The 230,686-nt window shown below is 46.7% G+C and carries 200 protein-coding genes, 1 other RNA gene, 1 pseudogene and 1 other annotated feature (1 of these 203 cut by a window edge); of the genes and pseudogenes, 56 read left to right on the forward strand and 146 right to left on the reverse strand.

Annotated elements, in window-relative coordinates:
* The 10 genes from mraZ to NLBNIHML_RS08270 form a co-directional block, all read right to left on the reverse strand.
* Nucleotides 1-228, reverse strand: the 5' portion of a protein-coding gene (mraZ, locus tag NLBNIHML_RS08225) for a division/cell wall cluster transcriptional repressor MraZ (protein ID WP_017687291.1). Its footprint begins 210 nt before the window's first position; the window shows 228 of its 438 coding nt (coding positions 1-228); it begins with the start codon at nt 226-228; the stop codon falls past the left edge of the window.
* Nucleotides 229-501: 273 nt separating this feature from the next.
* Entirely contained in the window at nt 502-1,767 is a 1,266-nt protein-coding gene (locus tag NLBNIHML_RS08230; protein ID WP_278298908.1) for an adenosylhomocysteinase, read from the reverse strand.
* A 44-nt stretch (nt 1,768-1,811) separates the two neighbouring features.
* Complete coding sequence (bshC, locus tag NLBNIHML_RS08235; protein ID WP_494354144.1) at nt 1,812-3,443, reverse strand: bacillithiol biosynthesis cysteine-adding enzyme BshC; 1,632 nt, start codon at nt 3,441-3,443, stop codon at nt 1,812-1,814.
* Nucleotides 3,444-3,600: 157 nt separating this feature from the next.
* The gene (locus NLBNIHML_RS08240) at nt 3,601-5,370 is read right to left on the reverse strand and encodes an ABC transporter ATP-binding protein (RefSeq protein WP_339235942.1); all 1,770 of its coding nucleotides are present in this window, start codon (nt 5,368-5,370) and stop codon (nt 3,601-3,603) included.
* A gap of 17 nt (nt 5,371-5,387) precedes the next feature.
* Nucleotides 5,388-6,269 carry an ABC transporter permease gene (locus tag NLBNIHML_RS08245; protein WP_371129057.1) on the reverse strand — a complete coding sequence of 294 codons (882 nt, stop codon included), beginning with the start codon at nt 6,267-6,269 and terminating at the stop codon, nt 5,388-5,390.
* A 47-nt stretch (nt 6,270-6,316) separates the two neighbouring features.
* Entirely contained in the window at nt 6,317-7,216 is a 900-nt protein-coding gene (locus NLBNIHML_RS08250; RefSeq protein WP_494354684.1) for an ABC transporter permease, read from the reverse strand.
* A 223-nt stretch (nt 7,217-7,439) separates the two neighbouring features.
* Nucleotides 7,440-9,137, reverse strand: a complete 1,698-nt coding sequence (locus NLBNIHML_RS08255; RefSeq protein ID WP_339235947.1) for a peptide ABC transporter substrate-binding protein — start codon at nt 9,135-9,137, stop codon at nt 7,440-7,442.
* Nucleotides 9,138-9,290: 153 nt separating this feature from the next.
* Nucleotides 9,291-9,665 (reverse strand): DUF3397 domain-containing protein, encoded by a 375-nt coding sequence (locus NLBNIHML_RS08260; RefSeq protein ID WP_339235950.1) that lies wholly within the window; start codon nt 9,663-9,665, stop codon nt 9,291-9,293.
* Nucleotides 9,665-10,624, reverse strand: a complete 960-nt coding sequence (locus NLBNIHML_RS08265; RefSeq protein WP_494354145.1) for a ketopantoate reductase family protein — start codon at nt 10,622-10,624, stop codon at nt 9,665-9,667. The genes NLBNIHML_RS08260 and NLBNIHML_RS08265 overlap by 1 nt, the downstream gene beginning before the upstream one ends.
* Nucleotides 10,625-10,774: 150 nt before the next feature.
* On the reverse strand, nt 10,775-11,425 hold the full coding sequence (locus NLBNIHML_RS08270; RefSeq protein ID WP_215077527.1) for an RsfA family transcriptional regulator: 651 nt from the start codon (nt 11,423-11,425) through the stop codon (nt 10,775-10,777).
* A gap of 313 nt (nt 11,426-11,738) precedes the next feature.
* Here NLBNIHML_RS08270 and NLBNIHML_RS08275 point away from each other — a divergent pair, with 313 nt between their 5' ends.
* Together NLBNIHML_RS08275 and NLBNIHML_RS08280 are read left to right on the forward strand one after the other, a co-directional pair.
* Nucleotides 11,739-11,975, forward strand: a complete 237-nt coding sequence (locus NLBNIHML_RS08275; protein WP_076332330.1) for a DUF2626 domain-containing protein — start codon at nt 11,739-11,741, stop codon at nt 11,973-11,975.
* Nucleotides 11,976-12,158: 183 nt separating this feature from the next.
* Nucleotides 12,159-13,238: a hypothetical protein gene (locus tag NLBNIHML_RS08280; protein ID WP_339235958.1), complete on the forward strand. Its 1,080-nt coding sequence runs from the start codon at nt 12,159-12,161 to the stop codon at nt 13,236-13,238.
* Here the strand turns inward: NLBNIHML_RS08280 and NLBNIHML_RS08285 are convergent.
* Nucleotides 13,230-14,507 carry an extracellular solute-binding protein gene (locus tag NLBNIHML_RS08285; protein ID WP_494354146.1) on the reverse strand — a complete coding sequence of 426 codons (1,278 nt, stop codon included), beginning with the start codon at nt 14,505-14,507 and terminating at the stop codon, nt 13,230-13,232. The genes NLBNIHML_RS08280 and NLBNIHML_RS08285 overlap by 9 nt on opposite strands.
* A 222-nt stretch (nt 14,508-14,729) precedes the next feature.
* On the reverse strand, nt 14,730-16,064 hold the full coding sequence (locus NLBNIHML_RS08290; RefSeq protein WP_024628438.1) for a PhoH family protein: 1,335 nt from the start codon (nt 16,062-16,064) through the stop codon (nt 14,730-14,732).
* A gap of 152 nt (nt 16,065-16,216) precedes the next feature.
* On the opposite strand from NLBNIHML_RS08290, the gene NLBNIHML_RS08295 reads away from it, so the two are divergent.
* Nucleotides 16,217-16,915, forward strand: coding sequence for a YhcN/YlaJ family sporulation lipoprotein (locus tag NLBNIHML_RS08295; RefSeq protein WP_494354147.1), 699 nt, complete (start codon nt 16,217-16,219; stop codon nt 16,913-16,915).
* Between the two features lie 7 nt (nt 16,916-16,922).
* Here the strand turns inward: NLBNIHML_RS08295 and NLBNIHML_RS08300 are convergent, their stop codons facing one another.
* From NLBNIHML_RS08300 to NLBNIHML_RS08325, 6 genes are all read right to left on the reverse strand, one after another.
* Entirely contained in the window at nt 16,923-17,375 is a 453-nt protein-coding gene (locus NLBNIHML_RS08300; protein ID WP_124116004.1) for a pyridoxamine 5'-phosphate oxidase family protein, read from the reverse strand.
* Nucleotides 17,376-17,473: 98 nt separating this feature from the next.
* Nucleotides 17,474-18,535: an LCP family protein gene (locus NLBNIHML_RS08305; RefSeq protein ID WP_339256450.1), complete on the reverse strand. Its 1,062-nt coding sequence runs from the start codon at nt 18,533-18,535 to the stop codon at nt 17,474-17,476.
* A gap of 91 nt (nt 18,536-18,626) precedes the next feature.
* On the reverse strand, nt 18,627-18,923 hold the full coding sequence (locus NLBNIHML_RS08310; RefSeq protein WP_339235971.1) for a YlaH-like family protein: 297 nt from the start codon (nt 18,921-18,923) through the stop codon (nt 18,627-18,629).
* Nucleotides 18,924-19,221: 298 nt separating this feature from the next.
* Nucleotides 19,222-21,066: a translational GTPase TypA gene (typA, locus tag NLBNIHML_RS08315; RefSeq protein WP_339235973.1), complete on the reverse strand. Its 1,845-nt coding sequence runs from the start codon at nt 21,064-21,066 to the stop codon at nt 19,222-19,224.
* A 176-nt stretch (nt 21,067-21,242) separates the two neighbouring features.
* Complete coding sequence (locus NLBNIHML_RS08320) at nt 21,243-21,737, reverse strand: hypothetical protein (protein WP_339256452.1); 495 nt, start codon at nt 21,735-21,737, stop codon at nt 21,243-21,245.
* A 298-nt stretch (nt 21,738-22,035) separates the two neighbouring features.
* Nucleotides 22,036-22,695 (reverse strand): TerC family protein, encoded by a 660-nt coding sequence (locus NLBNIHML_RS08325; protein ID WP_339256454.1) that lies wholly within the window; start codon nt 22,693-22,695, stop codon nt 22,036-22,038.
* Nucleotides 22,696-22,782: 87 nt separating this feature from the next.
* Between NLBNIHML_RS08325 and NLBNIHML_RS08330 the strand changes: the two genes are divergently transcribed.
* Nucleotides 22,783-23,493 carry a TerC family protein gene (locus NLBNIHML_RS08330; protein WP_339235981.1) on the forward strand — a complete coding sequence of 237 codons (711 nt, stop codon included), beginning with the start codon at nt 22,783-22,785 and terminating at the stop codon, nt 23,491-23,493.
* Between the two features lie 121 nt (nt 23,494-23,614).
* Here NLBNIHML_RS08330 and thiI read toward each other — a convergent pair whose 3' ends face one another.
* The 6 genes from thiI to NLBNIHML_RS08360 form a co-directional block, all read right to left on the reverse strand.
* Entirely contained in the window at nt 23,615-24,856 is a 1,242-nt protein-coding gene (gene thiI / locus NLBNIHML_RS08335; protein WP_494354685.1) for a tRNA uracil 4-sulfurtransferase ThiI, read from the reverse strand.
* Between the two features lie 6 nt (nt 24,857-24,862).
* Nucleotides 24,863-26,011 carry a cysteine desulfurase family protein gene (locus NLBNIHML_RS08340; protein ID WP_494354148.1) on the reverse strand — a complete coding sequence of 383 codons (1,149 nt, stop codon included), beginning with the start codon at nt 26,009-26,011 and terminating at the stop codon, nt 24,863-24,865.
* Between the two features lie 170 nt (nt 26,012-26,181).
* On the reverse strand, nt 26,182-26,934 hold the full coding sequence (locus NLBNIHML_RS08345) for a lytic transglycosylase domain-containing protein (protein ID WP_339256458.1): 753 nt from the start codon (nt 26,932-26,934) through the stop codon (nt 26,182-26,184).
* Nucleotides 26,935-27,126: 192 nt separating this feature from the next.
* On the reverse strand, nt 27,127-27,540 hold the full coding sequence (locus NLBNIHML_RS08350) for a hypothetical protein (protein ID WP_253439370.1): 414 nt from the start codon (nt 27,538-27,540) through the stop codon (nt 27,127-27,129).
* A 35-nt stretch (nt 27,541-27,575) separates the two neighbouring features.
* Nucleotides 27,576-27,794: a DUF1540 domain-containing protein gene (locus tag NLBNIHML_RS08355; RefSeq protein ID WP_076211597.1), complete on the reverse strand. Its 219-nt coding sequence runs from the start codon at nt 27,792-27,794 to the stop codon at nt 27,576-27,578.
* 167 nt (nt 27,795-27,961) lie between these two features.
* Complete coding sequence (locus NLBNIHML_RS08360; RefSeq protein WP_091014020.1) at nt 27,962-28,468, reverse strand: YpuI family protein; 507 nt, start codon at nt 28,466-28,468, stop codon at nt 27,962-27,964.
* Nucleotides 28,469-28,752: 284 nt separating this feature from the next.
* On the opposite strand from NLBNIHML_RS08360, the gene NLBNIHML_RS08365 reads away from it, so the two are divergent.
* Nucleotides 28,753-30,627 carry a S8 family peptidase gene (locus NLBNIHML_RS08365; protein WP_494354149.1) on the forward strand — a complete coding sequence of 625 codons (1,875 nt, stop codon included), beginning with the start codon at nt 28,753-28,755 and terminating at the stop codon, nt 30,625-30,627.
* Between the two features lie 98 nt (nt 30,628-30,725).
* Here NLBNIHML_RS08365 and NLBNIHML_RS08370 read toward each other — a convergent pair whose 3' ends face one another.
* A complete protein-coding gene (locus tag NLBNIHML_RS08370; RefSeq protein ID WP_339235994.1) occupies nt 30,726-30,983 on the reverse strand; it encodes a hypothetical protein in 258 nt (85 codons plus the stop codon).
* Between the two features lie 86 nt (nt 30,984-31,069).
* On the reverse strand, nt 31,070-32,590 hold the full coding sequence (gene pdxR, locus NLBNIHML_RS08375) for a MocR-like pyridoxine biosynthesis transcription factor PdxR (RefSeq protein ID WP_494354150.1): 1,521 nt from the start codon (nt 32,588-32,590) through the stop codon (nt 31,070-31,072).
* 108 nt (nt 32,591-32,698) lie between these two features.
* Here pdxR and NLBNIHML_RS08380 point away from each other — a divergent pair, with 108 nt between their 5' ends.
* Nucleotides 32,699-33,928, forward strand: a complete 1,230-nt coding sequence (locus tag NLBNIHML_RS08380) for an aminotransferase-like domain-containing protein (RefSeq protein ID WP_339235999.1) — start codon at nt 32,699-32,701, stop codon at nt 33,926-33,928.
* A 282-nt stretch (nt 33,929-34,210) separates the two neighbouring features.
* Here the strand turns inward: NLBNIHML_RS08380 and rnpB are convergent.
* From rnpB to NLBNIHML_RS08505, 25 genes are all read right to left on the reverse strand, one after another.
* Nucleotides 34,211-34,620: RNase P RNA component class A (gene rnpB / locus NLBNIHML_RS08385), an RNA gene on the reverse strand.
* An 82-nt stretch (nt 34,621-34,702) separates the two neighbouring features.
* On the reverse strand, nt 34,703-35,818 hold the full coding sequence (locus NLBNIHML_RS08390; RefSeq protein ID WP_339236001.1) for a Nif3-like dinuclear metal center hexameric protein: 1,116 nt from the start codon (nt 35,816-35,818) through the stop codon (nt 34,703-34,705).
* Entirely contained in the window at nt 35,794-36,552 is a 759-nt protein-coding gene (locus NLBNIHML_RS08395; protein ID WP_494354151.1) for a tRNA (adenine(22)-N(1))-methyltransferase, read from the reverse strand. The genes NLBNIHML_RS08390 and NLBNIHML_RS08395 overlap by 25 nt, the downstream gene beginning before the upstream one ends.
* 184 nt (nt 36,553-36,736) lie before the next feature.
* Nucleotides 36,737-37,876: an RNA polymerase sigma factor RpoD gene (gene rpoD, locus NLBNIHML_RS08400; RefSeq protein WP_062835490.1), complete on the reverse strand. Its 1,140-nt coding sequence runs from the start codon at nt 37,874-37,876 to the stop codon at nt 36,737-36,739.
* Between the two features lie 43 nt (nt 37,877-37,919).
* Nucleotides 37,920-39,740, reverse strand: a complete 1,821-nt coding sequence (gene dnaG, locus NLBNIHML_RS08405; protein ID WP_494354152.1) for a DNA primase — start codon at nt 39,738-39,740, stop codon at nt 37,920-37,922.
* A 47-nt stretch (nt 39,741-39,787) separates the two neighbouring features.
* Nucleotides 39,788-40,255, reverse strand: a complete 468-nt coding sequence (locus tag NLBNIHML_RS08410) for a YaiI/YqxD family protein (RefSeq protein ID WP_445252748.1) — start codon at nt 40,253-40,255, stop codon at nt 39,788-39,790.
* Between the two features lie 229 nt (nt 40,256-40,484).
* Complete coding sequence (gene glyS, locus NLBNIHML_RS08415) at nt 40,485-42,560, reverse strand: glycine--tRNA ligase subunit beta (RefSeq protein WP_342570686.1); 2,076 nt, start codon at nt 42,558-42,560, stop codon at nt 40,485-40,487.
* Nucleotides 42,553-43,440: a glycine--tRNA ligase subunit alpha gene (gene glyQ, locus NLBNIHML_RS08420; protein ID WP_017687252.1), complete on the reverse strand. Its 888-nt coding sequence runs from the start codon at nt 43,438-43,440 to the stop codon at nt 42,553-42,555. The genes glyS and glyQ overlap by 8 nt, the downstream gene beginning before the upstream one ends.
* A gap of 135 nt (nt 43,441-43,575) precedes the next feature.
* Nucleotides 43,576-43,707 carry a hypothetical protein gene (locus tag NLBNIHML_RS08425; protein ID WP_472476933.1) on the reverse strand — a complete coding sequence of 44 codons (132 nt, stop codon included), beginning with the start codon at nt 43,705-43,707 and terminating at the stop codon, nt 43,576-43,578.
* 142 nt (nt 43,708-43,849) lie between these two features.
* Nucleotides 43,850-44,602 (reverse strand): DNA repair protein RecO, encoded by a 753-nt coding sequence (gene recO, locus NLBNIHML_RS08430; RefSeq protein WP_339236016.1) that lies wholly within the window; start codon nt 44,600-44,602, stop codon nt 43,850-43,852.
* Between the two features lie 33 nt (nt 44,603-44,635).
* On the reverse strand, nt 44,636-44,776 hold the full coding sequence (locus NLBNIHML_RS08435) for a YqzL family protein (RefSeq protein WP_091013993.1): 141 nt from the start codon (nt 44,774-44,776) through the stop codon (nt 44,636-44,638).
* A 104-nt stretch (nt 44,777-44,880) separates the two neighbouring features.
* Complete coding sequence (gene era / locus NLBNIHML_RS08440; RefSeq protein WP_145151051.1) at nt 44,881-45,780, reverse strand: GTPase Era; 900 nt, start codon at nt 45,778-45,780, stop codon at nt 44,881-44,883.
* A gap of 37 nt (nt 45,781-45,817) precedes the next feature.
* Entirely contained in the window at nt 45,818-46,231 is a 414-nt protein-coding gene (locus tag NLBNIHML_RS08445) for a cytidine deaminase (RefSeq protein WP_494354153.1), read from the reverse strand.
* Between the two features lie 291 nt (nt 46,232-46,522).
* Nucleotides 46,523-46,894 carry a diacylglycerol kinase family protein gene (locus NLBNIHML_RS08450; protein WP_017687246.1) on the reverse strand — a complete coding sequence of 124 codons (372 nt, stop codon included), beginning with the start codon at nt 46,892-46,894 and terminating at the stop codon, nt 46,523-46,525.
* The gene (gene ybeY, locus NLBNIHML_RS08455) at nt 46,894-47,391 is read right to left on the reverse strand and encodes an rRNA maturation RNase YbeY (protein WP_036674804.1); all 498 of its coding nucleotides are present in this window, start codon (nt 47,389-47,391) and stop codon (nt 46,894-46,896) included. Before ybeY ends, NLBNIHML_RS08450 begins: the two co-directional genes overlap by 1 nt.
* Nucleotides 47,392-47,442: 51 nt before the next feature.
* Nucleotides 47,443-49,692: an HD family phosphohydrolase gene (locus NLBNIHML_RS08460; RefSeq protein ID WP_339236022.1), complete on the reverse strand. Its 2,250-nt coding sequence runs from the start codon at nt 49,690-49,692 to the stop codon at nt 47,443-47,445.
* Nucleotides 49,693-49,708: 16 nt separating this feature from the next.
* Complete coding sequence (locus NLBNIHML_RS08465) at nt 49,709-50,680, reverse strand: PhoH family protein (RefSeq protein ID WP_339236024.1); 972 nt, start codon at nt 50,678-50,680, stop codon at nt 49,709-49,711.
* 6 nt (nt 50,681-50,686) lie between these two features.
* Complete coding sequence (gene yqfD, locus NLBNIHML_RS08470) at nt 50,687-51,880, reverse strand: sporulation protein YqfD (RefSeq protein WP_339256476.1); 1,194 nt, start codon at nt 51,878-51,880, stop codon at nt 50,687-50,689.
* Nucleotides 51,877-52,170, reverse strand: a complete 294-nt coding sequence (yqfC, locus tag NLBNIHML_RS08475; RefSeq protein ID WP_017687241.1) for a sporulation protein YqfC — start codon at nt 52,168-52,170, stop codon at nt 51,877-51,879. Before yqfC ends, yqfD begins: the two co-directional genes overlap by 4 nt.
* A 180-nt stretch (nt 52,171-52,350) precedes the next feature.
* Nucleotides 52,351-52,965 carry a YqfB family membrane protein gene (locus NLBNIHML_RS08480; RefSeq protein WP_472476925.1) on the reverse strand — a complete coding sequence of 205 codons (615 nt, stop codon included), beginning with the start codon at nt 52,963-52,965 and terminating at the stop codon, nt 52,351-52,353.
* Nucleotides 52,966-52,978: 13 nt separating this feature from the next.
* On the reverse strand, nt 52,979-53,989 hold the full coding sequence (gene floA / locus NLBNIHML_RS08485) for a flotillin-like protein FloA (RefSeq protein ID WP_472476923.1): 1,011 nt from the start codon (nt 53,987-53,989) through the stop codon (nt 52,979-52,981).
* 164 nt (nt 53,990-54,153) lie between these two features.
* Complete coding sequence (locus NLBNIHML_RS08490) at nt 54,154-55,476, reverse strand: NfeD family protein (protein ID WP_494354686.1); 1,323 nt, start codon at nt 55,474-55,476, stop codon at nt 54,154-54,156.
* 282 nt (nt 55,477-55,758) lie between these two features.
* On the reverse strand, nt 55,759-56,202 hold the full coding sequence (locus NLBNIHML_RS08495; RefSeq protein ID WP_062835503.1) for a GatB/YqeY domain-containing protein: 444 nt from the start codon (nt 56,200-56,202) through the stop codon (nt 55,759-55,761).
* Nucleotides 56,203-56,217: 15 nt separating this feature from the next.
* Entirely contained in the window at nt 56,218-56,391 is a 174-nt protein-coding gene (rpsU, locus tag NLBNIHML_RS08500) for a 30S ribosomal protein S21 (protein ID WP_005547957.1), read from the reverse strand.
* A 188-nt stretch (nt 56,392-56,579) separates the two neighbouring features.
* Nucleotides 56,580-56,939: a histidine triad nucleotide-binding protein gene (locus NLBNIHML_RS08505; RefSeq protein ID WP_339236033.1), complete on the reverse strand. Its 360-nt coding sequence runs from the start codon at nt 56,937-56,939 to the stop codon at nt 56,580-56,582.
* Nucleotides 56,940-57,066: 127 nt separating this feature from the next.
* On the opposite strand from NLBNIHML_RS08505, the pseudogene NLBNIHML_RS08510 reads away from it, so the two are divergent.
* Nucleotides 57,067-57,192, forward strand: a pseudogene (locus NLBNIHML_RS08510) (PLP-dependent transferase); the annotation flags it as partial.
* 764 nt (nt 57,193-57,956) lie between these two features.
* Here the strand turns inward: NLBNIHML_RS08510 and NLBNIHML_RS08515 are convergent.
* The 6 genes from NLBNIHML_RS08515 to NLBNIHML_RS08540 all read right to left on the reverse strand — a co-directional run bounded on the left by NLBNIHML_RS08515 (nt 57,957) and on the right by NLBNIHML_RS08540 (nt 73,077).
* Nucleotides 57,957-58,301 carry a hypothetical protein gene (locus tag NLBNIHML_RS08515; protein WP_445252749.1) on the reverse strand — a complete coding sequence of 115 codons (345 nt, stop codon included), beginning with the start codon at nt 58,299-58,301 and terminating at the stop codon, nt 57,957-57,959.
* Between the two features lie 585 nt (nt 58,302-58,886).
* Nucleotides 58,887-62,306 carry an AAA family ATPase gene (locus NLBNIHML_RS08520; RefSeq protein WP_494354154.1) on the reverse strand — a complete coding sequence of 1,140 codons (3,420 nt, stop codon included), beginning with the start codon at nt 62,304-62,306 and terminating at the stop codon, nt 58,887-58,889.
* Entirely contained in the window at nt 62,303-63,487 is a 1,185-nt protein-coding gene (locus tag NLBNIHML_RS08525) for an exonuclease SbcCD subunit D (protein WP_494354155.1), read from the reverse strand. Before NLBNIHML_RS08525 ends, NLBNIHML_RS08520 begins: the two co-directional genes overlap by 4 nt.
* A gap of 58 nt (nt 63,488-63,545) precedes the next feature.
* Complete coding sequence (gene addA / locus NLBNIHML_RS08530) at nt 63,546-67,967, reverse strand: helicase-exonuclease AddAB subunit AddA (RefSeq protein ID WP_494354156.1); 4,422 nt, start codon at nt 67,965-67,967, stop codon at nt 63,546-63,548.
* A complete protein-coding gene (gene addB, locus NLBNIHML_RS08535) occupies nt 67,964-71,467 on the reverse strand; it encodes a helicase-exonuclease AddAB subunit AddB (RefSeq protein ID WP_494354157.1) in 3,504 nt (1,167 codons plus the stop codon). Before addB ends, addA begins: the two co-directional genes overlap by 4 nt.
* Nucleotides 71,468-71,700: 233 nt before the next feature.
* Nucleotides 71,701-73,077 carry a class I SAM-dependent rRNA methyltransferase gene (locus NLBNIHML_RS08540; RefSeq protein ID WP_494354158.1) on the reverse strand — a complete coding sequence of 459 codons (1,377 nt, stop codon included), beginning with the start codon at nt 73,075-73,077 and terminating at the stop codon, nt 71,701-71,703.
* Nucleotides 73,078-73,425: 348 nt separating this feature from the next.
* Between NLBNIHML_RS08540 and NLBNIHML_RS08545 the strand changes: the two genes are divergently transcribed.
* A complete protein-coding gene (locus NLBNIHML_RS08545) occupies nt 73,426-74,427 on the forward strand; it encodes a Na/Pi cotransporter family protein (protein WP_315937168.1) in 1,002 nt (333 codons plus the stop codon).
* Between the two features lie 64 nt (nt 74,428-74,491).
* On the opposite strand, the gene NLBNIHML_RS08550 is transcribed toward NLBNIHML_RS08545, so the two are convergent.
* The 18 genes from NLBNIHML_RS08550 to gpr form a co-directional block, all read right to left on the reverse strand.
* The gene (locus NLBNIHML_RS08550) at nt 74,492-74,926 is read right to left on the reverse strand and encodes an NUDIX hydrolase (RefSeq protein WP_339236053.1); all 435 of its coding nucleotides are present in this window, start codon (nt 74,924-74,926) and stop codon (nt 74,492-74,494) included.
* 107 nt (nt 74,927-75,033) lie between these two features.
* Entirely contained in the window at nt 75,034-76,380 is a 1,347-nt protein-coding gene (gene mtaB / locus NLBNIHML_RS08555) for a tRNA (N(6)-L-threonylcarbamoyladenosine(37)-C(2))-methylthiotransferase MtaB (RefSeq protein WP_494354159.1), read from the reverse strand.
* A 2-nt stretch (nt 76,381-76,382) separates the two neighbouring features.
* Entirely contained in the window at nt 76,383-77,147 is a 765-nt protein-coding gene (locus NLBNIHML_RS08560; protein ID WP_339236059.1) for a 16S rRNA (uracil(1498)-N(3))-methyltransferase, read from the reverse strand.
* Nucleotides 77,148-77,285: 138 nt separating this feature from the next.
* On the reverse strand, nt 77,286-77,966 hold the full coding sequence (locus tag NLBNIHML_RS08565) for a site-2 protease family protein (RefSeq protein ID WP_339236061.1): 681 nt from the start codon (nt 77,964-77,966) through the stop codon (nt 77,286-77,288).
* 3 nt (nt 77,967-77,969) lie between these two features.
* Nucleotides 77,970-78,935 carry a 50S ribosomal protein L11 methyltransferase gene (prmA, locus tag NLBNIHML_RS08570; protein ID WP_339236063.1) on the reverse strand — a complete coding sequence of 322 codons (966 nt, stop codon included), beginning with the start codon at nt 78,933-78,935 and terminating at the stop codon, nt 77,970-77,972.
* A 189-nt stretch (nt 78,936-79,124) separates the two neighbouring features.
* Nucleotides 79,125-79,517, reverse strand: a complete 393-nt coding sequence (locus tag NLBNIHML_RS08575; protein ID WP_339256488.1) for a hypothetical protein — start codon at nt 79,515-79,517, stop codon at nt 79,125-79,127.
* Nucleotides 79,510-79,689 (reverse strand): YfhD family protein, encoded by a 180-nt coding sequence (locus NLBNIHML_RS08580; RefSeq protein WP_017687220.1) that lies wholly within the window; start codon nt 79,687-79,689, stop codon nt 79,510-79,512. Before NLBNIHML_RS08580 ends, NLBNIHML_RS08575 begins: the two co-directional genes overlap by 8 nt.
* A 221-nt stretch (nt 79,690-79,910) precedes the next feature.
* Nucleotides 79,911-80,279, reverse strand: a complete 369-nt coding sequence (locus NLBNIHML_RS08585) for a hypothetical protein (protein WP_017687219.1) — start codon at nt 80,277-80,279, stop codon at nt 79,911-79,913.
* 244 nt (nt 80,280-80,523) lie between these two features.
* A complete protein-coding gene (gene dnaJ / locus NLBNIHML_RS08590; RefSeq protein WP_339236068.1) occupies nt 80,524-81,648 on the reverse strand; it encodes a molecular chaperone DnaJ in 1,125 nt (374 codons plus the stop codon).
* 129 nt (nt 81,649-81,777) lie between these two features.
* The gene (gene dnaK, locus NLBNIHML_RS08595) at nt 81,778-83,622 is read right to left on the reverse strand and encodes a molecular chaperone DnaK (RefSeq protein ID WP_278298857.1); all 1,845 of its coding nucleotides are present in this window, start codon (nt 83,620-83,622) and stop codon (nt 81,778-81,780) included.
* 160 nt (nt 83,623-83,782) lie between these two features.
* Nucleotides 83,783-84,346 carry a nucleotide exchange factor GrpE gene (gene grpE / locus NLBNIHML_RS08600; RefSeq protein ID WP_339236072.1) on the reverse strand — a complete coding sequence of 188 codons (564 nt, stop codon included), beginning with the start codon at nt 84,344-84,346 and terminating at the stop codon, nt 83,783-83,785.
* Between the two features lie 44 nt (nt 84,347-84,390).
* A complete protein-coding gene (hrcA, locus tag NLBNIHML_RS08605; RefSeq protein ID WP_036615092.1) occupies nt 84,391-85,422 on the reverse strand; it encodes a heat-inducible transcriptional repressor HrcA in 1,032 nt (343 codons plus the stop codon).
* A gap of 256 nt (nt 85,423-85,678) precedes the next feature.
* A complete protein-coding gene (locus NLBNIHML_RS08610; RefSeq protein WP_494354160.1) occupies nt 85,679-86,149 on the reverse strand; it encodes an N-acetyltransferase in 471 nt (156 codons plus the stop codon).
* Nucleotides 86,150-86,267: 118 nt separating this feature from the next.
* Nucleotides 86,268-87,452: a radical SAM family heme chaperone HemW gene (gene hemW / locus NLBNIHML_RS08615; protein WP_472476903.1), complete on the reverse strand. Its 1,185-nt coding sequence runs from the start codon at nt 87,450-87,452 to the stop codon at nt 86,268-86,270.
* Nucleotides 87,453-87,615: 163 nt separating this feature from the next.
* Nucleotides 87,616-89,430: a translation elongation factor 4 gene (lepA, locus tag NLBNIHML_RS08620; RefSeq protein WP_076332291.1), complete on the reverse strand. Its 1,815-nt coding sequence runs from the start codon at nt 89,428-89,430 to the stop codon at nt 87,616-87,618.
* Nucleotides 89,431-89,575: 145 nt separating this feature from the next.
* Nucleotides 89,576-89,935 (reverse strand): hypothetical protein, encoded by a 360-nt coding sequence (locus tag NLBNIHML_RS08625; protein WP_494354161.1) that lies wholly within the window; start codon nt 89,933-89,935, stop codon nt 89,576-89,578.
* A gap of 54 nt (nt 89,936-89,989) precedes the next feature.
* On the reverse strand, nt 89,990-91,285 hold the full coding sequence (locus tag NLBNIHML_RS08630) for a stage II sporulation protein P (RefSeq protein ID WP_494354162.1): 1,296 nt from the start codon (nt 91,283-91,285) through the stop codon (nt 89,990-89,992).
* A gap of 143 nt (nt 91,286-91,428) precedes the next feature.
* On the reverse strand, nt 91,429-92,430 hold the full coding sequence (gene gpr, locus NLBNIHML_RS08635; protein WP_253439436.1) for a GPR endopeptidase: 1,002 nt from the start codon (nt 92,428-92,430) through the stop codon (nt 91,429-91,431).
* A gap of 175 nt (nt 92,431-92,605) precedes the next feature.
* Between gpr and rpsT the strand changes: the two genes are divergently transcribed.
* Nucleotides 92,606-92,878: a 30S ribosomal protein S20 gene (gene rpsT, locus NLBNIHML_RS08640; protein ID WP_024628504.1), complete on the forward strand. Its 273-nt coding sequence runs from the start codon at nt 92,606-92,608 to the stop codon at nt 92,876-92,878.
* A 186-nt stretch (nt 92,879-93,064) separates the two neighbouring features.
* Here the strand turns inward: rpsT and holA are convergent, their stop codons facing one another.
* From holA to NLBNIHML_RS08655, 3 genes are all read right to left on the reverse strand, one after another.
* Nucleotides 93,065-94,081 (reverse strand): DNA polymerase III subunit delta, encoded by a 1,017-nt coding sequence (gene holA, locus NLBNIHML_RS08645; protein ID WP_339236086.1) that lies wholly within the window; start codon nt 94,079-94,081, stop codon nt 93,065-93,067.
* 255 nt (nt 94,082-94,336) lie between these two features.
* Complete coding sequence (locus tag NLBNIHML_RS08650; protein ID WP_494354163.1) at nt 94,337-95,614, reverse strand: anti-sigma factor family protein; 1,278 nt, start codon at nt 95,612-95,614, stop codon at nt 94,337-94,339.
* Nucleotides 95,611-96,159 carry an RNA polymerase sigma factor gene (locus tag NLBNIHML_RS08655; RefSeq protein WP_017687205.1) on the reverse strand — a complete coding sequence of 183 codons (549 nt, stop codon included), beginning with the start codon at nt 96,157-96,159 and terminating at the stop codon, nt 95,611-95,613. Before NLBNIHML_RS08655 ends, NLBNIHML_RS08650 begins: the two co-directional genes overlap by 4 nt.
* A gap of 351 nt (nt 96,160-96,510) precedes the next feature.
* Here NLBNIHML_RS08655 and NLBNIHML_RS08660 point away from each other — a divergent pair, with 351 nt between their 5' ends.
* Nucleotides 96,511-96,813, forward strand: coding sequence for a hypothetical protein (locus NLBNIHML_RS08660; RefSeq protein WP_062835531.1), 303 nt, complete (start codon nt 96,511-96,513; stop codon nt 96,811-96,813).
* 891 nt (nt 96,814-97,704) lie between these two features.
* Here the strand turns inward: NLBNIHML_RS08660 and NLBNIHML_RS08665 are convergent.
* The 4 genes from NLBNIHML_RS08665 to NLBNIHML_RS08680 form a co-directional block, all read right to left on the reverse strand.
* Complete coding sequence (locus tag NLBNIHML_RS08665; protein WP_339236093.1) at nt 97,705-98,244, reverse strand: nucleoside deaminase; 540 nt, start codon at nt 98,242-98,244, stop codon at nt 97,705-97,707.
* Nucleotides 98,245-98,375: 131 nt separating this feature from the next.
* A complete protein-coding gene (locus tag NLBNIHML_RS08670; protein WP_494354164.1) occupies nt 98,376-101,252 on the reverse strand; it encodes a ComEC/Rec2 family competence protein in 2,877 nt (958 codons plus the stop codon).
* Between the two features lie 102 nt (nt 101,253-101,354).
* Nucleotides 101,355-101,876, reverse strand: coding sequence for a deoxycytidylate deaminase (locus tag NLBNIHML_RS08675; RefSeq protein WP_339236098.1), 522 nt, complete (start codon nt 101,874-101,876; stop codon nt 101,355-101,357).
* 39 nt (nt 101,877-101,915) lie between these two features.
* Nucleotides 101,916-102,557 carry a ComEA family DNA-binding protein gene (locus NLBNIHML_RS08680; protein ID WP_494354165.1) on the reverse strand — a complete coding sequence of 214 codons (642 nt, stop codon included), beginning with the start codon at nt 102,555-102,557 and terminating at the stop codon, nt 101,916-101,918.
* 185 nt (nt 102,558-102,742) lie between these two features.
* On the opposite strand from NLBNIHML_RS08680, the gene comER reads away from it, so the two are divergent.
* Nucleotides 102,743-103,588 carry a late competence protein ComER gene (gene comER / locus NLBNIHML_RS08685; protein WP_339236103.1) on the forward strand — a complete coding sequence of 282 codons (846 nt, stop codon included), beginning with the start codon at nt 102,743-102,745 and terminating at the stop codon, nt 103,586-103,588.
* Here the strand turns inward: comER and leuS are convergent.
* From leuS to spoVAC, 17 genes are all read right to left on the reverse strand, one after another.
* On the reverse strand, nt 103,569-106,013 hold the full coding sequence (leuS, locus tag NLBNIHML_RS08690; protein WP_339236105.1) for a leucine--tRNA ligase: 2,445 nt from the start codon (nt 106,011-106,013) through the stop codon (nt 103,569-103,571). The two genes, comER and leuS, sit on opposite strands and share 20 nt — an antisense overlap.
* 77 nt (nt 106,014-106,090) lie before the next feature.
* Nucleotides 106,091-106,360: a binding site (T-box leader), on the reverse strand.
* A 110-nt stretch (nt 106,361-106,470) separates the two neighbouring features.
* The gene (locus NLBNIHML_RS08695) at nt 106,471-107,427 is read right to left on the reverse strand and encodes a phosphotransferase family protein (protein ID WP_494354166.1); all 957 of its coding nucleotides are present in this window, start codon (nt 107,425-107,427) and stop codon (nt 106,471-106,473) included.
* A gap of 215 nt (nt 107,428-107,642) precedes the next feature.
* Nucleotides 107,643-108,413, reverse strand: coding sequence for a class I SAM-dependent DNA methyltransferase (locus NLBNIHML_RS08700; protein WP_339236110.1), 771 nt, complete (start codon nt 108,411-108,413; stop codon nt 107,643-107,645).
* A 320-nt stretch (nt 108,414-108,733) separates the two neighbouring features.
* Nucleotides 108,734-109,639, reverse strand: a complete 906-nt coding sequence (locus NLBNIHML_RS08705; protein ID WP_339306657.1) for a CvfB family protein — start codon at nt 109,637-109,639, stop codon at nt 108,734-108,736.
* Nucleotides 109,636-109,983: a ribosome silencing factor gene (gene rsfS / locus NLBNIHML_RS08710; protein ID WP_253439462.1), complete on the reverse strand. Its 348-nt coding sequence runs from the start codon at nt 109,981-109,983 to the stop codon at nt 109,636-109,638. The genes NLBNIHML_RS08705 and rsfS overlap by 4 nt, the downstream gene beginning before the upstream one ends.
* Before the next feature lie 73 nt (nt 109,984-110,056).
* A complete protein-coding gene (gene yqeK / locus NLBNIHML_RS08715) occupies nt 110,057-110,623 on the reverse strand; it encodes a bis(5'-nucleosyl)-tetraphosphatase (symmetrical) YqeK (protein ID WP_339236117.1) in 567 nt (188 codons plus the stop codon).
* Entirely contained in the window at nt 110,607-111,197 is a 591-nt protein-coding gene (locus NLBNIHML_RS08720) for a nicotinate-nucleotide adenylyltransferase (protein ID WP_339256515.1), read from the reverse strand. Before NLBNIHML_RS08720 ends, yqeK begins: the two co-directional genes overlap by 17 nt.
* 15 nt (nt 111,198-111,212) lie before the next feature.
* Nucleotides 111,213-111,506 carry a ribosome assembly RNA-binding protein YhbY gene (yhbY, locus tag NLBNIHML_RS08725; RefSeq protein WP_063567269.1) on the reverse strand — a complete coding sequence of 98 codons (294 nt, stop codon included), beginning with the start codon at nt 111,504-111,506 and terminating at the stop codon, nt 111,213-111,215.
* 305 nt (nt 111,507-111,811) lie between these two features.
* Nucleotides 111,812-112,681, reverse strand: a complete 870-nt coding sequence (gene aroE, locus NLBNIHML_RS08730) for a shikimate dehydrogenase (protein ID WP_494354167.1) — start codon at nt 112,679-112,681, stop codon at nt 111,812-111,814.
* A 44-nt stretch (nt 112,682-112,725) separates the two neighbouring features.
* Nucleotides 112,726-113,853, reverse strand: coding sequence for a ribosome biogenesis GTPase YqeH (gene yqeH, locus NLBNIHML_RS08735; RefSeq protein ID WP_249912122.1), 1,128 nt, complete (start codon nt 113,851-113,853; stop codon nt 112,726-112,728).
* On the reverse strand, nt 113,850-114,377 hold the full coding sequence (locus NLBNIHML_RS08740; protein ID WP_036615148.1) for a YqeG family HAD IIIA-type phosphatase: 528 nt from the start codon (nt 114,375-114,377) through the stop codon (nt 113,850-113,852). The genes yqeH and NLBNIHML_RS08740 overlap by 4 nt, the downstream gene beginning before the upstream one ends.
* A 110-nt stretch (nt 114,378-114,487) precedes the next feature.
* Complete coding sequence (locus NLBNIHML_RS08745) at nt 114,488-116,701, reverse strand: DUF4129 domain-containing transglutaminase family protein (protein ID WP_494354168.1); 2,214 nt, start codon at nt 116,699-116,701, stop codon at nt 114,488-114,490.
* The gene (locus NLBNIHML_RS08750) at nt 116,698-117,945 is read right to left on the reverse strand and encodes a DUF58 domain-containing protein (RefSeq protein WP_339236130.1); all 1,248 of its coding nucleotides are present in this window, start codon (nt 117,943-117,945) and stop codon (nt 116,698-116,700) included. Before NLBNIHML_RS08750 ends, NLBNIHML_RS08745 begins: the two co-directional genes overlap by 4 nt.
* 3 nt (nt 117,946-117,948) lie before the next feature.
* Entirely contained in the window at nt 117,949-118,905 is a 957-nt protein-coding gene (locus NLBNIHML_RS08755; RefSeq protein ID WP_253439472.1) for an AAA family ATPase, read from the reverse strand.
* 209 nt (nt 118,906-119,114) lie between these two features.
* Entirely contained in the window at nt 119,115-119,465 is a 351-nt protein-coding gene (gene spoVAE / locus NLBNIHML_RS08760) for a stage V sporulation protein AE (RefSeq protein ID WP_091028336.1), read from the reverse strand.
* A 4-nt stretch (nt 119,466-119,469) separates the two neighbouring features.
* The gene (gene spoVAD, locus NLBNIHML_RS08765) at nt 119,470-120,486 is read right to left on the reverse strand and encodes a stage V sporulation protein AD (protein WP_339236134.1); all 1,017 of its coding nucleotides are present in this window, start codon (nt 120,484-120,486) and stop codon (nt 119,470-119,472) included.
* A complete protein-coding gene (gene spoVAC, locus NLBNIHML_RS08770) occupies nt 120,483-120,986 on the reverse strand; it encodes a stage V sporulation protein AC (RefSeq protein ID WP_445252597.1) in 504 nt (167 codons plus the stop codon). The genes spoVAD and spoVAC overlap by 4 nt, the downstream gene beginning before the upstream one ends.
* Before the next feature lie 643 nt (nt 120,987-121,629).
* Here spoVAC and NLBNIHML_RS08775 point away from each other — a divergent pair.
* Nucleotides 121,630-122,703, forward strand: a complete 1,074-nt coding sequence (locus tag NLBNIHML_RS08775; protein WP_339236137.1) for a M42 family metallopeptidase — start codon at nt 121,630-121,632, stop codon at nt 122,701-122,703.
* A 179-nt stretch (nt 122,704-122,882) separates the two neighbouring features.
* Nucleotides 122,883-123,206: a hypothetical protein gene (locus NLBNIHML_RS08780; protein WP_339256524.1), complete on the forward strand. Its 324-nt coding sequence runs from the start codon at nt 122,883-122,885 to the stop codon at nt 123,204-123,206.
* Between the two features lie 242 nt (nt 123,207-123,448).
* Here the strand turns inward: NLBNIHML_RS08780 and NLBNIHML_RS08785 are convergent, their stop codons facing one another.
* Complete coding sequence (locus NLBNIHML_RS08785) at nt 123,449-124,156, reverse strand: metal-dependent hydrolase (protein ID WP_339236141.1); 708 nt, start codon at nt 124,154-124,156, stop codon at nt 123,449-123,451.
* Between the two features lie 276 nt (nt 124,157-124,432).
* Here NLBNIHML_RS08785 and nirB point away from each other — a divergent pair, with 276 nt between their 5' ends.
* The 4 genes from nirB to NLBNIHML_RS08805 all read left to right on the forward strand — a co-directional run bounded on the left by nirB (nt 124,433) and on the right by NLBNIHML_RS08805 (nt 128,953).
* Nucleotides 124,433-126,862, forward strand: coding sequence for a nitrite reductase large subunit NirB (gene nirB, locus NLBNIHML_RS08790; RefSeq protein WP_339256526.1), 2,430 nt, complete (start codon nt 124,433-124,435; stop codon nt 126,860-126,862).
* A gap of 58 nt (nt 126,863-126,920) precedes the next feature.
* Entirely contained in the window at nt 126,921-127,247 is a 327-nt protein-coding gene (gene nirD, locus NLBNIHML_RS08795; RefSeq protein ID WP_339236145.1) for a nitrite reductase small subunit NirD, read from the forward strand.
* A 49-nt stretch (nt 127,248-127,296) separates the two neighbouring features.
* A complete protein-coding gene (locus NLBNIHML_RS08800) occupies nt 127,297-128,079 on the forward strand; it encodes a formate/nitrite transporter family protein (RefSeq protein ID WP_338588039.1) in 783 nt (260 codons plus the stop codon).
* Between the two features lie 244 nt (nt 128,080-128,323).
* Nucleotides 128,324-128,953 (forward strand): YfbR-like 5'-deoxynucleotidase, encoded by a 630-nt coding sequence (locus tag NLBNIHML_RS08805; protein ID WP_494354169.1) that lies wholly within the window; start codon nt 128,324-128,326, stop codon nt 128,951-128,953.
* On the opposite strand, the gene NLBNIHML_RS08810 is transcribed toward NLBNIHML_RS08805, so the two are convergent.
* Nucleotides 128,954-129,763, reverse strand: a complete 810-nt coding sequence (locus tag NLBNIHML_RS08810; RefSeq protein ID WP_339256528.1) for a response regulator transcription factor — start codon at nt 129,761-129,763, stop codon at nt 128,954-128,956.
* Nucleotides 129,764-129,765: 2 nt separating this feature from the next.
* Nucleotides 129,766-131,643: a cache domain-containing sensor histidine kinase gene (locus tag NLBNIHML_RS08815; protein WP_339236155.1), complete on the reverse strand. Its 1,878-nt coding sequence runs from the start codon at nt 131,641-131,643 to the stop codon at nt 129,766-129,768.
* A gap of 177 nt (nt 131,644-131,820) precedes the next feature.
* Between NLBNIHML_RS08815 and NLBNIHML_RS08820 the strand changes: the two genes are divergently transcribed.
* From NLBNIHML_RS08820 to NLBNIHML_RS08840, 5 genes are all read left to right on the forward strand, one after another.
* Nucleotides 131,821-133,125, forward strand: a complete 1,305-nt coding sequence (locus NLBNIHML_RS08820; RefSeq protein ID WP_472476863.1) for an ABC transporter substrate-binding protein — start codon at nt 131,821-131,823, stop codon at nt 133,123-133,125.
* A 105-nt stretch (nt 133,126-133,230) separates the two neighbouring features.
* Nucleotides 133,231-134,103 (forward strand): carbohydrate ABC transporter permease, encoded by an 873-nt coding sequence (locus tag NLBNIHML_RS08825; protein ID WP_017687164.1) that lies wholly within the window; start codon nt 133,231-133,233, stop codon nt 134,101-134,103.
* Between the two features lies 1 nt (nt 134,104).
* Nucleotides 134,105-134,929 carry a carbohydrate ABC transporter permease gene (locus NLBNIHML_RS08830; protein WP_339236162.1) on the forward strand — a complete coding sequence of 275 codons (825 nt, stop codon included), beginning with the start codon at nt 134,105-134,107 and terminating at the stop codon, nt 134,927-134,929.
* Nucleotides 134,930-134,991: 62 nt separating this feature from the next.
* Nucleotides 134,992-135,417 carry an Rrf2 family transcriptional regulator gene (locus NLBNIHML_RS08835; RefSeq protein WP_339236164.1) on the forward strand — a complete coding sequence of 142 codons (426 nt, stop codon included), beginning with the start codon at nt 134,992-134,994 and terminating at the stop codon, nt 135,415-135,417.
* Between the two features lie 111 nt (nt 135,418-135,528).
* Complete coding sequence (locus tag NLBNIHML_RS08840) at nt 135,529-136,386, forward strand: SDR family oxidoreductase (RefSeq protein WP_494354170.1); 858 nt, start codon at nt 135,529-135,531, stop codon at nt 136,384-136,386.
* Between the two features lie 192 nt (nt 136,387-136,578).
* Here NLBNIHML_RS08840 and NLBNIHML_RS08845 read toward each other — a convergent pair whose 3' ends face one another.
* From NLBNIHML_RS08845 to rnhA, 5 genes are all read right to left on the reverse strand, one after another.
* Nucleotides 136,579-137,118, reverse strand: a complete 540-nt coding sequence (locus NLBNIHML_RS08845; RefSeq protein WP_339236169.1) for an RNA 2'-phosphotransferase — start codon at nt 137,116-137,118, stop codon at nt 136,579-136,581.
* A gap of 36 nt (nt 137,119-137,154) precedes the next feature.
* Complete coding sequence (imm48, locus tag NLBNIHML_RS08850; protein WP_494354171.1) at nt 137,155-137,589, reverse strand: Imm48 family immunity protein; 435 nt, start codon at nt 137,587-137,589, stop codon at nt 137,155-137,157.
* A gap of 198 nt (nt 137,590-137,787) precedes the next feature.
* Nucleotides 137,788-138,777, reverse strand: coding sequence for a serine/threonine protein kinase (locus NLBNIHML_RS08855; protein ID WP_339236173.1), 990 nt, complete (start codon nt 138,775-138,777; stop codon nt 137,788-137,790).
* 298 nt (nt 138,778-139,075) lie between these two features.
* Nucleotides 139,076-139,945 (reverse strand): alpha/beta fold hydrolase, encoded by an 870-nt coding sequence (locus NLBNIHML_RS08860; RefSeq protein WP_494354172.1) that lies wholly within the window; start codon nt 139,943-139,945, stop codon nt 139,076-139,078.
* A gap of 211 nt (nt 139,946-140,156) precedes the next feature.
* Nucleotides 140,157-140,810 (reverse strand): ribonuclease H, encoded by a 654-nt coding sequence (gene rnhA / locus NLBNIHML_RS08865; RefSeq protein ID WP_494354173.1) that lies wholly within the window; start codon nt 140,808-140,810, stop codon nt 140,157-140,159.
* 154 nt (nt 140,811-140,964) lie between these two features.
* Here rnhA and NLBNIHML_RS08870 point away from each other — a divergent pair, with 154 nt between their 5' ends.
* On the forward strand, nt 140,965-141,600 hold the full coding sequence (locus tag NLBNIHML_RS08870; RefSeq protein ID WP_494354174.1) for a DUF421 domain-containing protein: 636 nt from the start codon (nt 140,965-140,967) through the stop codon (nt 141,598-141,600).
* Between the two features lie 145 nt (nt 141,601-141,745).
* Here the strand turns inward: NLBNIHML_RS08870 and NLBNIHML_RS08875 are convergent, their stop codons facing one another.
* Both NLBNIHML_RS08875 and NLBNIHML_RS08880 read right to left on the reverse strand, forming a co-directional pair.
* A complete protein-coding gene (locus NLBNIHML_RS08875; protein WP_494354175.1) occupies nt 141,746-142,513 on the reverse strand; it encodes an ABC transporter ATP-binding protein in 768 nt (255 codons plus the stop codon).
* Nucleotide 142,514: 1 nt separating this feature from the next.
* Nucleotides 142,515-143,591 (reverse strand): FecCD family ABC transporter permease, encoded by a 1,077-nt coding sequence (locus NLBNIHML_RS08880; protein ID WP_494354687.1) that lies wholly within the window; start codon nt 143,589-143,591, stop codon nt 142,515-142,517.
* A 166-nt stretch (nt 143,592-143,757) separates the two neighbouring features.
* Here NLBNIHML_RS08880 and NLBNIHML_RS08885 point away from each other — a divergent pair, with 166 nt between their 5' ends.
* The 4 genes from NLBNIHML_RS08885 to NLBNIHML_RS08900 all read left to right on the forward strand — a co-directional run bounded on the left by NLBNIHML_RS08885 (nt 143,758) and on the right by NLBNIHML_RS08900 (nt 147,611).
* Nucleotides 143,758-144,822, forward strand: coding sequence for an ABC transporter substrate-binding protein (locus NLBNIHML_RS08885; protein ID WP_494354176.1), 1,065 nt, complete (start codon nt 143,758-143,760; stop codon nt 144,820-144,822).
* Nucleotides 144,823-144,913: 91 nt separating this feature from the next.
* Nucleotides 144,914-145,360, forward strand: a complete 447-nt coding sequence (locus NLBNIHML_RS08890; RefSeq protein WP_494354177.1) for a MarR family winged helix-turn-helix transcriptional regulator — start codon at nt 144,914-144,916, stop codon at nt 145,358-145,360.
* 56 nt (nt 145,361-145,416) lie between these two features.
* The gene (locus tag NLBNIHML_RS08895) at nt 145,417-146,280 is read left to right on the forward strand and encodes an alpha/beta fold hydrolase (RefSeq protein ID WP_494354178.1); all 864 of its coding nucleotides are present in this window, start codon (nt 145,417-145,419) and stop codon (nt 146,278-146,280) included.
* A 125-nt stretch (nt 146,281-146,405) separates the two neighbouring features.
* Nucleotides 146,406-147,611 carry an MFS transporter gene (locus NLBNIHML_RS08900; RefSeq protein ID WP_494354179.1) on the forward strand — a complete coding sequence of 402 codons (1,206 nt, stop codon included), beginning with the start codon at nt 146,406-146,408 and terminating at the stop codon, nt 147,609-147,611.
* 137 nt (nt 147,612-147,748) lie between these two features.
* Here NLBNIHML_RS08900 and NLBNIHML_RS08905 read toward each other — a convergent pair whose 3' ends face one another.
* Nucleotides 147,749-148,201: an Lrp/AsnC family transcriptional regulator gene (locus NLBNIHML_RS08905; RefSeq protein WP_339236197.1), complete on the reverse strand. Its 453-nt coding sequence runs from the start codon at nt 148,199-148,201 to the stop codon at nt 147,749-147,751.
* A 170-nt stretch (nt 148,202-148,371) separates the two neighbouring features.
* Between NLBNIHML_RS08905 and NLBNIHML_RS08910 the strand changes: the two genes are divergently transcribed.
* Nucleotides 148,372-149,556, forward strand: coding sequence for a serine hydrolase domain-containing protein (locus NLBNIHML_RS08910; RefSeq protein ID WP_494354180.1), 1,185 nt, complete (start codon nt 148,372-148,374; stop codon nt 149,554-149,556).
* Nucleotides 149,557-149,615: 59 nt separating this feature from the next.
* Here the strand turns inward: NLBNIHML_RS08910 and NLBNIHML_RS08915 are convergent, their stop codons facing one another.
* Nucleotides 149,616-150,974, reverse strand: coding sequence for an amino acid permease (locus NLBNIHML_RS08915; protein ID WP_494354181.1), 1,359 nt, complete (start codon nt 150,972-150,974; stop codon nt 149,616-149,618).
* Between the two features lie 1,029 nt (nt 150,975-152,003).
* Nucleotides 152,004-152,702 (reverse strand): RNA polymerase sporulation sigma factor SigK, encoded by a 699-nt coding sequence (sigK, locus tag NLBNIHML_RS08920; protein WP_090915017.1) that lies wholly within the window; start codon nt 152,700-152,702, stop codon nt 152,004-152,006.
* A gap of 324 nt (nt 152,703-153,026) precedes the next feature.
* On the opposite strand from sigK, the gene NLBNIHML_RS08925 reads away from it, so the two are divergent.
* Entirely contained in the window at nt 153,027-153,377 is a 351-nt protein-coding gene (locus tag NLBNIHML_RS08925) for a hypothetical protein (protein WP_494354182.1), read from the forward strand.
* Nucleotides 153,378-153,531: 154 nt separating this feature from the next.
* Here the strand turns inward: NLBNIHML_RS08925 and NLBNIHML_RS08930 are convergent, their stop codons facing one another.
* The 4 genes from NLBNIHML_RS08930 to NLBNIHML_RS08945 all read right to left on the reverse strand — a co-directional run bounded on the left by NLBNIHML_RS08930 (nt 153,532) and on the right by NLBNIHML_RS08945 (nt 157,503).
* Nucleotides 153,532-153,714 (reverse strand): hypothetical protein, encoded by a 183-nt coding sequence (locus NLBNIHML_RS08930; protein ID WP_249912092.1) that lies wholly within the window; start codon nt 153,712-153,714, stop codon nt 153,532-153,534.
* Between the two features lie 241 nt (nt 153,715-153,955).
* On the reverse strand, nt 153,956-154,903 hold the full coding sequence (locus tag NLBNIHML_RS08935; protein ID WP_339236318.1) for an alpha/beta hydrolase: 948 nt from the start codon (nt 154,901-154,903) through the stop codon (nt 153,956-153,958).
* A 399-nt stretch (nt 154,904-155,302) separates the two neighbouring features.
* Nucleotides 155,303-156,550, reverse strand: coding sequence for an MFS transporter (locus NLBNIHML_RS08940; RefSeq protein WP_494354183.1), 1,248 nt, complete (start codon nt 156,548-156,550; stop codon nt 155,303-155,305).
* 26 nt (nt 156,551-156,576) lie between these two features.
* Nucleotides 156,577-157,503 carry an ADP-ribosylglycohydrolase family protein gene (locus NLBNIHML_RS08945; protein WP_494354184.1) on the reverse strand — a complete coding sequence of 309 codons (927 nt, stop codon included), beginning with the start codon at nt 157,501-157,503 and terminating at the stop codon, nt 156,577-156,579.
* 501 nt (nt 157,504-158,004) lie between these two features.
* Between NLBNIHML_RS08945 and NLBNIHML_RS08950 the strand changes: the two genes are divergently transcribed.
* The gene (locus tag NLBNIHML_RS08950; RefSeq protein ID WP_253439552.1) at nt 158,005-158,673 is read left to right on the forward strand and encodes an HAD family hydrolase; all 669 of its coding nucleotides are present in this window, start codon (nt 158,005-158,007) and stop codon (nt 158,671-158,673) included.
* A 46-nt stretch (nt 158,674-158,719) separates the two neighbouring features.
* Nucleotides 158,720-159,892 (forward strand): mannitol-1-phosphate 5-dehydrogenase, encoded by a 1,173-nt coding sequence (locus NLBNIHML_RS08955; RefSeq protein WP_494354185.1) that lies wholly within the window; start codon nt 158,720-158,722, stop codon nt 159,890-159,892.
* Nucleotides 159,893-160,104: 212 nt separating this feature from the next.
* Here NLBNIHML_RS08955 and NLBNIHML_RS08960 read toward each other — a convergent pair whose 3' ends face one another.
* The 3 genes from NLBNIHML_RS08960 to NLBNIHML_RS08970 form a co-directional block, all read right to left on the reverse strand.
* A complete protein-coding gene (locus NLBNIHML_RS08960; RefSeq protein ID WP_494354186.1) occupies nt 160,105-160,995 on the reverse strand; it encodes a DUF8580 domain-containing lipoprotein in 891 nt (296 codons plus the stop codon).
* A gap of 142 nt (nt 160,996-161,137) precedes the next feature.
* Nucleotides 161,138-161,791 carry a YkyA family protein gene (locus NLBNIHML_RS08965; RefSeq protein ID WP_494354187.1) on the reverse strand — a complete coding sequence of 218 codons (654 nt, stop codon included), beginning with the start codon at nt 161,789-161,791 and terminating at the stop codon, nt 161,138-161,140.
* Nucleotides 161,792-161,828: 37 nt separating this feature from the next.
* The gene (locus tag NLBNIHML_RS08970) at nt 161,829-162,737 is read right to left on the reverse strand and encodes a polysaccharide deacetylase family protein (RefSeq protein WP_494354188.1); all 909 of its coding nucleotides are present in this window, start codon (nt 162,735-162,737) and stop codon (nt 161,829-161,831) included.
* Between the two features lie 222 nt (nt 162,738-162,959).
* Here NLBNIHML_RS08970 and NLBNIHML_RS08975 point away from each other — a divergent pair, with 222 nt between their 5' ends.
* Complete coding sequence (locus NLBNIHML_RS08975; protein WP_494354189.1) at nt 162,960-163,904, forward strand: DMT family transporter; 945 nt, start codon at nt 162,960-162,962, stop codon at nt 163,902-163,904.
* A 99-nt stretch (nt 163,905-164,003) separates the two neighbouring features.
* Complete coding sequence (locus tag NLBNIHML_RS08980) at nt 164,004-164,858, forward strand: sulfurtransferase (RefSeq protein ID WP_494354190.1); 855 nt, start codon at nt 164,004-164,006, stop codon at nt 164,856-164,858.
* A gap of 134 nt (nt 164,859-164,992) precedes the next feature.
* On the opposite strand, the gene NLBNIHML_RS08985 is transcribed toward NLBNIHML_RS08980, so the two are convergent.
* Nucleotides 164,993-166,549, reverse strand: coding sequence for an acetamidase/formamidase family protein (locus tag NLBNIHML_RS08985; RefSeq protein WP_494354191.1), 1,557 nt, complete (start codon nt 166,547-166,549; stop codon nt 164,993-164,995).
* 559 nt (nt 166,550-167,108) lie between these two features.
* The gene (locus NLBNIHML_RS08990) at nt 167,109-168,017 is read right to left on the reverse strand and encodes a CPBP family intramembrane glutamic endopeptidase (protein ID WP_494354192.1); all 909 of its coding nucleotides are present in this window, start codon (nt 168,015-168,017) and stop codon (nt 167,109-167,111) included.
* 133 nt (nt 168,018-168,150) lie between these two features.
* Between NLBNIHML_RS08990 and NLBNIHML_RS08995 the strand changes: the two genes are divergently transcribed.
* The gene (locus tag NLBNIHML_RS08995) at nt 168,151-168,729 is read left to right on the forward strand and encodes a TetR/AcrR family transcriptional regulator (protein WP_339236361.1); all 579 of its coding nucleotides are present in this window, start codon (nt 168,151-168,153) and stop codon (nt 168,727-168,729) included.
* Nucleotides 168,730-168,918: 189 nt separating this feature from the next.
* Here the strand turns inward: NLBNIHML_RS08995 and NLBNIHML_RS09000 are convergent, their stop codons facing one another.
* Both NLBNIHML_RS09000 and NLBNIHML_RS09005 read right to left on the reverse strand, forming a co-directional pair.
* The gene (locus NLBNIHML_RS09000) at nt 168,919-169,506 is read right to left on the reverse strand and encodes an imm11 family protein (protein WP_494354193.1); all 588 of its coding nucleotides are present in this window, start codon (nt 169,504-169,506) and stop codon (nt 168,919-168,921) included.
* 50 nt (nt 169,507-169,556) lie between these two features.
* Nucleotides 169,557-170,384 (reverse strand): helix-turn-helix transcriptional regulator, encoded by an 828-nt coding sequence (locus NLBNIHML_RS09005; RefSeq protein WP_339236366.1) that lies wholly within the window; start codon nt 170,382-170,384, stop codon nt 169,557-169,559.
* Nucleotides 170,385-170,511: 127 nt separating this feature from the next.
* Here NLBNIHML_RS09005 and NLBNIHML_RS09010 point away from each other — a divergent pair, with 127 nt between their 5' ends.
* From NLBNIHML_RS09010 to NLBNIHML_RS09020, 3 genes are all read left to right on the forward strand, one after another.
* Nucleotides 170,512-171,285 (forward strand): SDR family NAD(P)-dependent oxidoreductase, encoded by a 774-nt coding sequence (locus NLBNIHML_RS09010; protein WP_339236368.1) that lies wholly within the window; start codon nt 170,512-170,514, stop codon nt 171,283-171,285.
* A gap of 256 nt (nt 171,286-171,541) precedes the next feature.
* Nucleotides 171,542-172,513 (forward strand): phosphotransferase, encoded by a 972-nt coding sequence (locus tag NLBNIHML_RS09015; RefSeq protein ID WP_494354194.1) that lies wholly within the window; start codon nt 171,542-171,544, stop codon nt 172,511-172,513.
* 50 nt (nt 172,514-172,563) lie between these two features.
* Nucleotides 172,564-173,358, forward strand: a complete 795-nt coding sequence (locus NLBNIHML_RS09020) for an ankyrin repeat domain-containing protein (protein WP_339236374.1) — start codon at nt 172,564-172,566, stop codon at nt 173,356-173,358.
* A 74-nt stretch (nt 173,359-173,432) separates the two neighbouring features.
* Here the strand turns inward: NLBNIHML_RS09020 and NLBNIHML_RS09025 are convergent, their stop codons facing one another.
* Complete coding sequence (locus NLBNIHML_RS09025; protein WP_339236375.1) at nt 173,433-173,816, reverse strand: winged helix-turn-helix transcriptional regulator; 384 nt, start codon at nt 173,814-173,816, stop codon at nt 173,433-173,435.
* Between the two features lie 140 nt (nt 173,817-173,956).
* On the opposite strand from NLBNIHML_RS09025, the gene NLBNIHML_RS09030 reads away from it, so the two are divergent.
* Nucleotides 173,957-174,310, forward strand: a complete 354-nt coding sequence (locus NLBNIHML_RS09030) for a DoxX family protein (protein ID WP_494354195.1) — start codon at nt 173,957-173,959, stop codon at nt 174,308-174,310.
* 231 nt (nt 174,311-174,541) lie between these two features.
* On the opposite strand, the gene NLBNIHML_RS09035 is transcribed toward NLBNIHML_RS09030, so the two are convergent.
* Together NLBNIHML_RS09035 and NLBNIHML_RS09040 are read right to left on the reverse strand one after the other, a co-directional pair.
* Nucleotides 174,542-176,101, reverse strand: a complete 1,560-nt coding sequence (locus NLBNIHML_RS09035; protein WP_494354196.1) for an exosporium glycoprotein BclB-related protein — start codon at nt 176,099-176,101, stop codon at nt 174,542-174,544.
* 40 nt (nt 176,102-176,141) lie between these two features.
* A complete protein-coding gene (locus NLBNIHML_RS09040; protein ID WP_494354197.1) occupies nt 176,142-176,501 on the reverse strand; it encodes a hypothetical protein in 360 nt (119 codons plus the stop codon).
* A gap of 861 nt (nt 176,502-177,362) precedes the next feature.
* On the opposite strand from NLBNIHML_RS09040, the gene NLBNIHML_RS09045 reads away from it, so the two are divergent.
* The gene (locus NLBNIHML_RS09045) at nt 177,363-179,291 is read left to right on the forward strand and encodes a carbohydrate-binding protein (RefSeq protein ID WP_342570737.1); all 1,929 of its coding nucleotides are present in this window, start codon (nt 177,363-177,365) and stop codon (nt 179,289-179,291) included.
* A 34-nt stretch (nt 179,292-179,325) separates the two neighbouring features.
* The gene (locus NLBNIHML_RS09050) at nt 179,326-181,389 is read left to right on the forward strand and encodes a beta-xylosidase family glycoside hydrolase (RefSeq protein WP_494354198.1); all 2,064 of its coding nucleotides are present in this window, start codon (nt 179,326-179,328) and stop codon (nt 181,387-181,389) included.
* Between the two features lie 101 nt (nt 181,390-181,490).
* Here the strand turns inward: NLBNIHML_RS09050 and NLBNIHML_RS09055 are convergent, their stop codons facing one another.
* Entirely contained in the window at nt 181,491-182,027 is a 537-nt protein-coding gene (locus tag NLBNIHML_RS09055) for an NAD(P)H-dependent oxidoreductase (protein ID WP_494354688.1), read from the reverse strand.
* 204 nt (nt 182,028-182,231) lie between these two features.
* Between NLBNIHML_RS09055 and NLBNIHML_RS09060 the strand changes: the two genes are divergently transcribed.
* From NLBNIHML_RS09060 to NLBNIHML_RS09070, 3 genes are all read left to right on the forward strand, one after another.
* Entirely contained in the window at nt 182,232-182,594 is a 363-nt protein-coding gene (locus tag NLBNIHML_RS09060) for a winged helix-turn-helix transcriptional regulator (RefSeq protein ID WP_091013671.1), read from the forward strand.
* A 260-nt stretch (nt 182,595-182,854) separates the two neighbouring features.
* Nucleotides 182,855-187,825: a discoidin domain-containing protein gene (locus NLBNIHML_RS09065; RefSeq protein WP_494354199.1), complete on the forward strand. Its 4,971-nt coding sequence runs from the start codon at nt 182,855-182,857 to the stop codon at nt 187,823-187,825.
* 175 nt (nt 187,826-188,000) lie between these two features.
* Complete coding sequence (locus tag NLBNIHML_RS09070) at nt 188,001-188,720, forward strand: SDR family NAD(P)-dependent oxidoreductase (protein ID WP_339256608.1); 720 nt, start codon at nt 188,001-188,003, stop codon at nt 188,718-188,720.
* Between the two features lie 102 nt (nt 188,721-188,822).
* On the opposite strand, the gene NLBNIHML_RS09075 is transcribed toward NLBNIHML_RS09070, so the two are convergent.
* Nucleotides 188,823-189,851 (reverse strand): leucine-rich repeat domain-containing protein, encoded by a 1,029-nt coding sequence (locus NLBNIHML_RS09075; protein ID WP_494354200.1) that lies wholly within the window; start codon nt 189,849-189,851, stop codon nt 188,823-188,825.
* Between the two features lie 260 nt (nt 189,852-190,111).
* Here NLBNIHML_RS09075 and NLBNIHML_RS09080 point away from each other — a divergent pair, with 260 nt between their 5' ends.
* Nucleotides 190,112-192,187 (forward strand): methyl-accepting chemotaxis protein, encoded by a 2,076-nt coding sequence (locus NLBNIHML_RS09080; protein WP_494354201.1) that lies wholly within the window; start codon nt 190,112-190,114, stop codon nt 192,185-192,187.
* Between the two features lie 94 nt (nt 192,188-192,281).
* On the forward strand, nt 192,282-193,454 hold the full coding sequence (locus NLBNIHML_RS09085) for an aminotransferase class I/II-fold pyridoxal phosphate-dependent enzyme (RefSeq protein WP_339236402.1): 1,173 nt from the start codon (nt 192,282-192,284) through the stop codon (nt 193,452-193,454).
* Nucleotides 193,455-193,749: 295 nt separating this feature from the next.
* Here the strand turns inward: NLBNIHML_RS09085 and NLBNIHML_RS09090 are convergent, their stop codons facing one another.
* From NLBNIHML_RS09090 to NLBNIHML_RS09105, 4 genes are all read right to left on the reverse strand, one after another.
* Nucleotides 193,750-195,798, reverse strand: coding sequence for an iron ABC transporter permease (locus tag NLBNIHML_RS09090; protein ID WP_494354202.1), 2,049 nt, complete (start codon nt 195,796-195,798; stop codon nt 193,750-193,752).
* Nucleotides 195,795-196,796, reverse strand: coding sequence for an ABC transporter substrate-binding protein (locus tag NLBNIHML_RS09095; protein ID WP_494354203.1), 1,002 nt, complete (start codon nt 196,794-196,796; stop codon nt 195,795-195,797). Before NLBNIHML_RS09095 ends, NLBNIHML_RS09090 begins: the two co-directional genes overlap by 4 nt.
* 186 nt (nt 196,797-196,982) lie before the next feature.
* Nucleotides 196,983-197,525, reverse strand: a complete 543-nt coding sequence (locus NLBNIHML_RS09100) for a CueP family metal-binding protein (protein ID WP_339236409.1) — start codon at nt 197,523-197,525, stop codon at nt 196,983-196,985.
* A gap of 107 nt (nt 197,526-197,632) precedes the next feature.
* The gene (locus NLBNIHML_RS09105) at nt 197,633-199,483 is read right to left on the reverse strand and encodes a helix-turn-helix domain-containing protein (protein WP_494354204.1); all 1,851 of its coding nucleotides are present in this window, start codon (nt 199,481-199,483) and stop codon (nt 197,633-197,635) included.
* Between the two features lie 201 nt (nt 199,484-199,684).
* Here NLBNIHML_RS09105 and NLBNIHML_RS09110 point away from each other — a divergent pair, with 201 nt between their 5' ends.
* A complete protein-coding gene (locus NLBNIHML_RS09110; protein ID WP_494354205.1) occupies nt 199,685-200,659 on the forward strand; it encodes an ABC transporter substrate-binding protein in 975 nt (324 codons plus the stop codon).
* 759 nt (nt 200,660-201,418) lie between these two features.
* Here NLBNIHML_RS09110 and NLBNIHML_RS09115 read toward each other — a convergent pair.
* From NLBNIHML_RS09115 to NLBNIHML_RS09140, 6 genes are all read right to left on the reverse strand, one after another.
* Nucleotides 201,419-202,450 (reverse strand): NAD(P)/FAD-dependent oxidoreductase, encoded by a 1,032-nt coding sequence (locus NLBNIHML_RS09115; protein ID WP_472479185.1) that lies wholly within the window; start codon nt 202,448-202,450, stop codon nt 201,419-201,421.
* 3 nt (nt 202,451-202,453) lie between these two features.
* The gene (locus NLBNIHML_RS09120; protein WP_472476805.1) at nt 202,454-203,470 is read right to left on the reverse strand and encodes an ABC transporter substrate-binding protein; all 1,017 of its coding nucleotides are present in this window, start codon (nt 203,468-203,470) and stop codon (nt 202,454-202,456) included.
* A 102-nt stretch (nt 203,471-203,572) separates the two neighbouring features.
* Nucleotides 203,573-205,198, reverse strand: a complete 1,626-nt coding sequence (locus NLBNIHML_RS09125; RefSeq protein ID WP_494354206.1) for a helix-turn-helix domain-containing protein — start codon at nt 205,196-205,198, stop codon at nt 203,573-203,575.
* Nucleotides 205,199-205,412: 214 nt separating this feature from the next.
* Nucleotides 205,413-205,538 (reverse strand): hypothetical protein, encoded by a 126-nt coding sequence (locus tag NLBNIHML_RS09130; RefSeq protein WP_339256624.1) that lies wholly within the window; start codon nt 205,536-205,538, stop codon nt 205,413-205,415.
* Nucleotides 205,539-205,597: 59 nt separating this feature from the next.
* On the reverse strand, nt 205,598-206,098 hold the full coding sequence (locus NLBNIHML_RS09135; protein ID WP_494354207.1) for a hypothetical protein: 501 nt from the start codon (nt 206,096-206,098) through the stop codon (nt 205,598-205,600).
* The gene (locus tag NLBNIHML_RS09140) at nt 206,098-206,658 is read right to left on the reverse strand and encodes a hypothetical protein (protein WP_494354208.1); all 561 of its coding nucleotides are present in this window, start codon (nt 206,656-206,658) and stop codon (nt 206,098-206,100) included. Before NLBNIHML_RS09140 ends, NLBNIHML_RS09135 begins: the two co-directional genes overlap by 1 nt.
* A 182-nt stretch (nt 206,659-206,840) precedes the next feature.
* Between NLBNIHML_RS09140 and NLBNIHML_RS09145 the strand changes: the two genes are divergently transcribed.
* Entirely contained in the window at nt 206,841-209,033 is a 2,193-nt protein-coding gene (locus NLBNIHML_RS09145; protein ID WP_494354209.1) for a sensor histidine kinase, read from the forward strand.
* Entirely contained in the window at nt 209,020-209,730 is a 711-nt protein-coding gene (locus tag NLBNIHML_RS09150; protein WP_339236433.1) for a response regulator transcription factor, read from the forward strand. The genes NLBNIHML_RS09145 and NLBNIHML_RS09150 overlap by 14 nt, the downstream gene beginning before the upstream one ends.
* 194 nt (nt 209,731-209,924) lie before the next feature.
* Here the strand turns inward: NLBNIHML_RS09150 and hcp are convergent, their stop codons facing one another.
* On the reverse strand, nt 209,925-211,217 hold the full coding sequence (gene hcp, locus NLBNIHML_RS09155; protein ID WP_494354210.1) for a hydroxylamine reductase: 1,293 nt from the start codon (nt 211,215-211,217) through the stop codon (nt 209,925-209,927).
* Between the two features lie 312 nt (nt 211,218-211,529).
* Between hcp and NLBNIHML_RS09160 the strand changes: the two genes are divergently transcribed.
* Nucleotides 211,530-214,181, forward strand: a complete 2,652-nt coding sequence (locus NLBNIHML_RS09160; protein WP_342570752.1) for a cation-translocating P-type ATPase — start codon at nt 211,530-211,532, stop codon at nt 214,179-214,181.
* A 68-nt stretch (nt 214,182-214,249) separates the two neighbouring features.
* Here NLBNIHML_RS09160 and NLBNIHML_RS09165 read toward each other — a convergent pair whose 3' ends face one another.
* Nucleotides 214,250-214,633: a VOC family protein gene (locus tag NLBNIHML_RS09165; protein ID WP_339236440.1), complete on the reverse strand. Its 384-nt coding sequence runs from the start codon at nt 214,631-214,633 to the stop codon at nt 214,250-214,252.
* Between the two features lie 235 nt (nt 214,634-214,868).
* Between NLBNIHML_RS09165 and NLBNIHML_RS09170 the strand changes: the two genes are divergently transcribed.
* Nucleotides 214,869-216,209: an MFS transporter gene (locus NLBNIHML_RS09170; RefSeq protein WP_494354211.1), complete on the forward strand. Its 1,341-nt coding sequence runs from the start codon at nt 214,869-214,871 to the stop codon at nt 216,207-216,209.
* A 157-nt stretch (nt 216,210-216,366) separates the two neighbouring features.
* On the opposite strand, the gene NLBNIHML_RS09175 is transcribed toward NLBNIHML_RS09170, so the two are convergent.
* Entirely contained in the window at nt 216,367-217,023 is a 657-nt protein-coding gene (locus tag NLBNIHML_RS09175) for a DUF2625 family protein (protein ID WP_494354212.1), read from the reverse strand.
* A gap of 104 nt (nt 217,024-217,127) precedes the next feature.
* On the opposite strand from NLBNIHML_RS09175, the gene NLBNIHML_RS09180 reads away from it, so the two are divergent.
* The 5 genes from NLBNIHML_RS09180 (at nt 217,128) to NLBNIHML_RS09200 (ending at nt 221,950) form a co-directional block, all read left to right on the forward strand.
* Nucleotides 217,128-218,615: a right-handed parallel beta-helix repeat-containing protein gene (locus NLBNIHML_RS09180; RefSeq protein WP_494354213.1), complete on the forward strand. Its 1,488-nt coding sequence runs from the start codon at nt 217,128-217,130 to the stop codon at nt 218,613-218,615.
* Between the two features lie 276 nt (nt 218,616-218,891).
* The gene (locus NLBNIHML_RS09185; RefSeq protein ID WP_339236449.1) at nt 218,892-220,106 is read left to right on the forward strand and encodes an MFS transporter; all 1,215 of its coding nucleotides are present in this window, start codon (nt 218,892-218,894) and stop codon (nt 220,104-220,106) included.
* Nucleotides 220,099-220,662 (forward strand): TetR/AcrR family transcriptional regulator, encoded by a 564-nt coding sequence (locus tag NLBNIHML_RS09190; protein WP_339236452.1) that lies wholly within the window; start codon nt 220,099-220,101, stop codon nt 220,660-220,662. Before NLBNIHML_RS09185 ends, NLBNIHML_RS09190 begins: the two co-directional genes overlap by 8 nt.
* 45 nt (nt 220,663-220,707) lie before the next feature.
* Nucleotides 220,708-221,358, forward strand: a complete 651-nt coding sequence (locus NLBNIHML_RS09195) for a hypothetical protein (protein WP_339236454.1) — start codon at nt 220,708-220,710, stop codon at nt 221,356-221,358.
* Nucleotides 221,359-221,392: 34 nt separating this feature from the next.
* Nucleotides 221,393-221,950 carry a DUF1697 domain-containing protein gene (locus tag NLBNIHML_RS09200; protein ID WP_494354214.1) on the forward strand — a complete coding sequence of 186 codons (558 nt, stop codon included), beginning with the start codon at nt 221,393-221,395 and terminating at the stop codon, nt 221,948-221,950.
* Nucleotides 221,951-222,101: 151 nt separating this feature from the next.
* Here NLBNIHML_RS09200 and NLBNIHML_RS09205 read toward each other — a convergent pair whose 3' ends face one another.
* Entirely contained in the window at nt 222,102-222,545 is a 444-nt protein-coding gene (locus tag NLBNIHML_RS09205) for an Hsp20/alpha crystallin family protein (RefSeq protein WP_339236458.1), read from the reverse strand.
* A gap of 327 nt (nt 222,546-222,872) precedes the next feature.
* Between NLBNIHML_RS09205 and NLBNIHML_RS09210 the strand changes: the two genes are divergently transcribed.
* A complete protein-coding gene (locus tag NLBNIHML_RS09210) occupies nt 222,873-224,459 on the forward strand; it encodes a choice-of-anchor I domain-containing protein (RefSeq protein ID WP_494354215.1) in 1,587 nt (528 codons plus the stop codon).
* Between the two features lie 136 nt (nt 224,460-224,595).
* Here the strand turns inward: NLBNIHML_RS09210 and NLBNIHML_RS09215 are convergent, their stop codons facing one another.
* The 4 genes from NLBNIHML_RS09215 to NLBNIHML_RS09230 all read right to left on the reverse strand — a co-directional run bounded on the left by NLBNIHML_RS09215 (nt 224,596) and on the right by NLBNIHML_RS09230 (nt 230,666).
* On the reverse strand, nt 224,596-224,808 hold the full coding sequence (locus NLBNIHML_RS09215) for a hypothetical protein (protein ID WP_339236462.1): 213 nt from the start codon (nt 224,806-224,808) through the stop codon (nt 224,596-224,598).
* A gap of 159 nt (nt 224,809-224,967) precedes the next feature.
* Nucleotides 224,968-227,211 carry a carboxylesterase family protein gene (locus NLBNIHML_RS09220; protein ID WP_494354216.1) on the reverse strand — a complete coding sequence of 748 codons (2,244 nt, stop codon included), beginning with the start codon at nt 227,209-227,211 and terminating at the stop codon, nt 224,968-224,970.
* 566 nt (nt 227,212-227,777) lie between these two features.
* Nucleotides 227,778-229,049, reverse strand: a complete 1,272-nt coding sequence (locus NLBNIHML_RS09225; RefSeq protein ID WP_339236468.1) for an amidohydrolase — start codon at nt 229,047-229,049, stop codon at nt 227,778-227,780.
* A 102-nt stretch (nt 229,050-229,151) separates the two neighbouring features.
* Nucleotides 229,152-230,666: an AbgT family transporter gene (locus NLBNIHML_RS09230; RefSeq protein ID WP_494354217.1), complete on the reverse strand. Its 1,515-nt coding sequence runs from the start codon at nt 230,664-230,666 to the stop codon at nt 229,152-229,154.
* Nucleotides 230,667-230,686: the final 20 nt, after the last annotated feature.

Below are 230,686 nucleotides of genomic sequence, written 5' to 3' on the forward strand. Positions count from 1 at the left end.
TGCACCCGAGAAAAAAAACCGGGTAAACGCACGTGCGTCAGATTTCATCAATGGCAGTGCTTTGAGCTTCTGTTCCATGACCCCCCACTCCTCCATGGGGTACACGAAAAGACACTGGTCCAAACCCCGTGTGACAACGAAAGACGGTCCCAGAGATTCGCGGAATTTGGCCGGAATGATAACCCGACCCTTATCATCAATGCTATGTTGGAACTCCCCCATAAACATTGGCCCACTCACTCCTCACCCGTTTCTCCCACTTTGCCCCACTTTCCACCACCTAAGCATAATAGATTCGCACAAAAAAATCAAAACCCTTCTTGCAATACTTGATTTTTTAATTTTTCAGCATAAAAAAACGTCTTTGATCCTGTCACTCAGGATCAAAGACGTTTCCCGTAAACGGGCAATCGTATGTCTACACGCACATGAGCCATATCATCAATAAACCATTCTATACCCTTTGAATCAATTCATCAGCTTGTAATTATTGGATAAAACTTAAAATTTCCAGCTATCCAGGTATTTTTCTTGCTCAGCCGACAAAGAGTCGATACCAATATTCAAACTTTCCAGTTTATAGCTGGCAACCTGTTGGTCAATATCATAAGGTACATTAACAACGTTTTTACCTAACTCCGCATAGTTCTCACTCACATAACGCAGGCCCAGAGCCTGCAGAGCAAACGTCGTATCCATGATTTCGGCAGGGTGACCATCTGCTGCACCTAGATTCACGAGACGACCTTCTGCAAGAAGGTACATTTTGCGACCGTCTTTGAAACGATATTCCTCAATGTTACGGCGAACTGTGCGAATCGATTCCGAACGTTTAGCCAGTTCAGGTTTGTTCACTTCAACATCAAAGTGACCTGCATTACTCAGGATTGCTCCGTCCTTCATCACATCGTAATGCTCGCCCGTGATAACATCCTTATTGCCTGTAACTGCGATAAAGAAATCACCCAATTTGGCTGCTTCCACCATCGTCATGACACGGAACCCATCCATATGTGCTTCTACCGCTTTGATTGGATCAATCTCGGTTACGATCACATTCGCTCCAAGACCTTTGGCGCGCATCGCTACACCTTTACCACACCAGCCATAACCTGCTACCACTACGTTTTTGCCAGCGACAACCAAGTTGGTTGTACGAATAATGCCATCGAATGCAGATTGTCCTGTACCGTAGCGATTATCGAACAGATACTTGCAGTATGCGTCATTAACTGCAACCATTGGAAACTTCAATTGGCCTTCTTTCGCCAATGCTTTCAAACGAATAATACCCGTTGTCGTTTCTTCTGCTCCACCGCGAATTGTTGCTGCGAGGTCAGGGCGCTCGGATGCAATAATGGTTGCAAAGTCTCCGCCATCATCAATAATGAGATCAGGCTTCACTTCAAGCGCACGCAGTTGCAGAGATTTGAATTCCGCAGGTTCCGGATTGTATTTCGCATATACGGTAACACCGTCTTCCACTAATGCTGCGCAGACATCATCTTGTGTAGACAATGGGTTACTGTGCGTAATCGTTACTTCCGCCCCACCCGCTTGGATCACTTTTGCCAAGTAAGCTGTTTTTGCCTCCAGATGAAGACATATCGCAACCTTCAAACCTTTGAAAGGCAGATCCTGTTCGAACTGGCGACGAATGCGGTTTAATACCGGCATATGTGCCTCTACCCAGTCTATTTTCAGATGACCCTCTGAAGCGAGTCCCATATCTTTAACAATACTGTTTTGCAACGCAGGTGTAGTCATTCCATATCCTCCTTGTTTATGTGTTTCTTCTATTATAAAGGGCTCTATAGTTCAATAACCTTGTGCTCTCCAAGGAATTCGCTTGAGGCCTTAATCAGTTCTTCGATCCACTCGGAGCCATAACGATTCAGGTAAAAGAGTGCATTATGTACTCGTTCCTGTGGTTTGCCCGTTGGAAACAAGGAGTTTTGAATGCCGTTCCAGTGCCTTAGACTCACATTGTGTTTATCTTCAATGGCTTTGTGAGTCTGCTGTTTCAGATACTGCATTTGCTCGTTGATTTTACTCAAATTGGTATCGCCAATTCGTTCCAGCCCCGGATGAATCTCCGCGATCTCATCTAGCAATGGTCCATACAGATCAAGAAACGCTTCCTGAATCTTGTCAAACTGCTCATCTACCTGGAACGTCTCCTGTTGTGCGAGCCACTGTTCCTTCTTTTCTTCCAGATGATATTGTACATCCTGGAAAGAAAGTCCATATTGTTTCATATGTTTGTGATGAATATCTTCCATAATGGTGAAGGACAACCGCGGCAACAGAATGGGCATTTGCAGTCCGAACTGACAAAATGCTTCCCGAGTCAAACCCCAATATGCAATTTCACCTTGCCCCAAAATCACAGCGGCTACAGGCAGCACGGAATCCTGCATTAAAGGTCGCGTCAATACGTTGTTACTGAAGCGCTCCGGGTGTTCTTCCAGTTCCTGAAGCAAACGCTCCTCCGTGAAAGAAACCAAACCTTTGCGATCACTATACAAACCGTCCTTCAACAACAGGAGCAGACGCGTGCCTTCGTGAATGTAGAACAGATTCGCTCCATCCTCCGCTACTTCGGCAGGCATAGCATAACCCGCTTGTTGTACCAGCGAAGCTCCTTGTGCATATGCGTTGCGCAGCACTTCATTTTTGCGTATCATCCGCTCAAACACGGGCTGTTCCAACCTGCGTAACTCTGGATCGGCTGCATCCATTAGAACAAGTCCACTGCTGGCAAACAAGGCAGATATCATACGGGCAAATGCATCACTCAGATTTGAACTGGATTGATGGATATCCGTGATACTTTTCATCAATCCTGGTTTATGTATCGTATCAGGTAACAGATGCTCCACCTGTTCGAGTACATTCATCCATTGCTGAGTATCCACATGAACATTACTAACAGAATCCCTTCCTGCGAACCGTCCTTGTAACTTGATCTTCTTCATATCTCCCTGATGATCGGGTAGATACGTATGATTAACTTCATCCCAGTCATGGTCTTCACCGGCAATCCAAAATACAGGGACTACCGGACGTTGAAGTTTATCTTCCGCTTCACGCGCAGCTGCCACTACACTGGCGGCTTTGTATATGACGAACAGTGGTCCGGTGAGCAGACCGCTCTGCTGTCCTCCTGTAACCACCAGTGCATCTTGTTCTGCAAGACGTGTAATGGACGCATGAACTTCTTCATGGTCGTTCACCCGCTTGTTATATATACGTAAATACTCTGCCAGATCACGACGATCAATACGTGTGTTCTCCGATTGATCCAGCCACTCGGCACGCGCCTGAAGTCCTGATTCCCAGCGAATGTCATACTCGTAAAGGCCACGCGCAGCATCTCTTGAACAGATATAATCTTCTGCAAGTCTTGATCCGCTGCGGAGTGCCTCGGTAATACCGTTCATGAGGTCTGCCTCCTATTCTGCTTCAAAGAGCCTTTCTTGATTGTACCGAATTCAAGGCCGCTTCGTCAAAAGAAAGTGATGAAAATACGAAAAAAACCGCCGAACGAGTCGGCGGCACTTAATACATCAATAATAGCATATCGCTTTAATATTCCTATTATACGTAAGGCTCTGCAACCCAGTGACCTTTGGAAACCTCAATCAATTGAGCATTTTCCAGATTGTACGGGTCATTCGCAGGACCACCAGATCCATTCTGAATCGGGCTCATATGCTCTTCCGGCAGCAAGATGCGACGTTTGTTCGCTTCCACTTCCGGATCAGGTACAGGGATCGCTGAGAGCAACGTTTTGGTGTAAGGATGGACAGGGTTCGCATACAGTTCTTCACTTTCAGCGAGTTCAACCACTTTACCCATGTACATTACGGCAACACGGTCACTGATATGTTTAACCATTGACAAGTCATGCGCAATGAACAGGTATGTCAAACCGAGACGTTGCTGAAGTTCTTCAAGCAATTTAACGACCTGCGCCTGAATGGATACATCCAGTGCAGACAATGGCTCATCACAGATGATGAATTTAGGGTCTACAGCAAGTGCACGCGCAATCCCGATCCGTTGTCTTTGACCACCGGAGAATTCATGTGGATAACGAAGTGCATGACTTGGATTCAGACCTACCAGATCAAGCAGCTCTTCCACTCTTCTCTTGCGCTCTTTGGAGCTGGAAGCCAGGCCATGAATATCCAGGGACTCCCCGATAATATCCATAACATTGAAACGCGGGTTAAGAGATGCATATGGATCTTGGAAAATCATCTGCATATCTTTACGCATTTCTTTCATTTTGCGCGGGGACAACTTGTAGATATCCGTTCCGTTGAAGTTAACATTTCCGCCAGTTGGCTCATAAAGACGCAGAATGGTACGACCTGTTGTGGATTTACCACAGCCGGACTCGCCTACAACGCCAAGCGTTTCACCTTCAAAGATATCAAAGCTTACGTCATTGACCGCTTTGAGAATGTTACCTTTACCCAAATTAAAGTACTGTTTCAAGTTTTTCACTTGTACCAGAGGCTTATTGCTACCTTTGATAATACCAGCCGGAGCTGGTTTTTCCTTTTTGGGCTCGTCTAGACGAGGCAAAGCATTCAGCAATTTAATGGTGTATGGATGTTGAGGGTTACTAAAGATTTCAGCAGTTGTTCCTGTTTCAACAACTTCGCCTTCCTTCATAACAACAACACGGTCACACATACCCGCTACGACACCAAGGTCATGCGTGATCAGCATGATAGATGTTCCCAGCTTTTGCTGCATGTCTTTCATGACATCCAGAATTTGAGCCTGAATGGTAACGTCAAGTGCAGTTGTCGGCTCATCCGCAATCAGAAGGGATGGACGACATGCAAGCGCGATCGCAATCATGGCACGCTGACGCATACCACCAGAGAATTGGTGAGGATAATGATTCATGCGAATAGCCGCATTTTTAATACCTACAAGTTCCAGCATCTCCAAAGCAGCTTTATTCGCCGCTTGTTTGGACATGTTCTGATGCTTGCGCAATACTTCAGTAATTTGTTTACCAACTTTAATGGTAGGATTCAAAGAAGTCATTGGATCTTGGAAGATCATACCAATATCTTTACCACGAATCGCTTCCATTTGTTTGTCTGTCTTATTCAGCAGGTCTTGCCCGTGAAAAGTAATTTCTCCGCTTTTGACCTTCGAAGGCGGGGAGGGAATCAATTTCATGATGGTTTGGGCGGTAACACTCTTACCACTGCCCGATTCACCTACGATCCCCAGCGTCTCTCCTTTGCCAAGTTCAAAACTCACATGTTTAACGGCATCAAATTCACCAGAACGTGTTGAGAACGACACACTCAGGTCTTTGACAGTTAAAATCGGCTCCATAATCCCACCTCCTGTTTCTATTTACGTAATTTCGGATCGAGTGCGTCACGCAGACCGTCTCCGAGCAAGTTAAATGCAAGCATTGTAAGAACCATCAGACCTGCTGGGAACCACATCCGCCACGGGAATAGCGTCCAGCCTGTAAGTGCATCATTGATCATAGAACCAAGTGAAGATCTTGGTGCTGATACACCCAATCCAAGGAAGCTCAGGAACGCTTCGGCAAAGATTGCATTTGGAATAGACAACGTCAATGTTACAAGAATCGGTCCTATTGCATTTGGCAACAAATGACGGAACAATTGACGCCCTGTGCTTGCTCCCATGGACCTTGCAGCAAGAATAAAGTCTCTGTTTTTGAGTTGCATAATCTCACCACGCACAATCCATGACATGCTGATCCAGCCTGTGATGGTGAGGGCAATGATAATCGTTGTCAGACTTGGTTCCAATACAACCAGCAACAAGATAACAACGAGCATGTACGGCAGGGAATAGAGGATTTCGGAAAACTTGTTCATAATTCCATCTACACGTCCACCGTAGAAACCCATGATCGCTCCATAAATAACCCCGATAACAAGGTCAATCAAGGCTGCGGCCAAACCTACAGTAAGGGATACACGTGCTCCTACCCAAGTTCTTACCCACACGTCACGACCAAGCTCGTCCGTACCGAACCAGTGCTCCGCACTCGGCGCTGCATTGGCATTCAACAAATCATTGGAATAATAATTATAACTTGTAAACAAAGAAGTTGGACCAATCAAAGAGAAAATCACGACAAGAACCAATACACCCAGACTTATCATAGCAGCCTTATTGGTTGCAAGTCTGTACATGGCATCTTTAAAAAGGGATACACTTTCTTGCGGTTTAACCGCTGCCTGACTAGTCAGGTTCGTGTTCGCCGTTTCATTCTTTTTATTATTCGTGCCAGACAACGTTATGCCCCCTTCCGGCTTTCCAGCTTAATTCTAGGATCAATCAGCACGTAAGCGATATCTGTAAAGAAACGAGCTAACATCAGGAGGATACCATAGAAAATCGTAATCCCCATGATCATCGTGTAATCACGGTTTGTGATACTCTCTACGAATACTTTACCAATTCCCCCGATGTTAAAGATCTGTTCAATTACAACGGAACCTGTGATGATATTCGCTGTCATTGGACCAACATAAGTTACTACCGGTAGAATACCGTTTCTTACAACGTGTTTAAACATAATTGCAGGCCATTTTAAACCTTTGGCTTTAGCTGTTTTGATATAATCTGCATGTAAAACTTCAAGCATGCTCGAACGCGTCAAACGAGCGATAAAAGCAATCGGAGATGCAGATAGCGCTGCAACCGGAAGAACGTAATCCAATGGACCATCAAAGCCCATAACGTTAAACCAGCCTAATTTAGTAGCAAAGAGATACTGCAATAGTGACGCAAGCAAGAAGCTCGGTACAGCTATACCTATGACAGCGAGGACCATTGTGATATCATCAATGAGTTTACGGTGGTATACTGCAGCAATAAGGCCCAGCAAAACACCTACGATAATGGAGATAACAATTGCAAACACTCCAAGCTTCAGCGAAGCGGTGAATGTTTCGCCGATCATTCCGGCTACATCTCGATTGAGATATTTCATTGAGACTCCGAAATCTCCCTTAAGGATTCCACCCATATACTTCAGGTATTGTTCATACATCGGTTTGTCCAATCCATACTTCTGTTCCAGCAAGACCCGAATTTCAGGCGATACTTTCTTCTCGGATGTAAAAGGGTCACCCGGAATAGCCTTCATCAGGAAGAAGGTTGCAGATGCGAGTATGAAAAGCGATAGCAGCATAAATAGTAGTTTTTTCAACACATACTTAACCAACCCTTGCACACCTCCACAAACAATATTTTGTATACAAATCGATTGTAGAATTAGACAGAAATAAAGTCCAATCCATTTATCGGAAATTTCAAGAATTATAAGGAAAATCGGTGCACATACAAAAAAATCGGGATATATATGGAATTCCACATATATATCCCGAAGTAATCATATTAGACTTCAGAACAACTTATTTCTCTTCCAGATATGCACGAGTGAAGTCAATAGCTCCACTGAAATCAAGTTGTACGCCTTTCAGGTAAGGCTTAGTCAAAGATACGTTAGTGTAGTAATAGATCGGCATAACGCCCATTTCATCTTGAATCAGGATTTTCTCAGCGTCAGCAAATGCAGCCATACGTGCAGCTGGATCAGCGGATTTTACAGTTTCTTTAACATCTTTGTCATACTGTTCGTTGCTGAATTTGGAATCATTGTTTGTGTTTCCAGTAGTCCACATTTCCAAGAAGTTGTATGGATCGTTGTAGTCAGCAGACCAACCTGCACGAGCTACTTGGAAGTTTTGGTTTTGACGGTTCTCAAGGAATACGCCCCACTCTTGGTTTTCTGTTTTCACATCAACACCAAGATTTTGTTTCCACATATCAGCAATTGCCAAAGCGATTTTCGCGTGACCATCACTTGTGTTGTAGATCAAAGTAACAGCTGGCAATGTAGTGTAACCTTCTTCTTTCATACCTTCAGCAAGCAATTTTTTAGCTTCATCCACATTTTCTGTGAAGTAATCGTCTTTGTGCTCATCACGGAATTCGCCGTTTTCACCACGAATACCTGGAGGTACAAAGCCGAATGCTGGAATTTGACCACCTTGTGTTACTTTGTCAACAATCAGTTGACGTTGAATTGCCATTGCAAATGCTTTACGGATTTTAACGTTGTTGAATGGTGCTTCATTTACGTTGAACTGGTAGTAGTACGTACTTGCAATACCAGTAGCTTTGAACTCGTCCGGCAATTCCGCTTTTACAGAAGGAATTTGGTCGGATGGGATTTCACCGTTAGGTGCACCAGTGTAGTCCAATTGTCCTGATTTGTAAGCTTGCAGTTCGGAAGCACTGCTGTTTGTCAAAGACATATCGATTTCAGCCAGTTTAATGTCAGCAGCTGCATGGTAACCATCGTTTTTCTTCACAACAATTTTTTGACCTTTAGAGTATTGATCCATTACAAATGGTCCGTTAACGATCATGTTTTTGTAGTCTGTGAAGAATTTGTCATTTGTATCAGCAGATGCATGTACTGGGTAGTACGTGTAGAATGCTGTCAGACCCAAGAAGTAAGGTGTTGGGTTTTCCAACGTTACTTCAAGCGTGTGCTCATCAGTAGCTTTAACACCTACTTGAGAGAAGTCTGTAACTTTAGTACCTTTATATGTTTCGTCTTTGCTCAGGTTGTAACCTTCAGCACCTTTGATGTAGTACAATTGGTATGCATATGGAGAAGCTGTTTCCGGTTTCAAAGCGCGTTCCCAAGAACGAACAAAGTCTTCGGCAGTGATTGCATCACCATTGCTCCATTTAGCATCCGGGTTCAGGTTGAAAACATATTTCAAACCATCTTCGGAGATTGTCCAGTCTTTAGCTACGCCCGCTTGTTCTTTACCGTCAGCATCGATGCGTACAAGACCTTCATACAAGAACTTCAGAACTGTGTTGGTTTGGCTGTCTTTTGCTTGAGCCGGGTCCAACGTAGGAGGTTCAGCTGACAGGTTAATTTTCAGGATTTGATCTTTAGCAAGACCATTTCCTTCGCTTGCAGAACCAGTATCGGTGTTACCTGTGCCTTCGTTTTTCGATCCGCACGCTGCAAGTACGGTACCGAACGCCAGAATCAGCGTCAAAAGGACTAATAGACTTTTCCTTTTCATCTAACACGTTCCCCCTAAATTGATATGGTTTATATGTTTATAGATTATACAACCACCGGTCAAAAAAATCTACATTACTTTTTCAGAAAGTAATGTTTTTTTCAGTTTTCGACAAAATCGACACATTTTTCAGCTCTTTTGCGTTATGTATCCTTACATCTGTTGCATGAAGTATCTAAATAATCCAAATAAAGTAAACAAAATGTATCCGAAACTCATGATTACAAAAGCCATGCGCCAAACGGCCCGGAACATTCTACCCCCATCCACCTTCCCCTTTAGTCGATTTTGCGCTCCCCCGATGAATCCAAGTGCTAGTAGTATGAGTAATAATGTCAGATAAAAACCAAAATTCGAATCAAATGTTAAGTTGAATAACGCCGATACTGAAAATACAAGGAAAAAGGTGGTTACATCCATTGCCGTCCGCAATGCTGTGCGCTTGTCTTTTTTCCATAAGTACATGCCCCAATAGACGAGAAAGAACGGAAAAAAAGGTAATATACTCAGCACGATAAAAAGTCCCATTAATTCACTCCTTCCGGTTGCATTCCTTCAATCAGATGAAGCAGTAGTTCATGTGTAGGTGCAGTAAGGCCCGACTTTTGTGCCATCTTTACAATATGTCCGTTAATTGATCCGACTTCTGTACCACGTCCAGCGAGAACATCTGCAAGCATGGAAGAAGTGTTCGTTGCAGTCGAACGACAGACTAATATCAGTTGATCCCACATATCCTGATCCAAACATATTCCGCGTTCAGAGTAGACTAACAATACTTCTTCATATAACTGCCGCATTAGCCTCTTGCGTTCTTCCGTGGTGATCAATTCTCCGTTCGGGATTCGCCATAACGCTGTAAGCGGGTTAATGACTGCGTTAATTAATAGTTTCCTGTATATCAGCTTATCGATTTCATTCGACACTGTACAGTCAAATCCTGCCTGCTCCAGGACTCTTGAAAGAGTAAATATTCCTTTTTCCTCTATAGAGATAGAAGCTTCTATATGTGTATTATGATTTCCCAACCTGGTTTCACCCGCCCCTGCACGAGTCACCTGACGCTGTGAACGCTTCGCACCTTCTGTTGTAACCGCACTACAGAGAAGCGAATTTGGCATAGCAGCATGAAGTTTTTCCAGATGGCCCATCCCATTTTGAAAACAAGCGATATTCAGCATATGATCTTGCAATGGGCTAATCTCATGAATGAAATCATCAATGCCTGTCTGCTTAACCATGAGCAGTAACCATTCTCCTGGCGTGTTCTTCCATGTGTCAGTCAGCTCACTTATGGGTTTCACATGCATTTGATCCGGTAGAATATGTATCTCCTTGCCTCGTTCCACAAGGGTTACTCCATCATGATTGAGAAGGTCTGCCTGAGCCGTTGTTCTAGTCCAGAATCTGACCTGGTTACCTGTCAACAGCAGTTTCCCGCCATATAATAGACCCAGCGCCCCCGCTCCAACGATGTCAATGATCATATCATGCACTCCTATCCGCTTCAGTAGTTACGCTTCCCTTATCTATAATAGAACAAAAACACTAAACTAAAAACCCGTCATACCTGCCGTTATGTAACGGAGGTGTGACGGGTTCATACCTGACTCTCACAAATCAGACGTCTGTACTTGCTATTCAATTCGTTCCAGATTCCCGTTGGCATCCATCTTGAAACGTGTCTTGAGTTCTTCTTCTTCTTCGGACAAAAATGCAAGTCTGCGAGCACGATCCATAATCTGAATCAAAGCTTTGTAGTCGTCGTTCACCACGCGGTAATCCGTTTGTACTTCATTCACTTCCTTGGAGAGACGGTCATTCTCAAGACGCAGTTCAAGCAATTCATCTTCTTTCTCCCGAAGCTCCTTCTCCAGCATCTTGAGTTGACGATTACTCTCCTGCACGGTTCCCTTCCATTGTCGCAGGAAGCGAATGACTGCATCCATCGATAATGAATCGTCCGAGATCCCATCTGATTTGTACAGATGTTCTTCAGTGTCCAGTGTAGACAATGCAGCAACCTGTGGCCCGAGCATCGCTGGCTGCTTTCTGAGATAACTTCGTTTTTGCCGTTGTGCCTTGGCGTTACTGATGGCAGACTCATACTTTTTACGTACACAACTGTTCCAGCGAAAACCGCATGCGGCAGATGTTCTGCCTATTTTTTCGCCTACCTCTTCAAAAGCGGCCAATTGTGTACTGCCTTCCCGAATATGACGCAAAGTAACCTCAGCTAATATCAAATCGTCCTCTGTACTCCAAGCATCCTGTCTCACTGCAGTCATGCTATAATACCCTCCTAACAACATCCTAAAATAACCGTCCGCATTACCGGAAGCCCGGTATGTGAATTAGGTATAAAAGCTGCTTCATTCATTCTTATGCCTCTCATAGAGTTCATAGAATTGATTTCATACTAAAATGTATTTCCACATTCAGGCTTGCTCATACGTGACACAAGTAAAACTTCTCTCTTTATACTTCATTTGAGCAAAAAAAGAATTCGCTTTCATATCCAAATTTGTTTACACGTTTTTCCTTTCCCGGTATAATGTTGTGTAGACAATCTATGATCGTACTTAGAGAGGAGGATTTACCGTGGCACGCATGTTTCGGGTACTCGGGTTCTTCACGCTTGCGATTGGCCTGATGGCTTTTGCGGGAGATCTGGTCGAAATGGCTTTGCTTTTTTTCCTGCAGACTGCGTTTTTTGTCATTTTGGGATACTTGAAATTTACTGAAAGAACGTACATATTGCTCTTCTGGGGTTATATGATCGTCACATTCACGGGGTTCAGCTACTGGACCGTATTCCAAATGGGTTTGCCGCTATAATCCACCTGCAGCATCAAAGTAATCCGATATCTGTCGGGTTACTTTTTTGTTGTGTTCAGATTAAATGGTTGTTCATGGTGTTATGTAACCTCTAAGGATAATTCACGTATTTGTTTCATATATTGTCTGGAAGACAACTAGCCTGTACTATTGTCATTGAAGAAGTGGAAAGGAGAATGATCGTTGAGACGTCATAACGGCATTGCCGCATTTATATTATGCATCATTGTATTTCTGCAACTACCCTCCAACTATGCTTATGGAGAGCCTTCATCTGAGGATACACGTGAAATATTGCAAAAAAGTCTATCCATCGTCGAAATCGATCATGAAATTGAACGTATCGCAGGCAGACAGAAGCAGCTGGCTCAACAATACGAGAGATTATCCGTCCAACTTCAGGATCAGGAAGAACAGATACATATTCAGCAAGATCGGGCCGGAGCTGTAGTGAGGTCCTACTATACTGGAGAACGTGACAGTCTTCTTATGACGGTCCTGGGGGCCCGGTCATTCAAAGACCTGTTTGTACTGTATGATTATTATCAGATTATTATTGGACGGGATCAGGCTGTGCTGGACAAGTATCAGGACCGGTATCGCAACCTGCAACAGACTTCCACTCAGATTCGTCAGACTACAGCAGAACTAACCGAAATGAAGACTAATCTTCAAAACCAGCGGGAACGTGTAGTCGCCTTGCAAAAAGAAGTAGATGCCCAAATAGCCACCAGCGGAGATGCAGCGGCGATTCAGAAACTAATGGATGAATTAACTCTCTATTGGGAGAATATCGGCATCTATGAGGTGAAACGATATTTCAAAGCATTGGCATCTGCCATGCAGAACCTGCCTGATTTTATACAAAAACAAAACGGAGGCATATCCACAACTGGAACAACGTATACGATTCGTATTGGGCAGGATGAGCTTAACGCATTTTTACGTTCGCAAAATCCTATCTTTGAAGACTTTGCCTTTCAGTTTAATCAGGATAAGATTATCGCATCCGGTCAGCGGGATCAGTTGCAATTAAGCATTGAAGGACATTATACGGTAGAAAATGAACCTCAGAACTCCATTCGTTTTCATGTAGACAAACTAGTATTTAATCAGCTTGAATTGCCCGACACCACCCGCCGAATGCTGGAAAGAGAATTCGACCTTGGATTCTATCCACAGAAAATCCTGTCTTTTGTCAAAGCAACGGATGTTTCAACAAGTGAAGGCATACTGGAAGTTAAACTAGCTATATCATTTTAAAGAGCTTGTTCTAATACTATTTACGTATTGATTCGCTGTAATCTCTCCCTTTAAGAATTGTTGTACCTTTTTATGAAAACGAGTGATTAGAGCAAGATTTTCGGTCGTTGATGCAGGGGCATCTTGGGTTGTTGAGAACCAGGAATGTCTCTTTGTCATTTCATAACGTTCAGCAAGTTTCTCGGACTCCAAATCCAGTTCCTGTTGCTTTGCAGGCAAACGATTGACCTGCTGGTACCATTTTAACTGTGACGTAGCGGACGTCATGCCTTCAATCCATCTACTGGCCTCCTCAGCCTCAACCGAACCCGAAGTAATGACAAGGCTTCTGGAGCTTACTGTTTCCAAGGATTCAAAAGAAATGCGCTCCAAAGAATCTTTATGAACGGTACTCGCTTGATCTGCACTTAATAATTGAGATAACAAGGATACAACCATTGGTATGTTAGTCTCGTCAGCAGTTGATGAGAACATCGGATAGGTAGACTGGACCATTATATGAGGCTGAATGTGATTCATCAATTGAATCCCCTGCTGGAGGTCTCCTGGTTGCGAATCTAATTGCGTTTGATTAACTTGATCAGGCGCCATTCTCGGTTCAAGATGATTTAACCACGCATTTGTCCCGTACATATCATTGATGTTCATTGTAATTAAAGGGATTCCTTCGGCATTGGCTTGTTGAGTAAGTTTGACCCACTGATCTTTATTGTGAGGTAATGACTCCATTCCAGCTCTCTTCAGAAATGAAGATTGTGCAGCCAGAATGTACGGATCAAAATCAAAAGGCATTCCCCATTGATAACCATTCCACTCTGTCATTCCCCGTAATCCAACTACTGTATCACCGAGAGACTTCGATAATGTTGTTCCATTTAACGGATACAGGTACCCTTTTTGGGCATAGTATTGCACTTCTTCACTATCGAGCAGAACCACATCACCGTTCTCTCCTAGTGAAAATTCAAGATCCAAAACACGCTTATATGTATCCGGCTTCTCATTCCGAAGATTAATCTCTACCAGTTGGGAAGCAGCAACTTCTTTGGCTAACTTTTGAAAGGCTTGGAACTCTTCATCCGACATGGCAACCACAATCTCCAGCGGAGATTGAGCATCTTCATTACGTGACGAATTACCCGGAAAAGCATCTTTCTCCTTCTCTTGTTCCTGATTGAGCTGCGAACCTCTAAAGTCAAAACTCGGTGACAAGATCGTTAACGAAAGCAGCAATACCGCGAACAAAACAACCTGATGTTTACGCTTCATTAACTTCCCTCCTTGTTCACCTAGTTTTTTCCTGCAGCAATTATTGTAACAAATAAGTAGTACTCTTGTCCTACCCTGCCGAAAAACACTTTTTCGGATTTTTGCATACTACGAGCATATCGAGTTCTGTGCAATAACGCTTTCTTATTTTTTCAGCAAAAAAGCCGGCTCCAGGAGCCGGCTTCAATAACAACATTTTCCGGGAAATAAATCCCCTGAATTTTACAATAAATCAGCCGCAAGTTGTGCCAGCTTGGACCGCTCTCCTTTTTCGAGCATAATGTGTCCGCTGATTCCCTCTTGCTTGAACCGTTCCACGATATACGTTAGACCGTTACTGGCGGAATCAAGATACGGATGGTCGATCTGTTCGGGGTCACCCATCAAAATAATTTTACTGCCTTCACCGACCCTGGATACAATGGTCTTCACTTCATGGCGGGACAGATTCTGAGCCTCATCAATGATGATAAACTGTCCTGGTATCGATCTTCCACGAATATACGTTAATGCCTCCACCTGAATACTGCCAAGCCCCATTAGAATTTTATCGATATCCCCGGCTTTTTTGGTGTCAAACAAAAACTCCAGATTATCATAAATCGGCTGCATCCATGGACGAAGTTTTTCTTCCTTCTCACCAGGCAAGTAACCGATATCTTTCCCCATGGGAACGACAGGACGAGCGATTAACAGTTTTTTGTATTTATGATCATCCTCTACCTTAAGCAGACCTGCTGCAAGTGCCAGCAAGGTTTTCCCTGTTCCAGCTTTACCGGTAATGGTAACCAGCGGGATGTCGTCATTCAAAAGCAGTTCCAGTGCCATGCGTTGTTGTGCGTTACGTGCGCTAATGCCCCAGACATTATCATTACTGAGGAAAAGCGGCTCCAGCTTTGTTCCCTCTGTATTCACTTTAAGTAAAGCCGATTTATTGGTTCCCATCTCATCCTTGAGAATGACGAATTCATTCGGATATAACGAGTAAGACAACTGTAGCGGTTTGATTGGTAAAAAACGATATGTGTAAAACTCATCAATCACTGACGGATGAACTTTTAGGGCCGTATAACCTGGATATAACTCGCTGAGTCCTGCCGTCCGATCTGATAAGTAATCCTGTGTAAACAGACCAAGTACATCCGCTTTGATACGCACAAGAACATCTTTACTGACAAGCACGACCTGACGTTCGACTACTTCCTTTTCATTCTCTTCGATCTGATAATTTAGTGCGACAGCCAGAATTCGATTATCGTTGGATACTTCACCAAACATTTCCTGAACTTTTACGAAACTCCGATGATTCAGCTCTACTTTCAGGTTACCTCCATTAGCCAAAGGTACCCCACTGTGCAGGTGACCCAGCTCACGTAATCCATCCAACAGTCTGGATACATTACGGGCATTACGCCCAATTTCATCGGCATTTCTTTTTTTGGAGTCGATCTCCTCCAATACAACCGCGGGAATGATTACCTCATGTTCCTCAAAGGCAAATATGGCATTGGGGTCATGCAGAAGCACGTTGGTATCCAATACAAAAATCTTTTTCATTCAATCCCCTCCAAAGCGGCGTCGTTAAAGGCATGGATAGTGTGATCTTTCAGCAGCGGCATGGACAATCATGATCCCATACATAAATGTATTCGACTAGGGCAAAATAATTGTCAACCATTCTGAAAAACTCCAAGAAAGGATGAACATTTATGAAAATATGGGTTTGCACGCTGCTTCTGATCTTTATACTTACAGGTTGCAATAGTACCACTCGTAACGCTTCTCAGGAACCGCATACGTCACATCCAAGAAGCTACGGAGGAAATATTACAACTCAGCAAGATCAAATGAAAGGATCTCACATGCTCGATGCACAGGAAGATCGGTTGAATCCTTCACGTTTGGACCATCTTAATGAAAATACAGGTGAAGTCCACGATACCAACATTGCGGATGATGCAAAGAGTGGCCGGATGCCAAATGAAAAACGAATCAATCACCTTAAAGCACTTGCCAAGCAAGTGGAAGGTGTTAAAGATGCGAACTGCGTTATACTCGGTAATACGGCTGTGGTCGGTATTGATGTTGATGGTGAACTGGAACGTGCTCGGGTAGGTACCATCAAATACGCTGTTGCCGAAGCGCTTCGTAAAGATCCCGAAGGTGTAGATTCCATTGTTACTGCGGATGCCGATGTCACTGAACGAATTAAAGAGATTGGTGAACATATCCGTCAAGGGCACCCCATATCCGGTTTTGCTTCAGAACTCGCTGACATGGTGGGACGAATTATCCCTCAACTCCCGAAAGACGTCAAAGTCCGTCAAAATCCGGATGAACACGTGAATCAAAAACAACAAATGCAGCAGCTGCATTCATCAGACAAAAGACAACAAAAAGCCCAGTGATCTCTCACTAGGCTTTTTTCATGGCAGCAAAAACCTGCCCATCTAATTTTTCAGCAGCACGCTGATCATATACTTTGACATATTGAGGCACGGAGGACAGTTGAGCGCCGTAAAACAGAGCATTCCTCACCGCTTCAATCGTAATGTCGAAACAGCACATATTAAATGGAACATCCTGCAGCGGATCTTGTCGTACCGCAGCACGTCCGTTCACTGCGTACACTGTCTCTTCTCCAAAGACAGTAATCGTAATGAGTGGGTTAGTCATCATGTTATTCACTAAGCGCGAACGATGATCGATCGCTAAACGAAAAGTAGAAGCATTCTCCGCATAAATCCAGGAGATGGCTGTTGAAGTCGGACCTCCGGATTCTACATCCACTGTGCTCAGCAGCACAAAGGTCTCATTCTTGAATTGCTGTAAAAGAGATTCAGTTAATTGTGTGACGGCTTCGGACATTCAACCAGCCCCCTAACCTTCTTTATGCAATTCTTAAACTTGGTTTATATTATTATAGCATACGAATTAATGTGCTTCCAATCCCAAAAGAATGAAGGTTATTCACTCGAAGTTGAAGTGGTTACCTTACCTGAAAGAGTATCTTGTAATGCCTGCTTCGCATTGGCGAGTTCCGTTTCATTAATATACACATAAGGACTTCTCCACTCTCCGGTTACCGGAGTATAGTGTACATCCGAGGTGGAAATGTTCCAATACGTCGAGATAAAGTTTTTCATTTGTTCCGATTCCACATCTGTCGTCATGTTCTTGTCAACTGCACCAATCACTTTGCTAATCTTCGTAATTCCCCCAAGAGATTTCATCTGATCCAACATGGAGTTCAGTACTTGGTTTTGACGTTTGTTACGGTCAAAGTCATTGGATTCAGCAGTCTTCGGATTACAATTAGATTTGCGGTAACGCACAAAATCCAGTGCCGCTTTACCATCGAGATGTTGTGCGCCTGCGACCAGATTGATATCTGTCCCATCGGCTGTATCTCTATAACACATATTTTTATCCACAGTCACATCCACGCCACCCACGGCATTAACAGCATCACGGAAAGCCTGGAAATTCAGTACGGTTGTATAATTAATATCTACATCCAAATACTTACTCATCATTTCTTTCATCTGATCCTCTGCATTTTTGCCAGTGGTTTTTTCCTGTGCTTTAAACCTCGGATAATAGGAATTCAACTTGTTGGATTTGTACCCATCCAATTGAATACGCGTGTCTCGTGGCAAAGATACAATAGTTGCCGTCTTGGTCTCCGGATTCAACGAAGCCACCATTACGACATCCGAGAGATATGTGCCCGTTTCAGGACGGTTATCTGTGCCTAATAACAGCATCGTGATCGGTTTGGTTGTGGCTGACATGCCGGGAGGTACCGGTTTATCGATGCCTGTATCCACGACTTGATTGTATACCCAGTACGCATATCCACCGCCTACCAGAATGGCAATAACCAATAGACTTAAAAAGATTCTGCCAAAAGCATTCATTCTCTTTTTCTTCTTAGGCTGCTTGCCCTTGCCATTCTTCGATCCAGAAGCACCGGATTGCGCTGGTGCCTGTCTCCGTGGAGGCAGTCCGTTCGAATTTGAGTTCATATCTTCAACACCTTTATCACATCTGTTTTTTGTCTAAATAAAAGACAACCGCTTTCCCTAAGGAAAACGGATGGTCTGTACAAGACAGGATTTATGAATTTCGAGCGGTAGCTTCCGCTTTTTTCTTTTGACGGCCTTCGATAAAATAACGCACTCTCACTAACAACATCAAACCAACCGCAACCAACAAACATTGAATGATGGGAAGCTTGTCGATCTGGAAAATAAGAAGCATGAATGTGCCCATCGCCATCAATATATAGAGAACGATTTCCTTACCAAGCGGCAATTTCTGACGTACCCGAAACACCTTGTTATATACGTAAGTAATCAATACAAAGATGACGATGTAGGCTACGATCGGGTGTGATGCGAACCATGCTTGCATGCACAGCCAGCTCCTTTCGTGTTCATGCTAGAGTATAAGTTAACTGGTTGATGAAACTCCCTTTAGCAACTTAGAGAGCCAGTACGTGCATCGTGACCGTTTCGGTCTCAGCTCGTTCTTCCGATAACTGTTATCCCCAGATTTTTTTGATTCATTTTCAATGGTAAAATCCGGGGATAAAGGCGAACGCTTCGCTTCTTCAGAATCGATTCTGTTCCCTACACTACGTTAGCTGTACAAGCTCTCGTTACTAGCCGGGCCCATCAAATGCTAACTTATATAAATTATTTTGTTGTTATTAGGCTTTGGAAGCCATTTTGCGTTGTTTTTCTGCACGTTCACGCTCGGATTTATTCAGGATCTTCTTACGAAGACGAATGGATTTCGGTGTGATCTCACAATATTCATCTTCATTCAGGTACTCAAGCGCCTGTTCCAATGAGAAGATAATCGGAGTTTTAATTTTAACTGTATCATCTTTACCAGAAGAACGAACGTTAGTCAGTTGTTTTTCTTTGCAGATGTTAACAACGATATCATTATCACGTGTGTGTTCACCAACAATCATACCTTCGTAGATCTCAGTACCCGGCTCCAAGAAGAGCGTTCCGCGATCCTCAACACCCATCATTCCGTAGAACGTAGATGTACCCGTTTCAGTTGAGATTAGTACTCCTTGGTGACGTCCACCCACTTGACCGGATACTACTGGAGCGTAGCTGTCAAATGCATGGTTCATAACACCGTAACCACGAGTCAATGTCAGGAAGTTTGTGCTATATCCGATCAAACCACGTGCTGGAATCAGGAACTCCAGACGAACTTGACCACTACCTGTGTTAACCATGTTAACCATCTCTGCTTTGCGTGCACCCAGGCTCTCCATTACGGAACCCATGCTCTCTTCAGGGATATCAATCAACAAGCGCTCAACAGGTTCCATTTTCTTACCGTCAACTTCTTTAACGATAACTTCTGGTTTGGATACTTGAAGCTCATATCCTTCACGACGCATGTTCTCAATCAGGATACCCAAGTGGAGCTCACCGCGTCCGGAAACGACAAATGCATCCGGGCTGTCCGTTTCATCAACACGAAGGGAAACGTCAGTTTCCAGTTCTTTCAACAAACGCTCACGAAGTTTACGGGAAGTTACCCATTTACCTTCACGACCTGCGAATGGACTGTTGTTCACGAGGAACGTCATTTGTAGTGTAGGCTCATCGATTTTCAAAACTGGAAGTGCTTCTGGATTGTTCGGATCGGCAATGGTTTCACCAATGTTGATGTCCTTGATCCCTGCAATGGCAACGATGTCGCCTGCTCCTGCTTCTTCCGTCTCAATACGTTTGAGACCCTGGAAACCGAACAGTTTCTCGATACGTGCAGTTTTGCTCTTGCCATCACGCATAATAACCGTTACCGATTGTCCTTGACGGATCACACCGCGGTTAACACGACCAATGGCAATACGGCCAAGGTATTCATTGTAGTCCATCAAAGTAACGAGGAATTGAAGTGGTTCTTCAACATTTTCGGTAGGGTGTGGGATATGACTAACGATCGTATTGTAGATCGCCACCATGTTGTCATCCTGTTTAGCAGGATCACTTTCCATGCTGGATGTTCCGTTCAATGCGGAAGCATATACAACAGGGAATTCAAGCTGTTGATCGTTGGCACCCAGTTCAATGAACAGGTCCAATACTTCATCAATTACCTCAGCCGGACGAGCCGCTGGACGGTCAATTTTGTTTACAACAACGATAGGTGTCAGGTTGTGCTCCAGTGCTTTACGAAGTACAAACTTCGTTTGTGGCATACAGCCCTCATAAGCATCAACAACGAGCAATACGCCGTCAACCATTTTCATGATACGTTCCACTTCGCCACCGAAATCGGCGTGTCCTGGTGTATCCACAATGTTGATCAGATAATCTTTATAAGTTATAGCCGTGTTTTTGGCCAAAATCGTAATACCGCGTTCACGCTCCAAATCGTTGGAGTCCATTGCGCGCTCCTGTACCGTTTCGTGATCACGGAAAGTACCGGATTGCTGGAGCAACTTGTCGACGAGTGTAGTTTTCCCGTGGTCGACGTGGGCAATAATCGCAATATTGCGAATGTGTTCTCTTGAATGCATGGTTTGTATCCATATCCTTTCCAATTTCAATTCTTATCTACTAAACTTCCCGCAATTTCGCAGGTTACTCACAAAATAAGCGTCGGTGATATCCCGACGCATGTCTATATCCCTTATATTATAGTTTATTATAGGTAAAAATCAAGATATTTCGCACGAAAAGACCATTGGGAATGTTACCAGCCTCTCCCTTGCCGTCCTCGTCCAAGCAATAACCAGACTCCGCCCAGGATCAAAAGAACAGCAAGGACATAGATTATTCCCGTTTGCAGCAAGGTAAATCCGAATAATATGATGGATACCGCACCAAGGATCAAAGCTGCAGGTAATACATATTCCGGTCTTCGACGCTCAGCCATTCCATATTCGAGCAGCCCTATGGCGATCCCAAGCAAAATTGCTGGCCAGAGCCTGCTCATCAGTCCAGCACCCCATGTATTGGTTATACTGAATAACACACCATACACCGTTAGTATGCCGGCTGGAACAAGTGACCACGACGGTGAAATACGTGCATAATATAACGCATGAAGGGCTATGCCTGGCAGCAAGATCAGCAAAGGCCAGAAGTTACGACCAATAAATCCAAACACGCCAAACTTACCGAGCAGAATAATAATTCCAGCAGCTACAATAAATATGCCAATTGCTTTTTCATTTCTCATCCTCATCTGCAATCACCTCTTATACCATGGCTATGTACTTTATTTCTTTGATAAACAATTTACAATCCATGCTGACTGTTGATTTCCTAACCTGTTATCCTGCTTCTAGTGTATCTGATGTTTCGGCAAAAAACTATACTTTATGTCGCACTTTGCAAGTGCCCTTTACCTGTATTACCCTAAAATGTGCAACTTATGACTAGCCCAATGGAACTTCTAATGGCAAGAGTATTCGCTCAACACAAAACCGCCTAAACCTGAGGGTTCGGACGGTCCTGTGTTCAAGCTTTTATCCATAGTCAAACTATGCGTTCTTCCTCACAAATTTATGGGCTCCTCCAACCGCTATTACAAGACAAGCCATTGCTGCGGGCAGCAGCGTGTGTACCTCTGATGCCATTCCTCCCAGCCATTCTCCTAACTTGGGGTCTTTCATCACCATCTCACCAGCTGTGAAAGCCAGAATGCCTGATCCGGCGAATACCAGAATCGGAAATCGCTTGAGCAAACCAACAATTAGCCCACTGCCCCATACGACAATGGGGATACTTATTGCAATCCCGATGACGATCAAAGCCAAATCTCCATCTGCCAAAGCGGCTATAGCCAAAACGTTATCCAGGCTCATTACAAAATCGGCAATCAGAATGGTTTGAATGGCTTTCCACGTCGTAGAAGCTTCCCGAATATGTACTTCATCCTCATTTTGAAGCAGTAGCTTCACTGCAATCCAGAGTAGCAACAGTCCACCTGCCGCTTGGATAAAGGGAATCCCGAGTAATAACACTGCGACGAAGGTTAACACACAGCGTAGCAGCACCGCCCCAAAAGCTCCCCACCATACCGCTTTTTTGCGTTGTATCGGTGGCAGATCCTTGCTAGCAAGCGCAATAACAACCGCATTATCTCCACTCAATACCAGATTGATCATTAAAATCTCAGTCAACAGCCAGAGTGTATCCATGTCCTCATCCCCCCACATTAACTTGTATGTCAGAGTTGTCCATGCTATTCTTAATGATTGAACCGTATATAAGGAGTGACATAATACATGGAGCTATTTAGCCCCGCTTTCTGGCTGGCTTTGCTGAACGTTGTCTTTATTGATCTCATTCTGGCTGGAGATAATGCCATCGTCATTGGTCTTGCAGCTAGAAATTTGCACCCTTCCGTGCAGAAAAAGGCGATTCTATATGGAACGGGCGGCGCACTTCTGATTCGAATCTTGGCAACCGTTGTTGTTTTATGGTTGCTTAAAGTGCCTTGGCTCTTGCTGGTGGGAGGCATACTGCTGATCTGGATTGCCTATAAATTATTGGCGGATCAGGGAGATGAACACAATGATATTCAGGCGGGGACTTCCTTATGGACTGCTGTTCGTACCATCGTGATCGCAGATGCAGCCATGGGACTCGATAACGTGATTGCCGTTGCCGGAGCTGCGCAGCAGCATCTTGTGCTTGTCATTCTCGGACTCCTGATCAGTGTACCTATTATCGTCTGGGGCAGCACTCTGTTTATCAAGCTCATTAATCACTTTCCCTGGATCATCTATGTCGGAGCCATCGTTCTCGGGTATACGGCATCCAATATGATTACCGAGGAGCAGCGACTCTCGCCTTACTTTACTGAACATCCGGCATTGCGAATTCTCTTCATCGTTGTGGTTATCGCAGGCGTAGTCTTTGCAGGTTATCGCAAACGCTCCAGCAGTTCGAGTCACAAGGGATCTGGCGGGGAACAGCAACGCTCCTATTCGTAGGCTATTTAATTTTATAATTGCTCCTGAACACAGCAAAGGACTGAACGATATTTTATCGGACAGTCCTTTTTTGCAGTTAACATAGCCCTTATTATGTCAGCCATGCTCATTTTTATTGAGTTTAGAACCAGTCATCCTTCATGCCTTGATCGCCTGACTGATTCGTTACCACAGAAGTTTCACCGGCGTGCAGCGTGATGGTTTCTGTTAATTCCACCGCTTGATCAACCCATTCTGGCAGATGGCTCATGGTTGATTCAATTTTATCCACAATCCGAAGATTGGGATTGGTTGAAGGTGACTTTGGCACAAAGAGAGTACAGCAATCCTCATATGGCAAAATCGATATGTCATACGTTCCGATTTGTTTGGACAGGGTTATGATCTCCTGTTTATCCATCATAACCAGTGGTCGCAACAGTGGTAGATCCGTCGCACGGCCAATGACATTCATACTCGGAAGAGTCTGACTCGCTACTTGGCCCAGGCTATCCCCGGTGATCAGTGCTAGTGCGTGCTCCCGCTCGGCAAGTTTGGATGCAATTCGCAGCATTGAACGTCTCATTAGGGTAATAATCAGATTGTCCTGACCCAGTTGGGTGAATGCCGTTTGGATCTCCGTAAATGGAACCAGATGCAGCTTGATTGTTCCTGCATGATCAGCAAGGGCACGCGCCAAATCAATGACTTTTTCTTTGGCCCGCTGGCTTGTGAACGGATAACTGTAAAAATGTACACATTCCACTTCGAGTCCACGACGCATGGAAGACCAGGCAGCAACAGGGCTATCTATCCCACCTGATAGCAGTACCATTGCTTTGCCATTCGTCCCCAGCGGAAACCCACCCACTGCAGGAATGGTTTCATTGAAAATATAAGTGCCTTGATCCCGAATTTCCACTCGCAGTTCAATATCAGGCTGACGAACATCAACACTCAATTGCTGGAACTTCCGAAGGATCGGGGAACCAACCAGATGATTCATTTCATGTGAAGAGTTCGGGAACTCCTTCCATACCCGCCTTACATTTACCTTGAATGTGGTGCCTTCCTTAAATTCGTCTTCCCTTTCGTCCATAAAAGCAACTGCGGTTTTCACAATCTCATCAAGCTCGGATGGAGTAACTTTAACCGGACTAATCGACATCACACCGAATACCCGCTTTAACACCTTAATCAGTTCAGTATGTGATTCACCGCCAAGATCCACATAGACACGGCCATATTCTTTGCGAAGACTTGCTCCTGGATAAGGTTTAAGTAAAGCTTTCACCTGTGTAATGATCGTTTTCTCGAATCGCGCACGATTTTTTCCTTTTAACATAAACTCTCCGAAACGGAGAAGCAGCATATCATATTTCATATCCATTCACATCCGCCTTTCAAGGGGTCGCAACTGCGCCACCATCTGATGTAAAGCCCGTTCAAGCGAGGCTACATCTTCTTCTGTATGTTCATCTCCAAGACTAATACGCAATCCGCCAGCAGCACAAGCTGCATCTCTGCCCATCGCAAGTAGAGCTCTACTTGGTTCAGCCGAACGCGAAGAACAGGCAGATTGGGTGGATATGGTTATGCCAAGTTGCTCCAAGATGTGCAGCGCCACTTCTGCCTTCATCCCGGGATAGGAGAAGTGCACAATATGAGGTGCACCCTCTGTGCGACTGTTCAATTCAAATTCAGGAATGTGACGTATCGTTACCATCAATCGATCACGGAGTACCTGAGTACGACGGGCAAAATCAACCTGGCCTTCCGCTGCCATCCGCATGGCCTTTGCCATGCCTACTAACAAGGCCACGTTCTCCGTGCCAGCTCTTAGACCCTGCTCCTGTGATCCCCCTGACATGAGTGGCGTAAGTTCCACTCCACTTCGCACATACAAGAGACCTGCTCCCTTCGGTCCACGGATCTTGTGAGCAGACAAACTGTACAGATCTGCGCCCCAAGCGGCAGGTGAAGCCTCCATTTTTCCAAACCCCTGAACACCATCCACATGAAAAAGCACTCGGGGTGCTTTCTTTTTGAGCTCTTTGCCAATCTCTGCAATCGGATGGATAGCTCCTGTTTCATTGTTTACATGCATCAGACTTACTAGCACTGTATCATGTCTGATTGCATCTATAACCTGCTGAGCATTCACAACACCAGCGGAATTGACAGGAATTAGCGTTACATCCCATCCCCACTGTTGCAATTGCATAAAACTTTCATAGACCGAGGCATGCTCGGTAGCCGTTGTGACAATATGTCTTCCTCGTGACTGATAACGTAATGCAGCACCTTTTATCGCAAGATTATTGCTCTCGGTCGCACCGGAAGTAAATACAATCTCCTCAGGCTTAACGCCTATCGCCGCAGCACAGCCGGAGCGTGCACGACGCAACAATTGATGAGCACGCTCTCCATATCCATGAATAGAGGACGGATTACCGAATTGTGTCTCCATAATCTCGGCCATCGTACGAACTACATCCGGATGGGGAGGCGTGGTAGCAGCATAATCAAAATATTTCAAATGAGGTTAGACCTCCCTTATCTCTTCGTTCATGAACCTACAGTGAGCATTGTAACACGATACCCATACAACACAAAAAGACCAACCGGGAACAGGCGTTTCAAGCGCTGCTGTCCCCACATTTGATCTCATCCTGCCTATCATGTGTTATCGCAAATGTTACTGTGAGTTTAAATCACATATTTAGACTGTGCCTTTTCCACCTTGGAGATATAATTCTGTGTTTCTGAAGGCAGACGGTTAAGTACACTCATCAGTTCGCTATCACTCGACACGCCCAGACGTGAAACACGACCCGGTCCTGCATTATATGCAGCAAGCGCCATCTTCACTTCTCCACCGAAACGCTGGAGCTGAAGAGAAAGATATTTCGTCCCGGCATCAATGTTCTGGGCAGGATCAAATGAATTATTTACACCCAGCCCTGCAGCTGTCCCATCCATTAATTGCATGAGCCCTTTGGCACCGGCGGAGGAAACAACATTTGGGTTAAAATTGGACTCTGTGTCAATGACGGCCTTAATCAATGATTCAGGCACACCATATTTCGCACTTGCTTCCGCAATCAATGATTCAAAATCCGTAGGTACGGATGCACCGGAATCCACGATTCCTGTATTGGATGAAGATAATAAAGACTCAACGATGTTATTGGAGACAGAGGACGATCCTGCCGTATTTATATCCGGATTGTACGTGCTTCCGAGTTGCAGCCACAACAAACCATCACTGGATCTTTTGGAGACCGTAGCGGTGGAATCCGTATTGCTCGTCGAATTGGCACCCGTGCCTAACAGCTCGTCCATCACATTGGCGAAATCCACTGTTGAACCAGCATCTGGTTGTGACCCACTGGTTTGGTTATTCACATTGGACAATTGCAGTTCCAACAACTGCCGCGATCCGCTTGGATCTATCTGCATGACTTATACCCACTCCCGTAGTATTAAGCGTAATATGACCTTATTCTACATCGTTTTACAGCAAGGTTCCATTGTTTTCAAAAAAATAGTTAAATCCCACGGTCTAACCTGCGTATATACGAAAAAAAAAAACCTCCTGTAAGTCACCACACATGGGTGCAAACAGAAGGCTTGGTGAAGCATATTTTACACCTAGCGCGCAAATGGGATCATGAAAAAATAACTCAGCGTAGCTACAATACCCAGTCCAATGGACCAAGCTCCCGCCGTTTTCCTACCATTTACATAAGCATAGTAACCCAGAACAGCTGCCGCTGGTCCAAGTACGATTGACCACATGAACAAGGACGCAATACCGAAGGCCAGCCCCATATAACCTGCGACTTTGCCTGTTGACTCCATGACACGGTCCGCCTCATGCTTCTCAACTACAGGTTCTGAACGTTCGGTGCCTCCAGTTCTTACAACAGTTGGAGGAGCCACCTCAGCCCCGTACTCTTCCCGATGTACTTTCCTTGGATAATCCACACGCATACGCTGTTTTTCAACCTCACCTTTGTTTTCAGGGCGATCAATAGAACGAATGTTGTTATCGTCATTTTTCATTTGGAAGCACCTCCATTATGAATAGGGATGACTGCTCACTTGGGTTTGAACGTGTGACAGCAGGTTGCAGAGGATGTACGCGCATGATCATGATGATCCGAGTCGAATGTCTCACCGGCAAACTCCTCATGCAGACGACGGGTGGCGTGTTGGTCAATGTCAATCATGATAGCATCAGCCTGGCAGAAGTTGTTCTCTCCCCAAAAGTTGCAGTTGGAGACGCTGCATTTGACAATTGGTTTGTCTTGGCTCATTTTTTTTATCACCTCGACTACTATTGTCTCCCCGCCACAAACCCGATATTCTCCGCTAAAATGCCAGATGATGACATGATCCCTCCCCGTTAATTTCTGACTGAAAACACAAAAAAACCGCCACAAGGGCGGTTTCGTCCAATATCATATTAAAATTCAAACGTTAGTTAAGCGTGATTTCGTTGATTTTGCATACGGCGCTGAGTCAGGTAATCACTTTCGTAGTATGCCAGATCATCGCGCAATTCTTCGTACGTTTTGGAAACCTCAAGAATGACATCCCGCACTGCACGAATTGGCTTGTCACGAAAACGAATGGCATCTTGTCCTGTGTAAGCGTATCTTCCGTCTTCCGAGTAACATTCATTTTTGGGATAGAAAAAGCTGTTTACGCATTGGTGATACGTATTATAAAGAGCCTTTTCGGCAAAATCGACATCAAAGTTGGCACGACGCAGCACAACGCCAAGTTTTTCGTAAGAAACTTCAGAAAAAACGAGTAAATGACGGAGATCTGAAAGAAATCCTTTGTAGAAGACTGTTGATTCTTCCGTCTGATTCTGATCCAGTTCAGGCAAAGCATTCTCATTCAAAAATTTTTCAATCCGATCGATAGCCGGTTTTAACTTTTCCCTAGTTGACTCACATGTTTTCTGTACATTGGCTGCTGACATAAAGGTAGCTCCCCCTTAAATAAGTCCTTACATATAGGTCGGCCAACGGTGGTTTTCCCCTGACCTTTGAATTCTCAGCTATAATCCTACCATAAAAAGTTGACGAGCGGTATCCCTTAATCATGCTTTCCGTTTCTGCCATTGAACATGCCTATTATACGCAGTCAGACTCGAACTTGTTTGCATAAAACGTTCCACTTTTTCTAACGATAGATATAACCAGTGACAACGATGAAGCACTGTTAATGACTGTCCAAAAATGAACGAAGGAGGATCCATCCGCCATGGCCAGACCGAAATGGATTAACTGGGCCCTTGCAGCTGGTGCGGGAGCACTCGCCCTGACACTTTTGCTTCCAACATCAAATCGTACCGAGCCCAAACCTAGTGCCCTGTCCGATTCTGCTCATGAAGAGCACACGAGTAAACAGCGTCTGAAAGTGCAGGATGTCAAAGCAACCGATCTTCTGACCCGCATGGATGCTAAGCAACATCTCAGTATCATGTTGGAGAAAACCGCCACAATGAATGCCGCGCAGGTGAATCGATATGTGAATGATCTCCAAGGCTCACATGAACATATCAGATCCATTCATCTCATGAATATCAATGGCTCTTTTGACAAACCGTTAGATAAGGCTTCCACACTAGGAAGCAAGCTGGAACAACAGAAGCTTCAACATGCACTGAACCTTGCCAAAAAAGCGGTAAACAAACGTCAAAGTTTCGAATCCTCTTCTTTTCCTTTGGGAAAAGAAAAATATTTTGTTATGGGGCAACCCTCCAAAGATGGCAAACGAGCTGTAGTTGCCTTGTTCAGCCAGAATGTATTAAATGCAGTTGAACAACATCAACGCAAAAATCTGCGTATGATCCCTTATCCGCGTGAGGGTAAATTCAAGATTGAGTCTGTTCACCCGGATACACTTAACGAAATCACAGTGAAAACCGGACATGATAACGCCAATGCCAGTCATTTTTACGAAAATGAAATCGTTATCCGATTTCGCCAGGATCCCAGTGAACGGGATATGCGTATCATTAAATCTGATCTAAGAATGCAATCTGCGCGCAAGCTGGGATACACGTATGTTTTTCGGTCAGAAGACATGAGTTACAAGCAATTGCATAGCTATTTCGAAAGCAAATGGAATCCACTTTATATGGAACCCCACTACATGTATTTAACCAATGATACCGTAACTGAACAAACCGATGTTACGATACCCAATGACATTTTGTTCTCCGATTATCAGTGGAACCTGCCTGCGATTGAGACAAACAGAGGTTGGAATATTACCAGGGGAAGCAAAGATGTCATCGTTGCAGTCGTTGACACGGGGGTTGATATGAATCACCCTGACCTAAAGGGCAAACTCCTCGAAGGTTATAATGTGGTCGAGCCAGGAAGCAAACCGATGGATGATGTGGGACATGGCACACATGTCGCAGGCATTATCGGTGCTATTGTCAACAATAATGAAGGCGTGGCAGGCATGAGCTGGTATAACAAGGTACTACCGGTTAAAGTACTCGACAACTCGGGTTCAGGTACCACGTATGCCGTTGCCGAAGGTATCATCTGGGCAGCGGATCATGGAGCCAAAGTGATCAACATGAGTCTGGGCAATTATGCTGATGCGCAATTCCTTCATGATGCCGTTAAATATGCTTTTGATCGGGATATCGTCCTGATTGCAGCCACGGGAAATGATAATACAGAACGTCCAGGATACCCTGCTGCTTATCCGGAAGTATTTGCCGTATCAGCTACCGACCCGGATATGAGCAAAGCTTCCTACTCCAACTATGGGGATTATGTGGATGTGATGGCTCCGGGTTCGAGTATCGCCAGTACCTATCCAAACAATCAGTATGCGGCCTTGTCCGGAACGTCCATGGCTAGCCCCCATGTAGCCGCACTTGCAGGTTTGATTCGTTCGTTAAACCCGGATTTGACCAACACAGAAGTGATGGATTTGATGCGTCAAAGTGTTATTGACCTCGGTGATCCGGGTCACGATAAGTATTTTGGATATGGGCAAATCGATGTCTATAAGGCATTGCAAGCCGCATCAGGCAACAGCGCTCCTTTGCAGTTCTGGCCGCAACATGTCAGACAACAAATGGATAATACAATGAAGAAGTATACCCAGTAACCGTAATAACACTAATCAGTAAAAAACAAAAGCAGCTGCGCCCCGGGGCGTACGCTGCTCTTTGATTTATATTCAATTCCCCGGGGCACCCGCTGCAATTAGCGCTTGCGTGAAGATGTGCGGGCTTTACTTGATTTTTTCACGGATTTTTTCTTCGCATTGTGACTGGATACATAACAAGGATCTTCTTCTTTGACAACAACAGGATACATGTGGTGATGAATCGGAACACAGTGATGTTTTTTGATTACTTCGATCGGGTGGATTACAGGCACGATTTGTGGGATGTAGTAATCCTCCACAACCTGGATCGGGTCACAGACAATCGGGCAAAGCGGTGGACAGTAATGGTTCATTTCAAAACCAACTCCCTTTCTGGTGATACTATAACCTATTGCAGCAGGTCGAAAGTGGATTGGATGTATGTCCATACTCCGAAAAATTATATGAGCGGTAGCCTGTCCGCCACTGCCCCACCCTGCCCAGGTGTCACACTAGCAATGACTCCGCACAGTACACGAAGACCTTCACACAAAAGCTCCACACTCGTAACCGTGAAGCAGATGCGCAGACTTGGTGTATCCATCTCCCCTACATAACAGGCGGAACCCGGCAGGAAAGAGACCCCTGCAGCCAAGGACTGATGATGCAGCTCACGCATATCCAGGTTGCTCGGAAGTTGGAGCCACAGATTGAGTCCTCCCTCTGGCAAACGCCATTGCATTCCCATAGGAGCATGCTCTTCCAGCACTTCAGATGCGGCACGCAAACGAGAATACAATTCATCCCTCAATCGGGATACATAGGCACCGTACTGATTCTGAATGAAAGATTGCAATGCCTTTTGTGTAAGCAACGGACTACCCAGATCCGCCGTTGACTTCGCAGCCACAAGCCGGGTCAGTACACTTCCATCAGCGATAGCACAGGCTATGCGGCAACCGGGAGAGAGCACCTTGCTGAAGCTTTTGATATATACGACATGGCCTGACCCATCCATCGATTTAATGGAAGCTGGCGGAGGGTCCCGAAAATAAAGATCTGCAAATGGATCATCCTCCAGGATGAGGCAGTGGTAGCTTTGCGCGAGATTCAGAAGCTGTGCCCGCCTTCTCGCACTCATCGTAATACCTGTTGGATTATGATAAGTCGGAATCGTATAGATGAGTTTGGGCGGATAGGTATCACATAATCGGGTCAACAGATCGATACGCATGCCTTCGTCATCCATCGGGACCGTAATGATCTTCGCACCTCTACTCGTAAATACATCAATGGCTCCGGTATAGCTTGGCGCCTCCATATATACAACATCCCCAGGTCCGATAAAAGTCCGGGCCACAAGATCAATCCCCTGCTGAGCACCACTTGTGATTAGCATGCGTTCAGGTACTACCTGTAGTCCACGTTCGGCAAAATGTTCGGCGAAGATCTGTCTGAGCTCCCGATCTCCCTGAAAAGATCCATACGCCGCCATACGCTCTGCATGGTCAGAGGAGAGCCGGTAGGCACTGTCAATAATCTCGCGTGTAGGCAGCAGTTCTGGCTGAATCGCTGACATATGTAGTTCATACCGTACTTGAGGGGACGTATCGAAATGTCTCCAGAGCTGCGCTCGGGGTAAATAATCCACAAGTGCCATCTGCCAATTCCATGACGTACCGGATTCACTGTTAGCATGATTACGCTTGGCTCGATCCACATCCTCCATCGAATCCGCGTTTAGAGTACCTCTTACATAACAACCTTTCCCCTGAGAGCAGGTGATCAGTTGAATCGCTTCGAGTTCAGCATACGCTTTGGATACAGTGACCAGGCTAACACCCAAATCCGTGGTCATTTTGCGAACAGAAGGAAGTCGGGTTCCGGGTTCAATGAGTCCTGATCTGATACGATCGGCAATTGTTAGTGCAATCTGCACGTACAATTTGGTACTGCTTCCCCGCTTTAATTCAATATGCATGGTTGCGCCCCCCAACTGTTATGATCTTCATTTTACTGTTATAGTGCAGTCCGTCTATTATAGTTTATAATATCAGTATAACAGTGAATAACAGGAGATGAGAATAACATGAGTATCCCATGGTCCAAAATGGCACAAAATACCCCGTCCTCTGTCGTTCGCGACATGCTCCAGGCCGCTCAGGCACCTGGAATGATCTCGCTAGCCGGTGGATTACCAGCCCAGACTTCTTTTCCGCTGGAAGCCATTCGTGTTGCGTATGAAAAAGTATTTATGAGCGGAGCAGCCGCTCTTCAATATGCAGAGACTGAGGGCTACCGTCCTCTTCGCGCCAAAATCGCCGAACGTCTCGAATCCAAGGGCATTCCCGCTTCACCTGATCATATGCTTCTCACTACGGGTTCACAGCAATCTATTGACTTGGTCTGCCGCATCCTTCTTGACCCGGGTGACCGCGTATTAGTTGAATCACCGACCTACCTCGCTGCTCTGCAAGTCATCCATTCCTATCAAGCTGAATCTCACGGCGTAGCCTGTGATGATCACGGCATGTTGCCTGAGTCTCTGGAGGAACAGCTCCAGTTGCATCGTCCAAAACTGGTCTATATTAACCCCACGTTCTCCAATCCTACGGGAAAAGTATGGTCTCGAGAAAGAAGAAAGCAGGCTGTGGATCTGTGCCGCAAGTACGGCGTACTTATTTTGGAAGATGACCCCTATGGTGAAATCCGGTTCAATCCAGAGCAATTGGATGTCCCTGCTCTCGCAGAACTGGATGCCGTATCCTATGATGGCCCTTCCAATGTTATCTACACAAGTACATTCTCCAAAACGGTAGCACCAGGCCTTCGTACGGGCTGGATACTGGCTGCTCCCGATATTGTTAAAATGGCAGCACGCGCCAAACAAGGCGCCGACTTGCATTCCAGCAGCATTGACCAAAGAGCGCTTCATGCGCTGCTTGAATCTTTCGATCTGGATGCGCATATTCGTCATATTTCAAAGGATTATGAACAACGGATGAAAACACTGACCACTCTCATGGCAGCCAAGTCATGGGAAGGCATCTCATGGAATTCACCACAAGGTGGCATGTTCTTGTGGCTGCAACTACCAGAAGGCATGCTGGCAAGCAATCTATTCACTTACGGTATCCAGGAGAAAGTGTGCATTGTTCCGGGTGATTCCTTCTATGCAGGTACACCAGAGTTAAACCGCATGCGAATCAACTTTACTCATACAGACCCTGAGCTTCTTCCTGAAGCCGTGGAAAGAATGGATCGCGCCATCCAACGCTGGCACGCTTCGTTAACATCGGACAGTGTTGTTACACTGTAATGAACTGTCATAAACGTTGCCCTATATTTTACGTATGACATTGATTAGGACGTGTCTGAAAACACCAGGCACGTCCAAAACTTGATATGAGCAACAAAAAAAAGGCGGCAGGCCCGAGAATATCGGAACTGCCGCCTTTTTTTATAGTATAGAACCTGTCATCAACAGGAATTATGTTTATCCAGATATGCATAGGTCCTTCTGATCAGTCAGGCCATCGGTGAATCACACGGATTGTCCTCGACTGATAGGTGGACTACACTGTAATACTGTTGTTGCAGTTAGGAAAGCTTACCGTAAGCCGGGTTCTGTGCTCTTCGTGGTTCATACGGGAACTACCCTCCCACCAGAAGCGACAATCATCTATCTAGGCCATACATTGCTGCACAGCTCAAGCGACCAACCTAGACACACCTCGGGCTAAGGCTGCCTCCTCCGAAGAGGCGACTGTGTCCCATTAGGTCTTGCTCCAGATGGGGTTTACCAGGAACGAAGTCACCAGCGTTCCTCGGGGTCTCTTACACCTCGGTTCCATCCTTGCCTGTGCCGGAAAATCCGGCCATCGGCGGTCCATTTCTGTGGCACTATCCTTCAACTCGCGCTGACTGGACGTTATCCAGCATCCTGCCCTGTGGAGCCCGGACTTTCCTCTCGTGGCAACAAAGGCCACCAGCGATTGTCTGTCAAGCTTTCCGAACAACATTACATAGTATACAGGCATTTGGGTTCCCAGACAAGCTTAATATTACCGGGAATCACACAGCAACTGTCTTTTTAGATAAACTGGAATACCTCCGTATTGACCTCTGAAGCTGTAACTTGCGTATCATATCGTTTCTCTTCCAAACGGGAACGAAGCCAATCAGCCGTTTTTGGTTTCATAATCTTCTCGGAATTATGACCTGGGTCGATGATACACATGCCTGCCATTAACGCATCATGAGCCGTGTGATAATCAATATCTCCGGTCACAATAACATCCGCACCTTTGAAGCGGGCAGTGAGCGCGTAACGGCTGCCCGAACCGCCAAGAACCGCTGCTTTTTTGATCTGCTTGTTCAGATCTCCGACAACACGTACATGAGGCACATTGAATTGGGTCTTCACGACCTCCACAAGCTCACCTAATGTCTTAGGCTCCCTAAGGGGTCCCAAGCGCCCCAGACCAAGCGTACGGCCCTTTAAATCCATTGCATAGAGATCGTAGGCCACTTCCTCATACGGATGAGCCTTAAGCATCGCCTGAACGACCTTACTTCTCAGACTTTGGGGTACGATGGTCTCAATCCGCATTTCTTCCACACGTTCCATCTGCCCTTGGGTTCCGATAAACGGCTCAGTCCCTTCACCAGGTACAAACGTTCCTGTACCTTCCGTGTTGAAGCTGCACTTGTTGTATTGGCCGATACTCCCCGCTCCGGCTTCAAGAACCGCTTGAAGCACCTGTTCATGATGCGTACGTGGGACAAATACAGCCAGCTTGTACAGATGATCTGTGTGTACATCTTCCAACGATTCTTTACTGTCGATGCCAAGTGCCTCGGCCATCCAGTCATTCATACCACCCTCGGCCACATCCAGGTTCGTATGACTGATATAAACAGCAATATCATGCTTAATCAGCTTTTCATACAATTTACCCATAGGTGTATCTGTACTCAGTGACTTAACTGGTCTGAAAATGATGGCGTGATGCGCGATAATCAGGTTGGCACCGATGCGAATCGCTTCATCCACTACTTCATTCGTTACATCCAATGCAACTAACACATGGCTGATTTCTTTTTGCAAACTGCCGAGCTGTAGACCAATCCGGTCATCCGGTACAGCCAGATGTTTGGGAGCGAGCTGCTCCATCAGTTGAATTACAGTTTGACCTTTGGCAAACATGCCAAAACCTCCTTCAAGTTTGCGATAAGACGCTCTACCTCAGCCGCCTTGTCCCGAGAAGAATCCTGATCGGATTTGGAGATGGAGTTTACAACCCCTTGCAATTTGATGATCTCACTTTCCCATTTCGCAAAAAATACATCCGTTGGACGATCCACCAAATAGGGTCCCATCCGCAGCAGCAAATCTTCCGTCAATTCTGCCCCGCCTTGAAGCGGACGTGCACGATACACTTCTTCATTTGCAATCGGGCTTACGGATTGTGGCATCGCCGTTATAATCTCGTAGATCTTGCCATCTTCTTCGAGCAACTGTTCTGCTACAACCACCCAGTGATGCTCCAGCAACCAGCGTCTGAGAATATCCTCTCCCACATTCGGTTGCAAAATAAGTAACTGCACTCCATCCAGTTTGGATAAACCTCGGTCCAAAATGGAGGCAATGAGAGCACCACCCATACCTGCAATGGTGATGACATCCACTTCTCCCGCAGAGATCACATCCAATCCGTCTCCACGGCGTACCGTTATTTTTTCTTTCAGGCCAGCATCACTGACTTGTTTGCATGCAGCATCATAAGGGCCAGGATTAACTTCCCCGGCTACTGCACTCCCGGCTTTCCCACTACGGATTGCGGCTACTGGCAGCAGCGCGTGGTCTGAACCGATATCAGCCATGCGGCTACCATCGGGAATTTGATCATGTATTCGCTGTAATCGATTCGAAAGTTTCATGAAGCACCTACACCATTCATTTAATTTATTGATTTGCATTGAACAAGGAAAAGCGATAAAATAAAATCCAATCAAACATTTCAAGGATGAATTTCCAAAACCAAGAAATCAAGACGTTCAAATTAAAAATAAAGGAGACCCCGCCGCCGCTAATGCGTCTTGCGGAAAGTCTCCCGTAGTTCAATTATTCGAGGAAATCTTTGAGTCGTTTACTACGACTCGGGTGACGCAATTTACGAAGAGCCTTGGCTTCGATCTGACGAATACGCTCACGCGTAACACCAAACACCTTGCCGACTTCCTCCAGCGTTCTCGTCCGTCCATCGTCCAGACCAAAACGTAGACGAAGCACATTCTCTTCACGTTCAGTCAGTGTATCCAACACATCTTCGAGCTGTTCTTTCAGCAACTCATACGCAGCAGCATCCGCCGGAGCAAGTGCTTCCTGATCCTCAATGAAGTCACCCAGATGGGAATCATCTTCCTCACCGATCGGTGTTTCCAGAGAAACCGGTTCCTGTGCAATCTTCGTAATTTCACGAACTTTCTCCACACTCAGATCCATCTCAGCAGCGATTTCTTCCGGTGTCGGTTCACGCCCAAGTTCCTGCAACAGCTGACGGGATACCCGGATCAGCTTATTAATCGTCTCCACCATATGCACAGGGATACGAATGGTACGCGCCTGGTCAGCAATAGCACGAGTAATGGCTTGACGGATCCACCATGTGGCATACGTACTGAACTTATATCCTTTTTTGTGGTCGAACTTCTCAACCGCTTTGATCAGGCCCATATTACCTTCCTGGATCAAATCAAGGAATAACATTCCACGTCCAACGTAACGCTTGGCGATACTGACTACGAGTCGAAGGTTCGCTTCAGCCAGACGACGCTTGGCTTCTTCATCCCCGTTCTCAATCCGCTTAGCCAGTTGTACTTCATCATCTGCCGACAACAATGGCACACGACCAATTTCCTTGAGATACATACGGACAGGGTCATTGATTTTGATTCCTGGCGGCAAGCTCAGATCATCATCAAAGTGGAATTCGTCCTCTCCCTCTCTGGTGTTGTTTTCGGAATCTTCACTAGGACGAAGTGTAACCTCTTCATCGTTTTCATTCACTACATCAATACCCAGATCGCTCAGTTGCTCGTAGAACTCATCCATTTGCTCTGCATCCTGCTCAAAAGGAGAGAGTTTCTCTATAATTTCCTTGTAATTCAGCGAAGCTCTTTTCTTACCTGATTCAATCAATTGATCTTTAACCTGATCCAGTGTCAATTCTGTTTCTAGTTCAGTATGCTGATCATTCGCCATAACTCGACTCCCTCCTCCCTAGAAACATCTAATCATCAGACGTTCACTGTCTCTCTAGGGCAATCATTTCAATTGCGATCTGTGCCGCGCGTACAGAATCACCTGCCCGCTCTGCATCAATCATTTCTTCTTTTTTCAAATCGTACTCTTTCTTACGTGGATACTTCAGCACTTCCCTGATGCAATCATCGAGCATTTGAATACTCCATTCACCTGGACCATCCATCATCGAGATTGAACTGACCGTTTTTTCCAAACGATCGTCATGCAGTGAAGACATAAAACGACTTGTATCCGACGGTTTGCCTTGCGCATAGTAGGCATATAGATAAGCAGCAATAGCTGCATGATCATCCAAGTTAAAAGCTTCACCAAGATGCTCATTCACGTACTGGGCAGCCTCATCATCCTGTAACATCCAGGCAATCAGTTTGCGTTCAGCAGCGTGATAAGCCGGCAACAGATTAGGTGTAGGCACCTGCCTATTTTGTTGCCTACCATTATTCCACCTTTTCGGGTTATTATCCCCATACTGTAGGTTATTTTTCATCGCCTCCCGTTCTTCATTACACTCCTGCTTCAATGTTTCGAACGATACGTCCACTTCTGCAGCCAGTTCACGAAGATACACTTCCCTCTCTGTTGGAGAAGGCAAGGGGGCAATCAATTTTACTGCTTCTTTCGAATAGGCGATTTGTCCGCCACCCTCTAGCAGTATATGGCTTTTTTTTAAGTTTATAAGTTTAAATTTTGTAGTTGTCACGGCACCGTCCACAATCTGGTTTCGGAACCGTTCACCACCATGCTTCCGGATAAAGTCATCCGGGTCAAGTCCCTCGGGTATGAGAGCCACTTTGACCTGCAATCCGGCTTCCTCAAGAATGGGGAAGTTTTTCAGTGCAGCAGCCTGTCCTGCTTTGTCGCCGTCATAACATATGATGACTTCGTCGCACATGCCTTTGAGCATCAGTGCCTGATTCTCGGTTAGCGCAGTACCCATTGCCGCTACACCATTCTGGATGTCCTGATCCCATGCGGAGATGACATCACCATATCCCTCGAACAAAATGGCTTGTCTTTGTTTGCGAATTGCATTTTTGGCCTGATGCAGATTATAGAGAACACGGCTTTTGTTAAATAACCGGGTTTCCGGTGAATTTAGATATTTCGGTTGCCCATCTCCCAATATGCGTCCTGCAAATGCAATTGGCTTACCGCTCCTGCCATTAATCGGGAACATGATCCGGTCTCGGAATCGGTCCACATATCCCTGACCTTCATTTCGCGGAGATAGAAGTCCACCCTTTTCCATTTCTTCGAGCGGATAATTACGTTTTTCAAGAAATTGTACCAGTGTGTCCCAACGATTTGGTGCGAAACCAATCTGGAACTGGTCAATCAACTTGTCGCCAAAACCTCTGGAGCGTAAATATTCCATGGCTGACTTGCCGTGCTCTGTATTTTTCAACAAAAAATGATACAGCTTCGCGGTAAGCTCATAAGCCTCCAACAGACGTTCAGTCTCCGGATTCACATGAGCAGATTCACGCCCTTGCCAGTCCCCCATAGAGATGTGACTTTCTTCCGCCATCGTTTTGACAGCCTCGGGAAAGGATAACCCTTCGATTTCCATCCTGAATTTGATGGCATTTCCACCCGTGCCGCAACCGTAGCAGTAGAAAATTTGTTTCTCAGGTGTCACGGTGAACGAAGGCGTCTTCTCGGAATGAAAAGGACAGAGGCCTTTCATATACTTCCCCTGCTTGGTCAGATGCACAAATCGGCTCACCGTATCGACAATATCATTCTGCTGCAACACCGATTCAATAATACTTTCGGGTATACCGCCTTGTCCGGTACTCATCTCTGGCCACCTTCATCTCTTCAACACGTAAATATAATTCGATAAACTTACACATTCTCCTGCAAATCTTTTAAAAGTTTTGTCAGTTTATGTTGAAAAATTTCACGATCCTGCTCTGTGAAAGGCTTTGGGCCTTTCCCGTAGTGGCCTCTTTTTCGTGCTTTGGCCGCAGTATGACGAGAATCCAACATGAAATCAATGTCACGGTCGTTAAACTCACGACCACGAAAGGATAAAACATAACAACGTTTGCCGAGCGCAAGTGCCGCAAGTCCATAGTCCTGAGTGATAACCACATCATATGGCTTAATATGATTAGCAATATAGAGATCTGCGCTCTGATCACTGCGATCCACTTGCACGGTACGCACCCCTTCTCCCCCTTGAAGCAAATGATCAAATGAAGAGACTAACAGTACAGGGATGTTGAAAAGGCGAGCGGTTTGCGCAATCTCGGTTTTGACCGGGCAAGCATCACCATCCACAACAATATGACGTACATTCAACTCACTCAAACTCAGACCACCCGGTTTCATAAAATAGCTGCATATTGTAATATACGACCCCGGCCAGGCAAAATCCTTCTGCCACAACAAGGGAAATCAAAGGCTAAAATACGGAGCGGTTGTCAAAAATACATTTCACAACCCGTTCCGTATATTTATACCCTCATATATCCTTCTTTAATACTGAATTTTAGCTTTGCTCCAAGTCTGTGGAAAAGGACTCATGAAATACGCCCAATTACCAAACCAACTTGGAAAAATCAGCAAATCCTTTCAAGTCGCGATCAATAGCCGCAAGCAAGGCAAGTCGATTCGCACGGACAGCCTCATCTTCAGCCATAACCATGACCGAATCGAAGAATGAGGTAATCCCATCTTTCCAAGCTGATGCAATAGCCAGTGCTTCAGCAGCATCATGCTGAGTCAATGCCTGACGATATTCTGCATTCGTTCTACTCCATGACTCGTGTAGCTGACGCTCTCCATCTTCTGTGAACAGTTCTGGATGTACAGAAGCAGTGGATGCTTTGGCAGCCAGGTTACCCACACGGTTGAACGATTCAACCGTTGTTTTGAAGGCGTCTCCTGTCAGAACAGCAGCCATCAACGCTTCACCTTTTGGAACTACAGCACTAATATCATCGAATCCAGAAGAGATTACGGCATCCACTACGTCGTAACGAACGGTTTCAGACAACAATTTTTTCACACGAAGACCAAAGAAGTCTTGCAAGTCTTTACGCACCTCTTCATCTGCACGTTTCAACAGGTTCATCTGTGCATGTACTTGGAGTGCTACTCCGAATACGTCTGACAATGTCAGCGGAAGCTTGTGATCCAGCAAAATCTGTACAATACCTGCAGCCTGACGGCGCAGTGCATACGGATCTTGAGATCCCGTTGGAATGATGTTAATGGAGAAACAACCCACGATTGTATCCATTTTGTCCGCAGCACTCACAATGGCACCGACAAGAGACGCAGGGGATTGATCTCCAGCGAAACGTGGCTGATAGTGTTCAAATACCGCTTTGGCCACTTCTTCTTTTTCGCCGGATTTACGAGCGTAATCCTCACCCATCACACCTTGCAGTTCCGGGAATTCACCCACCATCAGTGTCACCAGATCGAATTTGCAGATATCTGCTGAGCGGCTGACCGACTCGGCAACATCAGCGGATACTTGCAGTTTAGCAGCAATTCCATCAGCAATTTTGCGAATACGGCGCACTTTATCTCCAACCGTTCCCAGCTCTTCCTGGAAGACGATACTTTCCAGCTTCGACAATGCATCCTTTATCTGTAACTTCTGGTCTTCCTCATAGAAGAACTTGGCATCAGACAGACGTGCACGCAGTACTTTCTCATTCCCTTTTGCAATAACATCCAGTGAATCACTTCCACCGTTACGTACTGTCACGAAGAATGGCAACAATTGTCCTTCATTGTCCAGTACAGGGAAATAACGCTGATGCTCACGCATGGAAGTAATCAATACTTCTTGTGGAATATTCAAGAATGAAGAATCGAATGTCCCGAACAATACGGTAGGTGTTTCCACCAGGAACAGGACTTCCTCTAACAAATCTTCCTTAATCGCAATATCCCATTTCTTCTCACTAGCCAGTGCTTGAATCTGGGATACAATCATCTGTTCACGTTCCTGAATATCTGCAATGACATGCTCTGAACGCAGCACTTCAACGTATGAAGACGGAGTGGAGATCACGGCCTCCTTACCGAGGAAACGATGTCCGCGAGTTACATTACCCGACTTCACACCTGTCACTTCCAGATCGATGACATCACTGCCCAGCATAGCCACAATCCAGCGGATTGGACGTACAAATTTGAAATCATAGGAAGCCCAACGCATGAATTTCGGGAACGTCATGGCATGCAATACAGAAAGCAATCCTTCGCCAATCACAGAAGCCGTCTCCACACCTTTACTGGACTTCATTGCATAGATATATTCGACACCGTTCAGTTCCTTGAATGTGAACTGGTCCGGTTCAACACCTTGACTGCGCGCGAAACCGAGTGCAGCCTTGCTCCAATTGCCACTGTCGTCCAGGGCAATTTTGCGTGAAGGACCTTTTACTTCTTCCTCTATATCTTCCTGCTTATCAGCCACATTCTGGATCAAAACAGCCAGTCGGCGAGGTGTAGCATACGCATTCACTTCACCATAAGCAATGCGGGATGCATCAAGCCATTTCACGACACGCTCTTGCAGCTGCGCAATCGCTGCGCGCATGAAACGTGCAGGCACTTCTTCCAGTCCGATTTCAAACAACAGATCCTTAGACATGCTCGGCTCCCCCTTTCTTGATCAGCGGGAAGCCTAGCTTCTCACGCTCTTCCATATATGTTGCAGCGACTTGGCGAGCCAAATTACGGACACGTGTGATGTAACCCGTACGTTCCGTTACACTGATGGCTCCACGTGCATCCAACAGATTGAATGTGTGAGAACATTTCAACACATAGTCATATGCCGGGAACACCAGATGCTGTGCCATAGCCTTGTTTGCTTCTTCTTCATGCATGTTGAAGAGTGTAAACAGCATTTTGACATCAGATACTTCAAACGTATATTTAGAGTGTTCGAATTCTGGCTGACGGAATACATCACCATAAGTGATACCTTCCACCCACTCCAGATCAAACACATTTTCTTTATCCTGAATGTAAGAAGCCAAACGCTCCATACCATACGTAATTTCAACAGCTACCGGATTTGTCTCAATTCCACCAACCTGTTGGAAATACGTAAATTGCGTAATTTCCATTCCGTCCAACCATACTTCCCAACCAAGACCTGCACAACCAAGGGAAGGATTCTCCCAGTTATCTTCGACAAACCGAATATCATGTTTGAGCGGATCAATACCCAGGCGTTTCAGACTTTCCAAGTAAATTTCCTGAATATTGTCTGGAGAAGGCTTGATGATTACCTGGAACTGGTGATGCTGGTACAGCCGGTTAGGGTTCTCGCCATAACGTCCGTCCGAAGGACGACGGGAAGGCTCCACATAGGCCACTTTCCAAGGTTCGGGTCCAAGCGAACGCAAAAAGGTCATCGGGTTCATCGTACCTGCCCCTTTTTCCGTATCGTATGGCTGGACAATAATACAGTTATGCTCGGCCCAGAATTGTTGCAGCGTTAGAATCATCTGCTGAAAATTCATAATCATGCTCCTTTTCGATGGTTTGTTGGCAAGCTTAGAACGGTGCAGACAACAATAAATAGCCCCCGTCCTACGCCTGTTGTACAGACGTAGGGACGAGAGCTATTCCCGCGGTTCCACCCTACTTGGCTTGGATCAAACAAGATGATCCTGTTCGTTCCAGCCCACTTTTCCGTGTCCATTCATGCTCCCGAGTGCCGTTTCAAAGACCGATTCAGCCAGGCTTCCACCATCCCCGGCTCGCTCATTCATGATTGCAAGTGTCATACAACGACTTGTCTCCATAAATGCAATAAATCCAGACTTCTACTCTCTCGTTCAATGCATGTCTCATAAAGAGAAATTATATTTCATAATATATAAAATCTAGTATGAAGTCAAGATATAGTTTCACTTCCACAAAAACGCCTCAAATCCCGTACTTCTCCATCTGATCGAGGAAAGAACGGGATTTAAGATTCAGACCAAGCTGATGATCCATAAAAGCACGCATCAGCTTTTTGATCTCATCACGGGTAGATTCACTCACTGATATATTTCCCAAACGCTGCAGATCCAACTGTGCGAACAAACGTAACAATTTCAGAGCCTTTGGACTGACTGACATCGCTGGAGGATCGAAATGTTTGCATGCACGACACAGGACACCACCAAGTCTTGGACTTACAAACAACTGCTCATCCGGTCGCTCCTGATTGCAGGAGATGCACTCGTCAAACTGCGGACCATAACCGGCTGCCTGTAATATCTTCATTTCGTACAGACTTGTTATGACAATCGGATCTTTCTCCTCCTTCAACGCTTGCAAGCACGCCTTCAACTGCTTGAACCAAAAAGCACCTGTCTCTTCATCCTGAAGTACACGATCCAATAGTTCACACGCATAAGAAGCATAAGAGGCCTTGACCAGATCTTCACGCAACTCATGATAGGATTCAACAATTTCTCCAGCGTTCAGTGTGCCTAGACCTGTATTGCGAAAATATACATATTGACCATACGTAAACGGCTGCACCAGTGCAGCATGTCGGCTCTTGGGCTTTTTGGCACCGCGGACGAGTACCCCTACTTTCCCGCCGCTTTCGGTGCAAAGCGTAATGATTTTGTTCCCTTCGCCGTAGTCCATGCTGCGGATGACAATCCCTTCCACCCTGTATAGCATGCCTCGTCACCTAACCATTCCCGAATCAGCCAATTATCCTTCGGCTTCTTCATCTTCAATCACTTCCCTTGCATGATCCGACTCCTGTCCTAACGAGTTACACGCCTCGGTATATAACAAATAGGACTCTACATCCCCCGTCATCGCAAAAACCTTCCACGAAAAATCTCGCATCGGAATTTCATCCTCTCTTCGGAAATGACGTCTGCATCTACCAAATAGGATGGAGTCTTGCAAGGTAAACTATGTGTTGCAATTACTGGATACAAATCCGGTGATTATTCGCGGCCAAAGCCAAGATCACGCAGAACTCGATCCTGATTTCTCCAGTCTTTTTTCACTTTAACCCACAGATCCATGAAAATTTTGGAGCCGAGCAGATTTTGGATATCATGACGAGCTCGTTTACCCACTTCTTTCAAAAGGGCACCCTGCTTCCCGATGATGATTCCTTTTTGCGAATCCCGTTCCACAAAAATGACGGCTGAGATATAAACGACACCGTTATCTTGTACTTTCATATCCTCAATCGTTACCGCGATGGAGTGTGGTACTTCTTCGCGAGTCATCTGCAAAATTTTCTCACGAATCAATTCCGCACATACAAACTGCTCTGGATGGTCAGTAACCTGGTCATCCGGATAGTACTGTGGACCTTCTGGCAAATACTTGCCGAGCTGTTCCAATAAGGTGCTTACATTACTGCCGAGCATGGCAGAAACAGGCACGATTTCAGCGAAATCATGTAACTTGCGATACTCCTCGATAAGAGGAAGCAGCGCTTCCGGCTCGATTTTGTCAATTTTATTCATGACAAGAATGACCGGTGTACGGATATTTTTCAACTGTTCCGCAATATAACGGTCACCGCCACCCATACCTTCCGAAGCGTCAATCAGGAATAGTGCTGCTTCCACTTCTCCAAGCGTGTTCAGAGCAGTCTGATTCATGTAATCGCCCAGTTTGGATTGACGTTTGTGAATCCCCGGGGTATCGAGGAATACGATTTGCTGATGTTCGGATGTGTACACACCATGAATTTTATTACGAGTGGTTTGCGGCTTGTCCGACATGATCGCGATTTTCTGTCCGATCACCTGGTTCATCAGTGTGGATTTACCTACGTTCGGACGTCCAATAATAGCTACAAAACCGGATTTAAATGCTTGTTTTTTCATATGTTCCTCCTCAGGCGCCTAGGCCTGGAATATTGGTTTATTTTTTGGCAGAATTCAGATCAGAAGGCCCAAAAGCCCAAGGTAACAGTTCAGCAACGGTGGTCTCTTGCAGATCACCGTTCATATTCCCCAAGATGACTTTCATATCGGGTTCACACAATTCGTACATCACCTGACGACATACACCACATGGAGCAATCGGACCATCCGTATCTCCCACAATGGCAATCGCTTTGAAGCTGCGAGGTTTCTGCCCACCTGCAATGGCACTGAACATCGCTGTACGTTCAGCACAGTTGCCTGGAGTATACGCAGCATTCTCAATATTACAACCATGATGCACATGTCCTTCACTGTCAAGCAGCGCTGCACCTACACCAAAATGGGAGTAAGGCGTATATGCCTTCGTACGCGCCTTAATTGCTTCTTGCATTAGCAAACCATTATCCATCAATATTCTCTCCCTTAGGGTGCAATATAAAGCTACTGCCTACGAATTAAGTTCAACCAAAGCCAATGTTACACTAGCCACTCCGAGTCCAGAATAACCCTTCGATCGCTGTTATCCCCAGATTTTTTGATTCACTTTTCCAAAGTGAAAATCCGGTGATAAAGGCGAACGCTTCGCTTCTACAGGTTTATTTCTGTCCTCTTCGTTATCGTGTAACGTCTACAAGTTCAACTTAAACAAGGTCTAACTTTATAAAGTTGTGTAGTATTAAAATCACAGAACGAATCAAAATCAGTAAAGACCCAGCCAGCTCATCACCGGCTTAATAAAAACGATACAACCGATGATGACGGCGAATACCGCAGCCAGCAGAACTGCCCCGGCCGCGGTATCCTTCGCCGCTTTTGCCAGCGGATGGATATGGGGATGTGCCAAATCAACTGCTGCCTCTACAGCCGTATTCATCAATTCAGTCACCAGGACCAAAAAGACAGCGGTCAGCACAAACATCCAATCCGTTCTTGAGATTCTGAAAAAAAAGCCGGCTACACACATCAAAATAGCCACTCCCGTGTGAACTCTCACATTACGCTGAGTCCGCAACCCATATGCGATTCCTTCCGCAGCATTGCGGAATACCAGACCCCAGGAGCGCCTTTTCATTATCGTGTCAACCCGGCCTGGGCCAATACCGCTTCTTGTTTACCCATCATTTCAGCCTCACTTGCCTCATCCTGATGGTCATATCCGAGAAGGTGTAAAAAACCATGGACAAACAGAAAACCAAGTTCACGTTCAAAAGAGTGTCCATACTCCTCGCTTTGCAGGATGGTCCGTGGTACGGAAATGATGATGTCTCCAAGAACATCCGGCATTTCTTCCATTTCTTCATCTTCGTCAAGCTCATAGATAATATCAAGCTCTTCATCCACCGTTTCGTTCATCGCAAAAGACAATACATCCGTAGGACGGTCAATACCGCGATAATCACGATTCAACTCATGGATCTGCTCATCGTTCACAAAAGTCAGAGCCACTTCCCCGTCTGCAACACCTTCCGCTTCTCCGGCGAGATTCAGCAACTGTTCCAGCATCGCAATCATCGGTTCTGTAATTTCTTTATCCTGTTGTTCATTATTCCATGCCAGATTAAGACTCATTCTAACATAACTCCTGTCTGCTCAATATTAGAGGTTCTTCAAAAAGTGAAATCAACCCGCTTCGGGTGAAGTCGGCTTTGGTTTCTTAATCTCCTCCGGATATTCTATCCTGGAGTGGAAGATACCCATCACCGTTTCCTTCAATGTTCTGGCGACGATATCCAGTTCGCGCATCGTAAGATCACAATCATTGAATTGATGATCATCCAATCGACCTTTAATAATCTTCTCAATCATGGATTCCACTTGCTCCACGGTCGGTTTGCGCAAAGATCTCACAGCAGCCTCCACACTATCGGCAATGCCAACAATAGCAGATTCCTTGGACTGCGCCTTCGGCCCAGGGTAACGGAAATCTTCTTCAGTAAAATCAGGTTCAACTCCCGCTTCTTCCGCCTGACGCAGTGCTTTGTGATAGAAAAAGTGGAGAAAGGTCGTTCCGTGATGCTGTTCCGCAATATCCCGAATAGGTTTAGGCAGCTTGTAATCCTTCTGCATTTCCACCCCATCGCGTGCATGAGCAACAATAATGGATTTGCTCAGTTTTGGATCAATTGAATCATGCGGGTTCTCCATATTGTTCTGATTCTCAATAAAATAGATGGGACGCTTCGTCTTGCCAATATCATGATAATACGAACCCACTCGGCACAGCAATCCGTTAGCTCCAATGGCTTCTGCTGCAGCTTCGGACAGATTCCCCACCATAACGCTGTGATGATAGGTACCCGGTGTCTCCGTAAGCAACTTGCGTAGAAGGGGATGGTTCGGATTAGACAGTTCCACCAGTTTGAGTGCTGACAAGATACCAAACGATGTTTCGAAAAATGGCATCAGCCCAATGACCAGTATGGCTGTCAAAACGCCCCCCGCAAATGCAAACCCAACGCCATACAATGTCGTAGTTCGGTTCCAATCGCCCGAGTCAATCAAAGCCAGGGTGAAGACGGCTATCGACCCGAACAGACAGACCATAATAGCCCCTTTCAGGATCGTAGATCGCTGACTGGCCTTATGGGTAGCGAAAATCGCAACAAACGACACGAGCACGGCGAAGAATCCTAATTCAAAGTCAAAAAGTTGACCCTGATGGGTGTTCAAAATGATGCTGGATAACATACCGATCAAGATCGAACATACAAAGGCAAGTGACGTATCCAGCAGCAGTGCAATTAACATTGCCCCTACCGCAACAGGTGCAAGGAAGCCTACATACGACCTCTCATTGGTTTGAATAATCGCCGTCACATGCATAACCACTATCGTAATAATAAAAATGAGAACAAGCATCAACAGCTGCGCATTATTATATTTGAAATGCGTTCCGCTGCATTGCTGAATATACATCAGTATTGCTGCCGACAACAGGCAGGAAAACATAAGAAGACCAAGCTGTGGCCAGTAGTTCACTTCGTTTTTCAGCAAATCATTCTCACCCAGCAAAGTATACATCTCCGGGGTGATCATCTCACCTTTGGCAACTAAGGTGTCCCCTTGCTTGATAAAGACGGTTTGCGTGTTCTCACGTGCCTGAACCTTCGCTTCCTTGGTTCCCTCTTCATCGTAGAAGCGGTTAGCGGTCACTACGAGGCGGGCAAGCTCTTGCACTACCTCACGTTGCGTACGCTTACTAAGAGAGCTGACACTTACCATCTCGGCTACTTTGGCACGGGCAGTGGTTGCATCGCTGATCTGATCCGTCATTAACCGGGAAACAATATCCCTCGCAACTGGTTTCATCTCCTGGATATCATCCGATGTCAGGCGCGAGATTTTGATGTAGGTTTCTTCGGGAATACGGTAACTTTGCTCCTGTACCACATTTCTGATCTCTTCCAACAGAGTCTCGGAGTATGTACCGGCTTTCCGATTATTATTGATATAGTTGGTCACAAAGTCCTTATGACGCTGCGGAATTTCATCCCGATAAATATCAATTTTGTCCTGACTTGAAATCTGATCATCCTGATTCAATCGATCTACACGATCAAGCAGGGTTGTCATCAGATTTTCGTTTCGCATCTGCACGATCTGAAATATCGGCTGTACTCGTTCAGCAGCTTCTTCCTGCGCTTTGAGTGTAGCCTTGTTGTTCGGAATCTGCATGGGCGCAGCAATATCCACTTCACTCCGTGTACCTTCCTGAATATCATACCGCTCAGGGAGCAGCTTGGAAGCCAGACTCACGTAGAAAAGAATCACCAGAAACAAAAACAGAAGATAGCGTGCCCACACGCTATACTTCCATCCTGTAGCCTTATTCTGAAAAGATTTGCCTTTTGACGGTTCCTTCGAGGTCACTTTAGACAATCCCTTTCTATGCTTGATTTTCTGCGGCGTGGTTGTAAGCCACGATAATTTTCTGGACGAGAGAATGCCGCACAACATCTTGCTCGGCAAAATGCACAAATCCGATCTCTTCAACTTCGTTCAAGATCGTATTCGCTTCCACAAGCCCGGATTTCTTACCACGCGGTAAATCAATCTGTGTCACGTCTCCGGTAATAACCATTTTGGAGCCAAAACCAAGACGGGTCAGAAACATCTTCATCTGTTCCGGCGTTGTGTTCTGTGCTTCATCAAGAATGATGAACGAGTCATCCAAGGTACGCCCCCGCATGTAGGCAAGTGGTGCAATTTCGATTAACCCACGCTCCAGTGCCTTCGCGGTCTGTTCTTGTCCCATAACGTCATACAGGGCATCATACAGCGGTCGCAGATACGGGTCTACCTTTTCCTGAAGATCACCTGGCAAAAACCCAAGACTCTCGCCCGCTTCAACCGCAGGCCGTGTAAGTACAATGCGTTTGACGCTGCCCTCTTTGATTGCGGCAACAGCCAGTACAACAGCAAGGTAGGTTTTACCCGTACCGGCAGGACCAATGCCAAATACAATATCACGTTTTTTAATTGTAGTTACATAGTGCTTCTGTCCAATGGTTTTGACACGGATTGGTTTACCTCGGTATGTCGTTGTAATCTCGCCCTTAAACAGATCCAGTAGCTGGTCTGCCCGCATATCCTTGGCAAGTTCAATTGCATACTTCACATCTCTTTCAGTTAACACATATCCGTTGCGTATCAATTGCAGTAACACATCAAATAATTGTTCAAGCGATTCCACCTGCTGTGTGCTGCCAAAAATCACAATTTCCGCTTCGCGGGATGCAATCTGGGCGGGAATCTCGGATTCAATCAGTTTAAGAAAAGTATCTTGGGGTCCAAAAAGAGATTGACCCTCTCCCGCACTCTGGAGCGAGATTTGTATGCTGCGTGTTTGCTCTGACAAATATCCTCATTCTCCTTGACTATGGACTAGCGGAAGTTCCTCCGCAATGCTTTCTTCTACTTCAAATAAGACTTTCATATAAACTTTACCATTCTCTTTCTTCTCATGCAAAATTTTTTCACTTATAATTTTCGTTCCTTTACCGTTTTTGGCAATAATATCGTTCCTTGCTCCTTCTAATCCTTTCGTTCTGGCCCATTCTATCGTCTGCTGCTCCTCATGCTCTCGGGTCTCCAGATCTTTCTCTGTCAGCCAACCCATCGGGAGTGTGAAGGATCGCCACGTCAATGGTCTGTGATTACTCTCGGTATCAAATGAACTGAACGGTGTACTTCCGTACCCCCACAGTTGGATCGCCCATTTTCCCAGTACCATGTAAAAACGTTCTTTGCTCTCACCTGTCATTGTGTTATGTTTTTGCACCAACGGGACCTCTACCTGATACTCACGCCATACCAGACCACGAACTTCGCCTTTGGCAACGATGGTTTTGGTGTTCTCCTCATCCCCGAGAATCCCCGATATTAATACCTGACCCTTTTTGACACGCATGTCCTTCTGAACAACAGGGCGTCCCTGCTCCGCATAGATTTGAGTGACAACAGCATCTGATTTGCTGATCAGATGTCGGGGATTCAGTAATGGCTCGCGCTTGGGTTGCGCCGATTCCACGACCTGAATGGTAATGGTTGTCCCCTCTTTGCTCACGCCAATCCAGGTTACATCCGGAAGAGCGAGTGCAAGCTGTCTGGAGAGCTTGTCTTGGCTTGGCAAGCGGAACCCCCATTGGAAAGGATATATCCCCTCTTTCTTCGCTGCTGCGAGCACCTCGTCCGTAGGAATGGTAACGTTACCCTTGACCTCTACATCCCATACCATGGATGACAACACAAACAAAGCTGCTACAAAAAACAGCATTCCCCCAAGAAAGAACTTCCTGCGTAATAATCGGGCTGCAAAAAAGGGGAAACCGCTGCGGTGGGTCACTTTCACTCTGCAGCCTGTCCGTTTCAACACAGGACGCAGCCTGAAAAAATGCGGCAGCAGAATGTTCATCTCTGCCACGCGTCCATCGTGAGCACGCAGGTTCCACACTTCCAATCCCTGCTCTGCCACCGTGTTGATCAATGTTTCAATGTCTCCCCCAGTGACCGTGATTCGGACTGCTCCCCGCAGTTTAGACAGACTGGGCTGCTTCATCCGTTCCCCTCCACTCCATTCATATGAATATCCAGAATCGTTCCTTCAACAGCTACTTCATCCGGCAAAATGTTACGTATCACCAAGGCAGTTCCTTTGATCTCCAATTGGCCTTGGGAAAGAGCCAACACGATGCGATCCGGGGTGAAATGGATGACACCGCGATGATTCTCTATATACAGTTGCTTACTGCCGATCAGGGTTAACCGTGGCATATCATAAAGCACATCCTGCGGCAGATCCAACACTTCACTGGTCCATCTGCGCAGCTTGCGGCTGATCCGGGTCATTCGAAGGTCTTCCCCCTTCCTCTACAGTTCAACTTATGCGCAGATTCATGAAATTATGAAAATTCCGGGGCGTGTTAGGGACGAATGTTGAGAAAAAAGGATTGAACACAGAAAAAGCCATCTCTGGCGGCTTCATGCTCACCAGAGACGGCTCTAATTCCGTCCAACAGTTTAACCTCTTTACAGTTTCCCTCTTGTACCAAACGGTTGCTTGGAACGGGGCGGACCCAATACTTCTGCCCATATGACGCCCTTACGAATATCTTCAGGACGAAGTTGGGAATTTCCCGAATCACTTGTGTCAACTTGATCCCAACTAGAATCAGACACAACTGGTTTGTTCGAAGGAGAAAAGCGATTTAGCCTTTCATGAATCAAACGTTGTTGCCTCTCAAATTCTTTCTTTTGTTGGTCAAGCGAACGTTCCATCCCGCCACTGAAATCTCGACTACCTACCTCATCTGAAGGTCGCGAAGAATTCGAATGTCCTTCATTAGGCTGATCGTAATGGTCTTCATTATATTGGTTTTCATAAGGTTCATCATACTGATTCTCATACGGTTCATCGTATCGAATTTCACGGGAAGACTCAGTCCGTGAAGATTGCTGCGTTGAGGTCTGAGAAGCAGGTGAACGCTCCGAGTCACCGCTGCCTCCGAACGTTGGCATCCCATTGCCTGGACGCTTTTTATTCGGATCAGCAGATTTAGCCGCTTTTCCCAAGAAGGAAAAGAGTGCAAAACCAATAACAGCTACAATGTACAGATTATTAAAAATCCATTCAAATAGGCCCATATGCATTCACCGCCTATCTTCCGTTTTTGGAATCACCCTGATCGTTGGAATTCGAACCTTCACCAGGTTTTCCCAATGTATTGCGCATTTGAGTATCCGCTTCAATATTTTTTAGATTCATGTAATCCATAACACCAATTTTCCCACTACGCAAAGCCTCTGCCATTGCAAGTGGTACTGCGGATTCCGATTCAACCACGCGTGCTCTCATTTCTACAACGCGTGCTTTCATCTCTTGCTCTTGTGCTACGGCCATTGCACGACGCTCTTCCGCTTTAGCCTGAGCGATTCGTTTGTCTGCTTCTGCCTGCTCCGTTTGCAAGAAGGCACCAATGTTCTTACCTACATCAACGTCCGCAATGTCAATAGACAGAATTTCAAATGCAGTTCCGGAATCAAGCCCTTTAGACAAAACAGTACGTGAGATCAGATCTGGATTTTCCAATACTTCTTTATGAGAGTCCGCCGAACCGTTCGTACTTACGATACCTTCACCAACACGGGCGATAATTGTCTCTTCACCAGCACCACCGACAAGTCGGTCAATATTAGCACGAACTGTAATTCTTGCTCGAACATTAACTTCAATACCATCTTTGGCTACTGCGGAAACGACTGGCGTTTCAATTACTCGAGGATTTACACTCATTTGTACAGCTTGCAATACGTCACGACCTGCGAGGTCAATGGCAGCAGCACGTTCAAATTCCAGTGGAATGTTCGCACGTTGTGCAGCAATCAGAGCATTTACAACGCGGTCAACGTTACCACCAGCCAAGAAGTGGCTTTCCAGTTGGTTCATTGAGAGTTTAAGACCGGCTTTGGTTGCTTTAATCATTGGATTAACGATACGGCTGGGCGTTACACGTCTCAGTCTCATCGCTACCAGTGTAATAATGCTTACGCGTACGCCGGATGCAATCGCCGAAACCCAGAGCATAACCGGGAAAAAGCTGAAGAATACGCTCAATACGATAATACCTACTACCGCAATGAGCAAAATCGTAATCGTAGATGTGTCCATTGTTTAATTTCCTCCATTTGCAATTTGAATTTGATAAAGACAGTCAGAGAAGACATTCATGAGTGCGCTGCTAAAATAAAACATTGCACCACCTCGCTGGCAGCTTCAGCTTAAGTGGTTATGTACATTGCCGAAGTGTTAATACGCTTCGACAACAAAGCGAGTTACACCGGTAGTGCTTGTTGAACGACAATCCGGGTACCTTCCGCTTTAATTACAATAATCGGTGTATCAACTGGAATGAAGTCACCATCGGTCACAACATCAATTCGTTCGCCATCAAACATCGCTGTTCCAGATGGGCGAAGCGGTGTCAGACTGATTCCTTGCAGTCCAATCAACTCTTTGCGTTCCGTAGCAGATGAGTATCCACGTTCCGCAGAGAGACTGTCACTCAGGATAAATCGATTCCATATCCCTCGATCTTTAAACAGCACTGCAATAATAGCAATAACTACCACTGCTGCTCCGAAAGCAATACCCAATGACACAAATGCATCGCTTGTATCATAAGCAGCTCTCACAACACCTGCTACTAGCGCAATGGATCCCAGAATACCAAGAATACCCATGCTTGGTATGAACATCTCTAGAATCATCAGGATGAGTCCGACAGTAAATAGCACCCATGTCTCTGCTCCGGCAAATCCCGCAATGTAATTACCCGAGAAATACAACACGAAACACACGATACCTACAATACCAGGAACCCCAAAACCAGGAACGATCAATTCAATGGCCACACCTGCGATTCCGAGGAATAGAAGTACTGTCATGACAACGGGATTAGTAAGAAAAGATGAGATATTCTCCGCTGTCGTTCGTTCCACCTTAAATACATCATCCTGACTGTAACCGAGCCAAGCTGCTGCTTCCTCCGGTGTGTTGCTGATGTGGTCGGCATAACCAACTTTCAGCGCTTCTTCAGCCGAGAGCGCAATAATTTCACCTTTTTGCTTGGTTTTATTGATCTCTGGCATTTCAACAACGATGTTAACATCCGTCATTCCAGCTGCAATCTTGCCATCACGACCACTGATTTCAGCCGCTCCCTGCATTTTGCTTTTCCAGAATGCAACAAGCTTCGGATCATCAACATGTTTACCCGTACTGTCCACCATGGCTGCCGCACCAATCATACTGCCTGGTGACATTACGATCTTATCTGCATTCAGGGCCAGAAAACTTCCGGCTGAAGCAGCATCTCCACGGACAAATGCAACAGTCTCAATCGGACTGTCCTTGATCAGGATACCCAACGCTTCCGCAGTGTCTACACGACCTCCTGGCGTATTGATATCAAGAACGATCAGGCCAGCGTCCATCTTTTCCGCTTCCTTGAACCCGCGTTCCATGAACTTGCCAAGTCCCTGCTCGATTGGTTTATCAACCGGAATAATATATACGGCGCCACTCTTCTCAGCTGCATGCGCTGACGGTGATCCAATCCAGACAGGAAGCAACAGCGTCAGCAGCATTAAGAGCATCAATGGCCCCGTAAGCTTCTTCCGGCGCTTTCCCTTCACAATAGTCCCCCCTTTTCCATTAATGTTATACTGTCCAGCTTATGGTATTTATTACGTGCAATGCAACATTTCGTTTCAAAATCTTAAAATTATATTTGAAAACTTGATCAATTGCAAGAATATAAAACCATAATCATATATATTAACCATTAAAAAGAAATTCGACTTCCCTAAGAACATCCTGAATTAGAATAAATGGAAAAAACACCTTCTGACAAGTCAGAAGGTGTTTATTGATTTGCTTTATTGCAGGAATTGTTGAACTGCTTGATTCACCAGTTTGCCGTCCGCTTTGCCTTTAACTTTCGGCATAAGGGCCGCCATAACTTTCCCCATCTCGGCTTTCGAAGAAGCACCGGTTTCCTGGATGGTCTGCTGTACAATAACTTTAATTTCTTCTTCGGAAAGCTGTGCGGGAAGGTACTGGATGAGTACTTCAATTTCCGCTTTAGCATTTGCCGCGAGGTCTTCACGGCCCGCTTTGTCAAATTCTTGGAGGGCATCTTTGCGCTGTTTGATTTCACGACTCAGAATATCAAGCACTTCGTTGTCATCCAAATCTCTTTTCAAATCTATTTCAAGATTCTTGATCGTCGAACGAATCAACCGAATGTTGGAGAGTCTGAACTTGTCCTTACTCTTCATCGCTTGCTTCATATCTTCGTTCAATCGTTCGCTAAGATTCATGTAGTTAAAATCCTCCTAAAACTTTCTCTTACGAGCAGCCTCGGACTTTTTCTTGCGCTTTACGCTTGGCTTCTCATAATGCTTACGTTTCTTCACCTCAGCCAATACGCCATCTTTAGCGATGGAGCGTTTAAAACGACGAAGTGCAGCATCAATAGTCTCGTTTTTGCGAACTTTAGTTTCAGACACCAGTTTTCCCTCCCTCCGACCAGACCGTCCAAGAGCAATAACACGGTTCATCATCTTTCATTATAGGCGAAAGGTAATAAAGGTGTCAACCTCAATGTAATGATCACTTATTTATATGAGCGTTTGGTCACATATCCATGGACTTCATGCATATGACTAAATCCTCAATAGTAGTACCCATTAGCTCGTTATTGGTGAGAATCCGACAGGCTTGTTAACACGCCAAGTCTTGTACCACCCAACAAATGATAATGCAGATGATGAACAGTTTGTTCTCCATCCTTACCACAATTGTTGATTAAGCGATATCCTGTTTCATCCACGCCAAGACGCTTGGCTGCTTCTTGAGCAGCCAGATGAATCTCACCGATCAAAGGCAGATCTTCTGCAGTAACTTCATTCATGGAAGCAATATGTTTCTTCGGAATGACAAGCACATGTGTCGGTGCAGCGGGCTGGATGTCATGAAACACGATAACATGGTCATTCTCCAGTACTTTATTGGAGGGAATGGTGCCCTCTACAATTTTGCAAAATAAGCAATCCATAGTTCATACCCTCCTTTGTATCCCAATGTATGTATTCCCTTCTATCATACTAGAAGTACAAACTCACGTCCAATGTCCAGTCACACAATCAGGTGATCTATGTCAACTCTGCATCTCCTATAAATGTCGGCAAGAATTGGGGCTCACGGATGGTTTGATTCGTATCTCCGTTGGGATCGAGGATGTGGAGGATTTACTTGAGGATCTGAAACTTCATCAAGTTAAGGGCATTTTGCAGTCCATGCTGGGCTGATACTCGCGAATGGAAAGTTGACGATTTTCTAAGGAACACAGGACCTCTTAATTGGGGTCAGGCTCTCATTTCAAAATTATAAGGAACATCAGACACGTTATTTCCCAAAATAACCTCACAACAATGCTGGAAATGGCTGTTTATCCGGTTATAGCGTGTCCCAGATTCTTTAGATTGCTGCTGACGCTTCAAAACCTTGTAGAAGATGCCTCAGATTCTTTAGTGCTCACATCATGCTCTTCTCCTCCAACCGTAAGGCATGAGAACAGCATCAATTTCACCCGAAACGAAGCTTCTTATCGGAATAGAGTATTAAATAGAGAATTAAAGCCATGCGGTGTCTTGATTGTTGCTCACACATGGGTACATTCTCGCTTTTCGCATATTCAGAATACGATTCGCCGTTTGCTGCTACGAACACGTGAAGGCTCGCTTCTGCTTTCAGCAGGTTAACTACACGGTATATGCCATTCCACTTATCATCGACCTTTCCCTAATTAGGGTCCAAAAAAAGGTCATGCCTTACAGAAGTTCGCTTCTGCAAAGGCATGACCTTTGGGATGTTCGGTATGTTGCCAGTTGTATTGCAATGACAGGTCGCGATACATCAGGCTGAGACTCCGTATGTGATAAAACCGCTCTATTTCATACTGCATGGTAGTTTCTTTCCACGAATGAAACATATTCATCCTGAGCTGTTCTTTTTCAAAGGCGTTAAGGAACATGAAAATGACTCACTGTTCGTATGCCTTTATTTCTCAATTTCAATAGTACGGTAAAAGGGTTAACGCCGTAAGCGCAAATAACGGGAGCACCAGACGGTTAAAACGTCTACGTCCATAACCATAATATGGATAAGGCGTAGGGTAGCCGTAACCTGGATAAAATCCGCGAGTATGACCTATTGGATAGTTCCCTCCAGGCATGGCATTTGGAGCCCAGTTCGCATGATTCATCATGGCTTCCGGTCCAACGGGAACAGCCAGGTAGATCATTTCGTCATCCACATTTTCCATTATGCCATCGTAGTGCATACCGTCATTCATCTGTACACATACATAACGGTGCATGTGTGCCTTGCATAATTTCTTCGCTTCCACTTTTTCCACTTGCCAACGCCTCCCTGATTCTGCTCTTGATCACCTTTTCATGGTATTCAGAACTGGGCGAATTGACACTACCGACGAGAAAACACAAAAAAAGAAGCACCCCGTGAGCGGCTTCCTTAGAAGTCTGCTGCGCGGACATCTATTCAGGATACGTCCTGATCAGATGTCCGCCGGGGTACTTAAATAAGGTTTGTCGGCTTAACTGTAGTATAACAGCGGGATGAACCTGTATCTGTGATGAAACTCACTCCGTTATGTCATACAAGCAAGAAAAGAAATATTTTTACAATAATAATATTCGGTAATAGTGCGTGTTCAAAAGGTCTTTTTTAGCACCAAAAAGATGGCATAAAGCCAGAAATGTCGTAGGGAGCGTAAAAAGCTACCTGAGCAACTGCAATGTTTCCCCAGGCATCAATATAAGCCCCTACTTATTTCGGCTATACTTCATATTCGATGTTGAGGATGATGCTGCCGCCAGACACCCTTCGTAATCAAGAGCGGACTTTTTGAACAACCTCAATATTCAGTGGCTTGGACTATAAGAAACGCTTCTATCCGTGATATTGCTTACATCGTTTCACGCTACAGGGTCTCCAAGACCACCCGTGAGCCGTTTCCGGCCTCACCTGCCGGAATCACCACAAGCTTGCGCGGCAAGCGTGCACGCAGTTCAGGTACGTGACTGATTACACCAACAGCCAATCGGTCGTCATGCAATTTTTCCAGAGACGTAATGACAGTATCCAACAGCTCAGGGTCAAGTGTACCAAACCCTTCATCCAGGAAAAAGAATTGAAGCGGGTACTGACCTCGCAGCTGAATCTGGGCCGACAGTGCCAAGGCCAGTGACAACGAAGTCAAAAACGTCTCGCCACCGGATAACGTCGATACCGGTCGTTTGACTCCTCCGTTGGCATCATCACAGATCACAAAACCACCACCGGAATCCACCTCCAGTGAATAACGTTGTTTGGTCAGGAAGCGCAGACGCTGAGATGCCGCATGACTGACCTGCATCAGTTGTTCCTCCGCAATATATTCAACAAAAGCATTACCTCTGAATGCGGATTGAAGTTTGCTGAGCAGTTCGCCTTGACGGCTGACCTCCAACCGCTTGTTCTCCAGTTCGGTCCAGCGAACATGTCGCTGCTCCACATCCTCCAGATCACGTTCTGCACGTGCTTTCGCACGTAGGGCAGCCTCATCCTGAGCCCGGACCTGCTGCAAACGTTCAGTGCAGGCTAACCACTGCTCCTCCGATACAACTGCACCACCCAGCTTTTGTTCCAGTTCACGCAATTGGGATGCCAGTTCACGCTCACGTTCACGGTGCTGCTGGATCTCGCCCGCCAGTTGTTCCGCTTCCTGGGAAGGCATCGCCGCGGACACAACGGCATCATCCGAGTCGAAAGGGGATTGTTCCAGCAATTGATTCCACCGTTCCTGTGCCTGTTGCAGATGCTCTGTTGCCGAGGCGGCAGCCTGCTGAGCCATGACATCTTTCTTGGCTGATTCCTGCTTCAGATGATCCGCTTCTTTGAAGCGTTGTGCTGACTCCGCAGCTTCTTTGCGCAGTCCATCCAGACGAGCCTGAGCCGCAGCAATCAGGTCTTCTACCCGCTGCTCCCCAACCCACTGGCGCAAGCGTTCTTCTTTCTCGGCGAGCAGTTTGTTATTGCCCTGCCACTGCGTTTGCCACTGGATCAGTTGTTTGTCCAATTCCACCAGCTTCTGCTGGAGCGATTGAATGATCTGGTCTTTCTCCTCAAGGAACGTCACGCTTTTATTCAGACGTTCCTTGATGTCTTCGGCGCGCGCATCGCGCTCCTGCATCGCCTGATAGAGGGCCTTGGCCTCCTCCTGAGCGATGCCCGGCAGTTCCGCGGCCCAGCGGCCCTGCAAGGCAGCCGCTGCAGCCTCGCTCTCGGCCAGCTTGCGCTCCGCCTGGGCGAGCCCGGCACGGCCGGCCTCTTGCGCAGCTGCCGCTTCCATGCGGCGCTGCTGCGCGCCCACAGCCGCCTGCTGCAACGCGGCGGCTTCGGCCTGGAGCGGCGCTGCTGCGGCAGCCAGCGCCTGCGCGGCTTCGCGCAGCGCAGCGGCACGCGATGCCCAGCTTGCCGGGGAGCGCCCGTATTCGGGCGACCCGGCGGGCTCGGGCTCCGCTGCCGCAGGCGCGGCCTCGGCTGCGGCCGGAGCTTCGCCGGCCGCAGCGCCAAGCTGCGTCAGCAGGCTGCGACGTTCGTGCAGCTGCTGGCGCAGCCCAAAGCGCAGCTCCTGCAGCTCCGCGTGCAGGCTGCGCAGCAGTTCCAGGTCCGCATCGCCTGCGTGCGGACCTTCTCCCGGCGGCGCAGCCGGGAGCGGGTGATGCGGCGAGCCGCACACCGGGCATGGCTCGCCATCGCGCAGCTCGGCGCGCAAGGCGGAGGACAGCTGGTGCAGCTCCTGCTCGCGCATCGTGCCACGCAGCTGTTCCTCCGCAAGGGCCAGCAGGCTCTGTTCGCGGCTGAGGTCCTGCTCACAGGCAAGCAAGGCCTCAAGACCTGCTGACGCCTGTTCCACGAGATGCTGACGCTGATCACTCAGGCGTCTCTCTTCCTCAGCCGCCGCCTTCAGCTTGTCGGCTCCCTGCTCTGCCGACTGCTTATAGGCTTGCATGTCAGCCTTGTTTTGCTGCAATTGCTCCGCAGCAGTATCCACACGATGCTTCAGTTCAAGCGCCGCCTGAAGAAGCCTGCGTTCCTCTGACTTCACTTCATTCGGCTTGAGGCTCTCCTGTAGTTCCTCACGTCGTTTGCGCCCGCGCTGCTGCAGCTCCTTTTCCTTTTCAAGTTGCTGTCCCAGCGCGGTCTGTTCGCCCTGCCCCTGTTCCAGAAACTGAGCAAGGCGCGAGCAATCGGCTTGAAGCCCATCCCGTTCCCGTTGCAGCTCTTTCGCTTGTTCGAGCTGCTCCAGGCGCAGCATAAGTTTCGGTTCTTCCTCAGTCAATTGCTTACGTGACGTCTCGGCCTTCTCCGATTCCTGAATAGCCACACGCTCATGTTCCAGAGCTTGCTGATGAGCCGTCTCGGCAATATCCTGCCGCTGCTTCTGTGTAGCTGTAGCATCTCGAACCGTCTGCAACGCAGGCAGTATGGCATCTGCCGCAACGGATTGTTTCAGCCGTTGTTCGCCCGCCTCAACCTGTGGCTCCAGAGCCTTCAGCTTCTGCTGTTCATCTGTACGAGCCTGCCGTTCGTGACTTAACTCACGAATTTTACCCAGTTGTTCGGCTTCCTTTGCAGCTTCATCCAGCGCTTTGCGGGACAATTCAGACTGCTGAACAGCAGCTTGAAGAAGACGTTTCGTCTCATCCAATGTTTCCTTGCTGGCATTGCCAAGTCCCTGTTGCTCCGCAGCAAGGGATTGGTGAACCATATCATTATCCTTGACCCGCCGACTTAATTTGATGGCCAACTGGTCCCCATACTTCTCCAGATGGAATAATCGTTGCAGCATCTGGCGACGCTCACTACCTTTGAGTGACAAAAACTCGGCAAACTTCCCTTGCGGAAGCACCACTGCCCGTGTAAAATCATCCATCTTCAAACCGATCACTTCTTCAACGCAGCGATTCACATCTGCCAATTTGTCGGCAAGTACCTGCTCTTCGCCATGGACCGTCTCTATGAATTTGCTGATCGTGTTACTTACCGACACTTCATTATTTCGTTTAAAACGTCTCTCTACCCGGAATCTTCGAGTACCCTCAGTCGACATCAATTCAAATGTAAAAGCAACCGACAACGAATCCTCTGCATGATTCATAATGCCCTGCGTCCCGTTCACCGCACGTTCCACTTTGCCGTACATGGCGAGTGTGATGGCATCAAGCAAGGAAGATTTACCACTGCCCGTTGGACCGAAAATACCGAATAGACCCGTCTCCGTCAGCACGGTAAAATCAATCTCCTGCATCTCCCGATAGCTTTGAAGTCCGGCAACTTTCAGTAGAATTGGCTTCATCTTTCCTCGACCTCCTCACGCAGACCCGGCTCGTCTTCATCCACAAGTTCAAGGAAAAGCTGTACCAGGCTGTCTTCGGGCTGTGCGCCGCCTGTCTGACGCTGATAGAATTTACGGAACAGTTCATGTACCGGCAGCTCGGATCGTTGCTCCAAAAGTCCTGCTGCAGCCATCTCGGGATACACCGGGCGAATATGAATGATCCCTTCATGTGACTTTCGCAGCTGTTGAATCTCCTTCAGAGACATTGCCTCGTCCAGCCATACTTCCATGTCAATAAAAGCCTCCGGATCACGTCCCTCTTCCAGCCAGCGATATACTTCTGCCAGACCGCCACGTGCCTTCCAGCGAACAAGCGGACGCCCGGACGTCAACAAAACTTCTTCTACCTGTGCTGATCCGCCCGGTGCGAGATCAACCATCGTGACAGACTTGCTCTGTCCTGCTTCCGAGAAGCTGTAGGCGAGAGGAGAACCGCTATATCGAATCACACCGTCTCCTTTGACAGCCTGTGCTCGATGGAGATGTCCAAGTGCCGTGTATTGTGCTCCAGTCGATAGAGATGAAGGGTCCACCGTGTAGGCCCCACCAATCTGAATCGGACGTTCCGAATCACTCTCAAGGCCTCCGAGCACATAGATATGACTCATGGCCATATTCACGGTATCCGGGCGAAAAGAAGCTGCCAGACGCTGCATTAACATACCCACCCGGTGACTATATGCCTGGCGAAGCACATTTTCGTCCCCATCCGTTGTCAGCAATTCATTCAATCTGGCTTCAGAAGGATAAGGTAATGCCGCAATCTGTCCAGTCTCTCCGGTACGCTTGGCATGGATGGTCACTGCTTCTGAAGTAGGCATACCTACGAGTGTAATGCCCTGCCTGTTCACAAGTGGCGTAACCGAAGCTACACGTTCTGGCTGATCATGATTGCCTGCAATGACCACGAGAGGTCTTCCATGCTCCGTCAGACGCGCTGCAGCTTCGTAAAAAAGCTGCTCCGCAGCTGCGGGAGGATTCACCGAATCATACACATCTCCAGCCATCAATATGGCATCCGCCTGCTGCTCATCCGCCAGTCTGACGAGTTCATCAACGAAATCCTCCTGTTCACGCAGTCGGCTTCGTCCTTCCAGCGTTTTTCCCAAATGCCAGTCCCCTGTGTGCAAAATACGCATCGTCCGTTCCACCCCTCTCCCATGTGATATCCATGGTTCTGATTCCGATCAAGTTCTTTTACAGTTTCACTGCATGTCCACCATCAAAAAAGTACAGCCATTTCCGGTCAACTTTCCGACCTAATATATCTTCAATCGCCCGTCCATACAGATCCAGTTGGAAACGATAGTTTTTGGTGAGTTCATCCAAACCACCACGATGCTCCAACACCCGGTCTGTCTTGTAATCGAGCAGGACAAGCTCGCCGTCAACCTCATACAGACAATCGATAATCCCTTGTACTAGCACAGTTTCATTTTCAATGGATGCTTGCAGTTTGCTATCTTCATTTATAGTGTGCATACCTGAGTTCGCTGCCTGTCCATGTAGCCACTCCACAGGGGACTGATGTGCCGGAAGTCCATACACAAACGGAATCTCCCGTTTCACCCATTCTGCACGCAACAGTTCTTTCCCTGGTTCTGTATTGAAGAATCCGGTCAGTTCTTCAGGTTCGATCGCCTCAACATGATGGGGCAGCAGAATCTGAAGCTTAATCAACCGCTCAATGGTATGTTCAACAACCTGTGAGTCAATGGTTGTTGATCCATCCACAGGAAGATGCTGCATCAACGTATGATACACGTTCCCCCGCTCTGCTCCAGTCAGTTGGTTCTCACCCATAAATTTGGGACGACGCAGATGTAATTTAAATGACGTTCCCGCAGATCCCGCATCCGAAACATTCACCGCACCGCTCGAATCTGCCCCCAACCCAGTCCCATGCTCGTTCAATTCACTGGATAAACCATGTAGTACAAGGCCTGCTTCATCGTTGGTGTAATGGTTTCCCGGGTTGTTATGATCCAATAATGTCTCGGATTGTTCTCCCAGTTCCTCCATCACCTCTACAGACTGGATGTCCTGCATCGCAAGTAACGTTTTCAACTCCGTGACAGATGTACTGGCTGCCACTTGAGTTGCTGCCTCATAGGGATATGTCCATGAAAGCCGTTGATCAACCTCGTGCATCAGCCGTGTCTCCTCTTGTTGAAGAGCTACCGTATCTGCACCTGTATCTGCAATGTTTTGGTTCGTCGTATCTTGTGCATTCATCGTGAGCTCTTCTACAGTTGAGGATGTAACCAATTTCACGGGCTGAACCGCTTTTAGCGCAGCAATTCGTTCTTTCCGCACCGCAGTCATCCCATCTTCTTCTCCCTGAGTCTGATCCACCACATGATCACGGGATACCTGATCGGCGGAAATAATAGAAATTGCCCATCGTGATTGATCATCTGCAAGACAGGACGAGAACGAATCATTGCTTCCAGCAAGTTCACGCAGCACAGCCGCATCTGGATGCCTCATCAAGGATGGTCCAATCCAGTCCAAGTAACTCCGTCCAGCAGCCAGCAGGTAGTCTGGCAATGCCAGTTCAGTACTGTCCTTGACCTGAGACCACGCCAACGCTTTTTTCGCCGCATCTTTTACAGTACCCAGCAAAATCATTTTCTCTTTGGGACGGGTCAACGCAACGTACAACACACGCATCTCTTCAGCAAGCAATTCAAATTGCGCGCGACGACGAATCGCCAGATTGGCTAGTGTAGGATAGGCAACCCGGTTCTCACGATCCACAAACCTCGGACCAAATCCCAGTTCCTTATGCATGAGAAACGGTGCGTTCAGATCCTGCTGATTGAACATCTTGGATATGCCTCCGACAAAGACAATGGGAAACTCCAGACCCTTACTCCGGTGAATCGTCATGATACGTACAGCGTTGTCCTGCTCACCGGAACTACCCGCTACAGTCCCCAGGTCTCCTCCGTTTTCCCGCAATCTTGAGACATAGGTCAGGAAACGGAACAAGCCGCGATTTGCAGTTGATTCCTCATATTGTCGTGCGCGATCGTACAATGCCTTAAGATTACTTTGACGTTGCAATCCTCCGGGAAGACCACCAACCCAGTCCAAATACCCGGTTTCTCGGTACATACGCCAGATTAGTTCACTCAGACTGCCTTGTCTTGCCTCAAGTCTCCACTGCTGCAATTGACGCAAAAAGAGAATTAACTTTTGCTGCAACGCCGAGCCTGAAATCTCCGTAACGCCCATATCCTCGCTTGCATGTCCAGTAAAACCAGCATCTTGAATTCCTTCTGTATGCACATCGAATTCATATCCATGGTCAAGAATCTCTGCTTCGACAGAAGCGGCTGTCTCCCGCTGTCCTTGTTCCATCTCTGACCAGGCTTCCGGCCACTGCAACTGGACGATATTGGAATCAGGATGATTTTCCTGCCGGGATTGTTGTACGTCATTAGTGGAAGAATCGCCCCATTCCCCAGCAGCCGTTATAACTGCATCATAGAATGACTGTCTTTTGTCACCGAGCCGAATCTGTGCCAGTTCTTCTTCATCCAATCCAACAATCGGGGAACGAAGCACGGAAGCGAGCGGAATATCCTGCCTTGGATTATCAACAAGCTGAAGCATAGACATCATGATTTCCACTTCCGTGGCCTGGAAGTACCCCTTGCTCTGTTCTCCTCCAGCAGGAATTCCCTGCTGTCTGAACTCCTCAATCATGAGCGGAGCCCACATCAAGGTTGAACGCAGCAAGATGACCATGTCACCGTAACGTGCCGGGCGCATCGTTTGCAGGGCTTTGTCGTACACATGGAGGGCAGGTTGGTCCGTATCTCCAACCATCTCACGAATACGCCTTGCGATTGCCCGTGCTTCCAACTGGGCTGTCTCAAGTTCGGCACTTTCCAGTTCTGCGGAGACCGCTGCATCCCCGTTCTCATCCGTACTCTCTGTCAGATCAGGACCGCCGCCCTGACGATCAATTAGCATAAGTTCAGGTGTATACGCCTCATCGCCAAGCGTTTCTGACGGGAACGTAGCCCCATATGCCAGTTGAGCACGTTCATCGTAAGCAATCTCTGCCACACCTTCGTTCATGAGTTGCCGGAATATCATATTGACCGAATGCACGACTTCCGCACGACTGCGGAAATTACGTGCCAGATCAATACGTTGACCTGTACGATTCGGGCGATCTTCACCATTTCTGTCCTCATGCGTGTTCGCTCCGTACTGACGATACTTGTTCATAAACAGACCTGGCTCAGCCAACCGGAACCGGTAGATACTCTGTTTGACATCACCTACCATGAAACGGTTACCCGGGTTTTCTCTGGAGATCAGTTTCACGATATCTTCCTGAACCGTATTGGTATCCTGATATTCATCAAGCAACACCTCATCGAATCGCGAACGATATTCCATAGCCGCATCGGAAGGCATCGAGAGTTCAGGCGTTGAATCCTCATGTCGCAAAATGTGAAGACAATAATGCTCCAGATCACTGAAGTCCACTTGCCCACGTTCCTGTTTGGCCTGCCGATAACGTTCTCCAAATGTACTCACCAACCTCGACAACTCCTGCATGAGTGGTGCCGCCTGCTCCAGCTCCTGCCAGAACGAAAACGCACTTCTTCCGAACAATGAGCCTTTCAGGTCGGAAACTGCCTTTTTCGCAGCCTCTCGGAGTTCCTTCACTTGATCCTGTAAAGCCGGGTCCGTTTGATCCTTTTTGCAGGGTTTCAATTTGCCAAATGCCGCGGGTTGAAACACTTCGGGCAACTTTTCCCACGGCATTACCTGGGTCGCAGACAGCAGCTCCTCCACCATCACCAGATCTTCTTTTAACGTATCTGCATACGGTGCAGGGCCTTCAGGCTGCATGGAAATATGGATGCCTTGGCGGAGCAGTCCTGCAGCACCACTTAAAGCAAGAGCAGCATCACGCATAATACTCTGAACCCATGCTGAATGCCCCAGCTCCTCCACACTCTCCACCTGAAAAGCGGATGCCATCTCTGAGAGCCAATGATCCGGCCAGGAATGGCTGCGGGAGAAATCATACAAGCGTTGCACCAGTCGATGCATGGCATCATCGTTTCGTTCTCCACTGAACCAGTCCACCAATTCACGGAATGTACTGCCTTCATCTTCTTCACCATACTTTTCCTCGAAGAGTTCTTCCAGCAGTTCCTGCCGCATGATTTCCGCTTCATTTTCATTCAGGATACGGAAAGCCGGGTTCAACGGAATTTGCTGATAGTACCGGCGAATGACTTCCATACAGAATGAATGCAATGTTGTAATGGATGCCCGCCCAAGCAGGGACAGCTGCTTACGCAGATGTTCTTCTCCAGGCTGTTCTTCAAGCGCACGTTCCAGTGCTTCCCGAATCCGTTGTTTCATCTCGGCGGCGGCGGCTTTGGTAAACGTAGCTACAAGCAAACGATCCACACTGAATCCTTGGGAGGGATCTGCGATCTTGCGAATAATACGTTCAACCAATACGGCTGTTTTGCCCGATCCCGCCGCAGCAGCAACCAGAATATCTTCTCCGCTTTCCGAGATCGCACTCCACTGATCGTCACTCCAGAAGCTTCCTTCCGGTTTAGGCATATTCGTCATGATGTTTCCCCTCCCTTGGTGTGAGATAACATATCCCAGATTTGCTGTTTGCCCGGTTTGGCAAGCAGATTATATTCATTTCCTTCTATATTCTCATCAAACTGACAAACAGGCTTATATGGACAGAACGTGCATGCCACTTCCTGCTGAATACGATAAGGCTCAATCGCCACATCCCCATCCGTAATCCGGGTACCAATCTCGCGGATGTTACTGCGAACTGAAGCAAGCAGCGTATCCCATTGCTCTGGCGTAGCTACAGCGGCGCTGCTATAAAAGCTGCCATCTGCTTTAAGAGCAACCGGAATTATGGCCGAATATCCCTTATCCAGGGTATTGTCCATTTGCGTGATAGCATCCCGGTCCGCCAGCAGCAGACCTTTCATTTTGAACCGTTTCAGCAGTTCTTGTCCGGCTTGCTCCGATGTCATACCGTTTGCGGATTGCAACAGCGGGTTATGCACATGGAAATACAGCGTTCCTCCAGGCATCGCCGTTTCTCCAAGCCATTCCTCGGCAGCACTAAGCAGCACCTCCAGATAGGTGAGCATCTGCAATGACAGACCATAGTACACTTCATGCAGCTTGAGGTCCGTCTGGCTTGATTTATAGTCAATGACACGGAGGAGCAGACCATTCTCGCCTTCTGCCACATCCACACGGTCAATCCGACCCACAATCTCCATCACACAGCCGTTCTCCAGTTCAAAACGCAGAGGCGGCAGTGTTTTATCCGGTCCAAAATCAAGCTCCAGCCCAATCGGTTCAAAACTTCCACGTCTGGACTGTTCACCCAGAATAACGGAAGCCCGGCTAACAATGTCCTTCAATTTGCGGAAAATATAACCGTATCGCTTGGTGCTTAACAAAATCTCCCCTTGCAGCTGTGGAGCAATCTGCTCCACCGTTTGCTCGGCTTCCTGACGGCATTGGTCTGGAGTCAAACTGCCCCAACTACGATTTTCTTCGCGCAACCGCATAGCCAGCTGGCTTAGTGCAGCATGAAACAGCTGTCCGATATCAGGAGCCTGAAGGCGGTACAATTGCCGTTCTTTGAGACGCAGCCCATGCGAGGCAAAATGGGAGAACGGACAAGCTACGAACCGCTCCATTCGTGAAACACTCGTCCTCACCTCTGTGCCATACAGTCTGCGACTGGTGGCTGTACGTAGTGGCAATGCCCGATTACGATAAAAGATTGATCCCATCAACCGTTCCAGCTGAGGTCTGCTTGTCTCCTGAGATACATGCCAATTGTAGACCGCCCACCACATTTCAGGGATGTCTTCTCCGCGACGCCATTTACGCAATTGTCCAATGAGCGCAGACAGACTCTGACCCGGATGGGTGACATACGACCAATGGGATTCTTCCGAGTTCACAACCGGTGGTTGGGCAAGCAATGGCTGTTCTTGTAGACCAAACATTTTCCGTACATGGCGGACAATTTCGGAAGGAAGCAGTGCTTTTCCCTCATCATCAGCAACCGGGTAACTCAACCACAATTGGTTGCTTGCCGCTGTAAGTGCCGTATAGATCAGAAAACGTTCATCCAACATTTGCCTCGTTGCACCTGGTCCAAGCGCTACACCTCTTTCCGTCAATAACGCTCTCTCCAGTTCCGTTAATACGCCATCATCCTGAGGTACAGCTGGCAATTCACCATCAACTGCACCAAGGATAAATACGTATTTGATATCCTGAAGACGTGTACGGTCCATGGAACCAACCAATACCTGATCAAGTGCGGGTGGTACCAGACCCAGCTTCAGTTCCGTTAATCCGGTCTCAATCATCCCGGCAAACAGAGTGATATCCAACCGTTCATTGCCCATCATATCTACCATCTGATCCAATAGATCCAGCACAGCTCCCCATATCTGCCGATGTTCTCTCGACCGTTCTGGGTCACCTTGAGTCTTAGCTTCAGCAGACATCTGTTCCAGCTTCCATGGAATCTCGGCCTCTTCCAGCAGTCTGTATAGTGCCTCGCATTGAGCTTTGGCTGTCTTTGCTTTTTTCATCCGTTTCTCAAAAGCACCCAAGGCATCTGTAATGACCGCTCGACAACGCTCCATTAAAGAAAGCATTTGGTCCCGTCCACGACTACGGCCATCCTGACCATTGTCTTCCAGCGACAGGCTGGGTACATACTTCCACGGCTTGCCGTCAGTCCAGCGATACCCATGAATACCACAAGCCAGCACATAATTCTCAAGCTGGTCCATATCTTCACGAGTGATGGAACCATCACGCGGAAGCAGCAGATCCGTTTTGACACAGCGAAATACATCCTCGTAACGCCAGTGGCGCCGAACAATATCCAGTGCGGAACGGATAAATTCGGATAATGGGTGATGAAGTTCATTTCTTCTGCGGTCCAGAAAGACAGGTACACCATAGTCCCTGAATAGCGGTTCAGCTATATCAGCGTAGGTATCCAACTGACGAACAAGTACTGCCATATCCCGATAACGCGCACCTTCGTTTTGCGCCAGACGCCGCATCTCACGGAGTGCTCCCTCCATCTCAGCTCGTCGGTTCTCCGCTGCAACTAGGCGAATTCCTGAATCAGTACCATCACCTTTCCAACGAATTCGGCGGTCAAAACCAGCCTCCAGATGAGCAAGTCCCGGACGATCCTTGTATCTAGGTGGAATCTCCGAATCTAGCACGGTGATATCGCTCGGTACACCCAGTTCTTCAGCCATCCCTTTCAAACGCGCATAGGCACTTGCCGTTGGATAGAACAGTTCCAGTTCTCCAGGCAGTGCGCCGTGATCATATGGACGATCCAATGTCAGTGCAATCGTCACGGAAGAGCACTGCAACATCAGGCGACCGATCACACTCATCTCCTGTGGCGTGAATCCCTGAAAACCATCAATCCAGATCTGAGCATCCTGCAGCAATGTACTTTCAGACAGGCGCTCTGTCAGTTCGGTCAACGTATCTTCATCATCAATATATAAATTGGTCAGTTCCTGTTCATAGTCACGATAGATCAGATTCAAGTCATGCAACTTGTCCTCCAGAATTGGCGAAGAGGATGAGGTATACCCTCCAGACAACCCTTCTTCCAGCAAAGATGGATCAACTTCATAACGTTTAAACTCACTATATAAGTCATTTAATTCGCCTATAAAACCCAGCTGGCTGCCGGATGCACCAAACAGCTTCAATTCTTCCTTACGACGCTGGATGACCTTATAGAGCAGCATCTTTTTGCCTTCGGCTCCGATTGGAATACGAGCAGAACCGCCTGCTTCCTGCATTATGCGGTAAGCTAATCGGCGAAAGCCGAGCACTTCTGCACGCATGGTACCTTTAATTGCTCCAGAAGACACCAATGCCTGCTCTGTTCGAAAGGAACTCTGTTCGGGAACGAGTAAAATCAAAGGTTTACCTTGCGGCTCCTTTTGAAGTAAGGATGTAATTTCCCGGGTAATCAGCGAGCTTTTGCCGCTGCCTGCCCGGCCAATAACAAAACGAACGGACATGTCTAATCCTCCAAACCACACGTACAAGATTTTAATTCCCAGTATAACATATCTGACTTGGTTCGGAACATACGTTTGCCACTATTCGGTAAAACCGGAGATTCTCTCCGTTAACACGGCAAAACAGCAAAAAGCCCGCAGCTGTTCACACTGTGGACTCTAACCGAAAGTATCATTCATTTAAACTTCACTTTATCTCACGAAAGGATTAAAAAAAGTAAAAAGAGACTCCTCTAATTCTTTTTGCTGCGCACCTCAAAAATAGCAAATTTGAGGTAATGTCCTTCATCCACGCCCAAAATTTGCGGGTGGTCCTTACCGGCTGCCTTCCAGTCGATCAGACGAAGCACTTTGCCAGCATCTTCCGCTGCATCAGCAATCGTATCCAGGAAGAGGTCTGGACGCATGTGGTATGAACAGCTGGCGGTTACCAAATATCCGCCCTCATTGACCAGTTTCATTCCTTGCAGGTTGATATCCTTATATCCACGGCATGCGCCTTTGACTGCTGATTTCGTCTTGGCAAACGCTGGGGGATCGAGGATCACTACATCAAACGTTTTACCGCCAGCTGCAAGCGCTTTGGAAGTATCTACTTTTTGTTCGCCAGCACGCGCACGTGCAGTACGTTCATCCAGTCCTTTCACTTGTTCACGCAAGTACTGGAATGCATCGGCAACTACGAATTCGACACGGTCGGTGAAACCATTCAGTTCGACATTCGTTCGTGCACTTTCAATGGCATGCTCCGATATATCAAGACAAGTCACTTTCTTGGCTCCATATTTGCAAGCATTTAACGTGAAGCTGCCCGTGTGTGAGAAGCACTCCAGTACGGTGGCACCATCCCAATAAGGGAATGTAACTACCTTACCGCTTTTATTCACAGGCAAGAGCTGCTCTGTGCCGTCCTGCTCAGTCGTTTGGAGTGTGATTCCACTCTTATAGCCCCAACCCTTCATAAGCGGTTCGATCGCTGCACGATTCTCACGTTGGTCGAAGAAGTAACCTGTCTTCTGTCCTTCCACGATATCGACTTTAATGAGTAGTCCATTCTCGGTAACGGTGACATGTCTTGGGCATTCTCCATACAGTGGACCTTTGGTCTGCTCCAAACCTTCCAGTTCACGAATTGAGACGTCACTGCGCTCATATATGCCTTCAGGCTGCATCACTTCAATGAGTGCTTGAACGATGGCTTCACGGCAACGATCCATGCCAAGTGTAAGCAACTGTACAACGAGGATGCTACCGAATCGGTCAACGATCAATCCGGGCAGAAAATCAGCTTCCCCATAAACGAGACGGTACGCTTCTCCATCCTGGATAAAACGTTCCCGATGACGCAAGCAATCGCGAAAACGCGCTACAAAGAATGCCGTATCCATCTGTTCGGACTTCAGGGGTTGATAAGCTACAACCCTTACCGTGATCTGAGATGCGGGATTGTAATAACCTGTCGCCAGATAGCGACCTTGATGATTCAATACATTGACCAGATCTCCCGGCTCCGGGTTTCCGTCAACCGAGGCAATTTCGTTGTTAAAAATCCATGGATGTGCATGTTCAAGCCGCTTTTTGCGACTGCGTTCGAGTGTAACTGATGGCAAGGTAGATCCACTTCTTTCATAGTTAGTTGAAAAGATAGGTTTGGTGCAAAGGAGACGCTACGGCGACGAATTGTTCCTCTGATCGCTGTTATCCCCAGATTTTTCGATTCCCTTTCTTTAAAAGGGGAAATCCGGGGATAAAGGCGAGCTCTTCGCTTCTTCGGTAACAATTTCGTCTTCTTCGCTACGTTTGCACGAATCACCGTATCTTTCGAATTGGGGTGCAGCAATTGAAATACTTGAATTGTGGGAGGCTGGCTTCCCTCTGATTTCCTTTAGGCTTGTCATGGTTGTCTCTATTTACTCATAGGATGAGGTAAGGAACCGGACGGAAGGAATGATGTTTCTATGTTTAGAGATGTGATATTGCCCCTACTCTATGGGCTTATTATCTTTTTTGGTGGCATGAAGCTGATGGAGACGGCCTTGCAGCGTATGGCAGGTCCCATGTTGGCAGGTTGGCTCAATCGCGCCACCTCTGCTCCATGGAAAGGCATGGCCTTCAGTGCAGGTGCAACGGCCTTGTTACAGAGCAGTACGGCGGTCACCGTACTCACCATTGGACTGGCGAATGCCAGATTAATCACCTATGGACGCACACTCGGCATCATCCTCGGCACCAACATCGGGACATGTCTGACGACGGAGCTGGTGGGACTGCAGATCGGACGTGCTTCCCTGCCGTTGCTTGTCCTGTCGCTGACGGGCTGGGCCATGTTTGTTGTACTTGGTGAACGCAATCTGGCCGCGCCTGAGCGCACACGCCGGACTTTGTTTAACATCCAGTACAGCTTCCTGGCAGCTGCGGGATTTGCACTTGTCATGACAGGCATACAGGTGATGCAATCCATTGCCTTACCCTTGCGGAGCATGGGTGTATTTCAATGGTTTCTCGACCGCTCTGCTGACAGCTTGTGGTGGGGCTTCCTGGCAGGTGCCTGCCTGACAGCGCTCATTCACAGCAGCGCAGCTGTCATTAGCATGGCGATTACGCTCGCAGCCACAGGGGTATTGCCTGTGGAGATCGGCATCGCCATTGTGATCGGGTCCAACGTGGGGACCTGCATCACCGCTGTGATCGCTGCCGCGGGCGGCGCATCCGCGGGCAAATTTGTCGCAGCCTCCCATGTTGTATTAAACATTGCGGGAGCGCTGCTCTTTATGCCGCTGATCGGCCAGCTGCATGCAGCTTCGGCCTGGCTGTCAGCGGACAACGGGGCACAGATTGCGCATGCCCAGACCCTTTTTAACATCACCAGTTCACTGCTTGCTTTGCCATTCTGTTACTTGCCCATCTGGCACAAAAAACCACCGGTCCACGCCCCCGCGGCGAAGTCACCTGTGGCTTGATGATCTGCCTATCCAGACCTACAGAACACCCGGCTAACTGAACCAAGACTAGAACTATAGTGAGTTATACATTAATGCCCAATTTGTTCAGTGCTACACGCAAGATGTCATCGTTATTATCATATCCGCTCTGCTGCTGTCTGGACCATGCTTCTTCCGGAGCATACCAATCCACACCTTTGATTTCTTCAATCTGAGGCTGTAGATCACCACTCTCGGCTTCTACGAGATAATAATGAACTTCCTTGTCCACCGGGCCAAAGTCTGCATGTTGGTACGTATATGCAATGATATCAACTGGCTCTACAATACGACCCACCATACCTGTCTCTTCCAAAATCTCGCGCAGTGCCGTCTGTTCGATTGTTTCTCCATCTTCCATTTTGCCCTTGGCGAGAGTTGTTTTACCATAACGATCTACGATAAGCTGAATTTGAAGACGTCCGTCTTCCCCTTTTCTATACACAACTCCGCCTGCTGAAATTTCTTTTTTGTTCATCGTACTCTCCCCCATCGACTTCAATATCTTATTTTTTGCAAAAGAAGGACCTCATCTCCCCGGGTAAGCTCCCCAAGGAAATGAAATCCTTGTTTCTGACGCCTCGATCACATCGCGGCGGACTTCAGATTATCTTCCAACACCCGTACCAGCGTAGCCTGACTCTCGTTGACACCAGCTTCAACGACTTTGACTCGGCACACTTTACCGACCATATCCATGGTTCCGTCAAAGACCAGTTGAATGTAGTTGTCGCTATAACCGTGCAGCTTGCCACTTCCCTCACGACCCTTGGCTTCACCTTCGGGAATAACATCAAGTACCTGTCCAACAAACTGCTTAGCGTACTCCAGCTGCATCTGCTCAGACAACTCAATCAGTTCATGCACACGTGCATTTTTGACCTCTTCGTCCACCTGATCTTCCATTCGTGCTGCTGGCGTACCCGTACGCTTGGAATAAGGGAATACGTGCATTTCGGAGAAACCGATCTTCCGCATCAGCTCATAGCCATTCCGATACATCTCATCGGTCTCACCTGGAAATCCAACAATAATGTCTGTTGTAATCGCCACATCCGGCATCGCTTCCCGAATGCGAAGCATCTTGTTGTAAAACTCTTCTGTCGTATATTTGCGGCGCATGCGTTTCAACACCGTATCATCCCCCGCTTGCAGCGGAATATGGAAGTGACGAACGAGTTTATCCGAACGTTGGATCACGTCGAGCATGCGGTCATCGATCTGACTAGCTTCAATCGAGCTGATTCGAATACGCTCCAAACCTTCCACCTTGTCCAGATCCCACAGCAGATCGGTGAGATCATAATTCTCCATGTCATCGCCATAACCACCTGTATGAATACCCGTCAGAACAATCTCCTTGTATCCGGCGTGTACGAGTTGATGCGCCTGTTGAATAATGCTGCTTGCCTCACGGCTGCGTGAAAGCCCCCGAGACCATGGAATAATGCAGAATGTACAGAAGTTATTGCAACCATCCTGAATCTTCAGGAATGCGCGGGTACGGTCAGCAAAATCCGGTACGTCCATTTCTTCAAACACACGGGTTTTCATAATATTACGCACCGCGTTAACCGGTTGACGGGACTCCTGAATTTCATTAACATATGGCAAAATCTTGTCACGGTCCTGTGTACCGATAACCAGATCCACCCCAGGGATGTCCAGAATCTCTGCCGGAGAAGTCTGCGCATAGCAGCCTGTAACAGCCACGATCGCCTCCGGGTTGCGCCGAATGGCACGACGAATAATTTGACGGCTCTTTTTGTCGCCGGTATTGGTTACTGTACAAGTATTAATAAAGTATACGTCCGCTGTCTGTTCATCAAAGTCCACTTGATCGTAACCTTCGTTTTTGAACAATTGCCAAATCGCCTCTGTATCATAGAAATTAACTTTGCAGCCTAAGGTGTAAAACGCCACGGATGGCATAATTACATTCCTCCCATTTCTCCGGATTCATATAGCACGCAAGTTAGTGCTGCCATTCCAGCTGTCTCAGCACGCAAAATGCGTTTGCCCAGTCCAACAGATACAGCACCTGCCTGATCAGCCTCTGCCGTCTCCTTCTCAGAAAATCCACCTTCCGGTCCAACAACGATCAGTACTTCTGCACTTGCATCAGGCGCAAGCTGCTCAACAAACGGTTTCAATGCATCTCTCAGCTGTTTACCGTTTTCTTTCTCATAACAATAACATACCAGACTATAGCCCTCAAAAGAAGATAACAGCCCTTTCCAGGAAAGCGGCTGCTCGACGGATGGAATGCGATTCCGATGACTCTGTTCGGCAGCTTCCTTGGCAATTTTTCGCCACCGCTCCAACCGTTTGCCTTCTTTCTTGGCATCATATTGCACAATCGTACGTTCTGATAGGAAAGGTACAAAGGATACCGCTCCGATCTCAGTACATCTCTGGATAACTGTTTCCATCTTGTCGCCCTTGGGCAGACTCTGTGCCACAGTTACTCGAATCCGTGCTTCACGGTCCATCTCGAGAGGTTCCACAATATTCGCTGTCACCTGGCCAACTTCAATGGTCTCAATTTCGACGAGTGCTTCTCTGGAGTTTCCGTCACTGACAATCAGTTTATCTCCAGGTTTACCACGCATGACCCTACCAATATGGCGTGCATCATCACCTGTGATGATCACATCGTGTTCATTAAACTGTTCTGCAGATACAAAATATCGCTGCATTAGTCAATCCACCCATTCTGTCCTGTTATGACTGGAATTCACCCCGCCTTAAGACAGGCATGAATCCAATCGCCACAGATGATCATACAACTTTTACGTGTTTCTGACCAGTATTCCGGTCCAATACAAGATGCGCTTTTAGCGATATAATTCAATAATCACCTTTGCCAGATCCACATACATTGTTTGCGCAAACTCATACAAAGGTTGAATCGTCACATTTTGCAACGGAGGAATAACAAGAATTAATAAGAAAATAAAAATGGACCATTGCTCCACCCCTTGCAGCTTGCGGCTGAGTGAAGGTGGCAGTACATCTTCTAGAATCCGATAACCATCCAGAGGTGGCAACGGAATCAAGTTAAACAGGAACAAGAAAAAGTTGGTTAAGTTAAAAATAGCGAAGAACGTCGTGATTGCTGTCAGTAACCGCTCATTATCTATACCGCCGAGTGCTCCCGAACCAACCAATGACGCATAGATGATTGTACCGATGATCGCCAGCAACAGATTACTCAGAGGCCCTGCTGCGGATACGATGATGCCCATCAACCTTGGCTTGTCGAAGTTAGCCCGGTTAACCGGAACCGGACGAGCCCAACCGAAGCCGGCAATAATGAGCAACAGCACACCAAACAAGTCAAAATGTACAACCGGATTCAGTGTGACCCGACCCAATAGCTTGGCTGTCGGATCACCAAATTTGTTGGCAAAATACGCATGCGAGAATTCATGCACCGTAAATGCGATCAGGATCGTCAGCAGGAAAAACGGAAGCTGATCAATCGGATAACGAAAGAACGAATTCCAAAAGTCCATACGTTACCCCTTTCTGGCTACATACGCCAGCCAATCCTCATCACGGTGGATCGCACTCACTTCAAACCCGGAGGCTACCAACGCATCATGCACCACTTGTTCTTTGTTCTTCCAGATGCCCGACACAATATAGGTGCCACCCGACTCAAGCGCATTGTACACATCGTCCACGAACAACAAAATGATCTCAGCCAGAATGTTCGCCACAACAACCTTAACTGGCAGTTGCACGCCAAGCGCAGGGTCTTGACTCCCAAGGACGGACAACAGATCACTTTCTTTAACCGTAATTTGTTGCTCCAACCCGTTCAGTTCCACATTCTCCCTGGCGCTGATTACCGCAACCGGATCAAGATCGAGCGCCAGCACATGTTTTGCCCCGAGTTTAATCGCGCCTATAGCCAAGATGCCAGAACCTGTACCTACGTCAATGACTTCCTCACCGCCCTGAATAACCGTTTCCAGTGTGCGCAAGCAGAGAGAGGTTGTTGGGTGTGTTCCTGTACCAAAAGCCATGCCGGGATCAAGCTCAATGATTTTCTCATCCGGACTTTCTGGCGTATACTCTTCCCACGTTGGTTTAATCGTCAGACGTTCCGATACACGTACCGGCTTGAAATATTGCTTCCAGGCTGTTGCCCAGTCATTTTCATCCACTGTACGCGTCTCATAGCGAACCTCACCTGTATCAATTCCGAATTCAGAGAGTTCCTCAATTCTAGGATTAACTTCTGACTGTAGTGCAACCATATCCGTACCTTCGGAGAAGTACCCTTTGATGACTGCAAAGCCTTCAGGAATATCATTCAAAGGAACATCGTATAACTCACCATATGTGGTGTCCCGTTTTTTATTTAAAGTACCGGACTCTTCAATCGAAACCCCTCCAGCACCCGCTTCATGTAAAAAATTCGAAATCATCTCCACAGCTTCTTCTGTGGTATGTATTGTTAGTTCATGCCATAACATACTTGGTTTTTCCTCCTCATTTTTCAAACATCCCAACTATTGTACTACACAAGCGAGCCGGAGTACAAAGCCGCACCAGTAAAAGAAAAACAAAACAGGATATCCGCAGTCTGACTGCTCGAATATCCTGTCGTCTAATATACATATCTGATTCATTTACTTCAGCATATTGCAACATTCAAATCTGATTTAGCAAAAGCGTCCACCATTCTGCGTGATCATCTCTGCGGCTTGCGGGAGCGAATCGTTCGAAACGGACACGGTTAGCAAAATTTCTTGTTTAAACCTGTTTGCCGAATCCTCTTCAGGCGTATCATACACCTGACCATTGGACAACATTTCCGTGTCATCACTAATCAGAGCAAGTACATTCAGTTCACCACTGAATCCGCCGACAATGGCTGTAGGAGAATTATCAGAGCCCGTAACATCGTGTGAGTCCAATGCAGACGTTTCATTGCCAAGGCTCTCGATACTCAATTGGTTCGGGTGCAACAATGTCAGGGCTCTGCGTGCAGACTCGGCCTCCGTCCAGCTTGTAAAAACAGCTTCGAGGGTCACTGCCGAGCGATCTTCAGTCATGAAGCTCCCGTCCCTGACGTCGATCAGCCGCTTCACTGCGGCGTAGTGCTTCTATATCTTCATGATCCGCAGCTTCAGCGCTGAATTCCACGTCTTCATTTTTCGCGGATTGCATCCGTTTCATTTTTTCCGTTTTTGTTAGAATCTTGCCCGGACGTTCATGTTCTGCCATTGTAATGCTCCTCCTTCAAATTAAAATGAACTAAGAAGTGATACACTGTAACACTCCGATTGTAGTACCATACCTCCGATCGCTATTATCCCCAGATTTCTTCAACTCCCTTCTTAAAGGGAGAAATCCGGAGATAAAGGCGAACGCTTCGCTTCTTCAGATTGGTTCTACACTCTCCATTAAAGTGTAATTCACTGTTCATCTTTAAACATTTCTTGAAACTAGATCATTCCACCGGCTTGTTCGATTATAGACATCGCGCGGTGATGTACCGATTCATCAACGATCACAGTAAGTAATACATCCCTTCCTGTAGGTCCACCTTGTCCACCATCACTCATGCCGCTCGCAGAAGGGTCTGCTGCAGCCATGATTCCAGCACTGGCATTTGTTTGCATCGAATCGGGCACCCATGATGAAAAACTGCCGGAAACGCCCGGCTTGTAGGAAGCCCCGCTTGGTCCTACACCCGCATATCGGCTGAATCGATTAATGGACAGGTCCTCCACTCGCAATGCCTCCAGTTTTTTGGCCGCCCCTTGGGCCTGCTCCGGGCTGTGAAAGTACGCCAAAATATTTTTCTCGGTCATCCGCTTCACCTGCTTCCCTAATTTCTCGCATATCAGCTATGCATATCATTCTCGCCATGCTATCTTTCCGCAAGTTCGCGCAGAATATACCGAAATGCTCCCACAAATTGCTGTTGTTCTTCGTAGCATATATCCATGGATTTTGCCAAAACCGCTGAACAACTAAAAAAGGCGTACAAAAAAAAAGGACACCCTGCGGTAAAAAACCGCTGTGGTGTCCTTGGGGACTTGCTATATTTTATTCTCAGTCGCCGCGAAATGCACGTTTCACTCGATCAAAGAAAGATTGTTCATGCTCATGTGTTTGCTCTCCATCCAGCGCAGCAATTTGGCGAAGCAGATCTTTCTGCTCGTCATTCAGCTTACTAGGTGTAACCACAACCACTTTCACATGCTGATCCCCTTGCCCCATACCGCGCAAGCGTGGTACGCCCTTGCCTTTGAGACGGAAATACGTACCCGTTTGTGTACCCGCTGGTACTTTCAGTTTCACTTTCTCGGTCAACGTCGGGATCTCAACTTCATCTCCCAGAGCTGCCTGAGCAAAGGTAAGTGGGATTTCGCAATAAATATCGTCGCCTTCACGCTCGAAGAAATCATGTGATTTCACGCGAATGACAATATACAGATCTCCTGCTGGTCCGCCACGCAGGCCTCCCTCGCCCTCACCTGTCATGCGCAGTTGTGCGCCGTCATCCACACCCGCTGGAATGCGAACATGAATTTTGCGTTGCTTGCGGACTTTCCCGCTGCCACTGCACGTTGTACATTTTTCTTTGATAATTTGGCCCGAACCGCTACAGTTTGAACATGCACGACGATTCACCATACGACCAAACGGTGTATTTTGCACAACTTCCTGCTGACCGCTACCATGGCAGACCGAGCAGGTTTCCGGTTTCGTTCCAGGTTTGGCACCTGAACCATGACAGGTATCACAGCCTTCAGTACGCGGAATTGTAATATCGGTTTCTTTACCGAATACCGCTTCCTTGAACTCAATCGTCATGGTGTACTGCAGATCATTCCCCCGTTGCGGAGCATTTGGATCACGTCGTCCACCGCCACCGCCGCCAAAGAACATGTCGAAGATGTCGCCAAATCCGCCGCCGCCAAAATCACCGCCACCACCGAATCCACCCTGATTCGGATCGACATGACCATATTGATCATATTGTGCACGCTTCTGACTATCACTCACTACGTCATAAGCTTCTTTGACTTCTTTAAATTTAGCTTCCGCATCAGCAGCCTTGTTTACGTCAGGGTGATACTGACGGGCAAGCTTACGGTAAGCCTTTTTAATCTCATCGTCGTTAGCTGTTTTACTAACGCCAAGCACCTCATAATAATCACGCTTTTCAGCCACTCTTCCACCCCCATATCATTCACCATATCGCACATCGTGACAAAAGGAAAGCCAAAGCGCGGGAGCCCCGGCTATGACTTTCCCTCTAATTCGAACGTCACCGATGTTTAATTCGCGTAGAACTACGAATTAGTTTTGTTTTTTATCTTCATCCACAACTTCGTAATCAGCGTCTACGACGTTATCACGTTTAGCGGAACCTTGTTGCTCTTCAGCACCTTGCGCTTCTTGCTCTTGCGCCTGAGCTTGCTCATACAGTTTCACGGACAGTTGTTGAACGATCTCTGTCAGTTCTTCTGTAGCCGCTTTGATATCTTCCAAGTTGTCGGAAGCCAGAACACCTTGCAGTTTTTCTTTGGCAGCATTCGCTTTTTCAACTTCGCCAGCATCTGCTTTTTCGCCAAGATCTTTGATCGTTTTGTCAACAGAGTAGATCAGTTGATCTGCACTGTTTTTCGCTTCAACGAGTTCTCTGCGTTTTTTATCTTCTTCCGCGTGCAACTCAGCATCTTTCATCATTTGCTCAACTTCTTCATCGCTCAAACCGCTGGAAGAAGTGATTGTGATTTTTTGAGTTTTGTTCGTACCTTTATCTGTTGCAGATACGTTAACGATACCGTTGGCATCAATATCGAAGCTAACTTCGATCTGTGGAACGCCACGTGGAGCTGGTGGAATATCACCCAACATGAAACGTCCAAGCGATTTGTTACCCGCTGCCATCTCACGCTCACCTTGCAGAACATGAATCTCAACACTTGGTTGATTGTCTGCATAAGTGGAGAATACTTGAGATTTGCTTGTAGGGATCGTTGTGTTACGCTCGATCATTTTAGTGAACACGCCGCCTGCTGTTTCGATACCCAGGGACAATGGAGTTACGTCGAGCAATACAACGTCTTTCACGTCACCTGTCAGTACGCCCGCTTGTACAGCGGCACCCAAGGCTACAACCTCATCCGGGTTAACGCCTTTGTGAGGCTCTTTACCAGTGAGTTTTTTGATCGCTTCTTGTACTGCAGGAATACGTGTGGAACCACCAACCAATACGATCTTGTCGATATCGTTAGCTGTCATACCCGCATCGCTCAATGCACGACGAGTTGGTTCAAGCGTACGCTCAACCAGACCTGCAGAGATTTCTTCGAATTTCGCACGGCTCAGGTTCAACTCCAAATGCTGAGGAACGCCATCAGCTACCGTGATGAACGGCAAGGAGATCGTTGTAGTCAATACGCCCGAAAGTTCTTTTTTCGCTTTTTCCGCTGCATCTTTCAAACGTTGAACCGCCGCTTTATCTTTACTCAAGTCAATGCCTTGATCTTTTTTGAATTCACTTACGAGATAATCAATGATCACTTGGTCAAAGTCATCGCCACCCAGTTGGTTGTCCCCGCTAGTTGCTTTAACTTCGAAGAAGCCGTCACCCAGTTCAAGAATGGATACGTCGAACGTACCACCACCCAGGTCATATACGAGAATCGTTTGGTCTTCGGATTTCTCCATACCGTATGCCAAAGCTGCTGCTGTAGGCTCGTTGACGATACGCAGAACTTCCAAACCTGCAATTTTACCCGCATCTTTAGTCGCTTGACGCTGACTGTCGTTGAAGTAAGCTGGTACAGTGATAACGGCTTGAGTTACCGTTTGACCCAGATAAGCTTCAGCATCAGATTTCAATTTTTGCAGGATGATTGCAGAGATCTCTTGTGCAGAGTAGTCTTTGCCATCGATTGTTTCCTTGTGGGAAGTACCCATGTGACGTTTGATCGACATGATCGTACGATCCGGATTGGTAATCGCTTGACGTTTTGCTGTTTCACCGACAACGCGCTCCCCATCTTTTTTGAAACCAACTACGGATGGAGTTGTGCGTGCGCCCTCCGGATTTGGAATTACGACAGCCTCGCCGCCTTCCATTACTGCTACGCATGAGTTTGTTGTTCCTAAGTCAATACCAATTACTTTGCTCATCCGAAAATTTCCTCCTCAACAATTTAAAATGAATGGGTCTGATCTGACCCTTATTTAGATGTTCATGTTGCTAATCGTGCTCTATGTGTACAAACCTTTATATTAAACTTCGCCCACATTGTTCAACCAAGGAGCCGACTCATACCTTCCCATGAGGAAATTATGAGCTGACTTTAACCATAGCTGGACGAAGCACTTTATCTTTCAGCATGTAGCCTTTTTGGACTTCCTCAACAACGATACCTTCTTCATACTCGTCGCTCTCCACTTGCATAATCGCTTGGTGGAATTCAGGATTGAACGGTTGTCCTACCGATTCCATAGCCGTCAGACCTTCGTTATTCATCACCGTTTCCAATTGACGGAAGATCATTTGCATGCCCTTGGAGAAAGATTCGACCTCTGCTCCTTCCGGTACAGTAGCCATGGCGCGCTCGAAGTTATCAATAACCGGTACCAGTTCGGTGACCAGCTTCATCGAAGCATATTTAGCCAATTCTTCTTTTTCCTTCTGCGTACGACGACGGAAGTTATCAAAATCAGCCTGTGCACGGACATAACGCTGCTGTTGCTCTTCAGCTTCAGCCTTCAGACGCGCAAGCTCATCCTGCTCCTGATCAGCGATCTCCTCAGCTTGTGCTTCTGCAGCGCCAGCTTCATTAATAGGCTCCTGCTCAGCTGCTGTTACCTCTTGTTCTTCTGTAAATGATTGCTCCTCTTTCAAGATGTTCACCTCCTTATACGAATGAAATGGTTCATTCCCGAATCTTATTTGAACCGATGCGTCAGCATCGCCGTCAAGTCACGGGATAGTGTATTTAGAATATGAATGACACGTGCATAATCCATTCGCGTGGGTCCCAGAATACCAATCGAACCCAAAGCCTCACCGTCCAATGAATAGGAGGCTGTAATCAGGCTGCAGTTGGCAAAGGCTTCATGATCATTCTCAGTGCCGATTCGCACTTGAATACCAGATCCACCCGGCACGGGCATCATCAATTTCATGAGTGTTGGTGTCTCTTCCAGCAGGTCAAGAATATCTTTTACCTTTTCGATATCTTTAAATTCAGGTTGAGTCAACATATTGGTGGCACCACTGAGGAACAGACGATTATCATGTTCATTGTCAAAGGCACTGTTCAGCACCTGCATAACTTCCTCGTAACGTGTAATATGCCGCTCCATCTCTTGCCCAAGTTCGGTATAAAGACGGGATTTTAATTTGTAGATGGGTACGCCCACAAGCTTGGTATTTAACAAACGAACCACATTTTCCATCTCGGCAACCGAGATTTCTGGTGGAATCTGGACGGTCTTGTTCTCCACCTGACCTGTATTGGTCACAATGATTGCCACAGCTTCACTCTCGTTCAGCGGAAGCAATTGGAAGTGACGCAGGGACGTATGGAATACTTCAGGCCCAAGCAGGATTGAAGTATAATTGGTCATATGTGACAAAATATTGGATGCATGCTGAATAACTTGTTCCATGACGTTCAGCTTTTCAGCGAAGAACGACTTCAGATCATCCAACTCCTGAGGCTCCACCTGATTCCAGGGAACCAAATGATCGACATAATATCGATAGCCTTTATGGGAAGGAATGCGTCCAGCCGATGTATGCGGCTGTTCCAGAAAGCCCATATCTTCAAGATCCGCCATTTCATTACGGATCGTCGCCGGACTGTATCCAACATCTCCCCTTTTGGAAATGCTCCGGGACCCTACGGGCTCAGCTGAACGGATATAGTCATCCACTATAGCGTTCAGAATCATTCGTTGACGCTCTGTTAACATGGTGAGTATTCCCTCCTTCTGACTGTACTGTCCCATGTCGTTAGCACTCCGGTTAGATGAGTGCTAAGCGGTAATACAAAAATACCAAACTGACGTGAACATTGTCAAGTGAGTTTGATGAGTGGGCTCATCTATTTATAGTATAGACCAATGTCGACGAGTCCTAACAAACTTTATTGAATATACTTTGAAGTCAAAAAAGACTGCATGTAGGGCAGAGGCTGACTCGGCTCGATCCATGCAGTCCATTCAATTGTTAAGCTGAAACGTTAAGCTCTTTCAATACCGCGATCTCGTCACAACAATCCTGCTTGCTGCAATGAACACAGTCCGTCCATACTTTCTCGGGGAAAATTTCTTTTTCCACCACGGCAAAGCCGTTTTTGAGGAAGAAGGATACTTCATATGTCAACGCCATCACCTTAGCAATCTGTTGTTTCTCCGCCTCTTCTACCAATCGATCCAACAATCGAGAGCCAATACCAAGCCCTTTGTGCCCTTCCGAGATACCGAGTGATCTGACTTCTACCAGATCATTCCCCAGACGACAAAGCGATCCGCAACCCACCACTTCACCATCAACTTCGGCTACAACAAAGTGCTCCAGCTGCCGGTGCAGTATTTCCCGTGATCGCGGAAGCATGATCCCACGCTCTGCATAGCCCTTAATCATTTCATACAGTGGTTCAACATCTTCCGGCACGGCTTTTCTGCATATTACCGACATCCTGCTCTCCTCCTATTACCAAGCTTTCCAGAGGAAAGCTGACTTCGTAGTTGTTAAATTAACACGCTCTGTAAAATCAATATGAATAAATATACAACAGAGCGTATAGAATTTCAAGCTACGAATTCAGCGATATGGACCCGATAAACTCCGCAAAAACGTCATTTCCGAACAGGATACCCTGCTCGCTCAGTCGGAAGCCGTCTGCCGTACGCTCAAGCAACCCTGCGTTCAACATTTTACCCAAAGGCTTCGCAAACACTTCTTCCATGGACTCTCCAAACTGTTCGCTAAACCGTGAGGCTGAAGCCCCCTCCAGCATTCTCAGTCCAACCATCAGATAATCTTCCATAGCCTCCGGGCGAGCAATCTCAAAATGATCCAGACGAGGCAATCCTGCTCGTGAAGCTTCAACATAAGGGTTTATACCTTTAATATTCATATGACGTTCGCGGCCTACATATCCATGTGCACCTGCACCCAGACCGTAGTAGTCCTCATTACGCCAGTACGTAATATTGTGACGACTCTCGAAGCCTGGCTTGGCAAAATTACTGATCTCGTATTGTCCATAGCCTGCTTCTTTCATACGTCTCATTAATAGAAGATACATCTCAAGCTCATCATCTTCATGAGGAAGAGGGAGTTGGTTCTTCTGATACAGTGTATGGAAAAGGGTATTCTCTTCCACTTTCAGGCTGTAGATGGAGTAATGCGGCAGATCCAGTTCCAGCGCTTTGTCGATACTCTCATTCAACATCCCTACAGTTTGGTTCGGCAATCCGAACATCAGGTCAATGGACAGATTAGTCAGTCCCGCTTTTCGAGCGTTCTCCAGACTCCGATATACATCATCTGTATTATGAATACGGCCAATGCCTGTCAGCAGATCATTCTGAAAAGCCTGAACGCCAAAGCTGACACGGTTTACGCCGCCTTCTTTCATTGCAGCGAGCTTCTCCGCATCGGTTGTCCCCGGGTTCGCTTCCATCGAAAATTCAATATCGTCGGCCCAATTGGGGAAATACGTCTTCACTGAACGAAGGAATACGGCCATTTCATCCGGTTTCAGAGCTGTTGGCGTACCACCACCTACAAATATGGTCTTGATCTCACCCGGTGGATTTGCCTTAACTGTATGTTCCATCTCCCGTTCCAGCGCTTCGAGATATTGCATCACGGGCTGATCTTTCAGAACGTAGGAGTTAAAGTCGCAATAAAAACACTTATTCGTGCAAAAGGGAATGTGTAGATACACCGCTTGGGGCGCACCTGTCTTCCGGCTGTGTGCTGCCAATGTCATGGCAAGTCCCCCTCTATTTGAAAAAAGGAAAGCCATCCGGCTTCCCTTTCAGCTTCGTTATTTAATATTCTGTGTTGTACCTGAGAAAAAATATCGTTTATCCTTTCATACACAAATTATTGATGTACCGAAAGGATTCACGTGACGTTTGCAAGCAAACGTCTTAATCATCAATTTTCAGTACCGCCATAAATGCCTCTTGCGGCACCTCAACGTTACCAACCTGCTTCATCCGCTTCTTACCTTCCTTCTGCTTCTCAAGCAGTTTCCGTTTCCGCGAGATGTCACCACCATAACACTTGGCAAGTACGTTTTTACGCATGGCTTTTACCGTTTCACGGGCAACGACCTTGGTACCTACAGATGCTTGAATCGGCACCTCGAACATTTGCCGTGGAATCAGCTCGCGCAGCTTCTCACAGACAATGCGTCCGCGGTTATAGGCACGGTCACGGTGAACGATGAAGGACAGGGCATCAACCTGCTCGCCATTAAGTACAATATCCATTTTCGCAAGATTGGACTGACGGTAACCGGACAGCTCATAATCCAGAGACGCATATCCTTTGGTACCGGATTTCAACTGGTCGAAGAAGTCATATACAATCTCGGACAACGGAATTTCATAGGTAATGGTAACCCGGGTCGTGTCCAGATATTCCATATTCACATATTCACCGCGTTTATTCTGACACAGTTCCATAATGGTACCTACATAATCATTCGGTACGATGATATCTGCCTTAACATATGGTTCCTCGACGTAATCAATCCGTCCCACCTCAGGATAGTTGGATGGGTTGTCGATTTTCATCACTTCACCATTCGTTAAAGTGACGTGGTAGATTACACTTGGTGCCGTTGTAATCAACGGAATGTTGAACTCCCGCTCGATCCGCTCCTGAATAACGTCCATGTGAAGCAGTCCAAGGAATCCACAACGGAATCCAAAACCGAGTGCACTGGATGTTTCCGGTTCAAAGCTCAGAGACGCATCGTTCAACTGCAATTTCTCCAATGCTTCACGCAGATCAACATAGTCGGAGGTTTCGATCGGATAGAGACCACAATACACCATTGGGTTAATTTTACGATAACCCGGCAAAGGCTCTGGTGTTGGATTTTTGGCATCCGTTACGGTATCCCCGACTTGTGTATCGCCAACATGCCGAATACCTGCAACGATAAATCCAACATCACCCACGTTCAGCTCGTCCACGATGGTCATGCGAGGTTTGAACGCACCAACTTCAATGACTTCAAATGATTTACCTGTTGCCATCATTTTGATTTTGGAACCGGATTTGATTTTGCCGTCGACAACACGTACATATACGATTACACCTTTGTACGGGTCATAGTGCGAGTCAAAAATCAGCGCTTTCAAAGGTTGGTCAGGATCACCGGTTGGTGCAGGAACACTTTGCACCACTTGCTCCAAAATTTCTTTGATTCCGATGCCTGATTTGGCCGAAGCCAAAACCGCATTACTTGTGTCCAAACCAATAACATCTTCCACTTCCTGCTTCACCCGTTCAGGATCAGCACTTGGAAGGTCAATTTTGTTGATAACTGGTAGAATTTCAAGGTTGTTATCCAGTGCCAGATACACATTGGCAAGTGTTTGGGCTTCAATTCCCTGAGCCGCATCCACAACCAACAGAGCACCTTCACATGCAGCAAGACTGCGTGATACTTCATATGTGAAGTCTACGTGTCCTGGTGTATCAATCAGATTCAATAGATACTCTTCACCGTCATCCGCTTTGTAAGTCAAAGCTACTGCTTGTAGCTTGATCGTTATTCCACGTTCGCGTTCAAGGTCCATCTTATCCAGAACCTGTTCTTGCATTTCACGTGAAGTGAGCGCACCTGTGTGCTCCAAGATCCGGTCCGCAAGTGTTGATTTGCCGTGATCTATATGTGCAATGATAGAAAAGTTACGAATTTTACGTTGTCTTGCCCGAATGTCAGTCATTCCTTACCCCCAGAAACAGCCTAGTGTCAATCACTTCATTATAACAGTTGAAGCACAGTGCATCAATCCCGTGATGTCTCAACTTTACAATAAAGTGTGATCATACACTCCTAGAGGTTATATTGTACCTTTAATCCATGGTATTTTATTCAGCAACGCCGCTAAAAAGAGAGACCACCCACTTGATTCCACTATGTGAGAGATTTTGCAATAGTCCTGCCGTTTTGTCTGCCAACACATCGACCGGTGCCTTACTCTGATCAGCCCCAAGCACTTGGCTTGGTGACTGAACAGGTACAAATGGGGGTTCTTTGATTTCCTTTTGCACAGGTGCAGCTGGAACAGATTCGGTAACCGAGGAAGTTGGCTCAGTTGTTTCCACGGTTGACGTGCCTCCTGATGGATTGCCAGTCTGAAAGTTGCCGCCAGCCAGCTGCATTCCAAACAGAACACCCAACAACATTAATACAGCCATGGATAATAGTCTTTTACCGAATCTGGACATATGCTTAGCCTCCTGTCACTCTCTACTATTTTCATCTTCTTACATATATAATCCCTACCCACCCTGCGACGAGGTTTCCGCACTTGCTTTGTCCACCTTCTGATCTTCCCAATACACTTGGGCAATCATATCTGCGAGGATCTTTGATGTCCGTTGTAACTCAGCTCCTGTATTGTCAATGCCGCCTATCTCGATCAAAATACTGTTGGGTGAAAGTGTTTGGTTATACTCTCCATTGTTGGCGCCTCCGCCATCCTTACCCCACACACCACGGGATACTCCCGGGTACTTGGCTTCCAGCTTCTTATGGATTTTCGCTGCAAAGGCTTCATTCTGCCGCCAATTTGGATTTTCATGTCCAATAATGAAATACACTTTGGCGTAGCCCAAGTCATTAATTGTCGTTGTTGTTTTGCCATGACGCTGTGAATCGCGGTGAATGTCTATGAGATACGTCAGATCATCATTTTGAGCAAGTGCCGCTTTTACCGTTTGACGAGAATATTTATAGGAATAGTTCCAGTTATAATCCTTTACTTTAGTCGGGTAATCATCCTTGGCGTGCTCTACGCCGATTCCCAGCTTCTCCAGACTGTCTGAGAGATAGGTGCCCACTTGAAACACATTGCCGGTTGATTTGCCTGATGATGGATTATCACTTTTGGTACCTAGCAATGGATTGTATCCTTCCCGTGGATGGGAATGATAGATAAGAATTGATTTTTTGCCTGTTGTCGGGGAGCCTGAATTATCTTTCTCTCCATTCTTCGCTGGGGGATCTGCCTTGCCTTCTCCATCCCCAGGCTCGCTCGAATCAGGCGGATCCGTATTGTCCTGACCTGGTGAAACATGCAGTTCACTACCGGGTTTCCCTCCACCTGCGGAAGCTGTATCCGTAAGACCAGGACCGGGCTGATAATCTTCTGGAGCCTCTGCCTTTTCGTTACCAGATCCAGGACGGAGCAGAACAGGTTGGTTGGAACCCATACCCGGCATTTCTCTAGCAATCAGGCTCTTGGGATCTTGAGGATTTACATTCGTTAGTAATTGGAAAACAAATGAAGTGAGATTCTCACCGGATATGGCAGAGGTCTGTTCTTTCTGGGTGAGATGGGGCATCTCCATACCGAGCATATCAACGAAAAAGCGGCTTGATACAGCACTGGCAAATCCTTTCATTGAAGAAACGGGTGAATTATTCAAGCGTTTCTCTGCCATACCCCCAAGACCAAGTACAACAAAAAACAAGGCAGATATGATCATAAGCAACAACAACGTACGGCCCATGGCCAGCACGTGCAGACATCGTTTTTTCCACTTTCCAATATTCCAGGCCAATATCTTGTTCATTCTGCTGTCTCCTTCCCTGCTGGACAACTCTTATACTTCAACTCTATGAGCCCGCCCAATCTGATAGAACAGGAAAATGAAAGATTCCAGAAACAAAAAAAAGAAAGTCCGATAGATTCGGACCTTCTTCTCAGTTTTAAGTTTTAATGTGTATAAGCAGCTACGTTATCCGGATTCACTGCATCATGGAGTGCGGCATTAAGTCCCGTGGCGATGACGTTGGCAATGCCCTCAATAAACTCATCTATTTCCTTCGGAGTAACAATGAGGTCATGACCCAGCGGCTCCAGTACCTCTTTGACCAGACTTAAGCGATCTTGCTCACCAATGTCGTCCAGCATGCCCATGATCTGTTTTGTCTGATCCGTTTCCTGGCGGAAGTGTGAGCGCATCATCTCAATCACATTGTTCACAATGGTGGACGCATAACATACGGTAGGCACTCCGATGGCGATGCATGGCACGCCTAATATCTCACGAGTCAGGCCACGCCGTTTGTTTCCAATACCGGAACCAGGATGGATACCAATATCGGCTACCTGAATGGTAGTATTTACACGTTCCAGAGAACGGGAGGCCAGGGCATCAATTGCAATAATAGCATCTGGCTTGGTCCGGTCTACAATCCCCTGTACGATGTCACTGGATTCAATGCCTGTTGTCCCTAACACACCAGGAGCAATTGCGCTGACCTCCCGATATCCTGGCGCAACCTGATCGGGCACCAATTCGAAATACTGACGGGTTACCATCAGATTTTCCACAACAAGTGGACCGAGTGAATCCGGGGTGACATTCAAGTTGCCCAGACCAACAATCAAGACCTTGGATGTTTTGTTGATTCCGGCCTTGATCATAAAATCTTCCATCTCGCGTGTGAACTCGGCAGCAACACGTTCCTGTAAATCCGTATCCCCATTCCGTAGTGAGGGGACTTCCAACGTGACATAATGACCTTTCACCCGACCAATGGCTGTGGCTGCTTCATCATTAAGTACATCAATACGTGTAATCGTAATACCCTCTTTTTTTTCCACATCTTCCCGCAATCCGGGAATCGTCTGTTTCTGTCCACCTTGCGCCATTTCCTTGGAGTCGATGGCCAAATCGGTACGAACTGTATAGTTTTGCAAATCCAGTGTCATTCTGTCCCTGCCTCCCTTACCGCATTTGAGCATATTGTGTGGGAAAAAGAGTTTCTTTATACAGCATGTCGAACATCGTAGGAATATCTGTTGCATTTTACATGCTAGCGTGATAGAATATTTTAAGTTGTGAAACGTTTGTATTCATGCAAATGCCTTACAGGAGGTGAATGTAATGCCAAACATCAAATCCGCTGTTAAACGCGTAAAAACGAGCGACAAGCGCCGCGCACTCAACGCTTCCCAGAAGTCTGCACTCCGTACAGCTGTTAAAGCTGCTGATGCTGCTCTGGTAAGTAACGAAGTTGATACTGCAAAAGCTGCGATTCAAGCTGCTTCCAAAAAGCTGGACAAGGCTGTAACTAAAGGTCTGGTTCATAAAAATGCTGCAGCACGCAAAAAGTCTCGCTTGGCGAAAAAACTGAACGCTCTTTCCGCACAAGCGTAAGAAGCGTTACTTATACGATCCAATGGAAAAATCCTGAACAGCATAGGCTTTCAGGATTTTTTAGTATCTGATTCGATAAGTATAAGACACAGACAAAGCGACCTTTATTCCGATGATCTAACCATCATGGAGCAAAGGTCGCTTTGTTTGTTATTTACACTAGTAATCTATTACGGTACCTATTTTTTACGCACCAAGTCTTAATAAGAACAGCTCCAGACCAAGTACTTTATCCACCGCTCCTGTTTTCATCTGGTAATCCAGTTCGCTGAGGTGACTCAAGATCATTCTCAGACGATCCGCCTGAAATTTGCGAGCTTGTTCTCCCGCAATCTTAACGGCATATGGATGCAGGCCAAGCTGACTGGCGATCTGCTGTTGGGAGTAGCTTTGTTGGCCCAACTCTTTAACTTGAATCATAATCCGAAACTGCCGAGCGATCAAAGCCGCAATTTTAATCGGTTCTTCCCGCTGCTTCAGCAACTCATAGAACAGAGCCAATGCCTTCTCCAGTCGCAAATTAGCCAGTTCTTCCACCAGTGAAAATACATTCTGCTCTGTACTGCGGGCAACCAGCGATTCAATATCAGCACGCTTAATAGTCCCACCATTACCCGCAAACAAACATAACTTGTCTACTTCAGCAGACAGGGTCTGAAGACCTGTTCCTGCATAGTTGATTAATGTTTCCGCCGCTCCTGTCTCCAAGGAAACATCCCGCTGCTTCGCCAGTTTCACAATCCAATTCAACAGCTCATCTCCACTTAGTGGAGCAAAAGCAAGAACGACTGCCTGTTTCTTGACAGCCTTCACCAGTTTCTTGCGCTCATCCAGCTTATCCCCTTGGGCCAGGAAAACAATCGTACTGTAATCTGCCGGATTTTCCATATATGTAAGCAGACGATCAACCTGATGTTCAATCTTGGATTCTTTACCTGCAGTGAACAGGCTCGCGTCCCTTACAATAATTAATTTGCGTGGAACGAGAAAAGGTACGGTCTCTGCTTCTTCAATAACGACCTCCACAGCCGTCTCAGACAAATCATATGGAATAATCGCAAAATCACGGTGTTCTTCTTCAATAACCTGTTCTTTTAACATATCCGTAAATTGCTGTATCTGGTACTTCTCCGTTCCGTACAGCACATAGATCGGTGCCGTTTCTCCATTACGTATTGCCTTTGTTGCACTTTTTACATCCATTCACGGCGCCTCCTTATCCCTCTTATCCTACCAGAAAAAGCGCAAGACAACAAAGGGACCTTACATCCAGTTGCGGATGAAGGTCCCCTGTCCTACATCTATATAAACGCAGACACCAGCCATTCTAGAAAAAGCCAGCGTGCGGTCATACGACGTCAGTTGTTTGAACTGAGATAGGACGTTTTGTTACTTCCATTATATGCTTGTCATACTGAAAATGTTCTTTCGTTTGAGGAGTGAACTTCCCAATCTTAATTATTTCGCAGAAGCTCCACCTGAAACGGCAGGTACATTAAACGAATTCTTCGCCGTTGTTCCGTCCTTGTCCGTTTCGTAATTAAATAGTGTACCATCCTTAGACCAACTCGCTGACTTCAGTGTGCCCTCTATACTGCGTTGTTCAACCAAATTTAGAACATCCGGTTCGCCCACAGGTTTCGAGTATATGCTGATTTGATCACCAATAAGCATAACTACATAAGAGCCGTCAGGTGATTTCCATTCTTTTGGTGCTGCCGTTGTACTCATCTCCTGATCCGGTCCTGCTGCGAATCCTTGGCTTCCTCCAGAGGCGTCTGTACCTGCACCGGAATCAGTAGCCGAATTGCCTTCTGCTGGAGCATCTTCATTTCCATTTGGTGCAATCATCTGAGAAGTGAAGGAATCTCCATTATCTGTTTCGGTTACTCCATTGTCTTCCGCATCTGCAGGAGTTCTAGGCGCACTTCCTGAATCTGGATTTTTCTGCTCGGAATCTTGATTCTGAACTTGATTCCTTTGATTATCGGTCGTAGGTGTTTTGGACGAATTGTCTTGTGTTCCTTTATTTGAAGAAGGCGTTGATTCAGTAGCCGGTTGTTGAGGTGCCGGATCTGACTTAACCTCAGGCTCCTGTACCTTTTCTCCACCGTTATCTTCAGGAGTTGTTTCTACCCCCTGGTTATCCGGTTCAGCTGGTGAAGTATTCGAATTATCCACAAATACATCGTTGCTGCTTGGTGTGGAAGAAGCTGCTGGATCATTATTCTCAATATTCTTGCTCAATGGATTCTCATCCACATTGCCACTCTCTTGAGAAGCTCCAGAGCTCAGCATCATGGAATCGGCATTCTCAATCTGTTCAGGCTGATATCCCCAGATGGCAAATCCCAATACAACTGCCGCAGCCGCTGCACCCATGGACATACGTCCTGCCATCGAGTTGAGCCATTTTTGCTTCGTTTTCCGCTCACTTGAACGTTGTAAATTCTCAAATGTAGCGGGGACAGGATTCATTTCCTGTATGGTGCTGCTTTGTTCCTTCCGCGCTTCGTCAATGGCATCAAGTTGTGGCATAATCGCATCAACCAGACTGAATCTCGGGCTTACTTGCGGTAATTCTTCCAGTTCTCTGGAAAGAGCTCTGAGTAAACTAAAATTCTCGGCACACTCCGGACACTTCGCCACATGCTGTAGCATCTGCGCGGTTTCCGCCTCGCCCAGATCATGATCCAGATAGCGGTGCATCCATTCCACCACCTCTTCGCATTTCATCCTGTCACACCACCTTTCTGATATTCCTGTAGTAGATTCTGTAATTGCTGCCTGGCTCTAAATAAATAAGATTTCACCGTATTCAATGGAAGATCGAGACAATCCGCAATTTCATTGTAGGATAAGTCCTGCAAATATCTTAGAACAATAACGGTCCGATGATGCTCGGGAAGCTTGTTGATCGCATCCTGAATGTCTTGGGCCACATATGTAGACATGACCTCGTACTCCACATCCTGATTATCCTGAAAAACCATGTCATGTTCGTCAATGGAGACGGATGGTTTGGTTCTTCTGAATTTATCAATACAGATGTTCGTGACGATGCGTTGTACCCAGGTTTTAAATTGGGCTTTTTCTTCGTATGAGTTGATTTTGGTGTAAATTCGGATCAATGCTTCCTGAGCAGCATCCAAAGCGTCCTGTTCATTATTTAGAATGTAATATGCGGTCCGATAGACATGTTGTTCAATCTCCCGCAATAGGGTAATTAGAGCGTCGCGATCGCCCGATTGAGCGGCTCTGATGAGTTCCGGCTCTACCACAAAGGATCCCCCTCTCCCTGCAACCTTACAGACGTGATCATCAATAAAATTGTTGCAAAGTTAAGTATTTTTTAATTTGCCATAACAAAATAACGGCGTATGTATTTGGGCCGCTGAAATCTTCTCTTAGAATAACAGAAATTGCATAACGAGTCACCAAACGTATCCAAAAGGGATTCCATTACTTACACGACTCAATTCAAATGCAATGGCATACATTATAGCGAAGCACTTTTTGGTTCTGAAAATAAAAAAAAGTCGAAATTTGTCCAAATTTAAGCTGATTTTAATGCAATTTTCATGAAAATGGTGTATTGTAAATTTACATTCATAAAACACGAGGTGATGAGCATGCCAGCTCTAGCGAAAATTCAAGCTTTAAAAGAACAAATGCCCAAAGAATACCAAAGTATTTCCCACTTTGTGGAACATGCACTGGAGTCCATTGATACTCTGGTTGAGGAACATCGGAAGTATGTAGCTGCACAGGCATTATACGGCGATAAAATCGTTGGATCGGAAGAACGCTTGTACAGAGAAACCGTACTTGATGTCAGAGCACAGCTGTTGATGACTCTTGAAAAAACGGTAGAAGATCTGTTGCACAAGGGTGACAAACATTGGAACAAACACTTTAAGGATGGCGTGGAGTAGTTCTTATATATCTTCTACATTTTGAAAAAATGGCCCGTTTTCCGATATTCTCCTTCGTGGAGTGTAACGGAAAGCGGGCTTTTTTTGTGTGCTGTGCTATAACTCGCGATCAAATGAAGTGATGAATTAATAGCGCCTCGACGTCTTCTTTCTCAGCTTGTATATGTTAAAATATAGTAAATCTCAAGTCTACTCGTTGTTGAATATAGTTTTTTTAAGATGGAGGTCAATATTTGAAATGACAAAAACTCATAGAATCCATAGGCCGCGCGGAAAAATACTTGCAGCTATATTAACTGCAATTGTAATTTCACTTGTAATGGGGTTATATCACTACGTTCCCTTGGATGAAAGAATAGAGAATGCCTACTACTATTCGTTCGGATATACATTTGCGGTTGGATTATTGATTAACCTCGCTATTTTACTTTTCTTAATTATGCCACTTTCCATATTGGTGGATGGATTACTTTTATACAGAAGAAAAGATAATACGTATATGAGATTGCTTGTTGCTATTGCGGCATATGGTCTATTAGGCTTCATAGGTGGAATTATCTACTCGATATTTACACTTAACTTCATTACTTTTTCTGGTCAGACTATCCACATTATTGTAATCTCTCTTGTTTTTTTTGCCTTACAGTTGGTATTAAATCGGAGTTTTCTTCACTTATCTTTACACCGATAAATAGGTTGCGTACGACTTACCCCATAAGGTTTCTATTTAGTAAACTTAGGTTTCCAATAGTGATGTCACTTCAGTATCATCACAAACAAATGGATAACTCAACGAAACATTAAGAACAGTCTAGAAAACTACAGACTGTTCTTAATGTTTCAACTAACGTTTCTTGTTAGCTTAATATATCAGGCTCAAAGTTTCATTTATTATAGAACATTTTCATTTTCTAATTCATCATTCCAATGATTATCGGTATACCCACGGCTGTTGTTCCATTCTGCTAACATTTTTCTTTGTCTCAATTCTAAATCTCTGTAAGGGGCTGCTACAAACTCGATGTCGTGGAACAAATCATTATAAATAGGTAATTCGCTATTTAATTCCTTGAATTTTTTAAATGCACCTATATCCTTATCATTTGCAGCCCAAACCACTTTTTTAATCAAAGACAACACGATCGTACCTGTGCACATGGGACAAGGCTCACAGGTAGTATATAGGGTAAGTTCATTTTTAGGAATAAATTTCTTGCTCTCAAGATGAAGTATCATATTTCCAGCTTTTCTTATAGCGTCCACTTCGGCGTGTGCTGTAGAATCACAGCTTGAAAAAACTCTGTTCCTACCTCGGCTTACAACTAAACCATCTGCATCAATAATAATTGCACCGATAGGAAAAGTACCCTCATCTCTAGCCTTTTCTGCCTCTTCAAAAGCTAAAAGAAGGTTTTCGTAATGCTTGTCCAAATTATACACATCCCATCTCAGTCATTCCCAACAATAATATATTCCAGAAATATACCGCTACTCCTTCTCCCATAAAGCTACTTTTTCACGGCTACGCTACCCTGCCCGTTATACAGCTCATGTAAAATCCATCACTCATCTGCAACCAACTTGTACCGGATATCAATCTTTCCATCCTTCACTTTCATCTGTACCTCACCCATCTGATCAGTCCGATAAATCTCTGACCCGGTAGCTTCCAGACGTTCCATCACTCCCGGATTGGGATGCCCATATGTATTGTTAACACCAGCAGAAATCACGGCGGTTTTGGCGTTCCAGTATTGAAGCCAGGCTTCGGTTGACGACGTTTTACTCCCATGATGAGCGACCTTTAACACGTCAATGGAGACAGATGCTGGTGGAGCAATATTTGAATTTTCCGGCAACAGGCCTGTAAGTCCCCTTTGTACAACTCCCTTTGTAACTCCAATATCTGCACCTTTCTGTTCAAACTGGGCAGCCAATGAGCCGTCCTGAATCATATAGAGCAGGTCCTGCTCGGCTGCTGCATCCATGTCCCCGGTGAACAGCATGGAAGTGCCAGCCATGTCCAGCAAAAAGACAACCGAATCATGATTCTGGTGTTCAGACACAGGCAAATTGCCTGATGCATTTACATCCATATGCGCCAGATCTGGAGCTATAAAACGTAAACTTGTCTCTTTATCAGCCTTATAAGTCATACCCTGCTGAATAGCGTAAAGAGGAATTTTTCGTTCCATGGCTGTATTCAGTAACTTATCAAAGTTATCCTTACCGCTGGTTGTGCCATTAAACATGAAACGTTTAACCGGAAGCTGTTCCAGCACAGCCTGTAGCCCTCCGGCATGATCCTGATCGGCATGTGTTACAATGACAGCGTCCAGTTGGTGGATGCCTCTCTTTTTCAATAAAGGAACAACCACCTTGGCTCCGACCTCATACGGATCACGTCTTGTTTTCCACGATTGCTCGGTGTTCCCAAAGTTAACTGTTCCCCCGCCATCCACCAAAATGTGTTTGCCTTCCGGGGTTGTGATCAACGTACTGTCCCCTTGTCCAATATCCAAAAACTGCACAATGCCGGTTCCAGCAGGCTTGGGAGTCTGATATGCCCACCACAAGCCAGCAACAAAGCTGAGCGTGAGCAAACCGCACAACCATTGCTGAGCTTTACTCATTCGTTCATGTGCATAATAACCTGCACCTCGTGCGGTAAATGCACTTGTATACTCCGGCCAGGCAATACTGGCTCCTAATATGGTTAACGAGGTTTCTTTTCCATCTATACGTTTCTTACCTTGATCCTGATCCTGTGGCGCGTTAGACATCGAAGAGCGAATGCCCATATCCCTCATGGAAACTATAGGTTGTCGCCTCACAAGAGGTGCTGTATCCTCCTCAATAAACGCCGTTTCCCGCTGTTCACCATTGCCACGATGCAACAAGTAAAGTAAGGCATACAACACGGCATAATATGCGGCTATCCACAACAGAGAAGGTGTTGCCCAGATCAACACAAAACCTGGCAGGCTGTTCATCCACTCCACGCTTAAAAATGTCAGCTGATTCAGTTGAATCGCAATCCATGCGAGAGGTCTCGCCAAGGGAACCCATATGAATGACAATAACATGGCGACCGTCCCCAGAGGTAATACAATGGCGCTAATCAGAGAAACCAGTAGAAAGTTGGCCACAAATGAGAGCAATGAGAATTGGTTGAAATACAGGATGGTTACTGGAAAAGAAATCAGCTGAGCAGTCACCGTAACCGATGCTGTTGCAGCAAGAGATTTCGGCCAACTGCTGAACAGTCGGTTAATCAACGGCATGTAGATCATCAAACCTGCGGTCACGAGAAAGGATAACTGGAAGCTCACACTGAGCAAAAAGTACGGGTCCCACCACATCATCAGCAAAGCTGCTGCACTGATCATCTGAAGTCCATCTCTGGCGAGACCACGGCGTGCCATATACAAACCAATCATGGACATAATGCCTGCCCGAATGACTGAAGGTGAACCACCGGATAACAGTACATAAGCAGGCACCAGGATCAGAACAATCGTGAGTGACGTCTCTCTGGTAAGTCTTAACCAGGATAAAATAAGGAGAAGAGAAGCTACATATACAGCGACATGAGTGCCGGAGATCGCCAGGATATGCGTTAGGCCAAGCTGTGAAAACTGACCATAGGTGCCAGGATCGATATCGTTAGCCATCCCGATAATTAGCCCCTTCATATATCCTGCATGGGGCTCAGGAAATAACTGCCCGACCGCCGAACCCAACGTATGCCTCGTCCAATCCGTCCACCGTAGTACGTTAAATTGTCCAACCCCCTCAGGAGGCGTCGCTGTAACCGATCCGGTTCCCTTCACTTTGAACAACCAGTGGATGTGCAGGGTTCGCAAATAACTGCGATAATCAAACCCTCCAAAGTTCCTAGCTTCGCCCGGAAGGGCAAATGAACCATCAAGTGTGATTAAATCCCCCCTCTTCCAGCCCCCCGCTACCTGTTGTTCTTCTTCCTCCAACAGTCTGACTTGTACCATCAATTGTTCATCTATCTGGAATGCAGATGATGCTGCCAGATCTGTATCTGCTGATGAATCCGATAAGCGCATTATTGAAGACATCTGTATCTTAAAGTCAGCCCGATCTCCATCAATACGTACATCTGACACAAGCTCACCCTGAATTTCGGCTACCAAACCGTCAAGCTCTTTAGTAGCGATATGAGTAGTCTCGGACAGTCTGCTATGATTGCGTGCGTCATTCCATTCCCAATGTGCAGCACCTCCAATAAGGGCAACGAGTAAAAAGAAAATGGACCATCCACGTACATCTATGAAACGAAGTAGAAGTGGCAGACATGCCAGCGCTCCAATCATTCCCCAGACTAACGTCCAACCCGTTAACGCGGATGCCATCCCGCTACCGCATAACCAGCACATCGTAAAAGTCAGCAAAGGTCTGCCTTTCATTCGTCTCCCTCCTTCATGATACGCGTTGAACGCAGAAAAAACCCCGAAAAGCCAATTGAGGCTTGCCGGAGGTTCTCCCTCGCATATTCGACCATATTCACATTAATTGCTCACAGTCATCATCGTTTCCCGCGGGGGCTGGTAATTCTCCAGCCTACGGAATGTTATGCCCTTCTGTTCCATCATATTCGTAACCTTACGCGTATCTTTAGGATAAGAGCGATGAAACACGATTTCTGTAATACCACTATTCGCCAGCATATTGGCACATGTCCAGCAAGGTTCATCGGTCACATACACAGACGAGCCTTCGCGGTCGATTCGATCTGTGAATAAAAGCAAATTTTGCTCCGCATGGATTGTGCGAATGCAGCGTTGCTTTTTCACCATTTCTTCCTGACCATCGGTCACAACCAACTCATATTCTTCCGATATCATGCAACCCGCTTCAGAACAGTCCGGAACACCAGTGGGTGCACCATTATACGCTGTTCCCAACAGTTTCTTTCCCTGAACTAGCACGGCACCTACATGACGACGCGAACAGCGGGAACGGGTGGAAACCATATACGCGATGTCCATAAAATACGTATCCCAGTCCTTGCGTACCTCTACTGTACTCATGCTGCTTTCCTCCCGCTCAACACATTTTTTATTCTAATATTACCGGATCTGCACATATGGTGCCATCTTCTCCAGCATCTTCATGCCGATTCCTTTGACCTTTGTCAGATCACTAACTTTTGTGAAAGGACCATGTGCATTCCGATAGTCCACAATGGCCTGAGCTTTCTTCTCTCCGATTCCGGGGAGCTCTGTAAGCTTGGAGAGAGGTGCACTATTCACATCAATCTTGCCATTATCGCTTGCTTCCTCACGAACGATAGATGAATTACTACTTGATGCCGTCTCGGAGGTAACCGAAGGATTGGATTTCGTATCTTGCACTACCGGTTCAGTCGAAGCAGCAGTAACCAATGAAATATCGTTCGTCTGAGTTGGAGTTTGGGCTACTGGATCACCTTCGACTGCACCAATCAAGCTTTCTTTAGACTCTCCTACCTTTGCATCATTCCCAGTCTGTATCTGCATCCCATTTGCATCCGTTCCTGAAGATGTCCCTGGTTTGCCCTGAACCGAAGTAGCCGACTGTACAGCAGGAAGTTCCTGCTCTAACGTCGGCTTCTCGGTGCCGAGCTGCAAGGGTTCCCAGCCACTAGGTGGTTGTTCACTTTTGCCCGACCATAATATGAGTATACTTCCAACCACCGCAGCAGCAATGGTCATTCCTTTGTTCCATCTCATTTCTTCCACACCTCTCCCTGAATTCAAAATCATTCATTTCGAACACGGGCGGTGCTTCCGAACCGTTGAACATCCCTGATGAAACAAGTTATGCATTTTTCATGTCATGTGAAACAGGTCCTCACGCATAGAATAGAGGGAATGAACTGCGCCAGTACCGTAAAGCATGAAAGGAGGCCTGAACAATGAAGGTTGGATTTATCGGAACCGGCAGCATGGGCAGCCTGCTGATCTATGCCCTAATTCAATCCGGTGCACTTGAGCCCCGGCAGATCGCGGCCAGCAATCGAACCCCGTCCAAAGTACGACAGTTATCCCTCCGTTACCCCGGTCTGCATGAATCCCAGAGCAATCGGGAAACGGTGATCCGAAGTAATATCATCTTCCTGTGCGTGAAGCCGCTTGAATTCAAACATGTCATTGACGACATCCTGCCTGTCGTGAATCCCAATCATATCATTGTCTCGATCACCAGTCCCGTGCAGCTGCGCCATCTGGAATCTTCACTTCCTTGCAAAGTCTCCAAGGTTATTCCCAGCGTCACACACCAGGTTGGCAGCGGCGCGTCCCTGTGTATACACGGCGAACGAATGACTAATGAAGACCGCGCTGTGTTGGAAAGTCTGCTTAGTCATATAGGCAGGCCGTACCAAGTGGACGAAGCCTGTACACGAATCACATCCGACTTCTCCAGTTGCGGACCTGCATTCATATCGTTCTTTTTGGAACAATGGATCGAAAGTGCCGTGAAGCTGACAGGCATCAAAAGAGCAGATGCCTGCGCTCTGGCTGGCGAAATGCTTCTGGGAACAGGCAAGCTGCTTACCGAAGGAGGATACACGCCGCAAGAGCTTCAAGCTCGTGTCGCTGTACCTGGCGGTATTACCGCTCAGGCACTTGCACTGCTGAAGGTTAGTCTCGACGGTGTTTTCGACAGCCTGATCCGCACGACACATGACAAATATGATGAAGATTTGTTAAAGCTGGATGAACTATTTCGAGCCGGTGAGATTAACCGGCAACAATATTAACGAGTTTGCCTGGAACGGCAATGACCTTGCGAATGGTCTTGCCTTCCAGCGCCTGCTTAACAGGTGCCAGCTCCATCGTGAAGTCCTGCATACCCTGTGCATCCAAGTCCTTCGCGATCGTCGCACGAGTTACGATTTTACCGTTTACCTGAACAACGATTTCTACTTCCGCATCCACTGTCATGGACTCGTCATATTCCGGCCAAGCCACGTAAGAGATTCCACCTTCATGACCCAAACGACTCCACAGTTCTTCTGCCATATGCGGTGCCAGTGGTGACAGCAGTTGCACAAAGTTCTCCATCGCTTCACGAGGCAGTGTATCGGCTTTGTATGCATCGTTGATGAAGATCATCAGCTGGCTGATAGATGTGTTGAAGCGCAGATGTTCCAGATCTTCCGTCACTTTTTTGATCGTTTTGTGAGCAGTCCGCTTGAACTCATCCGTTCCACCGTCCACCGTAATCTTGTCATTGATGGCTCCTGTATCTTCGTTAATGAAGAGACGCCATACACGTGACAGGAAGCGGTGCATGCCTTCAACCCCGTTTGCATTCCACGGTTTTGTCGCTTCCAATGGTCCCATGAACATTTCGTACAGACGCAATGTATCCGCACCGAATTCATTCACAATTTCATCCGGGTTGATGACATTACCACGAGATTTACTCATTTTCTCATTGTTCGTGCCTAGGATCATACCTTGGTTCACCAGTTTGTGGAACGGCTCTTTGGTATCCACAACACCCAGATCATACAGTACTTTATGCCAGAAACGAGCATACAGCAAGTGAAGCACCGCGTGCTCCGCTCCGCCAATGTACAGATCAACAGGCAGCCACTGCTGCTGTTTCTCCTTGGAGATCAGTTCCTTGTCATTGTGCGGATCGATAAAGCGCAGGTAATACCAGCAGCTACCCGCCCATTGTGGCATGGTGTTGGTCTCACGACGCGCCTTCATTCCCGTTTCCGGATCTACCGTATTCACCCACTCCGTAACATTCGCCAGTGGTGATTCTCCAGTACCCGAAGGTTTGATCTGATCGATATCAGGCAGCAGCAGTGGAAGTTGATCCTCCGGTACGGTCTTCATCGTTCCGTCTTCCAGATGCAGAATCGGAATTGGCTCACCCCAGTAGCGCTGACGGCTGAACAGCCAATCACGCAGACGATAGGTTACTTTCCCTTGTCCTTTACCGTTCTCTTCCAACCAGGCAATCATCTTGGCAACTGCTTCTTCATTGTTCAGTCCGTTCAGGAAATCGGAATTCACATGTGCGCCATCACCGGAATATGCCTCTTGTGTAACGTCTCCACCTTGAATAACCTCAATGATATCCAGACCGAACTGCTTCGCAAATTCCCAGTCACGCGCATCATGCCCTGGAACAGCCATAACCGCACCTGTACCATAACCCGCAAGAACGTAATCAGCAATCCAGATCGGCAATTTTGCACCATTAACGGGATTGATTGCATAAGCACCAGTGAATACACCTGTTTTGTCCTTGGCCAAATCCGTACGTTCCAGATCACTCTTACGAGAAGCCTGCTCCTGATAAGCCTGAATCGCTTCACGTTGGTCATCCGTTGTAATCGCTTCTACCAATTCATGTTCCGGAGCAAGTACTGCAAAGCTCGCACCGAACAATGTGTCCGCACGGGTAGTGAATACCTTAATAACTTCCTCGCGACCTTCAATGGCAAAAACAACTTCTGCACCTGTCGATTTACCGATCCAGTTACGCTGCATATCCTTGATGCTTTCAGACCAATCCAGCTCTTCCAAGTCTTCCAACAGACGCTCTGCATACTCGGTAATTTTCAGTACCCATTGACGCATCGGTTTACGTACAACCGGATGTCCACCGCGTTCACTCTTGCCATCAATAACCTCTTCATTAGCCAGTACCGTTCCAAGTGCTTCGCACCAGTTTACTGCGACTTCGTCCACATAAGCGAGGCCCTTATTGTACAACTGGATAAATATCCATTGTGTCCATTTATAATACTCAGGGTCCGTTGTGCTGATCTCACGATCCCAGTCATAGGAGAAACCGAGTGATTTGATCTGGCGACGGAAGTTGTCAATATTGCGGAATGTAATATGCCGTGGATGTTCACCTGTATCCAATGCATGCTGCTCAGCAGGCAGACCGAAAGCATCCCAACCCATCGGATGTAATACATTGTAACCGCGCATACGTTTGTAACGGGAAACGATATCCGTTGCCGTATATCCTTCCGGGTGACCTACGTGCAGACCTGAACCGGATGGATAAGGGAACATATCCAGTGCATAAAATTTCGGTTTAGCAGGGTCCTCACCCGTTTTAAACGTTTTATTGGCATCCCAGTATTGCTGCCAACTTTTTTCCATGACTTGTGGCTGATAGCCGTGCTTCGGCTGGTTATTCTCACTCATCTATTGTTCCTCCTTCAGGTTACTCGCTTAGCTTTAATTGCAACAAAAAAACCTCAGCATCCCGTAGCGTTTGCAGCGCTAGGGACGAGAGGTTGAATTCCCGTGGTACCACCCTAGTTAGCGGACGAACGTGCTTCGTCATCCACTCCCTTTGGACCTGTAACGGCGGTTAACCGATGCGGATTTCCATTCCTGAATTCCAGCTTATACTTAGCAGGTTAGACAGGATGGTGTAATCACCGCATTTCTCCAAGGCGAGTTCGCAATTTACTGTCAACCGGCTTGCACCAACCGCCGGCTCTCTGTGATGTACAGAAATCACTACTAATCCTTATCATCGAAATATGTATACAATATCGGGAACATTATATAAAAAAGCAAGCCCAAAGTCAATATTACATGTTATAAACGCCATCTTGAAGCTCATGGTTCGTACCCTTCATAACGCGGTTGCTGTTCAGGACAACCGAAATCGCTCAATTCCTTCCTCCAGGTTATGAATAGTCCAATTCACATGTTCCTGATTGTCATATTGCCGATAAGCGCACTCAATGCGCAGCACCAGATCAAAGTACAAGTCATACAGACTTCTTCTTTTTAGCTCACTTTCAGTCGTAATCGCAAGCCCATAACCTTTCACAAAACCGGGTGTATAGTTAAAATGACTGAAATAATGCTCCATCAGAGGGTCTGCCCACAGTGAACGTTCAAAATCAATAATTGCTGTGATGCGGCCTTTGTCTACTAGAATATTTCCATCCCATAGATCCCAGCTGACAAGAACAGGTTCTTTTACATCGTCCAACACATCCGATTTCTCTTCAATCAAACGTCTCAATTCAGAGTGATCCATCGAAAATGTAATCCCGGCTTCTTCCCCATCGGCAAGAACGTCTTCCATCAGGTTCATAAATGCTTCTTTCCATGTGGAATAACGCTGTTTTTGCTCTGAGAAATATCCGAACTTCTCGCCCTTGATTTCATTTATTCGACGATTGTAACGCCCCAGTTGTTGTTCAACGGCTTCCTGCTCTTCCGCAGAATACTGATCCTTGACCTGATTATAGGGTGTTCCAGACATGTACTCCATGATAAAATACCGCGCTGAAGCCATGGTTAACGAATCATCATAAACCAGAACTTTGGGTACGGGAACATCCTTCAACTCGCCGATGAGACGCAGTGCCTCGACCTCAGCAATCATCAGATCCTGCTCACAGCGCATCAGATTGGTGGAAGCCGAAGGGGCAATTTTGAGTACCACTTGCTGTTGGTCACTCAATGTAATGAGATATGCATGATTGGCCCAGCCATCCACCATTTCCTTGTAGTCCTGTATACTTGCAGATAGATGCTGCTCGATTATGGCATTTATTTGTTCTGACGAGAGTCTTGTTTTATATGTACTTTCCACTTCCACACCTCACCTCGACTATTGGTTTCCATAGAAAACGCTTTCTATCCGACTATTATCGCCTCCTTTACTTTAGCTGGCAATACTTTTTGTCACGCTCTTGGGTCTTTCCAAGCATTTCTTCGCCCGATCACAGAAACATGTCAATCCATCTTTACGAGAAATAAAAAAAACTGCCCCCATACAACATAAGGAACAGTTTTTATCTTTTATACTTACTTCACAGCAACGTAGAACAAGCGCTGTGCGCTGTCTCCTGCCTCTTTCCATTCAAAATCTGCATATACCTTCACATCTCTAAAACCTGCCTTGGATAACTCCAGCTTCATCCAGTCCGGGTTATATGCACGTTGGACATGAACTTCTTCAAACCGCTGATACATATCCTTGCTGCCGTCATCCACACGTGAAAAAATACTGAGATGATGCTCAATCTCACAGCGATCCTGGTCCAAATCACAAGTCCAAATATAAGATACGGAGCGCTCATCAAGCACAAAAGGCTGCTCCTCATCATAACGGATAAGCGTATTGGGATGATGCACATCAAACAAAAACGTTCCATCCGGCTTCAGCATCTCATATGTCCGCTGGAATGTTCGAACGACATCTTCTTGTTCAAGCAGATAATTGACGCAATCGCAGAATGATATCACCGAATCCACAGGTTCCGGAACTCGCCAGTCTCGCATATCCTGCTGCACCCAACGTACGCTGCCTTCCCGATACAAGCGATGACCCTGAGGCGTAGCCTCCATCTTGCTGCGCGCAACCGACAGCATATCTGCTGACAGGTCAATGCCTGTAACTTCGAAACCGGAGTTCACGAGCGGGATTGTAATAGAGCCCGTTCCACAGCCAAGTTCAGCGACACTTTTGGGCATTCCATGCTGTTCCCATGCTGTTCTTGCAAACCTTATCCAGTCCGGATAAGGCATATCTTCCATTAATTCATCGTAGACATAGGCAAATTTCCGGTAAGACATGTCAGGCACCGCACTTTCAATTTCATTTTTCAATCCTGATCTATATAAGTTGAACTAAAGAATATTTACACTGGGCACTCCAATGACAGAACAACCTTCCGATCACTGTTATCCCCAGATTTTTTTGATTCCTTTTATAAAGGATTAAATCCGGGGATAAAGGCGAACGCTACGCTTCTTCAGGTTCTTTCTGTCCTCTCCGTTTCGTGTAATTTTGGTTCAATTTATATAACAAAAGTAAAGACAGGGGTATCCGGTGTTTACCCAGCCTATCCCTGCCTTCTCCGAGTTTCATATTACGAAATATTCAAACAAAAAAATTAATTGTTTTCATTCTGTTCCTTAGGAGCAGATTCGGACAGATACGTCCAGCTTTCCTTTTGGACCACCAATCCGTCCTTCATCAATTTGCCTAATGCACGCTTGAACGCAGACTTACTGATGCCAAAGCGCTGCTTGATGATATCCGGCGGAGTTGCATCCGAGTAAGGCATGCCGCCCATAGGACGCTCTTTCATAAAGGCGAGAAGCTTGTCTGCATCTTCGTTACGTCCAACTTGTTTGAGCTGAGTCATGGCCAGATTCACACGTCCGTCTTCACGTACCAGTGTCACTCGACACTTCACTTTCTCACCAAGACGCAGCATATGACTACGTTCAGATGAATGAATCATGCCAATTGCCCCAAAGCCAAGTACACCGCCCTCTACAAGTACAAAAGTACCCATCTGCAGTGGCTTGTATACCGTCGCTTCAACCCACTCGTTTAACCATGAAGTTGGCGCATGGAAAGCCAATGGTGAAAGTTCACGTTCCCCGGCCAATTTGGCACGCAGACGTCCTTGCTTGTCATGTTCCATGATTACAAAGACTTCATCCCCCACTTGAGGACGCAGTTCTTCCAGTTCAGGCAGTTCACGAATAGGAAGCAGCAATTGCCGTCCAAGTCCCATTTCCAGGAAACAACCCAGTCTTGGGTGAACATCAGCCACAACCAGTCGTGCCATTTCGCCAAGCATGAGATAAGGCTTCTTCATTGTTACAGCCAGACGATCTTCCGTATCAAAGAATACAAAGACCTCAAGTGTCTCACCAATCTTAATATCCCGTGTTAGCTCGGTGTAGTGAAGCAGTACATCTTCCGATCCTGTCGTCAAAAAGAAACCAAACGGAGACACTTCACGTGAAACCGGCAAAGAGACGACTGTTCCAGCAATCAAACTCATACCATTTCCACCACTTTGGCATCAGACCATAAACGTTCAATGTTGTAGTATTCACGCTCGTCGCGGTGGAAGATATGAACAACTACATCGCCCATGTCCATCAGTACCCAACGTGCGGAATCCATACCTTCGATACCTTTGATCGTCGCTCCAGCTGCATGAGCCTGTTTGCGAATCTCAGTGGCAATGGCCTGTACCTGTGTATCGGAATTCCCGTGACAAATAACAAAATAATCGGCCACCAGGGAAACATTAATCAGATCCAACGCTACAATATTGGATGCCTTTTTGTCGTCAGCGGCAGCAACCGCCATATTCATAAGTTCTTTCGATGATACTGTCATGAACCAACCTCCATAATCTATATTTGTGTGTTCAAAAAGATCCTTTATAATCAAAAGTGAACTTTTTGAACAACTATAATTGAGTAATCAAGTCATTGCGTGACAACACGGTTAACGGATAAATAACACGGCGCTGCGAAATCAGCAAGCTGATCGTCGAATCGAATCCGGCAATTAATCCTTCCTCCAGACTATGTTCAGCCTGTTCGCGAATGTGATCCACTCCAGGGAAATCTCGTCCCGGTTCAATATAATCGGCAAGACATACCACTTTGTCCAACAGGCTCATGCCTACCCGACCCGAGGTATGCCACCGGATGGCATTAATAACTTCGGAATCCTCTACACCGTAATCACGCTCGGCTACAAAAGCACCGACTTCGGAATGCCAGAGCTGTTTGTCATGCTGCAGAAGTTCCTGGTTTAATCCGTTATCACGGATGACCGCTTCCATCTCCGCTACGGGCCAGTACTTCGCCACATCATGCAATATCGCTGCCAGATCCGCTTTCACAGGATCAGCACCGTATTTTTCAGCCAACATCACTGACGATTCCATTACACCCAGTGTATGCTTCCAGCGTTTCTCCGGCATTTGTCCGGATACGGCTTGAATAAGTTCATCACGGCTTAGTGCCATATAAACCGCTCCTTACAATGTATTGGTGCACTTCATCAGGAATCATGAAGCGTACCGAATGTCCTTTGGCAAGACGTCTGCGTACGGCTGTTGATGAAATATCCACCAAGGGCATCTCGGCCAGTAGGACCCGATCCTGTAACTCGTCTGGAAGATCATCCAGATGTAACTGGAAGCCTGGTCGACCAACCCCGATAAAGGTTAGGCGTTCTGCAAGTTCTTCAATCTGCTCCCATTTGGGAAGATAGTTCACCATATCCGCCCCGATAATGAAATAGAATTCATGTTCAGGATGGCGACGCCACAGTTCCTTCATCGTATCGATTGTATAAGACACTCCGCCAAGTTCCATCTCGATATCCAGCACCTCATATTGCTCAACACCCCTCACAGCGGCTTCCGTCATATCGAGACGTTGCTGTCCCGAAGCTCCGGCGCCACGTTTGTGAGGTGGAACATGGGAAGGCATGAACCAGATCTCATCCAGTGCATGCGAATCCCTTGCCGCTTCAGCTGCCAGGAGGTGTCCCATGTGGATCGGATCAAACGTACCACCCATGATACCGATCTTCACCCGCGTCACACTCCCTTATCTAGGTAGTTCGATTTGTTTGTTATCGCGCGATTCTTTGTACAGGATGATTGTGTTGCCGATGACTTGTACAAGCTCACTTCCCGTTTCACGGGCAACTTCTTCAGCCATCTCTTTTCTGTCCTCATCATTGTTGTTGAGCACTTGCACTTTCATCAATTCGCGCTTCTCAATCGCATCTTCGATGTGACGGAACAGGTGTTCATTCGTTCCACCTTTACCAATCTGAAATACAGGGGTCAGATGATGTGCCTGTGACCGCAAAAAGCGCTTTTGTTTACCGTTTAACATGAATACTCCATACTCCTTATGTTGAGCAGGCCCTGATCGACAGCACAAAAACTGTCCGGACCTGACCATTCAATTATTATTTTTCACTGGTGAAAATGATCACTGAGACACAAGTTGACTCCGATTGCAGTACCATCTTCCGATCGCTGTTATCCCCAGATTTTTCTGATCCCTTTTCACAAAGGGAAAATCAGTTACAGCTTATGCTTCCGAAGCAGCTTTCTTGCAGAAAGCTTTTAAGCGACCACTCCGTTTCTTCAGATTGGTTCTGCACTCGTTGTCTGCCTGTACTCTTAATATCATTTTCACACTTCAAAACTGTTTAACACCGCTCGTCTCATCGTCCCCACAGGAGCCGGAATGCCGAGCCAATGTTCAAAGGCCACTGCGCCCTGGTATACAAACATACCCAGACCACCGTGCACCGTACATCCACGCATCCGTGACTCCCGAAGCAGACGGGTCTCCAACGGATTGTAGATCAGATCACTTACCGCTGCTCCTTCACGAATCAATGAAGGGTCAACCGGTACGTCATCAACATGCGGATGCATTCCGGCAGACGTTGTGTTAATCACGATATCAGCCGTAGCCAGTACATTCGCAACTTCTTCCATGCCACTGCCCGAGATTTCTCCCAGACCATGGCCCCGTAAATCCGAAGCAAGTGCAATAGCCCTGTCCGCTGTACGGTTCAGAATGTGGATATGCTCAGGCTTTTCCAGTGCAAGGGCGTATATAACGCCCCGCGCTGCTCCACCTGCTCCCAGTACCGCAATACGTTTGCCCGCAAGCTCAGGTACAGCCTCTTCCTTCAAAGATCGGACATAGCCAATACCATCCGTATTATACCCTGTCAGTGTTCCACCTTCATTGACAATGGTATTCACCGCACCAATGAGTCGAGCACTTTCATCGATCACATCCAGATACTGCATAACCTGCTCTTTGTGCGGGATCGTGACATTGACACCACGATAGCCCAGTGCCACAATACCCCGAACTGCGGCTTCCAGTTGATCCGGAAGAACATGCAGTGGCATATACATTCCATTCACTCCTGCAGCAAGCAGAGCCGCATTATGCATTGCCGGAGACTTGGAGTGAGCAATAGGATCACCCATGACACCAAGCAACACGGGAAGTGAAGCGTTGAACTTTTTCTGCTCAGACATAGGTAAGCCTCCGATCCATCTGATGTACAGGTTCTGAGAATTTGTTAGATCAATGATGGACGGATCTGTACACGAATGCCTTTTGGAGCATGAACAGCAACCAGCGCTCCAATATCACCATTGACCTTAATCCAGCCCAGACCAGAGATGAATACATCCGATTGACTGCCGCGTTTGATGCGGAATTCATGTCGGGTCCATTCAGCCATCTCAGCTGCATTCTCACGAGTTGGCGGAGATAACAATTCTCCCAGGTGATCGCGGTACAGGTCGTCTGCACGCTCCAGCTTCGTCCGATGAATATCAAGCGCAGTGCTGATAAAACACGTGAACGACTGGCGATCACCTTCCACAAAGTCAAATCGAGCCATGCCGCCGAAGAACAGCGTCTGACCGGAATTCAACTGATAGACAGCCGGTTTAAGCGGTTTTTCCGGCATGATGGCAGCGAGATCTTTACGTGAAACAATCTCGCTGAAACGCCATGGATATACGATTCCGGGCGTATCTATAATATATTTCCCATCATCCAGCGGAATGTTCACCATATCCAGCGTTGTTCCCGGATAACGGGATGTGGTCAGTTCCTGCTCCAGATCGCTGTAATCACGGATCAGACGGTTAATCAATGTGGATTTACCCACATTGGTACCGCCAACCACGTACACGTCACGATCTTCGCGATACGTTCCTACAAGCTCAAGCAGTCGGTCAAAGCCCTGATTTTGCTTCGCACTGCACAAGACGACATCCACGGTGCGCAGACCTTGTTCTTTGGCTTGCTTCTGCACCCAGTTGCGAACCTTGTTCCAGTTGGTTACTTTTGGAAGCAAGTCCGTTTTGTTCACAGCAAGCAACACCGGATTGTTGCCTACAAAACGTTGCAGACCAGAGATAATACTGCCATCAAAGTCAAACAAATCAACGATATGGATGACAAGTGCATCCTTATCCCCGATTTTGCTAAGCAGCGCCAGGAATTCGTCCTGATCCACTGTAACGGATGATGACTCATTATAATTTTTGATGCGGAAACAGCGCTGGCATATAACCGGTTCACGATCCAGTGCCTTCTCGGGGATGAACCCTGGTAATTCCGAATTTTCTGTTTGCAGATGCACGCCGCATCCGCTGCACCTTACGGCAAGATTGCCGTTATGCGGTTCTGTCATTTCTTCTTTTCCTCCTCAAGCCATAAGCCTTTCCTGCGTAAACTCGTTAGAGCAATCCGTTCCACGCGCCGATTGAAGCGGGTCATAAATCCTTCGTCACCAATGGAGATTGGCAGTACCAGAACGGTGTATAACCCCATCCGGTTCCCTCCATAGACGTCCGTAAGCATCTGATCGCCTACAACAATCGTGTTTTCAGGAGATAACTCCATCATTTTCATTGCTCTACGAAACGGTACATTCGATGGTTTGCGTGCACTATGCACAAACTGGATATCCAGCGGGGTCGCAAACAGGGATACACGATTCAAATTGTTATTGGACACAATCATCAACTTGAAACCGGCTTCTTTCACACGCGCAAACCATTCAATCAGTTCGGGCGTAGCGTCAGGGGCTTTGGCTCCAACGAGTGTGTTATCCAGATCAGTTATAATTCCACGGTAGCCTTGAGCGTACAGCTCTTCCAGATTAATGTCAAAAACCGTGTCTACACGCAGCTTGGGCATTAACATTTTAAACAAAGAAGTCACCTCAGTTTCATACGACACACTATATCACAAATCCGTCTTTCCTGAAAATGCATACAGCGCCTGATGGCATAGGAAAAAAGGAAAAACGGGACGGGCAACAACTAAGCCCGTTCCGCTTTCAATTCTTTTCTCAGCTTCAAGGCAGTCTGATAGACACCCTTCCAGTCGTCGGCAGTTACGGACGCCGGACTGTAACGAGTCTGTTCAAACTTCGTGAGAAGCTCATACAATGTAGCTTCTGCAGCAGGTTTGGCCTGGCTCCAGCGAGCTACTGATTCACGAAGTGTCTCGTCTCCGCTCCGGGTCAGTCCCTTGCGTTTCACATAATGAATCCAACGCTCGGTCTCCGCTACCACCTTCTGTTCAGGAGTGAGCGGTCCACCTGTCCGTAAACGAAGCAGGAAGAATCGCATGGAGAAGCGATTACGCCAGAACATGTATGCTACCCACAATACGATAACGGCTCCTGCAGCCCAGATGACAAAAGTCGGGATGGCAGACGCGTTCTGCTCAGGTGCAGGGGTCTGCTCTTCCTCTTGTACCAGCTCCTCTTCAGGCTGTTCTTCAGGCTCATCTACAGGCTGTACGTCAGGCTGTTCCGTAAGCAGTGGCATATCAAAGCCCGGTGTTGCTTCAACAGGAATCCAGCCATACTCACCGAAGTAGACCTCAGCCCAGGAGTGTGCATCTGCATTGGTAACGGTGTAGGTCGTCTCAATCCCCGCGCCAGGTTGACGTGGAGCCTGCATGTCCGAATTGAGGGACAGCTGTCCAGGCGCATAACCTTTAACCCACCTTGCAGGAATGCCCTCCGAGCGCGCCATCATCACCAGCGCCGTGGAGAAGTAGTCACAGTAGCCTTCCATAATATCAAACAGGAAACCTTCCACAAAGTCACTGCTTACTTTTCGAGATAAATCCGGATTGTTCGTGTATTCAAAATTAGTTTGTAAATAGTTTTGCAGTAATGCCACTTTTTCATACGGCGTATTCGCAGATGCCGTTATCTCGGCTGCCAGATTCGAGACCCGGTCAGGGAAACGGGATGGTAACTGCAAGTACATATCATCAGCAGGGTTACTGTTATACAGATCTTCAAAAGACTTTGTACGAAGCTCATCTTCCACAATCACAGGGGCTTCAGATACGATGGTGTACGTCTTGGGATACTGTGGTTGCTGACGGTCTGTCACTACATGCAGTTCAGCCTGTTCTGGATTCCACAACATCCGTTCCGTTCTGTCCTCGCCATTAATCGAGCTCACTTCCGAGATCGAATAAGCACCAAAGAGAATTGGATAGACATTATCGTTTAGCATCGTTACGTTCTGAATCACTTGTTTGGTATTCACATTTCCGGATTGATCGTTCTCCAGAGGCTGTCCTGCTTGAACATTCTCTGTTGCACCCCGTCCACGGTCATCCCAGCCTGTGCCTGTATACTCTGCACGTGTCTCCCCGCGCCAGTAACTACGTTCATTGGTCGTGACAGACATGACAGGGGTATAGTCGAAGTTGAATCCGCCACCCAGCTGATTGTCTTCCCTGCTGTATCCCGATTCGGTAGCTGCCGGAATATCAAGGTTTCCGTTACCAACCTGGCTTGTGGAAGTTCCGGTATAGTTCCGCCACGCTGTATACGGGTCCGTCAAGGTGGGCGGAATCTCTGGCATGTTGACGCTGGCTACAATAATCAAAGAAAAAATAATGGCAATATTGGCCAGGACTTTATAAGGATAACGGATGATTCGTTTCCAACCTTGTGGATACTGGAGCTGATAGTTACGGAAATGCTGACATACGAGCCATCCCATCCCTGCAAACATCACCCACGCGATTTCAATCCAGAGTGGAATCTGGGTAAAAGAATCGAGAATCCCCATCGAAATGATATTAACACCCAGAAAAACAAGAATGCGACGTGTTGTCGTCACGAGTCGAAGCGCAGCTTCAAGCATCACCCATGCACACAGGGAGAACCAGATGTAAGGCGTCATATGCAATATGAATTGCTCCGCTCGGTCCGTTAATGAACCGTAAGGGATGTACACCGTATAATCAATTAGCGTTTTATGCAAAATGTAACCAACGACAACCGCCTTGATCATCGCGCGATACATCGTTTTGAAGGGCAGAATGACCTCCAGCACACTGACCGCTGCAAGTGTCCATAACACGAGAGACGTTGTCTCCGTATACCACGATTCCTGCGTAAATGATATCCACTGCATGCCAATCAGGAAAATCCAGAGCAATGACGCTGCATGATACCAAGATCGTTTGCCTGCAACACTTTCATTTCCCTTTGTACTCATACAGAACCTCCCCCCATCACCGTTGGAAGCTCCTGCAAGTGAGAAACCGTGAATGACCTCGTGCCTCTTCCACGCAACATGGCATTCCACTCCGCACTACGGCGGGATTCACTGGTATCCATCAGAATATGACATGGCGTCATGCCCCGCGTATCGGCCCAGCGCAACAGTTCCAATATCTTTTCATCCTTCTGGGGAGAAATCACAACAAAGTAAGCTCCCTGAGGCAATTGACGTGCGATTCTTTCCACTCCAGGCAACAGATGAGTGTCCTGACCGTTGTATTGAATGTCTACCAGATGATGCATCATCTTCTGTCGTTCCAGCTGACTTTCACTGGGGGCCATGTAAGAGGTCTCGTCTGACAATGTCAACAATCCCATTCCCATCCGTTCCCTCGCACCATACTCCAGCAGTGAGGCAGCTGTGGACACGGCAATTTCAAAAGCATCCCCATGTTCATAACTTGATGCCAGCGCATCCAGAACCAGGATGGTTTTGGGCACAGACTCATGTTCAAACTCCTTGGACTTCCAGTTCCCTGTCTTTGCCGTAGCATTCCAGTGAATGCGGGAAAGCCGATCTCCGTATACGTAGTCACGTACACCATTGATCTGAGTGGTCTCTCTCCGTGAACGGGTTAACGCCGTCTGAGGACCAGATAACCGTGATTTGCGGTCGTAAAGCTGCCAATATGGAATAAATACCGTTCTTGGCAGTACTCGAAACTCACCTTTAGCCTTAAACTTGCCTCGATGTTCAATCAGTCCGAATATGTCCTCACTGGCACATTCCGTTTCTGAGAACACGTACTTCCCCCGCTCAAGTGGCGGTGTCTGGAATGACAACTCCCCATTACCTCGCATATTGGGAATCAAACTTTCCTTGAACGACCACGATTCTCCATTATGCCGGTGCAGCATTTCACGTACAACCACATAGGGAAGCGGAAGGAATCCCGGAATGGTCAGACTCAACTGTACTTGAACCTGATCACCTGCATGAAGCAGTTCTTCATGGTCCGGACCAGAAGATAGCCTACGCACTCCCTGAGCACGTCGTACACCGCTAAATCCAGCGATAGCAAGATACACACAGAGCAGGGTCACCATCGAAAGTAACATTAGGGATGTCTTCCCTCCCTGGAACAAAACATAAGCCAGACAGCACATCCACACCATTGCGATGCTCCATACGCGTGGGTGGCGCAGCCCTCTATTGACTGTACTCAAAAGCGGCTTCATGAACTATTGCCCCATGGAGACGGGCACGCGTACTTGCTGCAGCACGGCATTCAGAACTGCTTCGGAACTCATACTGTCCAGTCTCGATTCGGGACGAAGCACAATACGATGAGAGATCACATAAGGGGCCATCGTCTTCACATCATCCGGGAGCACATAATCACGTTCCTGCAAGAAAGCAAAGGCTTTTACCGCCATCATGAAGGATATGGCTGCCCGTGGGCTGGCGCCCAGCAATACAGATGGATGGGAGCGGGTTTGACGAACAACATCCAGCAGATAGTCCATGACCGGATCACCGATAAAGACTTCCTTGATCTCCTGCTGGATTGCCGAGATCTGGTCCATATGGGTGACGGATTCGAGACGATCTACAGGCTGGCCAGACTGATGCGTTTTCAGCAGGGTTTTCTCGATTTCTTTATCGGGATAACCAAGGCTTATTTTCAACATAAACCGGTCTAATTGTGCTTCCGGCAATGTGTATGTGCCTTCAAAATCAATCGGATTCTGAGTTGCACAGAGCATGAACGGATGTGGCAGATCATACGTATCGCCATCCACGGTTACACTGCGCTCCTCCATGACTTCAAGCAACGCCGACTGAGTTTTCGTTGTGGCCCGGTTAATCTCATCAGCCAGCAGGATGTTGGTCATCACGGGACCTGGACGGAAATAAAAACGTTCATCCTTCGGATGGAACACGGATACGCCCGTAATATCACTGGGTAAAATATCAGGATTACATTGAATGCGTCGGTACTCTCCGCGCATGGATTTCGATAATGCCTTGATTAACTGCGTTTTGCCAGTTCCCGGTACGTCTTCGATCAGAACGTGCCCGCCTGCAAGCAAAGCTGTAAGTAAAAGTTGAATTTCAAAGGATTTCCCCATAATGCAGGATTCCAGATTAGAACGAACTGCGGATATGATTTGGATCGACTCTTTGCGCACAGGCATGTGGTCTAACCTCCTAAAAAAGCATACAGATTTCCTTTTATTGTACATGATCCACGGGCGTGAGTACACTCGAAGGAACTCACAATTTGTTTCCAACCCGTCAGATTCACCGCAGTTCACGCATGAATACGACAAAAAAGGCCCGGATAGAAGTAATCCGAAGCCTTTGGTGAATCAAAATCAGGTTCAAGTGAATTTGTCATATGAAGTTAGCCTTTTGGACGAACCACCAATGCCGCCAAAAAAGAAAAGATGATCGCTGACGATATTCCCGCCGCTGTCAGATCAAAGATCCCGGTGATCACTCCGATCCAACCCTCTTTCTCAAGTTCAGTCAATGCTCCATGTACCAAGGAGTTACCGAAACTTGTTATAGGAACAGAAGCACCTGCACCTGCAAACTTAACCAACGGATCATAAAGACCGAGTGCATCCGCAACCGCACCTGCCACAACAAGTGTACTCATGGTATGTGCCGGTGTAAGTTTGACACCATCCATTAGAAGCTGTCCTACAACACAGATCAAACCGCCAACGATAAATGCCCACAAGAACTGCATTCCATTAACCCTCCTTCTCTATAGCTACGGCATGTGCGATACAAGGAATAGTTTCACCCTGCTGATACGAGAGCGGTGACAAGAGTGCACCCGTAGCCACAACGAGTACCCGTTTGAGATCACCCTTCTGCATCCGATTCAAAATGTGACCGTAGGTTACCGTGGCAGAACATCCGCAGCCACTTCCTCCTGCAACAACATAAGGCTGTTTCTCCCGATCATAGATCATCAATCCGCAATCATTGAATACCGTCTGTTCCATGGGGAGACCTTCTTTTTGCAAAAGCTCTTTGGTAATCGGCAGACCGACAGAAGCCAGATCCCCGGTCACAATAAGATCGTAATAACCAGGCTCCAGTCCTGTATCCCTGAAATGAGAGATCAGGGTGTCGGCGGCTGCCGGTGCCATCGCTGAACCCATGTTGAAGGGATCTTTGATTCCCAAATCCATGATCCTACCAATGGTAGCCTTGGTCACTACTGGACCATCACCCGTACGGGACACCACACCACACCCTGAACCCGTAACGGTATATTGCGCATAAGGCGGCTTCTGAGAGCCATACTCCGTTGGATAACGAAATTGCTTCTCAACCGTGCAGTTGTGACTGACCGTACCTGCAAGGACATAATCGCCAGCTCCCGAGTCCACAATCATGGATGCCAGCGCCAACGTTTCCATAGAAGTTGAACAAGCTCCGAAGACACCAAGGTAAGGCACACCCAATTTTCTCGCTGAAAATGAACTGCTGATAATCTGATTCATCAGATCTCCACCAACAAAAAAGTGTAGCTCTTCCTTGGTGATATTTGCATTAATCAAAGCGAGTTGGGAGGCCTGTTCGAGCAGTTTGCGTTCTCCCTTCTCCCACGTCTTCTCACCGATCTCAAGGTTGTCATAGATGTAATCAAAATCTGATGACAAGGGACCTTTGCCTTCATCTGGTCCTACTACTGCCGCCTTGCCGATAATTCGCGGACGATTCTCAAATTGCCACGTTTGGCGACCCAATCGCTTCACAGGTGTCCACCTCCAAATCCCAAAAAGGCGTACACGATGCCTACAACAAATGCTGCCACGACACCAAACACGATAACGGAACCAGCAAGTTTGAACATGTTGGCCCCAACCCCAAGTACCAACCCTTCAGCACGATGTTCAAGTGCAGCAGAGCACATGGAATTGGCAAATCCGGTTACCGGCACAGCCGTTCCTGCCCCTGCCCATTGAGCCATTTTATCGTATACCCCAAGACAAGTCAGAATAACGGATATGAGAATCATGACCGCCACCGTAGGATTGGAAGCTTCCTTCGATGTCATGTCGAAACCGGCCATGAAAGCCTCTTGAATGGCCTGTCCTATCAAGCAGACGGTACCTCCAACCAGAAATGCCTTGAGGCAGTTCTTTAGGATTGGACGAGGCGGTTCATGTTTTTTCGCAACTTTTTTGTACTCCTTTTCATCCATGGACAGGGACGACGTTTTTTTTTCGCTTCCTGATGCAGATTGAGCTGGCAAGATGCAAGACCTCCTCTATGTCAAAATGGTTCAAAGCTACGGCTGAATGCCAATGTGTATAATCTTATATTCAGTGTTTGTTAATCATCGGAAGGTTATGTATCCGGCGACAGACAGCATATGTTTCCAACAAGATCATACGGTGGAAACAGGTTGGAGATCCGCCGGATTTGAAGGCTCATAGATCCGTTCTATAAATAAAGAAGAACAATCACGAGCAAGATAAAAAGAACGATGAACAGTACTTTTTCCGTGCCCTCTTCCGGAGGCTTCATTGGATAGTTAGCTCCTTCCTATATGAGACAAGGAAATATTGAGTATATAAACTTCACAAAATGATGACATCCCCTCTGTATATTCATATTCATTGAAGTAGCTCCAGGTCTGCGGCTACCGCGGATAAAACCATGAAACATGGGTAAGACAAGCGCCCAAAACATGCCTTAAATACGTGACATAAACATGGACAATCACTTGCGCAAGGTTCATACTGTAATGTGACCAGTGGTTAAATAACAAGTCCTCCGCATAATCAGATGCGTGTTCAAAAAAGTCTGATTTTGAACTACATCTAAAAGGACAACAGGCGGGTAGCCGTTCTACTGTGACCTGAAATACATACCAACAGAGGAGTTGTTGACACATGAATGAAAAAACGATGGATATGTTTCGCACGTTGACGGAGTTTCCCTCCGCATCCGGTTTTGAACGTGAGCTTCGCGGCTGGATGAAAGAGCAGCTTTCCGCTTATACGGATGAGTTCGTCCAGGATCGCCTAGGGAGTCTATTTGGTGTTTTACGGGGAGAGGAATCCGGTCCTAAAGTTATGGTTGCCGGACACTTTGACGAAGTTGGTTTCATGACTACGGGCATTACCGAAACAGGTATGATCAAATTCCGTCCACTGGGTGGATGGTGGAGTCAGGCTGTACTTTCTCAACGATTGGAAATCATCACACCTGATCGTCGGATTACCGGAGTTGTAGGTTCCACACCTACACACTTGCTGGACGAGTCCCAGCGGAACAAACCTGTTGATTTGAATTCCATGTATCTCGATATTGGAGCAGACAACCGTGCCGAAGCAGAATCCTGGGGCATTCATCCAGGGATGCAGATTGTGCCAATCTGTGAATTCACGCCGATGGCGAACCCGAAAAAAATCATGGCCAAAGCGTGGGATAATCGTTACGGCGTAGGTCTTGCACTTGAACTGGTTGAAGCGTTACACAAGGAAAAACTGCCAAACACACTTTATGCTGGTGCAACGGTTCAGGAAGAACTGGGGCTTCGCGGTGCACGTACGGCGGCCAATCTGATTCAGCCTGATATCTTCTTCGCGCTTGACTGTAGCGCGGCGAATGATATGACAGGTGACAAACAGTCATTTGGACATATCGGAGAAGGAGCATTACTTCGTATTTTTGACCCGGGTATGTTCACTCATCGCGGAATGGTGGAATATGTTCAAGATACGGCTTCATCGAATCAGATCAAAATGCAGTATTTCATCTCACCAGGCGGTACTGATGCAGGTCAAGTTCACCTGAGCGGCATCGGTGTGCCCTCAACAGTGATAGGGATCTGTGCACGTTATATCCATACCTCTTCTTCAATCATTCATACGGATGACTACGATGCGGCCAAAGAATTGATTGTAAAACTCGTTAAAGGTCTTGATCGGACAACGATGAATACCATTATTGATAACGCGTAGTTCAGTTACATGGAAAACACTTAAATAATTATGCCTGAAAGAGATGTCCCGTCAGACCGGGATGTCTCTTTTTTTGTTTAATCAACTAGATTAATAGGTCGAACATTATGGAGAATGCCACATAAGATATACGATAATGGAAGATCAATAACCAAACACCAACCAGTGGGGGACCTGTTATGGCAGTGGGAAGAAACGGAAAATCGAATAAAGGTTCTAACAAAAAACCAAACGCTGCTAATACCCTCCTTAATGGAAACCTCAAGGGAAAAAATCTCGAATTGATTGTAGCAGCGCTATTGGTGAGCGGAAAGTTGAGAGTGGATGCTGTCACGTTGTTTCGTGAGGCTACATTGGTTGTGGAATTGGTTGGTCAATATAAAACACTTCGAAAGGTCACACCCTCCAATTCAGACAAACTGGTACAATTCCTGGATGAAACCGGCGGCGATATGACGCTGAATGATGTTATACAGGCATTTCAACAGAGAATCAATTCCTAATCGCCAAGAAATGAGGTGGACATCATGTCCGAGTTTGACGGAACCGGGTTTGCCGAACTGTTAATTGTGCTTATTCTTGTTGTTTTATTTGTTTATGGCTCTACTGACATCGGAACACTCACTGGCTCACCTACTTCAACCTGATCTTATTGTAAGTCCTAACAGTAAAAATCGCAGCATCTGGAGAAAATGAACACATCAAAATGCCAATCCGATTCACCGGACTGGCATTTTATGTATCATTACAGAAATAATGGCGAGAACGCAAACCACGCCAAAATAAGGGTAAGCACAATGCAGACATTCTCTACAACGGCTCCATGTTTGGTTCCTGTGCTCATCAGATTGGCTCGTATGCGCCACTTGAGCGGTGGTAACGGACGAATGCCACGATTGGTTAATGAATCGGCCAACAGGTGCATGGCATACGCCGTACCTCCTGCTACCCAGATTTCCGGCCCCTGCTGTTGCGAGGTGCTGTAAAGTAAACCAGCCCAGACCGCAGTTCCATACAAGGTATGCGTCAACCCCCTATGCGTTAGTGTGGTGCACAGCATAAGCAGGCTGCCTGCAATCAGATTCCACGGAGCAAATGCGTGGCCGTAGAACACCAGGCCGAGTCCAATGGTGAACATCAACACTTTGCGAAGAGAACGCGAAGGCAGGAATGACACGAGTGCAATGAGAATTGCAAGCAGCAGGTTCCATGGTTTGGCATGAACATAGAAGTACACAAACACAGCTGTCGGCAAAAGAACGGTCTGTAACAGCCTGATGAGACTGTTAGGCAAGGCTCTCGATACCAGCAGCGAATTCGGCTCATCGATGTCAGGCAATAACGAACCAATCAGAGCAACCGTAACTGCGGGTGCAGTCACCGGCATACCAGCCAATTGAAGTACAGATAGCGAAACGCCTGTCCCGATAATCAGGTGGGATCTTCCCATCATGATGCAAAAACGTCCTTTCGAAGAAATAGGGAACATACATAGCCCACTTTTGATAGTACAACGAAACCAAAACAAGAACAATAGTTCGTATTTCTTATTTATATAAAAATAAATATCACTTTCTGTGATGGGGCTCACACTATTAAATTTATGACTCTTCTATCTTTATTAGTGAATTAAATCACATAAATTATCGTCAACACCTTGTATAATTTCAAATATAAACCACTAAAATTGCAGGTAATGTACAGCGTCTATTCAAGGAGGCATACACACATGAACGGAAAAAAAGAGAAACTCGTTATCATTGGTAACGGTATGGCAGGAATCAGTACCGTCGAACAAATTTTGAAATTAACTACGCGATTTGATATTACCGTTTTTGGCACAGAGCCCTATCCTAACTACAACCGCATTATGTTGTCATATGTACTGGAAGGCAGTAAAACACTGGATGACATCGTGCTGAATGATCTCCACTGGTATGAAGATTATGGTATTACACTCCATACTGGAACAACTGTAGCCCGAATTGATTCGGATACACTTGAGGTCATTACGGAGGATGGAACTCGCTTTCCTTATGACAAAATTATCATTGCAACAGGCTCCAACTCCTTCATTCTCCCCGTACCGGGGCATGACAAAGAAGGTGTCGTTGGTTTCCGTGATATCGCCGATTGTAACGTCATGCTCGACGCTGCTAAACAGTACAAACGAGCGGCCGTGATCGGGGGCGGACTGCTGGGTCTTGAAGCGGCCAAAGGTCTGGTACAACTTGGCATGGAGGTTACCGTAGTACATCTGATGGAAGATCTGATGGAGCGTCAGCTTGATCCGCAAGCTTCAGCCATGTTAAAGGCAGAATTGGAGCGTCAGGGTATCCGGTTCAAAATGGGCGCACAGACTTCCGAACTGCTTGGCGGTGAACGGGTTGAAGGCATTCGTTTTGCCGATGATTCCGTACTGAATGTTGACTTCGTGGTCATGGCTGTAGGGATCAAACCGAATACAGCTGTAGCCCGTGAAAGCGGTATGGAAGTGAACCGGGGTATTGTTGTGAATGACTACATGCAGACTTCCCTTGAGAATGTCTATTCGGTTGGGGAATGTACAGAGCACCGAGGGGTATGCTACGGCCTCGTTGCCCCATTGTTCGAGCAAGGCATGATTCTCGCGAAACATATCTGCGGTGTGGAGACCGCTCCGTATGAAGGCTCTGTAGTATCAACGAAATTGAAAATTTCGGGTGTGGACGTCTTTTCAACTGGTGAATTCATCGACAGTCCGGAGCACACCGTCATTTCGCATAAAGACGACTGGAAACGGACCTACAAAAAAATTCTGCTCCGCGATAATAAAATGGTTGGTGCTGTTCTATTCGGTGACATTACGGATTCTGCCGAATTGCAGAAGTTAATCAAACATCAGACTGAAATGACTGAAGAACTGTATAGCTCACTCATGGGTACAGGTTGCGGCGGTCATAAGAAAACAACCTCTGTTGAAACGATGCCGGAAGACGAAATCGTCTGCGGATGTAACGGGGTCACTAAAGGAACGATTGTTGATGTCATTACCAACCAGGGCCTCACTACTGTAGATGAAATCAAAGCCTGTACGGGTGCAACACGCTCTTGCGGTGGATGTAAGCCGGTTGTGGAACAGATTCTGCAATATGTGCTTGGAGACAGCTTCAGCAGTGGAGCCAAACAGGGCATATGCGGATGTACTTCCATGGGACGGGATGAGATTGTAGCCGAGATTCGTGCAAAAGGATTACAAACGACCAAAGAAGTCATGAATGTACTCGGATGGAGTCAGCCTGAAGGTTGTTCCAAATGTCGCCCGGCAATCAACTATTATCTTGGCATGATTGCACCGGACACGCATGAAGACGAGAAGGAATCACGCTTTGTTAACGAACGCATGAACGCCAATATTCAAAAGGATGGAACGTATACGGTCGTACCGCGGATGTATGGCGGGGTGACTACACCAGAGGATCTCAAACGCATTGCTGACGTTTCAGTCAAATATGATGTGAAAGCAGTCAAAGTTACCGGCGGCCAGCGCCTCGACTTGATTGGTGTCAAAAAAGAAGACCTGACCAAAGTTTGGGCTGAACTCGATATGCCATCAGGTTATGCATACGCCAAATCGCTGCGCACAGTCAAAACATGTGTCGGCTCCCAATTCTGCCGATTCGGTACACAGGATTCCATGGCCATGGGCGCTCGCATCGAACGTAAATTTGAACGCCTCGATCTGCCAGCCAAGTTTAAATATGCCGTCAACGGTTGTCCACGGAACTGTGCAGAGGCATGTACCAAAGATATCGGTATTGTTGGTAACGACGGCGGCTGGGAAATATTCATCGGCGGTAACGGCGGTATTAAAGCAAGACTGGCTGATTCCCTGTGCAAAGTGAAAACGGATGAAGAGTTGATTGAACTGTGCGGAGCTATCATGCAATATTACCGCGAAACAGGTAACTATCTGGAACGGACTTCGGAGTGGGTGGAACGCATGGGTCTGGAGCATATTCGTTCGGTTGTCGTCGATAATCTCGAAGAACGTAAAGCATTGATGGAGCGGATTGAATTCGCACTTGAACATGTCGAAGAACCTTGGCAAAAAGCGATTCGCAATGAGGAAGGCCAAAGCAAAATGTTCCACGGCATCGAAGTATCGGCTCGTCCATAAGCAATCCCGCATGATCAACACGATCAGAACGTTAAATAGATAAAAGGAGTGGTTTAAGATGACGACAAAACAATCAGCCACCTACTTCCCTGCCGGAGTAGTTGAAGAATTCCTGCCGCGAATCGGAAGAGTCGTTGAGATTCAGAACCGTCAGCTTGCTGTCTTTCGTGCATCGGATGGTACCATCTTCGCTGCGGATAATCACAACCCCCACCCCAAAGGTGGTCCACTGGCAGAAGGCATCGTGTCAGGACATTATCTGTACGATCCGCTGTATGATTGGAAAATCGACCTCACTACAGGTGTTGTGCAAGCACCGGACAATGGTCAAGTGCAGATGTATCCGGTGAAGGTAGAGAACGGCCAGGTCTGGATTGAGATATAGTTCCATTGAAACGTTCATAGATTGATGCAAAATAATGGGGGAAACCGTGATGTATACACCAAGTGTTGAGGGAATTATTGAAGCTGCAGTTAAAAAAAGGGATCAGATGAACTCCAACCTTTCACGCTACATGGTTGCCGCCTTAATGGCGGGTGCCTATGTAGGACTTGGCATCGTGCTGATCTTCAGTATCGGTGCTCCGCTCCTTGCAGCACAGTCACCACTGCAAACCATGTTGATGGGCATGTCCTTCGGACTCGCGCTCACGCTGGTTATCTTTGCCGGATCGGAACTATTTACAGGCAACAACATGTTTTTCACCATGAGCACACTCGCGGGCCGGACCACAGTTAAAGATACACTGAAAAACTGGGGACTCGTCTTCCTCGGCAACTTGTTAGGTGCGATCCTGCTCAGCCTGCTTATTGTAGGCAGCGGCCTGTTCAAAACTGCTGCGCCCGAACATCTGTTATTCGTCGCTTCAGCCAAAAAGATGGCCGCTCCCGTATCGGAGTTGTTCTTCCGCGGCATTCTCTGTAACTGGCTGGTCTGTCTGGCGATCTGGATGGCTGCTCGCACCAAAGAGGATATCGCCAAAATTGCGCTTATCTGGTGGTGTCTGTACGCCTTTATTGCAAGTGGGTATGAGCACAGTGTGGCCAATATGACTTTGCTTTCCCTGTCCTGGCTGTTGCCAAACCACCCGGATACCATTACACTGGCAGGCTGGTTCCACAACATGATTCCGGTAACGCTTGGTAATATCATCGGCGGCGCCCTCTTTGTCGGAATGGCTTACTGGTATACTTCACCGGTACGTAAAAAATCATAATTCTTCATTCAACTGCCACGATGGACGCCGAACTTACGTTCAGTCACATCGTGGCTTTTAAGGTTTATCATAAGCTGCGTACTCTCTCGTATGGTTCCCCTTTCATGCTCTCGTCCTTCTATAAAATAATTAAAACTGCATTTTACCTTCGTCGCTATCCGCTTTAATCCACAGTTGACATAACTGGTGTATAGTCGATGGATACTCGCACTTATACTCAATCAAGCAAAGGATGATCGCTTATATGGGAATTCATACGTACTTCAGGTCTTTGAATGATCTTGAACGTATTATTCGTACACCTGGCAAATTCAAATTCGAAGAACACAGCGTCTCCGCTCATTCCTGGAAAGTCGTACAATACGCCAAAACACTTGCAGATATTGAGGAGCAGCATGGCGTCACCGTGGATTGGAAGAAGTTATACGAAATTACGAGCAGTCATGATTATGGCGAAATCTTCATCGGTGATATCAAAACACCCGTCAAACATTATTCACTGGAGCTGCGTTCGATGCTGCAAAAGGTGGAAGAAGGCATGGTTGAACATTTTATCAATGAAAATATTCCTGAAGAGTTCCAGCCTATTTTCCGCAGACAGCTGCGTGAGGGCAAAGACCAATCGGTCGAAGGACTGATTCTGGAAGTCGCAGACAAGATGGATCAGGTATACGAAGCTTTTGCCGAACTCCAACGTGGAAATACGGAGAAAGAATTTATCGTCATGTACCGTTATGCCTTGGTCAAAATCAAAAATATCGACCTCCACTGTGTGCAATATTTCCTGAAACTGATTCTCCCCGACATGATTGAAGAAGGTATTCGCTCCCCGTTTGATATTCGTAAAATAACCGAAGAAGCTCTGGCTCAGTAATCAGCTCAAGTCAACATGGTTCTCTTCATCCATGGACAGGGCTTTTTTTCGTTCCTGCAATTGCAGTCGGTACTCGCTAGGGTACATGCCAGTTTTGTTTTTGAAAATCCTGCTGAAATAATGGGAATCACTATACCCTACCGCTCCACCAATCGTCTTGATATCCATATTCTCATGGGTGACAAGCATACGTTTCGCTTCATTGATTCGCAGACCTGTCATATATTTCAGCGGAGTCTCCCCCGTTACTTTCTTAAAACACTTTCCTAGATAGTCCACACTAAAATGCATCTGTCCCGCCATGTCCTGAAGTGTAATCTCATGCATATAATTCTGCTTCAAATACAGCTTAACAGCCTCTGCGATATCCTCCGGCTTCACCTGCTCATCCAGCACGGCACTGACATGGGCAAGCGAATCCACAGCGCTCCCAAGCTTCAATTCCATCGCATCCAGCAGTGAACGAAGTTGTTCTTCGGACAATGGCTTGAGGAGATAATCCTCCACCTTGTAGCTGATCGCCTGCCGGGCATATTCAAACTCATGATATCCACTCAGAATGACTATTTTCACATGTGGATAAGCAAAGTACAGATGTTTGGCGAGTTCCAATCCATTCATCACGGGCATCTGTATATCCGTTATAACCAGATCAGGTACGGAATGTTCAATGAGCTGTAAAGCTTCCTGACCATTCCTCGCTTCACCAATCACCTCGAACCGGGTGTCCAGCTCTCTGAATTTGCGCGAGACATTCCGGCGAATCAGGGCTTCATCTTCCACAATAATCGTTCTATATTTGATTGTCATGGTTAGCCATGCTCCTTTCCAATGGAACCACCTATTGTAATCTGGACACCGCCGGAAGGCTTGTTCGTAATCTGCATGTAGGCTGCCGGGCCATACCATAATTTCAATCGGACCCATATATTCTTAAGTCCCATTCCGTTAATTTCGAGTTCCGGCATACGCTCCCACTCCTGTGACTGTTCGATGTACTGCATGATCTTGGCAAGTGCCTCAGGTTCCATGCCAGGCCCGTTGTCTTCCACATGGATCTGCCAGGTCTGCTGTACTGCATCCATATCCCCAGTAATATTCAGTTGCCATGGAGGGGTATCACCCAGTCCATATTTTATGGCATTTTCCAGTAGTGGTTGTACCATCAGCATCGGAACCTGAATATGCTGCATCTCTTCCGGAATATGAAACTCGTAGTGCAGATCATCTTCAAACCGAATCTTCATACACTCCAGGTATCGCTCACAATAATCCAGTTCTTGAGACAGTGGAACCCCGTTTTTACCAGGAGTAGAGATATAACGAAGCATGGACGCGATATGACCACAGAACGCGACAATCTGCTCATTCATCCCTTCCTCCGCCATGATGCTGATATTCGTGATGTTGTTGTAGAGAAAATGCGGGTTCATCTGGGACTGAAGCGCGAGTAATCTTGCCTCTGTCTCTTGGGATTTCATTGCCAGTCTGTCCTGAAAAGATTGCACAAGCTGTTGATTCAACCGAATAAACGTATCATTCAGCTCATCCATCTCCCGGATGGAACCCGGATGCTCCAGCTTGAACAAATGCGCCGAATCCTGACCGGATATCAGATCGTTCTCACCCGTTTTCTGAATAATGCGCTGCAAGCGATGCAAAGGTAAAGTGACCCTTTTGGAAATCAGATACGAGAGAACCAGAATCAGCATCAACGTAGCTAACGTGGCACCAATAAACATCACAGCCATCCGGTTGAGACTCGCAAAAAGGGACTGTTTGGACTGCATGACAACAACGGTCCATCCTGTCTCCTGTGACGTCATATACGTCATCATCTGTTTGGAATCATTCAAAGGGTCAGTGATCTCCTGCATCGTATCCGGTGGAAATGAAAGATTCTGAATCAAGTCCACATCATCGAAGTGGGCTGCCTGTGAATCATCACCATCCGAAGTAAGTGGATACAGCCGTGTATTTTGCTCATCTATCACATAAATGCGAAGATTCTCGTTACTTGCCTGCAAATCATTCAAATGCTGGAACAGGGTTCCGGCATCCTGCAAAATCTCAACGACGCCCTGGCTAACATAATTGCCATCTTTGTATACCCGGGTAAGGGAAATGTACGGTTGATCTGACTTCCCCTGACCTGTTGGCATGGGCAAAGCTCCCCCCTGTAACAATTGGATCACCCGCCAGCCACTCCGCTCCCAGGTTTCCTTGTACCACGGTCGCTGAGTCAGGTCCACCGATAGTTGACCGTTGAATGCCCCCGCTCCCAGCATCTTGCCGTTCACATCATAGATATTGGCCTGCTTGGCGGTATTGGAGCTGCTGATAATCGCCAGAATGACATCAATTAGTGTGGTTGTATCCTTATACAATGCCGGATCACTCGTCAGTGTCTGCTCACTGTCTTCCGCTGGTGCCAAGTAGTGGCTGAAGTGTTCTTTGACCAGATTGGAGTACACAATATTCATGGAAAAGTTGTTCATTTTCACGACTTCCTGATCCAGATTACTGACGATTGATACCGCCAGTTGTCGCTGCTGTTCTTCACTTCGATGACGGATGTCACTCGCAAGAAAAACATACAGGAGACCTGCCACAATGAGCGAAAAGACAATAAATACCGCAGAGTAATAGGCAAACAGACTTTGCTGAAGCGTTCCAAATCGATACCGCAATCCTCACACACCTCGTCCTATGATGATATCTGTCGCACCATTCGAAAATGTCCACCCAACAGAACGCTTTTGTCTATTGAGCGTATTCGCTGTTCACAGTAAAGTTATCCACATAAGAATACGCTTACATAAAGCGTTTCGGCAAGTAATAATTTTCTTTATATTTCGGGAGGTTCAATGATGAGAAAACGATTTCTTTTTTTGCTCGCAAGTGTGCTCCTGCTCTCCACTCTGCTGCTTGCCGGGTGCAACTCAGGTAAAAGTACGGAAGGTTCGGGTAAGGTTACACTTACGTTTGGAACCAGCCAATCCGGTATTCCGCGTACAGGCATCATGCAGACGATGGCCAAGGAATATGAGCAGGAGACCGGTGTCAAAATTGACTTTCAGGTCGTACCTGACGCACAGTGGCGTGACCTGATCAAGGTGAAGCTGGCCTCTGGCGAAGCACCTGACATTTTCAATGTCGATGTGGACCCACTGAGTATGCCGGCTAACGTAAGACCGGAGGAAAATGCCATTGACCTCACCAATGAGGAATTCACAGGTCGGATGTCCGAAGAGATTTTGCCAACGGTCAGTCACAATGACAAGGTGTACGGGGTTTCTTTTGCGCCAACGAAAATCTGGTATGTGTACTATAACAAACGTATCTTCCAAGAGCTCGGTATAGAGCCTCCTACATCCTATGCCGAATTCAAGGAGATCAGCCAGAAAATTAAGGATAAAGACATTATTCCGTTCTATCAGGCACCCGCCAGCGGGTGGTATCAGGTTCTGCCTTTGTTCGAAACAGGGCCTAACTATGAGCAAACGACAGCGGGAACCTACGAAAAACTAAACAACAATGAGATGAAAGTCGCTGATATGACGCAACTCAAGACGGTCATTGAACAATTGAAGGAATTTGCGGATCTCGGCTATTTCGGCAAAGATTTCCTGTCCAATACGGTAGAAGCGGGAATTGAAGCATTTGGTCAGGAGAAAGCAGCGATGCTGCTGCGGGTTCCAGGGACTGAAAAGGAAGTCTCCGAAGCGTATCCGGCAATGAAAGACAATATGGGGTTCTTCGTGATGCCGTGGGGAGATAATCAGACGATTGGTGTGAATCCGGGCGGTTCTGCTGCGATGTTCGGTAACAAAAACAGTAAACACCCCGAAGAAGTGCTGAAATTCTTCCGCTGGATTACCGAGCATGATCATCTGCAGCGTGTGTTCGATGAAGGTGAAGGTAATCTGACCATTTGCTGGCCGGAAATCGAACCAAAGCTGACACAGGATTATATTGATTATGAGAAAAATCATGAAAAAGGTACGGTCATGCAGGCCGCTGTGAAATATATAGATCCACAATGGATGGATATTGGCAAAGACTTGTCGGGCATGTTCGCCGGAGCCATGACACCGGATCAGATTCTGCAAAACATTGATAAACGCCGTGCTGAACAAGCCAAAGTGCTGAAAGATGAGAAGTGGCAGTAATAGCACAAATTGCAGATAAACATACATGCTGAACAGTGTTACATGCAGCGGGCATTTGCCCGCTCATGTATTTTGTTTTGGCAGGAAGGAAAGGTGTTACCGGTTATGAATGCGAACAAAATCTATCCCTGGTATTTCTCATCTGGAGCGATTGTATTATATCTGCTGTTCATCGTCGCTCCCGCCCTGCTGGGCATCTATTATTCCTTCACCGACTGGAACAGTTATAGTTCGGAGAAGAACTTTATCGGTCTGGAGCATTTCCGTACCATTCTGGCGGGTGATCCTACATATCTTCTTTTTATCAAAAATACCGTTCTCTTCACCCTCGTGACGTCCATCGCCAAGACTGTTCTGGGATTGTTCCTGGCTCTGCTCCTGGTCAGCGGTGTAAAGGCCGCCAATCTGCATCGGATGATCATTTTCTCCCCGCAGGTGCTGTCGTTTCTGATTGTTGGGCTTGTGTTCAAAAGTCTGCTTGACCCCAACAACGGGTTCGTTAACGTGACCCTGCGTTCCATGGGACTGGACGTTCTCGCCCAGAACTGGCTGGGCTCCTTGACCTGGGCAATGCCATCCATCATGGCAGTGGATACGTGGAAAGGCATGGGGTACATTATGGTGCTGTTCATCGCCGGGCTTCTCGCGATTCCCCGCGATTACTACGAGGCAGCATCCATTGATGGCGCAGGCTTCGGGCAGAAGCTGTTCCGAATTACTATTCCAATGCTCATGCCTACCATTACCATCGCCACGGTGCTTAATATTACGTATGGGCTAAGAGTATTCGATGCCGTATACGTGCTGACCAATGGTGGCCCTGGTAACGCGACAGATGTCATTAACACGGCGGTCTATTCCTCTTTTGCCAAAGGATATTGGGGGCTGGGGAGTGCGCTATCTACCATTCTGTTTGTCATCATGGCGATCATCTCCTTCTTCATCATTCGTTTGATGAACCGAAAGGTGGAATACTAACATGCGATTGAGAAAAAGACTCGCTTCCATCGGATTAAATGTACTCGCCTGGCTGCTTAGCCTGGTGGTCTTGATTCCTTTTGTCGTCATTGTACTGAATTCATTCAAGTCGGACGCCGAGGCCAAGGTGCTTAAACTGACGCTGCCCGAGAAGTTTATCTTCGAAAATTACAAAATCGTCTATGAACAGGGACACTTGGGAGGTTCCTTTTTCAACAGTTTGCTTCACTCCGGGGCCTCTTCCCTGCTGCTGGTATTTGTTGTGGCGTTCTCGGCCTTCACGTTATCCCGTAATCATTCAAAGCTCAGCAAGTTTCTGTACTTCTTCCTGATTCTCGGCATTACACTGCCTCTCAACTACATTCCGCTTATGGAAGTCATGAAGTCGATGGGCATGATCAATTCACATCTCGGCATGATTCTGCTGTATACGGCCATGGGCATTCCGATCTCGTTGTTCATTACGTATGCGTTTGTATCCAACATCCCGAAAGAGCTGGATGAAGCCGCGATCATGGACGGCTGTAACGGAATCAAGCTGTTCCTGAGAATCATTGTGCCTCTGCTCACGTCCGTGCTTGTAACGGTATTTGTTCTTAATTTCCTAAGTGTCTGGAATGAGTTTACTGCTCCACTCTATATGCTGAATACGGTCGAGATGTGGCCGATGACGCTTGCTGTATATAACTTCTTCGGGCAATTCAGTGCCCAGTGGAATCTGGTCAGCGCCGATATTGTGCTCACGTCATTGCCTGTATTAATTGTGTTCCTGATTGGGCAAAAGTATATAGTAGGGGGACTGACTTCTGGGGCAGTGAAGGGGTAAAAGTTATAGTTGACAACAGATCCTTTTGTAACTATTATAGTTACAACGGTGGTGATCATTCCATGAGACAAATCAGCAGTCGCTTCTCCATTGCGGTTCATACCCTGTCCTTGATCGCTGTTATGCCCAATGAATGCACCGGAGATGTGATCGCACAGAGTGTGAATACCAATCCCGTGATTATTCGGCGGATCATGTCCAAGCTGAAACAGGCCGGTCTGATCGATGTCAGACCTGGTGTGGGCGGTGCTTCCTTGTTGAAAGATCCGGCGGACATTACCCTTCTCGATGTATATCGAGCGCTTGAGGTGGTGGAGGATGGGGAATTGTTTAACTTTCACAAACATCCGAATCCGAAATGTCCGGTCGGCAACATGATTGAACACACCTTGCGTGCGGAACTCATTGAGGCTCAGACAGCCATGGAACAGCGCTTGAATCGTGTAACCATACAGCAGATGATGGATCGGATTCATGTCTCTGAATAAAAAAAGCTCATTGCGAGCTTTTTTTAACCCTTTCGTTGTAATCACACCTGTTATAACATTTTTGATTACATCCATATGCAGGCAAAACACATACCCTAGGAGGAATAGAAGATGAAAATTTTAGTTACTGGCGCAACAGGTCAATTGGGTTCACTGGTTGTAGAGGCATTGTTAAAAACAGATTCTGCCAAGGATTTGGCTGTAAGTGTACGTAATCCGGAAAAAGCGGAAGCACTCCGCGCTCAAGGCGTTGACGTGCGTCAGGGTGATTTCGATCAACCGGAGACGTTGGAGAAAGCTTTTGCCGGTGTAGACCGTCTGTTGCTTATCTCTACTGATGGTGACAATGAAACGCGTATTCGCCAACATCAGACTGCCGTGGACGCTGCCAAAAAAGCAGGCGTGGGCTTCATCGCTTATACAAGCGTTGTGAATGCAGACCAAAACACCCTTTCCCTGGCGGAAGTTCACCGCGCTACAGAAAAAGCGATTCGTGAATCCGGCATTTCGTATTCCTTCCTGCGCAACAACTGGTACCTGGAAAATGAAGCAGGCAGTATGCAAGCCGCTACGCAAGGCGCACCTTGGGTTCATGCCACCAATGACAGCCAAGTCGGCTGGGCTACGCGCAGTGACTATGCCCATGCTGCTGCAGCTGTACTCGCAAGCGAAGGACATGAAAATACCGTGTATGAATTGTCCGGCAAACTGCGTACGCAAGCTGAACTGGCTGCCATTGTTGGTGAAGTGCTTGGACAGGAAATCAACGTGCAAAACGTGGACGATGCCGCTTACGCTGACATCATGAAAGGTGCAGGTCTACCAGACTTTGTCGTATCCATGCTCGTTGATATGCAAAGTGCTATTCGTGAAGGTGCATTGGCGGTAGAGAGTGATACATTAGAGAAATTGCTTGGCCGTCCGGCTCAGCCTCTTAGCGAAGGTATTAAAGCGATTGTAGGCAAGTAAGTTTTGGATATGAGAAAGGGACGCACCAACGAATGTTGGATGCGTCCCTTTTTGATGTAGCTAACGATCAATACCCTGATATACTCTTTGAACGAACGGTTGACTGCACACTCAACCTATTCACTGCGACTGCTGTAATTCGATGTGGGTGTTTATGAGTTTCACACCAGTTCATCACTCATTCTTCATGCATCATGGCTTAAGAATATAACGCGCGGGAACATGATCGGCCAGCCAGATATTTTCGTTTCCATGATAAAAGAGGATTCCATCTATGGACGCTTGTGCAGCGTCGATTCTCAAAATGACAGGCTGATCATCCCGTCTTCGACCCACTTGATTGGCCGTATCGATATCTGCGGACAGATGTACATATTGCCTTTGCCGCGGCTGTAAGCCATGTTCCATAATCGAATTCACAGCACGTGCGGGTGTTCCATGATAAAGGGTTTCCGGTGGCTCAGCAGCGATCTTGGATATCTTATGTGGCGTCGAATGTCCATACAATGCCCGGATGCGGCCAGAATGGATTTCATGTCTCTTTTTCTCCGAGGCTTGAATCATCTGCTCCAGATCGGCTTGTGTGACTTCCTTCCACTGCGGACTTTCATGTAAAGCCACCAGCAATTGCGAGATTTCCACCCAACCCTCTTCGTCCAGCTCCAACTCATATTCCCATGGTGCATGTCGCAGCGCGTATGAGAGTTCCTTGCTTAATTTCATCAGATCCATTGTGATCATCTCCCACATCTAATAAAACCGTTTATTTTACGATTGAACCGCTGTTAAAATCTCCTGTATATTACGTTGTAGTCCTTCATCGTCTTCCTGATTGAACTGGCGGTGTCCATCAATGCCACGTTGGATAATGGTATTCATCACAGGATGAACCTCACGATCGGAAGCCACCCGGATCAGATCATCCGCAAAATCAACAGCCTGCTGCTCACTATAATTAAACGGTTTGATCAACATCCGAATGCTCAAGGCATGGGCCTGTGGCTCTGCCAGCTGATCCCGATGAGTGATGCCATATACCGCGCCAAAACCAAAAGCAGCCATGACCTGACGCTCCAGTTCACTCGTTTGTTCCAAAGGGGTGCCAATGAGCTCACACATTTTGTCCACCATCTGCTCCAGTTCGTTTGCCGCCGCACCCAGAATTACGTCATTAATATCATCAGCGTTAATAAATTCAGTCATATTGGTTTTCTCCATTTCTGTACTGTATTTGATCCATTCTCTCAGACTCTATGAGAACATTGTATCGGAGGTAGGGTGTTCCTTTCAAATTCATCATAAAAAACCAAATCTCCTCATTTACAAGTCGACTTGGTTTAATTAGATGTAGAACTATGCTCATTAAACATTCCCATTTATAAAAAGATGTTATGTTATAACTCAAGCCGTTTCATGTTGCTTTTTCGACTCCACTTCATAGACCTGCGTATGTTCATTCTCGGCTAAAGACCATTCCACTGTACCTGGCTTGCGCACTTTCCACACCCAGGCTTGAACTCGCAGCGAGCTTCTGACCCAGGCCAGGGAAGCACAGCGTTTCTCGGAACGAACCGTCAGACCCCAATGAATAACACGAGCGAGCCACGGATTCACATACTCATTATGTGAGCGAACAGATGGCAATTCATCCTGGAACAACCGCTGTTTCACATCCATAGGGGGTTGCCCGCAAGTCCAATAATGGAGCAGAGCCGCCAGGCTATAGATGTCCGACATTGGCCCCTGACTGGATTTCTCCGAATAGAATTCCAGCGGAGAATAACCTGCCGATGTAAATATCACCTGTTTCTCTCCGGATTGCATAGGCCAACGGGTAGCCGAGCCGAAGTCCAGAAGCTTGGGTGTACCATCCTCCATGACCATAATGTTGGAAGGTTTCACATCCCGGTGAAGAATGCCTTGCTTATGTATGTAATCCAATGTATCCACCAGTGGAAGCAATGTCTCCGTTATGAAGGCAGCATCAAGCGCATGATTGTGTTCATTTAAATATTCGGTCAATGTGATTCCCGTGCAGTATTCCATAACCAGATATCCTGTATCATTCGCTTCAAAATGATCCAAATACGACACAATATGAGGATGATCCAGTTTCGATAACAATTCACCTTCGAGCATAAATGCAGCCAGTAACTCCTGATATTGCCCACCGTATCCTCGTGAAGAGCAGAACACCTTGCGCTTGTCTGCCTGACGTTCAGCCATTCTCTGCGGGAAGAATTCCTTAATGGCTACTTTGGCACCCGTGTTACGATCCCGCCCTGCATATACAATAGCCAACTCACTGCTGGCCAATACCTGTCTTACCTGATATGTATCATTTATAATCACATTGCGCTGCAATGCCATTTTGCAATTGTCTTTTCTCATAACAGACCTCTTTTCAACCTTGTCGATCGGAAGACTTTCCGCGTAAGTGCATCATTTGGTTCAACCAGTAAGCAATTCATCGCCAACCAATTATATAAACCAAATGATGCAATTTGAAACACCTTCACGCGAAATAGTTAATTATTTTTTTTATATCAAACTTACTACAATTTGTTCCTAATCGAGATTCTTATTCTTCTATTGAAGAAAAGCACACTTATATACTCTATCGACAGATAAGGGGAATTACTTAATTAAACTGGATAAAAACATTCCTGAGTCCATTTTTATCAACTTTTTAATAATTCTTCTGTAAAAATTGCCCGATTTCCTTGTTCATCTGAACCAATACGTCCTGGGAAGGAAAATGTCCGGTATCATACTTAATGGCTTGCACATTCGTAATAATCTTTTGAGCACGTTCAATACACTTATCCGCAGGGAAAAAGACATCCTTCTCCCCCACCAATAACAGGGTTGGAGACGTATAGTTAACGAGCTCTTCCCGCTCCGTGAGCTTCGGCAGATCCTGATCTATGCTGACATATTTGAAAAGTTTGCCGATAATGTTTTTATCCATTTCTTTCATGCAGTTGCACGACATGGTGTCCGTAATTTTTTGCAAGGAAGATGGTGAAGACGTCATACGATACTTGACGAGCGGCAGCGTGATATCCTGAGCTGTTTTAATTTTGGAGTTGACCGCAAGACCCGCAGGAGCAACCAATACGGCACACGAGATACGTTCGGGAATATAGGTAGCCAATCTGAGAATGATGCCTCCTCCAAATGATGGGCCGATAAACGCACTCTTTTCAATCTCATAGTGGTCAAGCAGATCCGACACCCATAATGCCAAACTATCAAATCGTGTCGAGATGCTCGCTTCCTCGCTATAACCTGGGTGACCAATCGTATCCGGAGCAATAATCCGGTATTCTTTAAATAAAGAAGAGAACCATGACAAGGTCATCGGGTTCACACAATTACCGCCCTGGAGAATAAATAACGGCTTGCCATCCAGAGGGCCCGTCAGTAGAACATGTGTCTTTCCAAAACGTGTCTCCACATACTCCCGAGTAAACGCCTCACCCAACTCGTTCAAATAAATCTCATACTCTTCAAGTATGCTGCTCTTGCCTTCTTCACTTCTATAAATGGAACTCATGTCTGCCTCCTGCAATATATACTCAAAATAACTGATTCTAACAAATGGACTTGCTAACCAATGGACCAAAAAGATAAAGAGGGCCTGCAGATGACAGGCTCCTCCATATGTTTAACTAATCATATTCAGATGATTATAGAGCGGAAACTGGAAATTGTAAATAACGATTCTAATAGACCAGAAATAAAGGAAGCATCCTTTGTATGAATACTTACTTCCGGCCGTAGTCAGCCTTGATTTCGCCCCACTGTTTGGTCTGCCATTTGAGCACTTTATTGCTGTACGTATTCGTCTGGAGCCACTGTTCCGCACGGTCAATCATCAGCCAGATCTCTTCCGTGGAGTTGTCTCTTGGTAACGTCGTGGCTACTTTTTTCTGCTTCAGCCATTTCATGGCATTGACCGAGTCGGTATATACCGTTTTGTTACTTCCTTCTTTTTTCAGATATGCTAGGGCATGTACAATGGCCAGGAATTCGCCCAGATTGTTCGTGCCTTTGGAGATCGGTCCAACAGAGAAAATAGTCTCACCGGTGCGGGTGTCTACCCCTTTGTATTCTACAGGTCCGGGGTTACCACGTGTACCCACATCAACAGAGATACTGTCGTAATCCACTTCCTCCGACGTTTCCATGCCTGCGCTTTTTCCACTACCCGTTGACTTCTTCTTCGATGCTCCGCCGGCACTTGAACCCCAGTTCCCTTTCCACCCGGCACGATACGCTTCTTCTGCAGCCGCTTTGGATTCATACGATTTATATTTAGCTCCGGTATACTGATCCGTCTGCGCTTTGCATTCTGCCCATGTACTGTACACGCCTGGCTTCTTGCCTTCCCAGACAACATAGTATTTCTGTTTTGCCACTGTGACCCGCTCCTTTGTTTACTTCATCAATATCCTATTGTAAACGATCCGGTGGGATGAATGATAGTTATGGTTTCAGTCACCTGCATAATTCCTCCAACTCCAGAACAGCCTAAGAAGCAAAGAGCATACTGGAATAGAAAGGAATATACTTATGGACTGGATATGGAAATCTGTTTTACTTGTACTTATCGGCATGATTCTGCTGCGAATTGCAGGACGCAAGTCGATCTCGCAGATGAGTGTTGCCACAACGGTCATCATGATCTCCATCGGAACAACGATTGTACAGCCCATCGCCAATCATGAGCTTGGCAAAGCGATTGGATCAGCATCAATATTCATTGTGACATTACTTGTGGTGGAACAACTTCAATTGAAATTTAATATTTTTGAACGGTTAATGAGTGGCAGTTCTAAAATGGTGGTCGAGGACGGGAAAGTCATTATCCCGAATCTGAAACGTATGCGTTATACGATGGACCAGCTCGAGATGCATATGCGGCAGAACGGAATTACGAGTGTAGATGACCTGGAGTCAGCAACAGTGGAACCTAATGGTCAACTCGGTTATGTCCTAAAACGACATGCTCGTCCTGTGACGATTGGAGATCTGGAGGAGATGCTGCGAAGTTATGCAATGACAGGTAGTAGTTCAGCAACGGCAGAACCCAAACAACAACAAAACAACAGCAGCAACTCTTCAACTCATAGTAATAACTCCACAGATATTTTCCAAGAAGTCAGCAATGGTGCTCATACTCACCCCGTTGATCCTAAGCTTCAATAGACGCACCTAGACCTGACCAAAAAAAGACCTACCCGCGAGCAATTAACAACATCGCTCCAACAGGTACGGTCTATTTTCACTTTGGATTGGTACTTCCAAGGCTCACATAAAAACCAAGGATTTGGTGCCCAATTTGCCGTCCGAATCACCGTGTACTCAGGTAAGCAATACCCAGGCCACCCGTCACCGGATTTTCATAGATTTCACAGTCTACATCGAATACCTCACCAATCATCTCGCGAGTCAGAATATCAGCCGGTTTGCCATGGACGACAATCTGGCCCTTCTTCACCACATAGAGATAATCGCAATATTCTGCAGCGAGTTCGAGATCATGTAGCGCAGCCAATATGCCAATGCCGAGTCCACGGACAATATTTAGAATCTGAAGTTGGTATTTGATGTCCAGATGGTTCGTCGGCTCGTCCAGGATCAGGAATTCAGGCTGTTGTGCCAGGACACGTGCTAATACGACACGCTGCTTCTCTCCACCAGACAATGACACATAATTGCGGTCTGCATGTCCAGTCAGATGTACTTTTTCCAAAGCCTGCTCCACAATTTCGTGGTCACGTTCATTATCCGTCTCCAGCATTTTTTTGTGCGGGGTACGCCCCATCATGACCATCTCGCGCACCGTAAAATCAAAGCTCAATTCATTAAACTGGCCGACAACACCCATATGTCTAGATACAACCTTTGGGCTGGATTTGAGAATATCGGTATGGTCGAGAAAAACCTTGCCTTGCTGCGGTTTAATCACTTTGTAGATGCTCTTGAGCAGCGTTGACTTGCCACAACCATTCGGTCCGATCAGTCCGACGAACTGGTTGCCGTTCACCTGTAATGAAATGTCCTTGATGATGTCCGTGTTCAGCACAGAGATGGATACATTTTCTACGCTCAGCTTCATGTTAATTTCCTCCAAAACCGTAGCCTTTTTTGACCAGCATATACATAAACATGGGTGCACCAATCATGGCCGTAATAATACCGATTGGCAGCTCCACGCTGGATATGAGGGATCGTGCAATAACATCCGTCCAGATGAGGAAAATGGCTCCAAACAGCACGGACACAGGCATTACTTTACGATGGTCGGAACCCACCAGACCTCTGACGATATGCGGAATAATGAGTCCCACGAAACCAATCATGCCACAGCTCGCCACCATGACACCTGTCACCAAAGCGGTTAACAGCATATACACCCTGCGGTACACACTCAGATTAATGCCCAGTGTGACGGCTGCTTCATCTCCCAATAACATCGTATTGAGAACTCTGGACTGTAAAAGAAAGAATAGAATCGCCACCAGCACGACGATACCCACGAGTGGAAGCTTGTTCCATCCGGAAGATGCCAGACTGCCCATTGTCCAGAATGTCACCGTTTTGATGCCTTCAGCATTGTTGGCAAAATAAATAATAAAGTTCGAAAATGCGCTGCACAGCGCGTTAATTACCATTCCGGCAAGCACTAGCTTGACCGATGTCATTTTCCCCCGAATCCCTGCCAAAGTCAGGACCAGTAAGGATGCACCCATCGCTCCGGCAAAGGCCCAGAAAGCAACTCCGGTCTGACCAAGCCAGCCAATCGCACCAAAGCCAATGAGAATGGCAAAGGTCGCCCCAAGTGAAGCGCCTGAGGATATACCCAGTATGTATGGATCTGCCAACGGATTCTGCACAGCAGCCTGCATAACAGCACCGCACAAGGCCAAGCCTGCACCAATAAACATCGCCATCAGCACACGTGGGAAACGAATCTGCCAGATGATATCGGTAAAGGAACCTGCCTCAATGGGTGTTGTCCCCCACTGAAATCCCGTTAATTTGTACAAAAGAATACGATATGACTCCGCCAGTGGAATGTGTACCTGTCCAATGGAAACTGCAATACCTACAGAAATAACTGTAATCATGATTAAAACTGCAATCAGTAAAGCAAACCCGGATTTACTCTGAATCAGAGACTCTCTTTTCCCCATACGCTGCGTCTGAACCTGAACCGTCTGTGCCATCTCTTCCCCCATCAATTCATGTAAATTGTAGAACATCATAAATTTAGCTATTTACAAAGCATTTTCTCGGATTATAATTGAGAATGATTATCTTTGTCAATTTAAAACACATCGAAAAGGGGTTCATCATTTCATGAAATTTACATCCAGAACGATTGGCATCGCTGCTCTAAGTCTCCTGTTGCTGCTGCTTGCAGCCTGTTCGAATGTTTCAACTTCCTCCACTGCCAAAGAAACAACTTCAACCACGAACACGACAGAAACTTCAACTTCTGCTCAGAATACAAATAAAACGACCTACCCGCTCACCATTGAGAATTTCACGATCTCGGGTGAGGGTGGTGAATGGAAACCAAAAGTGCAAGTATTCGATAAAGCACCGGAACGTGTGGTTGCGAATACCCAATCTGCGGCAGAGATGCTCATCAAGTTAGGTCTGACCGATAAAATGGTCGGCGTTGCTGCTCTATACGGTTCCGTTACACCGGATGTGGCTGATGATTTCGCCAAAATTCCGGTATTGTCCAAGGATTACGTAGGTAAAGAGCTGGTTGTAGGTGCAAGCTCGGATCTGGTACTCGGACGGGGTGACCTGTTCGCTGATGCAGACTGGGGTGTGGGTACCGTCGATGGATTGAATGACATGAATATCCGCACATTCCTGCAATCGACGAATCACAAAGGCACACTCGAAAGCCTCTATAGCGATATCGCACAACTTGGGCAGATCTTCGACGTTCAAGAAAATGCCGCAACATTCACCGAAAGTCTGAAGACTCGTGTTGAAGCTATTAAGGCAAGTGTAGCCGATCAGCCTGAACATTCTTTTGCCTACATCGTACCTGCTACGGAAGACACCATTACGGTAAGCAGCATGCAGAACGATACGTATCAGCTTGATGCGCTGAGCCTGTTGAAGCTGAAAAACACGTTTGATGGTGTGCAAGGTGAGGTTAGTGTTGAACAGTTGATCACAGCGAACCCGGACTACCTGCTCTTGTCCGCGTACGCCGGTTCACCGGATATCGACAAGCTAATTGAAAATCTGTATGCCAACCCTGCCCTGCAAAGTATGAACGCAATCAAGAATAAACAGATCTATGTCACAGATTTCAGCCAGTTCTGGGGTTATGGATATCAGATTCTGGATGGTATTGAGAAAATGGGACAGGAAATGAAAGCTAATCCAATCAAGTAATCGCTGGAGCAAAGGAGCAGGAGAAGAAGTTCTCACTGCTCTTTTGATATACTCCGCAAGTAATACAACATGATCAAAGCTTGACATTAGTTTGATAACAAACTATATTACACATATGAAAACAAGAGACGCTATTTCACTCATATCCAAAATTAAAGAGAAGGTCAACCGCTTCATCCTGGCCGAGATGGCTGAGCAAGGAATCCAGGATCTCGCCACGTCCCATGGGGATATTATCTATGCCCTGTACAACAATCACAGGATGACCATGGCTGAAATCGCCAAAAAAATTGGCAAGGATAAATCCACGGTAACTGCACTTGTGGACAAATTGGTGCGGACAGGATACGTCGTCAAGGAGCGTGATGCAACCGATTCACGCGTTGTTCATGTGGCTTTGACTGCGAAAGGCGAAGAATTAAAGCCGGCCTTTGAAGAGATATCGCAGCGCATGCTGGACGTGTTTTATGCGGGCGTTACGGAAGCGGAGAAAAAAGAACTGCTGCGAATTTTAATGAAGATTCATGACAACTTCTAATTTTTTTTGGAGAAATAGTTTGATATCAAACCAATATCTTGGAGGAGGTTTTTAGCATGACAGATTACGCAAAATTATTACCGAAACATGAGGTCAAGAAGATCGGAGAACATGATTTGCACTTGGAGATTTTCGAAGGAGCCCTAGCTCATGATACCGAAACAGTGACCAAGAAGCCCCCTCTGCTGTTCCTTCACGGTGCCTACACAGGCAGCTGGATGTGGAGCAAATATATCCCCCATTTTGTCCAGCACGGTTGGACCTGTTATGTCATGAACTTGAGAAGTCATTACATGAGTCGGGTCATGGACATGACTAAGATTACGTTTGACGATTATTTGGAGGATATTCGGGAAGTGTTAGCCGGGATCAACGAACCTCCCATTCTTATTGGCTTCAGCATGGGCGGGATTCTCAGTCAAAAGATTGCAGAAACCGCTACTCTCGCAGGCCTGGTTGTCATTGATGCCAGTATAAGCAAAGAGGTCCATGACGCCGTACCTTATCCTGAAACAGATCGAGCGACCGTATCGGACATCATCATGCCTGCACCTGTCCGTGATGAACTGAGCAGTATAGATGAGACGGCAGAAGACATTGCTTTTCAGCGTAAGTATCTGCAAACGGAGTCTGCGAAGGCATTTGCTACCTTTTCAGCCCTGTGTGGAGCCGATGGAATATCCATTAATGGCGACCTGATCCATTGCCCCAGCTTGGTAATCAAGGCTGTTTCCTGTGAAGACGAAGATCAGAGAGGCCAATTAACTGCCAAGCAGCTGGGCGCTGCATATGCCGGACTGTGGGATACGACCCATACGGGTTTGCTGGTAGGCCAACGGTACTTGGAACCTGTCGAACTCATTCTTGGATGGTTGAACAGACAGCATCCTTTTGAATTAACGGAAAAACTCACAAAATAAAGTAAATACCATGTTAAGAACTCCTTCTTACCTTTAATCCTGTATGCAAAAGTTTGTTTTTTTTAGATAAGCTTATATGCATAGTTCTGAATAGGATTAAATGATAAGAAAAGAGGTTTTAATTCATGGCCATTCACACAACCCTCCCCAAGCAAAGGGAGCTGCCTTCCATATCTTCAGAACGCCTTCCGTGGGCGGGGCTACTTGCTTTAGCCATGGCTGGATTCATTTGCATCCTCACTGAAAGTCTGCCTGCGGGACTGTTGCCGCAAATTGCAAAAGACTTGGGGGTCACCGAATCCCTCACTGGACAGTTGGTGACTCTTTATGCCATTGGATCACTTATTGCTGCCATTCCCTTGACTACTGCCACACGTGGATGGAGACGCCGACCTCTTCTGCTGGTATGCATCGGCGGCTTTCTTGTCTTTAACACCGTTACCGCCTTATCCTCAGATTATATCCTGACACTTGCTGCTCGTTTTATGGCCGGGGTCTCTGCGGGTGTGTTATGGGGAATGACAGCAGGTTATGCTCGTCGGATGGTCTCTGATTCGTTAAAAGGCAAGGCCATGGCCGTGGCTATGGTCGGCACTCCGGTGGCGTTAGCCCTGGGTGTCCCCATCGGCAGTTTTCTCAGTTCTTATATCGGCTGGCGCCTCATCTTCGGGATTGTATCGCTTCTGACCGCAGCTTTGATCGCATGGGTTCTCTGGAAAATGCCAGATTTTGCAGGAGAACCGGCCGGGGAACGTCTCCCCCTGCATAAAGTATTTGTAATTCCGGGAGTCAGACCCATTCTGTTTGTTGTTCTGGCCTGGATGCTTGCCCATAATATCCTTTACACCTATATTTCTCCCTACCTTACCCAGACCGTATTTGCAAACAGAGTAGACTTGATTTTACTCATTTTCGGTATCACTTCCATTGTGGGAATCTGGTTAACCGGAATGCTCATTGACCGATTTTTGAGAAAACTAGTGATTATCAGTCTGGCAGCATTCGCTCTGGGATCTGTCGTGATGGGAATCGGTACTGATCAACCTGTGATGATTATCCTTGGCATCATGATCTGGGGAATTACGTTTGGCGGGGCTGCCACGCTACTGCAAACTGCCATTGCTCAAGCCGGAGGTAAAAGTACAGATGTCGCCCAATCAATGCTGGTTACAGCATGGAATCTGGCTATTGGCGGAGGAGGCATCATCGGGGGCATCCTTCTTGAAGTACTGGGAGCAGGATACCTTGCCGGGTCGTTGTTTATCTTGCTCATTCCTGCATTGCTCGTAGCTATGAGGGCTTATAAATATGGCTTCCCCAAAGCTAAATAACAGGAAGGCATTTTGCATGAGATACCATGAGTTATACCATGAGTTACACCATGAGTTACACAAAGAACCAAAGAGGAGTTCACTTGATGTGAACTCCTCTTCTGTATTTCATTTTATAGATTATATAGACTGCGGTCTTATTCTGTCTGTGCCAGCAAATTCGGTCCTTGCATCAGATTTTTATGTGCAATCGGAGAAGACATCGTAATCAAGGTCATGTAAGTCCCGTATGGGTCACACTTGTTCTGGAACTCTTCAAGTCCCTGGATCGTGTCTGTAAGGATTTTCAGCAAGTAGTTATACTCCCCGCTAATCCGATAACATTCCACGACTTCAGGTGACGCACGGCAGAAATCCAGGAAGGGATAACAATCCCGTGTACGAAAGAGAACATATGCCGTGCTCTGCTTGCCCAATTTGGATGGGGAGATCACTGTACGATATTCCTCGATAACCCCCTTTTCTTCCATTCGTTTGACGCGTTCAGTCACAGCTGGTTGAGATAATCCGACTAATTTTCCTAATTCGGTCATGGATAATCTCGCCTGATTCTCCAAGTGAAACAGAATATGCTGATCTATTTCGTCCATGTAATACCCCCCTTTAAATACATAAGATATAGGCTGGAATAACCTTAAGTATATCTGATAAATCACTATAATACCTTTAGTAATCCATGTAATACAACATTAATCATTTATATAATAAGCACAGTCACAATAATGAATCAATCACATCCGTGGAGGAGAGGAAGATTAGAATGATAAAAGAACACATAACCACATTGCATACTTATGTGGATGAGGCAATTGATCTCGCTATAAGCGAAAAAAGCATCGTGGGAACGGTTGTACAGATTGCATTAGGAGGAGAACTGATATACAGCCGGGCTGCCGGTTTCGCAGACAGGGAGCAAAAGCGCACCATGGCAGAAAACGCTCTGTTTCGACTGGCTTCCGTAAGCAAACCCATTGTGTCCACAGCAGCTCTGGCATTGGTCTCACAAGGACAACTGAGTCTACATGATCCGGTGACTCGCTGGCTACCTGCATTCCGGCCCAAGCTTGCCAATGGTCAGGACACCCAAATAACCATTCAGCAATTGATGACACACACCGCTGGCTTGACCTATCGGTTTTTCCAAGAAGAGCAAGGAACCTATGAACGTGCAGGTATCTCGGATGGAATGGATTTATCTGAATTAAGTCTGGAGGAGAATCTCCAAAGGCTTGCTTCTGTTCCTCTTATATATGAGCCAGGACACATGTGGAGATATTCCATCGCGACAGATGTACTCGGAGCTGTTATTGAAAAGGTAACCGGAATGTCATTAAGAGAAGCTGTTCAATTACTGGTTACTCGTCCACTTCATATGAAGGACACCGATTTTGTGGCATTGGATTCGAATCGGTTGACCGCTGCATACGCTGATGGTTCTGAAGAACCGCGTCTTCTCCATAATCAATTGGAGCAGGTCCCTTTTATTGAAGGTACTGCCGGTTTCCGGCTTGCCCCCAATCGTGCAAATCAACCTTCGGCTTATGCATCAGGCGGAGCGGGAATGGTTGGAAGCACCGGAGATTTTCTCACTTTACTTGAGACATTGCGGCAAGGGGGACAGCCCATTCTTACCGAAACTGTTGCCTCTAAGATGTCCACGAATCAAATCGGTGAACTCGACATGCCGTATTGGCCAGGAAGAGGGTTCGGCCTTGGATTTACAATACTTAAAGACCCTGTTGCAGCTGGTACACCGGAATCCCCGGGAACGTGGCGGATGGGCGGAACCTACGGTCACTCCTGGTTTGTCGATCCAAAAGAAGAACTTAGTGTTGTCGCATTCACCAATACGGCACTTGAAGGGATGTCGGGAAAGTATACTACCGATATCTGTGATGCCATCTACGCAGGCATTCGTGAAAGCAACGAGGCTGCAAGAATTTAAATACGAATAACCGCCCAATATCATTGGGCGGCTTTATTTGGCGACAATGGTAAGACCTACTATCTGTCACTGCTCAAGTTTCTCTTTTTAAAAAGGTAAATCCCTGCAACCAGGATAAACCACACCGGCGTGACAAATAACGCCACTCGCGTGTCTTCAGCCAATGCCAATACCACCAGCACAAACGCGAGAAAAGCCAAAATCAAGTAGTTCGAGAACGGATAAAATGGCAGTTTGAAGCGGCTGCGACTCGCCAGTTCCGGCTGAGTACGACGATATCGTAGATGACAGATCACCATGATACCCCAGACAAAGATGAAGCACACCGTCGACACACTTGTGATCAGCGTAAATACGCCTTCTGGCATGATATAGTTCAAAACAATTGCAATCAAAATAACAATCGTGGAGAAAAACAGCGCATTGGCAGGAACCTTCCTGTTATTCAGACGTGCAAATGACTCGGGGGCGTTTCGATCCTTTGCCATCGAGAACACCATACGGCTTGTACTGAAAATGGCACTGTTACAAGCCGAAGCTGCGGAAGTCAGTACCACGAAATTCACAATGCCTGCGGCAGCCGCAATTCCCACAGCGGCAAACACCTGTACAAACGGACTTTCAGTCGGCACAATGGCGTTCCACGGGTAGATACTCATAATAATCAGCAGTGCGCCAACATAGAAGAGCAGTACCCGGATCGGGATCTGATTAATTGCTCTCGGAATAACCTTCTCCGGGTTCTCCGTCTCTCCAGCAGTGAGTCCCACCAGTTCCATGCCTACAAAGGCGAAAACTACCATCTGGAACGATATGATGAAGCCATGCATTCCATTCGGGAACCATCCCCCATGACTCCACAGATTGGTGAAGCTTGCAGGACCCTGATCCGTTGTAAAACCTTTGAAAATCATATATAAACCAACCACAATAAGTGCCAAAATAGCCACGACTTTAATCAGGGCAAACCAGAATTCCATCTCACCAAACAACTTGACCGTTGCCAAGTTCATGATTAGCAAAATAACCAGCGCAATTAACCCTGGCATCCACTGCGGTACATTCGGAAACCAAAACTGCGTATACAATCCAACGGCCGTAATATCAGCCATGGCAATGGAGATCCAGCAGAACCAATAGGTCCAGCCTGTAATAAATGCCGCCATATTTCCCAGGTAATCACGCACAAAATCAACAAAGGAATGATACTGCAAGTTGCTTAAGAGCAGCTCCCCCAATGCACGCATGATCAGGAACAACACAACACCAGTAATAATGTAGGCAAGCAAGATGGATGGTCCTGTCAGTTGGATCGTTTTGCCTGCTCCCAGAAACAGACCTGTCCCGATCGCACCTCCGATCGCCATCAATTGCACATGTCGGTTCTTTAATCCCCTTGTTAACGTTTCTTGCTGCATGATCAACCACCACTCTCTTTCTGCACATGCTCTCTACGATGAAAAATAATATTAATCATCATATAATAATCTGCCCAGAATACATATCCCTCTTTATATATTTTTTTTGCACAGCAAAAAGCATGTCCCACACGTCATGGATATGATAGGGAGTATGCTCTTTGCTGTGTTATTTTGTTTTAATGAACCTGACACACGTTATTCGCTCCCATTGGCCCAGATCTGAGAACTAACGAATCACAAAGACGCTATTTCGTGGATTCACTGGATTTTTAAGGTATGGAAGCCCTTTTGTGACGAAATAGCGTTACTGAGGTTCGTTAAATATCGAAACCTTTGATGATCTGCCAATTAAGGTGCGGTTGGTTCGTTAGCGGTTGGGCGAGGCGGAATTCCTTTTGAGACAGTACCTGATTATGTACATGTTTACCATACATACCTAAGGAAATATATTAAAATATAAACCAAACATAGAACGGAAACGAACAAAAAGGCAATCGCTAATGTTCGTTCATTTTTCCAAATTCGAATTGCATTAGCAACACTAATCATCCATAACGCAAGCAAGTTAATAACACTCGAATAAGAATGAAATGAGTTGAACAGGATCATCATAAATCCTACGATCCAGACGAACCAAAACCAAAGTGGAATTTTCAGAAAAAGCTGCTTCATTATGTTGTACTCCTTATATATTAAAACGGTCTATGTACAAGATATTCTTCAATGTAGATATAAATTCCTTTATTTAGGTTATAATCCCAAATAATCAATACGATTTAGACCCAATTTTAAGCATCTTCAGAGTAAAAAGGGCCCCGATAAAGGCGCCCTCTTGTCTGTTTAGTAATTTCTTTGCTTATCCAATCTGTTCTGAGGATATCGATCAATGTAATTTCATTTCCCTCTTTGTCCGTACCAATTTCAGAGAGCGCAGTGTATCAAATTTTCGATCTTCATGCATCCAGCTACAATTAATGGGTTCGGAAAGCACCATCGTTTTAACGAATAGCGCTATCTAACCAGCAACTATTTTTGCTTATAAAACTCATGATACAGCTTCATTAACGCCCGTTTCTCAATCCGTGATACATAAGAACGTGAGATGCCAAGTTCCTTTGCAATTTCGCGTTGCGTTCGTTCTTCCCCGCCTGCTTCCAGACCAAATCGACCGATGACAACTTCCTTCTCCCGATCATCCAGGATATCTAGATTGCGATAAATTTTGCTTTTTTCAATCTTGAGCTGTACCCGATCTACGACATCATCAGCTTCTGTGCCAAGGATATCGATCAATGTAATTTCATTGCCTTCTTTATCTGTACCAATGGGGTCGTGCAAGGATACGTCTTTGCGTGTTTTCTTCAGGGAACGAAGATGCATAAGTATCTCGTTTTCAATACATCTCGCCGCAAATGTGGCAAGCTTCGTACCCTTGCCTTGTTGAAAACTTTCGATGGCTTTGATCAAACCGATGGTTCCGATGGAAATCAGGTCTTCCTGATCTTCACCCGTGTTGTCAAACTTCTTGACGATATGCGCGACGAGGCGCAGATTGTGTTCAATGAGCAGATTGCGAGAGTGAGCATTGCCTTCAGCCATAAGGCGTAAATGTTTGGCTTCATCATCCTCAGCCAGTGGCTGGGGGAACGCATTATTTTTGACATACGAGACGAGTAACGTTAACTCTTTAATGAATAGAGCAATTGCGGTAAACAATCCGGGCACAGATGACACCTCCTGCAGTTTTACAACGATCTGGCCTGAGCACATGTGGGAACAGGGTCGATTTATTGTATGTAGGCAGAGGCCCAGAAGTGCATGTACGGGGAAATAGGTACGGGCTATAAAGCTTTAAAAAATATTATTTTATGTAAATGGAGTGTGTAGCATATGCAACCTTTTAATATCGCCATTCTCCTTTCTTAATAAAGCATTAACTTCATGAAGTTACGATAAAAGAAATTTATTCCATTAAAGTTGTAAACATGCTAACATAATAAAATGCTACTTTTTGACTACGAATTAGTACATAAGACTCAGGAGGATGTTATGGGAACTGTATCACAACAGAAGGCGAAAAAGGAAATTAAGAAAGTAGACAGACTTGGCAGAGCAGTAGTATCCTTTATATTTAGTTTTATTGGATTAGCCTCCCTCGGTTTATTCCATATGGCAATGGAAGGAAATAAAAGCTACAATACAAATGGAAACGGAATAATGATCACAATGGCATTGGTTTTATTAATTAACGCAACTAGTTTTTTTCTTGGCATGAGTGCTCGACGTTCAACATCGGGAAGAGGGTTGGCTATTGCGGCAATTACTATAAGCTCAATTCCACTGGCTCTTATGCTTCTATTAATAATAGGTACAATGCTTGCGATGTTTTTAATGAACTAAGCCCTAACTAGGCTTTTTTTATTTCATCAGTACTAATGTCAAGTGGATAGATTCCCCTTTCAATCTAAATGTGTATTTTCAAGAAAACTAAAAAAAGGTGACACCTCCTGGCCACCTGACACTAAATAAATGATTATAAGACCTTACGAAGATTTCACAGGCTCACAGAAACAATGGAGCCCACCCGCTGAAGCAGAAGAAATTCTTTTTCCACACTTTCGATAAAATACTTCTTTTCACCAAATAGGACAACATCATTCTGGGCTAATGAAACATCGCTTTTAAAATAGATCACATTGTCCGTTTCACGGAACGCACCTTTGTAATAAAACATCATATCCCTCTCCTTCATCACAGTACCTATACCTATGTAATAATAAATTAAACCAATACGTACACTCTCATTAACCCCATTTCCAAAATTAATAATACCCTATATACTCCATTCAGATGACTTAATTCATCATTAAAACATAACAACCCCAGCTCTGTATGAAACAGAACTGAGGCTGCTGCTCATTCAATATGAATCCCTGTAAATATCCTTTAAACTCTAAATGCCTATGAGTACCGGTTAATTATTTGAAGATTCGTTGTGAGAACTGATACAGGCCGCTGTTCCAGACAGATGGTTCGTGTCCACCCACATCCAGATAAAACGTATGCGGGATATTCATGCTGCTCAAGCCGTTTTTGAAATTCTGGCTGACCCATAACAGACCATCACTCGATCCGCAGGAGATCCACAACAATTTCAGTTGGCTAGCGACTTGTCCCGGGTTGGACACCAGCTGCGATACAGATTGCGTATTCGGTGCAGCCGAGAAGGCTCCTACCCAAGCGAAGGTATTCAGATTTTTCAATCCGAAGTTAAGTGACTGCCCACCACCCATGGACAGACCGGCCAGCGCACGACTATTCTTGTCTTTGTACACCGGATAATTAGCCTCGATGTGAGGAATCAGATCCTTGAGCAGGTCTTGTTCAAACCGTTCAAACGCAGCCACTTTGTCCGGAGCAAAGATGTCACCCACTGGACGGTCGTCCTTCATGGCACGGCCATTCGGCATAACAACGATCATATCTGACAGTTTGCCTTCGGAATACAGGTTGTCCAGAATATTCTTCGGTTTCATAGCGTTAACCCACTCATACTCATCCCCGCCGATGCCGTGCAAGAGATACAGAACGTTATACTTTTTATTCGGAGAATATCCTGGCGGTGTATACACCGTCGCTTTCCGTGTATTTCCTACCGTTGTGGAATAATAGGAGATCAGATTGGTATTGCCGTGCGGAATATTGTTGCGATAGGCATCATAACCCGGCGGTGCAGGCACAACCGGAGTGTTAGCCAGCGCATTTTGCCCGGAATTATCCAGGGTCCCGGTCGTTCCCTGATCTACCACCGCCTGAATGGGGCTAGGGGCTGCGGTTTCCTGCATATCGGCTGCAGACGCCATTGTAGGTACAAGGAGTGCTGCTGTGATGGAGAGACTCAGAATCTTGGACAGACCTTTTTTCATCAGTATCAATCTCCTTTGGAATATGATTTTAAATCGTGTACGAACCTCATAACAGGTCTTTCAGATATACAACCCCTAATTGAAAGCCCTTACATTTTAGAGTGAAGTCCCTCCTTCCTACGCACGAATACGTCTTGCTGTTCTTCACCTTTCCTAATACAGATGCCAACATTCACTATCCATAATTTACAAACAATTCCAATTACATTTTCATTATATCACCTTATATGTCTTGTACATCATCAAAAAACTTAAATATCTATACCTTCTACTTAAAAAAGTATACTTCTGTACGCCACCAGACCGTCTATTCACTCCCAACTCCGGATTCATCATGACATAAAAAACACCTCAATTCTCCATGTTCAATGGAAGAATTGAGGTGAACGGATTTTATGTTCAGCTTGCCGACACAGCTTCTGCGACCTGAGCAACCTCTGGCCCATGATGTTTACGATCCATGAAGAGACTGAAGAGCAGTCCTAGCAAACCCAATCCGGCAATAACTGCTGCGTACAAAGGTACCGATATAAGACCCGTATGAGTAATTGCATACCCGCCCAGATAGGCACCACCTGCATTCCCCAGGTTAAATGCAGAGTGACTTGATGTTGTCGCCAGCAGTGGCGCTTCGCGGGTCATATTCATGATGCGAATCTGTAATCCCGGCATAATGCCAAAAGCGGCAACCCCCCACAAGAATATCGTGATTACAGCAAGATAAGGATTCTCCAGCGTAAGCGTAAGTGCAGCCAGAAGCACCGCCAGTATTCCAAAATTGACGATCAATGAAGGCATTAGCTTCCAATCCGCGAGACGGCCGCCAACCATGTTGCCCAACGTAACACCGAATCCGAACAGCACCAGAATCCAGGTCACACTTTGCTCGGCAAAACCACTAATGTTTACAAGCATCGGCGTGATGTAAGTAAACACGGCAAACAGACTTCCACAGCCCATTGCTCCCACGAGCAGAACCAATAATACTTGGGGACGGACCAGATTGCGAAATTGCTGCCCGAGGTTTGCTGGTGCGCCTTGCGGGAGAACGGGAATGAAACGAATGATGCCAATCAACGAAATGATGCCCAAGATCGTAATTGCTCCAAAAGATGACCGCCATCCAAGCTGTTGCCCGATAAACGTACCAAACGGAACGCCAATGATATTGGCAATCGTTAGCCCCGCGAGAACAACCGATACCGCTCCTGCCCTTCTCTCGGGTGCAACAAGCCGCGTTGCCATGATCGAACCTACACCAAGGAACGTACCATGGGCAAATGCCGTTAATATCCGCGCTGAAATTAACAACCCGTATGTCGGGGCAATGACAGACAATGCGTTCCCGATAATGAAAATGCACATGAGCAACACCAGCAGTTTCTTCTGTGGAATCTTATGGGTGAACACGGTTAAGATCGGCGCACCTACCGCTACACCAAGCGCATATCCTGTGATGAGTTGTCCTGCCTGTGGAATGCTTACATTCAAGTCTGTTGCCACATTGGGCAGCAGGCCCATAATGATGAATTCAGTCATACCAATCGCAAAAGCTCCAATCGTCAGACATAACAGGGACAATGGAAATGCCCCTCGTTTACCAGACTGCGAAGCCTCTAATTCTGTTTTGTGTCCAGTCGTGCTCATAGATGTTCTCTTCTCCTATCTCTTTATCAACGAGTTTCTGTCGCTTTCAACCACAAGGCTTCTGTTAGTTGTTCGAACGTTTCACGCATAGCCAGCTTGTCCCGCCAGTGTGCCGGAATACCACTCAATCCATAATAAGCACCAGCGATCTGTCCGTACACCGCGCCCGTAGTGTCCGCATCATCACCCAGATTAACAGCTAACAATGCGCCTTCTTCAAAACTTGCCGACTTATGGAACGCCCATAATGCTGCTTCAAGTGAACGAACCACATAACCACTACCCTTAATGTCGGGCGGCTCTTTACTCTGATAGGAACCCATGACAACCTCTTCAATTGCGGGCGAAAATACATTCTCTTCCCTCCACTGTCGGCATGTCTCCGGCATTAGCATGACGTCTTTGTCCGCTCCGTGCAGTCCAGCAACAAGTATGGCAGCCAATACCTCACATGCCTCTACGCTTTCCGCTGCGGCATGCGTTGTGCGAGAACTCAACCCGGCATAGCGGACTGCCTCGTTTGGTTGATTGGCGTAAGCCAACGCGACAGGAGCAAGCCTCATAATAGAGCCGTTGCCCGCCGTCATCGGGTCAGCTGATCCGCTGAAGGCTTCTCCAGTGATCTCAAACCTCTCCAGAGCACTTCGCGTGGCCCCGCCGATATCGAAGCAGTCGCCTGTACTGCTCATATATCCGACCCTGTACCAATTCGTATATCTGCGCATTTGATCCGCAGGATCGAAGTCTGCCTTGCGCACCAAACTTTCTGCCAAACATAGAGCCATGGAGGTATCATCTGTCCACTGTCCTGCTTTTAGCCCGAATACGCCGCCTCCCACGATATCCGTTACAGGTTCAAATGTGCCCGGACTGCTGAATTCCACGGTAGTTCCGAGCGCATCACCCACTGCAAGCCCGATGAAGCAGCCATTGAAACGGTCCCTTAGCAGCATGCTTGTCTTCCTCCCTTACTCCATATACTTTCAGAATCTTTCTTCTATTTTCCCACAGGGTTTAATCCGGCGTAAAGCTAATATTCCTGATTACAGGAACACGATTTCTTCTATTATAAAAGTGTCGAAAGCTGTTGAAGGATCAGAAAAGCCCATTTTCATAAAAATTCTTTTATTTTATTATGCTGAAAAAACAGTTTATTCAGTACACCGCTTACATGTAAAGGGCTTAACGGTTTGCAAGGTTCATCACTTTCTGAAAATACGTCATCCATGTGAAAATTTTCAATGTAAACATTCATAACACACTTGACCCCCAAGTTTGTCCTATGTTACGGTTTTATTAGCTTTTAACGCATATTTTTTCCCAATTTAATATCCATTAACGATAAACTGCGTCAGATAACATTCCGCAGGTTAATGAATATACGGAACTGAATTTGCAGAAAACTTTCATTTTATTTTATCCCAAACTAATTCTGAAACAGGAGGAACAAATTTATGATTAAGGCACTGGTGTTTGATTTCGACGGAACGATTATTGATACAGAGACAGCATGGTATATTGCTTTTCGTGATGCTTACAAGGAACACGGCGTAGATCTAACCCTGGAGATGTACTCACAATGCATCGGGACCAGTCTGAAAACATTTAATCCGTATGAGTACCTCATCACAGATTTGAATCTTCCGATCGATCGGGAAGCGTTCAGGGAGTCCGTTCAGTTGCAGCACGCTGCATTGATGAACAAGGAGAAGGTACGTCCTGGTATTCAGGAATATCTTGAACAAGCACGTGAAGCCGGATTGAAACTCGCTGTAGCCTCCAGCTCCAAACGGGAGTGGGTTGAACAGCATCTGGAACAACTGAAACTGAAAGATTATTTTGAAGTCATTCGTACGGCAGATGATGTAGCGAATGTAAAGCCTGACCCGGAACTCTACAATCAAGCGCTTGAAGCCCTTGGAGTAACTGCAGACGAAGCCGTAGCGATTGAGGATTCACCTAACGGCGCGCGTGCAGCTGCTGCGGCTGGTATGCACTGCGTAGTCATCTCGAATACCATCACCGGAACACTGGAATTCGATATGCCTCACCAACGGCTTTCTTGCTTGACTGACCTTGCATTTAACGATTTGATTTCGAAGCCACTCGTCACTACCGTCTAAGGTCTGCACGAATTTCGCAATTTAATCCTTAAGGGGGAGTTCACACATGAAAGCTGTACATTTTGGTGCGGGCAATATAGGCCGCGGTTTTATCGGTCATATGTTGTCCGCTTCCGATTACGAAGTCTGCTTTGTCGCACGTAACCCGAAGAAAATCTCCATGCTTCAAGAGAGACAGGAATACCCGATTACACTTGCCAATAGCGAACAGGATACAACAATTGTCAACAATGTGACGGCGATCAACGTAAGTGAGCAAAATCTGGTTGCTGAAGAGATCGCTTCAGCTGATGTGATTACAACTGCGGTGGGTGTATCTGCACTCGGAGATATCGCAGAGCCAATCGCCAAAGGCATTCAACTTCGCATGAAAAACAATAATCAGGCGCCACTGCATATCATCGCTTGCGAGAATGCCATCGGTGGCAGCACTCGGCTGAAGAAACGCATCTATCCATTCCTGGATGAACAGACTCGCAATAAAGCCGAACGTTATATTTCTTTCCCCAATGCAGCTGTGGATCGGATTGTTCCGGCCCAAAACCACAAAGACCCGCTGCAGGTCACGGTTGAACCTTTTTACGAATGGGTCGTTCATCGTCCAGCACTTCTGGATGGTTTTAAAGAAATTGACGGTGTTCACTATGTGGATTCCCTTGAACCTTATATCGAACGTAAAATGTTTACGGTGAATACAGGCCACTGTGTCGCCGCATACTTCGGATATCTTGAAGGATTCAAGACAATCCGGCAGGTTATGAGCAACTCCACCCTGCGATCCAAGGTACGGCATGTTATGGAAGAGACCGGTGAGATGCTCATCCAGAAGCACGGATTTAACGCTCAGAAGCATAACAAATATATCGACACCATACTGGAACGCTTTGCTAACCCCAACCTGACAGATCAGGTCACTCGGGTCGGACGTTCCCCCCTTCGCAAGCTCTCGCCACATGATCGGCTTGTTCGCCCAGCGATGCAGGCCAGTGAATTCGGAATCAAAATTCCTCATTTAACTTCTGCTATGGCGGCCGCAATGCTATTCAATGACAAACGCGACGAGGAAGCCATGAAGCTACAACACATGATTCGCGAAGATGGCGTCTCCGCCTTCATCCGTGAACGCATGGGAATTCCCGACGAACATCCCGTTCATCAGAATGTAATCGCCAGCTATCAGGAACTCAGAGGGCGTAAGGAATCGACTATATTAACCTGAATATGCCTATCAGTCCTATCCAGGCTATTGGTTCGATTCTGCTAACTGAATATTAATACGGTGAAGAAGCCGGGAGGAACCTATGCATGGGCATCGTTCCTTCCGGCTCTTTGTCTTTGCATAGCCCGGTACACTCTATAGTGTAGGGACCCTCAACAAAAACAGCGTATCTCCTCTCTCAAGGAAACACGCTGTTTAGGGAATCTTTTTTTCTACTCATTCATGATGGAATTAAGGGATGCATATGCCATGGGCAGGAAACCTTCAGACGGCTCCCCAATCGGTGCATGAATATGGAAAACGAAGCCATTACCGTCCAGTTCTTTCACAATAAAGTACTCTGTTTTCTTATCATTCTGGGACATCATGTACAATTTTGCATCCTTCATCGGCCCATTACTGAGTTGTTCAGCCGTCAATTGCTTCACTTCTCCGGTCTCGGACAACTCTTCCTTGGCGTCCATCTTCAGCACATCCAGATTGTAATCCGCCGGCAGCTTTTCAATCTCTACCTCATAGTCGGGATCAATCTTCATGGTCAATTCCTGATCTTCCGCGTCAAAAGCCATCGGTTCAAACACATAAAGTGAATAACCTTTTGCTTGTGCCAGTGTCACTGGTCGCTTCTCGGTCATGCCTTCTACCGTCACTTCCAGCTCTGCTGTCTTCGGACGATCGGAGGTTACAGTGCCACCTCCATTGGAACCATTATTATCATCACTCGATTCAATCTTAGCAATCTCTGTAAGTACAAGCTGTTTCGTTGTTGCATCAATGGTTTTCTCTACATATTTGAAACGAACGGAATCTTCGTCATCGATATCATCCAAAGACTTCTGCAGGTCTTCGCCCACCTGGAAAGACATCGGTTTGTCATTCACACGAATCTCGACGGTGTGAGGATCAGCCCATCCGGTGAGAATCCCTTCCGCTTCTATTACAGCACTTTCATTCGGTTGTTGCTCTGGTGCTGGTGACTGTTCTTCCGTATTATTCACCGGTGGCTGTGCTGCAGGATTACTGTTCCCACAGGCCACAAGCGAGAATCCCATAAGTAAAACCAGGAGTGATGCACTGACTTTCATTGTATTTCCTTTTCGCATATGAACACCTCCGTTAGCTTATACGCAATGATGCTTGTCCATGTTGCTTCTCATCCATTGGCTTGGCTGTATACTAGTACTTACACGGGAGAAAGGCAGCTCAATCATGCAAAATATCTGAACGATTATCAGGGACCCCAGCCTAGCTGGCCTGATCCATCTGAACCAGTTTGGCATTGGCTACGTTAAATGCTTTGGTCTGGAGGTTAAATTGCTTGCGGAATTCAGCAAGCTTCGCATATTCGCTATTTCGTGACCGAATGGCTCGCTTGATCTTAACCAGATTAGGTTCTGCACTTTCTCTCATCAGATCATACAACTGCTCATCGGCACTCAGACTTAGCTGATACGAGGCAATAAAATTTTCCAATGCACGCGCTCTTGCTTCATACTGATCCAGCACCTTTTCAGCCTGTGCCAACGTTTCTTCATTTTCAAATGATAGTTCTTTCAATGAACTGCGCAGGGCTACCGCCCTCTCGTTGGACTGTTTCATGGCCTCTTCCGCCTCTTTCAACAACGTGCTTCGTTCATCAATATGATATGCCGCCTGATCCAGCAGCGCTTCGAGATCACTGTTTTTGTTCTTGCCTTTGTCTAAAATGGACTTGTATAACTTCATATCTTCCTGCTCGTGACTGGTCAAATTGTTCAAACTCTGATCAATCTTCTGATCACTGAGCACCAGTTGGTTCACCTGATTTGCCGCAGGCTCCTGCGGATCTCCACAACCACTCGCCAGCAGAATTAGCAATACACTAACTGCTGCGAGCGCCACCTTTTTACTCGTTAGCACCTAAGTCCTTCCTCTCTTGCACCATCTTGTTGTTCTCTTACAAGCGGGTATCTCCGCTAAAATTCGCTATCCAATGTGCATCCGGATCGTATACTTCGAACTCGTAACCTCGATCTTCGAGCAACTTCAGAATACGCGGCAAAGCCTGAACCGTTTGCTCTCGCTCATGCATCAGAATCACTTCCTTATCCCGATGTACACTTTTGCTCACGCGGGCCACAATCTTATCCGGCTGACCGGGAAGATTCCAATCCAGTGAATCTGTCGTCCAGTCCCACATTTTGAACCCGGCCGCCGCAATGTCACCTCTGAATTTTTCACCGATCTGTGGACTACTGCCATAAGGCGCGCGAATAAGATGAGGCGTAAAACCAATCAGGTCCTGCACCATCTTCTGTTCTTTTTTGAACTCTTTCACAAAGTTTGCAGAGCTGCCGCTCTTATACAGCTTTTTATAGTTATGCGTTATGCTGTGGAGTCCAGGGTAACTGCCTTCCTTCAACAGCCGTTTCACTGCATCTGGATGCTGATTCAATTGTCGTCCGATCATGAAAAAGGTAGCCTTCGCCTCATGCTGCTTCAAAATATCCAGCAGTTGTTCCGTATACTCCGTCGGACCATCATCAAACGTTATGTATGCCAATTTGCGAACCTGGCCCTGGAACCGTACCGGCTCCTCCTTCGCATCTGGAGTAATTTGTATCATGCCGAGCTTGGCGGGCTGTTCGATTACAGTCATCGGAGGCGGTGCTACAACGCTTTTGATCCAATGTGTCATGCCAAGGAATATATATGTTACACCGGTAACGAACAGTACCAGGAGCATTAGAGCTATGCTGATCCTTCCATACCGGATTTTTCTTCTTTTATGTGTTTTCTTGCGGCTTGTGTTGTGCGGAATACTGCCACGTTCTCCCACTCTCTCTTGTTGGACTCTCACTGTCATGCCACTTCCTTACTTTCATTTTTTCCCGATTATTGGTATATTATCTCGTTTCATGTCTCTATATAGAAGATTAATAGAAAAATGATTCGGGAGAATGACAGAATAGTTACAAGCCCGGTTACAATCTACTTATCTCTTTATTCTCTTGATCTTTCCTACGGTTACCTTCTCCTGTATAATGAAGTGATTTACGCCATCAGACTTCAAGAAGGAGCTACACCCATGACAAGCTTGAACCGTGCCGGCAAATCCATTTATCTGTTATTCTTTGTCGGCATTATCGCCATTTCTTTTTCTTCGATATTTGTACGTTGGTCTAACGCAGATGTTGCGGTCATTGCCATGTACCGTCTATTTCTGACCAATCTGTTAATGCTCCCGTTTGTCTGGAAATACAGACACGAGATGATGCGTCTGAGCTTACGCCAGTGGGGCTTGTTGCTTGCATCCGGTGTGATGCTGGCCCTTCACTTTCTGCTCTGGATGGGTTCGCTTCGACTCACCAGTGTCGCCAGTTCCACCGTTATTCTCGCACTGGAGCCTATACTGATTCTTGCAGGTTCGGTATGGCTGTTCAAAGCCAAAATTAACCGCATGATGATCATCGGCATGGGCATCGCCCTGTTTGGGTCAATCGTCATTGGTGCAGGAGATTTCCAGTTGGCAGGTACTGCCCTGCAAGGTGACATCCTCTCTTTGCTTGGCACAATTGCAGTCGCTGTCCATATGCTGCTGGGTCAATTTTTGCGAGCGGGGCTTAGTGCATTCTCGTATAACTTCTGGGTATTCTTCGTGGCTGCCTGCACGCTGGCGGTATATAATCTGATCATGGGCCATCCGTTCGGAGGTTACGCTGCATCAGAGTGGGGGATCTTCCTGTTGCTCGCCATTGTGCCAACGATCTTCGGACATTATCTCTTCAACTGGCTGCTTCAATATATGAATGCCACGACGGTATCCATGGGTGTACTTGGGGAACCCGTATTCTCTTCATTGCTGGCCTGGATGCTGCTCGGTGAATCCCTCAGTGCGTTACAGATGTCTGCCGGGGTCGTCATTATATTCGGGGTATGGATCTTCATTCGATATGGCAAAACCAAACCTCAACCCATTCCTGCTGATGCTCCTATCGCTGGTAAAGGGCCTGTTGAACCTACAGTGGTGTAACTTGCGTTTGTATTAGGATTTTTGTAAAAAACAACTGGGACCTGCACCACGCAGATTCCGGTTGAATCCATCCCACTACATATAAGGCGGTGTGTTTTCATGAAAAATATTGTATCCATGCGCTGGCTGCTCGCCAGAATGTATGAACCGGATGTCGTCATTGCCGATTGCCGATTCTTGCTCGGTCAGCCAGAGGCTGGAAGACAAGCCTATGACGCCGGGCATATTCCAGGAGCTGTCTATCTCGATTTGGAAAAAGACCTGTCTTCTCCTGTCTCTGCACACGGAGGACGTCACCCGCTCCCTGATCCGGCTGTGCTCGCGAATCGTCTCGCCAAAGCGGGCATTGGCTCCAATAGTCGAATTGTTGCCTATGATGATCAAGGCGGCATGAATGCTTCACGGTTATGGTGGCTGCTTCGCTATATGGGACATGAGCAGGTATACATCATGGACGAAGGTTTCTCCGCTTGGCAAAATGCCAAGTTCCCGGTGACTCAGGATGCGCCCGTGCAGATCCCGTCTTCCTTTGAGGTGAACGTACAGCCGCAGATGCTGGCAAGTGTTGAGGATGCTCAGCAAGCTTCCGCAAGCGGTAGCGCCGTGTTGATCGATTCTCGCGATGCCCGCCGCTATGCAGGTCTGGAGGAACCGATCGATGCCAAGGCCGGACATATTCCCGGGGCGTTGAACTACTTTTGGAAAGATGTGTTGGATTGGGATGGACGTTGGACAGATACTGGGGTGTTAGAAGAGCGTTTCAGTAAACTGGACAAGGATGGTGCGATTATCGTGTATTGCGGCTCCGGCGTCTCGGCTTGCCCGAATGTGATTGCGCTGGAAGAAGCGGGATATACGAATGTGAAGCTATATTCCGGGAGCTGGAGCGACTGGATTAGTTATGAGGAGAATCCGGTGGCTATAGATAATACGGAAGAGCACAAAGACATATAGAAGTGTATCGACGCAGAGTACATCGCTGGGGCAGATAAGCCACCTGGCGATGTATTTTTCTATGTTTGGATTTATGATACTAAAAAAAAACGTGATGGACATCTGTCCCCACGGTTGAATCTTGAAATCGATTATTACTTTTTACTTAACGATACATTTGCTGTTAACGTCTTGTCGATCGTCGTCCAGTTTACATAAGCACCTAGTATTTCATTAATAACAGCAACCGGAACGACAGTTTCGCCATTTAAAAGCTTTGGTACTTTACTATTGAACACCAGCTTATCGTTGATTGAATACACATCTGAACCAATTTGAGCTCTTATATTTTTCGTACCTAAATTGATTTGCGTGGTACGCTTCTTATGATCCCATTCTACTGTGCCGCCCAATAGCTCCGAAATGGTTCGAATCGGTACGTAGAACTCATCGTTATGAACAACCGGTTTGATCGTCGTACCACCTACATTCATGGCAACGTCAACATATTCAAGGAAATCGGTCTTTCGAATGAGTCCATGAACGCCTTTTGTTCGGTCCACGACCTGAGATACTTCGTAATCCGTTGCGGCCGACAGGTACGCATAAGCTACACTTCTATCCATATCAAGCTTATCGGATAAGAATTGAATCGATTCACGTACTGATTCTTTCATCGCTTCATCCAAATCAGGGTCCAGTCCAATGGGAATCCAATAATCCTCTGTCTCAGCAAAGGGTTGCGTGAATTTTCCACTATGCGGTAGTGATGGATCACCTTTCTTCAACACCGTTAACCGAACTGTTCCCCTCAAGGAAGCTTCCAATGCAGTTAACGCTACTTCTCCATCCCCTTGAGCAAAGTGCGGATCTCCAGTGTAAAATAGCCCGCCTTTAACTTGGATCGGATAATAAATAGTTGCACCAACACCCAACTCATTAATATCCATATTCCCTCCTGTTTCAATAGGTGGGATAGAACTCACAACTTCGCTGGTATTTGGCGCAACCCCCATAACACCTAGAAACGGGTTAATTGGAAACCGTACCTTCTTGCCAGCTTTTGTTGGTAACAAACCATACCAATTGCCGTTGATTTCTTCAATAGGTGTAAATATAGATACATTATTATATAATTCCGGTTTTGTTGCGCTAGCTCCCTCTTGCGGGCCTGTATTTTCTGGAAATTCGTTAGGAAGGGCACCTTTACCATGGCGGTTAGAAATGACACCATATGGAACTCGAGTTTGCAAGGAAAGCACTTCTACTTTAAGAACGTCACCCGGCTCCGCTCCCTCAACCGCTACTGGCCCAGTGATAATATGAGGTCCGTCTTTTACAAAATCATGCTTAATGCCAGAAGCTGTAATTGCCTTCGCATCATCCAACACTCCATCGGATGAGATACCGAATTTGCCGAAGTACTCCACTGGATTTCTCCCTTGATCCTCCATCAGTCCCTCATGCGATACCGTGTCAAATGTTACAGCACTTCCTGATGGTACAGTAAGAATCGGAGAGCTGTATCGATTAGGCAGTGATCCCCAGCGAATGTTCTCAATCGCAGACGTTACATAATAATCACCTTCAACCTTATCGATGGTTGTTGGTTGCAGCGGCATACTAAAGCCCACTGAAGGTAAAGCAAATGTAAACATACTTATAATCCCTACTGAAACCCCAAATTTCCTAATCGTTCGGTTAATAAACATCTCGCTCCCCCTCTTTACTATGTAACATTACCTTACACAAACAAACATTAACATATAAATACATTTGCAACAATATTTTTTTGTCATAAAAAATAACATTATTGAGTTAAATATAAAGAACTAACTTAAAAATACAAATAACATGTAAAAATACTTACCATATGTTCAGAGGTTTGAACAATCGGAAATTATATTATAGGAAAATTGTGTCTTTCTGTCTTTCTTTCATGTATCTGATCCCTCCGCAGGAATACTACTGCAACTCCGGTTCAGGCATATTCACCTGTCCGCACGTGATTGCGCTGGAAGAAAGGGGATTATCAAATGTGAAGTTGTATTCTGGAAGCTGGAGTGAATAGATTAGCTATGAGGAGAATCCGGTGCGACGAAGAACGTGTCGGGACGGAGCACAAGTCTGCAGGATCTCAACGACAAATACACCGCCATGCAGGCTGATGCCTGTTGCGGTGTATTTGCAGCGCCTCAGTGTCAACCGGGAATACGTGAGAGATAGAGGCATCGATGCACGGAAACACTGATCCAAACAGATCCTATCCCTCTAATGAAACAAAATCTGCAGAAGAAAATGAGGAGAAGCATTCATGAGTCCATGAATCAGGATAATCACCCATATTTTACGATAGCGGGACCATAGATAACCAAGAAAGAGACCCGTAACCCCATGATTTGCAATCACAGTTGCCACATCCATATCCCACTGACCACTTCCTTGAATGGCGACATGCCAGATGGACCATAGTATTGAAACTAGTAATATGGCGGGCCATCTTCCAAGCAAAGTCTCCAACCTCGTTTGCAGCCACACTCTATAAAAAACTTCCTCCAATACGCTATTGATCATAAAACCGATCAACACCAAGAAAAGTAATTCTGACATATTGGTTGCTTCGATTGCTCCTTCTGGTTGTGCAATCGGGGAATAGAACTTTAGATAACACCAGACCACAATAACGATCAGTGGTGCAATGACGTGTCCGCGAGAGCGAGGCTTTTTCGAGATCATGTCTTGTTGCCCGCCAGTTATTTTGCGATAAATCAGCAATAAAATCAACGGAATGAACAATAGTGTCGTCAACTTGAATGCCAAATAATATAGCTGAAAATGTAATCCTTGCGGGTCTATCGTTATCAGAGAAACCGTAAATAAAACGCCTGACAGCAATAATACAATCGATTGAACGACCAAGCGATTTTTCTCCATTTGTTGATAAGACGAGGGATCTTGACTTTGACTTTCATAAGGAATCATACGGATTAGGAAAATGCCAAAGAATGCCGGGAATATACTATGCCATATTGGAATCACTTCCTCACGGTTGGCTGTGTACCTTATATTCAAGTTTCCGGTCCATACCAACCACAATACAGCAGCAAATATAATTATCATGCACAATAGGCCGATTGCCTTTCCCCATCCTGGAAACATTACTTTGAATTGCTGATTCATTCCAATTATCCTCCTTGAGTGGTATGTTGCTTTGCCTCTTTTTTAATTCAGGTGAGTTAAATAAACTCTAGCACATCCCATCTTCTTCGTCTATTTATTTCAGTTGAGTTAAATAATATGATATTCTGTGTGTATGCCAAAAATCGTGGACCATGAGAAAATGAAGAATATTATTGCTGAAGCAACTTGGAAAATCATTAGTGAGCAGGGCATTCATCATGCAACGTCAAGAACAATTGCGAAGGAAGCCGGATTATCACAAGGAGCCTTAAGACATTATTTTTCCAAACAAGAGAGCCTGCTAGCATTTGCAATGGAGTTAGTTAAAGAAAAGGTACTTGCTCGGCTAAAGAATCTGAATACAAAAGAACTGGCGCCTCAAGAAAGAATTGTTGAATACTTGCTTGAGCTAGTGCCGACTGATGAACAGACATTATTGGAAATGGAGGTTTGGTTTGCATTTGTAAGCTATGGAAAAACGCAAAAAGGGTTCGATGCCAACTATGAGGACCTGCAAAGCGCAATAAGGAACTGCATTACGTACTTGAAAAATGAAGGTCTTCTACGCACTACCGATGAAGAGAAGGAACAGGAAAAGCTGTATGCCTTTATGAATGGGATGGCTCTCAATTTGTATCTTGAGCCGGATAAAATCAATCGAACACGAAGCAAAGAAATGATACAAGACTACATCCATTGGATTATCCGTTGAAGAAAAGCATGACACATAGATCGGGGAGTTAAGTTAGCTTGCCAAAGCCCAGCAGAATCCAATCTGCAGCAGGAGCGGCTGAATAAGTTATGAGGAGAATTCGGGGGCTACCGGGGAAAAAATAAAGATTAAGAACCCGCGTCTAACGCGGGCTTCTTTGTGCTTTCTATGCATTGATGTCCATGCATTTCAGGAGGTTACCTCTCCGACTTCTGTAACGTTTAGATTCAGCTTATGTTTTCGGCATACTTCGTAAAAACCTTTTGAAACAATGGGTTTGAAGATATGGATATAATCCAGCATAAAAAATTCATGCTCACCAATTCGCTCTTCATGAAGGCAGATTTGAGATACAACTTTGACGATCTTACGTGGAGGCTGTTCTACAGATGCAGCAATGACTGCTTTGCGCCCATATTCGGAACGTTCATAATCGAAAACATCCAAACGATCTAGCTGATGTGCAGTCCAATAGGTTTCTTCCACCATACGACCGTTGTGATAACATACCGTTGTCGGAATAAACTGTGCGTTTGTATTGGCTTCCTCCAACAGCTTTTTAAAACGATCTGATACATGTCTCGTTCCTGTAATCGTCTCAAAATAATCTACATTCAGATTGCGCACCGAAGACAATAATTCAACCTCTGCGATTGTCCCCTCTGGCAACGGATTCTCTACCGCCACATAATTCATCTCTAATTGAGGAGTGAAAATCGTTCCACCACTAATAAACCCTCTACGTGGATATTGAGATTCCAGAAAATAATAGTTCAAAGAGTGATGTATCCTTTCCAAATGAAGTGCTTTTAAATCTTTACGGTTGTCTACTCGTGCGTGAAGTAATGCTCTAAACGAGATTTTGTTTCTGGATGAGGCATATAAATCATGATTCGCTGATCTGGTTCATTGGGAAATTGTAGGGTAACATGCTCAAACTCAACAACTCCAAAAGTGGGGTGCACAAGCTTCTTGTAACCGTCAAGGGAGCTTGGCACCTCGTGATACTGCCACATCCTCGTAAAATCAGCACTTGTCCTCTTCAAATCTTCGATTAACTTGTCGAATGAATCATCGTTAAGATAGCGTGCTCTTGACGTTCTAAACTCGGCAATCATTCTCTGCGAGACACTCTCCCAATCCTCCGATCCCTCTTTCCACACAGGATCCGTAAATTGGCGCCATATCAAATTATAATCATGCGGAGGTGATATCCTATTAATCGTAAATACAGCATCTGCCGCTTTATTCCAAGCAAGAAAATCCCACTTTTTCCCGATGACATAGGCCGGATTCGGATTCAATTCATTCAGCATGTCCTGAATGGATGAGCTGATTTTCTCTTCAATAATAGTCGATTGAGGAGGCAGTGATTCTCCAGCAAGCAGAAAGAGATGTCTTCGCTCATTGGGTGTCAGCTTGAGTGCCGAAGCCAAGCTTTCCAGTACACTTACCGACGGACGGATATCACGCCCTTGCTCAAGGCGTGTATACCATGATAGTCCTATGTTCGCGATCCCGGCGACTTCCTCTCGCCGCAAACCTCGTATTCGACGACGATTCCCAGGCAAAAGGCCGACATCAAGGGGAGATAGAGAGGAGCGTAAATCTCTTAAGAAATTACCTAGCGCTAACCGGCGCTCACTGTCGTTCAAGTAAAAGCTCCCCCCTTATCCTATCACTCGTAAACCCACCATCAAGCAGGTTCTCGTGACCATTTAATAGTCAAAGTATACTTAAGCCAGTTGATGAGATCAACAATACCAGGCAAGGAGAATGAATATGACAACCATTACAGGACAAATGTTGGCGAGCAAGATCGTGATGATTACAGGTGCGGGGCGAGGCATTGGAGCTGAGGCAGCAAGGCTGTTTGCACAACAAGGAGCTTCTGTGATGCTCGTCGCAAGAACAGAGACTGAGTTGCGCAAAGTCAGGGATGAGATTGTGACGTCGGGCGGAGATGCAGCATATTTTACAGCCGATCTGTCAGATGTAAGCAACGTTGAAGAAGCTGTTAAGGCTACAGTGGAACGATATGGCCGTCTGGATGCTGCTTTTAATAATGCAGGCATCGGAGTCACGGTATCATCGCTGGTGGATGAAAGAGAAGAAGATTTCGACCTGATTCAGTCCGTAAATTATAAAGGAGTCTGGCTATGCATGAAAGCCCAGATTAAAGCTATGATGGAGACTTCAGGGTCAGGTTCTATCGTTAACACCAGCAGCGTGGGTAGTCTAAAGGGGAATCCGGGATTGGGAGCTTACGGGGCATCTAAACGAGCGGTAAACAGTCTAACTCAAACGGCTGCGGTCGAATATGGGCCAGCAGGTATCCGTGTTAATGCCATTGCTCCGGGAACCACAATGACGGATATGATTCAGCAATGGGTTTCTATTAACCCTGACATTGTTGAACAAATTAGTGCTAAGACACCTCTCAGGCGTCCGGCTGAACCTGCTGAGATCGCGAACGCAGCCGCTTGGTTGCTTAGTGATTATTCCTCTTTTGTTACCGGGGTCGTTTTGCCTGTAGATGGTGGACTTAGTGTATAGAATCGGTGGTTACATTCGAAGTGTCTAAGTTGATGTCAATACAGTGTTAACTTGCATGCAAAATGCAAAATAGGGGCCGGGTTACTCATGAATATGAGTGCCCTGCCCCTTGCTTTGATATACATATGAAATATGAATATACAGACCTTAAGCAACACTTTAACAGATCGAAAAGAAACAGTCTATATTTTTGGAAAAATGTTCTATATATTTAGATTGCTGGCCGGCAACTACAGATGAAACGGAGTATAAATCAATGATGTCCAACAACCATCTTACTCATGAAGAATTACAGGATTATGTGTACAATGTATTTGGTACCGGTTACCACTTGACGCAGTGTGCAAGAGTTCATGGAGGCGCACAAAAAGTCATTTACAAAATGGACTTCAAGAATGGGTTCACTTGCCTGTTGTACGTTTGGGATATTTCCAGCAACTATTTTCAGGAAGAGATCTTGAATGAACCCACGTTCCATAGTGCCTATGGCAGCGAACTTTTTTCTTTGAACACTCGCTTTCTCGCTCAACATGGAATTCGAACGCCAGCCTTGTATGATCTGAATAACGATAGAGGCCGGTACGGTTATGATTTTGCTCTTGTTGAGTATGTGGATGGACAGAAGGCCGAAGCCTATTTCCAGCATAACAATCCCAAAGATCGGGATGCGTTGTTTCAACGGATCAGGGATATGTTGACTCATATGCATAACATTCAAAGAAACGTTTATGGAAACGCCAACGATAACCAAAAAAAGGCTGAGCCTTGCTACAAAGTCAAGCGGTTCGATGCGGAAACAGCCTTATCCTATGCATCCAGGCACATGACCGATATTAGAGAAAATGAAGAAAGGCTGCTTGAGAAACTATCCGAATTGGAAGCAGCAATTCAGCCCAGAGACCTCTATAGTTTCATTCATGGAGAGCTAGGTCCGGATCATATATGGATAGATTCTGCGATGCAACCATGTCTTATTGATATTGAGGGCGCAGGATTCTTCGATCTCGAACATGAGCATAGTTTTCTGGAGTTTCGATTTGGAGACTTTTATCAGCACTTAAAAAATAATGATCTCGACCCGGAGCGGATGACATTTTACCGATTTTGCCATCATTTGTCCCTGATATCAGGAGGACTGAAACTGCTTCATAGACAGTTCCCCGATCAGCAATTCGCTAGAGGTCTCGCGGAGTATCATGCCAGATGCGCAGTTCAGATGCTTATGTGATAAGAACCATACACAGGAATATGGATATAACTCTGGAAGGAGATTTGAGGATGGAATTTATTTACGAAGATGAACGACTTGCCGTGAGCGTTATTCAGGCCATTCATACTGGAGATATCCCATCGTTACAGCAACTGCTGGCAGAGAATCCGGGATTGGAAAATATAAGAATCTTGGAAAGAAAGCCTAACAACATAGACTCGGATTCTAGTATCTCTCGAACGCTGCTGCACGTGGTTACGGATTGGCCGGGGCACTTCCCTCATGGAGCGGATACGGTGCGATTATTGACCAAGTTTGGAGCGAACTTGAATGCTCCTTTTGTCGGTCCACATATCGAGACACCTTTGCATTGGGCTGCAAGCTCCAATGACGTTCAAGTGCTCGATGCCCTTCTGGATGCTGGCGCAGACATTGAAGCGCCTGGCGCGGTGATCGCCGGTGGTACACCGCTGGACGATGCTATTGCATTCGCGCAATGGGATGCAGCACTACGCTTGGTTGAGCGCGGGGCGACCTTTGCCCTTTGGCATGCGGCAGCCCTTGGAAATATTCACGCCATACAAGATCATTTCAAAGGCGTCCAACTCTCGGAACGTTATCCTTGGGGAGCAAGCACCTCCTCTTCCCCACCCGATGTAGTAACCGTTGCCTTCTGGTGTGCTTGCCATGGAGGTCGTAGAGAAACAGCCGAATACTTGCTTAACCGAGGCGCCGAACTGAACTGGATAGCCACCTGGGATGGAATGACTCCACTGGACACAGCCAAACGACATAGATGGGTTGAACTGATCCCTTGGCTTGAGAATCAAGGTGCCAAATCTGCTGGCGAGATTCACAGATAGATGATTGACTGGAAAGAAAAAGCCCGCAATCTTTGCGGGCTTTTTGGCGTGTGATTTGTATGGAACCGAGACGTTTACTGCAAGGAATCGACTTTTTGAAGATCGGATTCGTTTGCCCCTGCCTCGGCTCCTTTACCGTAGAGCTTATCCATATGTTGCATATGCCCTACTCCCCAGTCGCTCATTGTCTGAAGCACAGGTTTCATGAGCTGTCCATACTCCGTAATCGAGTATTCAACCTTTGGAGGAACCTGCGCATACACTTCGCGATGCACAATATCATGATACTCCAGTTCTTTCAACTGCTGGGCTAACATCTTTTTCGAAATATCGGGAATGGCTTTTTGTAATTCGCTGAACCGCATTGTGCTATTGCTTAGCAGGCGTAGAAGAATTAAAGATTTCCATTTGCCCGTAAGAATATCCAGCGCCGTTCCAAATTTGCAATACACCGTCATCTGCATTCCTCACTTTCTAGTCATACGAGGGTATACTTTTGGTTACCTGGTTAGGTTTAAGTGCCTACTTCCTGATTAGACTTTCTCACTTTAGTATAGAGGCAGACATCAAAATTGAACAAGTGAGGGGTAAAGAAACGATGGATATAACGTTATGGATCGTACAAATCATATTAGCGGCAGGTTTCGTATATTCGGGATGGATGAAAACTATTCGTATCGAGTCATCAAGAAAGATGTGGGCCTGGGTCGATGATGTGCCAAAAAGTCTGGTTGTGCTGATCGGAATCGCGGAGCTGCTCGGAGCGCTGGGCCTCGTTTTGCCGTGGGCGCTGAACATAGCTCCGCTGCTTACGCCGATCACCGGAATAGCTCTGGCAGCGGTCGCATTTCTTGGGATGCTGTTTCATATTCGGCGCAGTGAGTATCGGGAGCTTGGCGTGAATATCCTTTTTATGGTTCTGGCATTAATCATAACCTTTGGAAGACTATGAAAACGGCGCTCATCCGACTTATTCGTTCTCCCACCCAATCCAATTTTATATACGTCTCCTTTTGGATAGGTTAAGAGTGCAAGACTGTTCCCAACCTGTCCTAAAAAGCGGTCATACTATTCTATGATAGAATTTGTAGCTATCCTGTTACCGGTGTGCTCACATATAAACAGGGACCTCTCGCCATACTGGCAAGGGCCCCTGTCTAACAACTTGATATATAATTTTCCGTTAAGTGATGGTCAGACCGCCGCTTGCATATCCGGCCACGGTTGTAGCTACATCAAGACCGGCTGTTACTGATGCCGAGAAGACCATAAGCAGGCGGTCACCTGCGGCCACCGGAATGCTCAGTCCTGTAGTCAATCCGCTGGATATTGTGCCCAGTGCCAGAATTCCGGTGAGTGGGGGAGCCAAAGTGACCAATGCACCAGGTACAGCTGTAAAGGAGTTATTCGGTGTAGTGGAGCGGAATAATTGTGCAGTTATGGTTACTGTAGATCCAACCAAGCTCAGTCCGGCTGTCGTGCTGAAATATGCAGCCAGTGAAGTAATCGTTCCGGTACGCGATGCGGAGAAAGCGAAGTTAAGCAAAGTTCCAGCAGCGCCTGTGAGATCAATAACTCCGCCACTAACACTGATGCCTGTAGTACTGTTGCCAAAACCTACTAAACTGGAGGTATTCAGAAGGCCGCCCAATACCGTAGTCAACGCAACCGGAAGTCCTGATGCATAAGGAATAATTGCTCCAGAACCTGTCGCTCCAGTAGCTCCGGTTACACCTGCGGTACCTGTCGCTCCAGTAGCTCCGGTCGTACCTGCTGTGCCTGTCGCTCCAGTAGCCCCGGTTGCACCTGCTGTGCCCGTTGCTCCTGTTGCTCCAGTTGTACCTGCGGTGCCCGTTGCTCCCGTTACTCCGGTTGTACCTGCGGTGCCTGTCGCTCCAGTAACTCCAGTCGTACCTGCGGTGCCTGTTGCTCCTGTTGCTCCAGTCGTACCTGCGGTGCCTGTTGCTCCTGTTGCTCCAGTCGTACCTGCGGTGCCTGTCGCTCCAGTAGCCCCGGTTGTACCTGCGGTGCCTGTCGCTCCGGTTGCTCCAGTCGTACCTGCGGTGCCTGTTGCTCCGGTAGCTCCGGTTACGCCTGCTGTACCTGTTGCTCCTGTGGCTCCGGTTACACCTACGGTGCCTGTCGCTCCTGTTACTCCGGTTGTACCTGCGGTGCCCGTTGCTCCTGTTGCTCCAGTTGTACCTGCTGTACCTGTCGCTCCAGTAGCTCCGGTTGTACCTGCGGTGCCTGTCGCTCCTGTTGCTCCAGTCGTACCTGCGGTGCCTGTCGCTCCTGTTGCTCCAGTCGTACCTGCGGTGCCCGTTGCTCCTGTTGCTCCAGTCGTACCTGCGGTGCCCGTTGCTCCTGTTGCTCCAGTTATGCTTGGGATTTCGCCTAGCAATTCGGAAGAAACCAAACGGTGGGCTGTTACCAAAGAGCCTGTGCTGCTCTTACCCCATACGGATACTTGAACAGGATCATTAATCGTCGCTGTTGTTGTAAAAGTAAACTCGAAGGCATCCAGATTGGCAAAGTAGTTGTTAGTTATTACCTGATTGGGTGCAAGGTCAAAAGTCTCACTGATATACAGAACTCTCATTCCACCACTCATGTAATACCCTTGTATTTGTATGGTTGAGGTAGCCACATTACTGCGGTTATCGATCTTGACTGTAACTGTCTGAGTCGGTCTTACACCACTAACCGCATTATTTTCTATCGGCCCTGTTGATAAAAAGCTCATCGCTACATCTCCTCTTCATGGGATTGGGATATCTTTTTTCCTAAGTGTTTTGAACTATTTCCTCGTGCTCCACCACCCGGTGTGCATCAACCAATTGTCCGGAAGCTTGTTTGCCCCACACGGAAATCCCCACTTCCTCCACACCTGCCACATCCGTTCCAAAAACAAACTCAAACGCATCTAAATCTGCAAAATAATCTCTCGTCACTGCTTCGTTAGGGGCTACACTAATCACTTCACTTACATACAGTGTTCTGGTTGTGCTTAGCACATAACCCTGAATGGATACTGTTACAGAATCCACATCAGTCTGACTTACCAATCGAATCGTTACCCGTTGTGTCGGTCTAAGTCCAGAAACCGGGTTGTTTTCTATCGGACCTGTTGATAAAATAGACATTTTTCCCCATCCCACCTTTTTATGAACCTCATACTCTAGCAGGTTTTGGCATAAGCTCACTTGATAGTAATATTCAAGAACAAAACCAACGGTGTGGACAAAACACAGGGGGCAAGTTCACCATTGTCAATAAACAACAACCCTGTACAACCCGTGATTCTATGCAATGAATGAACAGGCACAACAGCAAACGATTGATACTCGTAAAAGTCGAGCAACAAGTGGGCGAATCTTTGGTCTGATAACCCAACTCGATTCCAGCAAAAAAACGACCGACTCCCCATTCATTGACAGGGAAACGGCCGCTGCTTAAGACGTGTCTATATAATCTGTGTTTATTTCATGAGATTATGAACTCATTTAAAGCTGATCCATCCGTTTTAATTCTAGCGAGAGAGTAATGTTCTTCTTCATCCTCTACTTCAACATAGAAAAAGATTGTATTATCTTAAAATTGTGATATGATATCGTCAAGTTAATAAACATTTAAAAGAAAATATGAAAAATAATTACATTTAAATGTGTTCAAATCTATTTTTTCGCCAAATTCCAGTTCTAACCCATTTTATTGAAAGCGATTACAAAAAGAAACCTGACAGATTATAGCACTTCTAATCCCACACACAGATGCAGGCTTACTTTGGGTTATAGCCATTCCCTTATCCCCGTGACCACGCACACGGTGTACAGGTCGCTTGGCTTAAACCATATATAACAGCATGACATAACCTAACAGCTGGCCTAACAACTATTCAAAAAGGGGGTGACATGAGGGACATCTCTTCATTTTTTCAGCATTTCATCATCTCTGCTATTCTAACTTTCGATCACCACTAATCCAATCTCATGGAGGCGAAATGTATGATCCGTAAACCGCTAGTTTTATTGTTGGCGTGTCTGCTAATCTTTGTCACCCTACCCGTTGAATCAAGCCATGCAGCCAATGCAGCTGTAGCCAAACTTCCTGGAAATTCCAATCCTCTCATCGATCACAAACTTGGAGCTGACCCTTATGTGCTCGTCCATAACAATCGCGTCTATGTCTACATGACAGGTGATGCATATCTGTACAACAGTGACGGCTCTGTCAGAGAGAACCAGTACAGCACCATCGGGAAAATTAACGTCATCTCTTCAGCTGACATGGTGAACTGGACAGACCATGGTTCCATCCCTGTAGCGGGTGCGAATAATGCCAATAATGGACAAGGTATTGCCAAATGGGCTACCCAATCCTGGGCTCCTGCCATGGCGAAGAAAACTATTGCTGGCAAAGAGAAATTTTTCCTGTATTTTGCCAACTCGGGCGGAGGTATTGGGGTACTCACAGCGGATTCCCCCATCGGTCCTTGGTCCGACCCAATCGGACGTGCCCTCTTGACGCACGGAACACCAGGTATGTCAGGTGTAACCTGGCTCTTTGATCCGGCTGTACTTGTCGATGATGATGGCTCTGCTTACCTGTATGCTGGAGGGGGTATTCCGAACGATACCAATGCTGCTTCCATTGCCAATCCCAAAACAGCTCGGGTCATTCGTCTCGGTGCCGACATGATCAGCGTGGTGGGCAGTGCCGTTACGATTGATTCTCCTTATATGTTCGAAGATTCCGGTATTCATAAGTATAACGGCAAATATTACTACTCCTACTGCATCAACTTCGCGGGAACACATCCCGCTGCATATCCAAAAGGTGAGATCGGATACATGGTCAGCGACAGCCCAATGGGCCCTTTTACGTATAAAGGCCACTTTCTGAAAAATCCCGGTACGTTCTTCGGTGTAGGCGGCAATAACCACCATGCCGTATTCCAGTTCAACAACGAATGGTATGTGGCATACCATGCACAAACAGTAAGTAAGGCATTCCTCGGGGATGGCAAAGGGTACCGTTCCACCCACATTAACAAGCTGACCCACAACGCGGATGGCACCATCCAGGAAGTGCAGGGTAACATGACTGGTGTATCCCAAACGACCAACCTCAACCCGTATGTCCGGGTGGAAGCGGAAACCATTGGATGGCAAGCAGGCATTAACACTGAGCCGAGTCAAGCGAGCGGTGGACCTGTAGCCAATCAGAATGTCACTAATATTCATAATGGAGATTGGATCGCGGTCGGCAATGTGGATTTTGGATCAGCTGGAGCCTCCAAATTCAAGGCTAATGTCGCTTCTACCGGAAATGGCAACATCGAGGTACGACTGGACAGTCCGACAGGTCCTCTGGTTGGAACACTTAATGTAAGCTCAACCGGCGGTGCGCAAACGTGGCGCGAGATGGAGACCAATGTAACCAACGCTACGGGCGTACATCGTTTGTATCTGGTGTTTACAGGCTCAGGTAATGGAAACCTGTTCAAACTGGATTACTGGCAGTTTACATCCGGTTCGGGTGGCAACCCCAACCCCAATCCTAACCCGTCCGTTACTCGCATCGAAACGGAAAGCATGACACTTGGCGGTCAATATGCCGGTGTGATCAGCTCCCCTTTTAATGGAGTAGCACTCTACGCCAACAATGATTATGCAGCATACAATCAATATTATGCTTTCCCAACCCATCATTTCTCTGTCCGCGGTGCTTCCAACAACAATGAGACGGCCCGTGTGGATCTTGTCATCGGGGGTGTAACGGCGGGTTCATTCTACTTTACCGGTACACAACCGACCGTACAGACCCTGTCGAACATCACACATGCTACAGGCAATCAGGAAGTCAAGCTGGTCGTAACAACGGATAATGGTACGTGGGATGCTTATATTGATTATCTTGAACACTCACAATAACACAAAGGTCAAGATAGACTTGGGAGGACAAGTTATGTGGAAAAAAATCTGTACGCTTCTGCTCTCTCTTCTGTTACTTGTGGCATCGCTGTCAACGACAAGTCCTACCGCTTCCGCATCAACGTTCAGCAATCCGGTCATTTATGCGGATGTTCCTGACAGTGATGTCATCCGGGTGGGCAATGCCTTCTATATGACCAGCACAACGATGCATATGAATCCGGGTGTACCTGTGATGAAGTCTTATGATCTGGTCAACTGGAGCATCGTAAACTATGTGTATGATACGCTTGGAAACGGGGATATACAAAATCTGAACAACGGACAAAACGAGTATGGGCGCGGTTCCTGGGCAAGCAGCTTGCGGTACAACAATGGGATATATTATGTGGCTTTTGGCTCACTTTCCACGGGCAAGACATATATTTATCAGACCAGCAATATCGAAACAGGCCCATGGACACCTTACACATTGAACAGTTATTACCATGATCCCTCCCTCTTGTTTGACGGGAATCGAACCTTTCTTGTTCATGGCAGTGATAACATCAGTATCGTTGAGCTGACACCTGATGCGAATGCCGTCAAGGCCGGAGGGCTGAATCAGATTCTGATTCCAAACGCGAGCAGTATAGCTGGCTCTAACATGATTGTAAAGGCAGAAGGAGCACATATTCAGAAGATCAACGGCATGTACTATGTATTCCTGATTGCCTGGCCTTCGGGTGATGGCCGCATTCAGCTTGCCTATCGTGCAAACACATTGACAGGGCCATACACAGGTAAAGTTGTACTACGAGACTCGGGCATTGCCCAAGGAGGTATCGTGGATACCGCATCCGGTGCATGGTACGGCTTGCTGTTCAGAGATAGCGGGGCTGTTGGACGTATTCCCTATCTCGTGCCGGTGACATGGTCGGATAACTGGCCTGTGTTTGGGGTGAACGGCAAGGTTCCTCTTAACATGAATATGCCCGTTGAAGGTCAGCCTGCTGCCAAAATCTACGGGTCGGATGAGTTCAACGCAACCACATCAGGTACACCCTCAGTAACGCAACTGTTAGTGAACGGCGGCTTTGAGGACAGCACCATTCAGCCGTGGACCAGCAACAATACAGCAACCATCAGCTTAACGAATGCCGAAGCGTTTAGCGGTACCAAAAGCCTGCTCGTCAGCGGCAGACAGCAGACAGCAGGCGGTGCCAAACAGATGGTTACAGGTAAGCTGTTACCAGGGGAAACGTACTCTTTTTCGGCTAAGATCAAATACACCGCTGGTCCCGCAACCAAAACGTTCAATCTTAGCATCCAGAACGGTGCAAGTTATACCGGAATTAGCATTATGGGCAGTGCAACGCTAACCCGCGGACAATGGGGCACCCTTCAGGGTATGTATACTGTTCCATCGAACGCAGACCTGTCCCAAAGCTTTATTTTTGTGGAAACACCGTATAACTCGAATCCGGACCCGACCAATGATCTGATGGCATTTTATGTAGATGACGTCTCACTGACAAGCAATTCATCTACCGGCACATCCAGTCTGGCACCATACTGGCAATGGAATCATAACCCCGATGCTGCCAATTGGTCCCTGCTCCAGCGACCCGGTTTCATGCGGCTAACCGCAGGCAAAATCAGCAAAAACCTGTTGGAAGCCCGCAACACACTGACACAACGAACCTTTGGTCCAAAAAGCACGGGCATTACCGCTTTGGATACAGCAGGCATGAAGGATGGTGATTATGCTGGACTCGCTGCTTTTCAGGCCAGATACGGCTTTGTCGGCGTAAAGATGACGGGCAGCACCAAATCCATCGTTATGGCCAATGCCAGTTCCGGCAGCATGACCGAAGTAGCAACGGTGCCATTGAACCAGAACAGAATTTATCTCCGCGTCATCTGTGATTTTACGAACCAGACAGACAAAGCCTACTTTGCTTATAGTCTGGATGGCAACAACTGGATATCCCTTGGCAATACACTTCAAATGTCTTACACACTGCCACACTTTATGGGATACCGGTTTGCACTATTCAATTATGCAACGAAGTCTACCGGAGGGTATGCAGATTTCGATTATTTCCGCGTAGAATAAATGTGATTTTATTCAGTTATCGATCAGGACCTGGAACTCCATCATGTGTGGAGCCAGGTTCTTTTCAATACATTTCTTATGAGAATATTCACCTTTTAAATTCAAAAAGTCCGGTGCTGTTTTATATAACGCATGTATCCTTCAGCACTTCGGTTAATCTCTTCATCGGTAGCCTGGAATGAGGCACCATAGACTGCATATTGCGGCACCGCCTGAGCCCCTACATGATTCATGCTTGCTATGAAAGGTGCAACAAGTTCCTCAACGCTGTAACCGATAGAACCATCTTTCGCATAATTCTCCTGTTTATCCCCTATGGAGATCGCCAGTCCCATTCGCTTTCCCTTCAATCGATTCCCTTTCGATCCGTACGCCCATCCATGGGTGAACACATCATCAAACCATTTTTTCAACAGCGGTGGGTAACTGTACCAATATAACGGGAACTGCAACACAATAAGATCATGCGTCTCCAGCAACTCTTGTTCTCGGGCTACATCAATCTTCCAATCGGGGTAGGTCGTATATAATTCGTGAAGAGCAATATCATCTGTATACTGCAGCAACTCCTCCTTCCAGCGACGATTGACTCTCGAACTTTTCATATCGGGATGTGCCAGAATAACAAGTGTTTTCATCATAAGTTCCTCTCTTCCCTTCCAGGGTGTTGGTTTCTATACTTGAATATGGACCATTATCGGCCACATCCAGTCAAAAGAAAATACACACAATGAAGTAAGGTACTTACCTCAAAGTGTGTATGGACTTCCGTGTCAGAACCGTGAGAAAATAAATAGTTACACCCTATAAAACACGTAAAACTTAAACTGAGGTGAACCAGGATGAAGCAATACAATCTGGGCATTGAAGCAACGCTCGAAATTATAGGCGGCAAGTGGAAAGCCTTGATCATCTGTTTGTTGATGTCCGGGGTAAAGAGAACGGGCGAATTAGAGCGAAGCATCCCCGGCATTTCGCAAAAAGTGTTAATTCAACAATTGCGCGAGCTGGAACGGGACGGCCTTGTCACCAGACATGTCTACCAGCAGATGCCTCCCAAAGTGGAATATGGACTTACAGAGTATGGCGTTACCGCCAATACCATCGTGGATGTCATGTGTACTTGGGGAAGGGACAATATTGCTCTCAGACAGCAGCGGGGCGAAGACGTTGTATTATTGGAAAACAACCAGCCCGAGTCTTGATTTCACAGTTGCACATTCCCCATACATTATGTAGGACATATGTCTCCTTTTCCACGAAAACGATTAAAAAACCTTTATATTCCAGACCAAATGATCGATATACACATTGGGGCACCTGAATATCCCGTGTTGAACATTGGATTCACATCTCACAAATGCAACACGGGAGAACAGAATGATACATACGGTAGCGAGTAAGGGAAAAAGATAAGCTCTATCTGGTGAGATGGAAAGGGCTAACAAAGGAGAAGGAGAGTCATATGAAGGTAAGAACGAGTCAAAAAGGAAACACACGCCACAGCTACATCAACTTGATGTTATCTGTTCTGTTATTGATTAGCAGCATCCCGCTGTGGCCAATCTCAAAAGTGCACGCCGCAGATGAGGAACATCATCTGTTATCCCTGAACCGGCCGGTGTACAGTTCCTCATCTCTGGGCGGCAATACGGCAGACCATGTGGTTGACGGCAACAAAAACACCCGCTGGGAAAGCATATGGCAGCAAGATCCGCAGTGGATCTATGTTGACTTAGGCGCGGTGGCCTCCATCTCGGGCATCTCCATCGAGTGGGAAAATGCGTATGCTTCCAGCTTTGATCTGGAAGTATCCGACGACGAAGTCCATTGGCAGTCTGTTTACTCCACAACAAAGGGGCAAGGCGGCCTGAACGAAATTGAGGTCACAGCAGAGGCACGATATGTGCGCTTGTTCAGCCATCAAAGAGCACAGCAAGCCTATGGCATCTCTGTATACGAATTCAATGTATACGGGACGGGCGGAGCAAATCCACCTCCCAAACCAGCAGCCATGAACCTTGCACTTGGACAACCGGTTACAGCGTCTTCGGAAGAAATTGATGAGCCCAGTCGTTCAGCCGAGGATAAAGCCAAAATGGAAAAAAAGAATTACGAAGCTCGGAATGTAACGGATGGCAATCCAGATACACGCTGGTCTTCCATCTACAAGGATCAGGAATGGATTGTTGTAGACCTTGGACTGATCCGGGAAATCGGGAACGTATCCCTGCAATGGGAAAACGCTTTCGGACGTGCATATGATATTCAAGTATCCAATGACGCACAGCAATGGACTACATTGTACCGGGAATTGCACAGCAACGGTGGACGGGATGAAATTCCGGTATACGCCGAAGCACGGTATGTGAAATTGGCCGGACTTGGCAGAGGAACAACCAATGGATACTCCCTGTACGCATTTGATGTCTACGAGTATATCGAAGGTGATGCCAAACCTGTGCATACCATTCCGAATATCCCTGAACCGTCATCCGTACAGATGGGTTCCGGCAGTTACGCTGTAAATGACATCACGATGCTGCAGCCGAAAAATCCGAAAAATCGTACGGCTGATATTACGGCGCCTCTCCCTTCCAATGACTGGTGGCAGTCTATTCTTGTATCTGATCTGGGGGATGGCAACAGTCTGGTCACACTCCCACTCAAAAGCAGATATACCAAACAAGGACTTCAACTTCTGAACCCCGGAGCTGGTTACGTTTCGGCTGATGGCGGTTCTATGGACGCTGACGGGGAACCGGATCTGATCATGACCACCAGCAATATGAATCCGGCGGAGGTCAATACCAAGGTGGCGGGATATGGAGATTATTCCGCAACGATCATCATGAGTGATGACGAAACGGCCAAAATGAACACCACGTTTGTGAAGGGTTCCCCTTTCCTGTACAACACCTTCGATAACCCAGATACCATTATTGTTCGTTCGCCCAACATCACACGTCTCTTCGATGATCAGAACCGTGAAATTGTTCTGAAGGATGGAGAATCACTGACGGCCGATCATATCGGCGTTGAAATAACCAATCAGGATAGAGCTCCCAAGCCTCAGACCTTTAAAAGAAATTACGGGATCTTTGCACCTGAAGGAACCGTATTTATGAAACTTGGCAATACGATCAAGATCAAGCTGGGCCAGAGCGAAAACTATCTGTCACTGGCTACCCTGCCGTCCGCGGCAGAGCTGCCTTATTATTACCAGCACGCCTACGCCTTTGTTACCGATACACAAGTGGACTACAATTATAACGAGAGCACTTCACTGGTAACGACTACCTTCAACTCGGTAACCCAGACGAAACGGGCAGGCTTTTCCTCCGAGACACTCATGGCCTTGTTCCCGCACCAATGGAAACTGGCGACTACTCCGTTAACGGAGCTTGCTTACCCTTCCATTCGCGGCATGATGAAAGTAAGTGAAGGCAATACGTTTACGACACAGGATCGATTCTATGGCATTATTCCGCAGTTTGTAGAGCCGGATGATCCGACCTACTCGCGTGCACAATTAATCAGCTATCTGGATCAGCTTGATGCGGATACGGCAGGCAATCTGATGAGCGAGGATCCTTACTGGCAAGGGAAAAAGCTTCATCCGCTTGCGCTGGGTGTACTCATCAGCGACCAGATCGGAGATACGGTAAGGCGAGACCACTATCTGTCCCTGCTTCGAAACATTTTGACAGATTGGTATACTTATTCGCCGGATGAACCTTTGCACTCGTATTATTTTTATTATTCGGATGAGTGGGGAACCATTTTCCCTTACGGTAGTGGATTTGGTGTTAATACCGGATTGACAGATCATCATTTTACCTACGGCTATTACGTTTTTGCATCGGCTGTATTGGCCACATATGACCAAGCATTTTTGCAAGATTACGGCGACATGGTTGACCTTCTGATTCGAGACTATGCCAATCCTTCACGGACAGATGATCAGTTTCCAAGGCTTCGCAATTTTGATGCGTACGCAGGTCACTCCTGGGCAGGTGGTTACGCCGATAATCGCAGCGGGAATAACCAGGAGGCGGCAGGTGAAGCCCTCTTTAGTTGGGTCGGACAATATATGTGGGGTGAGGTGACAGGCAACAAAGCCTACCGCGACACCGGAATCTGGGGTTTCGTAACTGAAGAAAAGGCTGCCGAGCAATACTGGTTTAATTATGACGGGGATAACTGGCTGGAGGATTACCAGCATGCTACGGTAGGTCATGTGTACGGCAGCGCCTACCTGTACGGAACGTACTTCTCGAATGAAGCCGAGCACATTTACGGTATTCACTGGCTGCCGCCAGCGGAATGGATGACCTATTATGGACGTGATCCGCAGAATACTAAGGCTCTCTACAATGGTCTCATCAAGGATCTGGGCGGTCAGCAGGAGCGCACATGGCAACATATTATCTGGCCGTTCCAGTCCATTGGAGACCCGCAAGGTGCTCTAGCCAAATGGAATACGAGCGAGATGCAGCAAAATGAAGTCTTTAACGCGTACTGGTTCATGCACAGCATGGCTTCTACAGGAACACGCACGATGGAAATCTGGGCAGATGATCCGGCAGCAACCGTGTACGAAAAAGACGGCGTCTATACAGCGCAAATCTGGAATCCGTCCGACACTGTCAAAACAGTGCATTTCTACAATGCCAATGGCGCTTTGGGTTCGGCTACCGTTTATGCCAAAGCGCAAGTAAAGGTTAACCCGCTGGAACATTCCGTTGTTAAACAGCCGGATGCCTCTCAGGGTGTAGTCTATCTCGATCGGAGCCAATGGACCATTACGGCATCCTCCAGTTCAGAGCCGGTAGAGCGCATGGTCGACGGTGATCTGACAACACGCTGGTCATCCGGACAGATCCAGCAGCCCGGCGATTGGCTGCATATTGATCTGGGAAGCGAACAGTCTATGGATACGGTATTCATGAACTCCGGCAACAACGGCGGTGATTATGCTCACGGGTACGAAATCTACGTATCCAAAGATAACGAGAACTGGGCCCAGCCTATCGCAGAGGGCGCTGGAACATCTCCAAGTCTGTCCGTGGAATTGGGCATGCAAACCGCCCGTTATGTCAAGATTGTATTGACTTCCCCTGCGGACAGCTGGTGGTCTATCTCTGAACTCAAGCTTGCCCGATTTGGTAAACTTGACGCAACACCGGACCTCCCACAGCCTGTATCGCTTCCAGATCGCTCTTCATGGATCGTAACCGCCTCCTCTACTCAAGGAGCAGATGTGACGGCCAATATGCTGGACGGAAGTTCAAATACCCTATGGACCAATGGGAGGAAACAAATCGAAGGACAATGGATTACCATTGATCTTGGCCAAAAGAGTTCTTTCGATGCCATAGAATTGGACCCGGGTCATGCGAAAGACGACTATCCGAGACAGTATCGGATCTATGTCTCGGATGACGGCGAACACTGGGGCACGTCCATTGCAGGCGGCGAAGGCACGCCTGGACGCATGTCCATCACCTTCCCTGAACAGCAGGCACGTTATGTGAAGGTGGTACAGATCGGGAATTCCGATCAATGGTGGTCTATCTCCGAGTTGTTTATTCATCATAATGGAACGGGCAAACAAAAGCGGTTGCTGCCAGACGGCTGGTCCGTGACCACTTCCACCGGAGACGATGCAGCGGCTATACTCGACGGCTCGGATCAAACACGCTGGACCTCCGGTCAGACTCAAACAGGCGGCGAATGGATTCAGATTGATCTGGGGGCCTCGCAGCCAGTGAATCGGATTGTGCTGGACAGCGCGCACAGCCGGGAAGACTTTGCTCGCGGTTATGAAGTATTTACTTCCCTGGATGGAGAGCAATGGGGGGAAGCCCTGGCTTCGGGTGAAGGATCATATCCGCTGCTTTCTATCCCCTTTGCATCACATGAAGCACGCTATATTAAGGTCGTACAGACGGGTACTGATTCTCATTGGTGGTCCGTAGCTGAATTAGAGGTCTATACCGCTGATCAGACACCCTGGATATCCGGGGAACAGGATGATCTGCTACCTGCTGAACTGGATCGAACATCATGGACAGCGACTGCCTCCACCTCTGGAGATGTTGTGGCGATGCTAGACGACGATCTGAATTCACGCTGGACCTCTTCATCTGGTCAACATGCCGATCAATGGGTCCAGATTGATCTGGGAAGCAAGCAGAGCTTCAGCCGCTTGACCATGGATTCGGGCAGCAGCAGTAACGATTATGCTCGCAGTTTCCAGTTATTCACTTCTGATGATGGCGAGCACTGGAATGGAGTTACGGAAGTCTTGGGAACAGAACCCGTCATTTCACATACGTTCTCCAAACAAACGGCGCGATACATCAAAATGGTTTTGACCGCGGACACTCCCGAGTGGTGGTGGTCCATTGCCGAGTTAAAACTTTACCATTAATGTCATCACGATCTGTTCAACCACCTCTCTCCCGTTCTTGCGGGACAGGGGTGGTTTTTCCTATGCCAAGGATGAAGCATACCTCATTCAAACTTCATGTTCCATACATCACCTCTATAGTAAGATATAGATTAATGTATATTCACTAAATGTTATTCAACAAGGAGTGTTCCGTATGAAAAATATAATTGTTTTTGGTGCAAGCAAGGGATTGGGTGACGCATTCGTTAGAGGTGTGCCACAGTCCGGTGATAAAGTCTGGGTGGTTTCCCGCAGCAAGCCGGAAAGTCTGAACGTAGAGGATGGCGTCCAGCGAATATGGATTCAGGCCGATCTTTCCGAACTTCAGGCCGCGGAGCATATTGCCAACCAGCTTCAAGGCGAGACGTTGGATGTGCTTATTTATAACGTGGGGATCTGGGAGAAGGAAGGATTTGAAGAGCACTATACGTTTGATCGGGATGAACCCGCAGATATCAGTCAACTTATTCATGTGAATGTGACCTCAACGATTGTATGTATACAGGCTTTACTGCCTCATCTTCGCCAGTCAGAGGCAGGCAAGATCATCCTGATCGGTTCAACAGCCGGTTTGAGCAATGCAGGCAACAGCCAGGTTTCATTTGTCGCCTCCAAATTTGCCATACGGGGTGTTACGGAAGCTCTAAGAGAGCATACGAGAGAGGACCGCATCGCGGTGACATGTATCAATCCGGGAGAACTGGCGGCAGAGATTCCTTATGAAGACGGAATGGAACGCGCACTCGCCGAGTATGACGGGACCCGTATTCCCCTACAGGATATGGTCGCCGTCGTTCGATGTATTATCAGCTTGTCCAAGGCGGCCTGTGTGAAAGAGATCAACATACCCGCATTAACGGATATGAACACTTAGATAGCACGGATACAAATACTTAAATAGTAATGACATCTGCCCGCACAACCGGTTCGTTCAGTGCGGGTTCGCTATGTATGCATACGCTGGACTGAAGACCGTCTACATTAATACATGCGACAAGTGTGCAATGCCTATGGAATTCATGCGTTCATGCTCAGGAATATTTTCATATAACAAATTCGACTTTCCTGCCCTGGCCAGGTGATCACGCATAGCGGCAATCCGTCCTTTGTTCACACCAATATAACGAAAATCGATTTGGCGCAAGTGCTCCAGCTCGGTCAGTCCAGCAAAAGAATTCACCTTGAGCGCCGTATTTATCTCCTTTAGTTCAATAGATTCCAAAGTGCCGGCTGTCCATAGATGTTCGGTATCCCGTAACGATTTCATATAGTCCAGTTCGAGCTGTCTGAGGCAGGGCATCTGGGAAAAGTCGCATAATTGCTCCAGCTTGGGCAAGGACAGATGCAGATACTCCAGCCCATGCATCTGTTCGAGTCCCTGAACACTCGTCAGCTTGCGAACAGAGCTTAGCTTCAACATCGAGATAGTTGACTCTGTCAATACATCCAGTCCACCTTTTAACTCGCCATGATCCAGGGACAGATATTGAAGCATGGGCAGTTCAGCCAACACATCGAGTGTTTCAATAGAGCAGTTCAGAATGATGGTGTTGAGACTTAGGCATGTTGCAATGGAAGCAAAATCTTTGAATTTGCCGCGGAGTTCAAGAAAGGTTAGTTGGTTGTAGTGTTCAATAAAATTGAGCCGGGTTGCCTTAGCAGGTGAATTCAATCTTAGAAACTGCAGTTGCTTCATCGCACCCAGAATCGTCAAATCCTGTGCCTGCGAAAGATCAAGCTGCAAGGCAGACACATGCTTTAATTGGGCAAGTCGCCCCAAAAATCCTGATGAATATCCCCCTTTAGGGTCCACATGCGATATGTGTAGAATTAGATCTGGGCGGGCAAAGAACACTTTGGCATCTAGCTCGGCAAGGTCCTCGTATGTATCCGCGTCGACGCGAAAATGAACCGTTGCTCTGCGGCGCAACAGATGCACCGCCTGGTGCATCTTTTCGGCATTCCATGGAGCCCCTTGTATCGAAGCGTGCCATACTTCACTCACAGATAATCCCCCTTTTTACCCCCCCTATAGTTCCAATTCATTCCATTATAAACAACATTACCTGGATGAACCACTACTGAACCCGGTTTTTCATTCCTATTCTCTTTTCAACCCTTCCTTTCATTTTCCTCATCTTCTAGTCTCTTTCCTTCCTGTTGCTTTCAATATTAATCGACAGAAATCTACATAAAACTATAGGATATGCCGACATATAACTTAGGCGTTTTGAGCTTTTTATTACTCATCTGGGGAGATGGAATATGTCGAACATGTTGAATAAGTGGGGTAAAACGGGAGCACGGACATCCAGTATGGCAAATACGTTGTCCATTGTGCTGCTCGTCATCATCGTAGTCGTCTTTTCCGTGCTGGGAACTTTTATGTTCGCAAGCACACGAAACATTCTGGTAAAGCAGCAGGAATCCATGCTCCAGACCAAGACACAGGCTATTGTTAGTGAATTTGATGCGCTATTCAAAGAAAAGGGCGCGCTGGTCAAACAAATGTCCACCAACACATTATTTAAGCAATACATAGAAACAACCGCATCTGCAGCAGATGCGGCAAGTTCAACCTACGCTGCTGAAGCACAGGCGACACTGGCTGAAATTGTTAAGGCAGAGCCTTCATTTGCCGATGCTTGGGTCGCGGGTCTGGATGGAAAAGGTTTTTGGATTCAAAATGATGGTGTCGTCTCTGCACCGGACTTTGATATCCAGTCACGTCCATACTACAAGCCTGTTACCGGTGCAGACGGGCTTTATTTCTCCGATCCGTACATTGACGTTGCAGCAGGCGACGTACTTATGGGGATCTTTTACCCCATCAAAGACGACAACAATAACATGATCGGCTTCGCTGCAGCGGATATTGCGTTTAAGGATATTCCAGCCATCATGGAGAGTTATTCGCTTGGTAGCACGGGCTATTCCATGCTGCTGTCCAAGAGCGGGGAAATTCTGTACCATCCTGATCAAGAGAAGGTGCTGAAGGAGAACATCCTGGACAGTACGGGGGACATGGGAGAGATCGGCAAGAAAATGCTTGCCGGCGAACACGGCATACAGCTTATGAATGACAATGGGGAACGTCGCTATATCGGCTACGCTACCAGCAAGGATACGGGATGGTCCGTTGGTCTGACGATAACAGAGAAAGAAGTACTGGGTGAATTAAAAACGTTCACGTGGATTACGCTTGGCGGTTTTGCTGCAGCCACTCTTCTGCTTGTGATTATCTGTTATATTACCCTTCGCCGTCTGTTACGCTCCATACCACAACTGCTGGCCAAGATCAAACAGATTGAACAAGGTGACCTCACCGTCATACTGGATATCAAATCCAATAATGAAATTGGACAGATCGCCACAGGTTTGAATTCCATGGTACAAAAAATTCAAGGTATGCTGCAAATGGTCGGCAGCTCAGCGCAAATTCTGAACCAGTCGTCGAATGATCTGCAAGCCATCTCCTCACGAACGGCTGTGACCATGAATGACACATCGACAGCGATTAACGAGATTGCCAATGCCACGAATTATCAGTCCATTGAAACGGAAAATATCTTACGCAAAACAGGCTCGTTATCCAGCCAAATCGATGAAATTGCCACCGATACACAGGCTATGGGGACGGTCGTACAGACATCTGCCGATCAAAGCAGCCAAGGACTTGCGGTCGTGGAGCAATTATCGAAATGGTCGGAGGAAAATCATCAGTCCACCCAAGCGGTATCCTCTATTATTCAGGAGATTGATCTGAGCCGGAATGAAATATCCAGTTTTGTAGATACGGTTAAACAGATTGCCTCTCAGACGAACCTACTCGCCTTGAATGCCTCCATTGAAGCCGCACGTGCTGGCGAACATGGAAGAGGATTTGCCGTTGTTGCCGAAGAGGTTCGCAAACTTGCAGAACAGACCGCTCAGGCAACAGAGGAAATTAACAAAAAAGTGAATATGATTGAAGAGAAAACAACCCTGTCGGTTGAACATACCATGCGCGGTATGAAGATTGCGGAGGAAAATGCCAAATCCGTCGAGGATACCAAGCATGTATTCTTCAGCATTAACCAAGACCTGAAAGATCTACAGCAGCGTATGATGCAGATTACCAACAACACCTCTAATGTACACAAACACAAAGATGAGATATTCCAGGCACTGGAGATTATTTCTTCCACCACAGAAGAGAACTCGGCATCGACGGAAGAAGTAAGCGCCAGCACGCAGGAGCAGCTGGATAGTATTGAACAGGTAGCTGATCTGTCGAAACAGTTGAACCAGCTATCTGGCAAACTGCAAGAGGAATTGAGCCAGTTTAAAGTGAAGTCATGATCCACAGGCGTTCCCCTGCTCTTCTCTTTTCGTCGCTGTCCATTTATTATTAATGAATATGTGTACGAAGAGGATTGGAGGCTGAATCATCATCATGAACTTTGCCAGACGAATGGATCATTTCAACGAAGGAATTTTCACACGGCTACTGGAGATCAAACGCCGCAGACTGGAGAACGGACAGCCGGTTATTGATCTCAGTGTGGGCACGCCAAATATCCCACCTGCGCAGCATATTATAACTGCACTATGCGAGGCCGCAGCTGATCCGGCTAATTATATATATGCAGTGAATGATCAGAGTGAGTTGCTGCAAGCTGCTAGCGATTGGTACAAGCAGCGCTATCAGGTCGAGCTGGACCCGGCATCACAGATCTGTTCCTTGCTCGGTTCACAGGAAGGGCTGGCACATATATCCCTCTCCATTGTAGATGAAGGTGATCTGGTGCTGGTTCCTGACCCCTGCTATCCCGTCTTCGCGGATGGACCGCTACTGGCAGGTGCTGAACTGTATTATATGTCGCAAAAAGAAGAAAACGGGTATGTTATTCAACTTCAGGATATACCGGAAGATATCGCCCATCGAGCGAAATTCATGCTGGTCTCCTATCCTAACAACCCAACAACCGCAATGGCACCGGATCAGTTCTATCTGGACCTGATTGCCTTCGCCAAAAAGTATGATATTATCGTGCTTCACGATAATGCTTACAGTGAACTCGTATTTGATGGAAAGTCTTGCGGAAGCTTCCTCGCGTTCCCTGGCGCTATGGACGTTGGTGTGGAATTCAATTCCTTATCCAAGACCTATGGCCTGGCCGGAGCTCGAATCGGCTTCTGTGTGGGCAATACAACCATGGTTTCCATGTTGAAAAAGCTAAAATCCAATATGGATTACGGGATGTTTTTGCCGATCCAAAAAGCAGCAATTGCTGCCATTACCGGCGATCAATCCGAGGTTGAACGGGTCAGAGCGATATACGAACAGCGCCGAGACATCCTCTGTGAAGGCTTCAGCCAACTCGGTTGGCCTATTGCCAAACCGGAAGCAACCATGTTTGTCTGGAGTCGCATTCCGGCTCACTACGACAGCTCAGAGCAATTTGCCATGGATCTGGTCACACATGCGGGTGTCATTGCAACCCCAGGCAGTGCCTTTGGTCCTTCAGGCGAAGGTTACGTTCGATTCGCGCTTGTTCAGGAGGTTGAAGTACTGCAGCAAGCTGTGGAATCCGTCAATCACAGCGGGATTTTGAAATCTAGCTAACAGGAACATCGTTAACATGTGCTCAACCATCAATCCCCTCATGGTCTACAGAGAGTATGAGCTTCACGTTTGATAACGTGATCTCAACTTCTTGAAGAACTGAGGGGATTTTGTCATTTGGTGCGGGACCAGACATTCATTGGATGGATGCTACTTGTGTGTGCCTTCCAGGGACCGACAAACCATTATTGATGAAAATAAGTTGTCAGTTCAACGGGATTCTAAGCTGGCAGCTAAATGTTGCCAAGGGATAGCCAAAAGCCTGCTCGGGGAGCAGGCTTTTGGTTTCAATCATTTATACAGACTTTCGCCAATTAGAACGATACATGAGATACAGGAAGTACGGTGTTCCAATGATCGCAATGAGTATGCCTGATGGAATCTCTGTCGGTGCCATGACGGTTCTGCCGATAGTATCGGCGAGCACCAACATGACTGCACCCGCTAATGCGGATAGGAACATGGATCGTCTTAACTTATTTCCTGTCAGTAACCGAACCATATGGGGTGCAATCAAACCGATGAAACCGACGGTTCCTATACAAGCAACAGCCCCTGCTGCAAGTAAAACACCAACTGCCATGGCCAATAATCGTGTACGACGTACACCCAGACCAAGTCCGGATGCACTATTATCGTCAAATACCAGCAGTTCGAATCTGCGTGCCAGCCACCAAGCCACCGGTACCAGAATCACCAAAAATAATCCGATAACCTTTACCTGATCCCAGGTACGAGCGTAGGTACTGCCTGTCAGCCAGATATATCCACTGCTACCGTATACCGCACCTCGTACAATCAGGATTTGAATACCTGCTCCAGCAATGGCAGACATCGCAATCCCCAGCAACACCACTGCAGATGGGTTTAGCCCTTTCTTCCAGGCAAGTGAGAACACAACCACTGCGGCAATGGCTGCACCGATGATTGCTGCAATCGGCAGCAAGTAACTTGGAAGACCTGGCCATAAAATAATAACCATCATTGCTCCGAGACCTGCACCAGAGGAAACACCCACAATTGAAGCATCCGCCAGCGGGTTCCGAACCGCCATTTGAATCAGCACACCGCTAATGGCCAGTGCTGCACCCGCACCTGCGGCAACAAGGGTACGTGGAATCCGAAGCTGAACCAAGGCGGAGAACAGTCCATCCGACTGGAACAGACTCGGCAACAGATCAGCCAGTGGAATCCGCATCCCGCCAAACATTGTACTGAGTAAGATAAGTCCGACAGTAATGACTGAAAATAAGACGGCCACGGGGCCGAATGCAAAGCGACGCGAAGTTGCTCCCGTGCTCATGGAAGTGGACATGCCTGATCCATTCGCAGCCTTCATTCGTTTGAGCACAAGCCAGATGAGCCACGGTGCACCAATAATCGCCATAACGGCACCTGTTGGCAATTCCATACTGGAGTTATGCACCATCTTGGCAAGGACGTCTGCCCCAACCAGAAGCGCTGCTCCCCATATAAACACACCGGGTAACAGTAATCGGTTGGAACGTACCCCACTCAATCGTACCAGATGGGGTGCAACCAATCCAACGAAGCCAATCGGTCCAATCACACTGACAATAACTGCAGCCAGCAATACGGCGAGAATTAAACCACCCGTACGAGCCAATCCAACCTTTTGTCCCAAAGAAGAAGCCGTTGATTCATCCAGCTCCAGCATATCCCACTGTCTGGACATGATTAACGCTAGAAGGGTTATGCCAATCACCCAAGGCCACGCATAAGACACACCACTCCAGTCATTCTGGACAAGTGTTCCGGAGCCCCAAAGAAATAACCCTTGTGTCTCCATGGAGAAAAATATATGTAATGCACTTGTAAATGAACCAAGCACCATCGATACAATCATACCTGACAATGCCAGTCGAACCGGACTTGATGTTCGTCCGCCGCCCATGAAATAAGCTGCAAAAGCGGCCAGTAAACCACCAAAAGCTGCGAAAAGAAAAGGAGACTGACTTAACAAACCCGGAAAAGCGATAGCTCCTAGCACCACTACAAAGTACGCTCCTGCATTAATGCCCAGCGTATCCGAAGCAGCCAGTGGATTACGTGTAATCGTCTGAAGCAAAGCGCCTGCTACAGCCAGTGCACCGCCTGCAAGAATACCAATCACCGTACGCGGCATCCGCAAATCCCAGACCATATTATGCTCTAATGAATCCTGTCTGCCTGTGAGCGAGTCCCAAACGACATGCAAAGGAATGGATGCCTCTCCATAAATTAGACTTACAAAAAAAAGCACGATGAGAGCGGTTAAACCGCCCCCATATATGCTTATTGTGCGCCAATTCATCGTTGGCTTGGATCTTTGAACCGAACTCATTTAGTAATCGCCTCAACAACACCGTCAACCAATACTTTGGAGGAGATCGGTCCACCAAAAGTCCATGTGGTGCTATCCAGTTGATAAGTGCGTTTGTCCTTCACGAAGTTCAGTCCGTTCCAAACCGAGTTATCTTTCATGGCTGTGCCAAAAACGTCATCGTCTGGTTGAGTGATGTAAATGAAGTTACTGTCCTTAACAGCGGTCAACGACTCAATGCCTACTGTCGAGAAACCGTAGTTCTCCAGTTTTTCCGGCTTCCAATCATTCACCAGACCAATTTTGTCCAATGTACCGATAACAACCGAATTATCCGTAAACATACGCAGGCTGACTGCATTTTGATACGTGAATGCTTGTGTCAGTGCAAAGTTGAAATTTTCTTTACCCGCAGCAGCCAGTTTTTCTTTGGCTTCTACATAGTGCTGATCGAGATCACTAAGAACTTGCTTCGCTTTGTCTTCTTTACCGAGAGCTGTTGCAATGGTATTAAAGATTTCTGTCATTTTGTCATAATTATAGCCATCGCCATCATACGGATCGAATTCAATGGTTGGTGCAATAGCATTAAGCTGATCGTAGACCGCATTATTGTTATCTGCGTTAGCAATGATCAGATCCGGCTTCAATGCAGCGATAGCTTCCAGGTTCGGCTCACCGCGTGTACCGATATCCGTTACACTGTCATCCAGTGCTGCTTCGGATGTTACCCACACTTTATAGTTAGCGTTATCTGCATTACCTACTGGCTGAACCCCCAGGGCAACAACATCTTCCGTATATGTCCATTCAAGTGTAACGACACGTTCTGCTGGCTTGTCCAACTTAAGCTCTCCACGTTTATGCTTCACCGTAACAGGACCTGCTGTCTCTTCAGCGGGAGCACTGCCCGAATTAGTACCTTGACTTGTATCTGTTGTAGTCGTGGTTTTACCACAACCCGCCAATATCAGCACAAATGCCAGCATGATCAACAGTCCGTTTAACCCTTTTTTCATATCTTGATCTCCCCTGTTTATATGTATTTATATGATAACAATTATCATTATCACTATTGGATTATGCCGTAGGAATGAATTTTTGTCAATGAAAAGTACTTTATTCCAACTCTTTTATAAAATAAAAAAAAAGGAAAGGGATTGCTCAACGGCCATCCTTCCCCTTCTATTGCTTGTCTATTGGCGTTAACTCAACTGCATCGTAGTGATACAAGTATTATCATTTTCGTATGTAGACAATTGCGCTTCTGCAACCTTTCCATCTTGAACAATACGAATCAGATAGGTTCTGTCTCTTGGCACCCAAAAGTCCATGAATCCGTTCGCACCAGACTTGATCACTTCGTCTTTCATAAACGTGTTGCCTTGGGAATCGTGAATGGTAACACTGAATTCCTTATTGCTCATTTCCCCCTGACAACCAGTTAAGCTATGAATGGCACAGGGATGGGTCTGATCCACATAGGGTGCAATGGAAAGGAAAAATTCATTTTCAGGCAAATTATATGTAGTCGTATGTTTATCTTGATCGGTGACAATTAACTGTTTTGCATTAATGGAGGCTGATTCCGGCGTCTCTTTTCCTGTGCTGATCTCTTCCACCAATTTTCTGATGTTAGGCGCATTGGCTGTACCTGCCTCTTCCTTGCCCGTATTACTTGCGATCAGGTATGTTCCGATCACAATGACAATTGCAACACTTGCAATGATCCACATTTGTTTTTTCATCTGGAGTCCATCTCCTCGTCCGTTTTCATTAAGTATAATGGAGAACATACCTTCATGGACCTATACAGCGAGGAATTCACCAGATATTCACATATATGGTTGGTTGATTACCTCATAATCCGCTCTGCCATTTCCTCGGCTTGCAGCACCGCCGACAACGGGTCGGACAGAAAATATCTATTCCAATCAAGGTTAATAATCCGGCAGTGCTCTGTCTCGATCGATTTCTGCCATGGTTTGACTGAAGATGGATCATCAGCCCCATGTCTTGGACCATTATCCAACACCAACAGGTAGTCCTCCAGATAACCACCTACCGCACTCCGCGCAATATCCAGAGATTCCAGACCCGGCTCTAGCAACTCCTGACGAACCTTGCCTGCCGGCTTCAAGTTCAGTAATCCGTAGGCCGCCTTACCTCCACGTGTTCCCGTATCTCCCACAAGGGTAATATGTTCTCCCCAATTCGGATCGATGAGGGTAAATGTCTTCTCAGAAGAAACCTTGCTCGTGATCATTTGCTGCAAAGTATGTACCCTCCGCATGTATTCCTTAATCCATGCTTCAGCTTCTGTATGTCGGTTCAGAATACGCCCCATCTGACGGATCCCCTCCGGGACAGAGCCGTATCCACCCCCTCCATAGACTACTGTAGGCGCAATCCGGGCATAGGAAGCATAGGCAGCAGGATTCCACGTGATAATGAGATCCGGTTCCAGTTCAAGCACCTTTTCAAGGGAGATAAAATTATGATTGCCAATATCCTGTACTTGGTCGCAGATATAAGGCTCCAGCATTTGGTTGCTTTCAATGAGTGAATGCGGCGCTCCGAGAGGTGTTACTCCCAATGCCAGTACTTCTCCCAAATTCCAGTCCACAACAACACGGCTAGGCTTGTTCGGTATCGTAATCTCGCCCATGCTTGTGGCAAACATCCGAGCTCTGGCTCTTGGCATCACGGACGCCGAGGACTTCCTCACTTGGACTCCGTTCAAATCTATAATATCCTGTTCTGACATGGTCTGGTCAACTTCAAGTATGGGTATCTTTCGCTCACTCCATTCCGGATAATGACTCTCCAGAGAGGCGTGTGGTTGGAATGTTTGCAGGGCTAGATCTGGAACATTGCTTTCTCGACGCTTCCTATAATACTCAGGAGAAACCCCATAATGTTTCTTGAAGTAGCGACTTAGTGTATAACCGTTCTCATAGCCTACTCTCTCGGCGATTTCCTGCAAGGTCCCTTTCGTGCTTACCAGTAGTTTCATTGCATGTTCCATCCGAATCTGTGACAGCACACGACCGGGACTTGTGTTCAATTGAAGCTGAAACAACTGGTTCAGATACCTCGGACTGCAATCCAGCTTATCAGCTACCTGTTCCATCTTGAGTGGTTCCGCGTAGTGACGGTGCAGATATCGCACTGCTTGATCTACCCGGTCCAGCTTCGTACGTTTCTTCCTCTGCTCTTGCAATTGTTTCAGCATCTCGGCAAGCCATTGGTAGAATAATGCCTTGGTTTGAATCCGGCCTGCTGACTGTAGTTCATTCCACTGTCTGTATATCCATTGCATAATCTCAATTAAAGGCATTGGATACCTTGGTTCAAATCCATAACTTACTTGCAGAGAATCTGACCGTGAACTGGTTAGCGAACTTCCCGTATTGGCCCTCTCTGGCTTTGGTGACGAATAAGATAACATATATATTTCAATCTGCTTCTTAGCAAGACAATTCAGATGCGTTCCTTTGGAGGCGTGCAGAACATAAGCTCCTTTAATCTGATGCATCGCTTGCCCAAGCCAGATCTTCCCCTTGCCATTCGTAACCAATAAAAAAGCATTCGAGGGAAGCGTCCACGTATCAGGGTCTTCACTGATGTTAACGGTCATGATTTGAATATCCAGTAATCGAATGGTTATATGCTCCCATAATGCCCCATATTCTTCTATGTTCATCGTCATGGACCTTTCTATTATTTCTCGTTACCACATCCATAGCTTTGCCTCATCATATATGATAATCATTCTCAACTCAACCTGCGACGGAGTTCTGAAATGGGTATGCTTTCACTTCCGAATCGGTTATTGTGCAATAGCAGGTTTCCCTCTAGAGTTATATTAAATGAAAATCATTATCAATTAGAAAGAGGGTTCGTCATGTTGTTTAAGAAAGTTTGGTATCGTATGACCCTGCCGGTTTTGTTGGTCATGGCCATATTCATGAGTGGTTGTACCCAGAACGAGGCCGTGGAGCCAGCCGCGACAGAAACAGAAAACACCACACCACAGACAAGAATACTTTCCACAATGATGGGAGACGTTACCGTACCCCTCACCCCCGAGCGGGTTGTCGTCGACTGGAATATAGGACATGTTCTGGCTGTCGGCGTAACACCTGTTGGTGTGCCGAGCAGCCTGCTGGATTATGGTATGTTCCTGCGTGACAAACTTGGCGATAGCGCAGATTTGGGCAACCATAGTGAGGTTTCACTTGAGAAAATGGTAGAGTTGGAACCGGATCTGATTATCACATGGGATCAGGAGAAATTTCAGACCTATTCCAAAATCGCTCCGACTGTCGTATTCGTGCCCGATCAGTATGATTCCATGGAAGATGAGGTAACCGCCATGGGCGAGATTCTGAATCGCGAAGCAGAAGCCATCGCGTGGAACGAATCGTTTAAACAACGGATCACAGCGGCTCAGGCCAAAATCAAAGGCGTGATTCCGGACGATGCCACCTTCACGGTTGCCGATTTCAACTTCTTGAAAAATCCCGCCATTATCGGCAACAGTGCCAATCGTGGTGGAAGAGCAGCCTATGAATTGCTTGGGCTGACTCCAGCACCCAAGGTGAAGTCAGATCTTCTGGACCAAGGTAAAGAAAACTTGGAAGCCAGCGCAGAGGTATTTGGAGAGTACGTGGGTGATTACCTGCTGATGATGGTTACAGAAGGCACGAAGGATCACTCCCTGTTGCCTAATGTCTGGGATAACCTGCCTGCGGTGCAGAACAATCATATCTTCAAACTGGATATCCATAAATATTTCACCGCTGATCCCTATACCTCCATTCTACAAGCTGAAGAGATCGCAGATCGACTCGCAAGTGGACAGACGGAGCTGAACTAGAGGAGTCTATAATCTATTGAAAACCAGCGAAGAATGCGAACACTGGAAAGCCTGCGAAACTTAACGTGTCTGGAGCAGTCAAGCGTACTGAATCCCGAATGTGTGAGAACACACCCTTCAAGTGAGAGTAAGCGATGGAGGCGTCGTAAAAGTAGATTTCCCCCTTCCCAATGAAAAGCTACGCTTCGGGCAAGACTCTGGGCGAGATTCAAGATCGTCCTCCAGGCCAGCCGCCGGTTGGATCAAAACATTGAGCGAGCATAATGAGTTTGGTGCATCAAGATGCTCAGCCGTGCGGCCATGTTTACGTGCTAATGAATCTGAGGCATCTTATTCAACGATTTGAAGCCACTGCGGAAAACTAAAGAACTTGAGACACGCTATATCCGGGAAAAAAGCTGTTTTCAATCTGTTTATCAGAGAATTTTGGTAGATAACGTGTCTGAGGTCTCTTAGAATTTGAAAAGGGGACCTGAGGGCGAATTAAGATGTCCTGAGTTCCTTAGAAAATCATCTATCCATCCTTAGGTAATCTTCTATCCATTCGCCAAGATTGGCAGTCTGGGATTCAAGACTTTTTATCCAGTTCAAAAAAGGAGTAAACAAACAGCGCACACCAGAATAATTCAGGTGGTGCTTTTGTTTGCCTTAAATATGTTGCTATTATCAATATGGATATGCAAAAGCCCGACGCAATTTTGAGGCAATCTCGAAATTGTGCCGGGCTCTTCAGATTAACTGCCATCCGTACTAACCCAACTACATATTGGAGAGGGCTTTGTTTTTCTCATAGAACCTGGCATTGTGAGAAGATACACCTGCCATATCCGAGGCACCAGGTTCCAGATACATCTTGGCACTGTTGACCGCAAGCACCGCATCGTTAAAAGCACCTGCAATTAGCCTGACTTTGCTTCCATAGGTGATGAAATCACCTGCTCCGAATATGCCTGGAATATTGGTACGCATACGCTGATCAACGGAGACGCCGTAGTCTTCACGCGCCAGTCCCCATTGCACGAGGTTGCCAAAGTCACGATCATACCCATGGCTTACGACGACTTCATCCACCTCAACAGGCATGATCTCACCGGTCTCCACATGGACCAACTCGACACGATCGATTTGATCACCTGTACCGTATAAGCGAGAGATGGTATAGGGTGTCATGACTTTGGATTGAGCTTTCATCTGGGCAACAGGTGACTCATGTCCGCTGAATTCATGGCGCCTGTGTACTACCGTAACTTCACTTGCGATCTTGCCCATTTCATTCGCCCAGTCGACTGCGGAATCGCCGCCACCCGAGATCAGAACTCGCTTCCCGGCAAAACGGGACAGATCGGTTATCGTATAATGAAGATTCGTCAGTTCATACCGATTGGCACCCTCGATATCCAGCTTTTGCACCTGAGTCATGCCTCTGCCCGCACATAATAGGATGGTACGTGTGTAATGATGCTCTCCTGTCTTGGAAATGAGTTCAAATACACCATCCTCACGTCGTTCAAGCTCGGCTATTTCCTGTCCAAACACAATCGTTGGATCGAATGTCCTCGCTTGCCTTTCCAGTGAATCAATCAACTTCTCACAGCGAATCGGATCAACCCCGCCCACATCCCAGATCAGCTTCTCCGGATAAGTACGCATGAATCCGCCCAGTTCCTGCTTGGCCTCAATGATCTTGGTACGCATGGCTCTCATGCCACTGTAAAATGAGGCATACATGCCAGCAGGCCCACCACCAATGATCGTAATGTCATAGATATCCATGTGTGTCTCCTTCGTCATCATCTATGGCACCAACTTTTCAACAACGTAGTCCATCAGTTTTACAGAACCGATGGGACCTACACCGGATACGAATTGGCTTGTCTTCAATGGGAAGACATGATCATTCTTCACAGCCTCCAGATTCGACCATACCTGGCTTGCTTTCAGATCTTCCATGGATTTCTTCGTGTCATAACCCACGAGGGTTCTGTCTTCCAGGAAAATATAATCCGGATTCATCTCAGGCAAGAATTCCAGTGAGAACTGACTAAACCAATCTGTAGAATCTTTGATAGCCTCTGGGCTATTCAGATCCAAGATATCATAGAAGAAAACACTGCTGCTTCCTCCTTTGGGTCCCATGAACCGGTAACGATTGTGCTCCACCCGGAGAACCAATACAGTCTTGTCTCCCAGGGCTGCCGCAATCTTCTCTTTCGCTTGTGAGGCTTTCTCGTCGAATTCAGCCAGTATTTTGGCAGATTCTTCATTCTTATCGAATAGGACAGCCAACTTCGGCATGGCACGCTTCATTTCACTGTTGGCATCCAGTGCCACCGTTGGAGCAATTTTGGATAACTCGTCATATACACCCTGTTCCATGCCTTCGCCCGCTGTAAGGATCATATCCGGTGACAACGCCAGCAACTGCTCATAGTTATATTGGTATTGCTCCACTTCGATAACCTGAACACCATGTTCTTTAAAATAAGCAGGGCGATATTCCGCTTCAACTTCGGGAGTTAACAAAACCATTTGGGGTGTAACCCCCATCTCAATCAGATACTCGGCATAGATCGAATCAAACACAATTAAATTTTGAGGATGGGCAGGAATCGTTACTTCCCCAAACTGATCCTGCACCACTTTAGTTCCGTTAGCATCCTCTGCTTCGTCTGTTGGACTCGCTGCTCCTTCAGTTGTAGCACCAGCTATTTCGGCTGCAGCGTTTTCTTTAGCAGTTCCATTGGAACATGCGGCCAGCATCATACAGACCACCAACATCAAGATGGCCAATCCTTTGAATCTTCGTGACATGATATACTTCGCCCCTTATCTATAATGATAATGATAATTATTATCAAATGGTATCAAATAAGAAGTGCTGCTTCCATAGCATATCGTGCGTATTCAGTTGGATTATTGTGCTCTCTCATGATGAGATTCCGTAAGATGGCGAACGATCTGATTAAGTATCAATGCATGTCCCGTAATTCCGTGGCCGTCCACCCACAGGTTGGTATCCACATAAAATACACGATTATTTTTTACAGCCTGCAGGTCATTCCATTGCGGACTCTCCCATAGTTTGCTCATATTCTCTTCAGCACTAAAGTGCTGCATCATCCGTTTCTCCACAAAGAGGTAGTCAGGATTGGCTTGCGTGAGCAGTTCAAGTGAACAAGGATTAAACCAGGCTGCACCTGAATCCAATGCTTGCGGCAGTGCTAATCCAAGCTGTTTATATAACAAATTCGATACCCCGTGGGAATGCCCACCCAGATATCGATAACCAAATGCTTCAACCCTTAGAAGCATGACTGTCGATGCGGATTGAATGATGGGGTGCAACTGTCGCTTGGCTGCACTGACCTCGTGTTTCATCTGCAGATGCAGTCTATGGGCCTCTTCTTCTTTGAGAAACCAGCCTGCCAGTTGATCGAGCATTGGTTCGACATCTTGATGAAGGCCGGTTAGAATCGGTGCAATTGTGCGCAGCTCCCTTTTGACATCCTCTGTTAATATGTTTCCAATCAACATCTCCGGCTGGACTTGCCGAACAAGTTCGATCTCCACTTCGTACTGTGTAACCTCCAGCATCTTTACTCCATGTGCTATAAATTGTTCCCGATGATGTGGGGACAACAGGAGCGGAGTGACCACTACGGCATGGGGGATGACACCCAAATGAATCATGATTTCGCCACAGATGGGAGACAGTGACACGATCTTTCGCTTCGTCATCGTCTGCCTATATTTTTTAGGAGATATGCCCGTTAATTGTTTGAAGCGCCGGCTGAAATAATGGGCATCTTCAAATCCAGACTTCTTGGCAATATCCTGAGAGGTTGCTCTAGTTAATAACAACTCTTCCTGCGCGCGATAGATCCGGTAATGTGCCAGATAATCCAGAGGTGGCTTACCATATCGCTCACTAAATTTGCGGGAATAATGCCACGGGCTCATACCTGAAATCTGGGCTAATTGCTTGCGTGTGATCACCTGATCATGATGCTGTTGCATGTAATGAACGGATCGACGCAGGCTCTCTTCTGTCGTATGCATCTCGTCCGGCTGAGCTTGGTACAGATGGTCCAACAACTCATGAATCAGATGTTGTCTGCGAACCCATACTGCATGTGGATTTGGAGACACCTCCCCGCTTACCCGCTGGCTAAGTCTGCCTAAGCTCCCACCCGTCAGTTGTACCTTCTGGTATCCAGTGTCGTGAGGAACATGCCAATAATGCTTCACGATCTCTCGTTGGTTCTGATGCATTGTGTACGTATGGAATTGAATATGCCACCCTGCCAGATCCTGAAGCCCTCCCTCCATCACTTCAATCACGACATTTTCTTCTACCGCAATAAGTTGTCCATAAGAAACTTCGACTGGATGCCCATTTATTTTCCAAATGGCTTTTCCATCCATAAGGAGGATAAAGGAGGGACTCGCAAAATAATGCACCCTGCCCGCAGTCATCCAGACTGGGGTTAAAGGTTCGGTTGATAGCCACTGCGCCATCCATGCTACATTGTTCGTCATAAGATTAATCCTTTCCACGCGCTATCTAACGTTGTACGTTCTTTCATTCATTTGACTTTCTATCATTGTACCATTTTGCATTCCTAGCATAAGATGGGGACTATCAAAACCCAAAAAAGAAGCAAGCGCATCACACATGTGTGGTCGGCTTGCTTCTTCTCATGGTCTGTTTTTGTTCCTCAGCAGGAAACAGAATGATTGCGGAAAAGGGGAATTACTTCGCGGCGGTGGTGGTGTTCACTCGCAATTGTTCATTCAATTTCAGCACATTTTCAAATTTCGAAATGCGGTTGCCATTCTTGGATCCGTATATGCCTGGGTACACAGGTATCATAGACATGCTCACCTCCTTTCCTGATCATCCGTTGAAAGATTGCGAAATCGATTGCACAATTTCAATTACACCAATGTTTTTATTTTCAGATAAGACAGAAGGGTATCCAGTTCCGCCGTATAGCCATGCTCTGTTCTTCCATTTCGTACCTGACTATCCGTCCGTTTGGCGAACTTGCTGTAAAGCCTGTTAATATAATGGTTATCTGCAATGGCATGGAACTGTAGCGCTTGAATATATGGGTTCTCCTCACAGATCCATAACACCACATCCCGAAGTCCTGCAAAAAACACTCTGCTGCTGCGATATTTTTCAGCCAAGATGGCTGAATCAATGAATGCCATGTGCCTGTCTTCCGTATATCGATACTGAATGAATGCACTCAACTGCCCCTGCTCATCGTCGAATAAAAGCAAATGTGCTTGCTGTACCGTACTAATCAGATGGAGCAAAGCATCATGCAGCATATATTGCTCATCGAACTCATCACTGTTTGTCAGATAAAACCGGGCAAAAAGGGCATAATCCTCGTCTTTTAATGTATCGTGGGCCTTGAGTTGCAGCATCAAGACGACTCCACCTTTCCATGTTTCTCCTTCATCCTTGAGTCTCGCTCAAAAGAAGCGAGGTATGAACGAAGCTCTGCAAGCTGCACAACGTAAGCATTTAGCTCACCTTCTTCACCAATCATGCTTGTAACTTGCTTCGCAATTTTGGAGAATAACCTGTGGTTGGCTTCTTCACTGAGAGCCCAGAACCTAATTTCCTGCACAGGTTCCTCATCCGCATATTCATCCAAGTGTTCCACCAAGAACTGAAGACCCTCGATAAAAATCCTGCTTCGGCGTTGCTCATGTACAATGAAAGCCACCTGAAGCTGAATCACATGTCGATCCTCATAATCATGCTCTCCCGTGCCATGAATATATCCAAACGCACCTGCCACCTCATCCTCATCATCAAAGCATAACATCGCCCCCCCAGCCATAAGCAGTGGGCTGGAAATATAGCTGAGTGTCGTCGGAAAGGAATAGGGCAGATTCAATTCAAGATAATGAGCCAGTAGAAAGTCCATATATCTATGCTGGTACATATAGGTTGAACATTTGGCAAAGTAGTGACTCATACGTACGTTCCCTTTCTATTACCGGGTCTTTATCCCTACAAGTTATGTGGTCTATTGTACTCACGTTAGTTTAAGTTTTGTTTAAGTCCGGGAAATTTCGCCAAAAATCTTCTTTCTGCAAACCCGGGAACCATCTATAATAAAAAAATATACGATCTTACCCTGGCCGGAGGTCACCCTAGATGAAGCTTATCCCATCGGCTCGCAGTCTCATCCGCAAACGAACTTTTCTTCTGAGAAGCCTGTTCCTGCTTGTGATTGCTACCGGAATTCTGATGATATATATATCAAAAACAGCCCCATTAACAGCAGTTACAGACCACGCGCTAATCTCCGCAGAACACGGAGTCCTGGATATGTCTGATCGTTCTGACTCCATCTTGCCCAATGTGACTTTGGATGGCGAATGGGAGTTTTACTGGCGTCAACTGTTGGAACCGATTGATTTTCAAGCTGCTGCCCCACCTGTACCTGCCTTTGAACAAGTACCCGAGCCCTGGATATCGTACCAACAGGACAACGATTCATTTCTACCCAATGAAGGCTATGCAACCTACAGACTGCGAATTCTCCTGCCGGATGAGCGATCAAGCAGTTCAACACTCGCCCTTTATTCCAAGAGCATCGCCTCGGCTTACCGAATCTGGATTAATGGTCAACTGCAAGGTGGCAATGGTACTGTTGGCACGGATCATTTCTCCGAGAGTCCAAAAAGTTATCCCAAAGTCATCTATTTCGAATCGCATCCTGGATGGAACGAAATTGTCATTCAAGTGTCCAACTTCTCACAGCGAAATTCAGGCATCTGGCAGAGCATGGAGCTTGGAACAGCAGAGAATATCTCCTGGCTACGGATTCTTCATATCGCCGCACAGTCAGGTATTGTCGGGATTTTTGGTGTGATGGCATTATATTACGGACTGGTCTACCTAAACCGCAGAAAAGAATTTTCCGCTCTGCTGTACAGTCTGCTCTGTCTGTCTGTGGGTGTACGTACGGTGGTACTTGGTGAATCGACAGCGTTATATCTTCTGCCTGATCTCCCATGGGAGTGGGCGGTCAAAGCCGAATACATATCCGTCGCCCTGACGGCATTATTGCTCATTTTGTTTATTAACAGGGAATATCCCAAGGAATCTGTATCCTGGGTGTCTAAAGTCGGCGGACTTGTTCTGCCGGTTTTTATCCTGTTATTCCTGCTCACACCGGCTCGTGTATATACCTATGTTCTGACACCTTTTACATGGGGAGTTCTGTTTCCTTCACTGATCTATACACTCTATATGTATGTCCGATCTGCCTTCAGACGGAGAAAGGGTGCTGTCACCAGTATGATCGGTTTTGTGTTTTTCATGGCCTTTGCCCTGAATGATATGCTCTTCTACACGGTCCATTTACCCACGGAGGACATGCTCTCCATTGGGTTGCTTATTTTTCTGTTAACCCAGGCGTATAATCTGTCTTCCCGCTTCTCGCGAGCATTACGGCAAAAGGAACAACTGTCCCTACAGCTTCAACGAACGAACCAACGGCTGGAACGAACCGTGGAGGAGCGAACCCGTTCATTGCGGCAAAGCAATGCAGAGCTTCAGGAAGCTAACCAGAAGATGGCTGAATTCGAGTTGTTCCGTGTTCGGCTCCTGTCTAACATCTCTCATGAGCTGAGCACACCGATCACATCCATTAAGGGTTTCGCCAAAGCGTTGCGAGATGGCATTATTACGACCGAAGCACCTAAGTATGTGAACCGGATTTACACACGTTCCCTCCTACTCGAACGAATGATCCATGATCTGATTGAGCTTACGAAGCTGGAGACCAACCAGGTGCAGTTTCAGATGCAGGACCTTCATTTGCTCTCATTCGTGCAGGAATTGTTCCAAAAATATGAAGCAGACGTAGAGACGCAAGGTATCCATTACCGTCTGAATCTGCCTGTGGAATCAAACTTCGGGGACATGGACTCCGGTGGTTGGATCGTGAAACTGGATCCCATTCGAATCGAACAGGTGCTGTCCAATCTGATCTCGAATGCACTGCGATTCACGCCTCAGTCCGGTACGATCTGTGTGCGTCTTCATCTTGAGGAAACACCCCTAACAGAAACAGGATGGACCGCCTGCATCTGTGTTGAGGATACGGGCACGGGCATTCCGCCGGAGTGGCAGGAACGAATCTTTGAACGTTTTGAACAAGCCAGTCAGCAGCTTGGAGCTGAACACAGAGGTTCAGGGCTGGGGCTCGCCATCTGCAAAGAAATTATGTATTATCACAATGGAGAGATTGGGGTAACCAGTGAGCCAGGTTCAGGCAGTCAGTTCTGTTTTCGGTTACCCGCCTGGAGAGGAAGGTTGCCGGAAGATGACATACACTGAGGAGCGCCGACGCATTCTAATTGTGGAGGATGATATTGATATCGCAGATCTGGTCACGATCTATCTGCATAATCAGAACTACATAACTCATGTAGCGCATACGCTTGAAGAAGCTACAAAGCTGCTGGAACAGCGACGCCCTGATCTCATTTTGTGTGATATCATGCTGCCTGACGGAACAGGCACCGACTGGATACGAGGGCTTCGGAAGAGTGCTGATCTGCCTGTCATTTTTCTCAGCAGCCGGCAGGAAACCGAGGATATCGTTCAAGGGCTGGAACTGGGGGATGATTATATAACCAAACCGTTCGATCCGGATATTATGGTCGCCAGGGTCAAAAAAAGACTACGACCTGCACCCTCCACATCTGAAAACATGGTTGCCTCTGGTGAGAACGTATGGCGTGACGGCTGGCTCGATCTGCATTTTGGCCGCTTTGAAGTCCGGGTCAACGGCAAAGAGATTAGCTTACCTGCTAAAGAACTGCAACTACTGTTCCTCATGGCAAGTCGTCCAGGGCACGTTTTTAGTACAGACTACCTTTTTGAACGCATATGGGGGCTGGATAACTGGAGTGATGTTCGCACGGTCATGGTGCACCTTCATCACCTGAGACGTAAAATTGAGGATACCTCCAGTACCCATCGCTACATTATCACCGTTCGCGGGATCGGCTACAAATTCCAGGCACGGTGAGATGGAGCGTAGCAGCCCTATATATTTCACTTAATAGACCTGCTACATCCGTTAAACCAGAACAGAGGGCTACCCTATATAGTCATGTTATGACTTTATAGGGTAGCCCTCTTCACCTTTCCAAGTTTCACATGGTAAATAATCCATTACCAGGCCCACTAAGACCCCTCGCCCCAAATTCCAATGAACTTACCTTATGACAGTGCCAACATCGCGTTCATATCTTCTTCTGCCGTTGTAATTAACTTCAGACCAAACATATCCACGAGTACATCCAAGACCCCTTCGGATATGAATTCAGGCGGTTTCGGTCCAATCCGAATATCCTGAATGCCGAGGCTGAACAGGCCGAGCAGGATCGCAACTGCTTTTTGCTCAAACCAGGACAGCACGATGCTGACCGGTAATTCGTTGACGGTACAGCCAAAAGCATCCGCCAAAGCCAATGCAATTTTCACCGTAGAACCGGAATTATTGCATTGACCCAGATCGATATAACGCGGGATACCCGTGTCTCCAACCGTACCGTAATCCACATCGTTGAAGCGGAACTTGCCACAGGATGTTGTCAGAATTACAGTATCATTCGGTAATGATGTCGCGAGTTCACGATAGTAGTTACCGCCTTTACCGGGTGCATCACAGCCTGCAATGACAAAGAATCGACGGATATGGCCGTCTTTCACCGCTTGAATGATCTCAGGCGCAAGCCCGATCACGGTTTCATGGTGGTATCCTGTCGTTAAGACTTGCTCCGACTGTACATCAGCCGCAGGCAGTGACAATGCACGCTCAATCAGAGGTGAAAAGTCATCATCCATAATCTTGGCCACACCCTCCAGACCCGCCACTTCATACGAGAAAAAGCGGTCTGCATATGTGCCTTTGATCGGCATGACACAGTTGGTCGTTGCGAGAATAGCACCCGGGAACTGTTCAAAAAGTCTTCTTTGATCGTACCAGGCTTTACCGATATTGCCCTTCAGATGGGCATACTTCTTCAGTGCCGGATAACCGTGCGCAGGTAACATTTCCGAGTGGGTATAGATGTTGATTCCTTTCCCTTCGGTTTGACGAAGCAGCTCCTCCAATGCATACAGATTATGTCCCGTCACCACGATACACTGTCCTTCGATCTGATTCTGGCTAACCGTAATCGGTTGCGGTACACCAAAGCGGTCCGTATGCGCACGATCCAGCACGTCCATAATGCGGATGGCTGCATTACCTACCTTTATCGCCATATCCAGATGTTCCTGCACATTAAAATTCGAGTTCGTTAATGTCATATATAATGCCTCATGTGTAATTCGATCCACCTCAGGATCAGAATATCCCAACTGGCGTGCGTGTGTCGCATAAGCAGCGATTCCTTTTAACGCAAAGATCATCGTATCCTGCAAACTCGCGATTGTTTCGTTTTTGCCGCAAACCCCTACCACGGTACACCCGCCACTCGGCGTCTGTTCGCATTGATAACAAAACATATGGATTCCCCTCCAAACTTAGATTAAAACGCCCTTCGTTATGTAATAGCGTAACAGACCCGAATATGCGCTAGTGTGATGGTGCACACAGTTTTTGCTCTAAATCTATATTGGTTTTCAAGACCATCATGCACACTGGAAATAATAATATTCGAAAAAAGGCATATCTCGGATCATTATGAAAAATACTGTGTACAGCTAAAAATCGTATATCATCCATGATCTTAAAAAAATACGGAAACGAAACGATTCTAGATTTTGTCCGTAAGGGTAATACACAGAGAGAAATCTACTTTTCAAGGAGCTGGTCAATTGCAACATTATAGACACAGTGCGGAGGAAACCCTTCAGGATGTACAGAGTTCCTCCAAGGGACTCACAACCTCCGAAGCTGCAAAGAGACTTGAAACCGAAGGATATAACGAATTAAAAGGGAAAGATGCAACACCTGTCTGGAAATTGTTCCTTGAAAATTTCAAAGATCCGATGGTCATCGTGCTGCTGATTGCAGCTGCGGTACAGGTTGTACTTGGACACCTGATTGAATCGTTGATCATATTCCTGGTTATTTTGCTTAACGCGGTAATCAGTGTAGTTCAGACCAAAAAAGCCGAGAGTTCTCTTGACGCATTAAAACAAATGTCTGCGCCCGAAGCCAAAGTCATTCGTGACGGGCAGAAAAAAACCATTCCGGCGAGGGAACTCGTTCCCGGTGATATTGTTATGTTGGATGCAGGTGATTATGTCCCGGCTGACGGGCGTATCCTGGAGTCAGGAAGTCTGAAAATCAACGAGGGTATGCTGACCGGAGAATCCGAAGCTGCGGAAAAACACGCGGACACCATCCCGGATGAAGCTCCAATCGGAGATCGTCGCAATATGGCCTTCAGTGGTTCACTGGTCGTATATGGACGAGGCATGCTCGTTATTACAGGTACGGCTCTCAAGACGGAAATTGGTAAAATTGCCGAACTGATCGAAAATGCCGAAGCCAAGAACACGCCGTTACAGCGCAAGTTGGAATCATTCAGCAAAAAACTGGGCTTTTTCATCCTGGGGTTGTCGATTCTCATCTTTGGCATAGAAGCCGGTCGTGTATGGTTGACCGAAGGTACGGAGAATATCGGGCCATCCATCGTAAATGCACTGATGTTTGCTGTAGCTGTTGCGGTTGCTGCCATTCCAGAGGCACTTTCCTCCATTGTGACGATCGTATTGTCACTCGGAACCAATAAGATGGCCAAACAACATGCGATCATTCGCAGACTGCCTGCCGTGGAAGCACTCGGTTCTGCCAGCATCATCTGTACGGATAAAACAGGAACACTAACTCAGAATAAGATGACTGTTGTGGATTATTACATTCCCCATGGCACCAAGGAAGAATTCCCCGATGATCCCGATCAGTGGTCGGAGGAGGAACGACGTCTGTTACATATTGCAGTGCTCTGCAATGATTCGAATATTAACCAGGAAGGCAAGGAACTCGGTGATCCAACCGAAGTGGCACTTATTGCCTTCAGCAACCGGGTGAACAAGGATTACAATGAAATCCGTGACCAGTTCCCGCGTGAAGCCGAGCTTCCTTTTGACTCGGATCGAAAGCTCATGAGTACCGTTCATACCTTTGAGGGACAGACGGCTTTGCTAACTAAAGGTGGACCGGATGTGCTGTTCAGCCGCTGTAGTCATGTGTTTATCAACGGCGAAGTTCAGCCCCTCACACCCGAGATTCGCACACAATTTGAAGAGAAAAATGAGGCCTTCTCCAAACGTGCCTTCCGCGTACTGGCCTATGCGTACAAAAAATTTGATGACAAAAACCAGGTCACTATTGATGACGAGCATGATCTGACACTGGTTGGTCTGACAGCGATGATTGACCCGCCGCGTGAAGCGGTATACGGGTCGATTGAAGAGTCCAAAAAAGCCGGCATTCGCACCATCATGATCACCGGAGATCACAAAACGACGGCTCAGGCCATCGGTGTGGATATCGGCCTTGCCGAACCGGATGATCTCGCCATTACCGGCGCCGAACTGGACAAAATGTCCGATGAAGAGCTGGATCAACAACTTGAACATATCTCGGTATACGCCAGAGTATCACCTGAGAATAAAATCCGGATAGTGCGTGCATGGCAGCGCAAGGGCAAGGTTGCAGCGATGACCGGAGATGGAGTCAATGACGCACCTGCGCTGAAACAGGCCGACATCGGCGTAGCGATGGGTAGCGGAACGGATGTCGCCAAGGATGCCGCTGCCATGATTCTGACGGATGATAACTTTGTCTCCATTGTGAATGCAGTCAGTGTTGGGCGGATGGTATTTGATAATATCAAAAAAGCGATCGCTTACCTGTTCGCGGGTAATCTCGGTGCTATTATCGCGATTTTGTTTGCTCTGGTGGTCGGCTGGGTGAATCCGTTCACGGCCCTTCAACTGCTGTTCATCAATCTGGTGAACGACTCCCTGCCTGCCATCGCTTTGGGCACAGAGAAGCCCGAGCCAGATGTCATGCGGCGTAAACCACGCGATATTAACGAAGGCATCTTCGCAGGTGGAACCCTGCAAGCTGTCATTACGCGTGGTGTCCTGATTGGTGCGGCTGTAATCGTATCTCAATATATCGGGCTTGGCATCTCGGAGGAAATCAGCGTAGCTATGGCCTTCACCACCTTGATTCTGGCACGCAGTCTGCAAACTTTTGCAGCACGTTCCAATACACAAACCATCTTCCAGGTGGGCTTCATGACCAATAAATTTGTGCTTGGTTCCATTCTGGTATGTCTCTGTCTCTATGCAATCACACTGATTCCAGGTGTTCGCGGCGTCTTCGCTATCCCGGATACATTCGGTTGGAATGAGTTCCTGATTGCAGGCGGACTCGCTCTTGTTGCCGTCATTCTGATGGATGTCATCAAGTGGGTTCGCAATCGCGGCAAACAAGTTACTGCGGCATAAGCTCTGCAGATATCGTACGTATGCACAAACAGGCGCCCGTGATCGGAGCGCCTGTTTCTGTATCAAATTCACCCCTGTTTGATGCCAAAAGCGATCCATCGTCCATCAATATCCTCGATCACAAACTCTTTGTTATTATAGTCTGTATGATTGAGGGCACGTACGATCTTCACATCTGCGTTGATCAATTCCTGTTGAAGCTCTTCCTGATTCTTGGTAATAAAATAGGCATCATATCCGTAACCATATAATTCTCTGTTGGGTATTACCTTTTGTCCATTGCTTTGGGTTAAAATAATCTCGGTAAGATCACGATAAAGACAGATATGAGGTTCGGCTGCATTGAGATATTCGACCACACGAAAGCCCATCTTTTTTTCATAAAATTGTGCTGTTCGCTTCATATCCAACGTCGGAAATACGCTGTGGGACATTAATAGTAAGTGATCCATACTGTAAACTCCTTATAAAATAATCAATCTAGTTATGTATTCCAACCATCATTTTACCCAATTTCAGGGAACTAGTCTATAAATTAAACTCTGCATTACATAAATTTAACTGATATCCAGTATGACATTATTGCCATATAATAAAATGAAGTGTAAAATGATATATTGCTTTTCATCACATTTTCATCCATGCTCAATCCGAATTCACATTCATAGATAAGACAGGAATGGTTACGTGAAAGATAAAATTGTCATGCCACTCTGGACGTGCTGTTTGTTCATCGTTGTGATGAACACCACCATGTTCAATGTTTCGTTGCCCGTCATTATTCATGATCTACATATTACCTCAGACCTGGGTTCGTGGGTCATCTCAAGTTATTCCATTGGTTACGCCCTGTCAACGGTGATATACAGTCGATTATCAGACCGAATTCCGGTACGCAAACTGCTCACGGTCGGGCTTCTGATCCTGGGGTTATCTTCATTGCTGGGGTTGTTCGCACATAACTTCGCAATCCTGTTGCTCACACGCATTCTGCAATCTGCAGGTGCAGGGGTGATGGCTGGTCTGGGTCTCGTCATCGCGAGTCGTTACATCCCGGTGGAACGGCGCGGAGCTGCCATCGCACTCATCTCATCAGGCAGCGCCATGGCTTTTGGACTTGGCCCCATTGTCGGCGGACTTATTAGTGAGTACTGGGGCTGGAACGGACTTTTTGCCATAACCGTGCTTGTCCTGCTCGCCCTGCCTGTCCTGCTCTATTTTCTCCCACGTGAATCCGTCAAAACGGATCAGCCGTTTGATGTTATTGGTGCCATACTAACCGTCATTAATGCAACTGCACTTCTCGTCGCGATCACCCAGCAGTCCTGGTTATGGTTAGCTATTGGCGTTATTTCACTTGTAGCACACCTCCTGTATATTCGGAAAGCGAGTCTTCCGTTTGTGAATCCACAAGTGTTTCGAACACCAGGATACACCCGCTTAATTCTTATAGGATTCTGCGTGCTGGTCGTGAATCTGGGCAATCTGTTCTTGATGCCGCTTGTGCTCGCAGATCTCTATGGACGCTCATCGCTCGCCATCGGTTTGCTGATTGCTCCAGGAGCCATTGTTGCAGCATTCTGCACCCGTTTCGTCGGCCGCTGGATCGACCGTTATGGCAATATGCGGTTTATGATCATCGGACACATCCTGCTCGCAGCGGTACTTGCCTTATTCATGCTCGGACTGGATCAATCCGCCCTGATCATTACCAGTGGTTATCTCTTTTTCTCACCGGCACTCTCGGCATCTATGGCTTCATTGAATAATGAAGCTTCACGTGTGTTGCCCAAATCACAGATTGGTTCAGGAATGGGCATGTTACAATTGATTCAGTTCTTCGGTGGATCGGTATCTGTAGCGGTATGCGGGTTGCTGCTGCACAGCATTCCGGGAGTATCAGTAGAGGAAGCTTATCATGTGGTATACGCTTGTCTGTTGCTCGTCTGCGTTGTTTCACTGGGTCTGACCGTCTGGCATAGCAGAGCTTCACGCTCAGGTATTGATCATGTTGCATTGGACAATTGATACTTGAATGTTAAAAGTTCAGAACAAAAAGGCCCGCGTCAAGCGCGAGCCTCTTTTTGTTTGGAACAGAGATGTCGTTTTTACAAATGAATCACGCAATGAACTTGAACTTATCGGTCATCAGTTACTTTTATTTCATCCTACAGCAGCATGCCAACTATTTCCCGTCCAGTGCCGACTTCCAGGCCTCCATGATGCTAATTGGGGATTTGCTACTGCTCTCGCCGCCACCTTCCTTGGTCCAAAGTGGTGGATAATACGCGAATACTTGTCCCGTCTGGAGCTGTGCCATATCCTCCTGCCAACCTTTCCAGCGAAACGTCTGATAGAACTGCCCCAGATCGCCATCCGCCAGCCAGTTAATGAACTCTGAATATGTCAGTTCTGTCGATTCCCATTCAAGTGTATCCGGTGCAAAATAATAGATATGTCCCGTACGGCCATACTTGCCTGTATCCAGTCCGAAGAAACCACCTGCCGCATCATATGCGACAATCATCATACCTTCCAGAACATCTACCCAAGGTTGCTCACCCACACCATTCCAACTGGTGAGGCTTCCATATGTACTGTCACCACCCGCACCAAGCAGCGTGATCCAGCCATGGTCAAGTACGATACCTTCTGTCTCATAAGCAACAACTCCCAAATAGGATTTCGTACTTATTTGCAGACGATAGAGGGTATCCTCTCCCGCCTCCTGCTTTGCTGGAACATACACATATGTATTTTGCCCGCTATCCAGAAGTTCCTTGAGTTCTTCCCATGCGTGATTCTCCCGATCTACTAATTCAGCTACAGTTAATGTATTCATGAGCAGTCTCCTCCCTGATTTGATAAAAAGCATATCATGGCTTATTAACCCGTTCAAATCTGCTATAATCTAGCTTCGCAGGTAAATATAAAGGAGGAACAACTTTGATTCGTACAGTTTTGCTGATTATTCCAATTCTACTGTTATTCGCATCTGGTTGTCAGGACCGTACCCAATCCATGAAGACACCCGTTTCTGTTCAAAAGTTGGATCCTCAGGTCATCCATTACATATCCCCCCATGGAAACGACGCGAATAAAGGAACCCTTCAATCTCCGTGGAAAACGTTACAGCACGCAGCCGACCATGCTTCGCCAGGAAGCACGATCTATCTGCGTGAAGGTGTCTATCATCAGAAAGTCAAAATCACCCGGAGCGGCCATTCCTCCGGTAATCCGACCCTGTTTGCCAGCTATCCGGAAGAGAATGTCGTCATTGATGGTGAAGGCCTCGCTGTCCGAGGCATCGAAGGACTGATTGAAATTGAGAATGCCAGTTATATCACCATTCAAAATCTCGAAATTCGTAACTTCACGACCACACTGGGAGGCCAGGTTCCAACCGGGATCTATGTCCACGGGGCAGGTGAGCATATTCAGTTGTTGGGTAACACCATACACGCGATCGCTAGTTACGCCCCTCCTGAGGGTCCCGATTTGACGGGCAGGGATGCCCACGGTATTGCAATATATGGCACAGAGCACCCTCGAGCATTACGCGATATCATCATTAAGGATAATGAATTGTATGATCTTACCCTTGGTTCCAGCGAGTCACTTGCAGTCAACGGCAATGTCGATACCTTTGCCATACAGAACAATATCATCCATGATTCCGACAATATTGGTATTGATCTGATCGGGTACGAGGGTACGTCTGAGGACGACACGTACGATCAGGCTCGGAACGGCATTGTACGAGGCAACGAAGTATACGATATTACGTCCGATAACAACCCCTCCTATGGAACAGACCTGCCCAATGATAGCAACTCGGCTGGTGGCATCTATGTCGATGGCGGGAAAGATCATATCATCGACCAGAACCGGGTATACAGGAACGACATCGGAATTGAGATAGCCTCAGAGCATGCCGGGCGTTCAACCAGCAACATTACCGTGCGGGATAACCTGATCTATTCCAACCGATTGACGGGCATTGCCATGGGAGGTTATGACGATGAACGTGGAGCTACCGAGGATAGCAAGATTATGTACAATACGCTTGTAGGGAATGACACCCTGAATGCAGGCAATGGACAGTTATTCATGCAGTCACGGACGAAGAACAATACGTTCATGCGCAATATTCTCGTATCGGGCAGCTCGGAAGTCCTGATATACAATGAATATACAAGCAATACCGGCAATATATTTGACTATAATGTCTATTACTCACCAGGAGAGCAGGAAGATGCGCTGTGGGTTTGGAAAAATAAGGCCTACTCCGGCATCGCCGCCTACCTAAAAGGATCTGGTAACGATGCACACTCCATATATGTGGATCCGGCATTTATGAATGAACCGAGCGAAGATTTTCGCCTCCATGCGAATTCTCCAGCGAAGTCGTATGGCTATCTTGCTCCGCGGTAACGTTAATCTGATGCTATTCCAGTGGGATTAGCCCTGCCTATTTTCACACCAATTAAAGAAGCCTGTGTTATGTGGGATCACTTCCCCATATGCACAGGCTTCTTTTCGTTTCTTTTGATACAATCCAGCTCTTAATTTCTTACCATATGGGCTGAATCTCATCTGCACCAAAAAAATCATGTTTGCATAACGAAACGCACTTTACAATCTGACAATCGTCAGGTAAAATCATTTCAACATGTCGGCCGACAGAGATCAATATACATGGAGGATCCTATGAGCACTTCGACTACCAGCCCTACACCTCAGCAACTCTGGGGAAGATCATTTATTTTCATCATGTTAGCCAACGCACTATTGTTTATGGCCTTTGAAATGTTACTCCCCACCTTGCCATTATTCGTTTCCAGTTTGGGTGGAGAAGCTTCACAGATCGGTCTTGTTACCGGCATATTTATGTTTTCTGCCATTTTGATTCGCCCCTTCACATCCGTCTTAGCAACCCGAATAGATAAAAAGGTTCTGTTAATTATCGGCATAACCGTCTGTGCATTAATGACAGGTACATACTACCTATCGTCAGGTATTGGGATGATCCTCGTGTTTCGAGTGATCCATGGATTCGGATTTGGTTTGGCAACGACCTATTTTGCGACGATTGCTACAGAAAACATTCCAAGCGATCGCCGGGGAGAAGGCATGGGGTATTTTGGGGTAGGTGAGACCGTCGCCATATCCATCGGTCCCTTGATTGGTACCAGTCTGTTGTTTAAGTATGACTATCAGAGCCTGTTTATGGGAGGCATGTGCATTTTGCTGCTAGCTCTCCTGATGGCCGTGTTTGTTTCCAGAAAGCCCAAGGGGTTACCTAATCACGAAAACGCCGAACTTCCAGCTGCAACCGTCAAGTTGATCGAAAAGAAAGTACTGTTCCCTTCGCTGCTGATCATGCTGGTTGGCATTGCAGCCGGCTCCATCATGTCCTTTGTGGCTTTATTTGCCGCCGAGAGAGGATTCAACAATGTCGCCTGGTTTTTCTTTATCGTTGCTATCGCCAGTTTCACTGTTCGGTTGTTCTCTGGGAAAATGTTTGATCGACACGGTCCAGGCTCCGTGTTGTTGCCTTCTGCGGTGTTTGCAATCGCAGGACTGTTGGTTCTAATTATCGCCCAACATGATGTGCAATTCCTGATCGCTGGCGCGTTATACGGCTTTGGCTTCGGTGCCATATTCCCGGCGATTCAGACCTGGTGTGTGAACCTTGTGGAGGAACATGAGCATGAAAATGCGATGGCTTCCTTCTTTAATTTTTTTGACCTCGGGATTGGCGGTGGTTCGTTGATCCTTGGCGTGGTGGCTTCTGTATTTTCCTATACAGTGGTGTACGCTATCGCTATAGGCATTTTTGTGGTATATATCTTGTTATATTTGGTATACTCCCAAAAACAGCAGAGGTATACCGCTCGCCAACTGGAGGTAGACATTGAGTAAAAAACGAATCAAGGAAATTGCCATTCAACATTTTAATCGTCTGGGTTATGAGGGGACCAAGATGGCGCAGATTGCCGAAGAAGCAGGCATCCGCAAGCAATCTCTGGCCTATCACTATTCATCCAAAAAAGCGTTATTGCTGGAGTTATACGAGGAAGTTGTGCAGGAGGAACAGCAGTTTGTACGCCAATTTTTCAGTGAGTCTGTTACCCAAACTCTGGATCAGCAGCTGTACGCCTTTTTGCATGAACACAAAAATCGTTTCCTGACCCATCCAAACGTGGCTTTTATGTATATCCTGTCGTTCATCACACCACTGGAGGTACATGATTTTGTGTTGGCCCAATATCGAACGTATCTCGGGACATTGAAGGAAGAGTTAGCAGCCGTCTTTACCAAACATCCGGATATACGCCTTAGTTCGGAAGAAGCCACCGTGGCCTTTGTGACCATGATGGATGGATTGGACGTACAGCTCGTATATGAGACACGGCAATCTTATGAACAAGCGCTGGCGATTACCTGGAATGTCTTCTGGTCAGGCATCCAGCGCTAACCAATGGATACGATGAAACTACACAAGTAGGAGGAATCAGACAACATGCAACAACTGGATGCGGCCTTAAGCCGTTTTGTGGAACAGCAGGATTTATATAATGAAGCTTACGGGCTTTTCAAAAATCATGATCTTCGTCCGCGCAAACACCATCACCAGCCGGAAGTAGATACACGAATACCGCTTTCACCGGAACTTCAATACCTGTACAGTCATTATGAAATGATGGATGCAGACGCTGAAGGTACACTCAAAATGAAAAATGCCGCCGTCGAGATCGGTGATGCCGCATTGATCTTCTTTGTTGCACCTGAACATCTGCTTCGTCAGCAACTGGGGTTCCGCTGGATTGGCATGAATGAACCTTATGAGGAGTCCTCCACTTGGCCAAAAAATCATGTCGTCATCGCAAACTTTAACGATGATCCTTTAATTGTGGATGTGGAAGCACCGCACTCTCCCGTATATGCCGCTTTTACAGGTGGAGAACCAAACCGTGTTGCCGATTCGCTGTCTGACTTTTTCAATGCACTAGCCATTCTCATTGAAGCGGCACGGAGCTATGCCGGAGAATTGAAAGATGAAGAAACCTATGAGACCAAGCCAGAGGTTCTGGAGCAAGTGGAGCCTTTATTGCAGGATCTGTTGGGAGAAGAATATACTGCTCATCTCTTCGAGTATCTGTCATTTTGTTAAACCGTTGAATTGAAGAAATTGGAGGGGCATCCCTATGATCTATGTAGCCTTGCTGCGAGGTATTAATGTAGGCGGGAACAATAAAATGAACATGAAACAGCTAAAAGAAACGTTTGAACAAGCTGGCATGCTGGATGTCGTTACATACATCAACTCTGGCAATATTATTTTTGCTGATCATCAAGAACGTGCTGATGCGAATAGGGAGATATCCCTTACGTTGGAACAGGCCATCGCCGCTGATTTCGGCTTACAGATCAAGGTGATGGTGCGGAATATGGATGAAATCCAAAGCGTTATCGAAGCGCTCCCAGCGGAATGGGTTAATGACGACACGGCCAAAAGTGATGTGATGTTCCTCTGGGATGAGATCGACGAGCCCTCCGTGCTGGATCAACTGCCCATCAAACCCGAAATCGGCACACTGATGTATGTTCCCGGTGCCATTTTGTATTCAGTCAGCAGAGACGATGCATCCAAAAGTGGCATGAACAAGCTTGTGGGTTCCAAAGTCTATACTTATATGACCGTAAGAAACGTGAATACCACACGTAAGATATATGCGCTCATGCAGGCAGCGACCGAGAAATAAATTAAAATCAGCAAAATGGATATTCAATCTGATGTTCAACGATCCCTTTTCCAATTCAGTCTAATTGAAAACATGCAGGAGACATCCTTATGGATGTCTCCTGCATGTTTTTCATCATATAAGGAAACAATTGATTTCAATTCTCTATGGTTTAGTCAATTTGAATGCGTCTGCGAGATGGATCATCACCAGGGCGTTTTGGAATCTCAAGCTTCAGCACACCATCTTCCAATCTGGCCTTGATATGCTCCTCATCAATATGATCTACATAGAAACGCCGGATAAATTCGCCTGAACGACGCTCCTGCCGAATGATCCGATTGGAGTCATCCTTCTGTTCCACCAGCTCATTACGTTTGGCACGAATAATCAATTCTTTACCTTCAACTTGAATGTCTATATTCTCTTTGGCAATGCCCGGAAGCTCGGCTTCTACCCAATATTTGTCTTCATCCTCACGAATGTCAGTACGAAATGGCTGCGAGCCAGTCCCAAACGGGGAGAGAAATGAGTTCTCAACCATGTCATTGAAGGATTTCAACATGTGTCCGAACGGGTCTTCATTTCGTTTACGAAACGGAATCAGATCAAACATGAAAATCAGCTCCTTTTGTGTGGTTGGTTTATTGGTGTTGCTTACATTGATTATTATAATACTCGTGCAAACAAGGCTCAAAGTCCGTAAAAGACGAAAAAAACCGATCTTCTTTCACCATGGTTCATTATTATAAAATAGATCCTTTTTTCTTTTATTTTGACCTTCTTCGACTTTCTGACTTTATCTGACTATAACATATGAATGTTTTACATAACTTGCTGGCTTCTCTTATTTCTTTTTAACATTTCACCCCTATACTAGGCCATGTCTGAAAACAATTGCACACACCATCACAACACGAAACGATAAAGGGGATCTGGAACATTGAAAAAGAGAAATCAATGGCTTGCCGTTCTGTCGATGACCGCCATTCTTAGCGCAGGAGCAACCAGCTACACATCCATGATTCATGCCGCTGATGCAACTAAACCTGCCAACGATCAGGTTGCACTGCGTACAGCCATCCAAAATATGCAAGGTACGGTCACCTGGAACGGAAACAGTCGCAGTGTTGATATCCAGATCGCAGATACTAAAGTCCAACTTCCTATAGGAACGTCCTCAGCAACCATTAACGGGGTAAAAACGCCTTTGGACAGTAAAAGCTACATCACCAAAGGTACAACGTATGTATCTTCCCAAACGCTAAAATTAATTACGGATCAACTGATCCTGAAACAAAATAAAACCGATTTTGAACGAACCGCATCGTTTCAGATGCCCGGTGGCAAAGCAGAAATATCAGCCTCTACGCCAGATGGACAGCGCCTGCTCGTAACCGAAGCGGACAATGGCAGCATTTCTGTATTGGACATTGCTGACTTGAAAAATATCAGCGTATTGAAAACAGTCAGCTTCCATGAGCTCTCTGCCAAAGCTGAAGTCACCAGTGTAACCGTGTCCAAAGACGGCAAATACGGTCTGGCTGTTATTCGTACCGGGGATACGGACAGTGAAGCAAACAAAGGATTGCTTGCCATAGTGGATCTGACAACCTACAAAACTGTAAAAACATATGAACTCGGTATTGGTCCTGACTCGATTGCCCTGTCTCCTGACGGTCTGCATGCCGTGATTGCCATAGAAGACGAAGAGCTGAATAAAGCTGCCGATGAAATTGACTATGCCAACGCCAAACGTCCGGGTAGCATTATGGTTGTATCTTTTGCTGGTGGGAACGTATTGGAAGGTGAAATCACGAACTTGCCAGTATCTCTGGACCATGTTGAAGGCGCCATCTATCCGCATGATCCACAACCGGAGTATGTTGCCATTAGTCCGGATAGCAAAACTGCAGCCATCACGCTACAGGAGAACAACGTCGTTGCCATCGTAGATTTGGAGACCAAAAAGATCAGCTCCATCTTCGCTCTCGGTACCACCTCACATCAAGCGGATCTGAAAGATGATGGCTTGGTTCAGTTTAAAGAAACATTGACAGCTCGTTATGAACCGGATGGGATTGCTTTCTCAGCAGATGGTAAATACCTGCTGACAGCGAATGAAGGAGACTTGGGCAAGAATGAATTTGAGGATGGGGTAAAAGCAGGCGGACGTAATATTGCTGTCTGGGATCTGCAAGGCAAGCGGATGTACGATAGCCAAAACCTCATTGACACGGCAACCGCCATGGTTGGTTTGTACCCGGATGATCGCAGTCCCAACAAAGGCAGCGAAGTGGAGAATCTGACCGTGGCTACGGTGGACGACACAACGTATGCAGCGGTCGCTTCCGAACGGGCAGATGCCATTCTGTTCTTCGATCTTGCTGATCCGGTCAATCCGAACTATCTGGGTCTGATTCCTACAGCCGGAGAGTCACCAGAAGGCATTCATCGGGTTAACGGACGCAGCCTGTTTGTGAGTGCTGATGAAAGCACCGGAACACTTAGTTTTTTTGCCAAGAAATAGATGACGCATACGTGGCCCGCTAAGGCTGAAATAAACAGTTTCAGGCTGTATTGAGTAGGAAGGGGCAAAGAGCCCCTATCCTCTCTTACTATTGAACACGCTAATCCACGTATCTACATATAGTACGTACAGACGGTTAACGAGACTTTATACTCTCCAATTCCCGCCTGTTCCGCTCTACTTCCTCTTGTAACACTCGCACTTCCATCCTTAATGCGGATACTTCCTCTTTCACGCCAGACCGCTTCATCACAAGATAGAAGATCAGATATAATACAAGACCCATCATGATAAAGAAAATTAATAGCGTTATAATCCCAGCAATTCCTATAGAGCTAGCTCCATCCATAATGTACACGTCTCCCCTCTCGATGTTATTAATTTATATTTACAACAATACCATATTTAAGCATGACGAACAGTACAAAAAGCCAAGAGAATAGGCTCCCTTGGCTTTCAATTTATCTATATACCTTTTATCTATATATCCCTTCCTACCCGGTGATGCTTATTCCCAGAAGAAACGGCCTGCAAACACTTTTTCCGTCAACAGTTTGTATGTTTCTTCAGACAATTCTTTTTTCATCTTCGCCATTACGGCTTCTTTGCCTTGATTATATTGTGTGGACATGCCAATCTCTGCCGTTGTATTACTTGCATCCAGACGCATGATCGGTGCTTGTGCATCTTTCGTCCAAGGTGTCCATGCCGCAAGATTAGGAGAACCACCCGTACCTGGATTGCCTGTGTACAGGAACTGCTTCAGGTATGCTGCCATCGCGATGGACAACTCATCACGTCCTGGTTTGTTCGTCTCGCTAAAGTATCCCTCAGGGAAATAGGCAGCAATGCCATCGGCGTGCCCTGTATAGAAGTCCATATCCGCACCATGTGGTGCGCCCAGTAACGTGAGCAAACGCTCAGAGATGACCCCAGGTTGTGTACCCCAAGCAAAACGATAAGCATATACCGGCGGCTGACCGGCTTCACTGGTCAATTGCTCCGCGACACGCTCTGCATTAAAGCCTGCATAAGCTTCACTACCGTATTTCAGAGCAGCAGCATATTGCTCCGCCTTGGTTTCATCGGTGAACAGCGTTCCATCCGCAATAGCTGGAGCGAAGTTTGGATCACCGAAGGCAAATCCGGAGAACTCTGTTTCCAGGCTGCCCAGTAATACAGGAACTTTCGTGTAATTGCCGTTCTGGATGGCTTCGAAGCCTTCTTTTGGAATCACGGTACCATCCCGGAACAGATGCGGGAATGGCTCCATACGGATTGCGGTTGCACCAAACGCAGTGACCAGCTTGTCCGCAGGCAGTGCACGCAGGTAGCTCTCCAGCTCTGCCGGAGATTGCTTGCTTATCCACGCTTTTGCCTCTTCTGCATTAGCTGCTTTCCCTTCTTGTACGAGCAGCTTCACAAGTACATCCTGGGATTTTTGCTCACCTTCTTCCGGTGATGCTGTCGTCAATCCTCCGCTGAAAGCAATAACTTTTTGATACAGTCCTTTGCTAAGCGGAGAGATCAGTGTTGCCAGCACATCACGCGCACCAGCAGATTGTCCGGCTAATGTAACTTTGCTTGTATCTCCGCCAAACCCTGCAATATTATCCTGTACCCACTCCAGTGCACGGAATGCGTCGAGCAGACCATAGTTACCGGAGTCATCCAGGGCATTGCCGGTTTTCAGCGCTGCATTCTCGAAGAATCCGAGGGCCCCCAGACGGTAGTTCACGGAGATGATGATACTGTTGGTGCTCCGCGCAAGCTGTTCACCCTGAAAATCTTTACCTGATCCGGTCATATTCCCGCCACCGTGCAGGAACACCATCACCGGAAGTTTAGAACTGGTTGTGTCAGGACGCCAGATATTGAGGTACAGTGAATCCTCACTGCCTACTGTATTCTTGCCGGAGATCTGCAAGCTGTTCGCTGCAAATTCCTTAGCCGATCTCGTTCCTGCCCAAGCTTCAGGTTCTTGTGGGGCTTTCCAACGCAGTTCACCTACCGGAGGTGCGGCGTATGGAACACCGAGCCAGCCGAGCGTGCTATATTGCTCATATTTTTTGCCATCAATCGCACCATATTTGGTCTGTTGCAGCGTTTGAGGTTTGAACGCGCCAGCTTCTTTATGTTTCAACCAGCTCTGCTCCAAGGTTCCATTGCCGTTCTTAAGCTGTGTTTGCAAAGCCTGTGCAGTTGCTTCGGCCATCAGTCGATTGGTAAGCTCACTCGCTCCCTTCCCTTGAAGTGCCTTGATTCCTTTCTCAGCCGCATAGGTGGAAGCCGCCCCTTGCTCATAATCTGTACCTACTTCATATCCAAGCACCTTCAACAGCATTGTGGCATAACCTTCCGCTGTAAGGGGTGCATTAGGCTCAAATTTCTCCGTTCCCGTTACGATCTCAGCCACATACGGATGCTGCTTCAAGTAACCAACGACCGGTTGCAATACTTTGCCTGCCTGAGCCGCATCGTCATACGTTACCGATCCCTGATAGGCGAGTGCTTCTTTCTCCAATCCGGACAAACGCAAGTACAGTACTGCGGCTTGAATGCGTGTAGCTTTTTTATTCAAATAAGCCGCATTAACACCTTGACCGCTGCCACGAATAAGCTCCGATTGGATCAGCTTGTCCATCGCTGCTGAAGAAGAGGTTGCTGTATTTCCTGCTGCATATGCCGGTAACCCGGATACACATAAACCCAGAATGGTTGCTATGGCAATCGAACGTTTAATGCTTTTCATGTCAACAATCTCCTCGCTGTCAAATAGTGTGTGATGGGATAATTGCATTGGAAATGTGCATCTTTGAATCAGTATTCCAATGTCTGGATGAGTCTATTTCTCTATTTCAGAAAACTTAATCTGCCGCACTCCTTTCTGCTCGAAATATCCGCAACTGCGCTTGCGGTCATGCCTTCAGGCAATTTTTGTATAAAAAAACCTGAACCGAAGGCAAACAGACATCGCTTTAGCGTGATCTGCTGCCCTCAATTCAGGTTTTGCCTGCAATCAGTAACAACCCTGAGGAATGAGGCTCATTCCATATGATAATGTAAACGCAATCATTCATCTGATGAACAAAGAACAAACGAATGAACTGACACAGGTATTGCCCTTAACACGGTTACAATCCTGTTGTTATGGTGATGTTAGCACATAATGTAAGCGTTCGCAATATCTTTTTTATCATCTTCTTATTCTCCATACAAGGGCTAACCAGAAAAACCCGCACTTTTCATGCGGGCCTGAACTTAGCTTCCATCCTGATGATCCAGACAGCTAACTCCTAGTCATGAATATCGACCATCCTATAGATCTGTTGTTTGCAGGGTACGTGCCAATTTCTCCAGCAGTTCCACCGCAGGGGCCAATACCGCTTCATCAATATCAAATTCGGGATGATGATGCGGGGCAGGTAACTCGCTGCCAACAATCATATACGTGGCTTTGCCACCTTGCTCTTGGACTCGCCGGATCATATAACTGGCATCCTCGCTGCCGAGAGCAGCACTATCCGAAATAGCCTCCGCATGGGTGAAACCAGCGATGCCTTCCGCTTGCTGAACCGCAAGCTCTGCAAGTTCCATATCACATCGAATCGGGATGGCACTTCCAACCACTTCAACGGAAGCGGTTAGTTCGTGCATGGCTGCGCTATGCTCAATGATGTTCCGCACGCGGCGCTCCAGCTCTCGATTCGTTTCTTCACTGGTCGAACGTGTCTCAATAACCATGCGGGCATGCTCAGCAATAATATTAGCCCCTGTTCCACCTTCCAGAATGCCTACATTAATCCGGGTATCTGCTGAGCTGAAGCGGGGAAGTGCATGAATGTTGAGCATGGCGGTCGCTGCGCCCAGCAGCGCGTTCCGGCCTTCCTCCGGTGTAGCTCCTGCATGGGAAGATACACCGGTGAAATGTGCTTCCAGCTTGGTCGTTGCGAGGAATCCGGCAGACGCACCTCTAATATGACCGGATGGCACACCGGTACCCAAGTGCATACAGAACAGGCGATCCACCTGTTCCAGCATTCCTTTTTCAACCATGGCATATGCTCCGCGCACACCTTCTTCGGCAGGTTGGAATAACAGCCGAATCTTGCCGGCAAACTTCCGGTTACTCAACCGTTCTGCAAGCGCCAGTCCGATCGTTGTATGCCCATCGTGTGCACAGGCATGCATAATGCCTTCATGACGGGAACGAAATTGTGCTGCTTGCGGTGCATGTTGTTCCAACTTGCTCTCACGGATCGGCAATGCATCCATATCGAAGCGGAACGCTGTCGTTGGCCCCTCCTGCTCCCCTTGAATTTCAGCAACAACGGCGGTGAATCCTCCTCGCATCTGTTCCACGATCACCGGATCTGCACCTTCACGGAGGGCACGCTGATATGCATCTTCCAAGACTTCGGGCTTCGGCAACCCGCGCCGTGATGTGTCATCAATTGCATCTTTTCCGTAAGTGACGCTATACCCCAGTTCCGTCAGGATTTGCACCACTTTGGTCGCAGTACGAAATTCCGTAAATCCCAGTTCAGGATGTGCATGCAGGTCCCGGCGAAGTGCGATAATATCCATCATATGTTATTTCCCCTCTCTCCAACCTCTATCTATTTGATCGTGTATTCAGACCTACACGACTCATTCAACGTTATACGTCACTAAGCTTGCTCTGCTGATCCCCTACAATCTTGCGTTTACTCCCGGACCAAGTGGCAAGTTGAAGGCGTACCATAGAATGACCATAACCACCCACACCGAGAAGAATGCAATCGAATATGGCAAAATCAGTGAATAATACGTTCCCAGCTTCGCATCTTTACGGTACTCCTGCAGAAATCCTACGAACAGCGGTACAAAAGGCGATACCGGAGCCAATGGAATAACGACCGAATCCGATACCCGAAAAATAACCTGAGTGAATGCCGGATGGAATCCAAGCAGCATCATCATTGGAATAAATACCGGGGCAAGAATGGACCAGATCGCTGATCCACTTGCGATGAACATCGTCAGCAATGCCGACAGGAAAATCAATCCGATCACCACCGGAATGCCATTAATGCCTGTCTTTTCTAGCAAATCGGTAATTGTAAGTGCCAGAAATTTGCCCATGTTGCTCCAGTTGAACATCGCCACGAATTGGGACAACGGGAACACCATCACGATAAAACCAGCCATCGTTTTGATCGGTTCAATGAGCAGTTTTGGCAGATCGTTCTGATTTTGGATCACTTTCAGTTTAATGCCGTAAGTCAGCGCTACGGTAAAGAAGAACAGTAAAATGACAGGAACAATCCCGGCCAGGAAAGGCGAACCCATGACACTTCCCGTTTCCGGGTTACGAAGAACGCCATTCGAAGGGATCACCAGGAATGAAATGACTGCGATAAAAAGCAATGCAGCAATCCCCGATGCACGTAATGCCCGGTTTTCTTCAGGTGTCGGTGCTTCGAGCTTATACACTCGCTCCCCTTCGTAACGGCCCAGACGTGGTTCAAGGAATCTGTCCGTCATGAACCCGGCAACGAGAGTCAGCACAATAACCGAAGCGGACATAAAGTACCAGTTATCCAGAACCGTAACGCCCACATTGGGATCTACAGAGGTTGCAATCTCAGTACTAATACCTGACAGCAATACATCGGTAGTCACAATGAGCATATTGGCTGTAAAACCTGCGCCAACCCCTGCAATGGCGGCAATGAATCCGGCAACCGGATGTCTGCCTACCGCGAGAAAGATCAGCGCTCCAAGCGGAGGCATGATCACAAGCGCCGCATCCGAGGACACATGGCTGAAAAAAGCGATGAAAATGACGAGATAACTGGCGTAACGCGCAGGTACCCGAACAGCCATTTTACGCATAACCGCTTCGAGAAGACCCACCTTCTCCGCCAGACCAATGCCCAGCACCAGAGCCAGGATGGAAGCCAGTGGTTTGAAATCAGCAAAGTTCTTGACCACATTCGGCAACAGCCACTGAATTCCCTCCCTGCTCAGCAAGTTCTTAACATGTACCTGTTCCCCATCAATCGGGTTATGTGCCGTCGCATTAAAGAGCGATAACACCAGTGTGGCAACCATCAGGGCGACAATGAGATAGATAAACAATAAAAACGGATTGGGAAGCTTGTTCCCTACTTTCTCTACCCAACCAAAAAGTCCTGTGTTCTCCTGTCTGTCCGCTTTGACCATGCAAACAACCCCCTGACTGT

Source organism: Paenibacillus sp. JNU01, assembly GCF_059130585.1.

What these genes read in the sequence shown, in the direction of transcription:
- NLBNIHML_RS08350 (WP_253439370.1), bottom strand. Translation starts at nt 27,540, where the DNA reads ATGAAAAATGACGATAACAACATTCGTTCTATTGATCGCCCTGAAAAC.
- NLBNIHML_RS09110 (WP_494354205.1), top strand. Translation starts at nt 199,685, where the DNA reads ATGTTGTTTAAGAAAGTTTGGTATCGTATGACCCTGCCGGTTTTGTTG.
- NLBNIHML_RS08585 (WP_017687219.1), bottom strand. Translation starts at nt 80,279, where the DNA reads ATGACCGAGAAAAATATTTTGGCGTACTTTCACAGCCCGGAGCAGGCC.
- mtaB (WP_494354159.1), bottom strand. Translation starts at nt 76,380, where the DNA reads ATGCCATCCGTGGCGTTTTACACCTTAGGCTGCAAAGTTAATTTCTAT.
- NLBNIHML_RS08370 (WP_339235994.1), bottom strand. Translation starts at nt 30,983, where the DNA reads ATGAACCATTACTGTCCACCGCTTTGCCCGATTGTCTGTGACCCGATC.
- NLBNIHML_RS08960 (WP_494354186.1), bottom strand. Translation starts at nt 160,995, where the DNA reads ATGCGAAAAGGAAATACAATGAAAGTCAGTGCATCACTCCTGGTTTTA.
- rpoD (WP_062835490.1), bottom strand. Translation starts at nt 37,876, where the DNA reads ATGGCGAATGATCAGCATACTGAACTAGAAACAGAATTGACACTGGAT.
- NLBNIHML_RS08980 (WP_494354190.1), top strand. Translation starts at nt 164,004, where the DNA reads ATGAAAAATATTGTATCCATGCGCTGGCTGCTCGCCAGAATGTATGAA.
- nirB (WP_339256526.1), top strand. Translation starts at nt 124,433, where the DNA reads ATGAACGGAAAAAAAGAGAAACTCGTTATCATTGGTAACGGTATGGCA.
- yqfC (WP_017687241.1), bottom strand. Translation starts at nt 52,170, where the DNA reads ATGACCCGGATCAGCCGCAAGCTGCGCAGATGGACCAGTGAAGTGTTG.
- NLBNIHML_RS09035 (WP_494354196.1), bottom strand. Translation starts at nt 176,101, where the DNA reads ATGAGCTTTTTATCAACAGGGCCGATAGAAAATAATGCGGTTAGTGGT.
- NLBNIHML_RS08745 (WP_494354168.1), bottom strand. Translation starts at nt 116,701, where the DNA reads ATGAGTACAAAGGGAAATGAAAGTGTTGCAGGCAAACGATCTTGGTAT.
- holA (WP_339236086.1), bottom strand. Translation starts at nt 94,081, where the DNA reads ATGGATGTAAAAAGTGCAACAAAGGCAATACGTAATGGAGAAACGGCA.
- NLBNIHML_RS08705 (WP_339306657.1), bottom strand. Translation starts at nt 109,639, where the DNA reads ATGAGTTTGATTGCTGGAACAGTCGTCTCTTTGCCGGTTTCACGTGAA.
- NLBNIHML_RS08935 (WP_339236318.1), bottom strand. Translation starts at nt 154,903, where the DNA reads ATGAAAAAAGGTCTGTCCAAGATTCTGAGTCTCTCCATCACAGCAGCA.
- NLBNIHML_RS08565 (WP_339236061.1), bottom strand. Translation starts at nt 77,966, where the DNA reads ATGGACTTTTGGAATTCGTTCTTTCGTTATCCGATTGATCAGCTTCCG.
- NLBNIHML_RS09080 (WP_494354201.1), top strand. Translation starts at nt 190,112, where the DNA reads ATGTCGAACATGTTGAATAAGTGGGGTAAAACGGGAGCACGGACATCC.
- NLBNIHML_RS08355 (WP_076211597.1), bottom strand. Translation starts at nt 27,794, where the DNA reads ATGAGCCAAGACAAACCAATTGTCAAATGCAGCGTCTCCAACTGCAAC.
- dnaG (WP_494354152.1), bottom strand. Translation starts at nt 39,740, where the DNA reads ATGAGTACCGGACAAGGCGGTATACCCGAAAGTATTATTGAATCGGTG.
- NLBNIHML_RS08395 (WP_494354151.1), bottom strand. Translation starts at nt 36,552, where the DNA reads ATGAAACTTTCGAATCGATTACAGCGAATACATGATCAAATTCCCGAT.
- NLBNIHML_RS09175 (WP_494354212.1), bottom strand. Translation starts at nt 217,023, where the DNA reads ATGAATACATTAACTGTAGCTGAATTAGTAGATCGGGAGAATCACGCA.
- era (WP_145151051.1), bottom strand. Translation starts at nt 45,780, where the DNA reads ATGAAAAAACAAGCATTTAAATCCGGTTTTGTAGCTATTATTGGACGT.
- NLBNIHML_RS08265 (WP_494354145.1), bottom strand. Translation starts at nt 10,624, where the DNA reads ATGATCATTGACATCGTTGGAGCGGGGGCGCTGGGTCTATTATATGGC.
- rsfS (WP_253439462.1), bottom strand. Translation starts at nt 109,983, where the DNA reads ATGACAGTATCATCGAAAGAACTTATGAATATGGCGGTTGCTGCCGCT.
- aroE (WP_494354167.1), bottom strand. Translation starts at nt 112,681, where the DNA reads ATGTCTGAGCAGAAAAAGTTCAACGCTTCACTTCCCGTGTTGCTTGGT.
- NLBNIHML_RS08945 (WP_494354184.1), bottom strand. Translation starts at nt 157,503, where the DNA reads ATGCTGCTAAGGGACCGTTTCAATGGCTGCTTCATCGGGCTTGCAGTG.
- NLBNIHML_RS09015 (WP_494354194.1), top strand. Translation starts at nt 171,542, where the DNA reads ATGATGTCCAACAACCATCTTACTCATGAAGAATTACAGGATTATGTG.
- NLBNIHML_RS08855 (WP_339236173.1), bottom strand. Translation starts at nt 138,777, where the DNA reads ATGAGAAAAGACAATTGCAAAATGGCATTGCAGCGCAATGTGATTATA.
- comER (WP_339236103.1), top strand. Translation starts at nt 102,743, where the DNA reads ATGAAGGTTGGATTTATCGGAACCGGCAGCATGGGCAGCCTGCTGATC.
- NLBNIHML_RS09070 (WP_339256608.1), top strand. Translation starts at nt 188,001, where the DNA reads ATGAAAAATATAATTGTTTTTGGTGCAAGCAAGGGATTGGGTGACGCA.
- yqeK (WP_339236117.1), bottom strand. Translation starts at nt 110,623, where the DNA reads ATGGCACTAAGCCGTGATGAACTTATTCAAGCCGTATCCGGACAAATG.
- NLBNIHML_RS08880 (WP_494354687.1), bottom strand. Translation starts at nt 143,591, where the DNA reads ATGGGGAAAAGAGAGTCTCTGATTCAGAGTAAATCCGGGTTTGCTTTA.
- NLBNIHML_RS09145 (WP_494354209.1), top strand. Translation starts at nt 206,841, where the DNA reads ATGAAGCTTATCCCATCGGCTCGCAGTCTCATCCGCAAACGAACTTTT.
- yhbY (WP_063567269.1), bottom strand. Translation starts at nt 111,506, where the DNA reads ATGTTAAACGGTAAACAAAAGCGCTTTTTGCGGTCACAGGCACATCAT.
- NLBNIHML_RS08260 (WP_339235950.1), bottom strand. Translation starts at nt 9,665, where the DNA reads ATGGGACTTTTTATCGTGCTGAGTATATTACCTTTTTTTCCGTTCTTT.
- NLBNIHML_RS08305 (WP_339256450.1), bottom strand. Translation starts at nt 18,535, where the DNA reads ATGAACTCAAATTCGAACGGACTGCCTCCACGGAGACAGGCACCAGCG.
- NLBNIHML_RS08670 (WP_494354164.1), bottom strand. Translation starts at nt 101,252, where the DNA reads ATGAAAGGCAGACCTTTGCTGACTTTTACGATGTGCTGGTTATGCGGT.
- NLBNIHML_RS08900 (WP_494354179.1), top strand. Translation starts at nt 146,406, where the DNA reads ATGGCCATTCACACAACCCTCCCCAAGCAAAGGGAGCTGCCTTCCATA.
- NLBNIHML_RS08325 (WP_339256454.1), bottom strand. Translation starts at nt 22,695, where the DNA reads ATGGATACACTCTGGCTGTTGACTGAGATTTTAATGATCAATCTGGTA.
- NLBNIHML_RS08925 (WP_494354182.1), top strand. Translation starts at nt 153,027, where the DNA reads ATGGGAACTGTATCACAACAGAAGGCGAAAAAGGAAATTAAGAAAGTA.
- NLBNIHML_RS09090 (WP_494354202.1), bottom strand. Translation starts at nt 195,798, where the DNA reads ATGAGTTCGGTTCAAAGATCCAAGCCAACGATGAATTGGCGCACAATA.
- NLBNIHML_RS08755 (WP_253439472.1), bottom strand. Translation starts at nt 118,905, where the DNA reads ATGCCTGTGCGCAAAGAGTCGATCCAAATCATATCCGCAGTTCGTTCT.
- NLBNIHML_RS09205 (WP_339236458.1), bottom strand. Translation starts at nt 222,545, where the DNA reads ATGTTTGATCTGATTCCGTTTCGTAAACGAAATGAAGACCCGTTCGGA.
- NLBNIHML_RS09115 (WP_472479185.1), bottom strand. Translation starts at nt 202,450, where the DNA reads ATGACGAAGGAGACACACATGGATATCTATGACATTACGATCATTGGT.
- NLBNIHML_RS08490 (WP_494354686.1), bottom strand. Translation starts at nt 55,476, where the DNA reads ATGCTCTTAATGCTGCTGACGCTGTTGCTTCCTGTCTGGATTGGATCA.
- NLBNIHML_RS08950 (WP_253439552.1), top strand. Translation starts at nt 158,005, where the DNA reads ATGATTAAGGCACTGGTGTTTGATTTCGACGGAACGATTATTGATACA.
- NLBNIHML_RS09140 (WP_494354208.1), bottom strand. Translation starts at nt 206,658, where the DNA reads ATGAGTCACTACTTTGCCAAATGTTCAACCTATATGTACCAGCATAGA.
- NLBNIHML_RS08230 (WP_278298908.1), bottom strand. Translation starts at nt 1,767, where the DNA reads ATGACTACACCTGCGTTGCAAAACAGTATTGTTAAAGATATGGGACTC.
- yqfD (WP_339256476.1), bottom strand. Translation starts at nt 51,880, where the DNA reads ATGAAGCAGCCCAGTCTGTCTAAACTGCGGGGAGCAGTCCGAATCACG.
- NLBNIHML_RS08800 (WP_338588039.1), top strand. Translation starts at nt 127,297, where the DNA reads ATGTATACACCAAGTGTTGAGGGAATTATTGAAGCTGCAGTTAAAAAA.
- NLBNIHML_RS08675 (WP_339236098.1), bottom strand. Translation starts at nt 101,876, where the DNA reads ATGAGTACAGTAGAGGTACGCAAGGACTGGGATACGTATTTTATGGAC.
- prmA (WP_339236063.1), bottom strand. Translation starts at nt 78,935, where the DNA reads ATGTTATGGCATGAACTAACAATACATACCACAGAAGAAGCTGTGGAG.
- NLBNIHML_RS08425 (WP_472476933.1), bottom strand. Translation starts at nt 43,707, where the DNA reads ATGACACTTGCAATCATGAATGAGCGAGCCGGGGATGGTGGAAGCCTG.
- NLBNIHML_RS09135 (WP_494354207.1), bottom strand. Translation starts at nt 206,098, where the DNA reads ATGCTGCAACTCAAGGCCCACGATACATTAAAAGACGAGGATTATGCC.
- NLBNIHML_RS09220 (WP_494354216.1), bottom strand. Translation starts at nt 227,211, where the DNA reads ATGAAAAGCATTAAACGTTCGATTGCCATAGCAACCATTCTGGGTTTA.
- NLBNIHML_RS08650 (WP_494354163.1), bottom strand. Translation starts at nt 95,614, where the DNA reads ATGAAATGCGAAGAGGTGGTGGAATGGATGCACCGCTATCTGGATCAT.
- NLBNIHML_RS08995 (WP_339236361.1), top strand. Translation starts at nt 168,151, where the DNA reads ATGCCAAAAATCGTGGACCATGAGAAAATGAAGAATATTATTGCTGAA.
- pdxR (WP_494354150.1), bottom strand. Translation starts at nt 32,590, where the DNA reads ATGCATATTGAATTAAAGCGGGGAAGCAGTACCAAATTGTACGTGCAG.
- addA (WP_494354156.1), bottom strand. Translation starts at nt 67,967, where the DNA reads ATGACGAATATGCCTAAACCGGAAGGAAGCTTCTGGAGTGACGATCAG.
- NLBNIHML_RS09030 (WP_494354195.1), top strand. Translation starts at nt 173,957, where the DNA reads ATGGATATAACGTTATGGATCGTACAAATCATATTAGCGGCAGGTTTC.
- NLBNIHML_RS08550 (WP_339236053.1), bottom strand. Translation starts at nt 74,926, where the DNA reads ATGAACAAAAAAGAAATTTCAGCAGGCGGAGTTGTGTATAGAAAAGGG.
- NLBNIHML_RS09010 (WP_339236368.1), top strand. Translation starts at nt 170,512, where the DNA reads ATGACAACCATTACAGGACAAATGTTGGCGAGCAAGATCGTGATGATT.
- NLBNIHML_RS08365 (WP_494354149.1), top strand. Translation starts at nt 28,753, where the DNA reads ATGGCCAGACCGAAATGGATTAACTGGGCCCTTGCAGCTGGTGCGGGA.
- NLBNIHML_RS09200 (WP_494354214.1), top strand. Translation starts at nt 221,393, where the DNA reads ATGATCTATGTAGCCTTGCTGCGAGGTATTAATGTAGGCGGGAACAAT.
- NLBNIHML_RS09215 (WP_339236462.1), bottom strand. Translation starts at nt 224,808, where the DNA reads ATGGATGGAGCTAGCTCTATAGGAATTGCTGGGATTATAACGCTATTA.
- NLBNIHML_RS08680 (WP_494354165.1), bottom strand. Translation starts at nt 102,557, where the DNA reads ATGAGATGGAACAAAGGAATGACCATTGCTGCTGCGGTGGTTGGAAGT.
- NLBNIHML_RS08345 (WP_339256458.1), bottom strand. Translation starts at nt 26,934, where the DNA reads ATGCAGATAGATCCAAGCGGATCGCGGCAGTTGTTGGAACTGCAATTG.
- NLBNIHML_RS08910 (WP_494354180.1), top strand. Translation starts at nt 148,372, where the DNA reads ATGATAAAAGAACACATAACCACATTGCATACTTATGTGGATGAGGCA.
- NLBNIHML_RS08835 (WP_339236164.1), top strand. Translation starts at nt 134,992, where the DNA reads ATGAGACAAATCAGCAGTCGCTTCTCCATTGCGGTTCATACCCTGTCC.
- NLBNIHML_RS08480 (WP_472476925.1), bottom strand. Translation starts at nt 52,965, where the DNA reads ATGGGCCTATTTGAATGGATTTTTAATAATCTGTACATTGTAGCTGTT.
- hrcA (WP_036615092.1), bottom strand. Translation starts at nt 85,422, where the DNA reads ATGTTAACAGAGCGTCAACGAATGATTCTGAACGCTATAGTGGATGAC.
- NLBNIHML_RS08240 (WP_339235942.1), bottom strand. Translation starts at nt 5,370, where the DNA reads ATGGAGCCGATTTTAACTGTCAAAGACCTGAGTGTGTCGTTCTCAACA.
- NLBNIHML_RS09150 (WP_339236433.1), top strand. Translation starts at nt 209,020, where the DNA reads ATGACATACACTGAGGAGCGCCGACGCATTCTAATTGTGGAGGATGAT.
- NLBNIHML_RS08255 (WP_339235947.1), bottom strand. Translation starts at nt 9,137, where the DNA reads ATGAAAAGGAAAAGTCTATTAGTCCTTTTGACGCTGATTCTGGCGTTC.
- NLBNIHML_RS08975 (WP_494354189.1), top strand. Translation starts at nt 162,960, where the DNA reads ATGACAAGCTTGAACCGTGCCGGCAAATCCATTTATCTGTTATTCTTT.
- NLBNIHML_RS09020 (WP_339236374.1), top strand. Translation starts at nt 172,564, where the DNA reads ATGGAATTTATTTACGAAGATGAACGACTTGCCGTGAGCGTTATTCAG.
- glyS (WP_342570686.1), bottom strand. Translation starts at nt 42,560, where the DNA reads ATGTCTAAGGATCTGTTGTTTGAAATCGGACTGGAAGAAGTGCCTGCA.
- dnaK (WP_278298857.1), bottom strand. Translation starts at nt 83,622, where the DNA reads ATGAGCAAAGTAATTGGTATTGACTTAGGAACAACAAACTCATGCGTA.
- NLBNIHML_RS08955 (WP_494354185.1), top strand. Translation starts at nt 158,720, where the DNA reads ATGAAAGCTGTACATTTTGGTGCGGGCAATATAGGCCGCGGTTTTATC.
- NLBNIHML_RS09185 (WP_339236449.1), top strand. Translation starts at nt 218,892, where the DNA reads ATGAGCACTTCGACTACCAGCCCTACACCTCAGCAACTCTGGGGAAGA.
- NLBNIHML_RS08985 (WP_494354191.1), bottom strand. Translation starts at nt 166,549, where the DNA reads ATGTTTATTAACCGAACGATTAGGAAATTTGGGGTTTCAGTAGGGATT.
- NLBNIHML_RS08435 (WP_091013993.1), bottom strand. Translation starts at nt 44,776, where the DNA reads ATGCGAGATTTTTCGTGGAAGGTTTTTGCGATGACGGGGGATGTAGAG.
- NLBNIHML_RS08820 (WP_472476863.1), top strand. Translation starts at nt 131,821, where the DNA reads ATGATGAGAAAACGATTTCTTTTTTTGCTCGCAAGTGTGCTCCTGCTC.
- NLBNIHML_RS08310 (WP_339235971.1), bottom strand. Translation starts at nt 18,923, where the DNA reads ATGCAAGCATGGTTCGCATCACACCCGATCGTAGCCTACATCGTCATC.
- NLBNIHML_RS09165 (WP_339236440.1), bottom strand. Translation starts at nt 214,633, where the DNA reads ATGGATCACTTACTATTAATGTCCCACAGCGTATTTCCGACGTTGGAT.
- NLBNIHML_RS08990 (WP_494354192.1), bottom strand. Translation starts at nt 168,017, where the DNA reads ATGAATCAGCAATTCAAAGTAATGTTTCCAGGATGGGGAAAGGCAATC.
- glyQ (WP_017687252.1), bottom strand. Translation starts at nt 43,440, where the DNA reads ATGAATTTTCAGCAGATGATTCTAACGCTGCAACAATTCTGGGCCGAG.
- NLBNIHML_RS09095 (WP_494354203.1), bottom strand. Translation starts at nt 196,796, where the DNA reads ATGAAAAAAGGGTTAAACGGACTGTTGATCATGCTGGCATTTGTGCTG.
- NLBNIHML_RS08940 (WP_494354183.1), bottom strand. Translation starts at nt 156,550, where the DNA reads ATGAGCACGACTGGACACAAAACAGAATTAGAGGCTTCGCAGTCTGGT.
- NLBNIHML_RS08525 (WP_494354155.1), bottom strand. Translation starts at nt 63,487, where the DNA reads ATGCGTATTTTGCACACAGGGGACTGGCATTTGGGAAAAACGCTGGAA.
- thiI (WP_494354685.1), bottom strand. Translation starts at nt 24,856, where the DNA reads ATGAAATATGATATGCTGCTTCTCCGTTTCGGAGAGTTTATGTTAAAA.
- NLBNIHML_RS09060 (WP_091013671.1), top strand. Translation starts at nt 182,232, where the DNA reads ATGAAGCAATACAATCTGGGCATTGAAGCAACGCTCGAAATTATAGGC.
- NLBNIHML_RS09065 (WP_494354199.1), top strand. Translation starts at nt 182,855, where the DNA reads ATGAAGGTAAGAACGAGTCAAAAAGGAAACACACGCCACAGCTACATC.
- NLBNIHML_RS09120 (WP_472476805.1), bottom strand. Translation starts at nt 203,470, where the DNA reads ATGTCACGAAGATTCAAAGGATTGGCCATCTTGATGTTGGTGGTCTGT.
- NLBNIHML_RS08295 (WP_494354147.1), top strand. Translation starts at nt 16,217, where the DNA reads ATGAAAATATGGGTTTGCACGCTGCTTCTGATCTTTATACTTACAGGT.
- floA (WP_472476923.1), bottom strand. Translation starts at nt 53,989, where the DNA reads ATGGACACATCTACGATTACGATTTTGCTCATTGCGGTAGTAGGTATT.
- NLBNIHML_RS08780 (WP_339256524.1), top strand. Translation starts at nt 122,883, where the DNA reads ATGGCAGTGGGAAGAAACGGAAAATCGAATAAAGGTTCTAACAAAAAA.
- NLBNIHML_RS08505 (WP_339236033.1), bottom strand. Translation starts at nt 56,939, where the DNA reads ATGGATTGCTTATTTTGCAAAATTGTAGAGGGCACCATTCCCTCCAAT.
- NLBNIHML_RS08700 (WP_339236110.1), bottom strand. Translation starts at nt 108,413, where the DNA reads ATGTCTTACCGGAAATTTGCCTATGTCTACGATGAATTAATGGAAGAT.
- NLBNIHML_RS08860 (WP_494354172.1), bottom strand. Translation starts at nt 139,945, where the DNA reads ATGAGTTCCATTTATAGAAGTGAAGAAGGCAAGAGCAGCATACTTGAA.
- typA (WP_339235973.1), bottom strand. Translation starts at nt 21,066, where the DNA reads ATGCATTCAAGAGAACACATTCGCAATATTGCGATTATTGCCCACGTC.
- NLBNIHML_RS08895 (WP_494354178.1), top strand. Translation starts at nt 145,417, where the DNA reads ATGACAGATTACGCAAAATTATTACCGAAACATGAGGTCAAGAAGATC.
- NLBNIHML_RS08560 (WP_339236059.1), bottom strand. Translation starts at nt 77,147, where the DNA reads ATGCAGCGATATTTTGTATCTGCAGAACAGTTTAATGAACACGATGTG.
- hemW (WP_472476903.1), bottom strand. Translation starts at nt 87,452, where the DNA reads ATGACATTGGCAGCACACAGCCGGAAGACAGGTGCGCCCCAAGCGGTG.
- yqeH (WP_249912122.1), bottom strand. Translation starts at nt 113,853, where the DNA reads ATGACAGAACCGCATAACGGCAATCTTGCCGTAAGGTGCAGCGGATGC.
- NLBNIHML_RS08750 (WP_339236130.1), bottom strand. Translation starts at nt 117,945, where the DNA reads ATGAAGCCGCTTTTGAGTACAGTCAATAGAGGGCTGCGCCACCCACGC.
- addB (WP_494354157.1), bottom strand. Translation starts at nt 71,467, where the DNA reads ATGTCCGTTCGTTTTGTTATTGGCCGGGCAGGCAGCGGCAAAAGCTCG.
- NLBNIHML_RS08830 (WP_339236162.1), top strand. Translation starts at nt 134,105, where the DNA reads ATGCGATTGAGAAAAAGACTCGCTTCCATCGGATTAAATGTACTCGCC.
- NLBNIHML_RS08970 (WP_494354188.1), bottom strand. Translation starts at nt 162,737, where the DNA reads ATGACAGTGAGAGTCCAACAAGAGAGAGTGGGAGAACGTGGCAGTATT.
- NLBNIHML_RS08290 (WP_024628438.1), bottom strand. Translation starts at nt 16,064, where the DNA reads ATGAAAAAGATTTTTGTATTGGATACCAACGTGCTTCTGCATGACCCC.
- NLBNIHML_RS08930 (WP_249912092.1), bottom strand. Translation starts at nt 153,714, where the DNA reads ATGATGTTTTATTACAAAGGTGCGTTCCGTGAAACGGACAATGTGATC.
- NLBNIHML_RS08610 (WP_494354160.1), bottom strand. Translation starts at nt 86,149, where the DNA reads ATGTCGGTAATATGCAGAAAAGCCGTGCCGGAAGATGTTGAACCACTG.
- NLBNIHML_RS08840 (WP_494354170.1), top strand. Translation starts at nt 135,529, where the DNA reads ATGAAAATTTTAGTTACTGGCGCAACAGGTCAATTGGGTTCACTGGTT.
- NLBNIHML_RS08580 (WP_017687220.1), bottom strand. Translation starts at nt 79,689, where the DNA reads ATGGCAGAACATGAACGTCCGGGCAAGATTCTAACAAAAACGGAAAAA.
- NLBNIHML_RS08625 (WP_494354161.1), bottom strand. Translation starts at nt 89,935, where the DNA reads ATGTCCAGATTCGGTAAAAGACTATTATCCATGGCTGTATTAATGTTG.
- NLBNIHML_RS08320 (WP_339256452.1), bottom strand. Translation starts at nt 21,737, where the DNA reads ATGAGGATGAGAAATGAAAAAGCAATTGGCATATTTATTGTAGCTGCT.
- NLBNIHML_RS08330 (WP_339235981.1), top strand. Translation starts at nt 22,783, where the DNA reads ATGGAGCTATTTAGCCCCGCTTTCTGGCTGGCTTTGCTGAACGTTGTC.
- NLBNIHML_RS08905 (WP_339236197.1), bottom strand. Translation starts at nt 148,201, where the DNA reads ATGGACGAAATAGATCAGCATATTCTGTTTCACTTGGAGAATCAGGCG.
- NLBNIHML_RS08775 (WP_339236137.1), top strand. Translation starts at nt 121,630, where the DNA reads ATGAATGAAAAAACGATGGATATGTTTCGCACGTTGACGGAGTTTCCC.
- nirD (WP_339236145.1), top strand. Translation starts at nt 126,921, where the DNA reads ATGACGACAAAACAATCAGCCACCTACTTCCCTGCCGGAGTAGTTGAA.
- NLBNIHML_RS09050 (WP_494354198.1), top strand. Translation starts at nt 179,326, where the DNA reads ATGTGGAAAAAAATCTGTACGCTTCTGCTCTCTCTTCTGTTACTTGTG.
- NLBNIHML_RS08825 (WP_017687164.1), top strand. Translation starts at nt 133,231, where the DNA reads ATGAATGCGAACAAAATCTATCCCTGGTATTTCTCATCTGGAGCGATT.
- NLBNIHML_RS08380 (WP_339235999.1), top strand. Translation starts at nt 32,699, where the DNA reads ATGAGTATCCCATGGTCCAAAATGGCACAAAATACCCCGTCCTCTGTC.
- NLBNIHML_RS08630 (WP_494354162.1), bottom strand. Translation starts at nt 91,285, where the DNA reads ATGAACAAGATATTGGCCTGGAATATTGGAAAGTGGAAAAAACGATGT.
- hcp (WP_494354210.1), bottom strand. Translation starts at nt 211,217, where the DNA reads ATGTTTTGTTATCAATGCGAACAGACGCCGAGTGGCGGGTGTACCGTG.
- recO (WP_339236016.1), bottom strand. Translation starts at nt 44,602, where the DNA reads ATGCTATACAGGGTGGAAGGGATTGTCATCCGCAGCATGGACTACGGC.
- imm48 (WP_494354171.1), bottom strand. Translation starts at nt 137,589, where the DNA reads ATGACTGAATTTATTAACGCTGATGATATTAATGACGTAATTCTGGGT.
- spoVAE (WP_091028336.1), bottom strand. Translation starts at nt 119,465, where the DNA reads ATGCAGTTCTTGTGGGCATTTATCGTTGGCGGTTTGATCTGTGTTGTA.
- leuS (WP_339236105.1), bottom strand. Translation starts at nt 106,013, where the DNA reads ATGAGTGAGAATAACCAGCCGAAGCACGGCTATCAGCCACAAGTCATG.
- NLBNIHML_RS09230 (WP_494354217.1), bottom strand. Translation starts at nt 230,666, where the DNA reads ATGGTCAAAGCGGACAGACAGGAGAACACAGGACTTTTTGGTTGGGTA.
- NLBNIHML_RS08520 (WP_494354154.1), bottom strand. Translation starts at nt 62,306, where the DNA reads ATGAAGCCAATTCTACTGAAAGTTGCCGGACTTCAAAGCTATCGGGAG.
- NLBNIHML_RS09100 (WP_339236409.1), bottom strand. Translation starts at nt 197,525, where the DNA reads ATGAAAAAACAAATGTGGATCATTGCAAGTGTTGCAATTGTCATTGTG.
- NLBNIHML_RS09040 (WP_494354197.1), bottom strand. Translation starts at nt 176,501, where the DNA reads ATGTCTATTTTATCAACAGGTCCGATAGAAAACAACCCGGTTTCTGGA.
- NLBNIHML_RS09130 (WP_339256624.1), bottom strand. Translation starts at nt 205,538, where the DNA reads ATGTCTATGATACCTGTGTACCCAGGCATATACGGATCCAAGAATGGC.
- NLBNIHML_RS08785 (WP_339236141.1), bottom strand. Translation starts at nt 124,156, where the DNA reads ATGATGGGAAGATCCCACCTGATTATCGGGACAGGCGTTTCGCTATCT.
- NLBNIHML_RS09225 (WP_339236468.1), bottom strand. Translation starts at nt 229,049, where the DNA reads ATGATGGATATTATCGCACTTCGCCGGGACCTGCATGCACATCCTGAA.
- NLBNIHML_RS08845 (WP_339236169.1), bottom strand. Translation starts at nt 137,118, where the DNA reads ATGGATCTGATGAAATTAAGCAAGGAACTCTCATACGCGCTGCGACAT.
- NLBNIHML_RS08545 (WP_315937168.1), top strand. Translation starts at nt 73,426, where the DNA reads ATGTTTAGAGATGTGATATTGCCCCTACTCTATGGGCTTATTATCTTT.
- NLBNIHML_RS08495 (WP_062835503.1), bottom strand. Translation starts at nt 56,202, where the DNA reads ATGAATCTTAGCGAACGATTGAACGAAGATATGAAGCAAGCGATGAAG.
- NLBNIHML_RS09125 (WP_494354206.1), bottom strand. Translation starts at nt 205,198, where the DNA reads ATGACGAACAATGTAGCATGGATGGCGCAGTGGCTATCAACCGAACCT.
- NLBNIHML_RS08450 (WP_017687246.1), bottom strand. Translation starts at nt 46,894, where the DNA reads ATGAAAAGGCGCTCCTGGGGTCTGGTATTCCGCAATGCTGCGGAAGGA.
- NLBNIHML_RS08885 (WP_494354176.1), top strand. Translation starts at nt 143,758, where the DNA reads ATGAAATTTACATCCAGAACGATTGGCATCGCTGCTCTAAGTCTCCTG.
- NLBNIHML_RS08575 (WP_339256488.1), bottom strand. Translation starts at nt 79,517, where the DNA reads ATGACTGAAGATCGCTCGGCAGTGACCCTCGAAGCTGTTTTTACAAGC.
- NLBNIHML_RS08270 (WP_215077527.1), bottom strand. Translation starts at nt 11,425, where the DNA reads ATGACTGCAGTGAGACAGGATGCTTGGAGTACAGAGGACGATTTGATA.
- rpsT (WP_024628504.1), top strand. Translation starts at nt 92,606, where the DNA reads ATGCCAAACATCAAATCCGCTGTTAAACGCGTAAAAACGAGCGACAAG.
- NLBNIHML_RS09045 (WP_342570737.1), top strand. Translation starts at nt 177,363, where the DNA reads ATGATCCGTAAACCGCTAGTTTTATTGTTGGCGTGTCTGCTAATCTTT.
- NLBNIHML_RS08805 (WP_494354169.1), top strand. Translation starts at nt 128,324, where the DNA reads ATGGGAATTCATACGTACTTCAGGTCTTTGAATGATCTTGAACGTATT.
- NLBNIHML_RS09055 (WP_494354688.1), bottom strand. Translation starts at nt 182,027, where the DNA reads ATGAAAACACTTGTTATTCTGGCACATCCCGATATGAAAAGTTCGAGA.
- NLBNIHML_RS08285 (WP_494354146.1), bottom strand. Translation starts at nt 14,507, where the DNA reads ATGAAGCGTAAACATCAGGTTGTTTTGTTCGCGGTATTGCTGCTTTCG.
- lepA (WP_076332291.1), bottom strand. Translation starts at nt 89,430, where the DNA reads ATGACTGACATTCGGGCAAGACAACGTAAAATTCGTAACTTTTCTATC.
- NLBNIHML_RS09025 (WP_339236375.1), bottom strand. Translation starts at nt 173,816, where the DNA reads ATGACGGTGTATTGCAAATTTGGAACGGCGCTGGATATTCTTACGGGC.
- NLBNIHML_RS09085 (WP_339236402.1), top strand. Translation starts at nt 192,282, where the DNA reads ATGAACTTTGCCAGACGAATGGATCATTTCAACGAAGGAATTTTCACA.
- NLBNIHML_RS08445 (WP_494354153.1), bottom strand. Translation starts at nt 46,231, where the DNA reads ATGGATAATGGTTTGCTAATGCAAGAAGCAATTAAGGCGCGTACGAAG.
- NLBNIHML_RS08360 (WP_091014020.1), bottom strand. Translation starts at nt 28,468, where the DNA reads ATGTCAGCAGCCAATGTACAGAAAACATGTGAGTCAACTAGGGAAAAG.
- NLBNIHML_RS08250 (WP_494354684.1), bottom strand. Translation starts at nt 7,216, where the DNA reads ATGCTGCTATCGCTTTTCATACTCGCATCTGCAACCTTCTTCCTGATG.
- NLBNIHML_RS08875 (WP_494354175.1), bottom strand. Translation starts at nt 142,513, where the DNA reads ATGAAGCTGAGCGTAGAAAATGTATCCATCTCTGTGCTGAACACGGAC.
- bshC (WP_494354144.1), bottom strand. Translation starts at nt 3,443, where the DNA reads ATGAACGGTATTACCGAGGCACTCCGCAGCGGATCAAGACTTGCAGAA.
- NLBNIHML_RS08300 (WP_124116004.1), bottom strand. Translation starts at nt 17,375, where the DNA reads ATGTCCGAAGCCGTCACACAATTAACTGAATCTCTTTTACAGCAATTC.
- NLBNIHML_RS09195 (WP_339236454.1), top strand. Translation starts at nt 220,708, where the DNA reads ATGCAACAACTGGATGCGGCCTTAAGCCGTTTTGTGGAACAGCAGGAT.
- NLBNIHML_RS08810 (WP_339256528.1), bottom strand. Translation starts at nt 129,763, where the DNA reads ATGACAATCAAATATAGAACGATTATTGTGGAAGATGAAGCCCTGATT.
- NLBNIHML_RS08915 (WP_494354181.1), bottom strand. Translation starts at nt 150,974, where the DNA reads ATGCAGCAAGAAACGTTAACAAGGGGATTAAAGAACCGACATGTGCAA.
- NLBNIHML_RS09105 (WP_494354204.1), bottom strand. Translation starts at nt 199,483, where the DNA reads ATGAACATAGAAGAATATGGGGCATTATGGGAGCATATAACCATTCGA.
- ybeY (WP_036674804.1), bottom strand. Translation starts at nt 47,391, where the DNA reads ATGAGTCTTAATCTGGCATGGAATAATGAACAACAGGATAAAGAAATT.
- NLBNIHML_RS08660 (WP_062835531.1), top strand. Translation starts at nt 96,511, where the DNA reads ATGCCAGCTCTAGCGAAAATTCAAGCTTTAAAAGAACAAATGCCCAAA.
- NLBNIHML_RS08870 (WP_494354174.1), top strand. Translation starts at nt 140,965, where the DNA reads ATGGACTGGATATGGAAATCTGTTTTACTTGTACTTATCGGCATGATT.
- gpr (WP_253439436.1), bottom strand. Translation starts at nt 92,430, where the DNA reads ATGACACTGGATTTGCAAAACTATACAGTTCGTACCGATTTGGCCATC.
- NLBNIHML_RS08390 (WP_339236001.1), bottom strand. Translation starts at nt 35,818, where the DNA reads ATGTTTGCCAAAGGTCAAACTGTAATTCAACTGATGGAGCAGCTCGCT.